The following is a 224,135-nucleotide window of genomic DNA, read 5'->3' on the forward strand; positions in this document are numbered from 1 at the left end:
CCTCGGCGACTGGGGCGTGCAGCTGCGCATCGTCGACATGAGCGACCTCGACGCCGTGCGCGCCGCCGTCGCCGAACGTGCTCCCCGCATCCTCTGGGTCGAGACACCGTCGAACCCGCTGCTGCGCATCACCGACATCGCGGGCCTCGCAGCGATCGGTCACGCGGCCGGAGCCGTCGTCGTCGTCGACAACACGTTCGCGACGCCCGCGCTGCAGCGTCCGCTGTCGCTCGGTGCCGACGTCGTCGTGCATTCGACCACGAAGTACCTGGGCGGTCATTCCGACGTCGTGGGCGGTGCGGTCGTGCTGAACGACGACGCCCTCGCCGAGAAGATCGGCTTTCTGCAGTTCGCCGTCGGCGCGGTTTCCGGACCGCTCGACGCATGGCTGACCACGCGCGGCATCAAGACGCTCGCGGTACGGATGCAGCGGCACAGCGAGAACGGCCTCGCCGTGGCATCCTTCCTCGAAGGCCACGAGCGGGTCGCCAAGGTCTACTACCCGGGACTCGCCTCGCACCCCGGCCACGAGCTCGCGGCTCGCCAGATGTCGGGCTTCGGCGGCATCGTGTCGCTCGCGCTCGAGTCGGGCGAGGCGGCCCGCCGTTTCGCGGAGTCGACCCGCCTGTTCACCCTCGCCGAGTCGCTCGGCGGCGTCGAGTCGCTGGTCAACTACCCCGACGCGATGACGCACGCGTCGGTCCGCGGCACCGAGGCGGCCGTGCCCGTCGAGGTCGTCCGCTTGTCGGTCGGCATCGAGGACGAGGCCGACCTGCTCGCCGACCTCGAGCAGGCGCTCAAGGACTGACGCCTGCGGCGGCCCGGTAGCGTGGCGGCATGACGCACGCGCGATGGGGCATTCTCGGCACCGGTGGCATCAGCACGAACTTCGCCGAGGGGCTGCGGGACGCCGAGCTCGGCCGCCTGCACGCCGTCGGCGCGCGTGACGAGAGCAGCGCCGAGGAGTTCGGCGCACGCCACGGCGCCGACGTGGTCGGGACGTACCGCGACATCCTCGCGCGCGACGACGTCGACGCCGTCTACATCGGCACGGTCCACACCACGCACGTCGAGCTCGTCATCGCCGCGCTCGAGGCGGGTAAAGCGGTGCTGTGCGAGAAGCCGCTCGGCATCGATGTCGCCGAGACGGATGCCGCGCTCGCCGCGGCCGCAGCCGCCGGCCTCCCGCTCGTCGAGGCCTTCAAGTACCGCTTCGGACCGTTCCCCGACCGGATGCGCGCGCTCATCGAGGCGGGCGAACTCGGCGCGGTGACGAGGCTCGAGTCCGCGATGGGATTCGCTGCGCCGGAGCGTACCGGGCGGCTCTTCGACCCGGCCGTCGCGGGCGGCGCGATCCTCGACGCCGGGTGCTACCCGGTGTCGCTCGCGGTCGGCGTCGCGGCGTGGGCGGGGGAGGACGTGGCATCCGCTCGCATCGTCTCGGCCGACGGCGTGATCGGACCGACCGGCGTCGACGACGAGGCATCCGCCGTCATCGAAATCGGCGGCTTCACGGCGCACGTGCGCACCGCGATCGTCGAGCAGCTGCCGCGCGTCGCGACGATCACCGGCTCGACGGGCGTGCTCGAGATCCCGAACGTGTGGGGCAGTCGCAGCGAGAGCACCGAGGGTGCGGTGGTGCGCCGTCCCGATGGCTCGGTGCGGCGCGAGGAGCAGATCGAGGCCGCCGTGGTGCAGCCGATGGCGGCCGAGGCGGATGCCGTGATCGCGGCGCTCCGTGACGGGCGTACCGAGGTGGCCGAGATGCCGTGGGCGCAGACCCGCGCGACGGCGCGGCTGCTCGCCGACTGGCGCGCAGCGCTCGCTTGAGCCCTCGCGCGGTCGGCTCGGGTCAGCGCCGCCACCACCGACGACGCGGCGGCTGCTCGACCGGAGGGGGAGTGGATGCCGCGGCCGCGCGTCGCTCGCGCCATGCGGCGATCTCGGCCTCGGGGTCGCGGGTCGGCGTCACGACGGGCGGCCCACCCTCGAGCTGCCGCCGCGCCTCGATGACGCGGCGGGTGAAGTCCTCGGTGTAGGCGCGGACGTCCTCCGCGCGGGTCATCGCGTCGACGTGCGCCTCGAACGCGGCGTGCTCGACGCGCAGGCGCAGCGCCGGCGGTCCGAGCCCCGACAGCTGCTCGGTCTGGATCTTCCGCCGGATCCACCAGTCCGGATCGTGGGAGGTGCCGAGCCCCTCGATCGGCTTGCCGGCGCCGGGAAGGTCGTCGAACTCGCCGCGGCGGATCGCCTGCTGGATCACCGTCTCGACGTACAGCGCCCGCTCGTGTGCGGTCGGGGCGCCGGCGTTCGACGGTGCGGCATCCGGTTCGGGCTCATCGCCGAGGTCTCGGCGCACGAGGTACCGAGCGGCCTCGAGCCGTGCGTCCGTCGCCTCGTGGTCATCGACCATTCATCCAGCGTATGACGCGTCGCGCTTGCCGGGTCGTTGCCCGGTATGCATATACTCGGAAAACACATACCCGGTATGCGTAAGGGAGTCCGATGTCGGTACGTCAGAGCCTGCTGGCCATCCTCGATCAGGGGCCGTGCTACGGCTACCAGCTGCGTGCGGAGTTCGACCGCCGCACCGGGTCGACCTGGCCGCTCAACGTCGGGCAGATCTATAACACGCTGGACCGGCTCGAGCGCGACGGTCTCGTCGAGAAGGGTGACGTCGACGAGCAGGGGCACGTGTACTGGCAGATCACGGATGCCGGTTCGGCCGACGTCCGCGCCTGGCTCGCCGCGCCCGTCGAACGTGCCCAGGGCACGCGCGACGAGCTGGCGATCAAGCTGGCCGTCGCCGCCACCCTCCCTGGCGTCGACCTCGCCGCCGTCATCCAGGCGCAGCGGCACGCCTCGCTCCGCCAGCTGCAGGAACTCAACCGCGCGAAGTACGCCGGCACGAATCCCGACGGCCCCGAAGAGCTCGCCTGGTCGCTCGTCGTCGACTCGATGATCTTCGCGGCCGAGGCAGAGGCGCGGTGGCTCGACCACACCGAGGCGCGGCTGGCGCAGCATCCGCATCGCGCGATGGGGCTCGAGTTGTCGACGCAGACCCCGAAGCGCGGACGACCCGCGAAGGCCCTGCAGGCGGAGGACGCCCGATGAGCACGCCGGTTTTGCAGCTCGTGGACCCGGCGCTCACCCGCCGCAACGTCATCGCCTGAGTGGATGCCGCGCGCGGCGGCATCCGCTACAGCCGGTTTGAAGCCTCGGTCAGGACGCCCCGAAGGATGCCTTCGATCTCGTCGAACTCCGACGGTCCGATCGTGAGCGGCGGGGCGAGCTGGATGACGGGGTCCCCGCGGTCGTCGGCGCGGCAGTACAGGCCGGCGTCGAACAGCGCCTTCGAGAGGAAGCCGCGCAGGAGTCGCTCGGACTCGTCGTCGTCGAACGTCGCCTTCGTCGCCTTGTCTTTCACGAGCTCGATGCCGAAGAAGTAGCCGTCGCCGCGCACGTCGCCGACGATCGGCAGGTCGGTCAACCGCTCCAGGGCCGCGCGGAACAGCGGCGAGTTGGTGCGGACGTTCTCGAGCAGCCCCTCCTCTTCGAAGATGTCGAGGTTCTCGAGCGCGACGGCGGCTGAGACCGGGTGCCCGCCGAAGGTGTAGCCGTGCGGGAACGACGTGGTGCCGTGTGCGAACGGCTCGTGGATGCGGTCGCTGACGATCGTGCCGCCGAGCGGTGCGTAGCCGCTCGTGACCGCCTTCGCGAAGGTGATCATGTCGGGCTGGTAGCCGTACGCGTCGGCGCCGAAGTATTCGCCGAGGCGACCGAATGCGCAGATGACCTCGTCCGACACGAGCAGCACGTCGTGGCGGTCGCAGATCTCGCGCACGCGCTGGAAGTATCCCGGCGGCGGCGGGAAGCATCCGCCGGAGTTCTGTACCGGCTCGAGGAACACCGCGGCGACGGTGTCTGCGCCTTCGAAGAGGATCATCTCCTCGATGCGGTCGGCGGCCCAGATGCCGTACTCCTCCTGCGTCGAGCCGGTGAAGCCCTGCTCGGCGGCGCGGTACCAGTTCGTGTTCGGCACCCGGAAGCCGCCGGGGGTGACCGGCTCGAACATCGACTTCATGCCCGGGAGCCCCGTGATCGCGAGGGCACCCTGCGGGGTGCCGTGGTAGGCGATGAAGCGCGAGATCACCTTGTGCTTGGTGGGCTTGCCGACGAGCTTCCAGTACTGCTTGGCGAGCTTGAATGCGGTCTCGACCGCCTCACCGCCGCCCGTCGAGAAGAACACACGGTTCAAGTCGCCGGGGGCGAGATGCGCGATGCGGTCGGCGAGTTCGATCGCCGACGGGTGCGCGTACGACCAGATCGGGAAGAACGCGAGCTCCTCGGCCTGCCGCGCAGCCGCCTGCGCGAGACGCGCGCGGCCGTGACCAGCTGCCACGACGAACAGGCCCGAGAGGCCGTCGATGTATTTGCGTCCCGTTGAGTCCCAGATGTGGTGGCCCTCGCCCTTGACGATGATCGGGACGCCGGGGCCCTCGGTCATCGTCGACTGGCGTGCGAAGTGCATCCAGAGGTGGTCGCGGGCTTTGCCCTGCAGGTCGGCGTTGTCGTACGAGGTCATGCGGGTCCCCCAGAGCGAGCGGTCGGGCGGGTGGCGCTTCAGCGCATCGTATCGAGGATGCCGGTCAGGTCGTCGAACCGCGTGCGCGGATTCAGGATCGCGAATCGCGCGTTCGTGCGGCCGGCGTGGCTCGACGGCGTCACGAACGCGTGCTGGTCGTCGAGCAGCCGGTTCGACCAGCGGGTGTAATCCGCCTTCTCCCAGCCGCGTCGCTCGAACACCACGACGCCCAACTGCGGCCGACGCACGAGCTCGAGCTCGTCGCGGCGGTCGATCTCGTCGGCGATGCGTGCCGCGAGGTCGATCGCCGACGTGATGGCATCCCGGTACACACCCGCCCCGTAGGTGGCGAGCGAGAACCACAGCGGCAGGCCCCGGGCGCGGCGCGTGAGGTGCGCCGCGAAGTCGGACGGGCTCCAGTCGCTCGTCTCGGTGAGGGTGTCGAGGTACTCGGCGTGCTGCGTGTGGGCGCGACGGCCGAGCTCGGGGTCGCGGTAGATGAGCGCGCACGCGTCGAACGGCGCGAACAGCCACTTGTGCGGGTCGACGATAAGCGAGTCGGCGTGCTCGACGCCGCCGAAGTAGCCGCGCGCGGCCGGCGACAGCATCGCGGCGAGCCCGTATGCGCCGTCTACGTGCAACCAGACGCCAGCTTCGCGGGTCGCTTCGGCGATGGATGCCACGTCGTCGACGATGCCGAAGTTGGTCGACCCCGCGGTCGCGACGACCGCGAAAACGCTGTCGCCGTGCTCGGCGAGGGCCGCCCGGACCGCGTCGCCGCGGAGGACGCCCGTGGCATCCGGCGCCACCGGCACGACCTCGACGTCCATCACCCGTGCCGCGGACGCGATCGACGAGTGCGCCTCGGCCGAGCAGACGACGCGCCATCGGTCAGGACGGATGCCGCGGTCGCGGGCCGTCTCACGCGCGGCGACGAGCGCCGAGAGGTTGCCGAGCGTGCCGCCCTGGACGAAGACACCGCCGGCGCCGGCGGGAAGCCCGAACTCATCGGCGAGCCAGCGCAGCACCTCGTTCTCGGCGTGCACGGCGCCCGCGCCCTCGAGCCAGGAGCCGCCGTAGAGCGCGCTCGCCGAGACGACGAGGTCGAACGCGGCCGCCGCCTTCGACGGGGCGCTCGGGATGAACGACAGGTACCGCGGGTCGTCGGTCGTGATGCAGGCCGGCGCCAAGACGTGCTCGAAGACGCCGAGCGCCTTGCGCGCGCCGATGCCGGGCTCGGTGATCGTCGTCCCGGCGAGGCGGGCGAGTTCAGCGGGCGGCAGCGGCTTGTCGAGCGGGTTGTCGTCCGTGAGCAGACGCTGCCGCGAGTAGTCGAGCACGAGGTCGACGATCTGACGGGTCTCGTCGGTGACATTGTGCATGCGCGCTGGCACATCGTGCATGCGGGCGGGCTGGGTCATGGGGTGTGCTCCTTCGCGGGGAGGGCGGGGGTGCGAGTGGGGGAGGTGCGGCGGGGGCGGAGCGACTCGAACGCGGCGGCGTACGCGAGCAGTGCCGAGTCGGCGTAGCCGCGGCCGGCGAACGTCAGGCCCACCGGCATCCCGATGTCGGCCATCGTGCCCATCGGGACGGTCACGGTCGGGATGCCGAGGTGCCGGATCGCGAGGTTGCCGTTCGCGACCCAGGTGCCGTTGCGCCAGCCGAGATCGGCCGAGGCCGGGTTCACGTCCATGTCGGCCAGGCCGACGTCGGCGACGGCGGGGAAGACGACGGCGTCGAGCGCGTGTGCGTCCATCCAGTCCTCGAGGTCGACGCGGCGGATCTCTTCGAGCCCGTTGAGGCCGGCTTCGAGCTCCGGCATGTCGTCGAGTCCGGCGCCCGGGTTGCGGCGTACCCAGTCGGGGTACTCCGCGATGTCGTCGTCGAAGCCGGTGTAGCGGTCGGGAAGGGCGCCCTCGGGATGAGGGAAGATCACGGCGCCGTCGACATCCACGAGGGTGTGCAGCGCGGGGTCCCCGTTCGCGGCGAGGAAGTCCTCCCAGCCCCACGCCGACAGGTCGACGATCTCGCGGTGCAGGTATCCGTCGGGCAGTCGGTCCGCGATCGTGGTCGCGCCCACGCGATCGCCCTCGTAATTCGAGATCACGGGGAAGTCCACGTCGACGACGATCGCGCCGGCGGCTTCGAGGTCGGCGCGGGCGTCGCGCCACAGGTCGATGATCGACGCGCGGGTCTCGATGCGCTGTCCGGTCGAGCCGCCGATGCCCGTTCCGGTCCCGGCATCCGGATCACCGTTCACGTACATGCGCGGGATCCCGACGCGGATGCCGCGCAGCGACCCGCCGGCCAGCGACGGGTACGACGCCGGTCGCACCTCGGACGCGGCCGGGACCTCCACCCACGGCTGCACGCGCCAGAAGTCGCCGCGGGTCTCGGTGTCGTCGGCGACGATGACGTCGAGCACCTCGAGGAGATCGGCCATCGTTCGGGTATGCGGGACGACGACGTCCATCGTCGGGACGAGCGGCCAGTTGCCGCGCACTGAGATGACGCCGCGCGAGGGCGTGTAGGCGCAGAGCGCGTTGTTGCTCGCGGGGCCGCGGCCGCTCGACCACGTCTCCTCACCGAGCCCGAACGCCGCGAAGCTCGCGGCCGTCGCGGTGCCCGAGCCGTTGGACGATCCCGACCCGAACGGGGCGGTCAGGTATGCGCCGTTGTACGGGCTCTCGGCGCGGCCGTAGACGCCGCGCTGCATGCCGCCGTTGGCCATCGGCGGCATGTTGGTGAGGCCGAGGCAGATAGCTCCGGTAGCACGGAGCCGCTCGATCGTGAACGCGTCGCGCTGCGCGACGAGATTGGCGAACGCGGGCGATCCCGCCGCCGCGGTGAGGCCCGCGACGAGGTAGCTGTCCTTCGCCGTGTACGGGATGCCGTCGAGCGGCCCGCGCACCTCGCCTCGGGCACGCCGGTCATCGGATGCCGCGGCCTCGGCGCGCGCCTGCGGGTTCTGCACGACGACCGCGTTCAGCGCCGTCGCGGTGTCGGGCCCGTCGTAGGCCGCGATCCGTGCGAGGTACGCGTCGACGAGCTGCACCGCGGTGGTCTCGCCGCGCTCGAGCGCACCGCGCAGGTCGGCGATGGACGCCTCGACCACGTCGATCACGGCGCCACCGCCGGCTGCTGTTGCGTGATGCAGTGGATGCCGCCGCCACGGGCGAAGAGGCCCCGCGCGTCGACGGTGACGACCTCGCGGCCGGGGTACGCGTCGGCGAGGATCGCCCGTGCCGTGGCATCCGCTCGCTCCTCGCCGAACCCGCAGGCGATGACGCCCCCGTTCACGACGAGGTGGTTGACGTAGCTCCAGTCGACCGGGCCGTGGGCGTCGGTGAGGGTCGCGGGTGCGGGGAGGTCGACGATCTCGAACGTGCGGCCGGCGGCATCCGTGTGGGCAGCGAGCTCGGCGCGCAACTGCGCGGTGACGGCGTGGTCGGGATGTGCGGGGTCGCGCTGGTCGTGCAGCACGATGCGTCCGGGGGACGAGATCGTCGCGACGATGTCGACGTGCCCGTTGGTGCCCATCTCGTCGTAGTCGCGGGTGAGACCGCGGCTCAGCCACACCGCCTTCGTCGTGCCGAGCGTGCGGGCCATCTCGGCCTCGACGCGGGCACGGTCGGCGAACGGGTTCCGCCGAGGGTCGAGCTGCACGGTCTCGGTGAGCAGCACGGTGCCTTCGCCATCGACGTGGATGCCGCCGCCCTCGTTCACGAGCACCGACGACACGAGCTCAGCGCCGACATGTGCCGCGATGAGACCTGCGTGCGCCGCGGAGTCCTGCCACTGCGCCCAGTCGGGGGCGCCCCAGCCGTTGAAGATCCAGTCCACGGCGCCGAGCACGCGGGGACGAGCGTCGTCGACGACGAACGTCGGACCGTGATCGCGCATCCAGAACTCGTCGACGGGCGCCTCGAGGAGCGTGACCTCGCCCGGCAGCATCCGCTTCGCGCGCTCGACCTCGGTGGGGTCGACGACCATCGTGACCGGCTCGAAGCGGGCGACGGCGGCGGCGACGGCCGACCACGTCGCGTACCCCTCTTCACGCTCGGCGGTGGTGTCGCCGAGGGTGAATCCCTCGCGCGGGAACGCCATCCAGGTGCGCTCGTGCGGGGCGGTTTCGCTCGGCATCCGCCAATTCATGGCGTTCTCCTCCGGGGTCCGGTACCGTATTGATCAAGCGATCAACAAGGAGCGTAGCGACCCCGTGAGCGACACGTCAACCGCCCCCCGCCGGCGCATGCACCCCGACGAGCGTCGGCGCGAGCTCGCCGATGCGGCGCAGGCGATCGCGCTCGCCGAGGGCCTCGACGCCGTCACGCTCCGTGCGGTCGCCGCGCGCGCGGGCGTCGCGCCCGGGCTGGTCGCGCATCACACCGACGGCATGGACGTGCTCGTGGCCGACACCTTCGGCGCGATCGTCGCCGCCGAGCTCGACGCCGTCCGCGCCCTCCTCGAGCAGGCGGATGCCGCCCCTAGCCGCATCGGCGCGCTCATCGACACCGTGCTCGACGGCACCCGCCGCGACGTGACGCTCGTCTGGGTGCAGGGCTGGGCGCTGGGCGCCCGCAACGCCACGCTCGCCGCGCGCGTGCGCTTCGAGATGGACGCGTGGCAGCAGGCGATCGCCGCGGAGATCCAACGAGGGATCGATCGTGGCGAGTTCGCCGAGGTCGATGCCGATGCCGTGGCGTGGCACCTGCTCGCCATGGTCGACGGCCTCGGCGCCCACGGCCTCGTCAGCTGGCGCGACGATCCGTCACAGGCTCGGCTCACCCGCCAGGCGCTCGCGGCGCTGCTCGGCGTCGACCCAGCAATGCTCGGGCCCTGATCCCGACCGCGCGGATGCCGCGCCGGGCCGGTCAGCCGCGTTTGAGCTCCCGCAGCGTGTACCCGGCCGGTACCTCGTCAGTGCGGAAGTGCGCACTGAAGACCTCTGCAGCTTCATCGGCCGTGAACACCTCGTTCGCGCTGACCAGCGTCCGTTGCGTGCCGCCATCCCATGTGATCGTCTCAGTCGCGTCCCCGGCATCGTCCGCCGGCTTGCCGACGACGAACTGCGTCGCGATCCCGGATGCATCGACTGTGCGGACCTCGATCGTCATCGCCGTCCTGTCGCCGCGCTCTGGAGGTACTCGTCCGAGAACGGGAGCGACGCGCGAAGGCTCGCGCCCTCCGGCGCTCGCCACAGGCTGTATGCCCAGAGCGTCGCGCCGTCCATCCGGTTCAGCGTGAAGCGGAGCTGCTCCTCGAACGGGCGGAGCGTGTCGATCAGCGGCATCCGGCTGAAACCGTTGGACTGGACGATGTGCGTCGGCTCGGTCACGGTCGGTCCAGTGCCTCGAGGGAACGACGCGCCCGCGCCACCTGCCGGAGCTTGCGGAGCACGTGCGCGAGCGCGGCGTCTTCGGCGTCGAAGGTCTGCAGCGTCGACTCGATGACCGCGTGACGCTCGTTCACGAGGAAGACCACGAAGTGATCACCGCGGCGTTCGAGGACGACGGCGTCGTCGTGCAGCACACCTGCGCCGGAGAGCACCGGTGTGTCGAGCCTCTCCTCCGCCACAGTCCGGAGCAGCTCGTCGAGGGTCATCACCCGGCGCACGAAGTCGGGTCGAAGCTCGTGAGGCACCACGTCGATGTTCCCGGGCGTGACCTTCCATCTCGCGGCATCCGAGTCCTCGAAGGTGATCTCGTACGCGCGGGTGATCCGCTCGAACTGCACCAGCAGCTTCAGCGGGAGTCGCTGGCCGGCCTCGTACGTCGCTGCGAGGTAGGCCCGGACCGTCGAAAGGACGCCCGACGGGCGAGACGCCACGGCGGCGGTGGTGCCGTCCGCCTGGTACACGTAGCCGTAGGTCGTCGCGACGCGGTCACCGCGCAGCTCGATCACGAGTGCGAGGGCATCCCACTCGTCCGGCGCACCTCGCAGATGCTCGACGATCGCCTCGATCAGCTCGGCGGCCGGGCCGGTCGTCACGGGCAGTCGACCGGTCAGCGCTGGGCCGGACCGGCTCCGAGGAACGTGGCATCCACCGTCGCATGCGCGAAGGCGACCACGTCGGGCGTCTGCCCCGCCTCGGTGACGAGCACGACGTGCTGCTCCCAGAGCGCCTGCAGTTGCTCGCGCGCGCCTGGCGGCATCGCCATCGCGCGTTCGATCACCTCTTGCCAGGTGTCTCCCTCAACGCCGAGCGCAGCGGCCGTCTTGTCTTTCATCGCGACTGCCAGTGCCGCAGTCTTCTCGTCGAGCGCACCGAGCGCATCGAGCACGTATGCGTCGAGGAAACGGAGGAGCGGCTTGCCGTCGTACCGGTCGGCGACGTCGGTCATGCCCATTCCCTGCCCTGTAGGGCGTCGAAGTCGCCGGCGAGGAACTCGTCGGCGATCGCGCGAAGGGTCGCCCGGTCCGCTCCGCGGATCGTGCCGATTTCGTCGCCGCCGGGCTCGACGTTCTCGAGTGAGATCGCGTTCGCGTAGACCTCGAGGTTCCAGCCGTCCTCGTCGCTCAGCGAGATGCTCGCGTGCTCGACGTCATCGCCGCCGAGCGTGTCGACGAGAGCGTCGAAACGCTCGCCAGTGACGTCTTCCGTGATGCTCGCGCCGTTACGGTCCACAAGCCACACAGCACGTGTCGGTCGGGTCATTTCTTCTCTCCCCAAATCGCGAATCCGCCTCGGTTACCTGGGTGCAGGGTACTCCAGAAGTCCGAACCGGGAGTGTGCTGGTAGGTCGGCACGAGCTGCATCACACCGTTCTGGCCACCCACCGTGTTCGGGTGCGCGTGGTGCCAGATGAAGTCTTCGGGGTTCGGGTTCTGGCGTCCGCCCGGGCGGGTCACGCGGTCGGAGATCCCCGGTGACATGGCCTCCATCGCGGCCCGGAAGTCCGGGTCGGCTTGCATGGCGGCGTCGAGGTCGGCGTTCGACCGGTTGAAGTGCACGGAGCGCGAGCGCGCCCAGTCGTCGGGGTCGAGCTGCATCTGGTACGCGACGGAGTACACCGAACCGTCGCCACCGTTGGTGTTGCCGTTGCCGTTGCCGTTGCCGAGCGCGGTGGACGGGTTCGTGGTGTTGGGTGCATCCGGAGCGCTGTCGAAGCGGTCCTGGTCGTTGACCCGGCGCCCCACCGTGGTGAAGTGCACGTTCAGGTTGTCGGCGACGCCGCGGAAACGGTCCTTCAGGTCGCCGGCTGCTTTCACGGCTGCCTGCCGGACCTCGCGGAAGATCGGTTTGATCGCACTCATCAGGCGTCGCCTCCGAAGTCGAGGGCCGAGAACTCGGTGAAGAACGTGTTCGTGAGGGTGTCGATGTCGGCACCGTGGAGGTTCATCGCCTCTTGCGCGGAGGCGAGGGCGTCGAGGTCGGCCTGGAACTCGTCCGAGTCTCCGACCTGCCCCTCGACCAGCGGTGCATCGAGGATCGCATCGATGATCGCCGGGAGTTGCTCGGAGAGCGGCTCGATGACGGCCGGGGCGAGCTGGATGAGGAGTTGCTCGACGACGATGTCGACCGCGGCGTTCAGCAGCTTCTTCTTGATCAGCAGCATCGGCCCTGCGCCCGCGGCGGTGATCGGGTTCGTCAGCATCGCCACCAGCGTGACGAGCGTCGAGGTCACATCGATGATGACCTTCATCTTCAATCCGAAGATGACCTCTGCGCCGACGTCCATCGCCGTCGCGGCCGGCGGCATGATGTCGACGAGCTTCTGGAGGTTGGAGGCGCGGTTCGTGTTCCACGCGCTCACCGTCGACGGCCCGGCCTGTCCCCGCAGTGCCGTCGCGATGTCCTGGTTGACGACGCGGTCGACCGCCTGGATCACGTCCTCGAGGTCGTTCCCGAAGTTGCGGACGAGGGTCGCGCCCTTGCGGACTTCGTCCTCGTCGATGTCGGGCCATTCGAAGCCGAGCTTCTCCATGACCCAGACGAGTTCGTTGGGCAACATCATCCCCATGGCAGGTCCTCCTTCGTGCCACCGACTTTAGAAGCCCGGGTCGGAGGGCGGAATGGGGAGTGCTCCCCATCTCGATCGGTCAGTCCTCCGGGCGGGAGATGTCGATGGTGACGAAGTTCGTCCCGGGAACCGGGCGGATCTCGTACGACGCGCCGTTGAGCGCCCCGGGCTCCAGGTCGAAGCGCGCCTCGATGCCGGCCTGGCTCATGCGCTCCAGCGCCGCAGCCTCGCCCGCCGGCGCGAGGAACTCCATGTCGCCGCTGCTCGTCTGGCCGTACTTGTCGGGGTTGTCCTGACCGATCGCGTCCTCGTATAGCTCCTCGACGATCTGGCCGGGGACCTTCTTCGGCGTCCCGAGGATCTCGTCGCGGATGTCGCCGGGGGTGTCCCGGACCGCCTTGCCGATCGAGGTTCCGAGGTCGTTCGCGGCGTTGTAATCCGGAGCGGCATGACGGCCGGTACGGCCCAACTGCCCGAGCCCGCGGTGCACGTCCCGGAGCATGTTGTAGTCCTTGGCGTGGGACGTCGGCTTGTTCTTCTTGTGCTTGGGGACGTCGTTCCGGTTCGTTCGGTCCGTGCCGCGGATGCGGTCGGCGTCGGCGCGGTGCTTGCCGCCGCGCTTGCGGAACGCGCTGCCGAAGCCCTTCTTGAACTCGCGGCCGGCGCCGTCGACGGCATCCATGATCTCGCGCATCAGCACCTTCATGGTCATCGGTCAGTCCCCCGAAATCTGCAGGTTGGAGAGGTCGGCGAGCAGGCGGTCGGTGCGGTCCTCGATGTCGATGGCCTGCCCGTCCATCTCGTCGGCGGCGGCCTCGAGCGCCTCGAGGTCGGCCTGGAAGTCGTCGACGTCGCCGATCGCGCCCTCGACGACCGGGGCGTCCATGAGCGCCATGACGATCGCGGGCACCTGGTCGACGAGCGGCTCGACCGCGAGCGGGAGCACCTGGTTGATGACCTGCTCGAGGGTGGCCTCCATCATCATGGAGAAGAGCTTCTTGCGCACGAGCAGCAGCACGGCGGCGCCGCCGGCGCCGAACGGACCGGCCGCGAGCAGCGGGACGAGCTGGACGAGGGTGAGGGTCACCTCGACGATGACCTTGACCTTCAGCGCCAGCACGATGTTCGCGGCGATGTCGATGCCCTGCGCTGCCGGTCCCAGCACGTCCAGCAGCTGCTGCATGTTCTCGGACCGATTGCGGTTCCACCCGTCGATCTGGGCGTTGCCGGCGTTGCCCTGCAGGGCGACCGCGAGCTCGCCGTTGATCCGGGTGTCGGCCGCCTGGATGATCGTCTCCATGTCGTCGCGGTAGCCGCGCACGAGATCGGCGGCCTTGCGGACCTCGTCCTCGTCGATGTCGGGCCATTCCAGCCCCATCTTGTCCATGATCCAGATCAGTTCGTTGGGCAACATCATCCCCACGGCGACCACCTCCGCCGTCGAAGGTATCCAGGGCGCCGCCGGAGCGCGATGGGGAGAACACCCCACCCACCTCCTGCGGCGATTCACCGCCCCGCGATGCGGTCGGCGATCTTCGCGAGGGGAGAGGTCGTGACTGCGCCGCCCGCCTCGTGTGCGTCAGCGAGTCGGTACGCGCCGTAGATCCCGTTCACGGCGAGCCAGCGCAGCGGTTCGACCTCCCACCGCTTCGCGCGATGTCCGACCCACGGCAGGTGCACCAGGTCGGTGTCACGGCCCAGGACGAGGTCGGCGAGCGTGCGCCCCGCGAGGTTCGTCGTCGCGACGCCGGTGCCGACGTAGCCGCCCGCCCAACCGAGGCCCGTCGCGCGGTCGAAGCCGACCGTGGCCGCCCAGTCGCGGGGGACGCCGAGCACCCCCGCCCACGCGTGGTCGATCGGGACATCGGATGCCGCGGGGAAGAACTCCCGCAGGAGCGCAGTGAGGGAGCCGACCGTGCGCTCCTGCGTCGTCCCGTCGGTGTCGACCCGCGAGCCGTACCGGTAGGGCACGCCGCGGCCGCCGAACGCGATCCGGTCGTCGGTGGTGCGCTGGGCGTACATATAGACGTGCGCGAAGTCGCCGAGGGTGGCGGCATCCGTCCATCCGATCTCGTCCCATGCCGCTGCCGGGAGCGGCGCGGTGACGATCATCGACGAGTTCATCGGCAGCCAGGTGCGGTGCTCGCCGCGCAGATCGGGGGTGAATCCCTCGGTCGCGCGGATGACGGCGTCGGCCGAGACGGTGCCGTGCACGGTCTCGGCTCGGCCGGGGGAGATCGCGGTGACCTCGGTGTCTTCGTAGATGCGGACGCCGAGCCGCTCGACGGCGGCGGCGAGCCCGGTGACCAGCCGCACCGGGTGGATGCGGGCGCAGTGCGGATGCCACAGCCCCGCGACCGCGCCGTCGACCTGCACCGCGCGTTGGGTACGCGAGGCATCCCACCGCTCGACATCGGTGCCCGGCCATGCCGACTCCGACGCGTACTCCGCGTCGAGCCGGGCGAGTTGGGCCGCGCCGCGCGCGATGTTCAGTTCGCCGCCCTTGTGGATGCCGGCGTCGATCCCCTCTTCTTCGGCGACGCGGATCACCTCGTCGACCGTCTCGTTCATCGCCCGCTGCTGGCGGATGCCGCCCTCGCGGCCGTAGCGCTCGCGTCCGCCGGTCACGGAGTTCGTGAGCCACCCGCCGTTGCGCCCCGACGCCCCGAACCCGGCGAACCGGCGTTCGAGTACGGCGATGCGGAGGTCCGGCTGCGCCTTCGCGAGCGCGTACGCGGTCCAAAGGCCCGTGTAGCCGGCACCGACGATCGTGACGTCGACCTGCAGGTCTCCGGGCAGTGCGGGCCGCGGCGTCGGCAGCCCGCCGAGGTCGCGCCACCAGAAGGAGACGGCTCCGTTGACGGTCATGCGCACATCCTCTCGTGCTGGGTCCGGACAGATCGACCGGAGCGGCTAGGCTGACCGCACGCCCGCTCTCTGATCCCGAACGGTGAGTTCCGATGACCGCAATCGATGACCGGGCGCCGAGTCGGACGGATCGTCCGGACAGCGGCGTCAGCCTGCCGAGCGTCCGCGAGGTGCTCGCGCTCGACGCGATGCTCGCGGGGCGGCCCGACGTCCTCGTCGGTGGGGGCGCGCTCGACGCGCGCGTGCGCTGGGTCCACGTGTCGGACAGTGCCGGCGTCGCGCGACTGCTCGACGGAGGCGAGCTGCTGCTGTCGACCGGCTCGGCATGGCCCGCCTCCTCGGAAGAGCTGCACGAGTTCGTCGCCGGACTCGCGGATGCCGGCCTCTCGTGCCTCGTGCTCGAGCTCGGCACACATCACCACGAGGTGCCGCCCGCCCTCGTCGCCGCGGCGCGTTCGTTCGGACTCGCCCTCGTCGTGCTCCACCGGGAGGTGAAGTTCGTCACCGTCACCGAGGCCGTGCACCGACGGATCATCGACGACCAGTCGGCGGCGCTGCGGATGCGCGAGGACGTGCGCACCCGCTTCACGGGGCTCGCGCTTCGCGGCGCATCGGCCGACTACATCGTCGCCCAGGTCGCGCAGACACTCGGCGCACCGGTCGTGCTCGAGAACCTCGCCCACGACGTCGTCGTCGCCGAGGTGCCGCCCGCGCTCGAGGAGGAGCTCCTCACGCGGTGGGAGGTGCGCTCCCGCCTCGCGCATCGCGATGCGAGCGAGCCGGACTGGCTCATCGTGCCGGTCGAGGCACGCGGCATCCGGTGGGGATACCTCGTCGCGCTGCCCGGGCCGCAGCACGCGGCCGGACGCACGAACATCGTCGAGCAGGGGGCGCTCGCGCTCTCGCTCGGTCGACTCACCGAGGGCGACAGCGACGAGTGGGGCCGGATCGGTCGGCGCCAGCTGCTCGACCAGCTCGTGCGCGGTCGCTTCACGGGGCACAGCGCCGCGACGGCGCGCGTCGAGGCGGCGGGCCTTCCCATCGAGGGTGCGCAGCTGCTGGGGGTCGTTGTCACCGGGGTCGCGCCGACGCCGGCCGCGGCCGACGACGCTGCCGGTCGCGTCGGTGGTCGTGCGCTCGCCGGATCGTCGCCGGTCGACGGCGCGGGGTCGGCGATGCTCCTCTCGCTGCCGGCCCGCACCCGCTTCGACGACGCCGCGGTCGAGGCGTTCTGCCGCGGGCTCGGCGGCGACCCCGAACGAGTCGTTATCTCCATCGGCTCGAGCGGCACCGGCCTCGAAGCGGGGCTCGCGTCGCTGCAGGAGGCGATCGACCTCTCGCGCACCGGCGGCGGTCGGACCGGTGACGGCCCGCAGGTGCGCCGCGTCGAGAACCGACCGCTCGCGCGCCTCGTGACCGCGCTCCGCGACGACCACCGCGTGATCGACCACGGTGAACGCATGCTCGCCCCGCTCATCGAGTACGACCTCGCCCGCTCCGGCGACCTGCTCGTGGTGCTCGAGGCGATGCTCGCGCACCCGGGCAACCGCACCGCCGCGGCATCCGCATCGCACCTGTCGCGCTCGGTGTTCTACCAGCGCATCGCGCTCATCCAAGACCTGCTCGGCACCGACCTCGACGATGGCGAGGTGCAGACCGCGCTCCACCTCGCGCTGCTCGTCCGCAGGGCGACCCTGGGCTGATCGGGCGTTCACCCGCCGCCGCTGACGTACACCTTGCGCAGCGTCTCGGTCACCGTCCACACGGTCGCGGTGCCGGCCGCGAGGCGGCCCACCGACCCCGGGCCGAGGTCGAGGGGCGCTGCGTCGACGTCGGGGAACGTCACCGTCGCGCGGCCGGCGAGCACGACGAACAGCTCGTCCTCCTCGACGTCGGTCGAGACGCCGGGTGTGTGCACCCACACGCCGACCGTGTCGGTCAGGGCGGTCCAGCCCGACTCGGGCGCACCGTGCAGCACCTGCGCCGCCGGCACCGGTTCGAGCGGGACCTCGAGGGTGGCGGCATCCGTCATCGCGTTCGGCGCGAGACCGGTCACGAGTCGAACCCCAGCCCGAGCGCGTCGAGCGTCTTCAGCAGCACATTGCGCCGTCCGCCGCGGTGGTCGGCCCGGTCGAGCGACCACCGTGTCGCCTCGATGCCCACCGCGGCCAGCGGCTCGGGCGGGAACGGCAGCGGGCGCTTCCGCACCATCTCGAGCTCCGTCCGCTCGGTCGCCTCGCCCGCGAGCAGGTCGAGCATGACGTCGCCCGCGAATCGGGTCGAGCCGACGCCCAAGCCGGTGAAGCCGGCGGCGTACGCCACCCGGCCCTTCCGAGCCGTACCGAAGAACGCGGTGAACTGCGTCGACGTGTCGATCGCGCCCGCCCACCGGTGGCTGAATCGCAGCCCCTCGAGCTGCGGGAACGTCGTGAAGAAGTGGCTCGCGAGTCGTCGCCACGACTCGTGCCGGTCCTCGTACGCCGGGTCGACCTTGCGCCCGTAGTGGTACACGGCGTCGTAGCCGCCGAACAGGATGCGCCCGTCGCGGGTCGGCCGGTAGTAGTGGAACTGGTTCGCCATGTCGCCGATGCCCTGGCGGTTCGCCCAGCCGATCGACGCCCACTGCTCGGCGGTGAGCGGCTCGGTCATCAACACGTAGTCGTACACCGGCACCGTCATGAGGCGGTTGCGGGTGAGCAGCGACGGGAACACGTTCGTCGCGAGGGCGGCATGATCGGCGTCGACGCGGCCGTGCTCGGTCACGACCGAGACGCCGCCGGATCCCGGTGTCTCGACGCGCTGCACGCGTGAGCGTTCGAAGATCTCCACGCCGCGTTCCTCGCACGCGCGTGCGAGTTCGGCGGCGAGCAGCGCCGGGTGCACGAGCGCACACGTGTCCTGCTCCCAGACCGCGCCGAGGTAGGTGGGGGAGTCGACCTCGCGCCGCACGGCCGCCTCGTCGAGGAGGACGACGCCGGACTCGCCCTCGGCCGCCCACTCCTCGAGCCAGGCGAGCTGGTGCTCCTCGATCGCGGGGGCCAACTGCCCGGTGCGCTCGAATTGCACGTCGATGCCGTACTCGGCCTCGGCGGCACCGATGGCGTCGAGGTTCTCGCGGCCGAGTCGCTCGAGCGTCGGCATCTCGTCGGGCCAGCGCGCGTGACCGTTCTCGGCGCCGTGCGTGAGACTCGCTTCGCAGAACCCCCCGTTGCGACCGGATGCCGCCCACCCGACCCGGTTCGCCTCGACGACGACGACGCGGCGGCCAGGATCGCGGGTGACCGCGAGTAGCGCCGTCCACAGGCCGGTGTAGCCGCCGCCCACGACGACGAGGTCGGCCCGGGTCGTGCCGTGCAGCGGCGGTCGGTCTGGGGTCAGCGCGCGAGGGACGTCCTCGGTCCAGAAGACCGCGTGGCGGCTGTCTCCCAGGCTGTGGTCGACGACGGATGCCGCGGGGGCGTGCCGCTCGAAGACGGTGGAATTCCGGCTCATGCGTCCTCCCCGCTCACGCATCATCCGCTGCGAACACGCGGGCACCGTCGACGAACGTCTGCAGCACGCGGGTGGCGCCGATCTGGTCGGCGGGGCCTGCGAACGGGTCTCGGTCGAGGAGTGCGAAGTCGGCTGACTTGCCGACTTCGATCGTTCCGGTCGTCGCGTCGAGGTGGTTCACCCAGGCCGACCCCGCCGTGTAGGCCGTGAGCGATGACGCCAGGTCGATCGCCTGTTCGGGGAGGAACGGGTCGTAGTCGCCCTCTTCGTACCCGGGTGCCGCCGTCCGGTTCACCGCGGTGTGGATCGCGGCGAGCGGGTTGGGCGACGAGACCGACCAGTCGCTGCCCGCGGCCAGCACGGCGCCCGACCGGAGCAGATCGCCGAACGGGTACTGCCAGGCCGACCGCGGCTCGCCGAGGAACGGGAGCGTGAGATCGATCATCTGCGGCTCGAACGTCGCCCACAGTGGCTGCATGTTGACGGCGACGCCGAGCGAGCGGAACCGGTGGATGTCGTCGGGGTGGACGACCTGCAGGTGCGCGATGTGGTGCCGACCGTCGCCACGACCGTTGCGTGCGAGTGCGTGCTCGACGGCGTCGAGGCACTGGCGCACGGCGCGGTCGCCGATCGCGTGGAAGTGCACCTGGAACCCGAGCGCGTCGAGTTGCGGCACCGCCTCGTTCAAGATGGTCGGATCGACGAACGAGATGCCCGAGTTGTCGGTGAAGTGCGCGTGTCCGTGGCCGTGGCCGTCCAGGTACGGCTCGAGCATCGCGGCGGTGAAGTTCTCGGCGACGCCGTCTTGCATCACCTTGATGCTCGTGGCCTGGAACCGGCCGAAACTCAGGCGTTCGCGACGCTCGACGAGAGAGGGGATCTGCTCGAGACCGGCGGTGCGGTCCCACCAGAGCGCGCCGACGACCTTCGCAGTCAGGGTGCCGTCCATCGCCGCCGAGCGGTACGCCGGGGCCGGGTCGCCGGCATCGCCGTAGGGGCCGACGATCGCGTCCTGCCACGCGGTGATGCCGAACGAGTGCAGGTACCGCTGGCCGACGAGCAGCGCCTCGACCATCCGCTCCGGTGGTTCCTCGGGCAGCAGCCGGTTGACGAGCGTCATCGCGCCCTCGTGCAGCGTGCCGGTCGGTGCGCCCGCGGCATCCCGTTCGATCCGACCGTCGGCGGGGTCGGGTGTGTGCGCGTCGATGCCGGCGCGCCGCAGCGCCGCCGAGTTCACCCAGGCGCCGTGGCCGTCGCGGTTGGGGAAGAACGCCGGCCGGTCGCCGGTCACCGCGTCGAGGGCGACGGCGGTGGGCGTGCCGCCCGGGAACGCCGACATCTGCCACCCGCCGCCGAGGATCCAGTCGTCGCCCGGATGCGCCGCGGCGTACGCGCCGATCGCGTCGAGGTACTCGGCCGACGTCGACAGCTCGGCGAGGTCGCAGCGCAGCATGTCGAGCCCGCCCCAGACCGGGTGCACGTGCGCGTCCTGGAAACCCGGCACGAGCATGCGGCCGGCGAGGTCGACGACCTCGGTACGCGGGCCGATCAGGTCGCTCAGATCGTGACCGACCGCCACGATCCGACCGCCCGAGACGGCGACGGCGCTCGCACGCGAACGCACCGTGTCGGCCGTGAACACCGCGCCGCCGGTGAAGACGAGGTCAGCGGATGCCACGACTCACCCTCCCGCCATGGTGCGGGCGATGTCGGTCGCGGAGTCACCTGCCCTGCGGAGCACGAGGGCGACCACTGCGAGGGCGACGAGCGTGAGCAGCAGCATCACGGTCGAGACCGCGGCGATCTCGGGCCGCAGTCCAGAGCGCACCGCGCTCAGGACGTATACCGGCCACGGCGTCGAACCCGAGACCTGCACGAACGCGGCGATGACGGTGTTGTCGAGACCGAGCGTGAACGCGAGGAGGAACCCTGCGAGCACGGCGGGCATCGCGAGCGGGAGCGTCACCCGGCGGAACGTCGAGAACGTCGATGCGTAGAGGTCGTACGAGGCCTCTTCGAGATTCGCGTCCTGCCCAACGAGGCGCGCCCGCACGAGATACGACACGACGGCCGTCGAGAACAGGGACGCACCGATCGAGAGGCGCACGATGCCGTCGTTGAACACCGGCATCCCGGCATCCTGTCCCAACATCACGAACCAGGGGAGCAGCGCGACGGCGTCGACGATCTCGGGCGTGACCGACACGAACAGCAGGAGCCCGAGGAACCACCACACCCACTTGCCCGGGTAGCGGGCCATTGCGATGCCGGCGAGGGTGCCGAGCGCCGTCGCGATGACGGCCGAGAAGGCGGCGGTCACGATCGAGACGCGCACCGCGTTCTGGACGGCGGGCTTCTCGAGGATGGTGGCGAACGCGTCGAACCCGAACCCGCTCCACGACACCAGCAGGCGACCCGTGTTGAACGAGTAGACGATGATCACGATGATCGGCGCGAACAGGAACAGCAGCACGAGGATGCCCCACACCTGCAGTGCGATGTCGCTCCACGACCGGTACTTCCGGCGGTCGCTGCCGGCGAGCGTGCCGTCGCTGCGGCGGAGGATCGACTCGGTCTTCGTCGTGACGCTCATGCCGCCAGCTCCAGCCGGTTACGCGCGCGGAAGGGGAGCAGCACGAGCCAGATGAGCAGTGCCGCGACCCCGATGCTGAGCGCGATGACGAGCATGAGGACGACGGCCATCGCCGACCCGAGTGCCCAGTTCTGGGCGGTCTGGAACTGGCTCGCGACGAGCTGGCCGACCATGTTCCCCTGTGCTCCGCCGAGGACGGTCGCCGTGATGTAGTCGCCCATCAGCGGGATGTACACGAGCAGCACGCCAGCGACGATGCCCGGCCGCGACAGCGGCAGCGTGACCCGGAGGAACGTCGCGATCTTGCCGGCGCCGAGGTCTTTCGACGCTTCGCGCACGATCGGGCCGACGCGGTCGAACGCGACGAACAGCGGCAGGATCATGAGCGGCAGGTAGTTGTAGACGACGCCGAGCAGCACCGCACCGCGCGTGTAGAGCAGATCCAGCGGACCGTCGAGCAGCCCGAGCGTCTGCAGCAGGTTGGACAGCCACCCCTCCGGCGCGATGATCACCTGCCACCCGATCGTGCGGACGAGGAAGTTCGTCCAGAACGGGATGAGGATGAGGGCGAGGAGGATGCCGCGGCGCTGCGGCCGCACTTTGAACGCCATCCAGTAGGCCACCGGCGCACCGACCGCGAAGCACAGCACGGTGCCGAGGACGCCGACCCAGAGCGTGTTCTGGAAGGTCGTGAAGAAGGTCGGCGAGAGCGCCTCGACGTACCGGTCGAACGACAGCACATCGTTGGCGTGCGTACCGAAGATGCCGGGTTTATAGCCGAAACTGAACCAGACGACCAGCAGCACCGGCGCGACGAAGAAGACCGCCAGCCACGCCCACGCGGGCAGGGCCAGGAGGCCCCCCAGTTGCGGCCGGCGGCGGGAAGTCTTACGCACCCGCCGCGGCCTTCATCTCATTCCAGATCGCGACGCGCACGTCCTGCGAGGCGTTGAGTTCCTGCTCGCGCATCGAGGCGAGCTGGTCGTCCGAGAAGAAGATGAGGTCGGTGAGCTCCATGCCGGCATCCGAAGCGGCGGTCTCCATGTCCTTGCCGCCGACGTTGTAGCCGATGTAGTCGAGGTTCAGGGCGAGCGCCTCGGGGCTCATCGAGTAGTTGATGAACGCGTGCGCGGCCTCGGGGTGCGGTGCACCGGCGGCGATCGCCCAGTTGTCCATCCAGAGCTCGGTGACGGGGCCGGGGAGCACCCACTGCCAGCGGTCGGGGTCGCTCGTCTCGAGCAGGCCGAGGCGGGCGTCGCCGTTCCACGCCTGCATGAGCACCTGGGTGCCCTGCGGGATCGCGTTCGTGCCCGGGTAGGAGTCGAACGCCGAGATGTGCGGGGCGATCTCGTCGACGAGGAAGGCGCGGCAGGCCTCGAGCTCGCCCGCGTCCTCGGTGTTCCAGTCCATGTCGTTCGCCCAGAAGTAGGCGCCGATGATGCCGGCCGGGTCGTCGGACATGCTCGTCTTGCCGCTCGCCTCGTTCTGCGCGGCGTCGAAGAAGTCGGCCCACGTGGCGAGCTCGCGGGTGATGACGTTCTTGTCGTACACGAAGCCGGTGGTGCCCCACGCCTTGCACACGGAGTACTCGTTCTCGGGGTCCCAGGCGCGACCGAGCGAGCTCGGGTCCATGTGCTCGAGGTTCGGCAGGAGTTCCTTGTTGAGCGGCATGAGCAGGCCGTTCTCGATCATCTGCGGGATGAACACGCCCGTCGGGACGACGATGTCGTAGCCGCTCGTGCCCTTCGCGGCGACGAGCTTCGCGATGAGCTCCTCGTTCGAGCTGTACGAGTCGAGCGACACGTTCGGCCCGAGGTCGGCGGTGTAGCCCGAGACGACGTCGGGGGAGTCGTAGTCGCCCCAGGTGTAGACCGACAGGGCGTCTTCGAGGGCGCCGCCGGTCGCGCCCGCGGTGGGCTGGGGCGTGCCGCCGCCACCGGGGGCGCAGGCGGCGAGGAACGCGGTCGCGCTGCCGAGCGCGGCGAGGGTGAGCAGGCGACGACGCGACAGCTCGCGGGCGATCACCGGGACGGCGTCGCTGTGGGCGAGGATGCGGATCGGGGTGGAGTCGGTCATCGGGTGCCTCCTGCGGTTCGGGCGCTGTGTGCTCTGTGATGCGGTGGAACTGGTCTTGCGGTGGAGCTGGGTGCTGGTGCTGTGTGCTTCAGATGAGTGGTGGCGGATCAGTGGGTCGGCGGCGCGACGTAGCCGCCCTCGACGGCGGCGTCGTCCTCGGGGAAGAGGAGCACGTCCTGCGGGCGCCACGAGCACACGACGGACTGTCCGAGCGCGAGCTGCGGCGCCTGCGGGGTCGGGCGCCGCGCGATGAGGCTCTGGTCGTCGCCGAGGCGCACGAGGTACTGCATCGTCTCACCGAGGTGCGAGACGCCGATCAGCTGGCCCCGCACCGCGTTCGCGTCGGAAAGCGCGGCATCCGCGGTGATCTCGACGTTCTCGGGGCGGACCGCGGCGATGGCCTGCAGGACCGAGAGCGGCTCGGCCGCCGAGCGGACGAGCACATGCGGGCTGGCGACGGCGGTGCCGGCACCTTCGAGGGGACCGCGGAAGAAGTTCTGCTGTCCCACGAACGCGGCGACGTAGGCGCTCGCGGGCCGCGAGTACACGGTGTCGGCGTCGGCGAGCTGCTCGATGCGGCCCTCGCGCATGATCGCGATGCGGTCGCTCATCGAGAGCGCCTCACCCTGGTCGTGGGTGACGAAGACGAACGTGATGCCCAGGCGTGACTGCAGGAGCTTGAGCTCGAGCTGCATCTCTTCGCGCAGTTGCCGGTCGAGTGCGCCGAGCGGCTCGTCGAGGAGGAGGACCGAGGGGCGGTTCACGAGTGCGCGGGCCAGCGCGATGCGCTGTTGCTGTCCACCCGAGAGCTGCGTCGGCTTGCGATCGGCGAACCGCCGCATCTGCACCAGGTCGAGTGCGCTCGAGACCCGCTCGCGGATTTCGCTCTTGGGTGTCCGCCGCTGCTGCAGCCCGTAGGCGACGTTCTCGGCGACCGACATGTGCGGGAAGAGGGCGTACGCCTGGAAGACGGTGTTGACGTCGCGCTTGTTCGGCGGCGTGCCGAGCACGCTCGCGCCCGAGATGCGGATGTCGCCCGCGTCGGGGTGCTCGAATCCGGCGATCATCCGGAGCGTGGTCGTCTTGCCGCAGCCGGACGGGCCGAGCAGCGATATGAACTCGCCCGGCTCGATGACGAGCGAGAGCGAATCGACCGCGAGCTGGTCGCCGTAGCGCTTGACGACGTCGGTCAGCACGACCGAGCCGTCTGTGGACGCAGCAGGGCGCGCGTCGTCGATGAGGGCTTCGGGTGCCGTCGTCACGGGATGGTGCTCCGCTCCTGCGCCGGTCTGGCGCTTGTCGGTCATTCAATACGTCCGGATCGATCCGGGGCAACGCCCGCGAGGGGGAACCGGACGAAACACGCTCCGCGCGCGGCGACCCCGACACTTTGTCCGGACGACGTTCACCGCGTGGAAACACGCGCTTCGCGTCCCGGTTCGACAGCGATTCCCCGACGGCTCCCGCCCGGCCCCCTACGCTCGTGGGATGACATCGCTCCTCGTCACCCCGGCCGAGCTCGACGACCTGCTACGCGAGGGCGGTGTCGCCGTCCTCGACGTCCGCTGGCGCCTCGACCGCCCCGACGGGCGGGAGGACTACCTCGCCGGACACATCCCCGGGGCCGTCTATGTCAGCCTCGACGACGACCTCGCCGGTCACGGCGAGCCGGCCGATGGGCGGCATCCGCTGCCGGAGCTCGCCGACCTGCAGGCGGCCGCGCGGCGGTGGGGTGTCGACGCGGGCGAGACGGTCGTGGTCTACGACGACTGGAACACGTTCGGTGCGTCGCGGGCATGGTGGGTGCTGACGGATGCCGGTGTGCCCGACGTCCGCATCCTCGACGGCGGACTGCGGGCGTGGCGCGACGCCGGCCTTCCGCTCGAGGAGGGTGAGACCGTGCCGGCGCGCGGCGACGTCGCGCTCTCGCCCGCGCACCTGCGGCGGCTCGACATCGACGAGGCGGCCGCGCTCCCGGAGCACGGGCTGCTCTTCGACGTGCGCGCGCCCGAGCGCTACCGCGGCGAGACCGAGCCGATCGACCCGCGCGCGGGCCACATCCCCGGCGCGGTGAACGCCCCGACCGGCGGCAACATCGGGGCGGACGGCCGGTTCCTCCCCGCCGACGAGCTGCGCGCGAGGTACGAAGCGCTCGGGGTGACGACCGACACCGAGGTGGGCGTCACGTGCGGGTCGGGCGTCTCGGCGGCGCAGGCCGCGGTCGCACTCCGGCTGGCCGGCTTCGACGCGGCGCTCTACGGCGGGTCGTGGAGCCAGTGGGCGAACCATCCGGACCGCCCCATCGCGACGGGCGCGACGCCCTGAGCTGGAGCCCCGCACGCGGCATCCGTAGTTGAATCGAAGCATGCGAGCCGCTTACATGTACGGTCCCGGCGACGTCCGGGTCATCGACGCACCCGACCCCCGGATCGAGCAGCCGACCGACGCGCTCGTGCGCACCGTCGTCTCGTGCGTGTGTGGCAGCGACCTGCACCCATATCACTCGATGAAGGCGAACGCCGAGGGGCGTTCGATGGGTCACGAGTCGGTCAGCGTCGTCGAGGAGGTCGGTGCCGACGTGCGCACCGTGAAGCCCGGCGACGTCGTCATCGTGCCGTTCGTGTACTCCTGCGGGGTCTGCGACTTCTGCGTCGCCGGCCTCCAGACGTCGTGCCGCGTCGCCGGCCTCGCGCACCCGACCGGTGCCGAGGGCGCGCAGGCCGCGTACCGCCGCATCCCCTTCGCCGACGGCACGCTGTACCGCGTCGACGTTGCCGAAGACGACGAGCGGATGCCGGGACTGCTGACCCTCAGCGATGTGTACGGCACCGGCTACCACGCGGTCGTCACCGGCGGCGTGGCACCCGGCAAGGACGTCGTCGTCATCGGCGACGGCGCCGTGGGCCTGCTCGCCGTGCTCTCGGCGAAGCAGCTCGGCGCCGAACGGATCGTCCTGATGGGTCGCCACACGGCGCGCACCGATCTCGGTCGTCGGTATGGCGCCACCGATGTGGTCGCCGAGCGCGGCGAGGAGGGCATCGCCGCGGTGCGCGACCTCACGAACGGCGACGGCGCCCACGTGGTCGTCGACGCCGTGGGGCACCTGCCCGCGTACGAGCAGGCGCTCGCCGTCGTCCGCGACGGTGGCACCGTGACTCGCGTCGGCGTGCCGCAGTACGCTGACGGCCCGATCGGTCGGGCCCAGTTCACGCGAAACGTGACGATCACCGGTGGCGTCGCCCCGGTGCGCGCGTACATCGACGAATTGCTTCCGGGCGTCCTGGACGGCAGTGTCGATCCCGGCGCGGTGTTCGACCGCACCCTGCCCCTCGATGACGCGGCCGAGGGTTACCGCCTCATGGACGACCGCGCGGCCCTGAAAGTGATGCTCCGACCGTGACCGCTGCCTCCGGCACCCAGTTCACCCTCCGCTTCGATGCGTATGAAGCGGTGATCGCGTCGGTCGGTGCCTCGCTTCGCGTGCTGCGGCACGACGGCCGTGACCTCGTCGTGCCGTTCGACGCCGACGAGGTGCGCCCCGACTACCGCGGTGCGACGCTCGCGCCCTGGCCGAACCGCATCGTGAGCGGGCGGTACGCCTTCGCGGGAGAGGAGTACCACACCGCGCTCACAGAGCCCGAGCGCGAGCAGGCGCTCCACGGCCTCGCCGCGTGGCTCGACTACGCTGCCGTCGACGTGCAGCCGCACGCCGTCACGCTCGTCACCACGATCGTGCCGCAGTCCGGGTACCCGTGGCGGGTGCGCGTCGAGACGACGTACGAGCTCGGTGACGACGGCCTCACGCAGACCGTCCGGGCGACCAACGAGTCGGCGACGGCAGCCCCGTTCGGCACCGGACCGCACCCGTACGTGATCGCGGGCCCGGCGCCGCTCGACGAATGGACGCTCGCGCTGCCCGCGGCATCCGTCCTCGAGGTCACGCCCGACCGGCTCAGCCCGGTGGCGCTCCACCCCGTCGAGACGCACGAGCCCGACCGCTTCGACCGGCGCGAGCCTCGCCCGCTGGGCCCCGTGCAGATCGACCACGCGTTCACCGATCTCTCGGCGGATGCCGCCGGCCGCACGCGCCTCGCGGTGACCGACCCGTCCGGGGTCGGCGTCGAAGTCGAGTGGGGCGCCGAATGCGGCTGGGTGCAGCTCTACACCGGCGACAAGCCCGAGGGCGCCGCGCACCTGGACCACCGCCGCGGTCTCGCGGTCGAGCCGATGACATCGGCCCCCGACGCCTTCAACGCCGACCGGTACCCGTTCGACACCGGGCTCGTCGTCCTCGAGCCGGGGGTGGCATTCGCGGCATCCTGGCGGATCGGCGCGATCTGACCCACGGCCGGGCTGCGGTTCGTACGATGGTGCGATGACGACGTCGTCCTTCTCGCTGCCACGGTCCGCTCCGTCCGCGCAGGGGGTGGATGCCTCCGGCGTCAGCCGACTGCTCGACGCGCTCGAGGCGAGCGACCACGAGCTGCACAGCCTCATGGTGCTGCGACACGGGCACATCGTGGCCGAGGGATGGTGGGCGCCGTACGCGGCCGACCTGAAGCACCTCGTGTATTCGCTGTCGAAGACGTTCACCTCGGCCGCGGCGGGCCTCGCGATCGCCGAGGGGCGCTTCGGGCTGGATGATCGGATGGTCGACCACTTCCCGGAGCTCGTCCCTGACGACGTCGACGAGAAGTACGACCGGTACCTCGTGCGGCACGCGCTGTCGATGTCGAGCGGTCACGAGCAGGAGACGCTCGACCGCGCGGCGGCTGCCGCCGCGTCGCACGGTGGCGATCTGCTCGCCGGGTTTTTCACGGTGCCGCCCGAGCGCGAGCCGGGCACGCTGTTCTGCTACAACCAGCCCACGATCTACGGCGTCGGCCGCCTCGTCGCGAAGACGACGGACGGCGGCATCCTCGACTATCTGCGGCCCCGACTGCTCGAACCGCTCGGCATCGACGAGGCGCAGTGGATGATGATCGGCGACGTCGAGATGGCGTTCTCGGGGCTGCACGTGCGCACCGAATCGCTCGCGAAGACCGGCCAGCTCGCGCTCGAGCGCGGCCGGTTCGGCGACACGCAACTCCTGCCCGAGGCGTGGGTCGAGCAGGCGACCTCGCTGCAGACCGAGAACGACGCCGCACATCGCGCGCCGGGGGCCGCCGACCCGATCGACTGGCAGCAGGGCTACGGCTTCCAGTACTGGATGAATCGGCACGGATTCCGCGGCGACGGCGCCTACGGGCAGTTCATCATCGTGTGGCCCGAAGAGGATGCGGTTGTCGTGACGACGTCGGAGACCGTCGACATGCAGGGGCTCCTCGACGTGCTGACCGACCACCTGGTGCCGGCGCTGTCGGGGCCGGGGGTCCCCGAAGCGGATGCCGCGCTCGCCGCGCGCCTCGCAGGGCTGAGGATCCCCGCGCCGTTCGGGAGAGGCGGGTTCGAGGGGGTCTTCGATGTCGAGGCGGGGGAGGCCGTGCCGGGGCCGTTCTCGAGCGGCGGTCCCGTGCCCGGCGCTTCGTCGGTTGAGGTCGTCGCGGCGGACGACGGGTGGACGCTGCGGATCACGGGCGACGATGTCGACGTGACGCTGCCCGTCGGCCACGGGTCGTGGGCGGCGGGGACGTGGCCGGCGCCGGCAGACGGGTTCGATCCGGTGCCGTTCCGCAGTGCTGCCGCCGTGGGTGTGGACGGCGCGTGGCATGCGGAGCTGCGGATGATCGAGACCCCGCACACGCTCCTGGTCGACATCGAGCCGGGAGGGATCGCCCGGCTGCAGTGGCGTTACCCGCCGCTGCGCGGCGACGGCCCCGCCGGGCACGCCCTGCCCTCGCTCGCCTGAGTCCCGCCTTCGGGAAGGTGCCCCGCGCCGCGTAGAATTGCCGGCGAGGGGTGAGCGTGACGGACAAGCAGCGGGCCAAGACCCGGGACGTCGTCGCCGAGGGGCTCTACATCGCGTCCGCGGCGACGCGTTTGGCGTTGAAGAACCGCATTCTGGTGCACATCCTCGTGGATGGCGACGACTTCGATTCCGACGCCTTCCTCGCCGATGCACGCGAGGCGCTGCTCGGGCTCGCCGACGAAGCCGAAGCGGATGCCGCGCGCACCGAGAGTGAGCGCAAACTCGCGCGTGGTCGCTACTCGGATTCCGGCGGCACGCACGACTACCGGCGACGCGACGTGCGAAACCTTCGACGCCGCGCGAAGCAGTCGCAGCACGTGGCGCGGGAGCTCCGCGCTCGCGCCGAGGACGAGGCGGAGCTGCGCAAGCTCGTCGCGGACGCTCGGGACGCCGCGTGGGGAGAGGTGTCGAACAACATCGACCGCTCCCTGCGCATTTCGGCGGCACGCCCCGACCTCGACGCGGACTACGACCGCATGCGCGGCGCGCGTATGCAGGCGCTTCGTTTGGTGGATCTCCCGAAGCTGCGCGCGCATCGTCGCAGCGTCGCGAAGCAGCAGGCGCTGCGTGCCGAAGGTGTTGCTCCCACGCCGCTCGATCGGCCCGAGGGTTCACCTGCCCTCCTCGATGAGCTCGAGTAGTTCGCTCGATTTCAGGAGTGGGCCCGGCGTGGGGTACGCTATTCCCTGGCCCGGAAACGGGTCGGGCGCCCGTAGCTCAATGGATAGAGCATCTGACTACGGATCAGAAGGTTAGGGGTTCGAGTCCCTTCGGGCGCACACTGTGTTGAGACAGTAGTCACGAAAGCCCCCGCGCAAGCGGGGGCTTTCGTCTTGTCGGGGGAGGCGCACTACAGGTCGACCTTGCCGTTCTCGCCTTCGTAGGTCTCGCCGGTGATCCGAGGCTTGATCAGGCTGACGATCGTCGCGACGCGCCCGCCCGCACTGTGCCAGTATTCGCCCGACTCGGCGTCGACTCGGAGCAGGGCGACCGCGGGGTCGTCGGGTCCGTCGGGGAACCAGGCGTCGACGGCGGGGGACCAGTACTCCCCCAGCCGCGCGGGGTCGTCGACGATCTCGGCCCGCCCGGCCACCGACACCCGTGCAGAGTCGCTCGAGAGGGGCTCCGGGCAGGGTGAGCTGCCGTGAATACGCATTGCGCACAATTAAGTTGCGTGCAATGCTTATTCCATGAGTGTGATCGACGAGATGGTGTGCTTCGGGATGTACTCGGCGAGCCACGCGTTCGCCCAGGCTTACCGCCGGGTGCTCGCGCCGTGGCAGCTGACCTATCCGCAGTACCTGGTGCTCGTCGCCCTCTGGGATCGCGAACCGCGCTCCGTGAAAGAGCTCGGGGCCGAACTCCACCTCGACTCCGGCACGTTGTCTCCGCTGCTCCGCCGACTCGTAGCCCGAGCATTCGTGACGAAGACGCGGCGCTCCGGGGATGACCGAGTCGTGGAGGTTGCGCTGACTGCGCAGGGGCGCGCGCTGCAGGCAGAGATGGCCGGAGTCGCCGCCGAGATCGCGCAGTGCACCGGCCTGACCGGGGATCGTGCGCGAGAAATGCTCGCCGCCGTGCACGAGATGACCGCCGCACTCAGACAGACCGCCGAGGCTGCTGCCTCCCGATGACCGAGGCATCCGCCTCTTGATGAAAGGAACACCTATGGACGCCATCTACACCGCAGAGGCACTCGCGACCGGCGACGGCCGCAATGGACACGTGCGCTCCGGCGACGGGCTCGTCGACACGGACGTGCGGATCCCCGCGGAGATGGGCGGGCCGGGCGGTGCGCCGAACCCCGAGCTGCTGTTCGCCGCAGGCTACGCGGCCTGCTTTCACAGCGCGCTGCAGGCCGCTGCTCGAGCCGAGAAGGTGAAGCTCGAAGACACCAGCGTCGGCGCGCGCGTGCACATCGGTTCCAACGGTGAGGGAGGCTTCGGTCTCGCGGTTGAGCTGGAGGTCGTCATCCCGCACCTCGAGCACGACGAGGCGCAGCAGCTCGCCGACGCCGCGCACCAGATCTGCCCGTACTCGAACGCGACCCGCGGCAACATCGAGGTCACCGTCCGCGTCGTCGAGGACTGACTCAGCCGCGTGGGGTGACGCGAAGCCAGCGGAACCCGCAGGGCGCGAGCGTCACCCCGTCGGTCATGTCGACCTCGACACCCTCGATGAGGTCCCATGCTGCGGGCTCGAACCCGGACAGGGTCGTCGCGTCGACGGATGCCGCCTCCGCACCGACGTTCGCGAGGACCAGCACCACAGTGTCGTCGTCCGGCCGCTGGAACGCCGCGATCGTGTCGCCCGGAACGTCGAACCCCACGAGACGCGTGCCGTCGAACTCAGGTGTCGTGTGCCGCACGGCGATGAGCTTTGTGATCGCAGAGAACATGCGGCCGGCCGACGTGGTGGCATCCGCCCTCGTCGCGTACCGGTCGCGGGGGTTCTGACCGCGATGCAGCCAGCGCTCGTCGCCACGACGGTCGGGGTCGTCGCGGTAGCTCGGGTCGTCGAGCTGACCGACCTCGTCGCCGAGCCAGAGCATCGGGATGCCGGGAACGCTGAGCGCGAGCGCATGGGCGAGGACCGCCCTCGCCTCGCCGTGCGGATCGTCGGTGTCGACGCCGGCGAGCGAGGCGGTCGTGCCGCAGCCGAGCCCGTCGACAGCCTCGGCGTCGCGGACCGCGACGACCCGGCTCGAGCCGTCGCGCCACCGGATCGCGCGTCGGAGCGGTGCGGCGTGCCCGGTGAGGAACGACTGCCAGAGGGGTGCGGCACCGGGGGAGCCGGGCAGGACGACGACGCCGGGTGCGCTGATCGCGAGCACCGCGGCGAGCACGGCGGCCGTCGCGGTGTCGTCGACGACGAACGCCTCGACGCCATGGTCGACGAGGAACAGGACGTCGCGGACGAACGCCACGACGTCGCCGGATGCCGCGACCGGCAGCGCGAGCGAGATGCCCGCGAGCCGCAGCGCGTCGGTCAGTTCCACCATCCGCTGCAGCGAGCCGAGACCACGATCGATGCGACGCAGATCGGGCGTCCCGTCGGCGCCGGTCTCGAACGGGGACTCGACGCGCAGGAGCGTGACACCGAGGTCGCGGAGGTACGGGATCTCGTCGCGGAGCCCGGCGAGGTTGCCGGCGTAGCGGCCGGCGAAACACGCACCGCCGAGCGTGAACCGCGAGGTGAGACGGTCGCGTGCCTGCGCTCGCTGCTCGCCGTGCACGCGCAGATCGAGCGACCGCGTGAGCCAGGCGTGCGTGGCTGCGTCGACGAGCACATCGACGACTTCGTCCTGCCCGGCGAGCGCCTCGCGCAGCGCCGGGATGTGCGCCTCGATCCGATCGTCCAGCTCGCTCATGCCGGGGACGCTTCCCCGCGCCCGACGGTCTCGTCGAGGAACGCGTGGATCGTGGCGTGTAGCGCGGCAGTGGCAGCTGCATCGATGGTCCCGGAGTGGCCACCCTCGATCGGCTCGAGGTAGTGCACCATGGCATCCGTCTCTTCGGCGAGCCGCGCGGCCATCTTGCGCGCTTGCACGGGGCCGACCCGGTCGTCGCTCGCGGCGGCGTAGATGAGGGATGCCGGGTACTCGACGCCGGGCTGGATGAGGTGGTACGGCGAGAACGTGCGGATGAACTCCCAATCGGCGGGGACGTCGGGGTCGCCGTACTCGGCGATCCAGCTCGCGCCGGCCGACAGCCGTGTGTACCGCCGCATGTCGAGGAGGGGGACGCCGCAGACGATCGCGCCGAAGTCGTCGGGGTACTGCGTCAGCATGTTGCCGACGAGCAGCCCGCCGTTGGAGCGGCCGTGGCACGCGACGCGGTCTGGCGTCGTGACGCCGCGGGCGACGAGGTCGCGGGAGACGGCGACGAAATCCTCGTAGGCGCGGTGGCGGTGCTCGCGGAGCGCGGCGAGGTGCCATTCCGGCCCGAACTCGCCGCCGCCGCGGATGTTCGCGACGACGTACACACGGCCGTGTTCCAGCCATGCCGGTCCGACGATCGCCGGGTACTCCGGGGTGAGCGCATGCTCGAAGCCGCCGTAGCCGTTCATCAGCACCGGCAGCGGCCCGGTGCGCTCGGCCGGGCCGACCTCGAAGTAGGGGACGCGGGTGCCGTCGGCGGACGTCGCCCAGTGCTGCGTCGCCGCCAGCCCCGTCGTGTCGAAGGCCTCGCGGCTGCGGCGCACCGTGCGGGGCGCGGCTGAAGCGGCATCCGTCACCAGCAGCGTCGGCGGGGTCAGGAAGCCGCGCGCGACCACCCAGAGCTCGTCGTCCTCGTCGGCATCGAGGGTCGCGACGCTCGCGGTGAACAGGTCGGTGTCACCGAGGCCGAGCGGCAGGTCGATGCGCTCGAGCGTTGCGGGGTCGAGCGACACGAGACGGCTGCGGACTTCGTCGAGGATCGTCAGCACCAGCCGGGTGCGCGTCCACGCCCAGGTGTCGAGGACCGCCGTCGCGGTGGGGGCGAACGCCACCTGCAGGTCGCTGCCGTCGCCCGTCGTGAGCGTCTCGAGCGGGCCGACCAGCAGCGTCCCCGACGCGTGCGTCGCACCGGCGACCTCCCACGGCGTCGTGGTCCGCACCGCGACGAGGTCGCCGTGCACGTCGACGCGGGCATCCTGCGGAGCATCGATCAGCAGCGGCTCCGAGCCCGCGCAGACGTACAGCTCGCTGTGGAAGAAGTCGTGCGCCACCACGACCAGCGGCGTGGTGACGTCGTCGGTGCGGTCGACGTGGACAAAGACGCCGACGTCGGATGCCACGCCCGTGACGATCGGCGCGGCATCCCCGAGCGCGGTCCCACGCGCCCAGCGGCGCGCGCTGATCGGGTAGCCGGAGTCGGTGACGCCGCCGCCGTGCAGCGCGGTCGCGACAAGCAGCGTGTCGGCGTCGATCCAAGCGACGCGGTGCTTGTGCGCGTCGAGGGTGAACGCCGCACCGTCGACGAAGCGGAGCGCGTCGAGGTCGAACTCGCGGACGACGGTCGCGTCGCCGCCGTCGGGGCTGAGCGAGACGAGGGCACGCCCGCTGTCTGCGGGCCCATGGCTCGCGCCGGCGAACGCCCACGCGGTGCCTTCGGCGGCGCCGAGCGCGTCGATGTCGAGGAGCGTCTCCCACTCGGGGGTTCCCGCCGCAAACGCGGCGCGGGTGGTGCGCCGCCACAGCCCGCGCGGGTTGTCGGCGTCCCGCCACAGGTCGTACATGAGGTCGCCGTGACGGCTCGGAACGACGAGGCGATCGGGGTCCTGCAGGATGCCGCGCAGCCGGGTCTCGAGCGCGCTCCGCCGGTCACCGGCGAACGCGGCCTCCGTTTCGGCGGTGCGGGCTGCTGCCCACGCGGCCGCGTCGGCGCCGTGGATGTCCTCGAGCCACAGGAACGGATCGTGCGGTTCGGGGGCGATCGCGGCGCTCATCCGGCCAGCCTACGGGGGCCCTGTTCGCCGATCGAGAACGGTTGGCACTCTCGGCACTGGAGTGCTAATCTCATTCCAAGTTGAGCGGACTGGGCTCAACTTCCAGATTCGATGCAAGTGAAGGAGAGCATCATGGCCACATATGACCCGTTCCGTGAGATCGACCGCATCGCGTCGAGCCTCTTCGATCCGCGCCGCGGGCCTCGGCGCATGCCGATGGATCTCTATCGTGACGGTGACCATTACGTGCTGACCGCCGATCTCCCCGGTATCGACCCGGGATCGGTCGACATCGACGTCGACGGTCAGCTGCTCACGATCCGTGCTGAGCGGACGCTCACCTCGGGTGAGGGCGTCAAGTGGATCACGCGTGAGCGCGAGGCCGCGAGCTTCCTGCGGCAGCTGAACCTCGGGCAGGGCGTCGACACAGAGGGCATTGCCGCGACGTACGCGAACGGCGTCCTCAGCGTCACGATCCCGGTGAGCGAGAAGGCGAAGCCCCGCAAGGTCGAGGTCGTGACGTCCGGCACCGCGGCATCCATCACCGCATCCGAGGCGGATCAGCCTCAGCCGATCGACCAGTGATCTCGGCGCCGGTCGGCGCGGAGGTCGGACCGAATGCCCCACGTTCATCGAGCGTGGGGCATTCGCGCGTCATCGGCCGCGCAGTTTGGCGGTGATCGCCTGGAGCTGTGCGAGCTCGGCGTCGCTCAGCACGGCCATGCGTTCGGCGATCGTCCGCCCGTGCACGGTGGCGAGGCGACGGAAGGCGCCGGCGCCCTGCTCGGTGGCCGTCACGATCGCGCCGCGGCCGTCGGCGGGGTCGGGGCACTTGGTCAGCAGCCCGCGCGAGACCATCCGGTCGACGAGTCGTGAGACGCTCGGCTGGCTGATGAGCATGTTGGCCGTGACGTCGCGCAGCCGTGCCGACTGTCCTTCGCCGCGGGTGACGGTGAGGAGGACGTCGTACTCGGCCTGGGCGAGTTCGTCGCCGTCGAAGTCGCGCTCGAACTCGTCCATGAGCTCGTGCTGGGCACGGAACAGGCTCTCCCACGCGGCGATGGCGAGGCGTCTGTCCGTCATGGCGTCCACTGTATCCCCGCTCCTCTTCTGAACGTGTGAAGCTGAAGGCGTGAGGACTTCTCGGGGGATCAGCACGCTGGCGACGGCGATGTGGGCGATGGTCGTGGGGGTGGTGCTCGCGTGCGCACCGGCGGTCGCGGCGACGGCCGACGTCGACGATTTCACGTTCGAGACGCTCGAGGTCGACTACACCCTCACGCGTGACGCCGACGGCCTGAGCGGCCTGCGGGTCGTCGAGTCGTTCACTGCGGTCTTCCCCGAGACCGACCAGAACCAGGGCATGCGACGCGTGATCCCCGATACCTATCAAGACCTGCCACTGCGCCCGCACCTCGTGAGCGTGACGGATGCCGCAGGCGACGACGTCTGGGACGTCGAGACGGACGGCGTCGACGGCGGCCTCGAGATCGTCGCGCGCGGCGACGGGTACCTCCACGGTGCGCAGACGTTCGTCTTCACATACGAGCTCGACAATGTCGTGCACGACTTCGAGGACACCGGGCTCGAGCTCTACTGGGACGTGAACGGCGTCGACTGGGCCCAGCCGTTCGGCGAGATCACCGCTCGGGTGCACATCAGCGCCGACATCGCCACGACGGTCGACGACGCCGCCTGCTACGCGGGGTCGCAGGGCGACGGCGCATCGTGCGACCGCATCGACCTCGCGCAGACGGACGACGGCACGACGGTCACCGTCACGCAGGCGGACGTCGGGCCCGGCGAGACGCTGACCTTCGCGGTCGGGTTCGACGCAGGCTCGTTCACCCCGCTCGACACGTCGTACGGCGGGTCGCCGTGGAGCGTCGTCCAGATCGGCGGCGCACTCGCCGCCATCGGCGTGCTGGTGTGGTCGTTCGTCGTGCGTCGGAGGCGGCTTGCGGATGCCGCGGGCCGCGGCGTCATCGCGCAGTACGAAGCGCCGCCCGGCGTCGACGCGCTCGAGTCGGCCGTGTTCCTGGGGGCCGCCGGGAAGGCGATCCCCGCGGAGGTGCTGGAACAGGCCGTGGTGGGATCGATCCGCATCACCGAGGGGGAGAAGCCGCGGTGGGGGAACGCGAAGCTCGTCGCCGAGCTCGTCGACCCGAGCCTCGCCGACGCGGACGGGCGCATGCTGCTCGAGGGGATCTTCCCGGGTGGCGTCGTGGGCGACACGTATGAGTTCGGCAGCACGGACACTCGGCTGTCGAAGACGGCGCAGCAGATCCTGACTCGCGCGGGATCGGAGCTGAAGGGCCGTGGGCTGTATCGGAAGGTGTCGGGGTGGACGCGCTTCTGGCCGATCCTCGGCAGCTTCATCGCCGCGGCGGTCGCGGTCGGGAGCGGTGTGGTCATGCTGAACGCGTCGGTCGACGCGCTGTGGCCCGTGCTGCTCCTCATCGTGACGATCCTCGTCGCCGTGGCGGCGACGCTCGTCGTAGCGCGCACACCGCTCACCGAGGAGGGCGTCGCGCTGCGCGAACACCTCGAGGGACTCCGGCTGTTCATCGGGTGGGCCGAGGCCGATCGCATCCGCATGCTGCAGTCGCCCGAGGGGGCGGATCGCGTCGCGATCGATGCCGACGACCCCCGGCAGATGCTCCACCTGTACGAGCGGCTCCTGCCGTACGCCGTCGTGTTCGGGCAGGAGAAGGCGTGGTCCGAGCGGCTCGTGGTGCTCTACGACCAAGTTGGTGCCGCGGGGCCGTCGTGGTACGCCGGCGCGGTCGCGTTCAACGCGGCATCCTTCTCGTCCGGGATCGGGTCGCTGTCATCGGCGGCCTCGGCGGCGTCGTCGTCGGGGGGATCGACGGGCGGCGGCTCCGCGGGCGGTGGCGGTGGTGGCGGCGGTGGCGGCGGGGTCTGAGGCCATCCCCAGACGTTGTCTCCGGGATGCAGTAAGGGCCGGTCGGAGAGGCTTCCGACCGGCCCTTGTCCCTTTGCACCAAGAGTGTCCTGCAATCACATGTCGGTCGCTGCCACAGCAAAACAGCTTCCGTGCACACGACTGTATAACGGCCAGGTAACGGTGGCAAGGGTTCGTCGTTATGAATTTGTGATGTGCGCTCTGAGCTTCACAACTCAGGCGCTCAGGAGTTCCGGGCGCGCTTCTCCCGGATGAGGTCGAGCGCCAGCACAGACCCGATCACCGTCAGCCGCTGCCGGGTGTCGAGGTCATCGGCCAGCTGGACCATGTACGTCGACTTGCCGAGGAAGGCGTTGCCCATACCCGACCAGGATCGCGAGACGGTCGCCCAGACGCCGTGAGGGCCACTGAACTGGAAATCGAAGCCCCACATGTCGCCGACCAGGTCGATCTGCTGGTCCGGCAGCTGGATCGTGATGCGCGTCGAGAACAGCGTGATGCGCTGCACCAGGCTCGCCAACGGATTCCCCGCGCCATCGGCGATCTCTAGCCGGTCGCGCCCGAACGTCATCGTGTCCGACACTCGGGCAACGGGATTGCCCGGCCCGTCGAACACGGTCAGCTCGCGAGATCCCAGGAACGCGCGTCCGAGCGCGCTGCCTCCGGTCTCGACGTGTGCGACCTGCGCGCCCTGCGCGTCGAGGATCGCGAAGTCGTTCTTCGAGAAGCTCCTCGTCTGCTGGAAGACGAGCTGGTTGTGCGTGAGCAGCGACATGCTGAGAAGGCTACGACCGTCAGCTCGCCTCCGTGCGCAGCACGCGCTCGAGCGGGCGCCCCTTCGCGAGGTCGTCGACGATCTTGTCCATGATGCGCACATGGCGCATGAGGGGATCGTCGATGTCGGCGATACGCACGCCGCACACCACACCCGTGATCTGCACAGCGCCTGGGTGAACCACGGCCGCATCGAACAGCTCCCGCACGCTCGTCCCCGTGGACAGGTGCTCCGCGAGCTCGGCGTCGTCGAAGCCGGTGAGCCAGCGGATGGCGGTGTCGAGCTCGTCGCGAGTGCGCCCCTTGCGTTCCACCTTCGTGACGTACATCGGATACAGGTCGCTGAACGGCATCCGTTTCACGCGCTCCGCGTTCGCTCGCTGACGAGGCGTTTGCTCCATGGCCATGCGCCCAGTCTGCCGCCTTCGATCGAGCGCGCGCAGTTGATTCGGGCGACTGTGCGTACACAGGCGACGCATCGACGGCGAGGCATAACCTGGCCGGGAGACGGGGAGAAGCACCATGACGGAACACTCGAACGATGCGGCGTCGCCGCTGAGCGACCGCCCCTGGCTGCATGCCTACGCGGACGGGGTGCCGTACGACATCGAGCCGGTGACCGAGACCCTGATCGGCATGCTCGACGCCGCCGTGAAGCGTTACGGCTCGAAGGTCGCGCTCGAGTTCTTCGGAGCCGAGACGACCTACGCCGAGCTCGGCGAGCAGGTGTCACGTGCCGCGAACGCCCTTCGCAAGCTCGGCGTGCAGAAGGGCGACCGTGTCGCGCTGGTGCTGCCCAACTGCCCGCAGCACGTTGTCGCCTTCTATGCCGCCCTGCGCCTCGGCGCGATCGTCGTCGAGCACAATCCGACGTACACCGCGCGGGAACTCCGCCACCAGTTCGAAGTCCACGAAGCAGTCGTCGCAATCGTCTGGGACAAGGTCGTCGACATCATCGCGGACTTCCCGAAAGACGTTGCGCCGTCCGCGATCGTGTCGGTGCGGATGACCGACGCGCTCCCGTGGACGAAACGGATCGCGCTGCGCCTCCCCGTCCCTACCATCCGTGAGCGGCGCGAGGCGATGACCGCGACGCCGACGTCGAAGGTCGTCATCCGCTGGAGCGAGTTCGCGGCATCGCGTCGATTGCCCCGCAAGTGGCCAACGCCGTCCCTCGACGACACCGCGCTGCTCCAGCTGACCAACGGGACGACGGGAACGCCGAAGGCGGCGATCCTCTCGCATCGCAATCTCCGTTCCAACGCTGCGCAGGGGCGCGCCTGGGTGCCCGGTCTCCGAGAAGGGGAGGAGACCTTCTACGCCGTTCTCCCGATGTTCCACGCGTACGGCCTCACGCTCTGTCTCACGTTCGCCATCTCCATCGGCGCGCGCGTGGTGTTGTTCCCCAAGTTCGACGTCGACCTCGTGGTCGGTGCGCTGAAGGCCTCGCCGCCGACCTTCCTGCCGGGCGTCCCGCCGATCTACGACGCGCTGTCGCGGGCGAGTACGCGGAAGGATGTCGACCTCAGTGGCATCCGCTTCGCGATCTCGGGCGCGATGAGTCTGCCGGTGCCGACAGTGACGCGATGGGAAGAGGCGACGGGTGGGCTGCTCGTCGAGGGGTACGGCATGACGGAGACATCGCCGGTCGCGCTCGGGAATCCGATCGGACCCTCCCGGCGCCCAGGGACCGTCGGCGTGCCGTTCCCGAGCACCGAGATCCGTGTCGTCGATCCGGACGATCCGAGCGTCGACCTCGTGATCGGCGAAGCCGGCGAGCTGCTCATCCGAGGGCCGCAGGTCTTTCAGGGCTACTGGCGCCGTCCCGACGAGACCGATGCGGTGCTGATCCAGGGCGGCTGGCTCCGCACCGGCGACATCGTCTCGGTCTCGGACGACGGCTTCGTGACGGTCGTCGACCGCATGAAGGAACTCATCATCACCGGCGGGTTCAACGTGAGCCCGAGCGAGGTCGAACAGGTGCTCATCCAGCATCCCGATGTGGATGCCGCAGCGGTCGTCGGCATCGCTCGGCAGGGCGGCGGAGAGGACGTCGTCGCGGTGGTCGTCGTCAAAGCGGGCGCCGAGTTCAACGCGGCGGGGCTCAAAGACTTCGCTCGCACGCACCTCACGTCCTACAAGGTGCCCAGGCGAATCGTGCAGGTCGACGATCTCCCACGTTCGCAGATCGGCAAGGTGCTGCGCAGACAGGTGCGCGAACGACTCACCACGCACTGAGGGGCCGACTGTCAAGGCCGGGCACGCCGCCTGCGGGCGGTGGCAGGGTGGACCCGGTACCAACTCGCCATCGTCGAAGGAGCCCCATGCGGCAGCGCAGCCTCGGACCGTTCACCGTCTCCGCGATCGGACTCGGTGCCATGCCGGTCTCGATGAACAACGACAAGGAGTATCCGTCGCACGACGACGCGGTCGCGACGGTCCGTGCGGCGCTCGACGCGGGCGTGACGCTCGTGGACACCGCCGACATCTACGCACCCTCGTGGGACACGATGGGGCACAACGAGCTCATCGTCGCCGATGCGCTCGCCGGCTGGGGCGGTGATCGGTCGCAGATCGTCGTCGCGACGAAGGGTGGCATCACGCGCTCCGAGGGCGAGCAGTGGGGTCGCGACGGGTCGCTCGCGTACCTCCGCAGCGCTGTCGAGGACTCGTTGCGGAATCTGCGCGTCGACGTCATCGACCTGTACCAGTACCACCGCCCCGATCGCTGGATGGTCTACGGCGAGGTCATGCAGAACTTGAAGACGCTGCAGGACGAAGGCAAGATCCGCGCCGTCGGCATCTCGAACGCGAGTGTCGAAGAGATCCAGATCGCCGAGCAGGTGCTCGGCGACGGCAACCTCACGAGCGTGCAGAACGAGTTCTCGCCGCGGCATCCGGGGAGCTTCGACGAACTGCAGTACTGCGCGAAGCGCGGCATCGCGTTCCTGCCGTGGAGTCCGCTCGGCGGGACCGGCGGCGGCGGACGCTCCGTCGGCGACCGGTTCGCGGTGTTCGCCGACATCGGTGCGGCGCACGGGGTGAGCCCGCAGCAGGTCGTGCTCGCCTGGGAACTGTCGCTCGGCGAGACCGTGATCCCGATTCCGGGTGCTCGGCGGGCGGCATCCATCACCGACTCGGCGAAGGCGGCCGACCTCGAGCTCTCGACCGACGAACTCGCCCGGTGCTCCTCAGTGGTCGGCCTGGAGATCTGAGGGCTGTTCACTCCCCGGCAACCTCCGCTGGAGGGTTGCCGGGGTAGCGTCGGCGGCATGGAGACGACGACGGTTCGTTCGGGGGACTCGGAAGCAGCAGCAACATCGGAGGCGGAGGCCGAATCGACGGTCGTGCCTCGTTCGCGGAAAGGACGCCCCCTGCTGTTCGGTGCACTCGCGGGTGCCGCGACGTTCGGGCTCGTGCTGGGTGTCGACGCGCTCGGCGCCACGGCGCCACCGTCCGACGGGGTGGTGTTCCCCGAGACCGTCGCGTCGTACGCGCAGTTCACGACGGGTGGTGAGCCGTCGTCAGTGGCGCTCATGACGTACCAGAACGGGTTCGGTGTCGAGTTCCTCGACTACCCGCAGCAGATCACGATGAGCGTCGATGGGAGCACCTTCCGTCGGCTCGGCGTCGCCGAGCGGCGGGGGACCGGCATCGATCAGGGCGATCCCGCGCAGACGCTGCTCTCGCCCGACGGGACGTTCGTCGTCATCGCGGGCGCCGACGGGCACGGGTCGCTGCGCATCGAGGCCTTCGGTGACGGCGAAGACCGGGACCTGTCTGTCGGCGACGGTCGTAGTGCGCTGCCGCTCAGCATCAACGGCGACAGCGTGCTCGTGCTCACCTCGGACGAAACGATCAGTCCCTATACCGACATGGACTTCCGCCTGCGTGGCGAGCTCGAGATCGTCGACCTGGCCAGCGGCGCGCGCACCGACCTCGGATTCGCCGACGTCGACTCCGGTGCGCTGTCGCCCGACGGCGACACGGTCGCCGCGATCGCGGCATCCGGTCCCGTCCTGATCGACGTCGTCACGGCGACCGCGACGCCGCTGGCCTCGGTGGACCGCAACGCGTACGTCGGGGGTGACGCGTGGTCGCCCGACGGCACGCGGTTCGCGCTCGTGGACCGCGCGGGGGTGCAAGTGGTGGATGCCGCCGGTGTCGCGACCGACGTCGCGGCGCACCCCGACGACGACGGCTGGACCTCGGTGCTCGGATGGCGTGACGATGAGACGCTGCTGGTGCAGACGTCCGACTGGTCGAATGCCGCGGAGTTCGCGTGGCTCGACGTCGAGACCGGCACCTCGACGGTGTTCTCGACGTACGAGCCCGGCTTCACCGGCGCGGCGCTGGCCGACGTCGATGTGGCGCGCGACCTCATCGGAGCGTGGACCGTGCGGCAGGTGCCCGCTGACCAAGGTTCCACCGGGACGGTGCTGCTCGGTCTCGGCGCGGGGCTCGTCGTCGGGCTGGTGGTGTGGCTGGTGCTGCGGCGGCGGTCAGTGCACCGCGACGGTGCGCTCGGCTGAGACGCGCCCGCCGACTTCGATCTGCTGCCCGAGGTATCGCCGGTGGGTGTAGAGGCGTGAGCCGGCGCCCTGCCGGATGTCGAGATCGCGGCCGAGCTCTGCGGTGAGTCGGATGGCGGCGGCGCCGGTCGCTTCGTCTTCGCGGATGCCGAGGGCGGGCGCGAACATGCGGGAGCGGATCGTGCCGGATGCCTCGTCGTCCCACGCCCACACGTAGTGGGAGCCGAACGCGTAGGCGATCGGGTCGACGGCGTCGACGTCGGTCGGGGTGTCGAGACGGGTGAACTCGAACTGCGGCGCCCAGTCGGCCATCGCGTTGACGAACGTGCGGTCCCCGTCCACGCGAACGCGGGCCACGCCCGCGGGGACGACGATGGCCTGGATGTCGTCGCCGGCGGCGCGGAGCCACGCGGCGAGGCCGACGGTCGGGTGTCCGGCGAAGGGGAGTTCGGTCGTCGGGGTGAAGATGCGGGCGCGCGCCTCAGTGCCTGTGACGTCGTCGATGAAGACGGTCTCGCTGAAGCCGAGGTCGGCGGCGATCTGCTGCTCGTGCCGCTTCGTGGCGGCGGACGCCCACACGATGCCGAGCGGGTTGCCGTGGTTCCCGGCCTCGTCGACGAATACGTTCACGACGGCTGCGGAGATTCCCATGCGGGCGATTGTCGCAGGTGTCGGTGACGTGGTGCGCGTTCGGATCGCGACCGCCGCGCGAGTGCCGCCGACACCGCGAATGGCAGGATCCCGCGCAGGCCTGACGCACGGCGGCATCCGCTCCGTGCCACGCTCGGAGCATGCACCTCGACCGTCCCGCCCTGCTCGTGATCGACGTCCAACGCGGGTTCGACGATGCGGCGCACTGGGGTGCGCGCGACAACCCCGACTGCGAGGCGAACATCGCCGCACTCCTCGCGCACTGGCGAGCGCAGGATTGGCCGATCGTGTTCGTCCGCCACGACTCGACGACGCCGGGGTCGCCACTCGCACCTGGAGGCCCCGGCAACGACTTCAAAGCCGCGGTCATGGGGACACCCGACCTGCTCGTCACGAAGCACGTGAACTCGTCGTTCCACGGCACACCCGACCTGCACGCCTGGCTGCAGGCGGAGGGCATCACGCAGGTCGTCGTCAGCGGCATCTCGACGAACCACTGCTGCGAGACGACCGCGCGGGTCTCCGGCAACCTCGGCTACGACACCTTCTTCGCGCTCGACGCGACCCACAGCTTCGACCGCACCGGCCCCGACGGGGTGCGCGTGCCGGCGGCGACGCTCGCCGCGATCACTGCGACGAACCTGCACGGCGAGTTCGCGACCGTCGTGTCGACCGCCGAGTTGCTGGCGGCGCGCTGAGGCTCAGCCGCGGCCGAGGCCGGGCACGAGGACGCCGGTCTTCGCCTTGTACTCCTCGTAGTCGGCCTGGCCGCCCCAGCGGGCGTCGGCCTTCTTCTCGAGCAGCGGGATGCCGCTCACCCGCGTCAGCAGCAGCGCGACGAACAGCGGGGAGAGCACCGCGATCCACTGCCACCCGCTCAGTACGGGGATTGCGACGATGAAGACGCCGATCCACAGCAGGATCTCGCCGAGGTAGTTCGGATGCCGCGACACCGACCAGACGCCGGTCCGGATGAAACGCCCCTTGTTGGCGGGGTCGGCCTTGAACGCGGTCTTCTGCGCGTCGGCGACGACCTCGAGCACGAAGCCGACGACCCAGACGACGATGCCGACGATCGCGAACGCGTCGATCGCGACCTGGTCAGCGGGGGCGACCCCCATCGCGATCCAGGCAGCCGCGGCAGTGACGCTGACCCAGAGGCCCTGCATGACCCACACGCGGAGGAAGCGCACCGGCGCGATCTTGATCTCGTCGAACCGGTCGTCGGACCCCGCCTTGTGGATGCGGATCGCGAGGAACGACCCGAGCCGGATCGCCCACAGGATCACCATCGCGGCGAGCACGAAGCCGCGCGCGTCGACGGTCGGCACCAGCAGCAGCACGGCGATCGTCACGAGGATGAAGGTCGCGCTGCCGGTCGCGTCGAAGAACCGCTCGGTCTTCGCGATCGCCGACGGGATGTAGACGAGCACCTGCACCGCGAACGCCGCGGCGACCGCGAGTGCGAACACCGGCACGCCGCCGACGGTCGCACCGCCCTGGCTCCCCGCGAGGGCGACGAGGCCGCCGATCACGAGGGCGATGACGACGGTGATCGCCGAGGCGCGGTTCTGCTTCGCGCTGGACTGGTCAGACATGGATTCCTTCCGGGCGCCGTCAGGCGTAGAGCTTCTCGACCGACGCTGCGCCGCGCTCGAGCACGACGCTCCGCTTCAGCTTCAGCGTCGGGGTGATGATCGTGGCGTCGTCGAGGTCAGCGGAGATGAGCGTGAACCGGCGCACCTGCTCGCTGCGGGCGACCTTCTGGTTCGCGGCATCCACCGCCTGCTGGATCTCGGCGCGCAGCTGCCCGTCGGGCACCTCTTCGAGCACGCCGCCGGGCGTCGTCGCGATCGTCGACCCGTTCGCCTCGGCCCACGCCTCGAGCTCGACCGGGTCGAGCAGGATGAGCGCCGACAGGTACGAGCGGCCCTCGCCGACCATGACCGCGTGCGACACGAGCGGATGGGCTTCGACGGTGAACTCCCACGGCGCCGGCACGATCGTCTTGCCGTTGGAGGTGACGATGACGTCCTTGAGGCGGCCGTCGAGGATGAGGCGGCCCTCGTCGTCGAGGCGGCCGATGTCGCCGGTGCGGAAGAACCCGTCGACGAACGCGGCCGCGTCGTGCTCGGGGTTGCGGTAGCCGCTGAAGACGCCGATGCCCTTCGCGAGCACCTCGCCGTCCTCGCTGATGCGCACGGTCGACCCGGGCAGCGGCCGGCCGACCGTGCCCGAGCGGATGTCGCGGGGCAGGTTGCCGGTGAGGGGCGCCGTGGTCTCGGTGAGGCCGTAGCCCTCGATGACCGGCACGCCGAGGCCGCGGAAGAACAGCGACAGGTCGGGGTCGAGTCGCGCGCCGCCCGAGAGGACGTAGTCGACGCGCCCACCCATGACCTGACGGAGCCGGCCGAAGAAGAGGCGGTCGAAGAAGCGGTGCCGGAGGCGCAGCAGAGCGGATGCCGCCACGCCGCGCTCCTGCAGGTCGCCCCAGGTCTCCGCGGTGCGGACGGCGGCATCCCACACCTTGGTGAGCTTCTTGTCGGCGGCCTTCTGGCCGGCCGCGTTCTGGATCTTCTGCAGCACGCGGGGCACGACGACGAGGAACGTCGGCTTCAGGGTGCTGAGCGTCTCGACCACGACGGTCGTGTCGGACAGGTGCGCGATGCGCATGCCGCTGGCGAGGCAGATGAGCTGCAGGCCGCGCGCGAGGACGTGCGCGAGCGGCAGGAAGATGATCGTGTTGCCCTCGGGGCGGACGACCTCGCCATACGCCGAGGCGATGTTCAGCACCTGGCCGAGGAAGTTGCGGTGCGTGAGCACGGCGCCCTTCGGCTCGCCGGTCGTCCCCGAGGTGTAGACGATCGTCGCGGCGTCGTCTGGTGTGGCCGTCGTGCGGCGCTGCTCGAGCGTCGCATCGTTGACCTCGCGGGCGCGGGCCTTGAGGGTCGTGAGCGAACCGGGGCCCGCGGCATCCATCGCGAAGGCACCGAGCGCACCGGTGCCGGTCTCGGCGAACGCGGCGGTGAGGAGCTCGGCCTGTGCGACGGTGCCGCCGACACCGAGGCGCACGCTCGCATCGCCGACGATGCCGGCGATCTGGGTCGGCGACGACGTGTCGTAGATCGGCACGACGACGGCGCCTGCGAACCACGCGGCGAGGTCGGCGACCGCCCACTCGTACCGGGTCGGTGCCATGATCGCGAGCGCGTCGCCCGGCTCGATGCCGGCGGCGATGAAGCCCTTCGCGAGGGTCTCGACCTCTTCCAGGTAATCCGCGGTCGTCACCTGACGCCAGCCGCCGGAGCCGTCCGCGACGTCGAACGCGGCGTGGTCGGGTGCCGCCGCCGCGCGACGCAGCAGCAGGTCGGTGACGTTGCGGTACCCCTCGGTGTCGGCGAGAAGGGGAGTGGTGGACTCGTGCATCGTGCCTCGATTCGGACGGTGGCCGTCACTCGGAGCTCGTGCCAGGCGTGTTCCTGACACTATGGGGCGGTTCTGGTCGCGGGTGCATCGCGCCCGGGCCTTGACAGCGAACAGGCGCGCGTGCGTGTTCATTCGGAGGCGGACGCCGATCGGATTGCCGCTCGTGGGATCGGATGCGGTGCCACCTGCACCGCGCTGGCTCAGCGCAGTCGCAGCACCGCGTCCCAGAGCGCATCGGCGACGGCGCGCTTGCTGCCCGCCGCCTCGGCGACGACCTCGTCGGTGGCATCCACGAACAGCACGGTGTTGTCGGTCGACTCGAAGCCCTGGGTCCAGCCGACCCGGTTGACGGTGAGCAGGTCCACGCCCTTGCGGGCGCGCTTCCGGATGCCGCGCTCACGCAGCTCTGCGTCGTCGGCGGCGGTCTCTGCGGCGAAGCCGACGATCGTCTGCCCGGGCCGCCGTTCGGCGACGAGGCCCTTCAGGATGTCGGGGTTCTCGACGAGGTCGAGCGTCACGACGCCGTCCTCTTTGCGGAGCTTCACGTCTGAGACCTCGGGTACCGAGAAGTCCGCGACGGCCGCGGCCATGACCACGACGTCGGCCTCGGCTGCGGCCGCCCGCATCGCGGCATCCAGTTCGGCGGCGGTCCCGGCGCGCTCGACGCCGATGGACGGATGGGGCAGCACCCGCGCGAGTACGCCGTCGTCGACGTGCGCGGCGACGAGGTGCACCCACGCGCCGCGCTCGGCGGCGGCCAACGCGACGGCGACGCCCTGCCGTCCGCTGGAGCGGTTGCCGAGGTAGCGCACCGGGTCGATCGGTTCGCGCGTGCCGCCGGCCGAGACGACGACGCTGAGGCCGGCGAGGTCCTGCTCCGGCGCGCCGCTGACGGCCAACGCTGCGGCCACGATCTCGTCGGGCTCGACCATGCGCCCCGGGCCGCTGTCGCCGCCGGTCAGTTCGCCGTCTGCGGGTCCGACGACGTGGACGCCGCGGGCGCGGAGGGTCTCGATGTTCGCCTGTGTCGCGGCGTGCTCCCACATCGCCGTGTGCATGGCGGGTGCGACGACGACCGGCGCGGTCGTGGCGAGCAGCGTGACGCCGAGGAGGTTGTCTGCGATGCCGGCGGCCATCTTCGCCAGCGTGTTCGCGGTGGCGGGCGCGACGATCACGAGGTCGGCCTTCGTGCCGAGCGCGACGTGGCGCACTTCGGCGACGTCGTCGTGCACGCTCGTCGTGACAGGATTGCGGCTGATCGCCTCCCAGGTGGCGGTCCCGACGAACCGCAGCGCGTCGTCGGTGGGAACAACGTGCACCTCGTGCCCGTTGGTCACCAGCGCACGAATCACGTGCACGGTCTTGTAGGCGGCGATCCCGCCGGAGACTCCCACGACGACGAACATGGTCCGATCCTGCCACGGCGGCGGACCCGGAGGGCCCGAGCGATGTGCACCGTCATCGTCCACGTTCCCGCTGATCCCGAGGCGCCGATCCGCCTCTTGGCCGTCCGCGACGAGGATCCTGGCCGCGCGTGGGACCCGCTCGGTGCCTGGTGGCCCGCGACTCCCGATGTCGTCGGCGTGCGCGACACCCGCGCCGGCGGCGCCTGGCTCGCGGCCCATCCTGGTGCCGCGCGCCTCGCGGTGGTGCTGAACCGCGCGGACCTGCTGGACGACGCGGATGCCACGGGCTCCCGCGGCCACATCGTGCTGAGCGCCGTCGCCGGGGAGGCACTGCCCGCGTCGCCGCCCGTGCACGGATTCAACCTCGTCGAGGTGACGCCGGGCCGTGCCCGCGTGTCGATGTGGGACGGCTCGAGCGTGCGTTCGCTCGACCTGCCGCCGGGAACCCACATGATCGCGCACGATGACGTCGACGACTCGCAGACCGCCCGGATCGTGGCGTGGCGCAACGCGTTCGGCGAGCCCGGTGAGGGGGAGCGGTGGTGGGAGGGCTGGCTCGCGCAGCTCGCCGACACCGCCGAGCTCGAGCCGACCGACGACCGGGCGATCATTCGCGACAACCGTCCGTACGGCTACCCGACGCTGTCGCTGCTCGTGTGCGCGGCATCCGTCTCGGCAGACGGCGCGCAGGTCGTCTATGGCGAGCTCGACGAGCCCGGCCGCTGGAACACGCTCGACCTGCGCTGAGGCGTTCTCGCCGGCAGGGGCGTGTCGCCGGTCGCTGCTAGCGTCACGGACATGGCGGCATCCGATCCGGTCCCGGTGTTCTTCGCGTCAGCGGCCGAGTTCCGCGCGTGGCTCGAGGAGCACCACGAGACGGCGACCGAGATCTGGACCGGCTTCTACCTGAAGGGCGATCCGCGTCGCGGCCTGACGTGGGCGGATGCCGTGCCCGAAGCGCTCTGCTTCGGCTGGATCGATTCGGTGTCGCGGCCCGCCGGCGACGGCGCGCGGATGCAGCGGTGGACGCCTCGGAAGGCGGCATCCATCTGGAGCGCCGTAAACATCGCGCACGTGGAGCGATTGCAGGCGGCGGGGCTGATGCGCCCGGCGGGCATCGCCGCGTTCGAGCGCCGCAGCGAGGACAAGTCGGGGATCTACTCGCACGAGCAACGCAACGAGCTCACGCCCGAGCAGGCGGCGGCGCTCGCGGCGAATCCCGCGGCGCAGGCGTTCTGGAATGCCGCGATCCCGTCGTACCGACGCGGCGTCGCGAACTGGCTGCAGAGCGCGAAGCGCGAGCAGACCCGTGCCGACCGCCTCGCCGCGACCGTCGCGGCGTGTGCCGCCGGCGAGCTCGTCTCGTTCCAGCAGTACGGCAAGGAGCCGGCCTGGCTCGTGCGCGCCGCGGCTGCGGCGGCGGCCGCGCGCGGCTGAGTGACCCTGCTGACAGTGTCTGAACCCCGGCGTACCGTCTCGCGCATGAAGACCGACGAGCTGTTCCTCCAGGCGGATGCCGCGTTGCGCTCCGTCATCGACCGCATCGACCCGGCCGACCTGTCCAAGCCCGCGCCCCAGGAGTGGACGACGCGCGAGGACCCCACGTTCCGCGACATCGTGTTCGCCCATGCGTACGACGAGGCGTGGATCCCCGACGTCCTCGCTGGGAAGTCGACCGCAGACGGTGACCCGTATCTCGAGGCCGACCTCCTCGGCGCCGACCCGATCGCGTCGTACGACGCCATCAACGACACCGCGACCGCGGCAGTCCGCTCGGGCGAACGGTCGGAGGTGTTCCGCTTCCAGTACGGCGACTACTCCGCAGAAGAGGGCTTCGTGCACATGGCGACGTACCGCGCGTTCCAGGCGTGGCTCATCGCCAAGCACCTCGGCATCCCGTTCTCGCTCTCGCCCGAACTCATCGCGGGCCTGAACGAGCACGTCGTCCCGCACGCGGACGAGTGGCGCCAGTGGGGCGTGTTCCCGCCGGCGATCGACCCGCCTGCGGATGCCGACGACGAGACGCGGCTGCTGTGCGCCGTGGGGTACTGGGTGCCCTGATCGAAGCGGTCAGTCTTCGAACACCGCGATGATGTTGCCCGACGGGTCGGTGAACCATGCGATCGCCGGGCCCATGTCGCGCACGATCCCGCGCTCATCGTGCGCGAAGCCGTCGTAGCGCACTGTCTCGACGCCTTGGCTGAGGACTCCTTCGTCGAGTGATGTCCTCAGGTTCCTCCCGCTGAGCGCCCGTGTCGAGGGGGATGCCGCGCCATCACGTGCGCGGCATCCATCCGCCTCAGGCGCGGTGGTCGCGGTAGTACTCGAGCAGCGCCTTCGTCGAGGCATCCTGCGCCTCGAGGGCGGCGCTGTCGCCTTCGATCGCCGGGGCGATCTGCAGCGCGAGCTGCTTGCCGAGCTCGACACCCCACTGGTCGAACGAGTTGATGCCCCAGATGACGCCCTGCGTGAACGTGATGTGCTCGTACAGCGCGACGAGCTGCCCCAGCACCGACGGCGTGAGCGACGGCGCGAAGATCGACGTCGTCGGCTTGTTGCCCGCGAACGTACGCGCCGCGACGAGCGCGCCGGTGGTGCCCTCGGCCTCGACCTCTTCGGCCGTCTTGCCGAACGCGAGCGCCTTCGTCTGGGCGAGGAAGTTCGCCAGGAACAGTCCGTGCACGTCGCGACCGCCGTCGGCGAGCGGGTAGGCGGGGTTCGCGAACGCGATGAAGTCAGCCGGGATCAGCCGCGTGCCCTGGTGGATCAGCTGGTAGAACGCGTGCTGGCCGTTGGTGCCGGGCTCGCCCCAGAACACCTCGCCGGTGTCGCTCGTGACGGGCGTGCCGTCCCACCGCACCGACTTGCCGTTCGACTCCATCGTCAGCTGCTGCAGGTACGCCGCGAACCGGCTCAGCTGCTGCGCGTAGGGGAGCACGGCGTGCGACTGCGCGCCGAGGAAGTTCGTGTACCAGACGTTGAGCAGGCCCATGAGGACGGGCACGTTCTGCGCCAGCGGCGTCGTGCGCACGTGCTCGTCGACGGCGTGGAACCCGGAGAGCAGCTCGCGGAACGTGTCGGCGCCGAACTCGATGACGAGCGACAGGCCGATCGCGGAGTCGACCGAGTAGCGGCCGCCGACCCAGTCCCAGAACCCGAACGCGTTGGTCGGGTCGATGCCGAAGTCGGCCACCTTGTCGAGCGCCGTCGACACAGCGACGAAGTGGTGCGCGACCGCGTCCTTCTTCTGCTCGTCGCTGCCGTCGATCGCGCCGGATGCCGCGAGCCCTTCCCACAGCCAGTCGCGGGCGAGCCGCGCGTTGGTGAGGGTCTCGAGCGTCGTGAACGTCTTCGAGGCGACGATGAACAGCGTCGTCTCGGGGTCGAGGTCCTTCGTCTTCGACGCGATGTCGAACGGGTCGATGTTCGACACGAAGCGCGCCGAGATCCCGGCATCCGCGTACGGCTCGAGTGCAGCCGAGATCATCACGGGGCCGAGGTCGGAGCCGCCGATGCCGATGTTGACGACGGTCTTGACCCTCTTGCCGGTGATGCCGGTCCACTCGCCCGAGCGCACCCGGCCGCCGAACTCGGCGAGGGCATCGAGCACCTCGTGGACGTCGGTGTCGATGTCCTGCCCGTCGACGGTGAGGCTCGGCAGCGCGCCCTTCGGGCGGCGGAGCGCGGTGTGGAGGACGGCGCGGTCCTCGGTGGTGTTGATGTGCTCGCCGGCGAGCATCGCCGCGTAGCGTTCGGCGACGCCGGTCTGCTCGGCGAGGCGCACGAGCGCGGCGACGATCTCGTCGGTGACCAGGTTCTTCGACAGGTCGACGTGCAGATCGGCGACGTCGAGCGTCAGGCGGTCGACGCGACCCGGGTCGGCCGCGAACCAGCCGCGCAGGTCGGGCGTGAACCCGCCCTTCAGCGCTTCGAGCTCGGTCCAGGCGGCGGTGGTGGTGGCGTCGATCGGTGCGTTGGTCACGAGGTCAACGCTACTGGTGAGCGGATGCCACGTGCGGCCATGGCCGGACACATGACGCGACACGTAATGAAAATCGTTCTCAATAACGTGTAGGGTCGTGGCTCGTGACCCGATCCAGCCGACGAAACCGACCCAGCCCGCACCGCCGTTCCACGACGGCAGTCGCCGCGCTCGCGCTGTTCGCGCTCACCGGGTGCCAGTCGGTCGAACCGGCACCGGTCGCCGACTCGTCGCCGTCGGCGGACGTGCCGACCGCGAAACGCGAGATCGATGCGCCCGCCCGCCACTTGACGACACTCGACGCGGACGGCGGCATCCACCACCTCGATCAGCACACCGGGCTGAACCGTGCACTCGGGGCGATCGAACCCGCCGAGACCCTCGCCACCGAAGGTCGATACCTGTACGCCTCGCGACCCGGCTCGGTCTCCATCGTCGACAGCGGCGCATGGACGTGGAGCCACGGCGACCACTTCCACTACTACGAGGCGCCGGCGGTCGCGCTCGGCGAGCTCACTGGCGAGGGTGCACCCGTCGTCGTGGCGAACGACCACGCCGCCGGCGTATTCTTCGACGGCGGCGAAGCCGTGCTGCTCGATGCCGCGGCGCTCGCCGATGGCGAGCGCGTCGAACGGTTCCGCCTCGACGTCGAGCCGCACGCCGGCATGGTCGTGCCGCTGCGCTCGGGCGCCCTCGTCACCGACCCGAGGGCCGGTGGGCTCCGTCACGTCGGCGCCACCGGCGAGACGCGCGCCGAGGTCGAGTGCGCCGAGCCCGCCGGTGCGATCGCCACCGCCGTCGGCGTCGTCGTGGGGTGCGCCGACGGTGCCGTGCTGGCCGTGACGGGTGCCGGCGCCACGACGTTCGAGCGCATCCCGTACCCGGACGAGGTCACCGAACGCGCGCGCACCTTCGAAGCGCGCGAGGGTCGTCCCACCGTCGCCGGGCTGACCGGTGACGAGACGTTCTGGCTCCTCGACACCCGCGAACGCAGCTGGACCAGCGTCGACGCCGGGTTCGCACCCGTCCTCGTGACCGCGGTCGACGACACCGATGAGACGGTCGTCGCGCTCGCACCCGACGGCAGTGTCGTCTGCCTCGACGCAGACGGCCTGCGCTGGCAGACCGGGCCGCTCGTCGCGGCATCCCTCGCGGACGAGGCGCTCGCGACGGGCATCGAGCTCGTCGTGGACGCCGACGTCGCGGCGCTCAACGATCCCGCCGGCCGCCGACTCATTGAGCTCGACCTCGACACCGGCGACGTCTCGTCGACGTCGACCGATCACCTCCCGTTGCTCCTCGCGGGCACGGGCCGCTGACCCCTCCTGAAAGGAAACCCATGAAGAAATCCCTGCACCTCGGTGCGCTCGCCGGCGTCGCCGCGCTGATGCTCACCGGATGCCAGTCCGCCGGCGAACCGGCATCCGCACCGTCGCCCGAGGCCGAGCCCGCCGGTTCGTCCCGGGTCGTGATCGGCTCAGAAGGCGGTGTGGCCGTCCTCGACGCCACCACGCTCGAGGTGCTCGACACGTTCGACACCGAGGCCTTCGTCCGCCTCAACCCCGCGGGCGATGGCCGCCACGCCGTCGTGACGACGTCGGAGGGGTTCCAGTTCCTCGATGTGCAAGACCCCGAGCTGACCGACCTCGTCGTCCCCGCTGCCGCGGCCGGACACGTCGTGGCACACGCGGGGCTCACCGTGCTCTACGACGACGCGACGAGCGACACCACGATCTTCGACTCCGCTGAGCTCGCCGCGCGGGGCGACTCGTTGCCCGAGCCCGAGGTGATCGACGGCGTCACTGCACACCACGGCGTCTCGGTCGTCCTCGAGGACGGCTCGCTGCTGACCACGGTCGGCGACGAGTCGGGTCGGTCGGGTGTGCGCCAGACCGATGCCGCAGGCGACGAGCTCGCCGTGAACACCGACTGCCCCGGCGTGCACGGCGAGGGCACGGCCGAAGGCGAGACGGTCGTCTTCGGCTGCGAGAACGGCGCGCTCGTCTTCCAGGACGGCGCATTCACGAAGCTCACCTCGCCGGACGAGTACGGCCGCATCGGCAACGCCTACGTCTCCGAGACGAGCCCCCTCGTCGTCATGGACTACAAGGACGACCCCGACGCCGAGGGCTACCTGCTCCACGCCATCGCCCTCGTCGACACCGCCGTGAAGACCCTCGAGAAGGTCGAGCTGCCCGACGGCGTCGAGTACACCTACCGCGGTGTCGGCCGTGGGCCCGCCGGTGAGGCCGTCATGATCGCGACCGACGGCAACCTGCACACGATCGACCCGGCGACCGGTGAGATCACCGACTCGCTCCAGGTCGTCGACCCGTGGGAGGGCCCGACCGAGTGGCAGGACCCGCACCCCGCCGTGAAGGTCTTCGGCGACATCGCCTACGTGACCGACCCGGCCGACAGCGAACTCGTCGCCGTCGACCTCACCACCGGCGAGATCGTCGGGGCCGTGCAGCTCGACGAGGTGCCGAACGAGATCGCCGTCGTGGGCTGAGCCGCGGCATCCACGCATCGAACCGACACGAATGGTCGCTTCCCCTCGCGGGAGGCGACCATTCGCGTCGCCTCGAGGTGCGCGCGCCGGGGTCAGCGCGCGGGTCGCAGGGTGACGCCGCCGGCCGAGACCTGGACGTCGATGGTGGATGCCGCGCCGCTCGCCGTCCGCAGTTCATTGTCGAAGCCGCCCGCCGATACCTCGGAGGTGACGTCGTAGGTCCCGTCGGGGAGTGTCGCGTCGAGCGATCCCGCGCTGACATCGATCCGGAGATCGCTCGGCGCATCGCCCGAGAAGTCGGCAAAGATGTCGCCCGCGCCGATCTGGAGGTCACCCTCCTGGACGTCCGCGAGGTCGACGTCCGCCCGGCCCGCGCTCACATCGACGGTCAGGTACGTCGCCGATCCCGTAACGGTCGCGTCGCCCGCGCCGACGTGCACCTGCAGGTCGCTGTACTCGCCGTCGGCGGAGAGCGAACCTGCCGACACTTCGAAGTGCGCGTCGAGCGGCGTGGTCGCGTATCGCTCGGGGAGGGTGAGCGTCGCGCGGTCGGCGTCGATGTCGAAGCCCCGCCAGCCCGCCCACCAGGGCGTACCGTTCTCGACGCGCAGCTCGCCGCCGCTGCGGCTCAGCCGCCAGCCGCGGTCGCCGCGGTCGGCGTCGAGTCGAGCCTCCTCGACGTCGGCGTAGACGATGGTGAGGTCACCCGCCGAGACGTCGACGCTGAGCATCTCGATGCCCGTGGCATCCGCTGTCCGCGCACCGGGGCGATCGCCTGCGAACCATAGTGCGGACGCGACGCTCGAGAGCACGGCACCGAGGACGACTGCCGATCCGACGACGATCGCGATAATCGCGACGGCGCGCGACGAGGAGCGCGGCGGGGGAGCGACGGGCGGGGTTGCCCCCGGAGCCGCGGCAGGGGGCTGGAGGTCGGTGGTCATCGGTCTGCTCCGTTCGTCGCGGCGTCGCCGCCGTGCTCGAGGTGGACCAGGGCGGCGAGCACCCGGCGGTTGCCGTGCTCGTCCTGCTCGAGGTCGAGTTTCTGGAAGAGGGAGGTGATGTGCTTCTCGACGCTCGCCTCAGAGACGAAGAGCGCCGCGGCGATCGCTTGGTTGCTCTTGCCCTCGGCGATGAGCGCCAGCACCGAGCGCTCGCGGTCGGTGAGGCGTGCCATCCGCTCGTCGCGGGCGCGGCGAGTTAACAGCTGCGCCACCACCTCGGGGTCGAGCACGGTCGCGCCGGCGGCGATGCGGTCGACCTGGTCGAGAAAGTCGCGCACGTCGGCGACCCGATCCTTCAGCAGGTACCCGAGGGCGGCGTTCTGTCCGGTGATGAGCTCGCTCGCGTACCGCTCCTCGACGTACTGGCTCAGCACCAGGACGGGGAGGGACGGATGCTGCGTGCGCAGCGCGAGCGCCGCCCGGATGCCCTCGTCGGTGTAGGTCGGCGGCAGCCGCACGTCGAGGATGCAGAGCTCCGGCGCGGTCTCGACGACCGCATCGCTGAGCCCGCGGGCGTCGGGGAGCGCTGCGACCACGGCGTGGCCAGCGTCCTCGAGCACCCGCACGAGGCCTTCGCGCAGCAGGGTCGAGTCTTCGCAGATCAGGATGCGCACGGGACGCTCACCTCCAGGGCGGTCGGGCCGCCGACGGGGCTGTCGAGGCGGGAGGTCCCGCCGGCCGCAGCCACGCGGTTCACGATGCCGTCGAGTCCGCCACCCGGCGTGACGGTCGCTCCGCCGATGCCGTTGTCCTCGACGCGGGCCCAGAGCGACCCGTCGCGGCTCCGCACGACGACGCGAACTTCGGTCGCTCGAGCATGCTTGGCGGCGTTGGTGAGTGATTCGGCGATGACGAAGTAGACCGCGGCTTCGGCGGTGCTGCTGCAGCGCCCGTCGACGCGGACGTCGAGCGCGACGGGCACATGCGACCTGGCGGCGAGGGCCGAGAGGGCGGCATCCAATCCCCGATCATCGAGGACGGACGCGTGGATGCCGCGGGCGAGCTGTCGCAGCTCGGTGATGGCGGCTTTCGTCGAGGTGTGCGCTTCGTCGATGAGCGCCTTCGCGGCGGCAGGGTCGTTGTCGATCTTCTGCTGGGCGAGGCCGAGCGTCATGCCGACCGACACGAGGCGCGGCTGGACGCCGTCGTGGAGGTCGCGTTCGATGCGGGTGCGCTCCACCTCGCTGGCACGGACGGCACCGGCGCGCTGCGCACCCGCGGTGCGGGCCTGCTCTGCGAGGAGCGCCTCACGCGAGGGGACGAGCACGGCGCGGGTGACGACGCCGTCGAGGAGTGCGACGCCGAAGAGCAGGCCGAGGCACAGAAGGGCCCCGACGATGCCGCTGACCACGATCCAGCCGTCGGCGATCGCGAGGTCGGTGAACGGGACTCGGCCGAAGCCACCGCCGGTGAGCGGCGAGAAGGCGAGTTGGATGCCGCCGATCAGGCCCCAGACCGCGCCGATGACGAGCCAGCCGAGGATCACCGCGACGACGGCGCTGCCGAGGCCGCGCCACATGGCGCCGTCGGTGCACTGCGCCCACAGGGTGCGGAAGAAGCCGCCGAAGCCGGGCTGTCCGCTCGTGCGCGGTCGCAGCTGCGGCAGCCCGTAGCGGTAGAGGCCGTCGACGCGCTCGTACTCGACCCATGCGGCGGCCCACGCGATGTACAGCGCGGCGATGAGCAGCAGCAGCCCGAAGCCGAGGAAAAGGAGGGTGCCGATGCCGGCGGAGATCAGGGTGGTGATCACGGTGATCACCGCGGTGCCCGCGAGGGCGATCGCGACCAGCTGCGCGAGTGCGCCGAGCCGGACGAGCAGCCGGTGGCGCCGCACGAGCGGGGTGGGTTCGGAAGTCATGACACCAACGTAGGGCGGCGTCACGGGCGCCACATCGGGGCCGACCGGAGACCTCGCTTCGGGTTAACCCCCGGTTCCTGCGGAGCCGTCGGCGAGCCCGCGGGCGTAGGCCTCGCGGGTGCCGAGCGAGAAGAGGTCGCGCTCGGCGGGGCGGACGATCGAGCGGGCGCCGGGCAGATCGAGGTCGCCCACGAGGTCGGCGCGCCCGCGCACGACGGCGACGGGCAGCCCGGTCGACTTGCGCTTGACGAGGTCGGCCGCGGCGGCGAGTTCATCGCCGACGCAGGGGAGCGTCACGGCGAGGGGTCTGCCCGCGGCATCCGTCTCGCCTCGCAGGTCTTCGATCACCACCACGCCGCCGGCGCCGATCGCGCAGTCGGTCTGCCCCTCGCGCCAGGCGCGACCGAGGGTGTCCGAGACGATGACGCCGACGTGTGCACCCGTGCGGGCGCGGATGCCGCTCGCGAGCGCCCGAGCGGAGGCGTCGGGGTCCACGGGGAGGAGCAGGATCGTCCCCTCGGCGGTGTTGCTCGCGTCGACCCCGGCGGCGGCCGCGACGATGCCGAGGCGACTCTCGACGATCCGCACCGTGCCCGCCTCGTTCTCGGCGACGATGCGGACGCTCTCGTCGGCGATCGCCGCGTCGCGCTCGCATGCCGGCCGGGTGCGCCCCTCGGCCTTCGACACGATCTTGCTCGTGACGACGAGGATGTCGCCGTCTTCGAGGGCACCACGCGCGGCGGCGACGATCGTGCCGACGAGGTCGTCACCGGCCTGGATCTCGCCGATCCCGCGCAGTGGCCAGACGGTGAGCGCATCGGGGTCGGACATGGCGTCAGGATACGTCGCCCTACGCTGAGGGCATGACCGCCGCTTCCCCCCATGTCGTCCTCCTCGCCGGCGGTGTCGGCGGTTCCACCTTCGCGGTGGGACTCCGCGACGAGCTCGCCGCACGCGGCGGCCGCCTCACCGTGATCTGCAACACGGGCGACGATCTGTGGCTCAGCGGACTTCGGCTGCAGCCCGATGTCGACTCGATGCTCTACGCGCTCGCCGGCGTCAAAGACGATGCGAAGGGGTGGGGCCGAGCCGGCGACTCGCAGCGGGTCTCGGGCGAGCTGCGCGAGTGGGGCGTCGGCTGGGAGTGGTTCGAGCTGGCCGACCTCGACCTCGGTGCGCACATCTCCCGCACGTCGTGGCTGCGCGAGGGTGCGAGCGTGTCCGACGCGGTCGCCCGGTTGCAGGCGCGCTGGCCGCTCGGTGCGACGCTGCTGCCGATGACCGACACCGAGGTCGATACGCAGATCGTGCTCCCGGACGGCGGGCTGATGCACTTCCAGGAGTGGTGGACGAGGCATCGTGCGCGCATCGAGCCGGTGCGGTTCGAGAACTCGGGCATCGACACAGCGCTCCCCGCCCCGGGCGTGGTCGACGCGATCGCGCAGGCCGACGCCGTGTTGATCGCTCCGTCCAACCCGATCGTGTCGATCGGGCCCATTCTGACCGTCCCCGGCATCCGCGAGGCGGTCCGCGTGGCACGCGGCCCGGTGGTGGGAGTCTCGCCGATCATCGGCGGCGCGCCCGTCCGCGGCATGGCCGACGTCTGCCTCCGAGTCGCCGGCGTCCCGTGCACCGCCGACGGGGTCGGCCGGCACTACGGCGCGCGCACCGACGGTGGCCTGCTCGATGCGTGGCTCATCGCCGAAGAGGATGCCGCGGTGGCGGCATCCGTCCCCGATGTCGACGTGCGGGTCGAACCCCTCTGGATGCGCGGGCCGGACCTGACCCGCGCGCTCGCCGTCGCGACGCTCCGCGCGGCCGGCCTCTGACGCGTCAGCCCATCGCGGGCACGGCTGCCGCTTCGGCCAGTGCCTCGGCGACGAGCCGCGCGTTCTCGACGACCATGCCGCCGGTGACCCGGACGTGGGGCGTCGTGGTCGTGTCGCCGGGTGCCAGGTAGGGGCTGCCGGCCGAGACAGCGATGCCGGATGCCGCGAGCCGCACCCGCGCGGCGCGTTCGTCGAGCACCGGCAGCCAGAGGTTGATGCCGTCGGGGTCGCCGACGTCGACGCCGTTCCGGCGGAGCGCGACCGCGAGTCGGTCGAGCCGGTCGCGGTAGATGAGGCGGGCGGTGCGGACACGCGCGACGGACCCCGGGTCGGTGAGGAGCCCGAGGAGCACGGTCTGCAAGACGCGCGAGGTCCATCCGGGGCCGAGCATCCGCCGCGCGACGAGCCGCTCGACGATGCGCGCCGGCCCGCCGAGGGCGGCGATGCGCAGGTCGGGGCCGTGCGACTTCGAGAAGCTGCGCACGTGCACGACCTGGTTCGGGATCCAGCGGGCGAGCGTGACGTCTGGCGCCGAGCTGATGAGTGCGGAATGGTCGTCCTCGACGACCGTGACCTTGCGGGCGTCAGGGGTCTCCATGATGAGCCGCGCGAGCGTCCGCGCACGTTCGACGGTCATCGAGACGCCGGTCGGGTTCTGCGCCCGCGGCTGCAACACGACGGCGGCGGGCCGCCGCGCGAGCGCGTAGGCGAGCGAGTGTGGTGTCACGCCGTCGCGGTCGAGGCTGAGGGGCACCGCCTCGGCGCCGAGCGCCTCGAGCAGGTCGAAGAAGTACGGGAAGCCGGGGGATTCGACCGCGACACGGTCGCCGAAGCGCACGACCTGCTCGAGCGTGCGCGAGATGCCGTCGAGCGCGCCGTCGACCACCGTGAACGTCTCGACGCCGGGCGCCGGCCACGTCTCGGCGATGTGGGCGTGGAGCTCGGGGAGCACCGGAAGGTCGTGGTACCGGCCGGTGTCGGCCCGCGGCGAGACCCGGGCGAACGCCGCCTCGAGCGGGGGCAGCATCGCAGGGTCGGGCGTGCCGTGCGAGAGGTCGAGCCGCACCTCGTGCGCGGCGCCGGCGAGTCCCTGCACGCGCGGGCTCAGCCACTCGCGGGGTTCCGCGCGCACGAAGCTGCCCGCCCGTCCGCGCGAGACGATCGCGCCGGCATCCGACAGTGCCCGCCACGCCGCCGCGATCGTGCCCGCCGAGACGCCGAGCGCCGTCGACAGCTCGCGCACGGTGGGGAGGCGCTCGCCGGCATCGAGGTCGCCGTCGGCGATCATGCGTGCGATCTCGCCGGCGATGCCGCGCGGTGTCCGGCTGGTCAGCGCGTCGGGTCGGAGCATCCGATCTCTCCTCGAGCAGGTGTCCGGAGGATTAACGGCCTCGACACAATCGGAAACTGCGAAGAAATGTTCAAGCTCGACAGTAACAGAAACGACGAAGGGGGCAGCAGATGGCGACGGTGCGGGCAGCGATCACGCAGACGACGTGGACCGGCGACAAGGAGTCGATGCTCGACAAGCACGAGCAGTTCGCGCGGGAGGCAGCCGCGCAGGGCGCCCAGGTCATCTGCTTCCAGGAGCTGTTCTACGGTCCCTACTTCGGCATCACGCAGGAGAAGAAGTACTACCGCTACGCCGAGCCCGTCGACGGTCCGATCGTGCAGCGCTTCGCGGCCCTCGCGAAGGAGCTCAACATGGTCATGATCCTCCCGATCTACGAGGAGGAGCAGACCGGCGTCTACTACAACACCGCAGTCGTCGTGGATGCCGACGGCACGATCCTCGGCTCGTACCGCAAGCACCACATCCCGCACGTCGAGAAGTTCTGGGAGAAGTTCTACTTCCGTCCGGGCAACATCGGCTACCCCGTGTTCGACACGGCCGTCGGCAAGGTCGGCGTCATCATCTGCTACGACCGGCATTTCCCCGAGGCGTGGCGCGAGCTCGGACTGAACGGCGCGCACCTCGCCTTCAACCCGAACGCCACCAAGCCCGGCCTGTCGAACCGGCTGTGGGAGGTCGAGCAGCCCGCAGCCGCGGTCGCCAACGGCTACTTCGTGCTCGCGCCGAACCGCGTCGGCCGTGAGGACAACGAGTACGGCGACGAGGCGGTCACCTTCTACGGCACCAGCCAGATCGTGGACCCCCGAGGCAACTACGTCGGCGAGCTCGGCTCGGGCACCGACGAGGAGATCCTCATCCGCGACCTCGACATGGACCTCGTCCGCGAGATGCGCGACGACTGGCAGTTCTACCGCGACCGCCGGCCCGACTCGTACGGCGAGATCGTCGCCCCCTGAGTCGCACCCGCACCGACCCGACGTCCGAAGGAGCGAACGCATGGCCACCACCCTCATCACCGGCGGCACCGTCGTCTCGGCCACCGGCCGAGTCGCCGCCGACGTCCTCGTCGACGGCGAGACCGTCGTCGCGGTGCTCGCGCCGGGATCGATCGTGCTCGGGCACGACCTCGCGGCATCCGTCGGCACCGTCATCGACGCGACCGGCAAGTACGTCATCCCGGGCGGCATCGACGCGCACACGCACATGCAGCTGCCGTTCGGCGGCACGTCGGCGTCCGACACGTTCGAGACCGGCACCCGCGCAGCGGCATGGGGCGGCACGACGACGATCGTCGACTTCGCGGTGCAGCGCCAAGGCGAGCGGGTCGAGGACGGACTCGCGCACTGGCACGAGCTCGCGGCGGGGGAGTGCGCCGTCGATTATGGCTTCCACCAGATCATCGGCGGCGTCGACGAGCACTCGCTCGCGGCGCTCCCGACCCTCATCGACGAGGGCATCACGAGCTTCAAGATGTTCATGGCCTACCCGGGGGTCTTCTACGCGGACGACGCGCAGATCCTGAAGGCGATGCAGGTCTCGGCCGACACTGGCCTGCTCACGATGATGCACGCCGAGAACGGCCCCGTCATCGACGTGCTCGCCGAGCAGCTCGTGAAGGCCGGCAACACCGACCCGTACTTCCACGGCAAGGCCCGCGTCTGGCAGGCCGAGGAAGAGGCGACCCACCGTGCGATCATGCTGTCGCACATCACGGGGGCGCCGCTGTACGTCGTGCACGTCAGCGCGAAGCAGGCCGTCGAGCAGCTCGCCGTCGCACGCGACCGCGGGCAGAACGTCTTCGGCGAGACGTGCCCGCAGTACCTCTACCTCTCGCTCGAGGAGCACCTCGGGGCGAGGAGCGAGGAGTGGGGATCGTTCGAGGGCGCGAAGTACGTGTGCTCGACCCCGCTGCGCTCCCGCGCCGAGGGCCACCAGGACCACATGTGGCAGGCCCTGCGCACGAACGACCTGCAGATGGTCTCCACCGACCACTGCCCGTTCTGCATGAAAGACCAGAAGGAGCTCGGCCGCGGCGACTTCCGCGCGATCCCGAACGGCATCGGCTCGGTCGAGCACCGCATGGACCTCATGTACCAGGGCGTCGTCACCGGCGAGATCACCCTGGAGCGCTGGGTCGAGCTCACCAGCACGACCCCCGCGCGCATGTTCGGCATGTACGGCAAGAAGGGCGTCATCGCCCCCGGAGCCGACGCCGACATCGTCATCTACGACCCGAACGGCCACACCTCGATCGGGTACGACAAGACCCACCACATGAACATGGACCACTCCGCGTGGGAGGGCTACGAGATCGACGGGCACGTCGACACGGTCATCTCGCGCGGCAAGGTCATCGTCGACGACGGTGCCTACCTCGGCCGCAAGGGCGATGGTCGGTTCGTCAAGCGCGGCCTGTCGCAGTACCTGATCTGAGAGGCGCCACATGGACTTCGGAGTCGTCCTGCAGACCAACCCGCCCGCCGCGCGGACAGTGCAGCTCGCCACACTCGCCGAGGCGCACGGGTTCAGCCACGTGTGGACCTTCGACTCGCACCTGCTGTGGGAAGAGCCCTACGTCGTGCACTCGGCGATCCTGAACGCCACCAAGCGGGTGACGGTCGGCCCGTTCGTCACCAATCCCGCGACGCGGGACTGGACCGTCACGGCATCCGTCTTCGCGACCCTCAACGAGATGTACGGCAACCGCACGATCTGCGGCATCGGCCGCGGCGACTCGGCGGTGCGCGTCACGAACGGCAAGCCCGTCACGATGCGGGAGCTCCGCGAATCGATCCACGTGATCCGCGAGCTCGGCAACTCGCGCGCGGTCGAGTACAAGGGGGCGACGCTGCAGTTCCCGTGGAGCCGCGGCTCCGAGCTCGACGTCTGGGTCGCCGCGTACGGTCCGCTCGCGCTGAAGCTCACCGGCGAAGTGGGCGACGGGTTCATCCTGCAACTCGCCGATGTCGACATCGCCGCGTGGATGATCAAGGTGGTGCGGGATGCCGCTGCCGCGGCCGGCCGCGACCCCGACTCGATCGCGTTCTGCGTCGCCGCGCCGATGTACATCGGCGACGACTGGGAGCACATGCGCGACCAGTGCCGCTGGTTCGGCGGGATGGTCGGCAACCACGTCGCCGACATCGTCTCGAAGTACGGCGCGGACGGCGAGGTGCCGCAGGCGCTCACCGACTACATCGCGGGGCGCACGGGGTACGACTACAACTCCCACGGCAAGAGCGACAACGACCACGTCGACTTCGTGCCGGACGAGATCGTCGACCGGTTCTGCCTGCTCGGCACCGCGGAAGACCACATCGCGAAGCTCGAGCAGTTGCGCGCGATCGGCGTCACCCAGTTCGCCGGGTACCTCCAGCACGACAACAAGGAGGAGACCATGCGCGTGTACGGCGAGACGGTCATCCCCGCGCTGTCCGAGCACATCACGGCCAAGTCATGACGCGGCGCTCCGCAGCGGCCTGGGGGTGGGGCGTCGCCGGCGTCCTCGCCGTCGTGGCCCTGTGGGAGGCGTACAAGTGGTTGGGCCCGGCGGACGGCGTCGTCCTCGGCGGAGAAGAGGGACTGCGCATCCTGCCGCGCACTCACGACCGTGCGATGCCGCACGTGTGGGACATGATCGTCCGGCTGTTCGAGCCCACGAGCGGCGCGGCGACGCCGCCGCTGTGGGCGTCGGTCGGCACTGCGGCGCTGCTCACCCTCGGGATCGCGGCCGTCGGCTGGGTGATCGGCGTCGCGGTGGGGATCGGGCTCGCCCTGATCATGCAGCGGTGGCGCGTCGCCGAGTGGGGGCTGCTGCCGTGGATTGTGGTGTCGCAGACGGTGCCGCTCATCGCGTTCGCGCCCCTCGTCGCGCGGATCGGCTCGCAGATCGACCGGGGTGGATTCCCGTGGCCGGAGTGGCTGTCGGTCGCGGTGATCGCGTCGTACCTGGCGTTCTTCCCGGTGGCCATCGGCGCACTCCGCGGGCTCAGCTCGCCCGACGCGATCCATCAGGACCTGATGCGCAGCTACGCCGCCGGCTACGGACAGACGTTGCGACTGCTGCGGCTGCCAGCGGCGGTGCCGTACCTGCTGCCCGCCCTGCGGCTGGCGGCGGCGAACGCCGTCGTCGGCGTCGTCGTGGCAGAGGTCTCGATCGGCATGCGGGGCGGACTCGGACGGATGCTGCTGCAGTTGGCGCAGTCCGCCTCGGCAGACCCGGCGCTGCCGTGGGGGCCGATCTTCGGCGCGATCGTGCTGGGGCTCGTCGCCGCCGGCTCGGTCGCGCTGCTCGGCGCGACACTGCGTCGCTACCGCCGCGGGGAGCAGGTCGCATGAGCCGCCCCCGTCACACGATCGCCACCTGCGGGCGGAGAGGAACCCACGCATGAGCGACATCGCCGTGCGCGCCACCGGCGCGAGCCGGACGTTCGGCAGCCGCAAGAAGACCGAGGTCCACGCCCTCACCGACGTCGACCTCGAGGTCGCCGCCGGCGAGTTCGTGTCGCTCATCGGTCCCTCGGGGTGCGGCAAGTCGACGCTCATGCGTCTCATCGCCGACCTCGACCAGCCCACCGCCGGCTCGATCGAGGTGTTCGGCAAGCCCGCGAAGCAGGCTCGGCTCGACCAGGACTACGGCATCGCGTTCCAGCAGGCGGGGCTCCTGCCCTGGCGTACCGTGCTCGAGAACATCGCCCTGCCGCTCGAGCTGCACGGCGTGGCATCCGCTGCCCGAAAGGCCCGCGCGACGGAGCTCGCCGGCCTCGTGGGGCTCGCCGAGTTCGCGCACCGCTACCCCGACGAGCTGTCGGGCGGCATGCAGCAGCGCGTCGCGATCGCCCGCGCCCTCGCGACCAAGCCGAAGCTGCTTCTCATGGACGAGCCGTTCGGTGCGCTCGACGAGATGACCCGCGAGCGGATGCAGACCGAGCTCATCCGCATCACGGTCGAGACCGGCGCCGCCGTCGTGTTCGTGACGCACTCGATTCCCGAGGCCGTGTACCTCTCCGATCGGGTCGTCGTCATGTCGCCGCGACCGGGACGCATCACCGACGTGCTCGAGATCCCGTTCGGCGACGATCGGCCCGAACTGCTGCGCGAGTCGCCGGAGTTCTTCCGCCACGTCACCGCCGTCCGGGAAGCACTCCACGGCACCCCGACCCAGCGCGCGAACGAGCGGTGACCGCCCACCATGTCGCCAGTCGCTGAACGCATCACCCGAATCGCCGCGCCGGTGGGGACCGGCGTGCTGCTCGTCGTGCTGTGGCAGGTGCTGTCGGGGGTGAAGATCGGGCGGCTCGCCCTCATCCCGGCGCCCGTCGACGTGTTCGAGACTGCGGTGCGCCACTTCGGGATCGTGCTCGACGACGCGCTCGTCACGGGAGGGAACACGCTCGTCGGCCTCGTCCTCGGCACGGTGCTCGGCATCGTCCTCGCCGGGCTCGCCGCGTGGCTCCGCCCAGTCGACGGCATGCTCGCGCCGCTCGTCGCCGCGATCGCCGTCGTCCCCATCGTCGCGCTCACCCCGCTGCTGAACACGATGTTCGGCGCCTCCAGCCAGACCGGCCGACAGCTCGTCGCCGCGATCGCCGCCTTCATCCCGGTGTTTGTCAACGTGCTCCGCGGGCTCCGCCAGGCGCGGCCCGTGCAGCGCGACCTGTTCCTCGCGTACGCGGCATCCGGTGGCCAGGAGTTCCGAAAGCTCACCCTGCCCACGGCGGTGCCGTACCTGCTCACCGGCGTCCGCATCGCGAGCTCGGTCGCCGTCATCTCGGCCCTCGTCGCCGAGTACTTCGGCGGCCCCACCGACGGACTCGGTACCGCGATCGCCAGCTACGCGAAGACCGGCAACGCCGCCGTCGCGTGGACCTACGTCGCCGCCTCGATCGCGGTCGGCCTCATCTTCTTCCTCGTCACGGTGCTGCTCGAGCGGCTCGCGACCAGGCGGAAGCCGACCTGACGGTCGGCTCGCTCCACCCGCACCACCCGTATCCGCACCACCCGAGACCTGCACCACCCGAACACCGAAAGGAACACCATGCGACACAGCACCCGACGCCGGTTCGCAGTCGTCACCTCCGTGACCGCCGCAGCCCTCGCCCTGTCCGCGTGCGCGGGCACCACGGACGAGACCCCCAGCGGCGAGCCCGATGTGGAGTTCGAGCCCCTCACCGAGATCAGCCTGCAGCTGCAGTGGCTGCCGCAGGCGCAGTTCGCCGGCTACTACGTCGCCCAGGAGATGGGCTACTTCGAGGAGGAGGGCTTCGACAGCGTCGACATCGTGCCCTCGGGCGGCGATATCGTCCCGCAGGACGCCCTCGCCGCGGGCGACGTCGACTTCGCCGTCGCGTGGGTCCCGAAGGTCCTCGGCACCATCGAGACCTCGGGTGCCGAGCTCACCGACATCGCTCAGGTCTTCCAGCGCTCGGGCACCACGCAGGTGTCGTGGAAGGGCGACGGCATCACCTCCGTCGGCGACTTCGAAGGCAAGCGCATCGGTTCCTGGGGCTTCGGCAACGAGTGGGAGATCTTCGCCGCGATGGCCGCCGACGGCGTCGACGCCTCCACCGTCTCCATCACGACGCAGGACTTCTCGATGAACGCCCTGCTCGACGGTGATGTGGATGCCGCGCAGGCGATGACCTACAACGAACTCGCCCAGGTGCTCGAGACCGTGAACCCCGATACCGGCGAGCTCTACACGCTCGACGACCTCGACGTGGTCTCGTACGAAGACACCGAGGGCGCCATGCTGCAGGATGCGATCTGGGCCGACACCCAGCGCCTCGAGGAGGACCCCGCCTACGCCGACGCCGCCGTGCGCTTCCTCAAGGCCGTCACGAAGGGCTGGCTCTACGCCCGGGACAACGTCGAGGAATCGGCAGAGCTGGTCTGGGACGTCGCCTCGAACGCCGAGGCCGCCTTCCCGGTCGGACCGGTGCACCAGCTGTGGCAGCTCAACGAGGTCAACAAGCTCATCTGGACCGACGCCCCCTTCGGCACCGTGCAGGAGGACGCCTGGTCGCAGACCGTCGAAGGCGCGCTCGCCGCGGTCAACCAGGACGGCATGAACCTCATCACCGTCGAGCCGCCGGCCAGCGCCTACTCGAACGAGTACATCGAAGCGGCGCTCGCCGAGCTCGAAGCCGACGGCGTGAGCGTCGACGGGGAGTACACGCCGATCGAGGTGACGCTGACCCAAGGCGGCCAATGACACAGCGTGGGCAGTAATACCCCGGAGCAGCAGGCAAGACAGTGACAAGCTGGTTCCGGGTCGAGGGCGACACCGCGCTCGACCCGGAACCACCCCGGATGTCAGGAGCACCTCGATGACCCACGCAGACCTCGACGCGCGCACGCGCGAGCTCGACCGCGCACACGTCTTCCACTCGTGGTCGGCGCAGGCCCAGATCGACCCGTTCCCGATCGCGGGCGGCCGCGGCACCTCGGTGTGGGACCACGCGGGCAACAGCTGGCTCGACTTCTCGAGCCAGCTCGTGAACGTCAACATCGGGCATCAGCACCCCGCTGTCGTCGGCGCGATCAAAGAGCAAGCCGACCTGCTCACGACGATCGCCCCCTCGACGGCGAGTCTGCCGCGTGGCCTCGCCGCGCAGCGGATCACGCACCTCGCCCCCGCCGGCTTCTCGAAGGTCTTCTTCACGAACGGCGGTGCGGATGCCAACGAGAACGCGATCCGCATGGCGCGGCTGTACACCGGCCGCGACAAGGTGCTTTCGCAGTACCGCAGCTACCACGGCAACACGGGCGCCGCGATCGTCGCGACCGGCGACTGGCGGCGCTACCCGAACGAGTACGCGCACGGTCACGCCCACTTCTTCGGCCCCTATCTCTACCGCTCCGAGTTCTGGGCGACGACGCCCGAAGAGGAGTGCGAGCGTGCACTGCACCACCTGCGCCGCGTGATCCAGTCCGAGGGGGCGTCGACCATCGCCGCGATCCTCATCGAGTCCATCCCCGGGACGGCCGGGATCATGGTGCCCCCCGCCGGCTACCTCGCCGGCGTCCGGCGGCTGGCCGACGAGTTCGGCATCGTGCTGATCCTCGACGAGGTGATGGCCGGGTTCGGCCGCACCGGCCGCTGGTTCGCGTTCGAGGGTCAGGGCGTCGTGCCCGACCTCATCACCTTCGCGAAGGGCGTCAACTCGGGCTACATCCCCGTCGGCGGTGTCATCATCTCCGACCCGATCGCCGCGATCTTCGACGACCGCGTCTTCCCCGGCGGACTCACCTACTCGGGCCACCCGCTCGCCGCGGCATCCATCGTCGCGACGATCGACGCGATGCAGACCGAGGGCATCGTCGACAACGCCCGGTACATCGGCGAGGACATCCTCGGCCCCGCGTTGCGGGAGCTCGCCGAGCGGCACCCGATCATCGGCGAGGTGCGCGGCGAGGGCGTCTTCTGGGCGCTCGAGCTCGTCGCCGACCGAGCGACCCGCGAACCCGTCGCGCCGGCACTCGTCGGTGCGCTGAAGGCCGACCTCTTCCGCCGCGGTCTGCTCGCCTTCACGAGCGAGAACCGCATCCACGTCGTCCCGCCCTGCACCGTCACCGCAGACGAAGTGGGCGCGGCGATCGAACTCTACGACGCCGCGTTCACCGCGGTGCGCTGAAAGGACACGACATGACCATCCTCGATCACTGGGTCGACGGCGCCGCCTGGACAGGGGCCTCGGCGCGCACCGGCGACGTCTACAACCCGGCTGCCGGCACGGTCTCGAAGACGGTGCGCCTCGCCTCCACCGCCGACGTCGGCGACGTGGTCGCGGCGTCCGCGGCGGCGCTGCCGGCCTGGCGCGATGCGAGCATCGCGAAGCGGCAGGGCGTCATGTTCTCGTTCCGCGAGATCCTCAACGCCCGCAAGGAGGAGCTCGCCGCGATCCTCACCGCGGAGCACGGCAAGGTGTTCTCGGATGCGCTCGGCGAGATCGCGCGTGGCCTCGAGGTGGTCGAGTTCGCGTGCGGTTCGGGCCACCTCCTGAAGGGCGACTACTCAGACAACGTGTCGACCGACGTCGACGTCTACACGCTCCGTCAGCCGGTGGGTGTCGTCGGCGTGATCAGCCCGTTCAACTTCCCGGCGATGGTGCCGCTGTGGTTCCTGCCGATCGCGCTCGTCGCCGGCAACGCGGTGGTGCTCAAGCCGAGCGAGAAAGACCCGAGCGCGGCCGACTGGATCGCGCGCGCGTTCGCCGAGGCGGGGCTGCCCGCCGGTGTGCTGAACGTCGTCCACGGTGACAAGGAGGCGGTCGACGCGCTCCTCGACCACCCCACCGTCCGGTCGATCTCGTTCGTCGGGTCGACGCCGATCGCGAAATACATCTACGAGCGGGCGAGCGCGAACGGCAAGCGCGTGCAGGCCCTCGGCGGCGCGAAGAACCACATGCTGGTACTGCCCGACGCCGACCTGGATCTCGCCGCGGATGCCGCGGTGAACGCGGGCTTCGGATCGGCGGGCGAGCGCTGCATGGCCATCTCCGTGCTGCTCGCCGTCGACACCGTCGCCGACCAGCTCGTCGCGAAGATCGCCGAGCGGATGGCGGGGCTCAAGGTCGGCGACGGCATGCGCGGTTGCGACATGGGCCCGCTCATCACCCGCGAACACCGCGACAAGGTCGCCGGGTACCTCGACATCGCGGCATCCGACGGCGCCGACATCGTCGTCGACGGTCGCGGAGTGCAGCCGGACGGCGAGGCGGACGGCTTCTGGCTCGGACCGACCCTCGTCGACAAGGTGCCGACGACGTCCAAGGTGTACACCGACGAGATCTTCGGGCCGGTGCTGTCGGTCGTGCGCGTAAGCGGCTACGAAGAGGGCGTCGCCCTCATCGAGGCAGGTCCCTACGGCAACGGCACCGCGATCTTCACGAACGACGGCGGCGCCGCACGGCGCTTCCAGCGCGAGGTGAACGTCGGCATGGTCGGCATCAACGTGCCGATCCCGGTGCCGGTGGCGTACCACTCGTTCGGCGGCTGGAAGGCGTCGCTCTTCGGTGACTCCAAGGCGTACGGCCCGCAGGGCTTCGCGTTCTTCACCCAGGAGAAGGCGGTCACCGCCCGCTGGCTCGACCCGTCGCACGGCGGCGTCGACCTGGGCTTCCCGCGCAACGGCTGACACCGCATGAGCGTCGACCGCGTCACCGATCCCGCCGAGGCCGAGCGCCTGCTGGCGGCATCCGGTGTGCGGCTCGACGCGCTGCTCGAGCGGGCCGGCGCGATGCGCGACGAGGGGCTGGTGGCGGCCGGTCGACCCGGCGTCGTCACTTACTCCCGCAAGGTGTTCCTCCCGCTCACGACGCTCTGCCGCGACCGCTGCCACTACTGCGCGTTCGTCGACACCCCGGCGCAGCTGCTCCGCAAGCAGGCGCCCGCATATCTCAGCGACGAGCAGATCCTGCGGGTCGCGCGGGCCGGGCACGCGCAGGGCTGCAAGGAGGCGCTCCTCACGCTGGGTGATCGGCCCGAGGCACGGTGGCCCGAGGCGCGGGCGTGGCTCGACGAGCACGGCTTCGCATCGACGATCGATTACGTCGCGCACGCAGCGCGGCTCGTCACCGCAGAGACCGGTCTGCTCGCGCACGCGAATCCGGGGGTGATGACCCCGGCCGAGCTCGCGACGCTCCGACCGGTCGCACCGTCGATGGGCATGATGCTCGAGACGACGTCCCGTGCACTGTTCGAGACGCCCGGTGCCGCGCACTACGGCTCTCCCGACAAAGACCCGGCGCTCCGACTGCAGGTGATCGAGGATGCCGGTGCGGCGCGCGTGCCGTTCACCTCCGGCATCCTCGTGGGCATCGGCGAGACCCTCGCCGACCGCGCCGCATCGATGTTCGCGCTGCGCGACGCGCACGCCCGCCATGGTCACCTGCAGGAGGTGATCGTGCAGAACTTCCGGGCGAAGCCGCGCACCGCGATGCACGACGCGCCCGACGCCGACCGCGACGCGTACCTCGCGGCGGTCGCGGTCGCCCGGCTCGTGCTCGGTCCCGCGATGCGCATCCAGGCGCCGCCGAACCTCAGCGACCCCGCCGAGCTCGCGCTGCTGCTGCGCGCCGGCGTCGACGATTGGGGCGGGGTCTCGCCGCTCACCGCCGACCACGTGAACCCGGAGCGGCCGTGGCCGCACCTCGACGACCTCGCGGCGCACACGGCCGCCGAGGGCTTCACCCTCACCGAGCGACTCACCGCCCACCCCGAGTACGTGCGGGCCGCCGACGAATGGATCGACCCGGCGCTGCACCGCGAGGTCGCACGCCTCGCCGACCCGGTGACCGGGCTCGCCGCTGCCGCGCCGTCGCCGTCGTCCGGTCGCCGTCGCGCCGACGCCCTGCTCGAGCGTGCCGCTACCGCGCCGCGTGAGCTCGACGCCGCAGAGTGGGAGCGGCTGCTCGTCGCCGAGGGGCGAGACCTCGAGCGGCTCGTCGCCGTCGCCGACGACGTGCGCCGCCTCACCGTCGGCGACACCGTCAGCATCGTCGTGAACCGGAACCTGACGTCGTCGGGGCTGCGGGCCGCGGCATCCGGATTCGGGGAGTTCACCCTCGACGACGCTGCCGACATCGCCCGCGACGCCGCCGCGCTCGGGGCGACCGAGCTGTGCATCCAGGGGCGGATGGATGCCGCGCTCCCGCCGTCCGCGTACCTCGACCTCGTCCGCACGGTGCGGGCCGCGACGCCCGACGTGCACCTCCACGCCTACCGGCCGCACGACATCGCCGACCTCGTCGACCGTGGCGGGATGCCGCTCGCCGAGGCGCTGCGGCAGCTCATCGCCGCGGGCGTCGATACGTTCCCGGGCACCGGCGTGAAGGTGCTCGACGACGACGTGCGCCGCCGCATCGCGCCGGACGACCTCGACGTCGACCGCTGGCTCGAGATCGTCCGCGCCGCCCACGGCGCCGGCCTCCGCTCCACGTCGGTGCTGTTCTACGGGCACGTCGAGACCGCGGCGCAGCGCATCGCGCACCTGCTCGCGCTGCGCGGCATCCACGACGAGACCGGCGGGTTCAGCGAGTTCGTGCCGATCCCGCTGCCGGGGCACGGTTCGCGGCTGGCCGACCGCGCGCCGCTCGACGAGCACCGCGCCATGGCGGCCGTGTCGCGGCTGCTGCTGAACGACGGCATCCGGCACATCCAGATCCCGTGGACGCGGCACGGCACGGCGACCGCCGCCGAGCTGCTGCGCGCGGGCGGCGACGACCTCGGCGGCACGCTCCTCGACGGGCGTGTGCGCCCCGACACCGGGGTCGAGCAGGGGCTCGAGCTGCACCTCGCGGCGGCCGAGCGACTCGTGTCGGGGCTGTTCCGACGCCTCCGCGTGCGGACGACCGACTACGGCACGCCTGGCGCGTCGAGCGAGCGGGCCGCATGACCGGGCACGTCGACGCGGTCGTCGTGGGGGCGGGGTTCGCGGGCGTCCTCGCGGCGATCGAACTGCGTGAAGCCGGGCGCGAGGTCGTCGTCGTCGAGCGCGCCGACCGGGTCGGCGGCACGTGGCGCGATAACGTCTACCCGGGTGTCGCGTGCGATGTCCCGGCGCACCTCTACAGCCTCGAACGCCACCCCAACCCCGACTGGTCGGCGGAGTTCGCACCCGGTGCCGAGATCGCCGCGTACCTCGAGCGGGTCGTCGATGCGAGCGGCATCCGCTCGTCGATCCGGTTCCAGAGTGCGCTGACGGATGCCGCGTGGGACGAGGCTGCGCAGCAGTGGCGGCTGGCGTTCTCGGGGGATGGGCCGCAGACCGCCGACGTGCTCGTGCTCGCGTGCGGGCGCCTCGCCGAACCGCACGTGCCCGACATCCCCGGCCTCGTGGGCTTCCCGGGACAGGTGATGCACACCGCCCGCTGGGATGGGTCGGTGCCGGTCGCGGGAACCCGGATCGCCGTCGTCGGCACCGGGTCGAGCGCGGCGCAGCTCGTGCCCGAGCTCGTTGCGGCCGGCGCCGAGGTCGTGCTGTTCCAGCGGTCGCCCGCGTGGATCCTGCCTCGCGGTGGGCGCCGCTACGGCCCGGCCGACCGTGCCGCGTTCGCCGCCGACCCCGGCCGCATCGCGGCGGTGCGCGCCGAGGCGCTCGGCGGCGACGACGAGCGTTTCGCGGCGCGGGCCGGTGCGCCCGCGGCATCCGCTCGCGCCGTCCGTGCAGCGCAGGCGCACCTCGCGCAGCAGGTGCGACGCCCGGCACTGCGCCGCAGGCTGACGCCGACCGACCCGTTCGGCTGCAAGCGCGTCGTGTTGTCCGACACGTTCTACCCCGCGGTCGCCTCGCGAGCGGTGACGCTCGAGGCCTCGGCGCTCGCCGCAGTGCACGGCGACACGCTCGTCGGCGCGTCGGGTGCGCGACACGACAGCATCGACCGCATCGTGCTCGCCACCGGGTTCGAGACCAGCGAGCAGCCGTTCGCGCGCCTCGTGCGCGGCGAGGACGGCGTGACGCTCGCTGAGCACTGGGCGCAGGGGATGACCGCCGTCGGCACGGTGGCCGTCGCGGGATTCCCGAACCTGTTCGTGCTCAACGGGCCGAACGCGGCGCTGCCGCACTCGTCGTCGCTGCTCGTCCTCGAACGGCAGGCGGCCCTCGTGCGTAGGCTCACGGGGTCGGGCGGCGTGATCCGTGCGCGGCCCGAGGCGGAACAGGCGGCCACGGCGGCGATCGCGGACCGCGTCGACGGCACGCCGTGGGTCGCCGGATGCCGCAGCTGGTACCGCGACGCACGCTCGGGCCGGGTCACGCTGCTGTGGCCGGGCACGACCGACGACCTCGACTCCGCGATGCGCGCCGCCGTGCGCGACGCGTTCACCGTGACGGAAGGAGCCCGATGACCATCCGCTTCGGCTACAAGGCCTCGGCAGAGCAGTTCGGCCCGGCGAAGCTGCTCGAGTACGCGGTCGCCGCTGAACGCGCCGGGTTCGACAGCGTCTACATCTCCGACCATTTCCAGCCGTGGATGCACGACGGAGGGCATGCGCCGGCGGCGCTGCCCTGGCTCGGTGCACTCGGTGCGCGCACCTCGCGCATCGTCATGGGCACGTCGGTGCTGACGCCGACCTTCCGGTATCACCCTGCGGTCGTCGCCCAGTCGATCGCGACGCTCGCCGTGCTCTACCCCGGCCGCATCGTCCTCGGCGTGGGCACGGGGGAGGCGCTGAACGAGGTGACGCTCGGGCTGGACTGGCCCGACCCGCCCGAGCGGTTCCAGCGACTCAAAGAGTCGATCGGCCTCATGCGCGAGCTGTGGGAGCGGGAGCGCGTCACGTTCGACGGCTCGTTCTACCGGGTCTCGGACGCCACGGTCTACGACCGCCCCGACGAGCCGATTCCCGTCTACATCGGCGCCGCAGGGCCCGCCGCCGCACGGCTGGCGGGCCGGATCGGCGAGGGGTTCATCACGACGAGCGGCAAAGACCCGGCGCTCTACACCGACACGCTGCTCCCCGCGGTCGACGACGGCATCGAGAAGGCGGGTCGGACGCCCGACGACGTCGATCGCATGATCGAGGTGAAGGTGTCGTACCACCCCGACCTCGAGGCGGCACGCGAGCGCACCCGCTTCTGGGCGCCGCTCGCGCTGTCGCAGGACGAGAAGATGGGCATCCACGATCCGCGCGAGATGCAGCGCCGTGCCGCCGCGCTGCCGATCGAGCGCGCGGCATCCCGATTCATCGTCTCGGACGACCCGGACGAGCACGTCGAGCGGATCGCCACCTACGTCGAGATGGGGTTCCGGCAGCTCGTGTTCCACGATCCGGGCGACGATCAGCTCGCATTCTTGCAGCGGTATGCCGACGACATCCTCCCGCGGCTCCGGAAGCGGTTCGCGTGAGCGGGGCGTGGACGGTCATGATCCCGGTCAAGCCGTTCGCCGAGGCGAAGTCCCGGCTCGAGGTGGTCGGTGCGGCGCGCGTGGACGTTGCCCGCGCGCTCGCGTTCGACACGATCGAGGTCGCCACACGCACCTCGGGCGTCGAGCGGGTCGTCGTGGTGACGGCCGACGACGGCATCGCACGGTTGCTCCCTGCCGGGGTCGTGCTCGTGCGGGAGCGCGAAGCGACCGGCATCGACGCGGCGCTCGCGCTGGCCGCCTCGCGGGTCGGCCTCCGCCGCAACCGCGCCGCACTTCCGGCCGACCTCGCCGCACTCGCACCGACCGAGCTGGCCTCCGCGCTCGCGATCGCCGCCGCGGTGCCGCGTGCCGTGGTGGCGGATGCCGCGGGCACCGGCTCCACGCTCGTCACCGCCCGTGCGGGCACGGTGTGGGCGTCGGCGTACGGCTCCGACTCGTTCGCACGCCACCGCGGACTCGGGTGCCAGCCGTTGCCGGTGCGCGCCACGTCCGGCCTGCGGCGCGACCTCGACACCCCGGACGACTTCGCGGAACTGCTGCCGCGCGCTGGCGTCCGGCTCCGCGGCGTCGCGTAGCCCTCATCGGGCGTAGCGTGGCGACATGGTCACGATTCCCACGGTCTCCCTGAACGACGGCACCGCCTTCCCGCAGCTCGGGCTGGGCACGTACAACCTCCGCGGTGAGGACGGCGTGGCCGCGATGGTCGCTGCCGTCGAGGGCGGCTACCGCCTGCTCGACACCGCTGTCAACTACGAGAACGAGCGCGAGGTCGGCGAGGCGGTCCGGCGCAGCGGCATCCGTGACGAACTCCTCGTGACCACCAAGGTGCCCGGCCGGGACCACGGCTACGACGAGACGATCGCCAGTGCCCGCGGTTCGCTCGAGCGCCTCGGCCTCGAGCGCATCGACCTGTACCTCATCCACTGGCCGAACCCCAGCGTCGGCAAGTGGGTCGACACGTTCAAGGCGATGGTGACGCTCCAGCAGGACGGCCTCGTCGGCAGTGTCGGCGTCTCGAACTTCACCGAGCCGATGCTCGCGCGCCTCGTCGACGAGACCGGCGTGACGCCCGCCGTCAACCAGGTCGAACTGCACCCGCACTTCCCGCAGGCGGCGCTCCGCGCGTTCCATGCCGCGCACGGCATCCGCACCGAGAGCTGGAGCCCGCTCGCCCACCGGTCGGAGCTGCTGAGCGAGGAGGTTGTGATCGAGACGGCCGCCGCGCACGGCGTGACCCCGACGCAGGTCGTCCTCCGCTGGCACGTGCAGCTCGGCTCGACGCCGATCCCGAAGTCCGCCGATCCCGCACGCCAGATCGAGAACGCCGACGTCTTCGGGTTCTCGCTGACGGATGCCGAGATCGCGGCGATCGCCGCACTCGAGCGCGGTCGCCTGTGGGACGGCGACCCCGACACCCACGAGGAGATGTAGGGGTCGCCGCCCGGCTCAGTCGCCCTTCACGTTCACCAGCTGGCGCAGCGTGTGCCGCACCTCGACGAGGTCGGCGGCATCCGCCATCACCCGGTCGATCGGCTTGTAGGCCTGCGGAATCTCGTCGATGAACGCGTCGGTGTCTCTGAACTCGATCCCGACCATCGCCTCCCGCAGCTGGTCGTGCGTGAATGTGCGCCGCGCCGCCGAGCGCGAGTACTCCCGTCCAGCGCCGTGCGGCGAGGAGTTCAGTGAGAGCGGGTTCCCGAGTCCGGTCACGACGTACGACGCCGTGCCCATCGACCCCGGGATGAGGCCGGGCCGACCTGCGTCGGCCTGGATCGCACCCTTCCTCGACACCCACACCTGCTTCCCGAAGTGCTTCTCGCTCTCGGTGAAGTTGTGGTGGCAGTTGATCCGCTCGTGCTCGATCACGTCCTCGCCCATCACTTCGGACAGCTGCCGCGACACCCGGTCCATCATCTCCTCACGGTTGAGAAGTGCGAAGTGCTGAGCCCAACGCAGCTGCCGGACGTAGTCCCGGAACTCCGTCGTCCCCTCGACGAGGTAGGCGAGATCGGGGTCGGGCAGGTCGATCCACCACTGCTTCGCCAGCCGCTGCGCGATCGTGATGTGGCGCATGGCGATCTTGTTACCGACGCCCCGAGACCCCGAGTGCAGGAACATCCACACCGCGTCGGTCTCGTCGACCGAGACCTCGATGAAGTGGTTCCCCGACCCGAGCGACCCGAGCTGGTTGCGCCAGTGCCCCGCGTACGATGCCGGGTCGAACTCGTGCTTCGCGGCGAGCTCCTCCAGCTCGGCGATCCGCGGCTCGGCTGTCGTGACGATCTTCCGGTTGTCGCGGCCCGCGGACAGCGGGACGGCCCGCTCGATCTGCTCCCGCAGCTTCGCGAGGTCGCGCTCAACGAGCTGCGCCTTCGTGAACTGGGTGCGGACGGCAATCATGCCGCAGCCGATGTCGACGCCGACCGCCGCCGGCATGATCGCGCCCAGGGTGGGGATGACCGATCCGACGGTCGCCCCCTTGCCGAGGTGCGCATCCGGCATGAGCGCGAGGTGCGGGTGGATGAACGGCATGCGCGACGAGGTGCGAGCCTGCTCGACGGTCTTCTCGTCGATGATGCTCGCCCACGACAGCAGCCGGTTCGAGAGCTTCTCCATGGTTCCTTTCCTTCGTGGAGTGGCCGAAGCATCCACGCGTGGAGAGGGCCACGCGAAAAAACGCCCCGGACCTTGACGGTGCGGGGCGTCTGACGGTGATGGCGTCAGGCGGCGCGCGCCGGAGGGTACGACTCGTAGCGGAACGGGTGGTTGCCCTTGTTCCGCTGGAGCAGATCACGCGAGTGCGCGGTCATGAGTCGTCCTCCGGGGGTTGCCACGCCGGTCGGCGCAGCCCTGCAACGTTAGCGGCCCGGGCGTGTCGCGTCAACGACACGCCCGGGATGCAGGTCACTCAGTGCGGGGCGTGGTACTCCGCCTCGCCCGACTTCCAGTAGCCCTTGGCGACGAACTCGTCCGTCGACAGTCCCCAGCGGTCGACGAGCAGTGCGCGCGCCGGCTTGACGATCGCCTGCTCGGCAGCGACGAACCCGAAGACCGAGCCATCCGGTCGGTCTGCCGCCGCGAGCGCGCCCAGCGCGGCCGCCAACGCGGTGCCTGGGAACGCGTCGCCGCGGTGCACCGGCGTGACCTCTACCCCTGACGGCGCAGTGATCGCGAGCTCGTGCTCGGCATCCGTCGTCTCGACCAGGATGCGGCCGACCGCGTCCTCGCCCATGAGCCCCACGAACCGGCGGATCGCGGGAACCGCGGTCTCGTCGCCGGCGAGGAACCACGCGTCTGGGCGCCCCTCGAGCACCATCGATCCGCGCGGACCGCCGACGGCAACCGGGGCGCCGATGGGGGCCGACGCCGCCCAGGGTGCTGCGACGCCCTCGTCACCGTGCACCGCGAACTCGACGTCGAGCCATCCTTCCGCGGCGTCCCACGCCAGCGGCGTGTACTCGCGGCTCGGTGCCGCGCGCACGGCCTCGAGGTCAGCGGCATCCGCGTCGGCGAAGAACAGCCGCATGTGGTCATCGCTCCCGGGGGAATCGAACCCGATCAGGTCTTCTCCGGTGAGTCGGACGCGCACGTAGGTCGGGGTCTCCCAGGTGCGTGCGGCCAGCGTCGCCCGGCGGAATCGCAGGTCGAGCGGGCGACGCTCCAGCCGGAAGGAGGGGGAGGATTTGACGGAGGTCATGAAGGTAAGGCTACCCTCAGTTTGTCGGCGCTCGTCCGGCATCCACCTTTCCGACAGACCGCCGGCGTGCTGATACACGCATGGGCATCTGAGCTGAGGAGCACTCGCATGCGCACATCCCGTCCCTTCGCCGCCGCCTCGGTCGGCCTCATCGTCGCCATCGCCCTCGCGGGCTGCGCGTCGACGACCGAGCCCGCCGCGAACGACGAAGTGGCCACCACGGTCACCGTCACCGACAACCACGGCGAGCAGACCGTGACCACCCCGCCGCAGCGCGTCGTCGCCACCGACAACCGCACGATCACGCTTCTCGACAGCTGGGGTATCGAGATCGTCGCCGCCCCGCTCGATATTTTCCCCGAGGGCCTGTCGTACAAGGAGGACGGCTCCGAGGTCATCAACCTCGGCAACCACAGCGAGCCCGACCTCGAGGCCGTCGTCGCCGGCGACCCCGACCTGATCGTCAACGGGCAGCGCTTCTCGAGCTACTACGCCGACTTCGAGACCCTGGTCCCGAATGCCACGATCGTCGAGCTCGACCCGCGTGACGGCGAGCCCTTCGACGAGGAGCTCAAGCGTCAGGTCACCGTGCTGGGCGAGATCTTCGACAAGCAGGACGAGGCCGCCGCGCTCGTCGCCGACTTCGAGGCGTCGATCGAGCGGGTCCTCGCGGCCTACGACGCGTCGGAGACCGTCATGGGCGCGATCACCTCGGGCGGCGAGATCAACTACGCCGCTCCGACGACCGGCCGCACGCTCGGCCCGGTGTACGACATCCTCGGGCTGACCCCGGCGCTCGAGTCCGAGGGCTCGACCGACCACCAGGGCGACGACATCTCGGTCGAGGCCGTGGCCTCGTCGAACCCCGACTGGCTGCTCGTCATGGACAGGGATGCCGCGGTGAGCGTCAACACCGACGAGGCATACACGCCCGCGAATGACCTCATCGGCTCGTCCGAGGCGCTGCAGAACGTGACGGCCGTTGCCGAGGGCAACGTGGTCTACATGCCCGCGGGCACGTACCTCAACGAGGGCATCGAGACGTACACGCAGTTCTTCAACGACTTCGCGGACGCGCTCGAGTCCTGATGTCCACCACGGTTCAGGCGCCCGTCGGGAGCCGTCGCTCTCGCGGGCGCCTGTTCACGTGGCCGTTGCTCGTCGGGCTCGCCGTCGTCGGCGGGCTCGTCACGCTGTCGCTCTTCGTCGGCGTCTACGACGTCTTCGGCGAGCCGGACGGTGCCGAGATGTTCGCGATCACGCGGATTCCCCGTACCGTCGGCCTCATCCTCGCTGGTGCGGCGATGGCGATGTGCGGCCTCGTCATGCAACTGCTCACGCAGAACCGGTTCGTCGAGCCAACGACCACCGGCACGACCGAGTGGGCAGGCCTCGGCCTGCTCCTCGTGATGCTGCTCTTCCCCGACGCGCCGCTCATGGTGCGGATGGTCGGTGCCGTCGCCGCCGCGTTCGTCGGCACCATGCTGTTCTTCCTCTTCCTCCGCCGCGTCATGCTGACGTCGTCGATCATCGTCCCGATCGTCGGCATGATGCTCGGCGCGATCATCGGCGCCGTGTCGACCTTCATCGCACTCTCCACGAACATGCTCCAGAGCATGGCGATCTGGTTCACCGGCTCGTTCACCTCGGTGCTGCGTGGTCAATACGAACCGCTCTGGATCGTCCTCATCGTCGTCGTGGCGGTCTTCATCGCCGCCGACCGCTTCACGATCGCGGGCCTCGGGCAGGACATCGCCACCAACGTCGGCGTGAACTACTCGAGGGTCGTGCTGATCGGGACGACCCTCATCGCGGTCGCAGCGGGCGTCGTCACCGTCGTCGTCGGCAATCTGCCGTTCCTCGGCCTCATCGTGCCGAACGTCGTCTCGATGATCCGCGGCGACGATCTGCGGTCGAACCTGCCGTGGGTCGCGCTCGGCGGCATCGCGCTCATCACCGCGTGCGACATCCTCGCCCGCGTCGTGAACATGCCCTTCGAGGTGCCCGTCTCACTGATCCTCGCGATGGTCGGGTCGGTCGTGTTCATCGCCCTGCTCCTTCGGCAGCGTCGCCGTGGTTGACGTTTCCGCGCGGCGGGATGCCGCGCCCCGCACCGCCCGCTCGGGGGCGTTCCCGACAGCGGATGCCGCCCGCCGGTACCGCCTGCTCATCGCGGTGTTCGCCGTCGCGGCGGTGCTCATCGCCGCCGGCATCCTGTGGTGGGACAACCCGGCTCCGGTGGGTACGTCGGGCTTCTGGCGGATCGTCGAGCTGCGGATCTCGAGCGTCGCCGTGATCGCGGTCGTGGCGATCTGTCAGGGCATCGCGACGATCACGTTCCAGACGGTCACCGCGAACCGCATCGTCACGCCGTCGCTCATGGGGTTCGAGTCGCTGTATACGGCGATCTCGACCGCGGCGATCTTCTTCTTCGGCGCAGCCGGTGCGATCGCGCTGCAGGGTGCCGGCCCCTACCTGCTGCAGATCGTCGTGATGCTCGTGTTCTCGGGGATCCTCTACGGCTGGCTGCTGTCGGGTCGCTACGCGAACGTCCAGATCATGCTGCTCGTCGGCATCATCCTCGGCGGCGCGCTCGCCGCATTTTCGACGTTCCTGCAGCGGCTGCTGACGCCCACCGAGTTCGATTTGCTCACCGCGCGCCTCATCGGCAGCGTCGCGAACGCCGACGTCACATATCTGCCGATCGCCGTCCCGCTGCTCGCGGTCGCGGTCGCCGCGCTGTGGATCGGCGGCGGTCGACTGAACCTGCTCGGGCTGGGCCGCCCGGTCGCGCTGAGCCTCGGGTCATCGCACCGACGCGATTCGATCCTCGCGCTGTTGATGGTGTCGATCCTCATGGCGGTCTCGACGTCGCTCATCGGCCCGATGACGTTCTTCGGCTTCCTCGTCGCGATGCTCACCTACCAACTGGCCGACACGTTCGACCACCGCAGGATGTTCGCCATGTCGGTGCTCGTCGGCTTCGTGGTGCTCGGTGGGGCGTACGTCGTGCTGAAGCACGTGTTCTACGCCGCCGGCTCGGTCGGCATCATCGTCGAGATCGTCGGCGGCACGGCCTTCCTCATCCACCTGCTCCGAAAGGGTCGCCTGTGATCTCGCTCACCGCCGTCGAGAAGCGGTACAGCACCGACGTCGCGATCGGTCCCGTGACGCTCGACCTGCCGTCGGGGGGCATGACCGCGCTCATCGGACCGAATGGCGCCGGCAAGTCAACGCTGCTCACAATGATCGGGCGACTCCTCCCCACCGACGGTGGCACGATCTCGGTCGGTGGGCACGACGTGGCCCACACGAAGTCACGCGAGCTCGCGAAAGTCGTCGCGATCCTGCGGCAGGAGAACCACTTCGTCACCCGACTCACCGTCCGCCAGCTCGTCGGGTTCGGACGCTATCCGCACTCGCGGGGCCGTCTCACCGCAGCCGACGAGTCGATCATCGACCGATCGATCGACTTCCTCGGCCTCGAAGGACTCGAGGGTCGCTACCTCGACGAGCTGTCAGGCGGGCAGCGCCAGCGCGCGTACGTCGCGATGGTGCTCGCGCAGGACACCGACTACGTGCTGCTCGACGAGCCGCTGAACAACCTCGACATCCAGCACGCCGTCCAGATGATGCGGCACCTGCACCGCGCGGCATCCGAGCTCGGTCGCACCATCGTCGTCGTCCTGCACGACATCAATTTCGCCGGGCACTACGCCGATCGGATCTGCGCCATGAAGGACGGTCGGGTCGTCGCGTTCGGCACCCCCGACGAGATCGTGCGTGCAGACGTCCTGTCGGACATCTTCGACACCCCGGTCGACGTCGTCGAGGGGCCGCGCGGGCCGCTCGCCGTCTACTACTGAGCGCCCGGCTCTCCGGCGAAGTACGCGATCATCCAGTCGATGCCGAAGCGGTCGGTGAACATGCCGAATGTGCCGCCCCACGGCGGGGTCTCGTAGGGCATGACGACCGTGCCACCGGCGGACAGCGCGTCCCAGTAGGACTGCAGCTGTGCCTCGTCGTCGCCGCTGATCGACACTGAGAAGCCGGCGGGTGCGGTGTACGGCATGCTCGCGGGGGAGTCCGACGCCATGAGCACCATGCCGTCGTCGGTCGTGAGCTGGGCGTGCATGATGAGGTGGCCTTCGCCCTCGGGCGCCATCTCGGGGATGCTGCCGAACTCGTCGAACACGAGCTCTCCGCCGAGCACCGACTGATAGAACGTCATGGCTTCGCGGGCGTTGTCGCGGAACGACAGGTACGGGTTGAGGCTGAGCGGCATCGCGGTGTCCCTTCCGGCTGCGACGCCCGGCGGCGCCGTCGCGCTCAGTGTCGCGGCGGCCTCCGACATCGCGCAAGCCCCGTCACGCGATGTTCACGCTTCAGAGCTGCGCGCCGTCGTCGTCCCGGTCGTAGATGCCCTCGTTTCGCCCGCGGCGCGACGAGTACGCGAGGACGACGCCGATCGAGATCGCGGCCGCGAGGACGAGTCCCAGCCACACGTTCTGCATGATGAGGCCGAACACGATGCCGCCCGCGACGATCCCGATCGCCGAGAGCACCCAGAACCCGCGTCCGTGCTGTCGCTGCGCCATGCCCCCACCCTACGGCGGGCGGCGGGTACGGTGGCCGCGTGAAGATCTCGCACCCGCTGCTCGCCGACCACGTCGTCCACGCCACCACCGAGCACCCCGGCCGCGACCGGCCGGTGCTGCTGTGGCATCACGGTTCGCCGCAGACCGGTGCCGTGCTACCGCCGGTCGCCGAGGCCGCGGCATCCGCTGGTCTGGACGTCGTATCGGTCGCGCGTCCCGCCTACGGTGGCGCGGCGCGCGAGCTCTACCGCGACGTGCGCAGTGTCGCGGTCGGCCTCGAGCGGGTGCTCGAGGCCTTCGAGCTGGACGATGTCGTGTCGGTCGGTGCTTCGGGCGGCGGTCCGCACGCGCTTGCCTGCGCGGCCGTCATGCCGGCGCGCATTCGGGGCGTCGTCACGCTCGCCGGTATCGCACCGTTCCGGCCGGGCGACGAGACATGGTTCGAGGGGATGGCCGACCCGTCGGGCCTCCGCACCGCCGCCGAAGGGTTCGAGGCGCGCACCGCGCACCTCGAGGTGGAGGAGTTCGACCCGTCGAGCTTCATCGCGGCCGACTACGCGGCGCTCGAGTCGTCATGGGCGTCGCTGGGTGCCGACGTCGCGGCATCCGAGGAATGGGGTTCCGACGGCCTCGTCGACGACGACGTCGCGTTCACCCGTCCGTGGGGCTTCGACATCGGCAACATCGAGACGCCGGTCGTCGTGGCGCACGGCGACCTCGACCGAGTCGTGCCGTTCTCGCACGGCGAGGCCCTCGCTGCGGGGCTGCGCAACGCGACGTTGCTGCGCGTCGACGGCGCTGGGCACATCTCGGTGCTCGAGCACCTCTCCGAGGCGCTTGCCGCGCTCCCGCGCTAGCGGTTCCGGTGGTCCTCGGGGTGCAGCCGGGGACCACGCCGCGGTTCATGGACGCCGCTCACGCCGATGAGGCGGATGACGCGCTGCCGGTGTCCGCGCCACGGTTCGAGCAGCTCGCGCATGCCGTCGTCATCGACCCGCTTGCCGGTGAGCGCGTAGCCGACCTCGTGCGCGACGTGATAGTCGCCGAAACTCACCGCGTCGGGGTCGCCGAACGCGCGGATGCGGGTCTCTGCACTCGTCCAGATGCCGACGCCGGGCAGGCTCGTAAACACCGCGTCGCGCTCGTCACCCGTCGTCGCTGCCGTGGCCGCACGCTCGATCGACGCGCGACGCCGCGCAGCGGCGACCACGGTGCGCGACTGCGGCGGTTCGAGCCCTGCACGATGCCACGCCCAGCTCGGGATCATCCGCCACTCCGCCGGCGTCGCGAACATCGGCCGCGGTGTCGGTCCCGGTGCGGGCTCGCCGTAATGCGAGACGATCCAGCGCCACGCGCCGAACGCTTGGAGGCCGGTGACCTTCTGCTCGAACACGCTGCTGGCGAGGGCGTCGAACACGAGATCGGTCGCTCCGATCCGCAGGCCGGGTCGCCGCCGATGCGCTTCGGCGATAAGCGGATGCCGCGACGCGTCGAACCCCGCCGGGTCGTCGCCGTCGCCGCACAGCCGCGGCAGCTGGTCGAGCGACCAGGCCGCGCCGGGGCCCCACGCCGCAGCCCGGACGGTCTGCAGCCCGACGCGGATCGCCGTCGTCGCGACGCCGTCGGGTGTGCGGGTGGCGCGCCAGATCGTGCCGTCGGTCGCGGTGGTCTGGGTGGGGTCGTGGCGGCCGCGCTGCTGGTAGCGGATCGCCGCGACGACGTCGACCGGGGTGCGAGGCCGGTACTCGGCCTCGAGCGGGCGCAGATGCTGCGGGGCCGGGTCGGCGCGTGCTGCGGGGGCGCCGCGGAGTGGCATCCGCTCGCCTGCTGCCGACCTCATGCCGCCACCATACGGCTCTCGTGCGACACCCGCTCCCCGGCGCCGCACGTCGGCGCTACCGCACGTCAGAAGCGGTCGGGCGACGGGGTGCCGTGGCCGTAGCGGATGACGACGTCGGCGTGACGGTCGAACCGATAGCCGATGCCGCGCACGGTGCGGACGATGTCCTCGTAGCGGCCGAGCTTCGAACGCAGGCGGCGAACGTGCACGTCGATGGTGCGCTCGCCGGGTGCCTCGTCGCCGTCGGCGTGGCTCCACAGCGACGACACGAGTTCGGTGCGCTCGATGGTGCGGCCCTCGCGCAGCACGAGGTACTGCAGCAGCTCGAACTCCTTGAAGGTGAGGGCGGCGGTCTCGCCGTCGATGTGCACGCGGCGACGCGAGATGTCGATCGTCACGCCACCGGGGACGTGCTCGTCGAGCGGCTCCTCGGGCTTGGTGCGGGCGACGGCGGCGGGCTCGTGCAGGGCGAGACGGACGACGTCGACGTCGCGGCCGCCGGCACCGGCAGGAGCGAGGGCGACGGTCGCGTGGGTCTCAGCGTGCGGTGCGAGCTCGGCGATGGTGCGACGGAGTGCATCGACGATGACCGAGAGGCTGACGCCGTCGGTGGCCGCCTTCACTTCGTCGAGGCCGACGTAGAGGGCGAAGCCGCGCGGCGAGGTGCCGGCGGGCAGACCGCCGGCGGGGGCGGTGACTGCGGGGGCGGGCGTCACGACGTCCTCGACGGCGCGGAGGTGACGGGGAGCGGCGGGGCGGGTGAGCAGAGCGGAGGTCGACATCGAAGAATCCTTTGACGGAGGAACCCGAGCGGGTTCAGAGGTATTGCGCGATGGCCACGATCGTTCGGGCCGGTGTGCGAGGCGACAGGCATCCGCGTTGTGGGCGGAAGGACCGGAGCCTCGGGGGTCTGCAGGCGTCGTGTTCAGAAACGACGGGAGACCCGGCGGGGATTACCGTGTCAGCGGCACATTCGGCAACACATGACAGCACGCTGCGGCATCATGATGCCGGCAGTTCCGTTCGCCTCCTGGGCGGACAGAGTGCGTGCGAAGTCAGTCATGTGGCCGATTATGACGAACCGCGTCGCCGTGTGTCAAACCGCGCAGTCCGGCGGGCTCGATCGTGACGGAATGTGACACTTTGCTCAGTCGGGCACGGCGCGGCCCCGGTGTCCTCGGACGGGCGTACCGTGAGGGTATGTCCGAGCTCCGTTTCGCAGATGAGAAGGATGCCGCGCGGTACACCCTGCACCGTGGCGACGACCTCGTCAGCGTCCTCGACTACAACGACGACGGCCGCACCGTCGCGATGACCCGCGCCTTCACGATCCCGACGTTCCGAGGACACGGCTACGCCGGTGAGCTCGTCGCGCGCGCCGTCGCCGATCTCGCGTCGCGCGGCGACCGCACCGTGATCCCGGTGTGCTGGTACGTCGCCGACTGGTTCGCGGCGCACCCAGAGCATGCGGGCATGCTGCACGAGCGTCGCGCGGGCTAGCTGTGATGTCCAGGCAGGTTGTTGAGTCTGATGATGGGTGGGGCTCCGATGGCGGAGTGGTGCCTGTGGTGATTGTAGAAGTGCAGCCAGCCGGGTAGCGCGGCTCGCCGTTCCGTGTCGGAAGAGTAGAAGCGGGCGTAGGCCCAGCCGTCGGCGAGGGTGCGGTGGAACCGTTCGATTTTGCCGTTGGTCTGGGGTCGGTAGGGGCGGGTTCGCTTGTGCCTGATGCCGAGCGAAGCGCATGCGTCGCGCCAGGCATGGGACTTGTATGCGGAGCCGTTGTCGGACAGAACGCGTTCGACGGTGACGCCGCGGTCCGCGAACCAGGCGACGGCTCGTTCGAGGACACCGATCGCGGTGATCGCCTTCTCGTCGGTGCAGATCTCGACGTAGGCGACACGGGAGTGGTCGTCGACCACGGTGTGCAGGAATGCGGTGCCGATGTTGGGTTCGTAGCGCGGGTGCCGCTTCCCGGTGCGCTCGGCTGTCGCGATCCGGTTGCGGTCGCCCTGCTGCTTGCCCACATATCGCCAGCCGCCGCCGTCGGGGATGTTGCCGAACTTGGTCACGTCGACGTGGATCAGGGACCCGGGATGGTCGTGTTCGTAGCGGCGGATCGGTTCCCCGGTGACCCGGTCGATGTGGCTGAGCCGGTTGATCCGGGCCCGCACCAGCACGGCATGCACGGTCGACGCCGGAATGCCGAGCTCGCCGCCGATCTGCACGGGCCCGAGTCTGCGCCGCCATCGAATCTTCACGATTCGCTTCACCGTCGCCGGCGGTGTCTTGGTCGGCATCGAGCGGGGCCGGCTGGAGCGATCGACCATCCCCGCCGGACCCTCCGACCTGAACCGAGCAGCCCACTTGCGGGCAGTGGGCGGTGAGGTCATGAACATCTTCGCGGCGACGGTGACCGGCCAGCGCTCCTCGACGATGAGTTTGGCTAGCCGCAACCGAGCACGAGGGGTGAGAGCAGCGTTAGCGTGGGACACGAAGGCCTCCTGTGATGCGTGAGCGGTTCCTAGACAGCTCCACTCTCGCAACGGGAGGCCTTCGCCCGTCAGCAAGATCACACGCGATTCACGCAACAACGTCCCTGGACATCACAGCTAGCCGCGTGGATCCGCTCGGTCAACCCCGGTCTGTGGCGCGCACGGCCGGTGGAGACTCGGCGTATGGACGAACGCGAGCACGCACCGCAGACCGACGATGAAAAGGAGCGCGCCGACGCTCCTGACCGCGGCAACCTCGTCGACGATCCGCCGACCGACCAGGACGAGGCATCCGATGCGTTCGTGGCGAGCGCCGAGATTCAGCAGGAACTCGACCCCGACGTGCTGACCGACGAGTCCTGAACCCCTGGTCAGCGTCGCACGCCGGGCGTAGCGTGGCGGCCATGTGCCGCAATATCGTGCCGCTCCACAACTTCGAGCCCGCCGCGACCGACGACGAGTGCCACGCCGCCGCCCTCCAGTTCGTGCGCAAGATCACCGGGACGACCAAGCCGTCCAAGGCGAATCAGGAGGTCTTCGACCGGGCGGTCGCCGAGATCGCGCACGCGACGCGGCACCTTCTCGACGACCTCGTGACGACCGCCCCGCCGAAGGATCGTGAGGTCGAAGCGGCGAAGCGGCAGCAACGTTCGGCCGACCGGTACGAGGCGCTGCGGCAATTCCAGGCCGAGAAGAAGGCCGCCCGCGCGGCATCCTGAACCGTCCCGGCCCGATGGGGAGGAGTAGCGTGGGACGGCCATGACAGCCCCAGAAACCGCCAGCATCCCCCTTTCCTCTGCGCAACGCTGGCGGGCGTTCTGGGTGTGCGTCTCGGTCGCGGCGTTCACGATCCTCGACCTCAGCAAGATCAACGTCGGCCTCCCCGCGATCGAAGGATCGCTCGGCGCATCGTCGACCCAGCTGCAGCTCGTGGTCTCGGGCTACATCCTCGCCTTCGGTCTGGCCCTCGTCCCCTTCGGCCGCCTCGGCGATCAGCGGTCGCGCAAGACGTTGTTCATCGTCGGGCTGAGCGTCTTCACCGTCGCGAGCGCGCTGTGTGCCAGCGCTCCGACGATCGAGGTGCTCCTGGCCGCCCGCCTGCTGCAGGGCCTCGCCGCCGGCATCCAGATGCCGCAGGTGATGGGCACGATCCAGCAGCTGTTCGTGGGCAAGGAGCGTGGCCGCGCGTTCGGGCTGTTCGGTGCGACGATCGGCATCGCGACGGCGTTCGGGCCGACGCTCGGCGGAATCATGGTCGCGGTCGGCGGCTGGCGCTGGATCTTCTGGTTCAACGTGCCGCTGTGCCTCGTCGTGCTCGCCGGCGTCATTCTGCTCCTGCCGCAGACCCGACGCGCGACGGCCGGCCGACTGCAGCTCGACCCCGTCGGTATCGTCCTGTTCGCCCTGACGATCCTCTCCCTCATGTGGCCGTTCCTGTTCACGACCGGCTCGCCCGAAGACGACCCGGCTCGGTGGTGGCTGCTCAGCGCGTTCGTCGTGTTCGCGGCGGCGTTCTTCTGGTGGGAACGGCGGTACGCGGCATCCGGTCGACAGCCGCTCATCCCGTTCGCACTGTTCCGCATCCCGTCGTTCCGCAACGGCACCCTCGTGAGCGTCGCGTACTTCACGGCGATCCCGCCGATGTTCCTGCTGACGACGCTGTTCCTGCAGACCGGCGTCGGTATCACGCCCGTCGGCGCGGGCATGGTGTCGATCGGATTCGCCGTCGCGAGCGCCGTCACGTCGTACTACGGCGGTGTGCTGGTGAACCGCTTCGGCCGACCGCTCGTCACCGTCGGGCTCGGCGTCGTGCTGGTGAGCGTCGCGGCGCTCGCCGTCGTCGCGTACACGATGCCGCCCGAGACCGTGTCGTTCGGCATGGCGGCGGTCCTGCTCGTCGCGGGTGCCGGTGGTGGGCTCGTGATCGCCCCGAACCAGACGCTCGCGCTGTCGAAGATCCCCGTGCGCGAAGGCGGACTCGCGGGCTCGGTCGGCCAGCTCGGCCAGCGCGTCGGGACCTCGGTCGGCACGGCGATCGGGCTGTCGCTGTTCTACGCCACGATCTTCCGGGAATCGGATGCCGACCTCTCGGCGCTCGCCGTCTACCACGACGCCTTCGCCTACGGCATGGCCGCGGTCGGCGTTTTCGTCGCCCTCGCCTTCCTGGTGTCGGTCGTCGACCTGATGTCCGGCCGCCGGAACGCCGACGACGTGCCGCAGGCCGCCAGCTAACGCCGCTGCCGCTTCAGGTGGCAGTTCTTGTCGCTTTGGATGCCGCGTTGCGGCGTGTGCTGCCACCTGAGCGCGGCGGTCTCGGCCGGCGGCGGCACGCCTCGCGGGCGATGTCGGAGGCCCGATCTACCGTGAGGGCATGCGCATCCTGCACACCTCCGACTGGCACATCGGGCGGACCTTCCACGGTCACAGCACGCTCGATGCGCTGCGTGGTGTGCTCGAGTCGCTGACCGCACAGGTGCGCGAGCACGAGGTCGACGTCGTCATCGTCGCCGGCGACATCTTCGACTCCGCGACGCCCGCGGCCCCCTGCTACACGCTGCTCTCCGACACGCTCGGCGCGCTCGCCGACACCGGCGCGACCGTCGTCGTGACCAGCGGCAACCACGACTCCGCCGCCCGCCTCGGCTTCCAAGCGGGGCTCCTGCGCAGCGGCATCCATGTGCTGACCGATCCCGATGGGGTGGGCACGCCGCTCACGCTCGCCGACGAGCACGGCCCCGTCCACGTCTACGGCATCCCGTTCCTCGAGCCGGCGCTCCTGCGCCACCGGAGCGATGGCTGGGCCGGTGCACGTTCGCAGGCTGCCGTCCTCGGGCAAGCGATGGACCTCATCCGCGCCGACCGGGGCGAGCGCGGCGGTCGCTCGGTCGCGATCGCGCACTGCTTCGCGGCCGGCGTCGCGCCGACGCCGCACCTCGAGCGCGACATCCAGCAGGGCGGCCTCGACATCGTGCCGCTGTCGACTTTCGACGGCGTCGACTACATGGCGCTCGGCCACATCCATGGCCGACAGCAGCTGTCCGACTCGGTCCGGTACGCCGGGGCCCCGCTGCACTACAGCTTCGGCGAGGGCGACAAGCCCCGCGGATCGTGGCTCGTCGACCTCGACGCCGACGGCCTCGCCGACGTCACCTGGCTCGGACTCCCGGTGCCGCGCGCACTCGTCACGCTCCGGGCGCCGTTGGAGCAGCTGTTGACGGATGCCGCGTTCGCCGCGCACGAAGACGCGTGGGTCTGCGCGGAGTACACCGATGACCTGCCCGAAGCCGATCCGCTGCGCCGTTTGCAGGCGCGGTTCCCGCACTGCGCGAAGGTCGTGCACGCCCCGGTGAACGCCGTCACCGACGAGCGCGTCAGCTACGTCTCGCGCGTGCGCGCCGCCAAGAGCGACCGTGACCTGGTCGAGGCGTTCCTCGTCCATGTGCGCGACGGCCACGGCGCGACCGACGACGAAGCCGAGGTGCTCCGCGACGTGCTCGATGAGCGCGTGCGGGTGGAGGCGCTCGCGTGAAGCTGCACCGTCTCGAGATGACCGGGTTCGGGCCGTTCCGCGAGACGCAGGTCATCGATTTCGACGCGTTCGATCGTGAGGGTGTGTTCCTCATCTCCGGCCGCACCGGCGCCGGCAAGTCGAGCATCCTCGACGGCGTGAGTTTCGCGCTGTACGGCTCGGTGCCTCGCTACGACGGCGGCGACAAGCGGCTCCGCAGCGACCACTGCTTCCTCGGCGACCCGACTGAGGTGCGACTCGAGTTCACCGTCGGCGGTACCCGCTGGCGGGTGACCCGGGCGCCCGAGTACGACCGGCCGGCGCAGCGCGGGGGCGGGCTCACCCCCGAGAAGGCGCGAGCCGAGGTCGAAGAGCTCGTCGCGGGCACGTGGGTCGGCCGTGCCGCGCGCCTGCGTGACGCGGGGGAGTTGCTGAGCGAGATCCTCGGGGTCAACGCGCAGCAGTTCCAGCAGGTCATCTTGCTCGCGCAGAACAAGTTCTCGCGCTTTCTCCTCGCGGGCAACAACGAGCGGCAGCACCTACTGCGAACCCTCTTCGGCACGCAGCGCTTCGAGAAGTACCGAGACGACCTCGAACAGCGCCGCCGCGCCGCGCAGGCCGAGCTCGACGAGGGCGGGACGACCGCGCGCACGCTGCTTGACGTCGCGGAACGTCACGTCGCAGCGAACGGGATCGGCTCGGACGACGATGCAGGCGAGACCGCCGACCTCGATACGCGCCGCGCGGCCGTCGCCGTCGCGGTGCAGCGCGCCGACTACCGGGTCGAGGCCCGCGGGCACGAGCGCGCCGCCGCCGACGCGGCGGCGACCGCGGCTGCCGCCGTGTACCGCGACCTCGTCGCTCGCGCCGAGCGGCTCACCGAGCTCGCGGCAGCCCGCGCCGAGCTTGACCGCCTCGACGCCGAGACCGCCGACGTCACGGCTGATCGTGCCCGCCTCGAGCTGGCGCGCGCCGCCGCCGTGCTGCAGCCGGTGATGGATGCCGCCGACCGCGCCACCGCCGCCGAGGCCGCCGCAACCATTGACCTCGAGGCCGCCCGTGCCGCGTGGCAGGCGGACGGCGACGACGACGACCTCGACCGCGTGATCGACGAGCTCACTGCCGCGATCTCCCGCGCCGATGCGGCCCTCGCCGTGGAGCGCGAGCTGCAGACGAGGACGGAATCGCATGCGCGTCGGATCATCGACCTCACCGACGCCGAGGCCGCACTCGGCGCGATCGAAACTGCCGCCGCGGCCCTGCCGGAGCGGCGCTCGGCGGTCGAGGCAGCGCTCGTCACGGCCCGCGCCGGCTCCGCGCGGCTCGCCGACGCGCAGGCCGCGCACGCGCGTGCGGTCGCGGCCGTCGCTGCCTCGGGCGAGGTCGAATCGCTGACCGCTGTCGCCGCCGAGGCGGATGCCACCCACCTCCGTGCTGCCGACGCCGATCAGGCCGCGGCCACCGCTCTCGCAGAGCTGCTGCGGCGCCGGCTCGACGGGTACGCGGGCGAACTCGCCGCCGCGCTCGTCGACGGTGAGGCGTGCGCGGTGTGCGGCTCGACGGCACACCCGGCGCCGGCAGTGCACACCGGCGAGCCGGTCACCGACGACGCCCTCGCGGACGCCGAAGTGGCTCGGGATGCCGCCGCGTCGGCCACCCGCACCGCCGCCGAGACGGCGCGCACCGCGCGCGAGCGTCTGGCCGCGGGGCTCGCGCGCTCCGGCGGGCGGACCATCGAGCAGGCGCGCGATGATCTCGCCGCGGCCGAAGCCGCCGTCGACACCGCCCTCGCGGCGCAGACCGACGCTCAGCGTCACACCGACGAACTTGCGCAGCTCGATGCCCTCGCCGCCGACGCCCGCAGCGAGGCCGCCGCGCTCCGCGACCGGATCGCCAGCCTGCGGGAAGCGCAGGCGGTGGATGCCGCCGCCATCGCCACCGCGCAAGCCGCCGTCGACGACGCGCGCGGCGAGCAGCCCACCGTGGCGGCGCGGCTCGCAGACGACACGGCGCGCCGGGACGTGGCCCGCGCGTTGCGCACCGCGCGACAGGCGCACGCGGAGCGAGCCAGCGCGGCCGCAGAAGCCGCGACGCTGCTCGGCGAGCGCCTCGCGGACAGCACCTTCGCCACCGTCGACGATGCTCGGGCCGCGGCGCTCGGTGCCTCGGAGCAGCACGCCATCGAGGCCCGGGTGACCGAGCACGCCGCCGCCCTCGCCGCCGCGAAAGGGCGCGCACTCGACCTCGAACTCCAGACCGCCGGCGACCGCATCGACCCCGAGGCGGTCACCACTGCAGCGGATGCCGCGGCCGCGGCCGAAGCCGCCCGGAGCGCGGCGATCGCCGCGCTCGCCGACGCGACGACCGCGGCGACGACGCTCCGCCACCATCTCGACCGTGTTGACGCTGCCCTCGCCGCGATGGCCGGTCGCGCAGCTGCCGCCGCAACCGTCGCCCGCCTCGCCGATACGGTCGCGGGGCGCGAGCCGAACACCCGGAAGATGGATCTCGAGACGTTCGTGCTCGCCGCCGAACTCGAAGAGATCGTCGCGGCGGCAAACGTCCGACTGGCAGAGATGTCGAGCGGTCGGTTCACCCTGCACCACAGCGATGCGCGGCAGGCCCGGGGCGCGGCATCCGGTCTCGGCATCGACGTGCTCGACGCGCACACCGGCAAGCTCCGCTCGCCGCAGTCGCTATCGGGCGGTGAGACGTTCCTCGCGTCGCTCGCGCTCGCACTCGGGCTCGCCGAGGTCGTCACCTCGCGCGCGGGCGGGATCCGACTCGACACCCTCTTCGTCGACGAGGGCTTCGGCTCGCTCGACCCCGAGACGCTCGAACTCGCGATGCGGACGCTCGACGAACTCCGTGCCGGTGGTCGCGTGGTCGGCGTCATCAGCCACGTCGAGGCGATGAAGGAGCAGATCCCCGCGCAGCTCGTCGTCGAGGCGTCGCCCGACGGGCCGAGTCGCATCCTGCAGGACGCGGCCGTCGCCAGCTGAGCGCGAGACGGCCAGGCCGCGCAGCGTGCCGAGCAGACCCGGCGAGACAGTCAGCCCGCGGGGAGCGCCGCGCAGACCGATCAGGTCAGACGGTACCCGACCCCGCGCACCGTCTCGATGCGGTCCTGTCCGAGCTTCTGGCGCAGATACCCGACATACACGTCGGCGACGTTCGAGCCGGGATCGAAGTCGTAGCCCCACACGCGGCTCAGCAGCTGCTCGCGGCTGAGCACCTGACCCGGGTTGCGCACGAACTCCTCGGCGAGGGCGAACTCCCGAGCCGACAACTCCACCCGACGTTCCCCGACGCGCGCTTCGCGTGTGCGGATGTCGAGCAGCAGGTCGCGGTGGGTGAGCGCCGGGGTCGCGCCGGTGTCGTCGTCCTTCCGCATCCGTAGCCGGATGCGGGCAAGCAGCTCGTCGAACCGGAACGGCTTGCCGAGGTAGTCGTCCGCGCCGCCCTCGAGCCCCGCGACGGTGTCCTTCACGTCGACGCGTGCGGTGAGCATGATGACGGGCATCCGCGAGCCGCTGCCGCGCAGCTGCTCCAGCACCTCGAACCCGTCCATCTCGGGCAGGTTCACATCCAGGATCAGCAGGTCGAACTCGTCGGTCTGCGCCAGGTGCAGCGCCATCGTCCCGGTCGGGGCGATGCGGGTCGCGAATCCGGCGGCGCGCAACCCTTTCTCGACGAAACCCGAGATGCGGGCCTCGTCCTCGGCGATCAACACGGAAGCCACGTCATGCATCCTCTCGGACCAGCGGGGGGAGCGGCGGCGCCGGTGCCACCACGGGGGAAAGGATGTCGATCGGGTCGGGCTCCGCAGCGGCGTGCGGGATCGCGATGAGGAACACCGCACCGCCGCCGGCAGCGTCCGCCACCCGCACGCTGCCACCGTGGGCGCGCGCGATGACCTGCACGATGTTGAGGCCGAGGCCGCTGCCGCCGTTCTCCTCGCCGCGGTGGAACCGCTCGAACACGAGCCGTTTCGCCTCGTCGGGTACTCCGGCACCGTGGTCGCGCACCCAGAACTCGACGGCACCCGGCACGATGCGGCTGCCCATCACGATGTCGCCGCCCCCGTGCGTCACCGCATTCTGCGCGAGCTGCAGCAGCGCCTGCGTGAGTCGATCGGCGTCTGCCTCGATCACGACGTCGGCGATGTTCCCCGCGACGACCGTCGCACCCGCGATCGACGACGCCTTCCGCACGACCTGCTGCATCAGGTCACCGGCGTCCACCGGCATCTTGGTGACCGGCGCCGGTCCGTGGAGGGATGCCGCGCTCGCGAGGTCCTGCACGAGGCCCGCCATGCGATCGAGTTCGTCGACGGCGAGGTCGCGTGAGGTCGCAGCATCCGCAGGATCCATCGGATCCATGACCTCGAGGTTGCCGCGGACGATCGTGATCGGTGTCTTCAGCTCGTGCCCGACATCGCTCAGCAGCTGCCGCTGCGAGTCGAGTGCCGCGTCGAGGCGGTCGAGCATCGCGTTGATGGTCTCGGCGAGATCGGCCACGTCGTCTCGGCCGTCGATGGGGAGCCGTTCGCTGAGCGACTGCCCCGACACCCGTTCGGCCGTCTCGCGCATCCGGCGCAGCGGGCGCAGCAGTCGGGTCGACACGATGAAGGCGACGGCGGTCACGACGAGCAGCGCCCCGCCGGCCGCCCACAGGTAGGCGGTGCCGGCATCGCTGAGTTCCGCGAGCTCCGCGTCGATGTCATAGGCGAGGACGAACACCGTCTCCTCCGCAGCGGTCGCGCCCTCGACGGCAATCGGCGCGGCGAGGTAGCGCCACGCGACGTCTTCTTCTATGTACGAACCGATCACCGGGTCGCTGCCCGCGACGGCGCCGGCTGCGTGCGCGGCGAATCCGGGCGCTGACGTCAGGTCCAGGTCCAGTCGGATGCCGGGCTTCATCACCGCCCGCCCGCCGATGACGCCGAGCGCACCGGTGTTGTCGTCGGGGCTCATCCGCTGGACGACCTCATAGAGGGCCGCGTCTGCCGCGTCCCATGTGCCGCCGCCGTCCTCGCCGTTCTCGACGATGAAGCGGGCGGAATCGAGGTTGTCGTGCAGGCGGTCGTCGATGTTGCGCAGGATGTTGCCGCGCTCGACGAAGAACACGGTGACACCCACCGATGCCAGCCCGAGGGCGGCGACGAGCGTGATCGCCGTCACGATGCGGGTGCGCACCGACACGGCGAAGCGCCGACGGCGGCGAGCGGTCTCGTCCATGTCTTCAGTATTGCGAGTCGGGAGAAGGAGCCGTCGAAGTCTAAGAGAGGTCTCACACCACTCTTGCCACGGACATGGTGGGATCGGAATGTGTCCGACGTCCTCGATGCCGAAGCCGATCTCCTCGGCGATGCGCTCGAGCTCGATCCCGCCGCGCTGACGGTGATCAGCCGCGAGCCGCTCGGGCGCGGTGTCGTGGCCGGCTACCGGATCCCCGCCGAGTCCGAGGTCATCGCGTACGTGGACACCTCGCTGATCGACGTCGCCGCGGAGACCGGACTGGCACTCGAGGGGGTCGCCCGCGTCTGGATGCACCCCGCCGATCCTCATCTTCCAGCGCTCGCACCGGCCGCGTTCGGTCATGCTGCGCAGGCGCTGCTCGCCCGGATCGGCATCGCGGCGACCGGATCGCCGCAGATGGTCGCCTACCGCCCCGGTCGCCGCGCCGTCCTCCGGCTCGCCGGTGCCGCGGGCGTCGACGCCTGGGTGAAAGTCGTCCGGCCCTCCCGAGTCGAGCGGATCGTCGAGGTGCACGCCGCGCTCCGCGCCGCAGGGCTCCCAGTCCCGGCGGTCCGCGGGTGGTCACCCGACGGTCTGCTGGTCCTCGACCGTGCCGAGGGTGTGGCTGCGACCGACACCGCGTGGCATCCGCTCGCCCTCCTCGACGAGATCGACGAGCTGCGCGGCCGTCTCGCGGTCGCAGCACTCCCCGGGCGCGCGCGTACTTCGTTGTTGTCGCGTCGCGATTGGTACACGGAGCGGCTCGTCCGCGCACTCCCCGCCCACGCCGACGAGATCACGGCGCTCGCCGCGTCGATCGGTGACGATGCACCGGATGCCGCGCGCGCGGTCATCCACGGCGACCTGCACCTCGGGCAGCTCTTCCTCGACCCGGGCACCGGGCGCATCAGCGGCCTCATCGACGTCGACACCGCAGGGCGCGGCGCTCCCGTCGACGATCTCGCCGCCTTCCTCGGGCACATCATCACGAGCGCGACCCTCACCGCCGACCTGCGCGATGCCGATCACGTGTGGGCCTTGGCGGATGCCGCATGGGAGCGGTGGGGGCGGGCACCCCGCGCCGGCGCGCTGTCGGCCGTGCATCTCCTGGGCCACGCGCTGGCCGCGACGCAGCTCGGAGCGACCGGTCGTGCCGTGGGGCTGCTCGCCGTCGCGCGCACGCTCGTCGATGCCGCTGACGAACCTAAGACCCCTCTCATCGACGCCTTCGAGACGACTTACGGCCGCCGAGCACACTGAATGCAGCGCGGTCATCCGATCGCGATTCCCACACGGAGGAGACATCATGAAGAACAAGAAGTGGGTCGCTTACGGCGTGACCGGAATCGTCGGGATCGGCATCCTCGCCGGTGGCGCCGGCGCCGCCGCCGCGGCCATGGACCTGCGCACCGCCGACGGCACGACGATCCCCGGTGGCGGACTCACCGGCAAGAACGGCGGGCTGCTCGAGCGCCCCACCATCCAGCTCAGCGTCACCGGTTCGGCCGTCACGGTCGTCTCGGCGCCCTCGCCGACGCCGGTCGCCAGCGCCGTCTCGCCCGCCACGCCGGCATCGCCCGCGTCGCCCGCCACGCCGGCATCGCCGGTGTCGGCCGCGTCGCCGGTGTCGGCTGCGTCGCCGGTCTCGGTCGCCTCGCCGGTCTCGGCTGCGTCCCCCGCCAGCCCGGTCTCGGCTGCGAGCCCCGCTTCGGTGGCATCCGCCGGCTCGAACTGACGAACCCGTTCCAGCCACGACGCCCTCGGTCTTCGGACCGGGGGCGTCGTGCTGTCTAGGCTGGACGCATGAACAAGAGCATGCTGTGGACGATCCTCGGGGTCATCGCCGCGATCGTCATCGCGTGGTTCGTCGTGAACATCGTGCTGTCGACGATCTTCTTCATCGCGAAGCTCATCCTCGTCGTGATCGTGGCACTGATCGTGTTCGGCGTGCTGCGCTGGTTCTTCACGCGCCGCGACGCCTGACCGGCGTCACGCCTGAGCGGCGTCAGACGCCGTAGAGCTCGCCGACCCGCTCCCGCAGCAGCACGCTGCAGGCGGCGACGGCCGCTCGCCAGTCGGTGATCGCGTCGTCCTGCGCGTTGTCGGAGACGGCCTTGAGCACGCGGATCGGCACCCCGTACTGCTGCGCCACCCAGATGTAGGCGTAGGTCTCCATGTCGACGAGCAATCCGCCGAGCTCGCGGATCGCCTCGACGGTCGCAGCGTCGTCGACGAAGTGGTCGCCCGTCGCGATCGTCACGCCCTCGCGCCCCGCGATAGTGACCAGCGGCGGCAGCGAGACGTGCTGTCCGGCGATGCCGTCGACGTCCGAGACATCGTGCTGCAGGGCAGTCGTGACGTCGTGGACGCCGACCGTCGCCGCGTCGACCGCGCCGGCGGTGCCGACGACGAGCACCTCGTCGTACTCTGCGCGGTCGAGCGCCCGGGTGAGGGCGTACGTCGCCTGCAGTTTGCCGGGGCCGGTGACGAGGCGTTCGAACCCGGGGAGGGTCTCGGGGAACGCGGACAGTTCGGAGTCGAGCGCGGCGACGAGGAGCTTCACCCCACCATTGTCCCTCGCATCGGTACGCCGAGCCGACGCGAAGCACTGCGCACAGCGGCTTCCGTCGACCGATCGCGTCGGCTCGCGCGTCCGGTGGCACCGCCAAGCGGCAGACTGGAGGTGCACTGGGCGACGCCCGGCGGAGGAGGCGAGGACGGATGACGTTCACATCGGTGGCGCTGGAGGCGCCGGCAGGGATCACGGCGAAGCTCGGGTGGGACCCCGCGACATCGGTGCACGATCGCCGACGACTCCTCGCGAAGGAGCTCGTCGTGGAGCGGCTCGGGTGCGACCCCAAAGAGGTGCGCGTCGACCGTGAGGCACCGCGCGGGTTCGGCTACCACCGTCGCCTCATCGCGACGCGCGCCGGCGTCGACCTGCCGCTGACGATCGCGACCGCGAGCTTCCGTGCTGCGACGGTCGTGGTCGTATGCGAGCCCGGCATCCGGGTCGGCGTCGATCTTCGCGACCTGCATCCGGATGCCGCCGACCTGGCCGTCATGCGGCGGCACAGCCACCTCTTCGACGAATCGAACGTCCCCGACCTGGTGGACCACTGGACCCGTGCCCAGGCGGTGCTCGAGGCGGACGGGCGCGGCACCCGCGTCGCCGCGCAGCACGTGCGACTCGACACCGGTCGCACGGCGGGGTGGATCCCCGACCGGACGGCGCGCTACGCGATCGCCGACGTCTCGCGAGACGCGTTCGTCATCACCATCGCGCACACCCTCGCCTGAGCGGCGATCAGTCGCGGGAGGGTCCGACGGCGGCATCCAGCTCGGCGAGCCAGACCGCGGGGTTGCCGTCGGACGGTGCGCGCCAGTCGCCGCGGGGCGACAGCGAGCCCGCGGCGGTCACCTTCGGGCCGTTCGGGATGGCGCTGCGCTTGAACTGCGCGAACCCGAAGTAGCGGCGCAGGAACACGCGAAGCCAGCGCACGATCGTGTCGCGGTCGTACGCGTAGCGCTCGTCGGCGGGGAACCCGGCGGGCCACGCCCCGGCGTCCGCGTCGGCCCACGCCTGCTCGGCGAGGAAGACGATCTTCGACGGCCGGAACCCGTACCGCAGCACGTGGAACAGCGAGAAGTCGTGCAGGGCGTACGGGCCGATCGAGTCCTCAGTCGACTGCACCTTGCCGTCCGCCCCCGGCGGGACGAGCTCGGGGCTGATCTCGGTGTCGAGCACCGACTGCAGCACCGCCTTCGCCGCATCGGTGAGCGTCGTGCCGTCGTCATCGCTGTGTGCGATGACCCAGCGGATGAGGTGCTGGATGAGCGTCTTCGGCACGCCGACGTTCACGGCGTAGTGGCTCATGTGGTCGCCGACGCCGTAGGTGGCCCAGCCGAGCGAGAGCTCCGACAGGTCGGAGGTGCCGATGACGATGCCGTTCTCGCGGTTCGCGAGGCGGAAGAGGAAGTCGGTGCGGGCGCCGGCCTGCACGTTCTCGAACGTCACGTCGTAGACGGGCTCGCCGTCGGCAGCGGGGTGGCCGATGCCCTTCAGGAGCTCGGTCGCCATCGGGCGGATGTCGATCGTCTCGATCGTCGCGCCGATCGCCTCGGCGAGGGCGATCGCGTTCGACTTCGTGTGATCGCTCGTCGCGAATCCGGGCATCGTGTACGCGAGGATGTCGCTGCGCGGACGCCCCATGCGGTCCATCGCCCGCGCGACGACGAGCAGTGCATGGGTTGAATCCAGGCCGCCGGAGACACCGATGACCGGCTTCGGCTGGCCGATCGCACGGAGGCGCTGCTCGAGCCCCGACACCTGGATGCTGAACGCTTCGTAGCAGTCCTGGTCGAGCCGCGCCGCGTCGTCGGGGACGAACGGGAAGCGGTCGAGCGGGCGACGGAGGCCGGTGACGGATGCCGCGGGCGACAGCGTGAAGTCGACGACCTGGGGCCACGTACTCACGTCGCGGCGGGTGTCCTCGAAGGTGCCCTGCCGCAGACGGTCCTGCCGCAGCCGGTCGAGGTCGACGTCGGCGATCGCGATGCGCGGCCCCTCGGGGAAACGTTCGGTCTCGGCGATGAGCGTGCCGCCCTCGTAGATCATCGTCTGGCCGTCCCACGAGACGTCGTTCGTGGACTCGCCCTGGCCCGCGGCCGCGTACACGTACGCCGCGAGGCATCGGAGCGACTGCGACTGCACGAGCGAACGCCGGTCGTCGGCGCGCGCAATCGTGATGGGGCTGCCCGAGAGGTTCAGCAGGACGGTCGCGCCGTGCAGCGCCGCGTGCGACGACGGCGGCACCGGCACCCACATGTCCTCGCAGATCTCCGCGTGGATCACGAGGCCCGGCACATCGGTGGCGCGGAAGAGCAGGTTCGGGCCGAATGGCACTTCGGCGCCGAAGAGCACCATCGGCGCGGGGTTGTCATCGATGCCCCTCGCATACCACCGGGACTCGTAGAACTCCCGGTACGTCGGGAGGTACGACTTCGGTGTGACACCGAGCACCTCGCCGCGGTGGATCACCACGGCGCAGTTGTAGAGCCGGTTCCCGGCCCGCAGCGGTGCGCCGACGACGAGCATCGGGGTCAGGTCGGCGGAGGCCGCCACGATGCGCTCGAGCGCGGCGAGGGTGGCATCCAGCACCGCGTCCTGCATGACGAGGTCGTCGATCGCGTAGCCGGTGAGGCAGAGCTCGGGGAACACGGCGACGGCGACGCCCGCGGCGGCGCACTCGGCGGCCGCCGCGAGCACGGCGTCGGCGTTCCGCTGCGGGTCGGCGATCGCAACCGGGATCGTGCAGGCGGCGACGCGCGCATACCCGTGCCGGTACGGGTTCTCGAAGGGAAGCTGCTCGCTCACGGCACCAGTCTGTCAGGTGCGGCCGGGGGAGTGTCGGTGCCCGCGGTTAGGGTCGGAAGCGGAAGGGTGACATGCGATACATCGAAGACGACGGCCGGATCGTCTGGAGCGCGAGCGACCTCAAGGCTGCGGCCGAGTGCGAGTTCGCGTGGCTCCGTGCCATCGACGCGAAGCTCGGCCGCGTGCCGGCCGTCGACGACCCCGAAGACCTCACGCTCGCGCGCGCCGGGCGACTCGGCACCCAGCACGAGCTGCGGGTGCTCGCCGACTACCACGCGCAGTTCCCGGGGCGCGTGATCGAGATCCCGGAGACCCGGTCGTCGGATGCCGCGGCGCTCGCCGACGCCGTCGCGGCGACGATCGCAGCGCTCGCCGACCCGGACGCCGCCGTGGTGTTCCAGGCCGCGTTCGCCACCGACGAGTTCGTCGGGTTCGCGGACTTCCTGGTGCGTGACGACGACGGCAGCTGGATCGTGCAGGACACGAAGCTCGCGCGGCACGCCCGCGTCACCGCACTCATGCAGCTTGCCGCCTACGCCGACCAGCTCGACCGCCTCGGCGTGTCCCGCTCCGACCGGGTGCAGCTGCTGCTCGGCGACGGCTCCGTCTCGGAGCACGCCGTGCGCGATCTGCTGCCGGTGTTCGGGCTGCGACGTGGTCGACTCCGCGCGCTCATCGCCGACCGCGACGTGGCAGCCGGTGGCGCCGGCGCACCGCTCGCGTGGGGCGACGAGCGCGGCGACCTCCGCATCGTCGCGTGCGGTCGCTGCGCCACCTGCGACCTCGAGGTCATCGCGCAGCGCGACCTCCTCCTCGTCGCGGGCATGCGGCCGGTGCAGCGCGACCGCCTCCGAGCCGCCGGCGTCGTCACCATCGACGACCTTGCAGCCGCGCGCGAGGCGCCGCCGCGCATGTCGTGGGACACCTTCGCCGGGCTTCGCACCCAGGCCCGGTTGCAGCTCGAGAGCCCCGCGGGTGGGGTCGCGCCGGTGGCATCCGGCGTCCCGGTCGCAGTGCCGACGTTCGAGGTGGTCTTCCCGAAGGCGCTCGGCGCGCTGCCGCGGCCGTCGCGCGGCGACCTGTTCTTCGACTTCGAGGGCGACCCGCTCTACACCGAGGGTGCAGGCGCGAACGGGGTCACCCACTGGGGCATCGACTACCTGTTCGGCTGGGTCGATCTCGACGAGCAGTACTCGGCGTTGTGGGCGCACTCCTTCGCCGACGAGAAGGCGGCGCTCCTGCAGTTCCTCGACATCGTCGCGTTGCGACGCCAAGCGCACCCCGACATGCACATCTACCACTACGCGCCCTACGAGCCGTCGCACCTGCTCGCGATGGCGGCGCGCCACGGCGTCGGCGAGGCTGCCGTCGACCGGCTGCTCGCCGAGGGCGTTTTCGTCGACCTGTACCCGATCGTGCGTCGCGCGCTCCGGGTCGGGTCGCGGTCGTATTCGATCAAGAAGCTCGAGCCGCTCTACATGGGCGCCGAGGTGCGCACGAGCGACGTGCAGCGCGGCGACGACTCGATCGTGCGGTACGTCGAGGCACGCACCCTGCAGGATGCCGGGGACGCGGCATCCGCGCAGGCGATCTTCGACGACCTCGCCGACTACAACCGATACGACTGCGTCTCGACGCGGCGGCTACGGGACTGGCTCGTCGACCGCGCGCGCGAGGCGAAACTCGTGCCGTCGCGAGAGCCCGACGCCGGCGAGGTCGTGTACGAGCCGTCGCACCGGGCGGAGGCCCTGTCGCGGCTCGCGGCAGACGCGAGCGACGACACCGCCGCCGAGGCGCTGCGACTGGGCGCAGCGGCCATCGACTACTACCCGCGGGAGGCGAAGACCTTCTGGGCGACGCACTTCTTGCGGCTGCGGGAGCCGGTGTCGGTCTGGGAGGACACCCGCGACGTCGTGGTGGTCGATCGCGACCGCTGCCGTGTCGTCACCGACTGGCACCTGCCCGAGGGTGGCCGCGCACAGCGCCGCGTGATCGAGCTGCGCGGGGATCTCGCCCCCGGCACGCGGCTCGTCGAGGGGCAGAACCCGTACGCCGTGTACGAAGTGCCTGCGCCGTTCCCGATCGAGACGAGCCCGCGTTGGATCCACGCCGCGCGCAGCATCACGGTCGCCGATGTCCTCGACGACGGCGTCGTCATCGAAGAGACCGCGTACCAGGGGTTCGCCTGGCAGGAGTTGCCCGTCGCGCTCACGCCGCAGGCGCCGCCGCGCGCCGGCAGTCAGCAGGCCGCGATCGACGAGTGGGCCGACGCCGTGCTCGCGGCGGGCGGTGAACTGCCGGCCGACCCGGCGAGCGACCTGCTGCTGCGTCGGTCGCCGCGTCTCGCCGGCGGTGCGGGGCTGCCGCGCACCGCCGACGACATCGCCGACATCGCCGCCGCGCTCGTGGCATTGCAAGACAGCGCATTGTCGGTGCAGGGCCCTCCCGGCACGGGCAAGACCTACGTCGGCTCGCATGTGGTCGCGCGGCTCGTGCGCGAGCGCGGCTTCCGCGTCGGCGTCGTGGCGCAGTCCCACAACGTCGTCGAGCACATGCTCGACCGGATCGTGGCTGCCGGTGTGCCGAAGGCCCAGGTCGCGAAGGCCCCGAAGGGCCCGGCGACCGGCGACGAGTCGTTCACCGTCATCGCGAAGAACGGCATGGCCCCGTACATCGCCGAGCAGCAGGGCGGCTTCGTCGTCGGCGGGACGGCATGGGACCTCACTCACGCCGGCCGGATCGGCCGTCGCAGCCTCGACCTGCTCGTCATCGACGAGGCCGGGCAGTTCTCGCTCGCCTCGACGATCGCGGTGTCGATGGCCGCGACGCGCGTGCTGCTCCTCGGCGACCCGCAGCAACTGCCCCAGGTGAGCCAGGGCACCCACCCCGAGCCGGTCGACACCTCAGCGCTCGGCTGGGTCATGGACGGCGCGTCGGTGATCCCTCCCGAGCGCGGCTACTTCCTCGCGCAGACCCGCCGGATGCGCCCCGAGATCGCGGGTCCGGTGTCGGAACTGTCGTACGCGGGGCGCCTCGCGGCGCACCCCGGCACGTCGACGCGGACGCTCGACGGCGTGGCATCCGGTGTCGTGACCGTGCCGATGGTGCACACGCGCAACGCGACGCAGTCGCCCGAAGAAGCGGAGCGCGTCGTCGAGCTCGTCCGAGGGCTGCGCGGCCGGGCGTGGGACGACGGCACCGGTGCGCGGCCGCTCGAAGGCCGCGACATCATCGTGGTCACGCCGTACAACGCGCAGCAGGTGCTCGTCGAGGAGGCGCTGGTCGCCGCCGGTTTCGGCGACGTGCCGGTCGGCACGGTCGACCGATTCCAGGGGCAGGAGGCCGCGGTCGTCATCGTGTCGCTCGCGGCGTCATCGGGCCGCGATGCGCCCCGCGGGCTGGAGTTCCTGCTGCTGCAGAACCGCATCAACGTGGCAGTGAGCCGCGCGATGCACACCGCGTACGTCGTCTACAGCACCGGCCTGCTCGACGACCTGCCGCGGACGCCGGAGGGTGTCGCGCGCCTCAGCGCGTTCGCGCGCCTCGTCGGTGCAGCCTGACTCGCGCGGCGCGGGGCTGGGCCTCGCGCGCTTGCGCGTTGCGCGGATGCAATGGATCCGGTGCGGCGCGCCGGGTCGCGGCATCCGTTGGTCGGCGAGTCGGCACGGATCCATTGCATTCGTGCGCCGAGCGGATGCCTCGCCGAACGGATACCTCGGCGAGCGGATGCCTCGCCGAACGGATGCCACGGCGGGCCCGCCGGGCAGCAGCAGGTGCCGGGTACGGGTCAGACGGTGCCGTAGAGGCGGTCGCCGGCGTCGCCGAGACCGGGCACGATGTAGCCCTTCTCGTTGAGGCGCTCGTCGAGCGAGCCCAGCACGAGGGTGACGTCGCGGTCGCCGAGCTGCTGCTCGATCGTCGCGAGACCCTCGGGGGCGGCGAGGATGCAGACCGCGGTGACGTCCTGCGCGCCGCGTGCGAAGAGGAAGTCGATCGCAGCGCCCAGCGAGCCGCCGGTCGCGAGCATCGGGTCGAGCACGAAGCACTGGCGATCGCTGAGGTCCTCCGGGAGGCGCTCGGCGTAGGTGTAGGGCTCGAGGGTCTCCTCGTTGCGCGCCATGCCGAGGAAGCCGACCTCGGCGGTGGGGAGCAGCTTCGTCATGCCCTCGAGCATGCCGAGACCGGCGCGCAGGATCGGCACGACGAGCGGCCGCGGCTCGCTGATCTTCACGCCCTTCGTGGTCGTGACGGGGGTCGTGATCTCGACCTCCTCGACGCGGACGTTCCGGGTCGCCTCGTACGCGAGGAGGGTCATGAGCTCCTCGGTCAGCTGGCGGAACATCGGCGACGGTGTGCGCTGATCACGCAGCACCGTCAGCTTGTGGGTGATGAGGGGGTGATCGGCGACGTGCACACGCATGACCCCAGGCTACCGGGGCTACGCTGAGCGCGTGAGTCTGCCCGTCCGAGCCACCGACGACGCGGCCATGCTCCGCGCGCTCGAGCTCGCCGCAGGGGCCGCACGCCACGACGACGTTCCGGTCGGCGCGGTCGTGACGGCACTCGACGGCACGATACTCGGTGAGGGTCGGAACCTGCGCGAACGGGATGCCGACCCCCTCGCCCACGCCGAGGTCATCGCACTGCGCGCCGCGGCATCCGCCATCGGGTCGTGGAACCTCGAGCACTGCACGCTCGTCGTGACCCTCGAGCCGTGCGTCATGTGCGCCGGCGCGATCCTGCAGGCGCGCATCGGACGCGTCGTGTTCGGCGCTTGGGACGAGAAGGCGGGGGCCGCCGGATCGATGCACGACCTGCTGCGCGACCGCCGACTGCCGCACCGCGCCGAGGTCGTCGGCGGCCTGCGCGCCGACGAGGCTGCCGCGCAGCTGCGCGCGTTCTTCGACGCGCGCCGGCGTCCTTGACTGCCCGCGTCAGTCCGACGAGCTGAGGATGATCGCCTCGGTGGGCGGGGCCGGATGCTGCGGCTTGCCGATGTAGCCGATCAGCTCGAGGATCGCGCGGCGCACCTCGATCGGGCGCTCCAGGTGCGGCGCGTGACCGACGCCCTCGAGCGCGAGTTCGCTGACGTACCCGCCGGCGTTCGCGTAGGCCTGCAGTACGTCGCGGGTCTGCGACACCATCGGCTGCGCAGGAGCGACCTCGTCACCGGGCCAGTCGGGGATGATGCCGAGCGCGCCGAGGTGGTTGACGTCCGAGAACGAGGCATCCGATACGACGGCGTCGGCATCGCCGTGCACCCATAGGATCGGCGGCTTCTCGTTGAGGTCGACGATCGACGACACGTCGAAGTACTTCGGCGCGAGGGTGTTGCCGACGCCGATGCGACCGGGCGCGAAGCCCGGCCAGTTCGGGCTCGTCGTCGCGTCGCCCGGGAAGTTGCCGGTCGCGGTCGAGGTCGTGAGCATCGACTCGACCCAGATGTCCTCGTGGTCGGTCGTGTACCCGGGAGCGACGAAACCGGCGCGGAAGATGTTCCGCGGCGACGTGGGTGCCTCGTCGCTCGCGTCGCGTCGATTGAGCCGCTCGACGAAGTCGGGGTTGGTGCCACCGGCGCCGCAACCCGCGTCGTCGTCGGTCAGTCGGGTGCCGTCGCGGCGGGTCCCGCCGAAGCCGTACGGCGACGCCGGCGCCTGCAGCGTCAGCGAGCGCACCGGGTGCTCGAGCGCGTACTGCATGATGACGGCACCACCGAGGCTCCAGCCCACGAGGTGGGGCGACTCGACGCCGAGTTCAGAGAGCGTCGCGTGAAGGTCGTCGCTGAAGTCGCGCACCCCGCGAGTCGCGTCGACGGGCATGTGCTCGGTCGCGCCGAAGCCGCGGAGGTCGATCGCGATGACGCGCAGCTCGGCGGGTAGATCCTGCATGAGCTCCTGCCAGAACAGGCTCGACGCGACGTTCCCGTGGACGAGGACGATCGTCGATTCGTCGGCGCACTCGGGGCTGTCGCCGGCACGTTCGAGGATCCCCACGCTCAGCCGGTCCGTGTCGATGGTGCGGGACGTGATGCCGTCGAGGAGGGTCATGCCCCGATGATAGGCCCGCCACCTCAGCGCTTCCCAGTCATTCCCGATGCGTTCGCGGCGCCCAGACGTGCCCGTCCGGGCGCGCCGATGCCAGGATGGAAGCATGACGCACCACCCCCTCCCGACCGTCGCAATCCTCGGAGCAGGTTCCATGGGAGGTGCGATCGCGCAGGGCATCGCGCGCTCCGGCGACGCGAGCTCGGTCATCGTGACGAACCGCTCCGTCGAGAAGGCCGCCGAGCTCGCAGGCCTCCCCGCGGTCACGAGCCTCGCCCTCGCCGAGACTCCGTCGGCGAACGTGGATGCCGCTGCAGCGGCCGATGTCGTCCTCATCGGCGTGAAGCCGGCGATGGTCCCCGACCTGCTCCGCGAAATCGAGGGTGCGCTGCGCCCGGGCACGATCGTCGTGAGCCTCGCCGCGGGCGTCACGATCGCGACCTTCGAGTCGATCGTCGGGGACGCGATCCCCGTGGTGCGCTCCATGCCGAACACCCCCGCCGTCGTCGGCAAGGCCGTCACCGGCATCGCGGGTGGATCGACGGTCACGCCGGAGCACCTCGCGCTCGTCCGCCGTGTCTTCGAGACCTGCGGTGCGGTCCTCGAGGTGTCCGAAGACAAGATCGACGCGCTGTCGACCATCTCGGGCTCGGGCCCCGCCTACGTGTTCCTGCTCGTCGAGGCGCTCACCGAGGCCGCCCGCGGCAAGGGGTTCGACGAGGCGTCGGCGCGGCTGATGGCCGAACAGACCTTCATCGGCGCGGCCGCGCTGCTCGCGGCATCCGGTGAGGATCCCGCCGAACTCCGCCGCCGCGTCACGAGCCCGAAGGGCACGACCGAGCGCGCGATCGGCGTGCTGCAGACGGCGAACCTCGACGGCTTGTTCTCGCAGGCGACGGATGCCGCGCTGGCGCGTGCCCGCGAGCTCGCGGCCGGCGCCTGAGGCTCGAGCTCAGCGGTCGAGCGAAGCGAACCGCTCGATGTCGGAGTTCGTGCCCGACACGATGATGAGGTCGTGGTTGGTGACCACCGTGTTCGCCTCGGCGTAGCGGAACGGCTTGCCAGGGCTCTTCACGCCGACGACCGTCACGTTGTACTTCGTGCGGACGCCCGACTCGTTGAGGCCGACGCCGCGGATGAACTTCGGCGGGTACATCTTGGCGAGCACGAAGTCGTCGTCGAAGCGGATGAAATCGAGCATGCGGCCGCTGACGAGGTGTGCGACGCGCTCGCCGGCCTCGCGCTCGGGGTAGATGACGTGGTTGGCGCCGACGCGCGACAGGATCTTGCCGTGCGACTGCGAGACCGCCTTCGCCCAGATCTGCGGGACTTTGAGGTCGACGAGGTTGGCGGTGATGAGGACGGATGCCTCGATCGACGAGCCGACCGCGACGACGGCGACCTGGAAGTCCTGAGCGCCGATCTGCTTCAGCGCGTCGAGATTGCGCGCATCGGCCTGCACCGCGTGGGTGACGCGCTCGGACCACTTCTGGACGAGGTCGAGGTTGCCGTCGATCGCGAGCACGTCGCGGTCGAGGCGGTCGAGCTCTCCGGCGCACGCGGCGCCGAAGCGTCCGAGGCCGATGACGAGCACGGGGGCGTCGCTGCGCAGCTGCTCAACCAACGATCGGCCTTTCGACAGGCAGCGAGTAGAGCTGCGAACGGTTCGTCGCGGCCACGGCCGCGGCGAGAGTCACTGTACCAACGCGCCCCATGAACATCGTGGCGGCCATCACGTAGACGGCGGGGTCGGGGAGCTCGGCCGTCAGCCCGGTCGACAGGCCCACGGTCGCGAACCCCGAGATGACGTCGAACAGCACGTCTTCGACCGGAGCGCCGGTCATCCGCGTGATGACGATCGTGGAGAGGGCGACGATGGTGGCACCCCACGCGACGACCGAGAGCGCGACGCGCTGGACGTCGCTGGGGATGCGGCGACCGAAGGCGGACACACTCGGACGGCCCTTCGCCTCGGACCACACGGCGAGGGCGAGGACCGCGAGGGTCGTGACCTTGATGCCGCCGGCGGTCGAGGCCGACCCGCCGCCGACGAACATCAGCATCGACCCGACGACGAGCGACGCTCCGCCGAGCGAGCTGATGTCGACGACCGCGAACCCGCCGGAGCGGGTCATCGCCGAGAGGAAGAACGCCTGGAAGGTCGTATCCCACGCGTCCATCGACCCGAAGGTCTTCGGGTTGTCGTATTCGAGGGTGAGGAACGCCGCGGCGCCGAGCACGAAGAGAACGGTGGTCGTGATGATCGTGAGTTTGGCGTGCAACGTCCAGCGCCGCAGATGCCAGCGATGCCGCGCGAGGGCGAAGATCACCGGGAATCCGATCGAGCCCAGGAAGACACCCGTCATGAGGAACGTGAGGAAGAGGTAGTTCTGCTCGAACGGGACGAGCCCTTCGGCGTTCGGGGTGAATCCGGTGTTCGTGAACGCCATCGCCGAGTAGTACGGCGCCTCCCACAGCGCGGTGAGTGGATCGATGCTGCTCGCGAGCATGGTCGGGTAGATGAGGATCGCGAGCGCCGCTTCGATCACGAGGGTAGAGAGTGCGACGGTCGACAGCATCTGGCCGACCTCGCCCAATCTGACCGTCTGTCCCTCGTTGACCGGACCGCCGTGGGCGCGCATCGGGTTGCTGTCTCCGGCCGCGAGCAGTTTCGCGCGCAACCCCAGACGCTTCGAGATGACGAGTCCGAGGATCGACGCGAGGGTCAGGACGCCCATCGCACCGATGTTCACGCCGAGGTAGACGAGCACATGCCCGAACGGTGACCAGTGCGTCGCCATGTCGACCGTGGCGAGTCCTGTCACGCAGATCGTGGACACCGCGGTGAACAGCGCGTCGGCGAGCGGGGTCACCTGCCCCGTCGCGGAGGCGATCGGCAACGAGAAGAGCGCGGTGAACACGAGGATGAGCGCCGAGAAGATGAGGACCGCGAACCGGGACGGGGACGCGGTGGCCAGATCCTTCATCGCGATGAACAGTCGGCGGTACCAGGCGGGCCCCTGCCGCGGGGCGCGCGCGGCGACGGTCGTGCCCGTCATCTGGCGCCCCTTCCTCGTTCGGACCGTTGTCATGGTACTCCGGCGTCCGCGCGGGCTAACCTACCGTCATGGCGGACATCTTCGACGTGATCGCCGACGGTACCCGTCGGGACATCCTGCAGCTGCTGCGCGAGCGCGCGGAGGCGGGTGGCGACGGGACGAGCGTCTCGCAGATCGTGTCGACGCTCGGCGTGAGCCAGCCGACGGTCTCGAAGCACCTGAAGGTGCTCCGCGAGGCATCCCTCGTCTCCGTCCGTGAGGAGGGGCAGCACCGCTACTACAGCCTGTCGCCTGCGCCGCTCGACGAGGTCGATGACTGGCTGTTCCCCTTCCTCACGTCGAGCGACGACGTCGTCGGGTACGCGCCCGTCACGCTCCCCGAGCCCGCGGCGCATGCCGCCGAGGTCGTGGGTCGCGCCGCGGCATCCGCCAAGCATGCCGTGACGAGCGTCTTCAGCAAGCTCCCCGGCCGCTGATCCGCAGAACGGTCTCTGCAGTCACACGAGTCACACCGGTTTACACGCGCCCCTCGCGCCCACTACTGTTGGGTGATTCTTCAGCGGGAATTTTCATAGGGGACGCAGTTAGGGGACACAGATGTCGGGCATCTCGGATGTGCGCTTTCTCACCGTCGCGGAGGTGGCAGAGGTGATGCGCGTGTCGAAGATGACGGTCTATCGACTCGTGCACTCCGGCGAACTCCCCGCCGTCCGCTTCGGACGCAGCTATCGGGTGCCCGAGACGGCGGTCACCGAAGCCCTGCAACGGCCTATCGCCGACGTCGGCTAGACTGATCCGAGGCATTTTTCCGTCTTGCCGTTCCCGGACGCGAACACCGCGCGTCCAGACCCCGATCTAGTGAGGTTTCCCGTGGGTTCAGTCATCAAGAAGCGCCGCAAGCGCATGGCGAAGAAGAAGCACCGCAAGCTGCTTCGCAAGACTCGCCACCAGCGCCGCAACAAGAAGTAAGCGGCACCGCAACACCAAGCGCCCCCGATCGGCTCACGCTGATCGTCGGGGCGCTTCGTGTTGCGTCGGCGAGGTTCGCGCCGAGGCCACGCTCGCGCGGGGGACAATGGACCTGTGCACGCAGTGACCCTCATCTCCAAGCCGGGCTGTCATCTGTGCGACGTCGCACGTGAGATCGTCGACACGGTTGTCGCTGAGCTCCCCGAGGGCGACGTGACCGTCGAAGAGCTGTCGATCGCCGAGGATGCCGCGCTGCACGCGCAGTGGTGGGAGAAGATCCCGGTCGTCCTCATCGATGGCGACCTGCACTCTCACTGGCGCGTCTCCGCAGACCGACTGCGTAGTGCGCTGACAAACCGCTGACCGAAGGGACGACCGCATGATCCGTCATGTCGTGAGCTGGAAGATGGCCGCTCAGGATGCCGCGGAGCGCGCCGAGCACGCAGCAGAGGTCGCGCGTCGGCTCGCGTCGCTCGAGGGCGTCGTTCCCTCGCTGCGCTCGCTGAGCGTCGGCGTGAACGTCGCGTACCCCGACACGAATGCCGACGTCGCGCTCGTGGCGGACTTCGACGACATCGAAGCCCTCGAGGCGTACCAGGTGCACCCTGCGCACCAGGACGTCGCCGCCTACGTGCGGAGCGTTGTCGCGTCGCGCGCGGCGGTCGACTTCGAGGTCTGACCCCGCCTCAGAGTGAGGCTCGCACGGCGACGGGAACCGGTGCGATCGCGATCCGCACCCGCTCGCCGTACTCGAGGCGCTCGTCCGCAGCGTGCTGCACGCGGACGAGGATGCCGTCCTCGGTGCGCACCAGCGTGCGACGGAGGCTCCCGAGGAACGTGCTCTCCTCGACGATCGCGGCGACACCCTCGCCCAGGGCGGCGAGGCGCACGTTCTCGGGCCGCACGAGCACCTCGACCGGGCCGGACGCGCCGGCACCCTGCACCGGGAGCGACGTGCCCCACACCGAGACCGACTCGCCGTCGGCGACGCCGGGGACCGTGCTCGAGAGACCGACGAACGCAGCCACGCGCGGGGACTCCGGACGCAGGTAGAGGTCCTCGGGCGTACCGATCTGCTCGATCCGCCCCGAGTCCATGACGGCGATCCGATCGGAGACGGCGAGGGCCTCTTCCTGGTCGTGGGTCACGAACACCGTGGTCGTCCCGAGACGGAGCTGGATGCGGCGGATCTCGTCGCGCAGCTGCACGCGCACCTTCGCGTCCAGCGCCGAGAGCGGCTCGTCCAGGAGCAGCACCCGCGGCTCGGTGACGAGCGCGCGCGCGAGCGCGACGCGCTGCTGCTGCCCACCCGAGAGCTGATGCGGGAACCGGTCCGCGACGTGGCCGAGGCCGACGAGGTCGAGCGCCTCGCCGGCGCGGCGGCGCGCGGTGGCGGCATCCACTCGGCGACGGCGTAGACCGAACGCGACGTTCTCGATCACCCGCAGGTGGGGGAACAGCGAGTACGCCTGGAACACCATGCCGATGTCGCGCTTGTTGGTCGGCGTGCGCGAGACGTCGACATCACCGAACGCGACCGCGCCGGACGTGGCGCGCTCGAGCCCCGAGATCACCCGGAGGGCGGTCGTTTTGCCGCAGCCGGACGGGCCGAGCAGCGACACGAACTCGCCCGGCGCGATGTCGAGGTCGACGCCGTGCAGCACACGGGTCGACCCGTAGTCCTTCACGATGCCGCGCAGTTCGACGCGCGTCCCCTCGCCGGCACCGGCGAGGAGCTGATTGTCGGAGGTCCGCGGCAGCGGGCGCAGGGTCTGCGAGGAGCCGGTGGCGGTGTCGAGCGTCATGAGTTCTTCCTTCCGGCGCCGACGCGTCCCGCGCGGCCGATGACGAGCAGCAGTGCGAACGCGAATGCGAGCGCGAGCAGGGTGAAGATGGCGGATGCCCAGGCGTCCTGCTTGTTGATGATGACGAGACCGGTCTGGAGGACGGGCCGGTTGAGGAGCGACGCGATCGTGAACTCGCCGAGGACGACGGCGACCGAGATGAGGGATGCCGCGAGCAGCCCCTGCCGCAGATTCGGCGCGACGACGCGCAGGAGCACCGTGCCCCAGCCCGACCCGAGCGTGCGCGCGGCCTCGGTCAGAGTGCGGAGGTCGATCGCATCGATCGAGGCCTGGATGGACCGGTACGCGAACGGGAGCACGAGCACCCCGTACGCGAAGGCGAGCGTCCACGCACCGGTGCCGACCGTGCGGCCGATCTGCAGGTAGATCGGCGCGAGACCGACCACCAGGACGATCGCGGGGATCGTGATCGGCAGCAGCGCGAGAAACTCGAACGCCCGCCGCATGCGCGGGAACTTCAGCGACACGAGCACCATCGTCGGCGCGAACAGGAAGAGCACGATCGCCACGGTCACCAGCGCGAGGATGAGCGAGTTCACGAGGCCCGTCCATACCGGCGCGTAGCGCGCCGAGAGGGCCGGGTCGAACAGCGCCGCCCACCGGTCGAGTGTGAAGCCCTCGGGAGAGGCCACCGTGAAGAGGACGGTCGCCGCGAACGGCACCGCGAACACGAGACCGACGGTGACGCCGATCGTCCACCGCGCCGTGCGCGAGGGGGCGAGCAGGCCGCTCACGACTGCCACCTCGCGGTGCGCTTCTGGATGAGCGCGTACAGGCCCATCACGACGGCGACGACGACGATCATGCCGAGCGCGAGCGCACCGGCGAGGTTCTCGCGGCCGAGGACCGTCTCGCTCGTGAGCGAGGTACGGATCTGCAGCGGCACGATCTGCGAACCCTGGCTGGCGAGCGCCGCGGCCGTCGCGTAGGACGAGAACGCGTTCGCGAACAGCAGCAAGAAGCTCGCGAGGAACGAGGGGGCGAGCACCGGGAAGCCGATGTGCGGCCAGAATCCGCCGCGCGTGCCGCCGAGGGTGAGGTGGGCCTCGACCCACTGCGGCTTCAGCGCTGCGAGCGCCGGCATGAACGTGATGACCATGAGGGGCACCTGGAAGATGACGTACGCCGGGATGAGTCCCGGGAGGGCGTAGATCCACGCCCCGTTGGCGAAGATGTCGAGCCCGAAGACATCGTCGAGGATGCCGGTGACGACACCCTGCGTGCCGATCGTCGCGATGAGCACGAAGGCGAGCATGACGCCACCGAACTGGGCGAGCACGCCCGACGCGGCATCCACCGTCGTGCGGACGAAGCCGGTCTCGGGAAGGCCCAGCATCGCGTAGCAGACCAGTGCGCCGACGAGCGCGCCGATCGCCGCGGTGAGCAGCGAGACCCAGGTGGAGTTCCAGAACGTCGTGAGCACGACGGGGTCGACGAGGGCGGCGAGGTTCTCGCCGGTGAGGGCGCCGTCGCCGTCGACGAGGCCCGTCGCGAGCGCCAGCACGGTGGGGAGGACCAGGAACAGGCCCAGGTACACGGCGAAGGGCGCCAGCCCGACCCACGAGAGGTCGAGCCGGCGGCGCGCGCCTCGCGGCGCCGGAGCGGTGGGCTCCGACGCCGCGAGGGTGGGGGCGCCCGTTTCCGGGGCCCCCGTGGTCACGAGCTGTGTCACTGAACTGCGGCAGCCCAGTTCGCGCCGAGCAGCTCACCGGCACCGGTGGACTGCGCCTCGGTCGGGACGACCGTCTCGGCGGGCGCCTCGGGGAGGGCTGCGGCGAGCTCGGCGTCGATCGTGCCGGCCTCGATCATGGCCTCCATGCGCACCGGGCGGGCGCCGCCGGCGAGCCACAGGTTCTGCACCTCGTCGCTGAAGAGGAACTCCTGCCACAGACGTGCAGCGGCCGGGTTCGGTGCGTCGACGTTGATGGCCTGGTTGTAGTAGCCGGCGTATCCGACGCCGTCGAAGACGACGGTCTCCCAGGTGGGCACGCTCTCCTTGTGGGTCGCGTTCAGGTAGTCCCAGTCGAAGACGACGGGGGTCTCGCCGCTGGCGACGGTCGCGCTCGTCACGTCGAGCTTCAGCATGTTGCCGGCGGCGTTGAGCTCCGAGAAGAAGTCGATGCCGGGCTGGAAGTCGTCGAGCGTGCCGCCCGACTGGACCGCCGCGAGGCCGACCGCGGCGAACGCGGCGCCGGCCTGGGTCGGGTCGCCGTTCACGGCCACCGAGCCGCGGAACTGGTCGTCGAGCAGGTCGGCGAGCTCAGCCGGAGCGTCGAACTTGGCCGAGTCGTAGCCGACCGACATGTACCCGCCGTAGTCACCGACGAACAGGCCGGTGGGCTCCTTGAGGGCGTCGGGGATGTCGTCCCAGTTCTCCACCTGGTACGGCGCGAAATGCTCGGTGCTCTGCAGCGCGACGGTCAGACCGAGGTCGAAGACGTCGGGCGCGGTGTCGAGGCCCTTGTTCGTCTCGGCCGCGGTGATCTCCTCGGCGCTCGAGACGTCGGGGGACTGCTCGTTGACCGTGATCTCGGGGTAGCGGCTCTTGAAGAGGTCGATGATCTCGCCGTAGTTGGCCCAGTCGCGCGGGAGCGCGATGACGTTGAGCTGGCCCTCGGCCTTCGCGAGCTCCTCGAGCTCCTCGAACGTGCCGATGTCGGCCAGGCTCGTGGCGGTCGCGGCGGCCGAGTCTTCGGCGGAGGCGTTCTCGCCGGGGGTGCCGGCGCAGGCCGCGAGCGACAGCGCGGCGATGGTGGACAGTGCGACGGCGGCGGACGCGCGGCGCGACAGAATACGGGACATCGGGATCCTCTCGGGTGGTCCGCACGATGCGATGCATCGCGCGGGGGACGAGGGGAAACTATTGGCGCCGGGTGACCCGTCTGGGCCGCATCGGTGAACGGCGGGTGACGTGCTGTTGACCGGCCCGGTGCTCAGCGCTCCGGCGTCGGCTCGGCGGCGTCGACGCTCCTGACCGTCTCGATCGTGCCGGTGAACGTGCTTGCTCGCTGCTCGGCTTCGATGCTGCCGGTGAACAGTCCGTCGCTCGCGGGTGCGGCATCCGTGTCGTGTGTGCTCGTCGGCTCGGGATCGGTCAGCAGGACGCGCTGTACCGGGAGTGCGGCGGGCATCGTCTGCTGCACCCACAGCACCATCGCCTCGCGGACGAGGCATCGCAGGTCGAAGAGGGTCGGCGCGTCCTTCGCGGTGACGAGGATGCGGACGCGGACGTACCCGCCGGTCGCCTCGGTGACCTGCAAGACCGACGCGCGGCCGTCGTAGAGGTCGGTCTGCGCGAGGACCTCGGCGAGGTGCACTCGCATCGCGGCGGGAGAGACCCGCCAGTCGAGGTCGAACTCGACGGCACCGAGCAGCTCTGATCCTTGTCGCGTCCAGTTCTGGAACGGCGTCGTCGTGAAGTACGTGCAGGGGAGCACGAGTCGGCGATCGTCCCACAGGTCGAGGACGACGTAGCTGAGGGTGATCTCGCCGACTTTGCCCCACTCACCTTCGGCGACGATGACGTCGTCGACGCGGAGCGCGTCGCTGAAGACCAGCTGGAGCCCCGCGAACACGTTCGCGAGCACGGACTGCGCTGCGAGGCCGGCAACGACCGAGGCGATGCCGGCCGAAGCGAGGACGCTCGCACCGATGGCGCGGACGGCGTCGAACGTCATGAGTGCGGCGCCGAGCGCGATGACGACGATCAGGACGATCGCGAGTCGACGCACGATGAGCATCTGCGTGCGGATGCGTCGGGCGACGCGGTTGTCGGGCACATCGATCCGGTACCGGCCGAGCGCGATGTCGGTGGCGACCATGACAAGGGATGCCAGCAGCCAGGCGCTCGCACCGATTGCGAGGATCGAGAAGACGTGCACCAGCGTCGGCAGGTGGTCGGGGACAGGGTACGCCGATTGCGTGGCGGCCCAGAGCCCCGCGACGAGCAGGATGGCCCGGAACGCGTGCCGCGCGTGCCGCATCAGCACACCGGCCCACGCTCGGCGCTTCGCAGTCACCCGCACCGCGATCGAGACGACGCCCGCGACCACCACCACGACGACGAGTGCGATCGCGACGGCGATGCCGTAGCCCAGCCAGTTCTCCCACATACGACGTGGCTCCCTCCGGTTCGGAGGGAGCCACGTTACGGAATGCGTGTTTCCGTCTGCAAAGCCTTGCGTTACGGGGCGAGCCGTGTCGGGCCGCGGAAGAGGTAGGTCACCTCGCGGATCGACGACTCGCCGAGCAGCAGCATGAGCACGCGCGCGAGGCCCATGCCGAAGCCGCCGTGCGGCGGGGCGCCGTAGCGGAAGAAGTCGAGGTAGAAGTCGAGGTGCTCGGGGTCGAGCCCCTTCTCCTTCGCCTGCTCGATGAGCACGTCGACGCGGTGCTCGCGCTGCGCGCCCGTCGTGATCTCGACACCGTTGAACAGCAGGTCGTACGACTTGGTCAGCCCGGTCTCCTCGTCGCGCATGTGGTAGAACGCGCGGATCTCGGGGTGGTAGTCGGTGATGAAGACGAACTGGTGCCCGAACGTCTCGGCGACGTGCGCCGAGATCTGGCGCTCGCCCTCGGGGTCGAGGTCGCCGTCGGTGCGGGGGATCTCGTAGCCGCGGGCCGCGACGATGTCGCGGGCTTCGGCGAGCGGGATGCGCGGGAACGGCGTGGCCGGCACCTGCACCTCGACGCCGAACAGCTCGGCGATCTCTGCGCCGTGCTTGTCCTTCACAGCCTGGAACGCGAACTGGAGGAGTTCCTCCTGCATCGCGGCGACATCCTCGTGGGAGTCGATCCAGCTGATCTCGGCGTCGATCGAGGTGAACTCGGTCGCGTGACGCGACGTGAACGACGGGTCGGCGCGGAAGACGTCGCCGATCTCGAAGATCTTGCCGAATCCTGCCGACTGCGCCATCTGCTTGAAGAACTGGGGGCTCTGCGCGAGGTAGGCGGTCTTGTCCTCGAAGTACGGCACCTCGAAGAGCTCTGCCGCCGACTCCGAGGCCGACGCCATGAGCTTGGGGGAGTGGATCTCGATGTAGTCGCGCTCGATCCAGTACGTGCGCATGGCGTGCTCGAGCGTCGTCTGCACGCGGAAGATGAGGTTGTTGCGGCGCTGACGGAGGTCGAGGAAGCGCCAGTCCATGCGCTTGTCGAGCCCCGAGTCGGACGCGATCGGCGTCTCGGGGAGCGCTGCGGCGGCCACGTCGAGGGCGCCGATCTTGATTTCGACACCGCCGAGCTTGACGCGCTCGTCGTGCTTGAGCTCGCCGGTCACCGTCAGGAAGGTGCCGGTGCTGAGCTCGGAGATCAGCGACGTGAGGGCGAGGGCGGCGGCATCCTGTTCGGAGCCGTCCTCGGCCGGCCGGGTGGCGGGGTTCACCAGCTGCACGGCGCCGGTCTCATCGCGCAGGATGACGAACTGCACCTTCTTCTGATCGCGGACGGTCTCGACCCATCCGGAGACCGAGACGGGGCCGTCTGCGCGGGACTGCAATTGCTGGACGAGGACGCGTTCACTCACGAGGAGAGAGTCTACGCGGGGCGCCGGAACCGGCGATCCGGATGCCGCATGTACGGCTGGCCCCCAGGCTGATGCGGACCGCGCCGCCTAGGGTGGACGCACAGGGGGCGCCCGTCGCAGGGGAAGCGGGCATCCGATCACCGAGCGCAGAAGGCACCCGATGACCGCACTGATCCACGCAGCATCCACCTCGGACCAGGGGTCCTGGCTGTCGACCCTCGCCGACTGGGTGGTGTCGCTGATGGAGCTCATCGGCCCGCCGGGCGCGGCGATCGCGGTCGGGCTCGACAACCTCTTCCCCCCGATCCCCAGCGAGGTCGTGCTCCCGATGGCGGGCCTCGCGGCCAGCCGCGGCTCGTTCACGCTCTTCGAGGCCATCGCCTGGACGACGTTCGGCTCGGTGTTCGGCGCGTACATCCTTTATGGACTCGGCCGCTGGCTCGGCGCCGAACGTCTCGCGCGTATCGCCGACAAGCTCCCGCTCGTGAAGGGCGAGGACGTCGAACAGTCGGTCGCCTGGTTCGAGCGGCACGGTGCCGCCGCCGTGTTCTTCGGCCGAATGGTGCCGCTGTTCCGCAGCCTCATCTCGATCCCCGCCGGCGTCGCGAAGATGCACTGGTGGAAGTTCGGCCTGCTGACGACCGCGGGAAGTCTCATCTGGAACTCGATCTTCGTGCTCGCGGGATTCTTCCTCGGCGAGAACTGGCACATCGTGGAGCAGTACGCCGAGATCTTCCAGACGATCGTCATCGTCGCCGTCGTGCTCGCCGTCGCCTGGTTCGTGATCGTCCGCGTGCGCGCGATCCTGGCCGATCGGGGCACGGATCAGGCGTCCGAGGGTTCAGGCTCCGCATAGCCCACCCCACGTAAACTTGCAGGGTGACTGCCACCCGCCTCCATCTCGTGCGCCACGGTGAGGTCCACAACCCCGACCGCGTGCTCTACGGGCGGCTGCCGGCGTTCCACCTCAGCGCGGACGGTCGGCGCATGGCGCTCGCCGCAGCCCGGCACCTCCACGACGAGGGGCGGTCGGTCCGCTCGCTCGTCTGCTCACCGCTCGAGCGCGCCCGCGAATCGGCAGCGCCCATGGCCGAGACCTTCGGCCTCCAGCCCGTCGTCGACGCGCGGGTGATCGAGCCGACGAACGTCTTGGAAGGCCGACGGATGCGGCAGGCGCTGCGCAACCCGCTCAACTGGTGGCACCTCCGTGCGCCGGGAGTCCCGAGCTGGGGCGAGCCCTACCTCGAGGTCGTCGACCGCATGCAGTCCGCGATGCGCGACGCGTGGAACCGGACCCCGTCCGGCGGCGACGCGGTCATCGTCTCGCACCAGCTGCCCATCTGGATCACCCATCTCGCCGTTGCGGGTCTCCCGCTCCGCCACGACCCGCGCCGCCGCCGGTGCGCGCTGTCGAGCGTCACGAGCTTCGAGCTCGTCGGCGACGTGTGGCGCGAGGTCGCGTACGCCGAGCCCGCCCACACTTCGGACGCCGTCGACGAAGGAGCCGTATGACCCGCCGCATCTTCGCCGCCGTGACCGCCCTCGCGCTCGCCTTCGGGCTCGCCGCCTGCACGGGCGAGAACGACGACCTCGCCGACACCTATCGCAAGGGCAACAACCAGGGGTTCATCTCGGGCGATGGTCGCGTCACCGAGATCGCCGAAGCCGACCGAGGGGATGCCGTCGAATTCAGCGGCACCGCCGTGGACGGTTCCACCATCTCGAGTGCCGATTATGCGGGCGAGGTCCTCGTCATCAACTTCTGGTACGCACAGTGCGGCCCGTGCCGTGCCGAGGCGCCGATCCTCGAGGACGTGCACACCTCGACGAGCGAGGCGGGTGCCAACTTCCTCGGCGTCAACATCTACGACGGCCCCGAGCAGGCGGCATCCTTCGACGAGACGTACGGGATCACGTACCCTTCGATCCTGGCCCGCGGCGACGTCGACCTGAAGCTCGCGTTCGCCGACTGGACGTCGCTGCAAGCTGCACCCACGACGCTCGTCCTGGATAAGCAGGGTCGCGTCGCGGCCAGCATCTTCGGCCAGGTGACGCCCGCGTCGAAGTCCATCTTCGAGACGCTCGTCGAAGACGCGCTCGAGGAACAGTCGTGACCGACATCGTCTTCGACGGCGCGCTCTGGCTCGCGATTCCGATCGCTCTGCTCGCGGGCCTCGTCTCCTTCCTCTCGCCCTGCGTGCTGCCGCTCGTCCCGGGCTATCTCGGCTTCCTCGGCGGCGCAGTCGCTCCACGTGACGCACGTGTCGAGGGCGCTGGCGGCGTCGCGACGATGCAGCGGACGAAGGCGCCGGGACGGGCGAGGCTTCTCCTCGGGGTCGGCCTGTTCATCGCCGGGTTCACCGTCGTCTTCCTCGCGATGGGCGTCTTCGCCGGCACGCTCGGTCGAGTCTTCATCGAATACCAGGACCCCATCACCCGCGTGCTCGGGGCGGTCGTCATCGTGCTCGGCCTCGTGTTCATCGGCATCTTCGGCTTCGCGCAGCGCATCGCCCGCCCGCAGATCCGCCAGAACCTCGGCATCATCGGGGCACCGCTCCTGGGCGTCGCGATGGGCATCGGCTGGGCGCCGTGCATCGGCCCGACCCTCGCCGTGATCCTGAGCATGGCCTACAGCCAGGCAGACCCCGCACGCGCCGGCATCCTCGCCGTCGCGTACTCCCTCGGGCTCGGCATCCCGTTCGTCCTCATCGCCCTCGGCGCGAGCTGGGCGACCCGCTCGGTCGCCTTCGTCCGCCGCCACATCCGTATCGTGAACATCATCGGTGGCGCGCTGCTGATCGCCCTCGGCGTCCTCATGGTCACGGGCGTCTGGACCGAGATCATGGCTGTCTTCCAGGGGGTGGTCGCGGGTGTCCCGACCTTCCTCTGACAACGACACCGTCGACGGTCCGCTCCGCCCGAGCGATCACCTCGAGACGACGGCCGACGGCGCGGCATCCGCTCCGGTGGCGCCGAAGCTGGGCTTCGTCGAATGGCTGCGCTGGGGCTGGCGCCAGCTGACGAGCATGCGGACGGCGCTCGTCCTGCTCCTCTTGCTCGCGATCGCCGCGATACCCGGTTCGCTCGTGCCGCAGCGCAGCGCCGACCCGAACGGCGTCTCGCAGTGGCGGGCCACAAACCCCGATCTGTACCCGGTGTTCGACGCCCTGCAGCTGTTCGACGTCTACACGTCGGTGTGGTTCTCGTCGATCTACATCCTGCTGTTCATCTCGCTGATCGGCTGCGTCCTGCCGCGCACGAAGCATCACTGGAAGGCGCTCCGGGCGCGTCCGCCGCGCACGCCCGCCCGTCTGTCGCGACTCGACGATCACGCCGAGCGCACGGTCGCGGTGCCTGACGGTGAGGATGCCGCGGGGCACGCCGCCCACGCCATCGACCTGGCCGAAGCACAGCTGAAGTCCCTGCGCTACCGCGTCGAGCGCTACGAGGTCGGTGGCGCCGTCTCGGTCTCCGCCGAGCGCGGGTACGTGCGCGAAACCGGCAACCTCGTCTTCCACGGTGCGCTCATCGGTGTGCTGCTCTCGGTGGGGATCGGCGGTGGCTTCACGTACACGGGCCAGACCGTCATCACCGAGGGCGACGGGTTCGTCAACTCGCTCGGGCTCGGCTACACCTCGTTCAACCCCGGTCGCTTCGTCGACACCGAGAACGACCTCGTGCCGTACTCGATCACCCTCGACGAGTTCGACGTCACGTACCTCGAGCCGGGAACACAGGGCGCCGGTCAGTCCGGCGACTTCGCGGCGCACGTCTCAACCCGCTTCCCCGGCGAAGACGCGCAGAGCGACGTCATTCGGGTCAACCACCCGATCACCATGGCGGGCGATCGCATCTACCTCATGGGCAACGGGTACGCGCCGACGATCACGATCCGCAACGCAGACGGTGACGTCGTGTTCAACGAGTCGGTGCCGTTCCTGCCGGACGGTGCCACCATGACCTCGCAGGGCGTCGTCAAGGTGCCCGACGGCATCACGACGACCGACGGCGAGTCGGAGCAGCTCGGGCTCGCCGGGTTCTTCTACCCGACGGCGGCCACGCTCGAGTCCGGCGCGCTCACCTCGGCCTACGGCGACCTGGCCAACCCGCTGCTCACGTTCTGGGTCTACGCGGGCGACCTCGGCATCGACGACGGCACGCCGCGGTCGGTCTACGCGCTCGACCCCACCGGCATGGAGCAGATCGCCGGAAACGACTCCGGCGTCGACTCCCTCGAGCTCGCGCCGGGGGAGACCGTCGACCTTCCCGACGGGCTCGGCACGATCACCTTCGAGGATGAGACCGCGAACGGCGCCGCCGAATCGGTGAAGCGCTACGTGTCGCTCTCGATCCACAACGACTCCGGCGCCACCTGGGTGCTGGTGTTCGCGATACTCGCGCTGCTCGGCCTATTCGCCGCGCTGTTCGTCCCGCGCCGCCGCATGTGGGTGAAGGCGACGCCGGGGGACGGCACCGTCCTCATCGAGTACGCGGGTCTCGCCCGCGGTGAAGACCCGGCGATCGCCATCGCGGTCGACGCACTCGCCCGCGATCACGGTGCCGCCCTCGGCGAGCTTGAACCCGCATCGGATGCCGCGCCGCGCCAGGCCACCCCGAACGTAGACTGAACCCACCCCGCTCTCCCGGAGGACCTCGATGTCACTCGACGACCTTTCTGTCCTGCTGCTGTGGACGGCCATCGCGATCTACACGCTCGCGTTCCTCGCGTTCTCCGTCGACCTCGCGCGCCGCTCCGAACTGGCGATCGCCGCACAGGACGCGAAGACCCGGGAGCACGCGAAGACCCTCGTGGCATCCGGTGGGCAGACCATCGCCGACATCCGCTCCGAAGAAGCGGCCGCGAAGGCCGCACTCGAGGCCCGGCCGTCGCAGCGCGCACGGTTCCTGTTCGCCCGCCTCGGCACGGTGCTGACCGTGCTCGGCTTCCTGTTCCACCTCGGCGCGGACGTCACGCGCGGCATCGCGGCAGGACGCGTGCCGTGGTCGAACAACTACGAGTTCGCCCTCACCGGCACGATGCTTGTCATCGCGGTGTTCCTCGGCGTGCTGTTCAAGTACGACCTGCGCTTCCTCGGCGCGTTCGTGACCGGCCTCATCGTCGTCCTGCTCGGCGGCGCGGCGCTCGCGTACTACGTCGAGGTCGTCCCGCTTTCCGACCCGCTGAAGAGCATCTGGCTCGTCATCCACGTGTTCGTCGCGTCGTTGGCATCCGCGTTCCTCGCCCTCGCGTTCGCGCTGTCGATCGTGCAGCTGCTGCAGTCGCGCCGTGAGCGTCTCGCGATCGCGGCGGCCGGGACGGATGCCGCGCCCCGCACCCGGCTGCCGTTCCTGCGGACCCTCCCGAGCGCAGAGGTGCTCGAAGGCCTCGCGTACCGGTTCGCGATCATCGGCTTCATCCTGTGGACCTTCACCCTCATCGCCGGCGCGATCTGGGCGAACGACGCGTGGGGCCGCTACTGGGGCTTCGACACGAAGGAAGTCTGGACCTTCGTGATCTGGGTGCTCTACGCTGGCTACATCCACGCCCGCGCGACGCGCGGATGGCGCGGTACCCGCTCGGCCTGGCTCTCGATCGTCGGCTTCACGGCCGTGCTGTTCAACTTCACGATCGTGAACCAGTTCTTCAAGGGCCTCCACTCGTACAGCGGGCTCGGCTGATCCGTCGCGGACTGATCCTCGCGGGAGCGGGCGTCGCGGTCGTCGGTGTCGCCGTCGGCCTCGTGCTGACACGCCCTGCGGAGCCGCCGGGGTGCGATGACATCCGCGCGTACCAGGAGCGGTACGGCGAGGTCGAGACGCTCGGGACCGGGCCGGAACCGGTGACCGTGCTCGGCGACTCGTACTCGGCGGGTGACACGCTCAGCGATCGCGGGCACCGGTGGACCGATGTGCTCGTCGAGCTCGAGCCGAACGTGACCGTGACGCTGGATGCCGTACCGTTCACGGGCTACGCCAATGCCGGCGCGTGCGGTGCGAACGCCTTCACCGACCGCGTCGAGCGGGCCGCGGCGAGCGAGGGCGCGCTGGTGATCCAGGGCGGCCTGAACGACGTGTTCGCCGATCCCGCGGCGCTGGAGCGCGCCGCTGACGACGTGCTCACCGCCGCCGGAACGACGCAGGTCGTCGTCATCGGGCCGATCGACGTGCCCGGGCGGGAGCGCGAGGAGCAGGTGGATGCCGCGCTGCGCGCCGCCGCCGACGCGCACGGGGCGGACTACGTCTCGGCGCTCGACTGGGACGTCCCGATCGCCGAAGACGGCGTCCACCCCACGGTCGCGGGCGACCGCCGCTACGCCGAGCTCGTGCGCGACGCGCTGGCAGACGCCGGCGTCCTGTAGCACCCGGCCGAAACGCGACGCGGCCCCGCCCGGAATGGGCGAGGCCGCGTCTGCGTGCTGCGGGTCAGGCGGGTTGGCTGAGCACTGCGCGGGCCGAGGTGGAGCGGTGCCGCGCGACGGCGAGGATGCTCGCCACGACGGCGAGGACCGCCCAGATGACGAGGCTCGTCGCGCTGGCGGCCACGCCGCCCTGCTCGGTCAGTGCGCCCAGCAGGGCCGCGTAGGCGGGCGACGTCGGCAGGAGGCCGGCGACGTCGACGAGCAGGCCGGGCACCGTGGACACGACGCCGGTCGCGATCACGAAGACTCCCACGAGCGCGGCGATCCACCGGCCGACCCCACCGAAGAGGGCGACGAGCGCCTGGTTGACGGCGGCGAACGCGACACCGGCGACGACGCTCAGCGCGGCGAAGACCGACCACGCCCCGAGGTCGTACCCGGCGGCGAGCTGCACGACGATCGCGACGAGTAGGCCCTGTGCGGCGCCGATGGCGGCGGCCGGTGCGAGTGCCCGCAGCGCGAGCGTCGCAGATGCGCGTCGCGACGAGAGCGCCGCGCGGGGGACCGCCTGCAGCACCACGAACGACGCGAGTCCGCCGAACCAGAGCGCGAGGGTCGCGAGCAGCGGCACCGCCGAGGCGCCGAAGAACGACGTGTTGGTGCCTTCGGCGACGACGGGGTTCGCCACGACCGCGGCGGTGTCGGCAGCTTCTGCGTCGGTGTACGTCGGCACCTCGTCGACGGCGGTGCCGAGGCCGTCGGCGAGTTCGCTGGTGCCGTCGGCGAGCTGGCCGATGCCGTTCGAGAGTTCCCCGGCGCCGTCGGCGAGGTCGCCGATGCCGCCCGCGAGGTCTTCTGTCCCGGATGCCGCGGTCCCGGCGCCCGTCGCGAGCTGACCGAGCCCACTCGCGAGATCGTCGCCACCGCCTGCGGCGGTCTCCGCGCCGGCGGCGAGGGCTTCGGCGCCGGCAGCGGCCGAAGCCGCGCCCGCTGCGAGGTCGGAGGCGCCGTCCGACACGTCGGTCGCGCCGTCGGCGAGCTGCTGCACGCCGTCGGCTGCTGCTGCGGCGCCGTCGGCGAGTCCCGCGGTGCCGGTCGCCAGTTCATCGACGCCGGTCGACAGCTGCGCTGCGCCACCGCTGAGCTCGCTGGCGCCCGTTGACAGCTCGCGGGCACCCACAGCCGACGCGTTGAGCGCGCCGGTCAGTTGCGGACCGACTGTGGCGAGCGAGGCCACCTGGGACGAGACCGTCGCGGACGCATCAGCCATCGCCTGGGTGCCGGCGCGCGCGGCATCCGCTCGGCTCGTGACAGCGGTGATCGAGTCGCACACCGCGTCTGAGCCGCCGTCTGCGAGGCAGGTCGCAGAGATCGCGGCGAGCGCGTCGGCGATCGCGTCGGCCTCGGCGTCGACGTCGGCGCTCTGGCCGACGAGCGCTTCGGCGCCGGTGGTGACCTCGGGTGGTGCACCTGGGACGGTGGCGGCGAGGGCGGCTGCCTGCTCGAGCCCGGTCGCGAGGTCGTCCGCGCCGGCGGCCCACTCGTCGGCGCCGGTCGACCACTGGTCGAGACCGGTCGCGGCCGCGCTCGCGCCGTCGGCGAGCTGGTCGGCGCCCGCGCTCAGGTCGTCGAGCCCGGTGGCGGCGGTGTCGGCGCCGTCGGCGAGTTGCTGTGCACCCCCGGCAAGTGCTCCCGCGCCGGTGGCGAGTTGCGACACCCCGTCGCTGAGCTCGGCCGCACCGCCCGAGATGCCCTGCACGCCGTCGGCCAGCGACGAGGCGCCGCTCGCCGACTGCGAGGCACCGTCTTCGAGCGCGCGGACGCCGTCGGCGAGCGAGTAGGCACCGGTCGCGGCGGTCTCGGCGCCGTCGGCGAGCTGGCCCGCGCCGTCGGCGGCGTCGTCCGCGCCGGAGGCGAGTTCGTCGGCGCCGTCAGCGGCCTCGCCGAGCTGGTCGCCGAGCGTCGTGAAGCCGAGCAGGACGTTCTCGAGGTAGGTCTCGGTGAGCTGCTCGCCCAAGATGGATGCCGCGGTCGTGGTGACCTGCGTCGTGATGGCGTCGTCGACGATGCGGCTGTCGGGGCCGGTCGTGAGTTCGATGGTCGCCTGTTCGGGCGTGCTGCCGGGGGCGGTCGAGGTGGCTGCGGCCGAGAAGTTCTCGGGAATCGTGACGATCGCGTCGTACGTGCCGTCTTCGAGGCCGGCCTCGGCGTCGTCGGCGTTGCTGATCGTCCAGGTGAGGTTGCTGTCGAGGTCGTCCGACCCCTCGACGAGGCCGGCGGTCAGCAGGCGCCCGAGCGGGGTCGTCTGCCCGTCGATCTCGACGGGCTCGTCCTCGTTCACGATCGCGGTGTGCATCGCGTCGAGGCGCTCGGTGGGGTTGTAGAGCGCGGCGACGAGGATGCCGCCGATCACTGCGGGCAGCAGCAGCACGCCCAGGATCGTGAGCCACGTCACGGGGCGGCGGGTCTGGGAACGTTCGAGCGTCGTCATGAGGAGATCACCTGGGTGTCGATGCGAGATGCGGATGCGGTGAGGGTCAGGGTGTCGACCGAGGTGCGGTGCGCGTCGGCGAGCACACCGCGCGCGGCGTCCAGGTCTCGAGCGGATGCCACGATCGTGAGCTTCTCGCCGCGCGCCGCGACACCGGCAGCGGCATCGCGGAGGAGCGCCGCCGCCTGGTCGCGTTCGCTGCCGCGTAGCGTGTCGAGACCCGACACGACGACGAAGCGGGTGCGGCCGCCGAACGCGCGGCGGAGGTCGGTGAGGGGCCGCTCGGACCCAGTGAGCTCGGCGACGCCGACGTGGGCGCGTACCCACGCGGCGCGGCCGGGGAGCAGGTGTCCCGCCACCCGGAGGAGGCCGTCGGCGGGTGCGATACGGCCGGCGACCGTGAGGAGGAAGGCGCGGGCCGCGTGCGGGTCGTCCGCGTCGATGAGCAGCGTGCCGCCGTCGGCGAGTCGAACGCTCACGTCGCGGAAAACGACGACGTCGTCGCCGCGGCTCTCGGCGCGGACCTCGAGGCCGTCGGCTGCGAGCGCGCCGGTGTATGCCGGTTCGGGCCACTCGGCGTGCGCGAGCTCGTGTTCGACGGCCTCGCCCTCGATGTCCACCTTGGGGAGCAGGCGGTCGAGCCAGCGCGGCATCCACCACGCCTTGTCGCCCAGCAGGGCCATGACCGCGGGGCCGAGCGTCATGCGGATGAGGAACGCGTCGACGGCGATGCCGACGGCGAGTCCGAGCGCGATCGGTTTGATCGAACTGTCGCCTTCGGGCACGAAGGCGGCGAACACCGCGAACATGATGACCGCGGCCGCGACGACGACGCGGGCGGACGCGCTGAAGCCGCTCCGGACTGCGCCGATCGCTGTCGCGCGCGCGTCGCCGTCGGGGTTCGCGCGGCGGGCGTGCACGAAGTCCTCACGCATGCGCGAGACGAGGAAGACCTCGTAATCCATTGCGAGTCCGAAGAGCACGCCCATGAGGATGATCGGCATGAAGCTGATGACCGGGCCGGTCTTCGCGACGTGGAGTGCGTCGGCGAACCATCCCCACTCGAAGACGGCGGCGACGACACCGAACGCGGCGAGGATCGACAGCAGGTAGCCGAGCGTCGCCTTCAGCGGCACCCAGATCGATCGGAACACGATCATGAGGAGCACGAACGAGAGCCCGACCACGAAGAGGCCGAAGGGCAGGAGGGCGGCGCCAAGCCGGTCGGAGATGTCGATGCCGACAGCGGTGAACCCGGTGACGAGCAGGTCGACGCCGTACTCTTCCTCCCACTCGTCGTGGTGCGAGCGCAGCTCGCGTACGAGGTCGGCGGTCTCGGGCGCGTCAGGCGCGGTCGTGGGGACGATCTGGATGAGGCCGGTGTCGGCGGTCTCGTTCGGGGTCGCGAGCAGCACGCGGTCGACGCCTGGGATCTGCTCGACCTCGGCCTGCAGGTCCTCCATGAGGCCGAGCGGATCCGTCGACGTGACGATCGTCCCGGTCATGATGAGCGGGCCGTTGGCGCCTTCGCCGAAGTGCTCGGCGTTGAGGTCGTACGCCTGGCGCGCCTGGCTCGACTCGGGCTGGACGCCCGCGTTCGGGAGGGCCAGGGCGAGGCTCGCGGCGGGGATCGCCATCACGCCGAGGGTGACGACGACGGCGACGGTCGCGACGACCGGATGCCGCGTCACGAGGTTCACCCAGCGGTTGGTGCGCTGCGGCGCGGCCTCCGTCGTCGTGGCGGCCTTCGTTGACGCGGTCTTGGCAGCACGTCGGCGACGCCACCCGACGACGCGACCCTTCGAGAAGCCGAGCATTGCCGGGGTGAGCGTGACCGCGACGAGCACGGCGATGGCGACGGCGGCCGCCGCCGCGATGCCCATGGTGGTGAGGAACGGGATGCCGGCGAGGCTGAGTCCCACGAGCGCGATGAGCACGGTGACGCCGGCGAAGACGACCGCCGAGCCGGCGGTACCGGTCGCGCGGGCGACGGACTCCTCGGGGTCCACGCCGCTGCGCACCTGGTCTTGATGTCGCGACACGATGAACAGTGCGTAGTCGATACCGACGGCGAGGCCGAGCATGACGGCGAGCATCGGCGTGGTCGACGAGACCGTGGTGAAGGCGGTCGCCACGTAGATGAGCGCCACCGCCAGGCCGACGCCGATGAGCGCGCTGACGAGCGGGAACCATGCCACCGCGATCGAGCGGAACGTGACGATGAGGACGAACAGTGCGACGAGGACGCCGATCGCCTCGGTGATCGTGAGTGCCGGGATCGACGTCGCGAACAGGTCGCCGCCGAGCGCGGAGGTCGTGCCCTCGGGGGCCGCGGTGCGGAAGTCGGCCGCGATCCGTTCGACCTCGTCGATGGTGGTCTGCTCGACGTCGGTCGACTGGCCGTCGAACTGCAGCTGGATGAGCGCGGCCTGTCCGTCGTCCGAGATCAGCCCGTCGACGAGGTCGTCGTAGGGGTCCGTCACGTTCGAGACGCCCTCGACGTCGCGGAACTCGTCAGCCGTCGCGGTGACCGCCTCGGTCATGGCGTCGGACTCGACCGTCTCGCCGTCGGGAGCGACGATCACGAGCTGCGCGCTCGCGCCGCTCGCCTGCGGGAAGGTGCGCTCGAGGAGTGCGATGCCCTCCTGCGCCTCGGTGCCTGGAATCGTGAACGAGTTGTCGGTGCCCTTCATGAAGAGGGCGACGCTCCCGCCAGCGATGCCGAGGATGAGCAGCCAGCCGACGAGCACGTGCCACGAGTGGCGGTACGACCAGCGGCCGAGCGAGTACAGCAGAGTGGACACGGGCACTCCCTAGACGAGATTCAGAAGAGTTCGATACAGCGCTGTATCCGATACACAGGTGTATCCTAAACCGGGTCACGACGTCAAAGTCTGGGGAGAGGGTGTGAGATGGCGCGAAGTCGCGAACAGACGCGGGCTCGGCTGCTCGCCGCCGCGCACGAGGTGTTCGGCGAGGTCGGCCTCGGCGCGGCATCCGTCGAGGAGATCTGCGAACGCGCCGGCTTCACCCGCGGCGCGTTCTACTCGAACTTCGAGTCGAAGGACGAGTTGTTCCTCGCGCTGATCACCCAGCTCGCGTCCGAGAAGCTCGACGAGGTCGAGGGGCGCGTGCGTGTGCTCGACGCCGGCGACCCCGTCCAGCTCGTCCGCCAGATCGCTGACCTGTCGCTCGCCGAGCGGATGGAGCCGCAGCTGTTGAGCGAGATCCGCACGCAAGCCCTCCGCGACGAGACGCTCGCGGCGGCCTTCCTCGCGTGGCGCGAGACGATGCGCGTGCGCGTCGAGGCGATCATCTCCGCGGTCACAGTCGCGCACGGGATCCGGCTGCGGATGCCGCTTCCCGACGCCGCGCAGCTCCTGCTCGACGTCTCCGAAGAGTGTTCGGTGCGGTCCTCGCTCGAGGGCAAGTCGAAGCGGCAGGCGAACGCGGCAATGCAGTCGCGGCTCGAGCAGCTTGTGCAGCTGCTCGTCGACGACCGCTGAGGCTCAGCCCGCGAGACGCGCGTGGCAGCGCTCGAGTCGAGCGAGCCACCACTCGCGCCGGTCATCGGATGCGGCGAGGCGGTCGAGTCGTGCCGCGCTGGGCGTGATGCGTCCGACGGACACCGCGCCGGCCCGCGGTAGCAGCCGTGCGTCGGTGACGTCATCCGTGAACAGCGACGCCGTCCCGAGGCCGCAGTCGAATTCGAGGTCGGGGAGGGATGCCGCGAGCGTGACCCCCATCGACAGCCCGATCGACGTGTCGAGCGCACTCGAGACCACGGCGGGCAGCCCCGCTTCGGCGACGATTTCGAGCGCGCGACGCACGCCGCCGAGCGGCTGCGCCTTGATGACGAGGAGGTCCGCGGCGCCCGCGCGCGCGACCGCCAGTGGGTCGGTCGCCTTCCGGACGCTTTCGTCGGCGGCGACCGAGATCCCCATGTAGGCGATGCGACGGCGCAATTCGGCGAGCTCGTCGACGGTCGCGCACGGCTGCTCGATGTACTCCAGGTCGAACTCGGCGAGCGCGTGCACCGCGTGCTCCGCCTCGTCGACGTTCCAGCCGCCGTTCGCGTCCACGCGGATGCGACCCTCGGGGCCCATCGCCGCGCGGACGGCGCGGACGCGGGCGATGTCGTCGTCGAGTCGCTGGCCGCGTTCGGCGACCTTGACCTTGGCGGTGCGGCATCCGTCGAATCGGGCGAGGATCTCGGGAACGGATGCCGCGGCCACAGCCGGCACCGTCGCATTGACCGGGACGGTGTCGCGCAGAGCCGCCGGCGTCGGCCTCCACCCGAACTCGATCGCCGCGGCGAGCCAGGTGGCGGCTTCGGCGTCGTCGTACTCGACGAACGGCGAGAACTCGCTCCAGCCTTCCGGTCCCTCGAAGAGCAGCGCCTCGCGGACCTCGACGCCTCGGAAGCGGGCCGCGAGGGGCAGCGCGACGACGCGGGCGGAATCGAGCAGGTCGCGCAGCGGTGGGACGTCCATGCGTCCATCCTGCCGCGCTGATGCGCGGACGCTCGATATCCACCCGCGCGGCGTGCTGGTCACTACGCTGAGCCAGAGAACGGAGGCGCATGGACGCGCAGGCAGAGTCGGGTCGGCTGCGCCGATTCCACGAGCGGTTCCTGATCGAAACCCGCGAGGTGTCGCCGCGCGGACGCGCGGTGTTGTACGCCACGGCTGCCGTCCTGATGGTCGGCGGTGTCGCGGCATTCCTCGTCGTCCTCGATGCGGTGGGCGAGGGGGACGATCTCGCCGTGATCGACGGCCCCATCCGGGACTGGTTCACGGGGCTGCAGTCGCCGCCGATGACGGTGTTCATGGCGGTGATCGCCACCGTGTTCGGTCCGATCGCCATGCCGGTCATCGTGCTCGTGACGACCGTCTGGTGGGGAATCGCTGCGCGGCATGCGTGGCGGCCGCTGCTGCTCGCGGGCGGCATGGCGGTCGGTGTCGCGATCGTGCAGATCCTCGCACCGATCATCGGGCGTGAACGCCCACCGATCGCGACGATGCTGATGGGTGCCGATCACACCCCGTCGTTCCCGTCGGGGCATGTGATGGGCGCGACCGACTTCCTGTTGCTGACCGCCTACCTGGTCTTCTCGCGCCGCCGCAACCCGGTCAGCACCGTCGTCGCCTTGGTGGTGGCCGTCGTGCTGGTGGTGCTCACCGCGTCATGTCGCATCTACCTCGGGTACCACTGGCCGACCGACGTCCTGGCATCCCTGTCGCTGTCGATGGTCGTCGTGGGCGCCGTCGTCGGAGTCGACACGTGGCGCACGGTGCGGGTCGTCCCCGAGGTGTCGGACCCAACGCGGGCTCAGAGGCGGGCGAGGCGCGCGCGGACGAACGCGTAAACCCCATACGCCATCCATCCTGCGCCGATCAGGATGAGGATGATCTTCCCGAACGGGAGGTCGGCGAACGATCGCAGCGCGCCGTCGAGCCCGGTGGAACGGTCTGGGTCGTGCGTGATCGCACCGACGAGGAACAGCACACCGACGGCGGCCAGCGCCAGGCCGCGGGCGATGTACCCGACGGTGCCCAACACGCGGACGCCCTTTGCTGCGGCGCCGGAGGGCATTCGGAGGTCGCGCTCGAAGCGTCGCGTCGCACCCTTGAACACGAGGTACCCCGCGATACCGAGCATCACCAGACCGATGCCGGCGACCGCGAGGACACCGCCGGGCGCGGCGAGCAGTTGCGCGGTGAGCGACTTCGTCGACCCCGAGGAACTCGCAGAACCGCCCGTCGCGAAGACGGTGCACGTGCCGGCGAGTGTCAGATAGACGACGCCTTTGCCGACGTTCTTCACGATGTGCGAGACCCGATCACGGCCTGACGCGGTGCGGTCGAGGAAGGCGTCCAGAACATGCCAGACACCGAGCGCGGCGAGGCTGATCGCCGCGGCCCAGAGCAGGAACACACCGCCCGGCACTTCGGACAACCGGGCGAGCGCGCCGGACTGGTCGGCATTGTCGCCTCCAGAGCCGCCGGTCGCGACGGAGACCGCGATGATGCCGATGAGGATGTGGACGATGCCGCTCGCGGCGAATCCCACCCGTGCGAGCGTCCTGACGGCGGTGCTGTTCTTCGCCGCGCGCGCCGCGGTCTTGGCTGAGTCGCTCATTTCGCTGAGCATAGTGTCGGGGCGAGCCCTACCATCAGGGGATGCGCGACGAGCTCTCCGATCTGGTAAAGGGAGCGCAGCCCGCCCCGGCCCGAGTCGCGCGATGGTGGTGGCTCGTATCGGGCGCGGTCGCCATCCTGTTGGTCGCCCTCCTCGGCGCCGTCATCTTCTATCGCGAGGCCGATAAGCCCTTCGGCTTCGAGTTGCAGTGGATGGACGAGCTCGTCGAATCGCGTACACCGTTCTGGACCGCGCCGGCGCTGGTCCTCGATGCGCTGGGTGGCGGCGTCGTCTCGACGTTCGTCGTTCCGGCCGTTATCGTGTGCGCGCTGCTCGTGTGGCGCCGTCCGTGGGCGGCGGGGTATTACCTCGCCGCGAGTGTCGCAAGTGCGGTGCTCACGACGGCGATCAAGCACCTCGTCGGTCGACCACGGCCGGACGAGATTCTCGTGACTCCCGACTTCGGGTCCTTCCCATCCGGGCACAGCGCGAACGCCGCCGTGATGGCGGTCGCACTCGGCATCGTCTTCCTCCGCACGGGCGTGTGGATCGCCGGCGCCGTCTACACCGTGACCATGATGCTCAGCCGCACCTACCTCGGCGCGCATTGGATCTCCGACACCGTCGGCGGGCTCCTCGTGGGTGCCGGGGTCGCGGTGATCGTGTGGGCACCGTTCGCGTTGCGCCTTGCGCGTGAGGCGCGGCGCCCGCATCGACCCATCTGGGTTCGCCCGGCCCCGCACTGACCGGATGCCGCCGCTCGCGCTGCGGCATCCACCGTCGTCCCGGCGTCAGGGGCGCCAGCGCACCGCGTCGGCGCAGAGCTCGGTGTCGGCGGCCTCGGTCGACAGGCACGCGCCATCGACGAGGGTGCGCTCGCCGATCGGCTCGCCGAGGTCGACGGTGAGCGGCACGACATCGTTGCCCGGGCACTCACCGTCGTCGCTGCCGTTGTCGGCGACGGGCGTGGTGATGACGATCCGGTCGTCTTCCGCCGTCACGCGGGGTTCGCTGAGCTCTCCGGTGACGCCGCTCGCACACTCGAGGCGGCTGACGCCCACTTCGATCGACGTGCTCGACGGAGACGGGTCAGCCTCCAGTTCCCAGACGCCGGTCTCGCTCGGCGCCAACCCCATCGACGCGCACCCGGTCAGGGCGAGCGCCACGACGACCAGTCCGATCCCTGCACGTCTGCTCCGCATACCGGGGAAGTGTCGGCGCCGCCGTGATCGTCTCGCGGTTGCCCGGATGCCGCGATGCCGCGAGACTGTGCAGCGGGGGAGGGCAGCATGCGCCGAGCGCTCGGGGTCGTGGCATCCGTCATCGTCGTGTTCGCGCTCGCGGGGTGCTCGGGCTCGCTGTTCGGAACCGGCGTCTCGTGCGCCGGCTGGGTGTCGTACGAATCCGATGAGGACCGCGCGGCTGACGCGGACGCGGTCGTCGTCGTGACTGACATCCGCGAGGACGGCACGGTCGACATCCTCGGCTACGCGGCGAACGCCTACCTCGTCAGCGTCACCGAGTCGGAGAAAGGTCCATTCGCCGTCGGCGAGGAGATCCGCGTCGGCTCGACCGCCGACAATTGCAGCAACCCGCCGTACGGCGACGGCGACGACATGCTGGACGGCGAGACGCTACGGCTGTACCTCACCGACGCCGAGGACTCGCCAGAATGGCGCACGATCACGCCGTTCGACGGCGTGCAGGTCGTGGACTGAGTCAGCCGACGCGCTGGCCGCACATGCCGCAGACGCCCGTCGCCGAGACCTCGACGAAGCAGTCCGGGCACATCGCGCGGACGACGTCGAGCGACGGCGCCGGGCGCTTCGGTGCGGTGGTCCGCTCAACGCGCGGCTTCGGGGCGGTGCCGCGGGGCTTGCCCGGGTTGGCGACCGAGGCGGGCGGCGGGGGCGGCGTCTTCGGCTTGTGCTCGGCGCAGTAGTAGCGCACGAAACCGGCGTGATTGTTCGGATGCCGGTGCTTCACGACCCACAGCTCGGTGCGCTCACGCGGCTCGGCGGCGGCCGGGCATCCCACGCAGCGGGTCGGCTCGCCGGGGACGGCCTCTGCGGCAAGGAGCGGCACCTCGAACGGGAGCCCGTCCCGCCAGTCGTTCGATCGGGTGATCTTCATGGCGGTCCTTCCGCGGCGTCCGAGTGGGGAGACGTCGCCCTTCAAGCTTCGCACGCCCGCCGGCCTCGCGGCGCCGCCCAGACCGTGAACGCCCGGCGAACGACACTCCCCACGCGCGTAGGCTGGCGGCGTGACCGTCTCCGAGCTCTTCGACCCGGCGGAGTGGACCCTGGCGCCCGGCGCCGAGGGCTACACCGACATCACCGCGCACGTCTCGCACGACGGCCGCATCGCGCGGATCGCGTTCGACCGACCCGAGGTACGCAACGCATTCCGGCCGCACACCGTCGACGAGCTGTACCGCGCCCTCGACATCGCGCGGCAAGACCCGAAGGTCGGCGTCGTGCTCCTCACCGGCAACGGGCCGAGCACGAAGGACGGCGGCTGGGCGTTCTGCTCGGGCGGCGACCAGCGCATCCGCGGCCGCGACGGCTACAAGTACTCCGACGACGAGACCGCCGTCCACGACCCCGCCCGCGCGGGACGCCTGCACATCCTCGAAGTGCAGCGGCTCATCCGCTTCATGCCGAAGGTCGTCATCGCCGTGATCCCGGGCTGGGCGGCAGGCGGCGGGCACTCGCTGCACATCGTCTGCGACCTCTCGATCGCGAGCGCCGAGCACGGCAAGTTCAAGCAGACGGATGCCGACGTCGGATCGTTCGACGCCGGGTACGGGTCCGCGTACATGGCCCGCCAGGTCGGCCAGAAGGTCGCCCGCGAGGTGTTCTTCCTCGCCGAGGAGTACTCGGCGCAGCGCGCGTACGAGATGGGCGCCGTGAATCGGGTCGTGCCGCACGCCGACCTCGAGCGCGAGGCGATCTCGATGGCGCGGACGATTCTCGGCAAGTCGCCGACCGCGATCCGCATGCTGAAGTTCGCGTTCAACGCGATCGATGACGGCATGGTCGGTCAGCAGGTCTTCGCGGGCGAGGCGACCCGCCTCGCATACGGCACCGATGAGGCCGTCGAGGGCCGCGACGCGTTCCTCGAGAAGCGCGACCCCGACTGGTCGCCCTACCCGTACCACTTCTGAGCGTCGCGATGCGCGACCTCATCACCGTCGGCGCCGAGCCGCGCGACGTCCTCCGCGGCCTCCGCGCGACGCTCGACGGCGCGGGTCCGGCGCTCGCGCTCGGTGACACCCGCCAGCCGGTCGAGCAGGTCCCCGGTGGGACGGCGCTCGTCGTGGCGACGTCCGGGTCGAGCGGCATCCCGAAGCGCGTCGTGCTCAGCCGCTCGGCGCTCATCGCGAGCGCGACGGCGACTGCCGGCCGCATCGGCGAGGGGGCATGGCTGCTCGCGCTGCCGCCGACGTACATCGCCGGAGCGCAGGTGCTCGTGCGCAGCCTCCTCGCCGGGCACGAACCCTCGCTGCTGTCGGGCGCGTTCTCTGTCGACGCGTTCACTGCCGTCGCCGCCTCCATGCGCTCGAGCGTGGGCGGCACCCCGGTGCCCCGCTTCACCTCACTCGTGCCGACGCAGCTGTCCGACCTCGTGACGGCGGGCGAAGCGGATGCCGCGGTCGCCGCCGAGCTGCGCGGCTTCGAGGCGATCCTCGTCGGCGGGCAGGCGCTGCCGCCCGCGCTCGCCGAGCGCGCCGCCGCACTGGGCGTTCGCGTGGTCCGCACCTACGGGTCGAGCGAGACGAGCGGCGGTTGCGTGTACGACGGCGTCCCGCTCGACGGTGTCGGGATCCGCGTCGTCGACGGTGAGCTGCAGCTGACCGGCGCGATGCTCGCCGACGGGTACCTCGGCGAGCCGGAACGCACCGACGAGGTGTTCGTCCGCGACGCGGAGGGCACGCGCTGGTACCGCACCGGCGACGCCGGCACGTTCGAGGCGGGCCTCGTGCGGGTGACCGGACGTCTCGACAACGTCATCGTCTCGGGCGGCGTGAACGTCTCGCTGGACCGCGTCGAACGGATCGTGCGGACGCTCCCCGGACTGGATGCCGCGGTCGTCATCCCCGTCGCGGACAAGCGCTGGGGTGAAGCATCCGTCGTCGTCATCGCGCGCAGCGCGCTCGCCGAGCGACACGTGTCGGACGTCCTCTCGGAGCTCCGCGACGCCGTCGGCGACGCCGCGGGTGCACCGGCGCGGCCGCGCGCCCTGCTCGTGGTCGACGAGATCCCGCGGCTGCCGAGCGGCAAGCCCGACCGTGTGGCGCTGCGACAGGCCTGGGCCGACCGCATGGATGCGCGCACACGCGGGGAATAGGATCACTGCTCGTGGCATCCCGAAAGCGCACTCCGTCCCGTCCCGTCCGCCGCTCCGGCAACCCCGCGAAGCCGAAGGTGACCGCAGCTCCGCAGAAGCTCGCGCCCGTCACGGCGCGAGATTGGATCGGTGCAGCGCGCCTGCGGACGCTGCCGCTCGCGATCAGCCCTGTCCTCGTGGGCACGGGCGCCGCGATGGTCATCGACGGGCTGTTCCACTGGGTGCTCGCGCTGTGCTGTCTCGTCGTCGCGGTGGCGCTGCAGATCGGCGTCAACTTCGCGAATGACTACAGCGACGGCATCCGCGGCACCGATGACCACCGCGTCGGGCCGGCCCGCCTGACCGCGTCGGGACGCGTGAAGCCTCGCGCGGTCCTGACCGCGGCGCTCATCTTCTTCGGCATCGCCGCGCTCGTCGGCGTCGCCGTCGTCATCCGCACGCAGCACTGGTGGATGCTGCTCGTCGGCGCCGTCTGCATCGTCGCCGCCTGGTTCTACACCGGCGGCAAGCGTCCCTACGGGTACGCCGGTCTCGGTGAGCTGTTCGTCTTCGTGTTCTTCGGTCTCGTCGCGACGACCGGCACCACGTTCGTCCAGGTCGGCGCGGTGCCGTGGGAGTCGTGGCTCGCCGCGATCGCGGTCGGGTTCCTCGCCTGCGGCGTGCTCGTGACGAACAACCTCCGCGACATCGCGCAGGACAAGGTCGCCGGCAAGCGCACGCTGAGCGTGCTGATCGGCCGGCGCGGCTCGCAGGTGCTCTACACGGTGCTCATGCTGCTGCCGTTCGTGATCGCCGCGCTGATCGCGCAGTTCTACCCGATCGCATGGCTCAGCTTGCTCGTGCTGCTGGCCACGCTGTCGGCGACGCTCATCGTGTGGACGTACCGGACGCCGCGCGAACTCATCGTCGCGCTCCAGCTGAGCTCGCTCGCGTCGGTCGGCTACAGCGCGTTCCTGCTCTGGGCATACATCGGCTGACCCGCCGCGCCCACTCGGGCGGGCTACTCCGAGGCGGCGTCCTCGACGGCCTCGTCGCTCGCGGCGCGACGACGCTCGTCGCGGCGCTCGGACAGGCCCGTCGAGACGTCGTCGAGCGGGCGGCGCAGGAACAGCATCGACAGGCTGAGGCCGATGAGCGCGGCGAAGATCGCCGCGAGCCAGTACTGCTCGCGCAGCACCGGGAACAGCATCATGATGCCGAACGGCACGAAGAAGGCGAGCAGCCGCAGCAGCGAGTAGACGAAGGCTGACCGGGCACGCATGCCGCCATTCTACGGCGGGCGCCGGTACACAGCCCACGCCCGGGAGCGGCACCTAGGATGGGTGCATGGCGCGCGTGTACCTTGTTCTGGCGCTGCTGCTGGCCGTCGTCTGGGTCTACAGCATCGTCGATTGTGCGTTGCAGCCGCCGACACGTCACCGCGGAGTGAGCAAGCCGATCTGGCTGCTCATCGTCGTGCTGCTGCCGGTGCTCGGCGGCATCCTCTGGTTCGCCATCGGTCGCACCCGTCGCTCGACGGCCCCCCGGTTCCAGGCGCCCGACGACAACCCCGAGTTCCTCGGCAGCATCGCGCTCACCGCTGACCAGGACGAGCGCATCCGCCGCCTCGAGGAGGAGCTCGCCGCGCTCGACGCCGACGCCGACGATCCCCGCGATCGGCCGCACGCCGCACCTGAACAGGACGACCCGACTCCCGGAGACGACGACAGCGACGAATCCGCCCGCGGCGGCCGCGCCTGACATGACGACGCCCGCACCGGATCAGCGCGTTCCGGCCACCGATGCCGCGGCCGCGCTCCTGCAGCGGCTCGTCGCACGCGGCATCCGTCACCTCGTCCTCTCGCCCGGATCGCGTTCGCAGGCCCTCGCGCTGGTGGCCGCGGAGCTCGAGCGCCGCGGCGCGCTGCAGGTGCATGTCCGCATCGACGAGCGGGTCGCCGGTTTCACCGCCCTCGGTATCGCACGCGAGACGGGGCTGCCCGCGGCGGTCGTCTGCACGTCTGGCACCGCCGTCGCCAACCTGCTGCCCGCCGCGCTCGAAGCCCACCACGCAGGCGTGCCGCTGCTGCTGCTGACCGCCGATCGGCCGCCCGAACTCCGTGGCGTCGGCGCGAACCAGACCACGCGGCAGCCCGGCATGTTCACGTCGTACGTGCGGTTCGAGGCCGACCTGCCCGTCCCCGAGACGACCGACGAGGACGGTGACGTCGTCGCTTCGCTCGCTGCGGTGGCGGATGCCGCGGTCGACGCCGCGCTCGGTGCCGGGAACCGTGCCGCCGGTCCTGCCCACCTCAACCTGCCGTACCGCGAGCCGCTCGCCGGGACGATCCCCGCGTGGCTGGCCGCACCGGAGCCCGCAGCGCCCGTCATCGAAGCGGACCCCGAGGCCGACGCAGACGCCCCGGATGAAGCCTGGGGCGCGCACTACCAGGGTGGTGGCGGTATCGGTGACGCCGACGTCCCCGACGACGCCGACGCGTCGACCCTCCTCCCGCGCGGCCCGCGCACCGTCGTCGTCGCGGGCGCTGACGCCGGCGCCGCGGCCGAGGTGCTCGCACACGCGGGCGCGTTCCCACTCATCGCCGAGATCGTCAGCGGAGCCCGGTACGGGCGTCACCTGGTCCACGGCTACCGCGAACTGCTGCGCGAGCCCGCGCTCGGCGGCCGCGTCGAGCGTGCCGTCGTCTTCGGTCACCCGACGCTCAGCCGCGAGGTCACGGCCCTGTTGCGCCGCGACGATATCGAGGTCATCGCCGTCCGCGGCCCCGGCGAACCGCTGAACCTGAACGGCGTGACGATCCCCGTCGACGCACTCGCGGTGGAGCCCGGCTCCGCCGACCGAGAGTGGCTGGGGGAGTGGCTGCGCGCATCGCGCGACCTCGCCGTCGACCTCAGCCCGGCCGCGCCGGACGCCGACGGGCTGGCATCCACCGATCCGGCCGAACGGCAGGCGGCGATGACAGCGGAGCTCGGCGCGATCCGTGCGCCGATCGACCGTGCCGCGCTCGTCGATGCGGTGTGGCGTGCGACCTGGCCGCACGACCGGCTCGTCTTCGGGTCGTCCCGCCTCGTGCGCGTCGCCGACCAGCTCCTCGGCGGCAAGAAGGTGCCGGTGCACGCGAACCGCGGCCTCGCCGGCATCGACGGCACGATCGCGACGAGTCTCGGTATCGCGGCGGCGTCGCAGGCCGCCGGGTCGCCCGGTGTGACGCGCGTGCTGCTCGGCGACCTCGCCTTCCTCCACGACGTCGGCGCGCTGCTGCTGCCGCCGGCCGAGGCCGAGCCGCGCATCCAGGTGGTGGTGGGCAACGACGGCGGTGGCACGATCTTCGACGGGCTCGAAGTGGCGCAGGTGGCAGATGCCGAGGCGTTCGACCGCGTGCTGTTCACGCCGCACACAGTGCGGCTCGAGGAGATCGCCCGTGCCTATGGCTGGGAGTACCTGCGGGTGACGACTCGCGGAGCACTCGACCAGGCGTTGACGTCGCCTGTCGGCGGACGCCAACTCATCGAGGTCCCGCTCGCACGCTGATCGCCGTCACCGCATCCCCTCGCCGACGCGGCATCCACACGCCTGCAACATCCACCCACTGTCGAGATCATGTCCTCTCGTCGAACGCACACGTCGTGCGCGCGCAGATCGTGTCGCTTCGGCGAGAGCACATGATGTCGGCAGGGGATGCCGCCCCGCGCGCACGCCGCACATGCGGACCACCCGCACCACCAGCACCTGCGCACCGCACCACCCGCACCGTCCGTGCGCCGCCCGGATCTTCCGCGCAGGGCGAGGCCGCGCCAGGATGGGGTGCATGACAGCGACGAGTCAGCACCACTGGTCCGCCGATCCCGCGGAGGTGCTGCGCGTCGGCCCCGGCTTCCGCCTCAGCGACGTCGATCCCGATTCGACACCCGGATACGAGGGTGGCAAGAAGGCGGGGGAGAAGGACCTTGCGTCGGGCGCCGCGCAGTTCGATGAGCTGCAGGAACGGCTCTTCGCGCAGAGCCGTCTTGACGACGGTGCGCCGTCGCTGCTGCTCGTGCTCCAGGCGATGGACTCGGCAGGCAAGGGCGGCATCGTCCGGCACGTGATCGGGGCGACCGATCCGCAGGGCGTGCACCTGAAGGCGTTCAAGAAGCCGAGCGACGAGGAACTCGCGCACGACTTCCTGTGGCGCATCGAGAAGGAGGTGCCGAAGGCGGGGTACATCGGCGTCTTCGACCGCTCGCACTACGAAGACGTGCTCATCGGACGGGTGCGCGAGCTCGCCGCGCCTGACGAGATCGAACGGCGGTACGGCGCGATCGCCGACTTCGAGCGGCGGCTGACCGAGGGCGGCGTCCACATCGTCAAGGTGATGCTGCACATCTCGCACGACGAGCAGAAGACGCGCCTGCAGGAACGGCTCGACCGGCCCGACAAGCACTGGAAGTACAACCCCGGTGACGTCGACGAGCGGCAGCGCTGGCCGCAGTACATGGACGCCTACCAGGCGGTGTTCGACCGCACCGCGACCGAGGCCGCGCCGTGGTTCGTCGTTCCCGCGAACGCGAAGTGGTACGCCCGCCTCGCCGTCCAGGCGCTCTTGCTCGACGCGCTCGAGCGGATCGATCCGCAGTGGCCCGCCGCGGACTTCGACGTCGAGGCCGAGAAGGCCCGCCTCGCCGCGACCTGATCAGGCCAGGGCGTCAACGATCGGGCGGAATTTCACCCGGGTCTCAAGCATCTCGGTCTCGGGGTCGCTGCCAGCGACGATGCCCGCGCCGGCATGCGCCACGAACGGGATGCCGCCGTCGCCCCGGCCGTGCACGTCGAACTGTGCGCAACGCAGCGCGATCGCCCACTCGCCGTCGCCGTTCGCGTCGATCCAGCCCACGGGTCCGGCGTAGCGACCGCGGTCGAAGGGCTCGATGCGTCGGATGACCTCGAGCGCCGTCTGGGTCGGGGTGCCGGCCACGGCGGCCGTCGGGTGCAGCACGCCGACGAGGTCGAGCGACGATGCGTGCCCCGACAGGGTGCCCTCGACGTCCGTCGCCAGGTGCCAGACGTTCGGCAGCTTGAGCATGAACGGCTCGGGTTCCGCGACGAGCGCCGTGGTGTGGTCGCGCAGCGCCACGAGCACGCTCTGCACGGCGTACCGGTGCTCGTCGAGGTCCTTCGTGCTGGTCGCGAGGGCGACGGATGCCGCGGTGTCCGCGTCCGCGTCGGCGCCGCGCGCGGCCGTGCCGGCGAGCACGCGCGCCGTCACAGTGCCGCCCGAGACGGTCACGAGCGTTTCGGGGCTCGCGCCGATCAGGCCGTCGACCGCGAAGGTCCAGGTGTCGGGGTAGGCCGAGGCGAGCGTGCGGACGAGTCGGCGGAGGTCGGCGTCCGCTGGGACGGAGCCGACGAGGTCGCGGGCGAGGACGACCTTCGCGACCTCTCCTGACGTGATCGCGTCGAGTCCGGCGCGCACCTCCGCCTCGTAGTCGTCGGGCGTGCAGGCGCCGGGGCCGACGGTCGCCGACCAGTGGGGGCCGAACGGGATGGACTGTGGTTCGGCGCGTTCGGGCTCTCCGTCGGTGAAGACATGCGTGACCCAGCTCGTTTCGCCGCGGCGACCGATGATCATCTGCGGCACGGTCAGCGACGCGCTCGCAGTGCTGTGAGCCGGGTCGAACGGCAGTGCGCCGAAGGCGACGAGCCCCGACCCCGGCAGTCGCACCTTGTCGTCGACGGTGGCGGCTGCGGCCAGCGCGCGCCACCACTCGGCGGCGTCGGCACCGGCCGGAAGGTCGGCCGCGCGACCCCAGCCGACGAGCATGTCACCGCGGCGTGACCAGACGGTCGGGTCATCGGCGGGAGCGTACGAGAGGGGGTCTTCGACCGGCTCGATCCGGCGGGTGACGGCGCGCAGTCGGGGGGCGTCGAGCGCGGGCGAGGTCACCGTCCCAGCCTAATCCGCCGCCGAGCGCCGGCATCGAGCGCGGGCGTCGGGCGCGGGCGAGGTCACGGTCCCAGCCTCATCCGCCGCCGATCGCGCACGACTCGGCTCAGCCCCCGCGGCATAGACTCGTCGGGTGACCGAACAGTCCTCCCGTGCGTCCACCCGAGCCGATCTGGGCAAAGATCCCGCGAAGGTCAGCGGCATGTTCGACGAGGTCGCCGCGGGGTACGACCGCACCAACACCGTCCTGAGCCTCGGGCAGGACAAGCTCTGGCGGATCGCCGCGACCCGTGCGATCGCGCCGCGCGCCGGTCAACGCATCCTCGACCTCGCCGCCGGTACCGGTGCGAGCTCGGTCTCGCTCGCGCGCTCGGGCGCCGAGGTCGTGGCCGCCGACTTCTCGGCGGGGATGATCGCCGAGGGTCGTCGCCGGCACGGTGGCATCCCGAACCTGACGTTCGCCGAAGCGGATGCCACGGCACTGCCGTTCGCCGACGCCGAGTTCGACACCGTGACCATCTCGTTCGGCCTGCGAAACGTGAACGACCCCGACCAGGCGCTGCGCGAGATGCTCCGCGTGACCAAGCCTGGCGGCACGCTCGTGATCAGCGAGTTCTCGCACCCGCAGGCGCCGCTCATGCGCGGGCTTTACTCGTTCTACAACGACCGCGTGCTGCCGATCGTCGCCAAGACGGTCAGCACCAATGCCGACGCGTACGACTACCTGAACGAGTCGATCCGCGACTGGCCCGACCAGGTCGCCCTGGCACGGCGCATCCGTGACGCCGGGTGGGTGTCGGTCGAGCACCGCGACCTCAGCTTCGGGATCGTCGCGCTGCACCGGGCACGCAAGTCCTGGAGCGGCATCTCGCCGAACCCGTCCGAGGGCGAGCCGGGTACGCTGGAGGCATGACCCCCCGTCCCGCGACGCCGGGCTCGCAGCTCGCGAGCCGCCTCGGTGTCACCGAGCGCATCTTCGCGGGTCCGCGACTGCGAAAGCTCCTCACGGCGGTGGAGGAAGGCCTCGACCTCGTCGAGGTGCGACTGGCCGAAGAGCTGAAGGTCGGCGACGCGCTTGCCGACGTCACCTCGCGCTACCTGTACGAAGCGGGCGGCAAGCGGCTGCGCCCGATGCTGTCGATCCTGACCGCGCAGCTCGGGTCCGGCGTCACCGACCACGTCATCGCCGGTGCCGTCGCGCTCGAGATGACCCACCTCGGGTCGCTGTACCACGACGACGTCATGGACGAAGCCGATCGCCGTCGCGGTGTGCCGAGCGCCCACGCGGTGTGGGGCAACAACGTCGCGATCCTCACCGGCGATCTGCTGTTCTCGCGCGCAAGCCAGCTCATGGCGTCGATCGGCGAGCAGGCGATCCGCATGCAGGCCGACACGTTCGAACGACTCGTCCTCGGTCAGATGCACGAGACCGTCGGCGCCCAGGCGGGCGACGACCCGGTCGAGTTCTACCTGCAGGTCCTCAGCGACAAGACCGGCTCGCTCATCGCCGCGGCCGCCGAGGCGGGCGTCGTCTTCTCTGACGCGCCCGACGAGTACGCGGCATCCGTCCGCGAGTTCGGCGAGCGGGTGGGCGTCGCCTTCCAGCTGCTCGACGACGTCATCGACCTGTCGGCAGACCCCGAAGAGACCGGCAAGGTGCCCGGCACCGACCTGCGCGCCGGGGTGCCGACCATGCCGTACCTGCTGCTCGGGCGCGCCGCCGACCCGGCGTCGCGCGCGCTCAAGGCCTCGATCGACGACGGCGTCGCCCGCATCGCGGACGGTGCCGACCCGGCGATCCTCGACCAGCCGCTGGCGGCACTCCGCGAGCACCCCGTCACCGAGGCGACGCGCGCGCTCGCCCACGAGTGGGCCGACCGTGCGGTTGCCGCCCTCGCCGCGCTGCCCGACGGCGTCGTCCGTGAGTCGCTGACCCGCTTCGCGCAGGTCATGGTCGACCGCTCCAGCTGATCTTCTCGGCGCCACGCCGACCTTCATCACGCTCGCGGTGCGGGCTTCGGAAAGGACACCCATGACCAAGCTCCGGCTGGCCATCGTCGGCGCGGGACCCGCCGGCATCTACGCGGCGGACATCCTGCTCAAAGCAGAGCGCAAGTTCGACGTCTCGATCGACCTGTTCGACCACCTCCCCGCCCCGTACGGCCTCGTCCGCTACGGCGTCGCCCCCGACCACCCGCGCATCAAGGGCATCATCAATGCGCTCCGCGACGTGCTCGACCGCGGCGACATCCGCATCTTCGGCAACGTCCGCTTCGGCACCGACATCACCCTCGCCGATCTCAAGAAGCACTACAACGCGGTCATCTTCGCGACCGGTGCGATCAAGGACGCCGAACTCGACATCCCGGGCATCGACGCCGAGGGCTCGTTCGGCGCGGCCGACTTCGTGAGCTGGTACGACGGGCACCCCGACTTCCCGCGCGAATGGCCGCTCGACGCGGCATCCGTCGCCGTGCTCGGCAACGGCAACGTCGCGCTCGACGTTGCCCGCGTGCTCGCGAAGCACGCCGACGACCTGCTCTCGACCGAGATTCCGGCGAACGTGTACGACGGGCTCAAGGCCTCGCCAATCACCGATGTCCACGTGTTCGGTCGCCGCGGTCCCGCACAGGTGAAGTTCACCCCGCTCGAGCTCCGCGAGCTCGGCGAGCTGCGCGACGTCGACATGGTCGTCTACGACGAGGACTTCGACTACGACGAGGCGTCGAAGGCGGCGATCGCGTCGAACAAACAGGTCATGGTCATCGACCGCGTGCTGCAGTCGTGGCGCCAGCGCCCGAGCGTCAACAACGCCGGCGGCGAGGCGAGCCGCCGGCTGCACCTGCACTTCTACGCGCGTCCGGTCGAAGTGAAGACGGATGCCGAGGGTCGCACTGCCGCGATCGTCTACGAGCGGACGCGTCCCGACGGCTCGGGCGGCGTCGAGGGCACCGGCGAGCTCCGCGAGATCGAGGTCGGCCAGGTGTACCGGGCGATCGGCTACTTCGGTTCGCCGCTGCCGGACGTGCCGTTCGACAAGCGTCATGGCGTGATCCCGAACCACGAGGGCCAGGTCCTGCACAAGGACTCGAACGAGCGTGTCCCCGGCGTCTACGCGACGGGCTGGATCAAGCGCGGTCCGGTGGGCCTCATCGGCCACACGAAGTCGGACGCGATGGAGACCGTGCGTCACCTCATCAACGACCAGGGGTCGTGGTGGACGCCCGAGGACCCGTCCGAAGACGCGATCGTCTCACTCCTCGCCGAGCGCCAGGTCGCCTGGACCGATCTCGATGGCTGGCACCGCCTCGATGAGCACGAGATCGCGCTCGGTGCGCCGACCGAGCGTGCGCGCATCAAGGTCGTCGACCGCGACGAGATGGTGCGGGTCTCGCGCGGGGAGTGACCCAGCGCGGTCAGCGGCGGTGGAGCGCCGCGTTCGACCGGAGCGCGAGCACGAGCGCGCCGCCGATGCCGACGAGCATCGCGCACGCCATCGGCAGTGCGGTGTGCTCGCCCCAGAGCCCGACGATCGGCGTGACCGCCGCGCCGCCGGCGAACTGTGCCGCGCCCATGAGTGCGGCGCCCGCGCCGCGGTTGCGCTGCGTCGCGCGCGAAAGGCCGAGGGCGCTCGTATTGCCGAAGGTCAAACCGGCCGACCCCATCGTGGTGAACGCGCACACGAGGAACAGCGGGATCGACAGGAATCCGAAGACGGATGCCGCGACGAGCACGACCGCCGCGGTCGTCCCGATTGACGCCCCGATGACGAGCATCCGCTCCGGACCGTAGCGCGGGGCGAGGCGCGCGTTGGTGAGGTTCGCGAACAGCAGCGCCGACCCACCGGCCGCGAAGCCGAGGCCGTACAGCAGCGGCGACATGCCGAGGATCGACTGGCCGACGAACGGCGACGCCGAAACGTAGGCCATGAGGCCCGCGAATCCGCAGGCGTAGGCGGCGGTGTAGCCGAGGTACACGCGGTCGCGCAGGAAGTGGGCGAACGAGGCGGCGGTGGTCCGCATCCCGCCGGTGTGCCGGTGCTCGTGCGGCAGCGACTCGGGCACGGCGAACCAGGCGAACGCGACCATCGCGACGGCGATCGCCGCGAGTGCCGCGAGGACGCCGCGCCAGTCGCCGAGACTGGCGACGATGCCGCCGATCGGCGGGGCGATGAGCGGACCGAGTCCGCCGACGGTCGCGATGAGGCTCAGCGCACGGACCGCAGTGCGGCCCTCGCTGAGGTCGACGGCGATCGCTCGCGCGATGACGACGCCGGCGGCACCCGACAGGCCCTGCAGCAGCCGCAACGCGATGAAGGTCTCGATGTTCGGCGAGAAAACGAGCGCGATGCTCGCCGCAGCGAAGACAGCGGTCGAGAGCACGAGCACCGGGCGGCGACCCCACGTGTCGGACAGCGGGCCGAGCACGAGCTGGCCCGTCCCGAGGCCCGCGAGGAAGGCGGTGAGGGTGAGCTGGACGCTCGCCGGTGCGGCATCCAAGTCCCGAGCGATCTGCGTGAACGACGCGAGGTACATGTCGATCGCGAACGGGCCGACCGCCGAGAGGAAGCCCAGCACGACGACCAGGCCGCGGGTGAGACGGGGCGACGAGGGCGCGGTCATGCAGGGACTCCCGTATGGATCGGTGGGTGCGCCCCGCGAGACCGCGGCGCTAGCATGTTGCGCACACGGGGACGGGGGATGCACTCATGGTGGAGCGCGTGGTCTACGAGCGACCGGATGGCCGATGGGGATGGCTGTTGCGCGAGAAGGAGCAGGTCATCGCCGCCGACGGCAGCGCGGGCTACCTGAGTGAAGCCTACGCCCGGCAGATGTCCGACCGTGTCCTGTCGGGGTCGTACGCGAGCGCGCGGGTGTCGGTGCGTCGCATCCACCGCTGATCCCAGAGCGGTCACTCGGGAGGGTGCAGCAGCGCCCCGAACGCGCGGAGCGTCGACTCGAGCCCGACCGAAGGATCGAGCAGCCACTGGATCTGCAGACCATCGGATGCCGCGATGAGCAGCGCCGCGAGGTGCTCTGCTGACACGTCGGTGCGGACCGTGCCTTCCTCCTGTTGCGCTCGGAGGCTGGTGGTGAGCTCGCCGCGCAACCGCTCGAAACGGTTAGTGAAGAACTCGCGTCCAACCTCGTTGCGACTCTCGAGCGATGCCGCGAGCAATGTGGAGTAGAGCGTGACGAGGCCGGGGACCTCGACGTTGCGGGTCGCCGCGTGCACCATCGTGTCGATACCGGCGACGAGCTCGGGCGGATCGATGTGGTGATGCTCCGCGTGCGCATACACGGCGACGAGCAATTGCTCGCGGGAGTCGAAGTAGTGGAGGAGTGCGGCGTGCGAGACGCCGATCGCCTCCGCGATCTTGCGGAGCGATGTACCGTCGGCCCCGCGATCGCGAAACACCTCGATGGCGCGATCGAGGATCTCCTGACGTCGCGCCACGCCTTTCGGCTGCAACCCGCGGCGCCCGATGACGGCATCCTCTTCGACTCCCACGGCGACAGGGTAACCCGAATCCGGGATAAACCTCCACATGGAGGTTTTTCGTGTTATCGTCGTGCCATGCCGCACTGCGGCATCCGACAACGACGTACGAAGGAAGTTCCATGGCTCTGCCACTCGCTTCAGTGCAGCTGTACTCCCTGGCGAAGGAGTTCAGCGCCGACATGTCCGGTTCGCTCGACAAGCTGGCGGCGATCGGCCTGCGCAACGTCGAAGCGTTCGACTTCGTCGGCCGGCCCGCTGAGATCCGCGCGGCGCTCGACGCCAGCGGCCTCGCCTCGCCCACCGGCCACGCCCCGCTCCTCTCCGACGAGCTGTGGACGCCGGACGGTGCGATCCCCACCCCCGCTCCCGAGGTCGTGTTCGCAGCAGCCGCCGAGATCGGCATCAAGACGGTCATCGACCCGTTCGTCGCCCCCGAGCGCTGGCTCACCGAAGACGGTGTCGCCGACATCGCCGAGCGCCTCAACCGCGCCGCCGAGAAGGCCGCCGAGTTCGGCCTCACCGTCGGCTACCACAACCACGCGCAGGAGTTCGTCGCGGACTTCGGCGGCCAGAGTGCCTACGAGCGCTTCATCGAGCTGACCGACGACCGCGTCGAGATCGAGCTCGACCTGTTCTGGGCCCTCACCGGCGGCCAGGACGTGCCCGCGCTCGTCAGCTCGCTCGGACAGCGCCTCGTCGCCGTGCACGTCAAGGACGGCATCGTCCCGACGTCGAACCCCTGGGCTCCCGGCGCCGAGAGCTTCGGCTCCGACACGCTCGACCAGCGCCGCGCCGGCACCGGCGAGGTTCCGCTCGCCGCCGCGCTGCAGGCGAACGACGCGATCAAGTTCGCCGTCATCGAGTACGACAAGGCTCCGGGCGACGTGTTCGAGGACATCGCCGCGTCGTACGCCTTCCTCCGCGAGGGTGGGTTCATCGCATGACCGGTCCCGTCGGAGTCGGCATCGTCGGTGCCGGTGTCATCAGCCAGACTTATCTCGAGAACCTCACGTCGTTCCCCGACGTGAAGGTCGTCGCCATCGGTGACGTCATCCCCGAGCGTGCCAAGGCGAAGGCCGAAGAGCACGGCGTGCCCGCGTGGGGCACGCTCGAGGACGTCCTCTCGAACCCCGACGTCGAGCTCGTCGTCAACCTGACGATCCCGCAGGTGCACATCGAGGTCTCGTCGGCCGCGATCGCCGCGGGCAAGCACGTCTGGACCGAGAAGCCGCTCGGCCTCGACCGCGAGGGCGCTCGTCAGCTGCTCGCCGACGCCGCCGCCAAGGGCGTCCGCGTCGGCTCGGCGCCCGACACGATCCTCGGCCCGGGGTTCCAGACCGCCAAGCGTGCGATCAACGAGGGTGTCATCGGACAGCCGCTGTTCGTGCAGACCGCGTTCCAGACGCAGGGGCCCGACCTGTGGCATCCCGAGCCCGCGTTCCTCTTCGCGAACGGCGCCGGTCCGCTGCTCGACATGGGGCCGTACTACTTCTCGGCCCTCGTCAGCCTGCTCGGCCCGATCGCCGGTGTGGCCGCGCGCGGGTCGCGCTTCCGCACCGAGCGGACGATCCACACGGGTCCCCGCGCGGGTGAGACCTTCCCGGTCGAGGTTCCCTCGTCGGTGCAGGTGCTCTCGAGCTTCGAGGGTGGCCAGCACGGCACGCACCTCGTGAGCTTCGACTCGGCGCTCGAGCGTCACGGCGTGGTCGAGATCCACGGCACCGAGGGCTCGATCGTCCTGCCCGACCCGAACATGTTCGCCGGTCGCACCGCCTACGTGAAGCCGCTCGGTGTGCTCCGCGACGGCATGAAGACCGAGCAGGAGTGGATCGAGGTCGAGCAGCAGGGCACGGTCGTCGGCCGCGGTCTCGGTGTGCTCGACATGGTCCGCGCCATCGCCGAGGACCGCCCGCACGTGGCGACCGGCGAGCTCGGCTTCCACGTCCTCGACGTGCTGCTGTCGGCGCAGGCTTCGGCCGAGACCGGCGCGTACCTCGAGATCGAGAGCACCGTCGCACCGGTGCCCGCCGTCCCGGCGGACTTCGACCCGTTCGCGCAGACGCTCGTCTGATCCCGCACGCATGATGCCCCCGGCCGTTTCGGTCGGGGGCATCGTCGTGTTCGCGGGGTGTCAGGCGAGGCTGGCGATGAGCGCCTCGACCCGACCCTTGATCTCGTCGCGGATGCGGCGGACCGTGTCGACGTCCTGTCCGGCGGGGTCGTCGAGCTCCCAGTCCTCGTAGCGCTTGCCGGGGAAGATCGGGCACGCGTCGCCGCAGCCCATCGTGATGACGGCGTCCGACTCGCGGACGGCGTCGACGGTCAGCACCTTGGGCTGTTCGTTCGCGATGTCGATGCCCTCTTCGGCCATCACCGCGATCGCGACCGGGTTGATCGCATCTTTCGGCGCTGAGCCGGCGGATCGGACGTCGATGCGGTCGCCGGCGAGGTGCTGCAAGTAGCCGGCGGCGATCTGGGACCGTCCGGCGTTGTGCACGCAGACGAACAGCACGGTGGGTCGGGTCATGGTTGTTCCTGTCGGGTTGGGGTCACGCGGCGGTGACGAAGGGTGCGAACACGTCGATGCGTCGGCGGAGGTCCGTGAATGCGGCTTCGAACGCCCGGTCGGTGCCGGATGCCGCCGGGTCGGGGACCGACCAGTGCAGGTCGCCGTCCCCGAGCAGCTCGTGCGCGTTGTCGCAGACCGCGATGCGCAGGTCGTCATCGTGGGCGACCTCGTCGATCAGGCGTGGCACTGCATGGGAGAGATCGAGGCCGTGCGCAGCGGCGACACGGACAGCGCCCGGGGCCACACGCTCGGCGGGGACGGTGCCGGCGGATGCTGCGGGGATGTCGCTCCGGTCGCGCCACAGGTGCTCGGCCAGCTGCGAGCGTGCCGAGTTGGCGGTGCAGACGAACAGGACACGCCGGACGGAGATGGGGGCGCCGACGACGTCGGTCGCGGCGGACATGAGGTGCAGGTAGCTGCGACGACGGTCGCCTTCGGAGCGGGAGCGGCTCGTGAGTCCCGCCTCTGCCAGCACGCCGAGGTGGTGTGCCAGCAGGTTCGAGCTGATATCGAGTCGGTGCTGGAGCTCGCTCGGCGAGCGGTCGCCGAGCCGCAACAGGTCGATGATCCGAAGTCGCGTGGGGTCGCCGAGCGCCGCGTGCCGTGCGGCGCGCGCGTGCAGGTCGTCGAGTTCGCTGGTCATTGCCTCAATCTTCGTTGAGGTACTGTGAGGGCGTCAACCTGAGGAGCACGATGTCCACCAGATCCCGCATCAGAGCAGCCGCGGCTGAGGCCCTCGGCACGGGCCTGCTCGTCGCGATCGTCGTGGGTTCGGGCGTCGCGGCATCCCGATTGTCCGACGATGTCGGTGTGCAACTGCTCGCCAACAGCCTCGCCACGGCGTTCGGGTTGACCGTGCTGATTCTGGTGTTCGGCCCTGTCTCGGGCGCCCACTTCAACCCCGTGGTCACGCTGGTCGATGCGGTCCGCGGCGGCCGTGGTCGTGATGCGGGAGCCTTCGTCGGCGCGCAGCTTGTCGGCGGTGTCGGGGGAGCGGTGCTCGCGAACCTCATGTTCGAGGTGCCGACCGCGTTCTCGACGACGGGGCGGGGCGGGTGGGGTGTGTTGCTCGCCGAGGTGGTCGCGACCGCCGGGCTCGTGCTCGTCGCCTTCGCGCTCACTCCGCGAGGAGCGATCGTCGCGCCCGCGGTCGGGGCGTACATCGGTGCCGCGTACTGGTTCACGAGCTCGACTTCGTTCGCCAACCCGGCGGTGACCGTCGGGCGGATGTTCACCGACACCTTCGCCGGCATCTCGCCGGCATCCGTCCTCCCGTTCGTCGCAGCGCAGCTCGTCGGCGCTGCGATCGGACTGGGGCTCGTGCGTGCGTTCGTCCCGCGCCGCCAGGCCTGAGATCAGTCGCGACCGTTGAGGGGGCTGCGGCGTTCGATGAGGATCGTGTCGCGCCAGGTACCGGCGTGCGGTCCGGCGGCGGCGCGCGCGATGCGTTCGCGGCGACCGACCTCACGGAAGCCCGCGGTTGCGTGCAGGTGCAGGCTCGCTGCATTCTCGGCGAAGACGCTCGACTGGATCGTCCAGACGCCGTGCAGCTCGGACACGGCGATGAACGCGGACAGCAGGGCGCGCCCGACGCCGCGGCCGTGCGCCCGCTCGGCGACGTACACCGAGTGTTCGACGACGCCGCGGTAGACCTCGCGGGTCGAGACGGCGGATGCCGCGACCCAGCCGACCACGCCGCCCGTGTCGTCGACGGCGACGAGTCGCCCGAACCGCAGTTTGCCCGCATCGAAGGCGTCCCACGTCGGCGTCGCCGATTCGAAGGTCGCGTTGCCTGCCTCGATGCCTTCGCGGTAGATGTCCTCGACGGCCGCCCAGTCTGCCCGTGTCATCTCCCGCACCTGCGTCACGAGCAGCATCCTCCCACGGTCTCGAGGGGTGGACGATCGGCACGGGCGCGTCATCCGACCCACGTATAGTCGATGGCGGGAACAAGGGGACACCACATGGCGCGATTGATCTATCACGGGAGCAACGTCCTCGAGATGAGTGACCGCACCCTCGCGCACGTCGAGGCGGTCGTGTCGTCGAAGCTCCGTCGTGGGGAGTCCTTCATGCTCACCGCCGCGACGAGTGCGCACGAGGGGAGCGGGCGGACGACGATTTGGGTCAATGCCGCCAGCAACCTCGCGTATCGGTACCGACGCGACCGCCCCGCGCTTGACCGGACGTGGCTGGAGGAGTTGCGTACTTCGGCGAATTCCCCGGGCGGCATGCACCTGCCGGAAGAACGGTGAGTCGGGCCTAGGTTCGTTGCTTTCGTCGCCGCACGAGCGTGTCGACGAACGTCAGCTTTTCGATCACGCGGTCAGGCAACGTGAACGGGTAGAAGTCGGGCTGACCGAGCGAGCGGTTCATGACGTTCATCGATGTCGCGAGCGGGAGCCACGTGCTGCGCACGACCTCGTCGAACGCCGCGCCCGCTTGCGGAGGCCCGATGAGCCCGAACGCCTTCGCGGTCTCCATCGCGTCCTGCAGGTGGAGATAGTGGGCCCACGTCTCCGCGAAGTCCTCGTACGGATGCATCGTCGCGTACTCGCTCAGGTATTCCGACTCCCAGCCTGCCGGTGCGCCGTCGCCGTAATGCGCGTCGATCGCCGATTGATAGTCGGCTCGCTCGTCGCCGAAGAGGTCGCGCACTTCGGCGATGAGCCCGGTCCGTTCGAGCAGGGACCATTCGAAGTAGTGACCGCTCTCGTGTCGGAAGTGGCCGAGCATCGTGCGATACGGCTCCGCCAAGCGGGAGCGGATGTCCTCTCGACGGCTGTGGTTGCCTTCCGCGACATCGATCGTGATGATTCCCTGCGCATGTCCGATCGTGACGTCCTCATTCGTGCTCGAGAGGAGGTCAAACCGCAGACCCGGGTCGCCATCGGCGGCACCGTCGAGCGAGAGCCCCAGGCGGGTGAGGTCCCGGATGAGATGACGCTTGGCGCGCTCCGCTGCCGGGTAGATGGTCATTCCATCGAGATCTACGTCGTTCGGTCGCGTCCGAGTGCGTGCACAACTTGCGCAATCTCCAGGCGCAGCTACGAGCCAGTTGCAGCCGGAGATCGTCGCCTGAGCACACCGGCGGTGCCCGCCAGTGACGATGGCCATCGTGTCTGTGGCGAGGTCGTAACCGATCTCAGTTCCGCACCGCTCGCACGTCGTCGAGTCGAAGAACACTTCGGCGGCGCAGGTACCGCACGCGAATCGTCGCATGTCGTCCTCTCTCCGTCCTCGCCGGGTCCGTCGCAGCGACGGACCCGGCTGACCCGACTGGTCAGTGCGTCGGCATCCCGCCGGTCACGGCGATCGTCTCACCGACGACGTAGCTCGACTCCTGTGAGGCGAGGAACACGAACGGCGGCGCGAGTTCGACCGGCTGCCCGGCGCGACCGATCGGGGTCTGCTCGCCGAAGTGCTCGATCTTCTCGTTCGGCACGAATGCCGGCTGCAGCGGCGTCCAGATCGGTCCCGGTGCGACGCCGTTGACGCGGATGCCACGCTCGATGAGCTGCTGCGACAGCGCGCGCGTCCAGTTCGCGATCCCGGCCTTCGACACCGCATACTCGGCGAGCGACGGTGACGGGACGAATCCCTGGATCGACGAGGTCGTGATGATCGCGGCGCCGGGCGGGAGGTGCTTCGAGGCCGCCTTCGTCAGCCAGAACAGCGGGTAGATGTTGGCGCCGAGCACATGGTCGAGGGTCTTCGTCTCGAAGTCGTCGATGCTGTCGACCGTCGGCATCGTGCCCGCGTTGATCACGAGGATGTCGAGGCCGCCGAGCGCCTCGACCGTCTTCGTGACGATGTCGATGTTCGTCTGCTCGTCCTGCAGGTCACCGGGGAGCAGGACCGCGGTGCGTCCTTCGGCCTCTATGAGTGCGGCCACCTCTTCCGCTTGCGACTGCTCCTCAGGAAGGTAGCTGAGGGCGACGTCGGCGCCCTCGCGCGCGTAGGCGATCGCGACCGCACGGCCGATGCCGGAGTCGGCGCCGGTGACGAGCGCCTTGCGTCCGGGCAGACGACCGAAGCCGACGTATGACGTCTCGCCATGGTCGGGTGCCGGATCCATCTTGTGGATGTCGCCGGGTCCCTTCTGCTGCTGCGGCGGGAACGGTGGACGCGGGAACTGGGTCGTCGGGTCCTGCATCGTGTACATGTCCATCGAGGATTCCTCTCGGTCGTCGTCGGCGACGGTACGCGGCCGACCGGCCTGTCAGAGGGGGCTTGCTCCGCGGCATCCGCATTGCTAACCGTCCCGGCGCACGTGTGCGTACCGATCGGGCGCGGAACGCGCAAGCCCCGGCCACCAGTCGCGCCGCGGACATAACGTGACAACATGCCGACTTCGGATGCCACCGCCCTTCGCGACTACGCACCGATCGGCGACGGCCGCACGATCGCACTCATCTCGCGAAACTGTCGGGTCGATTGGATGCCGCTGCCGAACCTCGATTCCACGCCGGTGTTCGCGCGACTGCTCGACGACCGGACCGGCGGGTGCGTCGATCTCGAACCGACCGATCCGTATGAGGTGACGCGCCGGTACGCGGCGCGGACGAACGTCCTCGTGACGACGTTCACGACAGCGAGGGGGCGCGCCCGTGTCACCGATGCACTCGTGAGCGGCGTGGCGGGACGCCTGCCGTGGGCGGAGTTCGCACGTCGCGTCGAGGGTGTCGACGGTGAGGTCGAGTTCACATGGCGGGTGCGGCCGGGAACCAGGCTGCAGACCGCGAGTCCTTGGCTCGAGAGCGTGGGTGGCCACCGCATCCTGCGGGTCGGCTCGACGACGCTCGCGGTCGTCGGAGATGCGCACGGGGAAGCACGCACCGACGACGGCGACGACGGTCCCGCCATCCACGGCACGTTCACGACCGCAGCAGGATCGTCGCATCTCGTTGTCGTCGTCGCGACCGACGGTGAGCCCCTCCATTTGCCCGATCCCGACAACGTGTACCGCAGTGTCGAGCGCACGATCTCGGGCTGGCGCGAGTGGTCGCGAGAGTTCGGCTACGAGGGGCCGTGGGCAGACGCCGTCCAGCGCAGCGCCCTCGCGCTCAAGCTCCTCGTGTACGCGCCGACCGGCGCGATCGCCGCGGCAGCCACAACGTCGCTTCCCGAGAATCCGCGCGGTGGGAAGAACTGGGAGTACCGCCTGGCCTGGGTGCGCGACCTCGCCTACACCGCGCATGCCCTCGTGCGCTTCGGGCTCCGAGAGGAGACGCACGCAGCGATTTCGTGGATGCTCCGCACGATCCGCGACCATGGTCCCGATCTCGAGGTCATGTACGACCTGCGCGGTGATTCGGTGACCGGCGTGCACCACTACGAGGTCGACGGTTGGAAGGGCATCGGTCCCGTTGTCACCGGTAACCCCGCGCACGATCAGCTGCAGCTCGGCGTCTACGGTGATCTCTTCGCCATCTGCCGCACGTACGTCGACGCCGGCAATGTGCTCGACATCGCGACCGGCCGCATGCTCGCCGACATGGCTGACCGCGTGTGCGATCTGTGGCGCAACCCCGACTCCGGCATGTGGGAGCTCCCCGAGATTCGCCATTACACCTCGTCGAAGATGGGCTGCTGGCAGGCGCTCCGCGATGCCGTGCACCTCGCGGAGCAGGGTGCCATCCCGGGGAGCTCGGCGCGATGGGCGTCCGAGCAGGAACGCGTCGCCGACTGGATCCACACCGAGGGGTGGTCGGACGAGGTCGGCGCGTACGTGATGTTCCCGGGGTCGAACGACCTCGACGCGTCGGTGCTGCTGCACGCGGAGAGCGGCTTCGACCGGGGCGAGCGGATGTCGCGCACGATCGATGCGCTGACCGGCCGCCTCGGGTCCGGCGCACTCCTCTATCGCTACACGGGGATGGAGCAGGAGGAGCACACCTTCGTGGCCTGTGCATTCTGGCGGGTCGGCGCGTTGGCCTGTGTCGGCCGCCACGACGAAGCGCTCGCCGCAATGGACGAACTGATCGGGCAAGCGAATGACGTCGGCATCTACGCCGAGATGATCTCGGCCGAGGACGGGTCGTTCTGGGGCAATCTGCCGCAGGCGCTCAGCCACCTCGCCCTCGTGAGCGCCGCGCTGACGATCCGCGACCTCGTGCCCGAGCAGGCGCTCGACGGGCGCTGAGGTCTCCGCTTCGCGCCGGCTCGCGAGGGCGTCAGCGACCGGCGAGCATCGCGTCTGCCGTCCGCAGGCCGAGCGCCATCTGGGTGAGGCCCGGGTTCGCGGACAGCGCGCTCGGGAAGGTCGAGTTGTCGCAGATCCAGAGGTTGTCGATGTCGTGACTGCGCCCGATCCCGTCGACGACGCCGTCTGCAGGATCGGCGCTCATCCGGCAGGTGCCGAGCGTGTGCGCGGTGCGCGCGAACACACGGGTGCTGCGCGCGCCGGCCGCCTCGAGGATGCGGGTCATCGTCCCGATCGCGTGCGTCTCGATCGCCTTCTCGTTCTCGCCCGCCGAGAACAAGATCGAGGCCCTCGGCATGCCCCATTCGTCGACCTCGTCGGTGAGCTCGAGTCGATTGCGGTCGGCGGGCAGGCATTCCGCGTTCATCCCGATACCCGCGCTGTACCGGTAGGCATCGAGCTCATCCATCAGCTCCGAACCCCACAGCCCCCCACCGCGGACGAGGAGGGTGGCATACATGAGCGGCATCACGCCGAGACTCTGCAGCAGGTAACCACCCGCGAACGGCGCTCCCTCAGGCCGCACGAAGTCCTCGGTGATGAGCGCCGACGGATATCCCCGGTATCCGCGGATCTGCTCGTCGAAGCGCCCCCAGACCTGTACCGAGCCATGCGCGAGGAAGTTGCGGCCCACCTGCCCGCTGCTGTTCGCGAGGTCGTTGTGCAGCAGCAGTCTGGGTGTCTCGACACCCCCACCGGCGAGCACCAACGCGGCGCACCGCTGGCGCACGTCGCGCCCGGCCTGGCGGTAGACGACGGCCGACACGCGTCCGTGCCGATCGCGCTCGATCGTGTGCGCGAATGCCTCGGTCCGGATCTCGGCACCCGCGGCGACCGCCGCAGGGAGGTACGTGATCGCTGTCGTCGCCTTCGCGCCGTGCCGCTCGCCTTGGTGGATCGATCCGACGTTCGTCGTGGCGTGCCGCCGACCGTGGTGCGGCTGCTCGTGGTCGCGCGTGATGATCGCGGCAGGGGCATCGGCGGCACGGATGCCGAGGTCGCGGCATCCGTCTGCCATCAGTGCCGCGGGGGCGTTCCGGCTCGGTGGCGCGTACCCGTACGACCGTGACGGGTCCCACGGATACGGGGTTGGACCTGATACCCCGATGTCGGATTCGACGATGCGCACGTACCTCAGCAGCTCGTCGGGATCGAGGGGCCAGTCGCGACCCACGCCGCGTTCCGTGCGCAGGCGCAGGTCGCGGGGGTCGGGGCGCGGGGTGAACGCGCCCCAGTGCAGCGTGCTCCCGCCGAGGCCGAAGCCGCTGTTGTTCGAGCCGAACGCGGTCGGCGTCTCGCCGCCGCTCAGTCGCTCCGACATCCAGTTGATGTCGGTCGCGTCGACCTCGTCGGGGGTGAAGCCTTCGGGGTCGTGGTCAGGTCCCGCCTCGAGCGCGACAACGCGCAGGCCGTGTTCGGCGAGCCGCGCGAGCACTGGTGCCCCGCCAGCTCCGGTTCCGACGACGACCACATCGACGAGGTCATCGACGTCGTACCGGCGCATCGATGTCAGGTTCATTCGGTGGGTGCTCCGATTCGGGTTCGTGCTGCGTCGTCGCCGAGCTCGGCGGGTTCCCAGTCGTCCCGAGACCCTGCAGCGAGTGATGCGTAGCCGGCGGTCGCGGGATCTGCCGACCCGGTCGCGAAGCCGGAGTACCCGATCCGTGCGAGCGAGGCCGGATGGATGAGCCACACCCGGGCGAGGTCGAACCGCACGTCCTCGAACCAGCGCCGCATCCCGTCCGGGTCTGTCACTCCGGCCACAGGCTCCCCGGCGATCACGGCTGCGATGAGGGTGTCCTGCGCGTGGCTCTCAGACGGCCAGACGTGACGGAGCACGTCGAGCCCGCGTCTATACGCCTCGCCGTCCGTCGGTGCGCCGGCAGGGCGCCACCCGTCGCCGCCACCCGTGGCGAGCGTGGCGTCGACCCGCGCCGCGAGGTCGAGGGTTGATCCCTCGGGCTGGGGAACGAGACGGGCTGCGATCTCGCGCAGGAGTTGTAGGTGAGGGTCGTCTAGCACGCGAGGCTCGTAGTGCGGGTCATCCGGGACGGCCCGCGCCGCGAGCGCACGCCGCGCCCGCGCGACGGTGCGCTCCGATGCGATGAGGCGGGCCCATGCGTCCGGCACGGCAGCAGCCTGCAAGCACGCTTCCGACCAGAGATCGACGATCGCCTCGGCCACCGCGCCGGCGCGCTCGTACGAGAGCAGGTGCCCCGCACTGGAGAGCGTACGAAAGCGCGCCCGCGGGTACACGCCGCTCAGCAGCTGCGGTTGCGCCGCCGCGCCGAGCGCTTCGTCCTGATCGCCGGCGACGACGATGCAGGGCAGGTCGAGCGCACCGATGCCTTCGCGGAGATCCTCCAGGCTGCCTTCCTCGAGCCAGCGAGCCCACGCGAGGGGAGACGTCGCGCGAACGGATGCCACGAGGCGGTCCTCGTCCGCCATGGATAGGGGCGCACCGACGTTGTCGTGCACGAACGTGCGAGCGTCGGCTTCGCCGATGGGCCCGCGTTCGATCCACGATCGCATCTGCTCACGCTTCTCATCGGGCATTGGTTCCGGGCCCGGGGGAGACGGTGCGAGGAGCACGACTCCCATGAGCCCGAAGACGGGGACGCCACCTGCCAGAGCCCGCGCGGCGAGACGGGTCGCGACCTTGCCGCCCATGCTGTGCCCGCACAAGAGCCACCGCTCACCCTGCAGATGCGCCTGGATCTTCGTGAGCGCGGCATCCACCTGTGCATCGACAGAGCCGTCGTCCGCGTCGGGAGCGCCCCCGTGGCCGGGGAGCTCAACCGGGACGACGCGGAACCGGTCGTCGAGCGCTGCGGCGACGGGCGCCGCGGCGGCGGCATCCAATCCCAGACCGGGCAGGAAGAAGACGGTGCATTCGGGAGCCGTCACGGCGTGACCATGCCGCCGTTCACGCTCAGCGTCGAGCCCGAGACGTAGCTCGCCTCGGCCGAGGCGAGGTAGACGTAGGCGGATGCCAACTCGGCGGGCTGTCCGGCGCGCTGATACGTGTTCTCGTCGTCGAAGTGCGTCATCTGCTCGTCGGAGACGCCGTCCGACACCTGCAGCGCCGTCCACACCGGTCCGGGAGCGACGACGTTGACACGGATGCCACGCGGCGCCAACTGCACTGCGAGGCCCTTCGAGAGGTTGTTGATCGCCGCTTTCGACGCGGCGTAGTCGAGGCGGTCGGGCGACGGCTCGTACGCCTCGAACGAGGCGGTGTTGACGATGCAGGATCCGGGCTGCAGGTGCGGAAGTGCCGCTTTGGTGATCGCGAAGTTCGCGAACAGGTTCACGCGGAACGTGGCTTCGAATTGGTCCTCGTCGAGGTCTTCCACCCGTGCGATCGCGATCTGCTTGCCGGCGTTGTTCACCAGGATGTCGAGTCCGCCGAGCGCGTCGACCGTCTCGGCGACGAGGCGGTGGCACGCCGCGCGATCGGAGATGTCGACGGCGATCGCCGTGCCGAGGCGGCCGGCGTCGGAGATCAGTCCGAGAACGTGCGCCGCGTCTTCTTCTTCGCCCGGCAGGTGCGCGATGACGACGTCGGCGCCCTCGCGCGCGAACGCGATGGCGACCGCCGCGCCGATGCCCGAGTCGCCGCCGGTGATCAGGGCCTTCCGCCCCTCGAGGCGGCCTGAACCGACGTAGGACTGTTCACCGAGGTCGGGCACCGGCGTCATGCGGCTCTGGAGCCCCGGCTCGGGTTGATGTTGCAGCGGCGGCTCGACTCGCGCGTACTTCGTGATCGGATCTTCGAGGGCGGGGTTCTCACTGGAAGGCATGCGCTCACGCTAGGTGCGATCGGGCGCTTCCGAATGGGGCTGGCGTTCGACGCGAATCCGATCTAAGCGACGGCGGGATGGTCGCCCACCTATCGGGATCGCATCGCGATGTAAAGGGTCGCGCGATGGCGTCCCGAGGTGCATAGCGTCGCACTGCATCGATCGGAGGAACATATGCAGACGCAGACGTACGAGTACCTCATCATTGGCGGTGGCATGGTCGCGGATGCCGCAGCCCGCGGCATCCGCGAACGAGACCAGACCGGCACGATCGGCATCCTGAGTGCCGACGTCGACCCGCCGTACACACGGCCCGCGCTGTCGAAGAAGCTCTGGACCGACCCCGACTTCACGTGGGAACAGGTGCCGCTCGACACGGAAGCGGCGACCGGCGCCGAGATTCGGCTCTCGACGCTCGTGACCGCGATCGACCGCTCCGCGCAGACCGTGACCACAGCCGAGGACGAGGTCTTCGGATACCGCCGGTTGCTGCTCGCGACCGGTTCGACGCCGAAGACGATCTCCGCACCCGATGACGAGCGCGTGCTGTTCTTCCGCTCGGCGGAGGACTACCGCACGCTCCGCGAGCTCGCGGGTCGCGGTGGGCACTTCGTCGTGGTCGGTGGCGGCTACATCGGCACCGAGATCGCGGCGGCGCTCGCCGGGAACGGTGTCGAGACGGAGCTGGTGTTCCCGGCAGAGGTGCTGGGCGACGACACGTTCCCGTCGGGCCTCGCACGCCGATACGAGGACCTCTTCCGGAACGGCGGCGTTCAGCTCACGTCGCGCTCTCGGGTGAGCGAGGTGCGCGAGGAGGGCAACGCCTTCCACGTCGTGCTCGACAGCGGAGAGGAACTGCGCGCGGACGTCGTCGTGATCGGCCTCGGTGCCGATCCGGTGATCGCGTTGGCGGATGCCGTAGGACTCGCGACCGATGACGGCGTCCTCGTCGACGAGCACCTCGTCACGAACGATCCCGCGATCTGGGCTGCGGGCGACATCGCCGAGTACCCCGACCCGATCCTCGGCCGCACCCGCGTGGAGCACGTCGACAACGCGGAGGAAATGGGAGCCGCCGCCGGGCGCTCGATGGCCGGGGAGGACGTGCCGTACGCGCACACGCCGTACTTCTACTCGCAGGTGTTCGGGACGCGCTGGGAAGCCGTCGGCACCCTCGACCCCTCGAAGGACCCGCTCGTGGTCGAGCTCGACGAAGACCGGAGCGTTGTGTACTACCGCGACGAGTCCGGGGCACCGGTCGGAGTGCTGCTGTGGAACGTCGAAAAGGCCCGCGACCTGGCGCGTGCCGTGCTCACCGACCGGGTCACCGATCCCGAGCGACTCCGCCTGCGGATCACCTGATCGTGCGCCGTGGGGCGGGCTCAACCGGCCCGACCCCGCGGCCCGACCAGCAGCGAGAAGAGCCCGGCGCTGAAGACGAGCGCCGCGCCGAGCGCGACGAGTCCTGCCGTCCGGTCGAGCGCGAAGTCGACGATGAGGCTTGTGACGCCTGCCGTGAGCACCACGACGATGGCCATGTTCGCGACAAGAATGCGGCCGCCGTCCCGCACGAGGCGGGACTTCACGTGTTTCGCGAAGTGCAGCCGATGGACGACCACCACCGCCAGCCCGAGGAACGTCGAGGCGGCGGCGAGTGCCACGAGAGTGACGTATAGCCCGAGCTGCCACTCGTCGAGTTCAGGGAAGCGCGACTGAAAGGCGACCGCGAGGAGGAACCCGCTGATGAGCTGCGTCCCGGTCTGCGTGACGCGGAGCTCTTGCAGCAGGTCGTTCCAGTTGCGGTCGGCGCGCTCGTTCGCCGTTTCGTTGCGACCGTCGTCCGGAGCGACGTCGCCTGCGGCGCCGCTCAATGCGTCCGCAGCGAGCTGATCAGCTCGCTCTTCTTCAGCTTTGAGTACCCGGTCAGGCCGAGCTCCTTCGCGCGCGAGCGGAGTTCGGGGACCGTCCAGTCCTCGTAGTTGCCCGACTCGCCGCCCTTTCGCCCCACCCGCTTCCGCCCGGCTTTCGTCCCGCCGGTGGCATTCGAGATTCGTGCGGCCTTCTCCTTCGAAGCCCCGCCCTTTCGGAGCTCCTCGTACAGCTCGGGGTCCTTCAGACTCGAGGTGCGATTCTGCGGCATGTCGTGTCTCCTTCCGGCCGGAACGGAGCGGGAGGGTGCTCCATCGAAGCCATTCCGAGCCCAGCGAAGTCTGCCGAGCTCCTCCCGCAAAACCCCATTGACAACGACGCAGCGACGGCGGACATTCTCATCGTGCGACGTCTTCTCTCCGCCCTCGTGGTTGCGCTGATCACGGCGCTCACGGTGACGGGGTGCGGCATCCGGATCCCCACCGACCCTGATGGCACGCTCGATCGCGTCCGCGATACCGGAGTCCTGCGGGCCGGTGCTTCACCCGCCGGCGATGCACTGACGGTGGCGGATGCCACGCCGTCGGGGCCGCTCGTCGAGCTCGTGGACCGCTTCGCGGCGTCTGAGGGGGCCGAGGTCGAGTGGACCGTCGGCGGTGAAGAGGAACTCGTCGGCCGGCTCGAGGCGGGAGCGCTCGACCTGGTGATCGGTGACTTCAGCGAGCAGACGCCGTGGGCCGACCGGGTCTCGGTGACGCGTGGCATCCGCGGCGTCGACGGACTCGGCGATCGCCCGGTGGCCATCCTGCTGCCACTCGGTGAGAATGCGATGCAGGCCGCGCTCGAGGTGTTCATCGACGGCGAGGTCGAGCCGTGAAACGCGGCGGGATCGAGCGCGTCGGACGGACCGACCTGCCGCCGGAGCAGCGCCGCGCCCTGCGAAGCGCCATCCGGTGGGAGTGGTTCACGATCGGCTACACGGTGGTGACCATCGCGCTGATCGCGTTCGTCGTCGGCGGTTCGCAGGCGATGAAGACCGCGTGGATCGAAGACATGCTGTCGTTGATCCCGCAGATCGCCTTCCTCATCGCGTTGCTGTTCATCCGTCGACCGCCGTCGCGGTCGTTTCCGTTCGGACTCCATCGCGTGATGGGCGTCGGTCATCTCGTCGCGGGTGTCGCGCTGTTAGCCGTCGGCGGCAGCCTGGCGGTCGAATCGGCGATCGGACTGATCCGAGCGGAGCATCCGGCGATCGGCACCGTCCGGATCTGGGGGCAGACCGTCTGGCTCGGCTGGTTCATGGTCGCCGTGATGAGCGTCATCGTGATCGGACCATTCATCTACGGGCACGCCAAGTCGAAGCTCGCACCGGTCCTGCACAACAAGGTGCTGTACGCCGACGCCGACATGGCGAAAGCGGACTGGACGACCACCGTGGCATCCATCGTCGGCGTCCTCGGCGTCGGCGTAGGGCTGTGGTGGCTCGACGGTGCGGCGGCGATCTTCATCTCGCTCGGAATCATCTGGGACGGGTACCGCAACGCGCGTGCGGCGATCTTCGACCTGATCGACCAGCGTGCGCGCACGCACGACGACGCGCGCGAGGATCCGCTGGGGGAGCGCATCGTCCGCCGCGTTCGGCGCGAGCGGTGGGTGCGCGACGGCGGTGTGCGGATGCGCGACATGGGACAGGTGTTCCATGTCGAGGTGTTCGTCGTCCCCCGCCGACGCTTCGTCACCGTTCGCAGGATCGAGACGTTGAAGCGGACGGTTGTGGTGCTGGACTGGCGAATGCAGGACGTGTCGATCGTCGTGGTCGCTTCGCTTCCCGAAGAGATCCGCGATCGCTCGTAGCTCCGTGGCGCGATGGCCGCAACCCCGTCACGGACCGGCCTCGGTGCCTGCACGATGGGCGGCATGGACGACGCACGCGCACTCGACGACGACACGCTCGACGCCCTCGACCTGTGGTGCCGCGCAGCCGACTATCTCAGCGTCGGACAGATCTACCTCCTCGAGAACCCGCTCCTTCGGGAGCCGCTGACAGCGGAGCAGGTCAAACCGCGGTTGCTCGGGCACTTCGGTACCGTCCCGGGGTTGAACCTCATCTACGCGCATGCGAATCGGGCCATCCGTGATCGCGACCTCGATGCGCTGTACATCGCGGGTCCCGGCCACGGTGGACCGGGCATGGTCGCGAACGCGTGGCTGGAAGGCACGTACACCGAGCGCTACCCCGAGATCACGACGGATGCCGCGGGCATGCAGCGCCTCTTCCGGCAGTTCTCCTTCCCCGGCGGCATCCCCTCGCATGCCGCACCCGAGACGCCGGGGTCGATCCACGAAGGCGGTGAACTCGGCTACTCGCTGAGTCACGCGTACGGCGCCGCGTTCGACAATCCCGACCTGACGGTGTTCTGCGTCATCGGTGACGGCGAGGCAGAGACGGGACCGCTCGCGACGGCGTGGCATTCGAATAAGTTCCTGAACCCGACCACCGACGGCTCGGTGCTCCCGATCCTGCATCTCAACGGGTGGAAGATCGCGAACCCGACGGTGCTGTCGCGGATCCCGGAGGCGGAGCTGGTCTCGCTGCTGCGCGGGTTCGGTCACGAGCCGATCCTGGTGACGGTGGATGCCGCCGACGAGGCGCGCGACGTGCACCGCCGGTTCGCCGAGGCGATGGACACCGCGCTCGACGCGATCGCAGGCATCCGTGCCGCCGCCGCCGATGGGGACACAGGACGGCCGATCTGGCCGATGATCGTCCTGCGTTCACCGAAGGGCTGGCGCGGTCCTGCAGTCGTCGACGGGCACCCGGTCGAAGGGACCTGGCGTGCGCATCAAGTTCCCGTGAGCGGTGCGCGGGACGATGCCGAGCATCGGGCGGTCCTCGAGGAATGGCTCCGGTCGTACCGCCCCGCGGAACTGTTCGACGAGACCGGCCGGCCGATCGCGCCGATTCGCGCGCTCGCACCCGAAGGCGAGCGGCGGATGTCGGCGACGCCGCGCGCGAACGGCGGTCTGCTGCGAGCCGATCTCCGGCTGCCCGACATCGAATCGTTCGCACAGCACGTCAACCGGCCCGGCGCGGTCGACGCGGGCGCGATGTCGGTGCTCGGCGAGTGGCTGCGGCAGGTGATCGACGACAATCCGCAGACCTTCCGCCTGTTCGGGCCCGACGAGGTGGCATCGAACCGGCTCGCCCCGGCGGTGTACGAGGCGAGCCCGCGTCAGTGGGTCGCGGCATCCGATCCACTCGACGAGCACCTCGCGAGAGCCGGACGGATCATGGAGGTGCTGAGCGAGCACCAGTGTCAGGGTTGGCTCGAGGGATACCTGCTCACTGGGCGGCACGGCGTCTTCACGTCGTACGAGGCCTTCGTTCACATCGTCGATTCGATGTTCAACCAGCACGCGAAATGGCTCGAATCTGCGGCCGAGGTCGAGTGGCGCGCGTCCATCGCCAGCCTGAACTACTTACTGTCGAGCCACGTCTGGCAGCAGGACCACAACGGCTTCACGCACCAGGACCCGGGCTTCCTCGATGTGGTGCTCAACAAAAGCCCCGACGTCGTCCGTGCGTATCTGCCCATCGACGCGAACACCCTGCTCGCGACGATGGCGCACTGTCTGCAGACCACGGATTGCGTGAACGTCGTGGTCGCGGGAAAGCAGCCGACCCCGCAATGGCTCGACATGGATGCCGCCGTCGCGCACGTCGAACGCGGCATCGGCGTCTTCGACTGGGCCGGCACGGACGGCGACCCCGATGTGGTGCTCGCGGCCGCGGGGGACGTGCCGACCACCGAGGTCATCGCGGCCGCGGACCTCCTGAGGACGGTCGCGCCGGATGTCGCTGTGCGCGTGGTCAACGTCGTCGACCTCTTCCGGCTGCAGCCGCCCGACCTTCACCCGCACGGCCTCCCCGAGGCGGAGTTCGACGCGCTCTTCCCGCCAGGTGTGCCGACCGTCTTCGCGTATCACGGCTATCCGTGGACCATCCACCGGCTCGCTTACCGTCGCGCGGCGCATGCAGATCTGCACGTGCACGGGTATCGGGAGCGTGGGACGACGACGACCCCGTTCGACATGCTCATGCTGAACGATCTCGACCGGTTCTCGCTCGCGACGGACGCGTTGCAGCGGCTGCCGGGCGGCGGTGAGCGATTCGCGGACGCGATCGACGATCTGGCCGAGCGTCGCGACCGTGCGGGTGCGCACACGCGGGAGTTCGGCGTCGACCACGCCGAGATCACCGAATGGCGGCTGGGCGACGAACGGCGGTGAGCGTCGCGCGTTATCGGCTCAGGCGCGGGATGTAAAGGGTCGCGAAGTTGTGGGTGGGACTGCATAGCGTCGCGGCATGAGCGATTTCTCCCCGAAGCATGCCATCGTGACCGCCTCGGACTCCGGCATCGGTGCGGCGACCGCCATCGCGCTCGCCGAAGCCGGAATGGACGTCGGGGTCACGTGGCATTCGGACGACGAGGGTGCTGCGCGCACGGCGGACGCCGTCCGCGCTCGCGGGCAGCGGGCCGTGGTCGCACAGTTCGACGCGACCGACTTCGACGCAGTCCCCGGTGTGATCGACGGTCTCGCAGACGAGCTGGGCGGGCTGGACGTGCTCGTGAACAACGCGGGTGGCGGCGCGGGCGGCCCGTTCCTCGACCTCGACCTCGACGCGTGGCGCAAAGACATCGCGCTCAACCTCGACGGTGCGTTCCTCACGCTCCACACGGCGGCGAAGCGGATGGTGTCGGCAGGGCGTGGTGGTCGACTGATCGCGGTGACGAGCGTCCACGAACACCAACCGCGGACGGGGTCGGCCGCGTACGTCGCGGCGAAGCACGGGCTCGGCGGCCTCATCAAGACGATGGCGCAGGAGCTCGGCGCGCACGGCATCACCGCGAACTCGGTCGCGCCTGGCGAGATCGCGACGCCGATCAACGACATGGATGCCGACGACGCGGCGAACACGCACCGGCCCGGCATCCCGCTCGCCCGCCCCGGTCACCCGGACGAGATCGCCGACGTCATCCGCTTCTTGGCCTCGGCGCGGTCGTCGTACGTGACCGGCGCGAGCTGGGTCGTCGACGGCGGCATGCTGCAGATGGGGCCGCAAGCGGGCTCGCACCTCGAGTCGGACGAATGGCGGAACGGATGAGCGAGAAGCGGTCGCGCGAGCGGCATGAAGAATTGACTGCCGCGCCGAAGGCCACGGAGGACGACGCCGCGCCTCGTATCGACGTCACCAAGCGCGGCGACGTGACCCGGATCGACGTGCGTGACGATGCCGCAGTGCGGCCCGGTCGAGGACAGGAGGGGAGCTCGTGAGCGGATCACGCGCGGACCGCCGCATCGTCGTCATCGGTGGCGGCAACGCCGGGCTGTCGATTGCAGGGCGGCTGCAGCGACGTCGCCGCGGTGAGGTCATCGTCATCGAACCCCGGATTTCGCACGTGTACGCGCCGCTGCAGTCGCACATCGCTGGTGGCGTCGCGCGTGTGTCCGAGGCGACCCGCCCGCAGTCGCGCGTGACGCCGAAGGGCGTTCGGTGGGTGCAGGACACGGTGACCGCGGTCGCCCCTGAGCGCAGTGCCGTGGTGCTCGCCTCGGGCGTGACGATCGGGTACGACGACCTGGTCATCGCCGCCGGCATCGAGCAGAACTGGGACAGCGTGCCCGGACTCGCCGCCGCGATGGCGGACGAGCGAGGCGTGTCGAACTACACCCTCGAGCTCGCGGCGAAGGCGTCGCGTGCCCTCCGCGATCTGACGAGCGGAACCGTCGTCTTCACCCAGCCACCTGAGCCGGCCTCGGCTGCCGGCGTCGCGCAGAAGCCCATGTATCTGGCCGCGCAGTGGTGGCGGTCGAAGGGGGTCGCGCGCGACATCCGGATGGTCTTCGTGTCACCCGAGCCCACCGCATTCGCGAATCCGTCGGTGTCCGCGGAGTTGCAGCGCAAACTGGATGAGTATGGCATCGAGACGCGGTTCTCGTCTGACCTGCTCGAGGTGGATGCGGACCGTCGCGAGGTGACGATCGGCCGTGGCATCCACCGGGAAACCATCGCCTACGACCTGCTGCACGCGGCGCCGCCGCAGCGCGCCGCGGGCTGGATCGCCGAGAGCGGGCTGGCCGATGCGGACGGGTTCGTCGACATCGACCCGCGGACGTTGCGCCATCGCACGCACCAGAACGTGTGGGCGCTGGGGGATGCGGCAGGCGTGCACACCCGCCGTTCCGGCGGTGCCATCCGGAAGCAGGCGCAGACACTGGCGAAGAATCTCGCGGATGCCACTGCCGGTCGCCCGCTTAGCGCGGCTTATGACGGGTACACCGTGACCCCGTTCACAGTCAGTCGGCGCACGGTCGTCTTCGCGGAGTTCGACGGCGACGACCGTCTGCAGACGACCGTCCCGTTCTGGAAGACGCTGTATCGCGAACGTCGCCTGACCTGGATCTTCGACCGACACATCCTGCCGAAGGTGTACTGGCACCTCATCCTGCGAGGGCTCGCGTGAGAAAGGACGAAACATGACGTTGTCGAAGGGTGACCGGGTGAGCTGGTCGACGTCGCAAGGACGCACGCGCGGGAAGGTCGTCGAAGAACGGACGCGCGACTTCCAGTTCGAGGGCCAAAGGTTCACCGCTTCGGCCGACGAGCCGGCCTACATCGTCGAGTCGGAGAAGACCGGCGCAAGGGCCGCGCACAAAGGCTCGGCCCTCCGCAAACTGAAGTCCTGATCCGCCCGGTGCTCGAGCGGCCAGGATGTTGTCAACCCCCGCGGCGGCTCGGCCGCGACGCGTTCAGATAGGACCTCCAACCGATTACGTGAGGAGCACACCCATGGGTCAGATCATCGAGACCATCGACGTCGCCGTCCCTGTCCGGACCGCGTACAACCAGTGGACGCAGTTCGAGTCGTTCCCGGCGTTCCTCGACGAGGTGAAGTCGATCACACAGACTGATGACACGCACACCCGTTGGACGGTCAACGTCGGCGGTGTCGAGCGCGAGTTCGACGCCGAGATCACGGAGCAGCACCCGGACGAGCGCGTCGCATGGAACAGCGTCGGCGGTGACACCGAGCATGCGGGCGTCGTAACGTTCCACAAGCTGAGCGACACCGAGACCCGCGTGACCGTGCAGCTGGACTGGGAACCCGAGGGACTGGCCGAGAAGATCGGGTCCCTCATCGGCGCCGGCGGTCATGCCGTCAAGAAAGACCTCAAGAACTTCAAGCAGTTCATCGAGACGCGAGGCGACGCGACGGGCGCGTGGCGAGACGACGTCGACGCGTGACCCTCGCGGTCGCGCTCAGCGGTAGTTGACGAACTGCCCCGGGGTGGTTGAGGCTCTCGGGCCCACGTAGAGATCCCCGGATTTCCGCGGATGTTCGAGAGCCAACTGATCGGGTGGAAACCACCAGATCGGGCATGTTGCGGACTTTTTGCGGACTTCGCGGACTCGCTCCGGTCTCCAGAACGGGCCGGGGTCCGGCAGACCTCCCGGTCGCGACTATCCCCGGAGCGCTGCCGCGGCGGTGTCGAGTGCCTCGGTCGCCACGCGGTAGTACGCCCAGCGTCCTCGCTGTTCGCGAGTCGCGAGCCCTGCATCGACGAGCTGTTTCATGTGATGTGACACCGTCGGCTGTGACAGGCCCACGGGCTCGGTGAGATCGCACACACACGCTTCACCGTCGGGGGACGCGGCGATCAACGACAGCAGCCGGATTCGTGTCGGATCGCCGAGGGCCTTGAAGGTCTTGGCGGTCCGCTCGGCATCTTCGGCAGAAATGACGCCGCTGATGACGGTGCCACAGCAGCCGTCGAGGGCCTCGGGTAGGAGGGGCAGCGTCGTGGACATGGGTCGATCCTCTCACGTCATATTGACATCTGTCGATACATCGATCAGTCTCTATCCATTGATTGTCGTCGATGTGAGATTGGAGGCCACGGTGGACGCAATGTTGCCAGTGGTGGTGATCGGTGCAGGGCCGCAGGGGCTCGCTGCGGCGGCGCATCTGGTCGAGAGGAACGTGCCTGTCGTCGTGCTTGAGGCGGGGGACACCGCCGCGTCTGCCGTCCGCGAGTGGGGACACGTTCGGTTGTTCTCGGAATGGCCCGAACTGATCGACGGCGCCAGCGCGCGGCTGCTGTCACAGACGGGCTGGGAGGCGCCGACGTCAGGGTTCCCGACCGGTGCGCAGTGGATCGAGCAGTACCTCGCCCCGCTCGCTACCGCGCTGGGTGATCGTGTCCGGTTCGGAGCTCGTGTAACGGGTGTGTCGCGGCGAGGTCGGGATCGACTTGTCGACGCCGATCGAGGATCGCATCCATTCACAGTCCATGTCCGTGACGCGGCAGGGGACGAACATCGGCTCGAGGCGCGTGCGGTTCTCGACGCGTCCGGCACGTGGTCCACTCCGAATCCTGCCGGCGCGAATGGGCTCCCCGCACTTGGAGAGGCACGCGCCGCCGATGTCCTGTCATACCGGATCCCCGATTTCCGTGATCGGAGCGGATTCGAGGGCAAGCACACGATCGTCGTCGGGTCCGGGCACTCAGCGGTGACGGCCGTGCTCGCGCTGGCGCGCATGGTTCGCAGGGACCCGTCCACGTCGGTGACGTGGGTGCTGCGTCGGGTAACAGCCGATAACGCGTTCGGCGGTGGGGACGCGGATGACCTTCCCGCACGCGGCGCGCTCGGGATGCGAGCCAAGGAGTTCGTCGACGCGGGACTTGTCACGATCGCCACCGGCTTCCGCGTAGAGCGTGTTGAGCGGAACGAAGACCGCGCCATCCTGACCGCCGAGGACGGTCGCAAGCTCGAAGCGGACCGCGTCGTCGTTCTGACCGGATTCCGTCCGGACCTCTCTTTCCTGTCAGAGATTCGACTCGAACTGGATCCGACGTTGCAAGCGCCCGTGAGGGTGGCGGTCGAGATCGACCCGAATATTCACTCGTGTGGTTCCGTCGCGGCGACCGGCGCCGCTGATCTCGCGCAACCCGAACCCGCCTTCTACCTTGTGGGCGCGAAGTCCTACGGACGCGCCCCGACATTCCTTGCTCTCACCGGGTACGAGCAGGTGCGCAGCGTCGTTGCCGAACTCGCCGGCGACCATGAAGCCGCGCGCCGGGTGGAATTGTCGCTCCCAGAGACCGGGGTCTGCGGAGGCGCCGGGCTGTTCGACGCCGCCGGGCCCATCGGGGGAGCATGCTGCGCGCCCCCGGTCCTGCAGATCGGAAGGATGCCGGCAGCTGTGTAAGCCCGCCGTTCAAACAAGTGTGGGCGCCACCTGGTCTGGTGGCGCCCACACTCGTTTCGTCAGCGGTTGAGAAGCGTTGCCTCGATCTTCTCGGCAACGGCTTCACGAAGGGGACGGACCGCATCCGCGTCCCATGCCGCCGGATTGGGGAACGACCACTCCAGCACCTCACCGCGCGGGCGCGACGGGAGCTCAAGCCCGGGCTTCATGAGGACCACGACGTCGGCCTCATCGAGATCCGACTCGGTCACCGCGCGCGGGACGCGGTCGGTGATGTCCATGCCAAGCTCGGCGACCGTCGCTGCGACCGCGGGGTTCACGGCGTCAGCCGGTGCAAGTCCGGCGGAGGTCGCGGTGAACCGGTCTCCCGCGAGGTGCTCGAGCAGCGCTGCACCCAGCTGTGAGCGGCCGGCGTTGTGCTGGCAGATGAACAGGACGGTCGGGGCTGTGGTGGTCATGCGTGATTCTCGTTTCGGGTCAGGTGGTAGCGAGTCTGGTGGCGAGGTCGGAGATGCGGCGCTCGAGCTCGTCGTATGCGGTGTCGAAGGCGTCGTCGCTTCCTGTACGGACAGGATCAGGAATGGACCAATGCAAGTCACCGCTGACCCCGAGCTCCTCGTGCGCACTGTCGCACACCGTGATGACGAAGTCGGACTCGGTCAGCACCGACTCGAGCGGCTGGGGCTTCCCCTCGGCGAGGGGCAGCGAATGGCGCTCGGCGGTCGCCACAGCGCCGGAGGCAATGTGCTCCGCAGGGTGCGTGCCCGCCGACGTGGCAGGAATGCTGCTGCGGGTGGCCCACAATGCCGCGGCGAGTTGAGAGCGCGCCGAGTTCGCCGTGCAGACAAAGACCACGCGCTGTGCGCGCTCGGTACGGCCCGGGATCAAGTCGGCCAGCGCGGACGCAGTCAGATGCACGTAGCTCCGCCGCTTGTCCGCCTCCGAGCGTGACCGGGCGACCATGCCCACCGTCTCGAGAACGTTCAAGTGGTGCGACACCAAATTCGAGTTCATCCCCATAGCGACCGCGATCTCCGTCGGCGACAGATCGCCGAGCGTGAGGAGATCCACGATTTGCAAACGCGACGGATCGCCGAGTGCGGAATGCCGCGCGGCACGCATCTCCAGGTCTTGATTTTGCTCAACTTTCATTGACTCAATCTTGACTGAACAATATTTCGGCCGTCAAGATGGGGCTGCCATGAACGACGCATCACCCACTTCCGCCGCCCAGCCGCACCTGATCCGCCGACTCCTCGCAGAGTTCATCGGCACCGGCGTCCTTGTTGCCGTCGTCGTTGGATCCGGGATCGCGGCGCAGCGACTGTCGCCGGATGATGTCGGGCTCCAGCTCCTGCAGAACAGCCTCACGACGGCGCTCGGGCTCTCCGTCCTGATCCTGATGCTCGGCCCTGTTTCCGGCGCGCACTTCAACCCGGTCATCTCGCTGGCCGACTGGTTCCTCGGTCGTCGCGCTCGTGCTGGACTCTTGCCTCGCGTTGCGTTGGCGTATCTCGCAGCTCAGGTCGTCGGCGGCGTTGTCGGGACTCTTCTCACATCCGCGATGTTCGAGGTGGCGCCTTCGTTTTCTGGCAACGACCGCGCAACAGTCGGTCACCTCGTGGGTGAGGTCGTTGCCACCGCGGGACTGGTGCTGCTCATCTTCGCGCTCGCGCGGACGTCCACCGCCGCGGTCACGGCGGCCGCCGTCGGCGCCTACATCGGAGCGGCGTACTGGTTCACCGGCTCCACATCATTCGCGAATCCTGCCGTGACGATCGCCCGGATGTTCACCGACACGTTCGCCGGCATCGCCCCAATCGCAGTCCTCCCGTTCCTCATGGCCCAGATTCTGGGGGCTGCGCTCGGCATCGCCCTCCTGCTTGCTCTCTACCCGACGGCTACTCGCACTGCTGGCGACGCCGTGATCCCCACGCAACCCGACTCCCAGCACTGAAAGGCACACCCATGCACCTTGTCGCCATCGGCGGAAGCGACGCCGGCATCTCGACAGCTCTCCGCGCCCGCGAACTCGACCCGTCCGTCGACGTCACCGTCGTCGTCGCCGACGCCTATCCGAACTTCTCCATCTGCGGAATCCCCTACTACTTCTCCCGCGAAGTACAACCGTGGCAGTCCCTGGCCCACCGGACCCACGCCGACCTCGAAGCAACCGGCATGAACCTGCGCCTGAACACCCTCGCGACCGGCATCGACGTCGCTGCGCGCACCCTCACGGTCCGGGACGAGCACGGCACCGAATCGACGATCCCGTACGACGCGCTCATGGTCGGCACTGGGGCATCCCCGTCAACCGCCGGAATCGCCGGTCTCGACGAACTCGGCCCCGCGGACGGTGTGCACCTCCTGCACTCGATGGGAGACACCTTCGCACTCGAGCAGTTCCTCGACACCCGCCAGCCCGAGAGCGCGATCATCGTCGGCGCGGGCTACGTCGGACTCGAAATGGCCGAAGCGCTCACCGTCCGTGGATTGAAAGTCACGCAACTGCAACGCGGACCCGAAGTCCTCTCCACCCTCGACCCCGAACTCGGCGCCCTCGTCCACGACGAACTGACACGTCACGATGTGAGCGTCTACACGGACACCCTGGTCGACGCAGTCAGTCGAGACGGCGCGCAGCTCACGGTCACCGGCACCCGCCACGGTGACCCGATCGCGCACACCGCGGACCTTGTGCTCGTCGTCGTAGGGGTCCGACCCAACACGAGCCTCCTCACCGCCGCTGGCGCACAGACCGGTGCGGGCGGCGCGGTCCTCGTCGACGAGCAAATGCGCACCGGACTCCCCAACTTGTGGGCAGCGGGTGACGGCATCGTCACCCACCACCGACTCCTCGGCGTCACGTACCTTCCCCTCGGCACCACCTCTCACAAACAGGGCCGCGTCGCCGGCGAGAACGCGATCGGCGGGAACGCCACCTTCGGCGGCAGCCTCGGCACCCAAGTCGTGAAGGTCTTCGACCTCGTCGCTGCCCGCACCGGCCTCCGCGACCACGAAGCTGCCGCAGCAGGATTTGCGCCCCACAGTCACACCGCGATCGCCGATGACCACAAGCGCTACTACCCCGGCGCAACACCGATCAGCATTCGCATCACCGGGGACACCCGCGACGGCCGACTCCTCGGCGCACAACTCGTCGGTACCCGAGGTGCCGAGATCTCCAAGCGCGTCGACACATACGCCACCGCGCTCCACCACGAGATGACCGTGCCGGCGATGAGCGACCTTGACCTCTCCTACACGCCCCCGCTCGGATCGCCCTGGGATGCGGTGCAGATGGCGACCCAGGCGTGGGAGCAGGCGCGCGTCAGCGGTAGTTGACGAACTGCAGGTCGACGTCGAGGTCGGCGGCCTTCAGCAGGCGCTGGACCTCCTGCAGGTCGTCGCGGGACTTCGACTGCACGCGCAGCTCGTCGCCCTGGATCTGCGACTTGACCGACTTCGGGCCCTCGTCGCGGATCATCTTGCTGATCTTCTTGGCGTCCTCGCTCGAGATGCCCTCTTTGAGGGTCGAGACGATGCGGAACTCCTTGCCCGAGGCCTGCGGCTCGCCCGAGTCGAGGCTCTTCAGCGAGATGCCGCGCTTGATGATCTTCGACTGGAACACGTCGAGCACGGCCTTCGCCCGCTCGTCGCTGTTCGCCTTGATGAGGATCGACTCGCCGCTCCACTCGATCGAGGCGCCGGTGCCCTTGAAGTCGTAGCGCTGCTCGACCTCCTTGCGCGCCTGGTTGAGCGCGTTGTCCGCCTCCTGGCGGTCGATCTTGGAGACGATGTCGAATGAGCTGTCAGCCATGCGCCGAGTCTACCGAGGTGGCATCCGGTGCGCCCCTATGCTGACGAGCGTGACGACCACCGCACCCGTGTCCACCACCGCCCAGCGAGCCTGGGGGATCGGTGCCGTCGTCGTCGAGATCGTCGCGATCGTGCCGGCGCTGCTGACGCTCCTCCTCGCGATCACGGTCGATGCGAACTACGGCTGGCTCATGCTCATCGCCATCCCGATCGTCGTCGTGGGCGGGCTGCTCGGCATGCTCGCCGGCATCGTCGGCATCATCTACGCCGGCATCCGTCGTCGTGCGTTCGTGTGGCCGATCGTGGGCATCGTGCTCGGCGTCGTCCTGGTCGCCGCGCTGTCGCTCATCCTCGGGCTCGGTAGCGTCTGACCCTCGGCATCCGCGCCGTTCATACAATGGCGGGATGAGGCCGCTGACCGAAGACCAGCTGCGCGGCGTGCTCGTCAACGCGACGCGCGACGAGCGCGAGCGTCTCGAACCGCCGCACGACTTCCCCATTCTCGAGTGGGACCACCTCGACTTCCTCGCCTGGCGCGACCCGACGACCCGGAGCCGTGGCTACGTGGTCGCCGAGATCGACGGCGAGCCGACCGGCATCGTCCTGCGCGCGGCGAGCGGCTCCAGCGGCGGGCGCTCGGCGATGTGCAACATCTGCCACACGATGCAGCCGGGCAATCAGGTCACGATGTTCACGGCTCGGAAGTCGGGGGATGCCGGTGACCGGGGCGACAGCGTGGGCACGTACGTCTGCGCCGATCTGACCTGTCACGAGAACGTCCGCTTGGCCGGGCCGCTGGCTCCGAGCGAGATTCGCGCGAGCGTCGATCGCCGCATCGACGGGACGCGGCACCGCCTCGAGTCGTTCGTCGAGCGGGTGGCATCCGCCGCCTGAGGCGATGGTTTTCGGTCGCCCGATTCGGAGGGTAGGATAGGTGATCGCGCCTCCGGTCGACTGTACAAGCCGGGCGGGTGCGCCTGGCGAGTTACCCAAGCGGCCAAAGGGATCTGACTGTAAATCAGACTGCATTGCATTCGGGGGTTCGAATCCCTCACTCGCCACACTTGAACGAAAGCCCCCGCTCCTGCGGGGGCTTTCGTTGTTGGAAGCACGGGGGAGACAGATGGGCAACGCGCAAAGGTGGAAGCCGCTGATCGCGGTCTTCGCGAATCCTGAGACGCGTCGGGCTGCGGCGATGCTGCTGCTCGGCGAGACGCTCGAACAGTCGACCGCGCACCTGTCCCCGTCCAAGCGGAGTCGTGTGCTCGGCGCGCTGCGCACCAGCGGCCTCGTTACGGGCGACGATGTCGACCCGGAGGTCTTCCGGCGGGTCCTCGAGGCGACAGCCACGCCGAGACGGGAAGGGATCGATCGGTTCCTCGAAGGGAAGCGCATCGCGCAGTACCCGGCCGACCTGACGACGCGGGCGGGACTCCTCGCCTGGGTGGCGCGTGATGCGCTCGCGCCCGACGAAGTGCTGACCGAGCCTGAGATCAACGAACGGCTCTTGCCGTACGCCGAGGATGTCGCAGTGCTTCGCAGATACCTCGTCGACCACGAGCTCGTCGAGCGCACGCCCGACGGCGCCGAATACGCGCTGGTCGCACCGGGAGATTCATCCACGGGAATGGATGCCGCTTGGCCGCGGTTGTAGCTGCTGCTCACACACCAACTCCCGGAAGCCGACATGACCGCACCCGACCGCACCCTCAGCGCCGACACCGGCATGGACGCCGTGACGCTCCGCGTCGGCGACCTCGAACTGATGTCGACCTACTACGCGAACGCGCTCGCGCTCGAGCCGATCGAAGAGCGTTCGCGTGGCGCCGAGGTGCACCGTGTGCTGGGCCGTGGCAGCACGCCGATGGTCCGCCTCATCGGCACCCCCGGACTCCCGGCAGTCGACCCCCGCCAGGCCGGCCTCTTCCACACGGCGTTCCTCTTCGACGACGCGCCGTCGCTCGCCGCAACGGTCTACCGCGCCGCGCAGGACCCACGAAGCCGCTTCGCGGGGTCGAGCGACCACCTTGTCAGCGAGGCCTTCTATTTCACCGACCCCGAAGGCAACGGCATCGAGCTCTACGTCGACCGCTCCCGCGACCAATGGAGTTATGCGGCCGGCGAGCTCCAGATGTCGACGCTGTACCTCGACCCGAACGCCTACCTGCGCGAGCACCTCACCGAAGACGCAATGACCGGCGTGACGAAGGCGTCCGGCAAGGTCGGCCACGTCCACCTGCAGGTCGGCGACATCGCCACGGCTCGCGCCTTCTACGTCGACGCGCTCGGCTTCGAAACGACGGTCGCCAGCTACCCCGGCGCACTGTTCGCCGCCGCCGGTGGCTACCACCACCACGTCGCGATGAACACGTGGAACAGCGCCGGCGCCGGCCCGCGTGCCGCCGGGCTCGGACTCGGCGACGTCGCGATCACCGTGCCGGGTCGCGACGACCTCGACGCACTGGCATCCCGACTCCGGCACCACGGTCTGCAGTTCGCCGACCGCGGCCGCGACATCGTGCTCGCCGATCCGTGGGGCACGCAGGTCACCGTCGCGACGCCCGGCGCGGACGCCGACGAGCTTCTCCACAGATAGCTCGCTGACGGCCGCCTGTCCACACCCGACCCGCGTCGGGGGTCGGTCTGACAGGATGGGGGCGAGCGCGGGGCCACCCGCGGAAGGGACCGACGATGAGCGAACCGATCACCGCCCCCGGATCGACGAAGATCTTCCGCGCCGCCATCTGGGTCGCCATCGGTGCACTCATCGCCGCCGCCCTCGTGTGCGTCGTATGGGTCCTGATCGGCGACGCGAACGGCCTCGTCGGCCGAGCCTTCCTCACGATCTTCCTGCTCGCAGCCTTCGCCGGAGTGGCGATCCTCGAGGCGGCATTGGCGCCGCGGCGCGCGGCATGGTTCTCGCTCGCGAGCATGGTCTCGTGGGTCGCGGCGCTCATCGTCGGCGCCTTCATGATCTGGATGCCGGAGGCGTTCGGCGCCTACGACGTCGGCATCGCGCGATTCTTCAAGTTCCTCCTGATCGTGCTGATCCTGCAGGGCGTGCTTCTGCACATCCGCCTCTACTCCAAGGCGTTCGGTCGCTACCAGACCACCTTCACCAGCGTCGTCGCCTACGTGACGATGGGGCTGCTCGTGATCCTCGCGATCATGCTCACCGTCTCGCTGATGTTCTCGGAGTTCGTGGACTTCCTGCCGATCTACTGGCGCGTGGTCGTCGCGCTCGCGATCCTCGTCGCAGTCGGCACCGCACTCGTGCCGCTCGTGAACGCGCTGTTCGCGCCGAAGCGGCCGCGCCCGGCCGCGCCGCTGTCCGGATACGGCGCCGCCCCGCAGCACGCAGCGCCGCAGCCGCATGCCACGCAGCACGCGGGGCAGTACACGCAGGCGCAGCAGCCACCGGCCCCGCAGCAGGGCTGGCCGACGTTCGCCGACGGTCGCACCCCGCTCCCGGTCATGCCCGACGGCTCGCCGGACTGGAACGCGTACTACACCGGGTGGCCGACCTACCCGCAGCAGCCGTCTGCGCCGGTCGCCGACACCGCCGCGCCGATCCCTGACGACACCGCTCCCTCGGCGCGGCACGCCGCGCCCGAGCAGCCCGCGCCGCCGGTCTACCCGCCTGCGCCGCCGGCGCCGCCGCAGCCCTAACGGCTCAGCTGCCGAGCAACTCCAGCGCGGCCATCGCCGCGTTGTGGCCGCCGATGCCGCTGACCGCGCCACCGCGCTGTGCGCCGGCACCGCACACCAACACCCGGTCGTGCGCGGTCGCGACACCCCACCGCTGCGCGGGGGTCTCGAGCTCAGCGTCGTCCTGTGCCCACGGCCACGAGAGATCGCCGTGGAAGATGTCGCCGCCGCGCATGCCGAGTGACGCCTCGAGGTCGGCTGTCGTCCGCGCCTCGATACACGGCGTGCCGTCGGGCGCCTCGAACACGACGTCCGCGATCGGCTCCGCGAGCACCGAGTCGAGCGAGCGTTGGGCGGCCGCGAGCAGGGCATCGCGGTCGATGCCACCGGCGTCGACCAGACGGTGCGGCACCTGCAGGCCGAACAGCGTCAGCGTCTGCGCGCCCGACTCCCGCAGCTCCGGCCCCAGAATCGACGGGTCGGTCAGAGAGTGGCAGTAGATCTCGGCCGGCAGGGGATCCGGGATGCCGCCGGCCGCAGCGCTCGCGTGCGCGGCATCCAACTGGGTCAGGGTCTCATTGATGTGGAACGTCCCTGCGAACGCGGCCTCGGGAGCGACCGTCGTGTCGTGCAGGCGCGGGAGTCGGCGCAGCAGCATGTTGACCTTCACCTGCGCACCCTCGGGGGCTTCGAGAGCACCCTCGCTCCCGAGCAGGCCGTCGAGGACCGCAGGACCGACGCCGCTCAGCACGAGCTTCGCCGCGAGTGTCTCGCCGGAGTCGAGCGTGACCTCGCCGTCGGGGGTGATCGCGGTGACCGTCGCGCCGGTACGGAGGTGCGCACCGGCGTCACGCGCGGCGCGCTCGAGCGCGCCGCTGACGGTGCCCATGCCGCCGATCGGCACGTCCCAGTCCCCGGTCCCGCCGCCGATCACGTGGTAGAGGAAGCAGCGGTTCTGTCGGAGTGACGCATCATCTGCAGTCGCGAACGTGCCGATGAGGCCGTCGGTCAGCGCGATACCCCGCGCGACATCAGTGGACAGTGACGCACGGATCAGGTCGCCGAGCGGGCGTGCGGTCACCGCGTCCCACAGGTCGTCGTCACCGACCGCCGCACGCACGTCGCGCTCGCGGCGGAGCGGGGAGGTGACAGTCGGGAACAGGGTCTGCGCGAGGGGGAGGAGTCGCTCGCCGAATCGTTCGTAGCGGGTCGACTCGGCGGCATCCCCCGTCGTCCGGAGGAAACTGTCGGCGGTCGCGTCGGCGTCGCCACGATCCACGAGGATCCCGCGGGCGGGATCGCCCGGCAGTGGGGTGTACGACGAGTACCGACGACGCTTGAGGCGGATGTCGAGGTTGAGGTCGCGGATGATCGAGACCGGCAACAGGCTCACGAGGTAGGAGTAGCGCGAGAGCCGGGCGTCGACGCCGTCCCAGGGGCGCTCAGACACCGCAGCGCCGCCGACGCGGTCGAGCCGCTCGAGCACGGTCACCGCCTTTCCGGCACGGGCGAGGTACGCGGCGGCGACGAGCGCATTGTGCCCACCGCCGACGATGATGACGTCCTGGAGCGCTGACATGGGCCCAACCTAGCCGGGATAGCGTGGGGAGCATGGATGCCGCCGCGCTCGCCGACCTCGCCCTCGACATCGCCCGCGAAGCCGGTGCGCTCGCGCGCCGCCGACGCGCCGAGGGCGTGGCGATCGCCGCGACGAAGTCGGCGCTCGCCGACATCGTCACCGAAGCGGACCGCGAGGTCGAGACGCTGATCCGCGCCCGGCTCGACGAGGCGCGACCCGACGACGGATTCCTCGGCGAGGAGTCGGGGGCCGAGCGCGGCACGTCGGGGATCACCTGGGTCGTCGACCCGATCGACGGCACGGTGAACTATGCCTACGGGATGCCGCACTACGCGGTGAGCATCGCGGCGGTCGAGGGTGAGCCCGAGCCGAGCGCGTGGTCGTGGCTCGTAGGCGTCGTCCACAACCCCGCGGTCGGCGAGACCTTCACGGCGACCCGCGGCGAGGGAGCCTTCCTCGATGGTCAGCGCATCGCAGTGTCGGAGGTCGGTGCGGCCGGTGCGTTGCTGGCGACCGGGTTCGGCTACGACCCAGCGACCCACGCCGGCGACCTGGCCCGCCTCGCTCGGGTGATGCCCCTTGCGCGCGATATCCGCCGTGCCGGCGCCGCCTCACTCGACCTCGCGTACGTCGCCGCCGGTCGGCTCGACGGCTACTTCGAGCGGGGCCTGCACCCCTGGGATCATGCGGCGGGTGCGCTGCTCGTCGAAGAGGCCGGGGGAGTCGTCTCGGGGCTGCCCGGCGGGCGTCCCGGACGGGCGATGACGGTCGCGGCATCCGTTTCGTTGCACGCACGTCTGCTCGACGCGATCGGGGAGTGATCGCACATGGCTTTTCCAGCGCCGTCGTGTACCGTGGTTATCTGATCGTTACCAACGCTTGCCCGAGCGTGAGATCGTGAAGCCCAAGCCCGCGGCATCAGCCGCATGATCCCGAGAGCCCTGCGCGTTTGACCCTCGACACCCCTGCGACCGACGCCTCCGGCGGCCGTCGCGATCGGCGCACCCGCGCGGCGTCCGACGCGACGCTGACGCGCTCGGAATACCGCCGTCGCGCGGCTGAGGCAGCAGCGCTCGCGGCGGCGCAGGAGCCCGCGGCGTCCATCGTCGAGCAGGTCGTCGTCGAGACGGCCGTCACGCTTCCGCTCCGTCGCCGCGACCGCAGTGCGCGTCACGCTGCGACGCCGGTCGAGGCGCCTGAGGTTCCCACCGCGCCCGCGGGGCAGATCTTCCTGGACGAGACGATCGTCCTGCCCTCCGCCTCGTCCACGCACATTCCCGCCGCGGCGACACTCGTCGACGAGTTCGCGCTGGCCGCCGAGGCGTTCGCCTTCACCGGCGAGACGCCGATTCAGGTTGCGCGCGCCGCGCACGAGGGACAGCACGTGCCGACCTCACGTGCGGGGGCTGCTGCCCTCACCGCGCCGAAGCCGCGCCGCGGACGCGTCGTCTTCAAGCGCGTCGCTGCGGCATCGTTCTCGGTCGGCGTCGTCGGTGTCGTCGGCGCGCTGGCCTTCGCGACCACGACGCCCGTGTCGGCCGTCACCGCGTTCGGCTCGGCCGTCTCGGGCGACATCTCGATCGTCGCGCCGGAGAGCACGAACGCGAAGAGCGAGATCCAGGCGTACGTCGCGGCATCCGACATGAAGGCATCGGATCTCGTCCGTTCGGAGTCCTACGACATCGAGTCGATGGCGGATGTCGCCGCCGACTCGGGAGTCACACAGTTCGCCGGCACCTGGGTCAATGACACCGGTGCCGACATCCAGTGGCCCTTCCCGGTCGGCGTTCCGATCTCGGCTGCGTACGGCTCGACGTCGTACCTGTCGAAGTTCTCGACGCCGCACCGTGGCGTCGACCTGACGCCGGGACGCGGCGCGGAGATCCACGCGGTCGCCGCCGGAACCGTCCGGATCGCGACCGAAGGCGGCGGTGACTACGGCGTGACCGTCGTCATCGACCACATCATCGACGGCCAGCTCGTCTCGACCCGCTACGGCCACATGGAGTACGGCTCGCTGCGGGTGTCGCCGGGCGACACCGTCGAAGTCGGCGACGTGATCGGCACGGTCGGCTCGACCGGCAAGGCGACGGGTCCGCATCTGCACCTCGAGGTCCTCCTCGGCGGCACGCAGCGGGTCGACCCGATGGCGTGGCTGTACGAGCACACGGACTGATCCGCGTTCGGTGGGATGCCGCGGCTCTGGTATCCTCTTCTAGTTGCCTGCTCGCAGGCAGCACGCCCCGATAGCTCAGTGGCAGAGCACTTCCATGGTAAGGAAGGGGTCGTCAGTTCAATCCTGACTCGGGGCTCGCAAGACACCTTCGGGTGATTCGCGGCGGGGTAGCTCAGCTGGTCAGAGCGCACGACTCATAATCGTGAGGTCGCGGGTTCAAGCCCCGCTCCCGCTACGCAAAGCCCCCGGCTCCACCCGGGGGTTTTGTTGCGTCTGGGCGCGCGTCGCGCCGCGGCATCCGCTCGCGAGAAACCACTCCTGCGCGAGAAACCATGCGCGCGGTGGGGTTTCGCGCCCAGGATGGTTTCTGGCGGTCCGAGCGTCGCCACGCGGTCCGCTCCGTCCGTGCTCAGCCCTCGAGGTCGTCGGTGAGCTGCGCGGCGAGCGAGCCCAAGCCTCGCCGCAGGCCGAGGTAGGTCTCACGGACGCGGATCGACTCGCCCTGCTCGGCGCGGATCGCCCACTCCTCGAACGCGAGGCGGACAAGCAGTGAGGTCGCAGCGACGGCCGCGCGGATCGTGAGGAGATCGGCGCCCGGCCCCGTGGCATCCGCTGCGGCATCGGTGAGCCGGTCGGCGTGCTCTGCCTCGATGCGCAGCGCGAGCGCCAGGATCGTCGGCTCGGCGCCGACGAGGCGGCGCACGCGCAGCGCCCGCGCGTGCTCGGCGGGCGTCTCGTCGAACTCCGTCAGGATCGTCAGCCAGTTCGCCTCGATGGCGCGGATCAGCGACTCACCCCGCGCGATGGCGTCGGCGACCGCGGCGATTTGCGACTCGGTGTCTTCAGTGGACGGGAGGACCGCCGCCTCCTTCGTCGCGTAGTAGCGGAAGAAGGTGCGCGGCGACGTGCCCGCCCGGCGGGTGATGTCGTCGACCGTCGTGCCGTCGACGCCCTGCTCCTCGAACAGGTCGAGCGCGGCATCCGAAAGCTCCCGCAGGGTCTCGCGCCGACGTCGCTCCCGCAACCCGGGCGCAGGAGCGTCGACGGGGTCTTCTCCTGGAGTCACAGGTAAATTCTTGCATAACGCGCCAAAGTGGCAGTGACTGCCACTTATGATGGTGACGTCGGCTCATCGTCGCGTCGGCGCCCGCATCGGAACGCCGACGCGCCCCGTACGACGAAGGACACTCCCGTGACGCTCAGCGACTCCCGCCCCGACACCGCCTCGGTCCCCACGACCGCCGCCGCACCCCGCACCGGCCCCGTCATCGCCCTGCTGGTCGCTGCCGCATTCGTGGTCATTCTGAACGAGACGATCATGGGCGTCGCGTTGCCACGCCTCATGGCCGACCTCGAGATCACCGCCGCGACTGCGCAGTGGCTCACGACGGGGTTCCTGCTCACCATGGCGATCGTGATCCCGCTCACGGGGTACCTTCTTGCCCGGTTCCCGCTGCGGAATGTCTTCCTCACCGCGATGAGCCTTTTCGCGCTCGGCACGCTCGTCGCCGCACTCGCACCGGGCTTCGGTGTCCTGCTCGCCGGCCGCATCATTCAGGCATCCGGCACCGCGATCATGATGCCGTTGCTCATGACGACGGTCCTCAACATCGTCCCCGCGACCCACCGCGGTCGGATGATGGGCGTCATCAGCATCGTCATCGCGGTCGCACCGGCGGTCGGTCCGACCGTGTCGGGGCTCATCCTGTCGGTGCTCGACTGGCGCTGGATGTTCTGGCTCGTGCTGCCGATCGCGCTCCTGTCGCTCGCACTCGGTGCGCTCTGGGTCCGCAACGTCACCGAGACCCGCGAGGCGCACTTCGACCTCCTCTCCGTCGTCCTCTCGGCCCTCGGCTTCGGCGGCCTCATCTTCGGGCTCAGCTCGATCGGCGAGTCGGCATCCGGCCACGCGCCCGTCCCGGTCTGGATTCCGCTCGTCATCGGCGCTGTGTCGCTCGCCGCGTTCGTCGCGCGACAGCTGTTCCTCCAGCGGACGGATGCCGCGCTGCTCGATCTCCGCGTGTTCCGCTCGCGTTCGTTCAGCCTCGCGGTCACGCTCGTCGTCGTCGTGATGTCGGCGCTGTTCGGATCGCTCATCCTGCTGCCGATCTACCTGCAGCAGGTGCTCGGCATGGACGTGCTGGCAGTCGGCTTGCTGCTCCTGCCCGGCGGCATCCTCATGGGTGTCATCGCGCCCATCGTCGGCTCGCTGTTCGACCGGTTCGGCCCGACGCCACTCGTTGTTCCGGGCATGATCGTCGCCGCGCTCGCGCTCTGGGGGATGACCACCTTCGACGCCGCGACCACCACCGGCTGGATCATCGCCATCCACATCACCCTGAACCTCGGGCTCGGCTTCGTCTTCACGCCGCTGCTGACGTCGGCGCTCGGCTCACTGCCGCAGAAGCTCTACTCGCACGGCAGCGCGACGGTCGGCACGATGCAGCAGGTCGCGGGTGCCGCCGGAACGGCCCTGTTCGTGACGCTGATGTCAGTCGGTGCCGCCGCTGCGGCCGCCGATGGAGCGGATGCCACGGCCGCAACGGCCTCCGGCACGCACACCGCGTTCCTCGTCGGTGCGATCGTCGCCTCGGCGGCCGTCGCGCTCGCCTGCTTCGTCCGGAGGCCGCAGAACGCGGAGGCGTCTGCCGGGATGCCGGTGCACTGACGGCGCGGCGGGCGCTTCTCGTCCGTGCTCTGACGCCGCGGGGCCGCTCGCGAGAAACCATTCGGGCGCGAGAAACCAGCGCTGCGGTGGTGTTTCGGAGCGATCGTGGTTTCTCAGTGGCGGATGCCGCGCGTGCACTCGCGCCGGCGAGTGGCTACCTCACTCCACGCGGGCGTCGTCGAACGCGGTCTGCAGGGCGTCTCGAACCGCTCGGATGCCGGGGCGATCGGCCGCCCCCGACCGCGTCGCGACGAACACGTCGCGACGCGGGGCTCCCGGCAGGTCGGCGAGGCGCACCGGGGCGGGGGCGCCGGCGAACACCAGGGTGGGCAGCATCCCGACCGCGACGCCCGCGCCGATCAGCGTCACGTGCGCGGTGAGGTCGGCGAGCTCGAAGGGCACGTCGGGTTCGAAGCCCGCAGCCCGGCACTGCTGCGTCGTCCACTCCCGCGCGGCGGTTCCCACCGGCTCCATGACCCAGGGGCGGTCCGCGAGGTCGGCCAACGCGACCGCCGCCGCACCGGCGGCGGTCGCGAGCCGGATGCTGTCGTGGCCGAGCAGCGTGCGGGCGATGCCCGCCCGATGCGCTCTCGTGTGGCCGGGATACTGCTCGGCGACGACGAGGTCGAATCCGCGGGCGGCGAGCTCGAAGAGCCCTTCCTCGGGCGGTAGTTCGACGATCTCGACGCGCAGGTCGGGCACGCTCGCGTGCAGCGCGGTCAGCGCGCGGGGGATGAGTCCCAGCACCGCCGACTGCATCGCGGCGACGCGCACGGGCGCGAGCGAGGGGCGCATCCGTTCGAGCTCGGCGCGGACGAGCTCGTCCTCGTCCAGCATGCGGGCAGCGTGGGCCGCGAGCGCCTGACCGTGCGCGGTCAGGCGCACGCGGCGGCCGTCCGGTTCGAGGAGCGGCACGCCCGCCTCGGCTTCGAGGCGGGCGAGTTGCTGCGAGACGGACGAGGGGCTGTAGCTGAGCGCGTCGGCCACGGCGGCGAGGGTGCCGCGGACGGCGAGTTCGTGGAGCAGTCGCAGGCGACGGAGCTCGAACATGGCGGCATCCATTCATCGCTCAGGGTGATGAGTACTCATCATAAACGTTCGCTTTTGTCGATGGGTCGCGCGCCGCACACTGATCCTGACCCCGAGGAGCGCAATGACCGACACCGACACCGACGTCACCCCCGCCGAGCTCGCCGACGAGGCGGTCGCGCTCGTGCGTACGTGGCTCGAGCAGAGCCGCGACGAGCCCGTCGACGCCGCCGCCGAGCGGCTCGCAGGGGTGCTCCGCGACCCGCGCGGTCTCGACTTCACGGTCGGCTTCGTCGACGGCGTCGTCCGCCCCGAAGACACCCGCGTCGCCGCCCGGAATCTCGCCGCGCTCGCGCCGCTCGTCCCTGCATTCCTGCCGTGGCATCTGAAGGCCGCGATCCGCCTCGGTACGACCTTCGCGCCGGTGCTCCCCGGCATCGTCGTCCCTGCAGCACGGGTCGCGCTGCGCTCGATGGTGCGCCACCTCATCGTCGACGCGACCGACTCGCGTCTCGGCCCGGCAATCACCAAGATCCGCGGCACCAACGACAGCGGCATCCGCCTCAACGTCAACCTCCTCGGCGAGGCGATTCTCGGCAAGAAGGAGGCGGCGCGCCGACTCGCCGGCACACGCCGCCTGCTCGAGCGCGAGGACGTCGACTACGTGTCGATCAAGGTGTCGTCGACCGTCGCACCGCACACCCCCTGGGCGTTCGATGCGGCGGTCGCCGACGCCGTCGAGGCGCTCCGCCCGCTGTACCGCGTCGCGCGCGACCAGCGCACCTTCGTGAACCTCGACATGGAGGAGTACAAAGACCTCGACCTCACCCTCGCCGTCTTCACGACGGTGCTGGACGAGCCGGAGTTCCAGGATCTCGAGGCCGGCATCGTCCTGCAGGCGTATCTGCCCGACGCGCTCGCGGCGATGATCCGCCTGCAGGAGTGGGCCGCGGCACGCGTCGCGGCCGGGGGAGCGCCCATCAAGGTGCGCGTCGTGAAGGGTGCGAACTTGCCGATGGAGCGGGTGGATGCCGACGTCCACGACTGGCCGCTCGCGACCTGGCACTCCAAGCTCGCGTCCGACGCGTCGTACAAGGCCGTGCTCGACTACGCGCTGCGCCCGGAGCACACGCGCAACGTGCGCATCGGTGTCGCGGGACACAACCTGTTCGACATCGCGCTCGCCTGGTTGCTCGCCACCCGTCGCGGGGTCACCGAGGGCATCGACGTCGAGATGCTGCTCGGCATGGCCACCGCGCAGGCCGCCGTCGTCCGCCGGACCGTCGGCTCGATCCTGCTCTACACCCCGGTCGTGCACCCCGGCGAGTTCGACGTCGCCATCGCCTACTTGATCCGGCGTCTCGAGGAGGGTGCCTCGAGTGAGAACTTCATGTCGGCGGTGTTCGACCTCGACGACGACGCGAGCCTCTTCGCCCGTGAGGAGCAGCGCTTCCGCGCGGCGGTCGCCGCGATGCCGGACGGCGTCCCCGCCCCGCACCGCGTCCAGGACCGTACGGTCGCTCCTGAACCGGCACCGACGAACGGCTTCGTGAACCGGCCCGACTCCGACCCGGCCATCGCCGTGAACCGCGCCTGGGCCGACGGGATCATCGCCCGCATGGAACACTCCGACCTCGGTGTCGCGACGGCGGATGCCGCCGTCATCACGGACGTCGACGACCTCGACGATCTGCTCGTCGGCGCGTCAGAGGCCGCCGCGTCCTGGCGTGCGCTCGGCCCCGACGCTCGTGCCGAGATCCTGCACCGTGCCGGCGATGTGCTCGAGCGCCGCCGCGCCGAGCTGCTCGAGGTCATGGGCGCCGAGTGCGGCAAGGTGATCGAGCAGTCCGACCCTGAGGTGAGCGAAGCCATCGACTTCGCCCACTACTACGCCGAGCAGGGCCGTCGACTGGCTGACGTCGACGGCGCGACGTTCACACCCGTGGGACTCACCGTCGTCACGCCGCCGTGGAACTTCCCCGTCGCGATCCCCGCGGGCTCGACGCTCGCCGCACTCGCCGCGGGGAGCGCCGTCGTCATCAAGCCCGCCGCACTCGCGCGTCGCTCGGGTTCGGTCATGGTCGAGGCGCTGTGGGAGGCAGGGGTCCCGCGCGACGTGCTGCGACTCGTGCAGGTGTCGGAGCGCGACCTCGGTGCGCGGCTCATCTCGCACCCCGCCGTCGAACGGGTTGTGCTGACCGGGTCGTACGAGACCGCCGAATTGTTCCGCTCGTTCCGGCCTGACCTGCCCCTGCTGGCCGAGACCAGCGGCAAGAACGCGGTCATCGTGACGCCCTCTGCCGACCTCGACCTCGCCGCGAAGGACGTGGCGTTCTCGGCGTTCGGGCATGCCGGCCAGAAGTGCTCCGCGGCATCGCTCGTCATCCTCGTCGGCTCGGTCGCCACGAGCCGCCGCTTCCGCGCCCAGCTCATCGACGCGGTCACGTCGCTCGAGGTCGGCCTCCCGTGGGAGCCCGCGTCGCGCATCGGGCCGCTCATCGAACCCGCGGCCGGCAAGCTGTTGCGCGCACTCACGACGCTCGAGCCGGGGCAGCGGTGGGTCGTCGAGCCGCGCAGGCTCGACGACGAGGGCGCACGGTGGACGCCCGGCATCCGCGACGGCGTGCAGGCGGGGAGCGAGTTCCACCTGACCGAGTACTTCGGCCCGGTGCTCGGCATCATGACCGCGGCGACCCTGGACGAGGCGATCGCGCTCGTGAACCGCATCGACTACGGCCTCACCTCGGGGCTGCACGCCCTCGACCCCGACGAGATCCAGACCTGGCTCGCCGGTGTCGAGGCCGGCAACGCCTACGTGAACCGTGGGACGACCGGTGCGATCGTGCAGCGCCAGCCGTTCGGCGGCTGGAAGAAGTCGGTCGTCGGCCCCACGACGAAGGCCGGCGGACCGCACTACCTCTTCGGCTTCGGTTCGTGGGCGGATGCCGCGCCCGCGGCGCGCGTCCGCACCGACGCCTTCGGCGACGCGGCGCTCGCCGCCGTCGCGCCGGACCGCCGCGCGTGGCTTGCGGCAGCGCTCACGAGCGACCGCGCCGCGTGGCACACGACCTTCGGGACGGCACAGGACGTCACGGGGCTCGCCGTCGAGCAGAACGTCCTCCGGTACGCACCCGTACCCGTCACCGTGCGTGTCGAGGACGCCGACGAGGCGGCACTCGTCCGCGTCGTCGCGGCCGGTCGACTCGCGGCATCCGAGGTGACCGTCAGCACAACGACCCCGCCGACCGCTGCGGTCCGCGCGTGGCTCGACGGCGTCGGCGTCCGCTCGCACGTCGAAGACGATGACGCGTGGGCGCGGCGAGCCCGCGCGCTCGCGCGCACGGGAGGACGCGTGCGTCTGCTCGGCGGCACGCTCGCGGACGTCACGGTGCTCTCCGACGCGTCGCCGTCGCTCGCGGTCTACGTCGGTGACGTCGTCAGCGCCGGCGAGGTCGAGCTGCTGACGTTCCTGCGCGAGCAGGCGGTCTCGATCACGGCGCACCGCTTCGGCACGCCGCGGCAGTACGAGGTGCCGGCGGCGACCGCCGGGCACTGACGGGATCCGGGCCGAGCACGCGAACTACGATCGAAGGACACCCCCTCCCGGAAGGTTCGCTGTGCCCGTCGACTCCCTCGCCCACGCCACCGATCTCGCGGATTTCGTCGCCGCGTCGCCCTCGAGCTTTCACGCGGCGGCTGAGGTCGCGCGCCGCCTGCGCGAGGTGGGCTTCGTCGAGCTGTCCGAGCAGGACGCCTGGCCGGCACAGCCCGGCGGCACGTTCTTCGTCGTCCGAGACGGTGCGGTGCTGGCGTGGGTCGTGCCGACGGATGCCGGGCCCTCGACCGGCGTCCACATCTTCGGCGCCCATAGCGACTCGCCCGCGTTCAAGCTGAAGCCGCGTCCCACGACCGGCTCGCTCGGCTGGCTGCAGGCCGGCGTCGAGGTGTACGGCGGGCCGCTGCTGAACTCGTGGCTCGACCGCGAGCTGCGCCTCGCCGGGCGGCTCGTGCTCGACGACGGCACGCAGGTGCTCGCCGCCACCGGGCCGCTGCTGCGTCTGCCGCAGCTCGCGATCCATCTCGACCGCGAGGCGAACGACGGCCTCGCGCTCGACCGCCAGCGGCAGACGCAACCGGTGTGGGGCCTCGGCGAGGCCGACTCCGCCGACCTCCTGGCTGAGCTCGCCTCGACTGCCGGAGTGGATGCCGCCCGCATCCGCGGCTACGACATCGTCACGGCCGACGCCGCGCGCGGCGCGGTCTTCGGGAAGGACGACGTGTTCTTCGCATCCGGTCGCCTCGACGACCTGGCATCCGTGCACGCCGGCGTCGTCGCGCTCGAGCGCGCCGCCGACGGCTTCGACGCCGAGCGCATCGCCATGCTCGCGGTCTTCGACCACGAAGAGGTCGGCTCGGCCACTCGCTCGGGCGCAGCAGGACCATTCCTCTCGGACGTGCTCGAGCGCGTGCAGGGCTCGCTCGGGGCCGACCGCGAGCAGCAGCTGCGCGCCCTGGCATCGTCGTGGTGCGTCTCGAGCGACGTCGGCCACGCCGTGCACCCGAACTTCGCCGAGAAGCACGACCCGGTCGTGCAGCCGCGCCTCGGCGCGGGACCCATCCTCAAGATCAACGCGAACCAGCGCTACGCGACCGACGCCGTCGGCGCCGCTGCGTGGAACGGCTGGTGCGCGGCCGCCGGCGTCGGCAGCCAGGAGTTCGTCTCGAACAACGCGGTGCCGTGCGGATCGACGATCGGCCCGATCACCGCGACGCGCCTCGGTATCGCGACGGTCGATGTCGGCATCCCGATCCTCTCGATGCACTCGGCTCGCGAACTCGCCGGCGTGAGCGACCTCGCCGACCTCGCCTCCGTCGCGGAGACCTTCTTCACCGCCTGAGCGGAAACGACGAAGCCGCGGCCGACATGATGTCGACCGCGGCTTCGTCGCGTATCAGGGGATCAGTACCAGCCGACGGACTGCGAGTGGCCCCACGCGCCGCACGGGCTGCCGTAGCGGCCGTCGATGTAGCCGAGGCCCCAGGCGATCTGCGTGGCGGGGTTGGTCTGCCAGTCGGAGCCGGCCGTCGACATCTTGCTGCCGGGGAGGGCCTGCGGAATGCCGTAGGCGCCGCTGGAGGGGTTCGAGGCCTGGTAGTTCCAGCCCGACTCCTTGTTCCAGAGCGAGACGAGGCAGCTGAACTGGTCGTCGCCCCAGCCGTAGTTGCCGAGCATGGCGCGGGCGGTCGCCTGCGCGTCAGCCGCGGACGTGCCGCTCGCGGCGACACCAGAGGTGGGCACCGAGACCGACGCCTCGACCTCGGCGGCAGCCTCGGCCTCGGCCTCAGCTGCAGCCTCTGCGGCGGCGGCTTCTTCCGCGGCCTTGCGCTCGGCTTCGGCCTTCGCCTTGGCCTTCGCTTCGGCCTTGCGCTTGGCCTCGGCCTTGCGCTCCTTCTCCTTCTCGATCGCGGCGTCGAGCTGACCGCGCAGGGCGCTGGTCTCCTCGGTGACCTCGGCGGTCTCGGCGACGACGTCTTCGGTCGCGCCCTGGATGTCGAGGAGCGGAATCTGCTCGACGGTCTCGAGGTGGTCGATCGCGTCTTCGAGGTCGGAGGTGTCGACGACCGTGTCGTCGGTGCCGATCTCGAGCTTCGAGACCGCGATGTCGCTCGTCACGTGGCCGGATGCCGCGATCGCGGCTTCCGCCTTGGCGATGGCCGTCTCGATGTCGGCGGAGGTGTCACTCGCGACGCCGCCGAACGTCCGCGGCATGGAGGTGCTGAACGATGCGAGTGCGTACGTCAGCTCGGTGTCGGTGCCCTGCGAGGCCGACGGGGCCGGCGCCATCGCGGTCGCGCTCGCGGCGATCGCCAGCGAGGCGGTGATCGTCGAAGCGACGAGGAACGGACGGCGGCGAAGGCGGCGTCCGGCGGCGCGGGTCGTGCGGCGGGCAGGGGTGAAATTCGAGTCAGTAGGCATGCAGAGTGGAGCGTTTCGTATCGGGAAAGCACGTCGGAATCGACGTGTGCGCCCGTTCGGGTCGGACACAAGTCAGCGAGTCTGGCCCACGTTTCTGAGCGTTACCCGAACGTTACCTGGATGACACTTCGGTCAAGCCGTCGAGAAAAGGCCTGATCCGGGGCTCCCGCCCCCTCGCCGACGGGGCTGGACCGCCCGTGCTCCTAGGATGAGGCGGACGCGCACCGCGCGGCGAAGGAGGCTCGGGCCATGGCGGCAGAACGCACGACGTGGGTGCTCGTCGACGGCGAGAACATCGACGCGACGCTCGGCGGATCGATCCTCGGGCGGCGCCCGCAGCCCGACGAGCGACCCCGCTGGGACCGCATCCTCACGTACCTCGCCGACGAGTGGAACCAGGAGACCCGCGGGCTCTTCTTCCTCAACGCGTCGACGAATCTCCCGATGTCATTCGTGCAGGCACTGCTCGCGATGGGCTACCAGCCGGTGCCGCTGTCGGGCGACGCTGACGAGAAGGTCGTCGACATCGCCATCCAGCGCACGCTCCGCGCGCTGCAGGAGCGCGGCGGCGACGTCGTCCTCCTCAGCCACGACGGCGACTTCGTCGACGACCTCGGCCGCCTCGCCGACGGACGGCGCCTCGCAGTCCTCGCGTTCGAGGAGTTCCGGAACGCCGGCTTCGCGCAGATCCCCGGCATCCACTTCTTCGACCTCGAATACGACGCAGGCGCCTTCGACGCGCAGCTGCCGCGCGTTCGGATCATCCCGATCGAGGAGTTCGACCCGCTGCAGTTCCTTCGCTGAGCGGATGCCGCGGCCCCCGCTCGGGTGCGGCGTTCAGACGAAGCGGACCCAGTTCGCGCCGCGCCCGGTCTCTGCCTGGTGCGACAGGGTGAGCTCGGCGCCGTCGACGGCGTAGAGCGAGACCGTGGTGGAGCGCTCGCCCGCGGCGAGGAGCACGCGGCCGTCGCCGCTCAGCGCGAACCCGCGCGGCTGCGGCTCGGTCACCGTGTACGCGTCGGGAGCCGACACACTGCCGTCCGCGGCGAGCGGCACCGCCGCGAGCGTCGACGCGGTGCGCTCCGACGCCCACACGACACCATCGCCCAGGTGCAGGTCGGCGCCCCAGACGTAGTGGTGCTCCAGTGGCTTCTCGTCGATCACACTGTGACCGAGGCCGGCGGCGGGATCGTGCGCGGGTGCGAAGTCCCGATAGGTGAGCAGGCCGCTCTCGGCGTCGCGGTCGAAGTGCAGGACCTCCGCCGAGAATTCGGTCAGGACGTACGCCGCGCCGCGGCTGTCGTCGAGCGCGATGTGCCGCGGGCCGCTGCCGGTCGGCGCAGGAACGACCGCAGGCTCGAGCGGCGTGAGCGCGAGGTCGTCGCCGAGGGCGTACTGCGCGACGAGGTCGGCCTCGAGCGACACGAAGTACGCGAAGCGGCCGTCGTCGCTCGCGAGCACCGAGTGCAGGCGCGGGAAGCGCACCTCGGCGATAGGTGCCGAGACGACGCCATCGTCGACGGATGCCACGATCCCGTAGCCGCCGGAGTAGGCGGCGCCGAGCAGCGCCGAGCCGTCACGCGTGAGCGCGAGGTAGTTCATGGCGCCGTCGGGGAGGTCGACGCGCGAGTGTTCCGTGAGCTCGCCGGTCTCGCGGTCGAGCGTCAGGGTGAGGATGCCGGGTTCGGCATGCGTGGCATCCGCCTTCACCGAGGCGTAGACGAATCCGCGCGCGGCATCGACGGCGAAGTTCGAGCAGCCGGTGATCCTCGCGGTGACGGCGAGCCGCTCCAGGGTGCCGTCCGCGATGCGGAACGTGCTGATCGAGGAGTCACCGGAGTTGGCCACAAGGGCGAGCGAGGAGGGCATGCTCCGATCGTACGGGCGCCGAGGGGGCGGCATCCGCGAGAGTAGGGTCGAGGGATGACCTTCGTGCTGGACTCCCGTTCGTGACCGTCGCGCGCACCCCCCGGTTCTACGTCCTCACGGTCGTCATCGGTCTGCTCGCGGGACTGCTCTCGGGCATGTTCGGCGTCGGCGGCGGCACGATCATCGTTCCGATGCTCGTCATGCTGCTCGCGTTCGACCAGCGCCTGGCCGCGGGCACCTCGCTCGCGGCGATCGTCCCCACCGCAGCGGTCGGCGTGGTCTCGTACGCGACGACCGGCTCGGTCGCGTGGATCCCCGCGATCATCCTCGCGGCGGGCGCCGTTGTGGGTGCGCAGATCGGCACGTGGCTGCTCGCCAAGCTCTCGCAGAACACGATCCGCTGGGGTTTCGTCGTCTTCCTCGTGGTCGTGATCGTGTTCCTCTTCATCGTCATCCCCTCACGCGATGCGGAAGTGCCGCTGACCTGGCTCACCGGTGGCGGGTTCGTCGTGCTGGGCGTCTTCACCGGGATCATGGCGGGTCTGCTCGGCGTGGGCGGCGGCGTCATCGTCGTGCCGGCGCTCATGTTCCTCTTCGGCACGAGCGACCTCGAGGCCAAGGGCACGTCGCTGCTGATGATGATCCCGACGGCGATTTCGGGCACGATCGGCAACATCCGTCGCGGCAACGTCGACCTCGTCGCCGCCGCGATCATCGGCGTCTCGGCCTGCACCACGACAGCGCTCGGCGCGTGGATCGCGACCCTGGTCGACCCGTTCACTGCGAACGTCCTCTTCGCCGCGTACCTCACGTTCATCGCCGGGCAGATGGCGCTGAAGGCCTGGCGCGCGCGTCGCAAGCGCTGAGGCGGGCCGGGCGTCGCCCGCGGCCCGCGGGTAGGATCATCGGGTGCCCGTGAATCCCGAGTTGCTCGGTCGTGCGTTCCCGCCGACCGCCCCGTACCTCGTCGGACGCGAGAAGGTGCGCGAGTTCGCCCGTGCCGTCTTCGCGACCGACCCGCAGCACGTCGACCCGGCCGCAGCGCAGCGGCTCGGCTACACCGACGTCGTCGCCCCGCCGACGTTCGCGATGGTCATCCAAGACCTCACGCTGCAGCAGCTGCTCGCCGAGCCCGACTCCGGCATCGTCCTCGAACGCCTCGTCCACGCCGAGCAGCGCTTCCGCTACACGCGACCCATCGTCGCGGGTGACGAGCTCACCGGCACCCTGACGGTCACCGGCATCCGCGCCTTCGGCAAGGGTGCCATGGTCACGAGCGAAGCCGAGATCACGGATGCCGCGGGCGCCCACGTCGTCACTGCGACGTCGGTCCTGCTGGTCGGAGGAGACGAATGAGCCTCGAAGTCGGCGCCGTCGTCGCCGAACGCACCGTCCACCTGAGCCGTGAGGACCTCGTCCGTTACGCGGGCGCCTCGGGCGACTTCAACCCGATCCACTACAACGATGCCGTCGCCGCCCGCGTCGGACTGCCGGGCGTCCTCGCGCACGGCATGCTCACGATGGGGCTCTCGGTCGAGACCGTCGTCGAGTGGCTCGGCGACTCGGGTCGCATCCTCGAGTACGGCGTCCGCTTCACGCGGCCCGTCGTGGTCGACGCCGAGAACGGTGCCGACGTCACGGTCGTCGCGAAGGTCGGCGCCGTCGACGACGAGGCGATCCGCCTCGATCTCACCGTCAGCCACGACGACACCACGGTCCTCGGCAAGGCGCAGGTCCGCGTCCGCGCGGCATCCTGACCTCCATGCCCGAGATCGCACCCGTCCCGCTCGCGGACCTGACGACCCTGCAGGTCGGTGGGATGCCGCGCCGTCTCGTCGAGGCGACGACGCAGGACGAGCTCGTCGAGGTGCTGACCGGGCTCTGGGACGAGGGGGAGTCCTGGCTCGTCGTCGGCGGCGGGTCGAACCTGCTCTTCGGTGACGACGAGTTCGACGGCACCGTCGTGCTCGTGCGCACCTCGGGCATCGAGCGCATCTCGTCGCCGCGCGAGGGATACGTGCGCCTCAAGGTGCAAGCCGGACAGAACTGGGACGAGCTCGTCGCGCAGACGGTCGCGGCCGGGCTCCGGGGGATCGAGGCGATGTCGGGCATCCCCGGCACCACCGGTGCCGCTCCCATCCAGAACGTGGGCGCCTACGGGCAGGAGATCGTCGAGACACTCGTCGAGGTTGACCTGCTCGACGAGGCGACGGGCGAGGTCTCGACCGTGCTGGCATCCGAGCTGGGACTGGGACTTCGTACGTCCGTGCTGAAGCAGCACTACGGCTCGGTACCCGAGCGGCCCGCCGTGATCCTCTCGGTGACCCTCGAACTCGAGCAGGTCGGGCACGGTGATGTACCCGTACGTGGACCGCAGTTGCGCGGAGCGCTCGGCCTCGAGGAGGGCGCTGCGGTGTCGCTCGCCTGGATCCGCGAAACGGTGCTCGCGATCCGCGCCGGCAAGGGCATGGTCCTCGACGCGGCAGACCGCGACACGTACAGCGCCGGCTCGTTCTTCCAGAACCCGGTCGTGTCGGCGGAGTTCGCAGCGACGCTGCCGGCTGACATGCCGCGCTGGCCGATGGCGCCGGTCGAACAGGACGACGTCGTCATCCCGCTCGACCGCTTCGACGGGTATCTCCCGACCCGTGACGGAGGGATGCCACCGGTCAAGCTCAGCGCCGCGTGGCTCATCGAGCACGCCGGCATGCGTCGCGGCTTCTCGCTGCCGCGCTCGCGTGCTGGGCTGTCGACGAAGCACGCCCTCGCGCTCACCAACCGGGGGGATGCCACGGCCGAGGAGATCGCCGCGCTCGCGCGCCTCATCCAGCAGCGTGTGCAGGCCGAGTTCGGCGTGCTGCTGCAGCCCGAACCGGTCCTCTTCGGCGTCGAGCTGTAGCCCGGGGGCCTGTTCGGACGCTCCGCCGACGGCCGCCGCGAATGCGTGGCATCCGCTCACAGTGCAGAACGGACTGGCGCACCGATGCAATGGATCTGCGCCGACGCGCGGGGAACGGATGCCGCGGCGCGGCGTGTCGCGCGTGATCCATTGCATCCGTGCGCGACGCCGCCGCCGCCTCCGCAGCGACCGCGCGTCAGGCGAAGAGGCGCTGCAGGCGCTGGACGCCCTCGAGGAGCTGGTCATCTCCCAGGGCGTACGAGAGGCGCAGGTAGCCCGACGGGCCGAAGGCCTCGCCCGGGACCGCGGCGACCTCGGCCTGGTCGAGGATGAGGTCGGCGAGCTCGAGCGACGTGTTCACGGTCTTGCCGTGCCACTCGCGGCCGAGCAGGCCCGTGACGTCGGGGTAGACGTAGAACGCGCCGAGCGGGTTCGGGACGGTCACACCGGGGATCTTCGCGAGCTCCGAGACGATGAGGCCGCGGCGGCGGTCGAACGCCTGGCGCATCTCCTCGGCCTCGGTCTGCGGGCCGGTGAGCGCCGCGAGCGCCGCGCGCTGCGCGATGTTGTTGACGTTCGAGCTGAGGTGCGACTGCAGGTTGCCGGCGACCTTCATCGCGTCGGCGGGGCCGACCATCCAGCCCACGCGCCAGCCGGTCATGGCGTACGTCTTTGCGACGCCGTTCACGAGGATTGTCTGCTCGGCGAGGGCGGGGACCGCCTCGACGATCGACACCGCGCGGGCGCCTTCGTAGACGAGGTTCTGGTAGATCTCGTCGCTCACGACCCAGATGCCGTGCTCGAGCGCCCACTCGCCGATCGCCTTGGTCTCCTCGGGCGTGTACACGGCCCCGGTCGGGTTCGACGGCGAGACGAACACGAGGACGGTGGTCTTGTCGGTGCGCGCGGCTTCGAGCTGCTCGACGGTGACCTTGTACTCCTGGTCGGCGCCGGCGAACACCTCGACGGGCACGCCGTCGGCGAGGGCGATCGCCTCGGGGTACGTGGTCCAGTACGGCGCGGGCAGCAGCACCTCGTCGCCGGGGTTCACGACCGCCTGGAACGCCTGGTAGACCGCCTGCTTGCCGCCGTTGGTGACGATGACCTGCGACGGCGCGACCTCGAGTCCCGAGTCGCGGAGCGTCTTGGCGGCGATGGCCTCGCGCAGCACGGGGAGGCCGGCGGCGGGCGTGTAGCGGAAGTTCGCGGGCGAACGAAGCGCCTCGGCGGCGGCATCCACGATGAACTGCGGGGTCGCGAAGTCGGGCTCGCCGGCCGCGTACGAGATGACGGGGCGGCCCGCTGCCTGCAGCGACTTCGCCTTGGCGTCGACCTTGAGGGTCGCCGACTCGGCGATGGCGGACAACTTGCGGGACAGCGGAGCGCGTTCGGTCACGCTCCGAGCCTACCGGCGTGTCCACCGAATGGTGGATGCCGCGTCATCCGGATGACGGCTCGTTCGGGTCGTGCGCTGCGAGCACGCTGGAGGCATGGAGACAGCAGCGGTGACGGCGCAGGAACTGCGCAAGGTGTACGGGGATCGGACGGTCGTCGACGGGATCTCGTTCGATATCGCCCGTGGCGAGACGTTCGCGTTGCTCGGCCCGAACGGCGCCGGCAAATCGACCACCGTCGAGATGCTCGAGGGATACCGGCGGCGTACGGCTGGAGCACTCTCGGTGCTCGGCGTCGACCCGGACCACGGCGGGCTCGACTGGAAGGCCCGGCTCGGGATCGTGTTGCAGACAACAGGGCAATCGGGCGCGTACACGGTCCGCGAGCAGCTGCGCCAGTTCGCGACCTACTACCCGCGTCCGCGCGATGTCGACGAGGTGATCGCGGCCGTCGGGTTGACGGCGCAGGCGGGCACCCGGATCGCGAAACTCTCGGGTGGCCAGCAGCGCCGGGTCGACGTGGCACTCGGGATCGTCGGGAGACCGGAGTTGCTCTTCCTCGACGAGCCCACCACCGGGTTCGATCCGGAGGCGCGTCGCGAGTTCTGGCGTCTCATCCGGGAGCTGCAGGACGACGGCACGACGATCGTCCTGACGACCCATTACCTCGACGAGGCCGCCGAGCTGGCAGACCGGGTCGGCGTGATCATCGGTGGCGCGATGCGTGCCCTCGGCCCGATCGACACCTTCGGCGGGCCGCGTGCCCGGGTGCCGCGGGTGTCGTGGATCGAGTCCGGTCGGGCACGCACCGAGGCGGTCGACGACCCGTGGGCGTTCGCCGTCGCGCTCGCCGAGCGGCTGCAAGCGCCGCCCGAGGCACTGGAGATCAGGCGGCCGACGCTCGAGGAGGTCTACCTCGACATGGTCGCGGGGGCCGGGGTCGAGCAGGACGAGGCGGTCGTCCGATGAGCGCCGTCAGCGTCGGTGTCGGCCGCGCCGCATTCGAGGTGCGCGGCTACTTCCGCTCCGGTGACACCGTCTTCTTCACCTTCCTCTTCCCGGTGTTCATGCTTGCGCTGTTCGCCACGATCTTCGGCGGTGACGGCGACGTCGTCCCGGGGCCCGGTGTTCCGGGGGTCAGTGCACCGCAGCTCTACCTTCCGGGCATGCTCGCGGCGGGCCTGCTGCTGTCGGGGTTCCAGAACCTCGCGGTGGACATCGCGATGGAGCGGTCCGACGGCACCCTCAAACGTCTCGGCGGCACGCCGCTCTCTCCCATCTCCTACTTCGCGGGGAAGGTCGGGCAGGTCCTCGTGACCGGCGCGCTCCAGGCCGCCCTGCTCATCGTCGTCGCGATCGTCGCGTTCGACGTGCCGCTGCCGGCCGACCCGGCAGCGTGGGCGACGTTCGCCTGGGTGTTCCTGCTCGGGCTCACCGCGTCGGCACTGCTCGGCATCGCTGTCTCGGCGCTGCCGCGCACCGGACGGAGCGCCACTGCGGTGGTCGTGCCGATCGCGCTCGTGCTCCAGTTCGTGTCGGGCGTCTACATCTGGTTCTGGCAGCTGCCGGACTGGCTGCAGCACGTCGCGAGCGTGTTCCCCGTCGTCTGGATGGCTCGCGGCATGCGATCGGTCTTCCTCCCAGAGGAGCACGCCGTCCTCGAGATCGGCGAGACGTGGGGGCTCGGATGGGTAGCGCTCGTGCTCGCGGCCTGGCTCGTGGTCGGCCTCGCGCTCACCCGGCTGACGTTCCGCTGGAACCGGCGCGACGCGTAGCGTGGGCTCCGGAGGTGCGATGACCCCCGTGCGCGCATGGGACACCGCCGTCGCCGTGGCGACGGCGGTGCTCCTCGTGGTGATCGTGCTGGTGTTCCCGCCCGCCACGACGAGCCGCACGGTGACGGCGGTGACCGCCGTCGCCGTGCTCGTGGCCGCATACCTTCTGCTGGCTCGCGGTCGGATCGACCGCGAGCGGCCGGGCTGGCGCGGCGCGCTCTTCGTGGGTGTCGCCGCGGCTGCGCTCGGCGCCGGGACGGCGGCGGAGCCGTTCCTCGCGATCGCGCAGACGCTCGCGTATCCGCTGGTCTGGGTCATCATGCGCACCGAGCGCCAGGCGATCGCGGGATCGGTGCTGCTCGCGGCCGGGGTGCTCGTCGGCACTGCGGCATCCGCTCGGTTCAGTCTCGACGGGTGGTTATCGGGTGCGTTGACGGCGGGCGCGTCGCTCACGGTGTCGATCGTGTTCGGATTGTGGATCTCGAGCATCGCGCGGTCCGCCGAGGAGCGCGGACGACTCATGACGCAGCTCGCCGACACCCGCGACGAGCTCGAGGCCCTCAGCCGGCAGCAGGGTGCGGCGGCCGAGCGGGAGCGGCTCGCGCGCGAGATCCACGACACCCTCGCGCAAACGCTCGCGGGGCTCGTGATCCTCGCCGAACGCGCGGGTCGGCAGTCGGGTGCCGGCAATGCGGTGGGCGCCACCGAGACGATGAAAACCGTCGAGGATGCCGCGCGCGCGGCGCTCGGCGAAGCGAGGGCGCTCGTCGCGCACACCGCAGCCGTCCCCGGCGATCAGGCGCTCGAGGCCGCCGTCCACCGGCTCGTCGAGCGGTTCCGGGGCGAGACGGGGCTGCGCATCGACCTCACCGTCGCCGCCGGCGCATCGCTCGACCGGGAGACGCAGGTCGTCGTGCTGCGGTGCCTGCAGGAAGCGCTCGCGAACGTCCGAAAGCACGCTCATGCGTCCCTCGTCACCGTGTCGGTCGAGGTGACCGATGTATCCGCCCGCCTCCGTGTCGTCGACGACGGCAGGGGGTTCGACGCGTCTGCGCCGCGACGCGGGTTCGGTCTGGACGGGATGGCCGACCGGGTGTCGCTCGCGGGCGGGGTGTTCGAGGTCGTGCCGTCGGGATCCGGCACGGTGCTGACCGCCGAGGTGCCCCGGCGGATCACGGAGGTGTCGTCGTGATCCGCCTGCTGATCGCGGACGACCACCCCGTCGTCCGAGCCGGGCTCGCCGGTCTGCTGTCGGACGAGCCGGAGCTCGAGGTCGTCGGGCAGGCCGCTGACGGGCTCGAAGCGGTGCGACTGGCCGCAGAGGTCGCGCCGGATGTCGTGCTGATGGATCTCCGGATGCCGGGACTCGACGGTGTCGCCGCGACGCTGCGCATTCTTGCCGGGCCCCCGCCGACGCCGCGGGTGCTGATCCTGACCACCTACGAGAGCGACGATCAGATCCTCGCGGCGATCGAAGCGGGCGCGGGCGGCTACCTGCTCAAAGCGGCGCCGCAGGACGAGATCGTCGCGGGGATCCGGTCGGTCGCGGCGGGGCAGACGGCGCTGTCGCCGCAGGTAGCGGTCCGACTCGTGGAGCGGATGCGGCGTCCGGAGCCGGCCGCCCTCACACCACGCGAGCTCGAGGTGCTCGCCCTCGTCGCGGACGGCACGGGGAACAAGCAGATCGCTGCACGCCTCGGCATCGGCGAATCGACGGTGAAGACGCACCTGCTGCGGATCTTCGAGAAGCTGGGGGTCTCCGACCGCACGCGTGCGGTGACCCTCGCCCTCGAGCAGGGCATCCTGCCCCGTCGCTGACCGTGGTCGGACGGTCAGCGGGTCAGCGCGTCGGCAGGGTGAGGATCTCGACGCCGTCCTCGGTGATCGCGACGGTGTGCTCGGTGTGGGCGGTTCGGCTTCCGGTGGAGCTGCGGAGCGTCCAGCCGTCCTCGTCGGTGACGAGCACGTCGGTGTCGGCCATGACCCACGGCTCGATGGCGAGCATGAGGCCGGGGCGCAGGCGGTAGCCGCGGCCGGGGCGGCCGTCGTTCGAGACGTGGGGGTCCTGGTGCATCGTCGTGCCGATGCCGTGGCCGCCGAACTCCATGTTGATCGGGTAGCCGGCGCCCGAGAGCACCTCGCCGATGGCGTGCGAGATGTCGCCGATGCGCGCATTGGGGCCCGCGGCTGCGATGCCCGCGGCAAGCGCCTCCTCGGTCGCGGCGATGAGCTCGGCGTCGCCGGGCTGCGCCTTCGTGCCGACGGTGAAGCTGATTGCAGCGTCGGCGGCGACGCCGCCGGTCTTCACCGCGAGGTCGAGGGTGAGCAGATCGCCGTCGGCGAGACGGTAGTCGCGCGGTCGTCCGTGCAGGACGGCGTCGTTGACGGCCGTGCAGATGTAGTGGCCGAACGGGCCGCGTCCGAACGAGGGTGCGTAGTCGACGTAGCAGGACTCGGCACCGGCATCCAGGATCATCTGCTTCGCCCACGCGTCGATCTCGAGCAGGTTCGTGCCGACCTTCGCGCGCCCCTTGAGGGTGTGCAGGATGTCGCCGACGAGCGCGCCGGAGACGCGCGCCTGGTCGATCTGGGCGGGAGTGAGGATTTCGATCATGTGCGTTTCCGACGTTCGAATGCGGGTACCGACTCTCAACTCTACGGATGCCGCGCCGGCCGGGTGCGGCGATCGTGCCATCCGCTCGGCGAACGCACGGGTCGCTCCCGTACCCTTGACAGGTGAGTGACTCCGACATCGACACCGATGAGACCCCGACCCTGCCCCGCTTCGACGAGCTGGGACTGACCGGTCCGGTCCTCGCCGCGATCAAGGACCTCGGCTACGAGACGCCGTCCGCGATCCAGGCGGCGACCATCCCCGTCCTCCTCGGCGGCCGCGACGTCGTCGGCATGGCGCAGACCGGCACCGGTAAGACGGCCGCCTTCGCGCTGCCGATCATGGAGAACCTCGACCTGACGCAGAAGACGCCGCAGGCGCTCGTCCTCGCGCCGACGCGCGAGCTGGCCCTGCAGGTCTGCGAGGCGTTCGAGGCCTACGCCGCCCGCATGAAGGGCGTGCACATCCTTCCCGTCTACGGCGGGCAGGGCTACGGCGTGCAGCTCTCGGCGCTCCGCCGTGGCGTGCACATCGTCGTCGGCACCCCTGGCCGCATCATGGACCACCTCGAGAAGGGCACCCTCGACCTCTCGGAGCTGAAGAACCTCGTCCTCGACGAGGCCGACGAGATGCTCAAGATGGGCTTCGCCGAGGATGTCGAGCAGATCCTCGCCCAGACCCCCGAGGAGAAGCAGGTCGCCCTCTTCTCGGCGACCATGCCGCCCTCGATCCGTCGCCTCGCGCAGCAGTACCTGCGCGACCCGGAAGAGATCACGGTCAAGACGAAGACCACCACGAACACGAACATCACGCAGCGGTTCCTGATCGTGTCGTACCAGCAGAAGGTCGACGCCCTCACCCGCATCCTCGAGGTCGAGAACTTCGACGGGATGATCATCTTCGTCCGCACGAAGAACGAGACCGAGACCCTCGCCGAGAAGCTCCGGGCCCGCGGCTTCAGCGCGGCGCCGATCAACGGCGACATCCCGCAGCCGCAGCGCGAGCGGAGCGTCCAGCAGCTCAAGGACGGCAAGCTCGACATCCTCGTCGCGACCGATGTCGCCGCCCGTGGTCTCGACGTCGAGCGCATCAGCCACGTCGTGAACTTCGACATCCCGACCGACACCGAGTCGTACGTGCACCGCATCGGCCGCACCGGCCGCGCGGGCCGCAAGGGCGACGCGATCAGCTTCGTCACCCCGCGCGAGCGCTACCTGCTCGCGCACATCGAACGCGCCACCCGCCAGCAGCCCACGCAGATGCAGCTGCCCACGACCGAGGACATCAACTCGACCCGCCTCACGCGATTCGACGACGCGATCACCGCGGCGCTGTCGGACGAGGCGCGCATCGCCGAGTACCGCGACGTCATCGACCACTACGTGCGCAACCACGACGTGCCCGAGCAGGACGTCGCCGCGGCGCTCGCCGTCGTCGCGCAGGGCGACACCCCGCTGCTGCTCGATCCGTCCGACGACCAGCTCGCGAAGTCGCTCGCCGCCGACGCCGAGCGCGGCACACGCAAGGACCGGCCCGCACGCGAGGGCGGTGCGCCGCGCGAGCGTCGCAGTCGCGGCGACTTCACGACGTACCGCATCGAGGTCGGCCGCCGTCACCGCGTCGAGCCCCGGCAGATCGTCGGCGCGCTCGCGAACGAGGGTGGCCTCGGCCGCGACGACTTCGGCGCCATCCAGATCAAGCCGGACTTCTCGCTCGTCGAGTTGCCCGTGACGATGGATGCCGCCGTCCTCGACAAGCTGCGCTCGACGCGCATCTCGGGCCAGCTCATCAACATCACGCCCGATCGTGGACGCCCCGGCCACCGCGGCGACGACCGCCCGAAGCGGTCGTACGACGATCGCCCGAAGCGGTCGTACGACGATCGCCCGAAGCGCTCGTTCGACGGCCCGCGCGACGACCGCCCGGCACGCAAGCCGCGCCATAAGAAGGACTGACGCGAACGACGGAGGGGCGGATGCTCCCCACGCCCACTCCACCCGACGCTTCGCGTCGCGCGGAGCCTCTGGGCGCGTGGGCCCAGTGGCATCCGCCCCTCCGTCGTTCAGCGGTGCTCAGCTGAACTGGTTCATCGTGTTGTGCGCGCCGCCCGCCTTCAGGGCGGCGTCGCCGGCGAAGTACTCCTTGTGCCCGTCACCCAGGTCACTGCCCGCCATGTTCTGGTGCTTGACGGTCGCGATGCCCTCGCGGATCTCGCGCCGCTGCACGCCCTTCACGTAGGCGAGCATGCCCTCGTCGCCGAAGTAGCCCTTCGCCAGGTCATCGGTCGACAGCGCGGCCGTGTGATAGGTCGGCAGGGTGATGAGGTGGTGGAAGATGCCCGCCCGCGCGGCGCCGTCGCGCTGGAAGGAGCGGATCTTCTCGTCCGCCTCGCGAGCCAGCTCGGTGTCGTCGTACGCGACGTTCATCAGGTCGCCGCGGTCGTACATCGAGACGTCCTCACCGGCCGCTTCGAGGCGGTCGTATGCCTGCTGGCGGAAGTTCAGCGTCCAGTTGAACGACGGGCTGTTGTTGTAGACGAGCTTCGCGTCCGGCACCTCGGCGCGGATCGCGTCGACCATCCCCGCGATCTGCTCGATGTGCGGCTTCTCGGTCTCGATCCACAGCAGGTCGGCGCCGGCGCGGAGCGACGTGATGCAATCGAGCACGACGCGCTCCTCACCGGTGCCCGGGCGGAACTGGTACAGGTTGCTCGCCAGCCGCTTCGGGCGCAGCAGGGTGTCGCCGCGCGTGATGACGACGTCGCCGTTGCGCAGGTCGCCCTGAGCGATCTCGTCGGCGTCGAGGAACGCGTTGTACTGGTCGCCCAGGTCGCCCGGCTCATGGGTGACGGCGAGCTTCTGGGTGAGGCCGGCGCCGAGCGAGTCGGTGCGGGCGACGATGATGCCGTTGTCGATGCCGAGCTCGAGGAAGGCATACCGGACGGCGTTGATCTTCGCGATGAAGTCCTCGTGGGGGACCGTCACCTTGCCGTCCTGGTGGCCGCACTGCTTCTCGTCCGACACCTGGTTCTCGATCTGGATCGCGCAGGCGCCCGCTTCGATCATCTTCTTCGCGAGCAGGTACGTCGCCTCGGGGTTGCCGAAGCCCGCGTCGATGTCGGCGATGATCGGCACGACGTGGGTCTCGAAGCTGTCGATCTGCGACTGGATGAACTCCGCTGCAGTGTCGTCGCCCGCCGCCCGCGCGGCATCCAACTTCGTGAACAGCAGGTCGAGCTCGCGCGCGTCGGCCTGGCGCAGGAAGGTGTAGAGCTCGGTGATGAGCGCCGGGACCGCGGTCTTCTCGTGCATCGACTGGTCGGGGAGCGGACCGAACTCCGACCGGAGCGCGGCGACCATCCAGCCGGAGAGGTACAGGTAGCGCCCCTTCGTGGACTTCAGGTGCTTCTTGATCGAGATGAGCTTCTGCTGCCCGATGAAGCCGTGCCAGACGCCGAGCGACTGGGTGTACGCCGAGCTGTCGGCGTCGTACTCCGCCATGTCGCGGCGCATGATGTCGGCGGTGTACTGGGCGATCTCGAGCCCGGTGCGGAACCGGTTCTGCGCGCGCATCCGCGCGGCGGACTCTGGGTCGATGGCATCCCAGGTGGAGCCGTTCCGCTCTTTGAGCGTGCGGACGGTGTCGATGTCGTGCTGGTAGGTGGTCATGTCACGTCCTCGTGTCAGTGTGGTCGGTCGGGTGCGGGTCAGTCGGTTTCGGTGAGGTACGTCGCGTACGCACCGAGGGTCAGGAACGTCGGGAACTCGGTCCCGAGCGCGACGTCGCGGAACACCGCGGCGGCGTCGTCGAACCGGTCCTGGTCGTGGCGGGGTACCTCGGCGAGCACCTCGGCGATGAGGCCCTCGATGTACTCCCGCGTGATGCGGGTGCCGTCGTCGGTGGCGCGGTCCTGGTGGATCCACTGCCAGATCTGCGACCGGCTGATCTCGGCCGTCGCGGCATCCTCCATCAGCCCGTCGATCGCGACGGCGCCGAGGCCCCGCAGCCAGGCTTCGATGTAGCGGATGCCGACCGACACGTTGCCGCGCACGCCCGCCGCGGTGATCGGCAGGCCGATGTGGCAGTCGATGAGCTGCGATGGCTGCACGGTCACGTCGTCGCGCAGCCGGTCGACCTGGTTCGGTCGGTCGCCGAGCACGGCGTCGAACTCCGCCTGGGCGACCGGGATGAGGTCGGGGTGCGCCACCCAGGTGCCGTCGAACCCGTCGCCGGCTTCGCGGTGCTTGTCGGCCGCCACCTTCTCGAACGCGAGGTTCGTGGCCTCGGGATCGCGTCGGTTCGGGATGAATGCGCTCATGCCGCCGATCGCGAAGGCGCCCCGCTTGTGGCAGGTCTGCACGAGCAGCTCGGTGTACGCGCGCATGAACGGCACGGTCATGGTGACCTGGCTGCGGTCGGGCAGCACGAAGCGGGCGCCGCGGCCCCGGTAGTTCTTGATCATCGAGAAGATGTAGTCCCAGCGGCCGGCGTTGAGCCCCGCGATGTGGTCGCGCAGTTCGAAGAGGATCTCCTCCATCTCGAACGCGGCCGGCAGCGTCTCGATGAGCACGGTCGCGCGGATCGTGCCGTGCGGGATGCCCACGTACTGCTCGCTGTACGTGAAGACGTCGTCCCACAGCTTCGCCTCTTCGGCCGACTCGAGCTTCGGGAGGTAGAAGTACGGCCCGCGCCCGTTCGCGATGAGCTGCGTCGCGTTGTGGAAGAAGTACAGGCCGAAATCGACGAGCGAACCGGATGCCGCGAGCGTGCGGCCCGTGCGGTCGGTGAACTCGATGTGCTTCTCCATCAGGTGCCAGCCGCGCGGACGCATGACGATCGTCGGGGTCTGCTCGGCGGTGACGCGGTACTCCTTGCCCTCGGGGCTCGTGAAGCGCAGCTGCCCGCGGATCGCGTCGAAGAGCGAGAGCTGCCCCTCGATGACGTTGCGCCAGGTGGGACTCGTGGCATCTTCCTGGTCGGCGAGCCAGACCTTCGCGCCGGAGTTGAGCGCGTTGATGGTCATCTTCGGGTCGGTCGGCCCGGTGATCTCGACGCGGCGGTCTTCGAGCCCGGGACCGGCGCCAGCGACGCGCCACTCCGCGTCCTCGCGGATGTGGGCGGTGTCGCTGCGGAACGTCGGGTCCTGCCCGTTGCCGATCTCGAACCGGCGGCGCATACGGTCGGCGAGACGGTCGTGGCGACGTCCGCCGAAGCGGGAGTGGAGCTGTGCGACGAAGTCGAGCGCCTCGGGGGTGAGGATCTCGCCGTACCGCTCGCCGATGCGGCCGCGGACGGTGAGCGTCGGCGTCAGCTGGGTAGCGGTGGGTGCGGTGACGGGCGCGATGCCCGTTGCAGTGGGGGTCATGGCCGGCTCCTTCGCGTTGGGCCGATGCGGTCGGGTGCATCGGCGGGTCGTGACATCCACTGTGTGTGAAGTTGATGCGGCGAGCTGGCCATTTCGGGGGAGAAGATTGCGTGTTCTTCTACTTTCGTGACACACTCCCGGTCATGACGATCGATGAAGATCTCTCCCTGGATGCCACCGATGCCACGGATGCCGCGGATGCCGCGGACGCGCTGACCATCGGCCGCCGGGTCCGCCAGCTTCGCGTGGCCCGCGGGATGACGCTCGACGACCTGGCATCCGCTGTCTCACGTGCACCGAGCCAGCTGTCGATGATCGAGACGGGCAAGCGGGAGCCGAAGCTGTCGCTGCTGCAGACGATCGCGCGGGCGCTCGGCACGACGATCGACGCGCTGCTCGAAGCCGAGCCGCTCGACGAGCGCGCGACGATGGAGATCGCACTGGAGCGGGCGATGAAGGGGCAGACCTTCCAGTCGCTCGGGCTCGCGCCGTTCCGCATCGGCAAAAGCGTGCCCGACGAGGTGCTGAAGACACTGCTCGCGCTGCAGGGCGAGATCGAACGCCTCAACGACGACCGCTCCGCGACGCCCGAGGAGGCACGGCGTGCGAACGTCGACCTGCGGCACCTCATGCGTCGGCAGGACAACTTCTTCCCCGAGCTCGAGGCGCACGCCGCGCGCATCCTCGCGGCGGTCGAGCACCCGGGCGGACCGCTCACGCAGCGCACTGCGTCGGATATCGCCGCCCACCTGGGGTTCTCGCTGCACTACGTGCCCGACTTGCCCGCATCCACCCGAAGCGTCGCCGACGTCCGCCATGGCCGGTTGTACCTGTCGAGCACGATCCCGGCGAAGGGTGACTCCCGCACGCCGGTACTGCAAGCGCTCGCGAGTCGGATCCTCGGGCATGCCGAACCCACCTCGTACGCCGTGTTCCTGCGGCAGCGGGTCGAGACCAACTACCTCGTCGGCGCGCTGATGATGCCCGAGGCGCAGGTCGCGCCCTTCCTGCAGGATGCCAAGGCGCGGCGCGCGATCTCGATCGAGGACCTCCGCGACGCGTACTCGGTGTCGTACGAGACCGCCGCGCACCGGTTCACGAACCTCGCGACCCGGCACCTGGACATCCCGGTGCACTTCCTCAAGGTGCACGAGTCGGGCACGATCACGAAGGCGTACGAGAACGACGACGTGAATTTCCCGGCCGACCGGTTCGGGTCGATCGAGGGGCAGCTGTGCTGCCGCAAGTGGACGAGCCGGGTGGTCTTCGACATCCCCGACAAGTTCAACCCGTACTACCAGTACACCGACACCGGGAACGGCACGTACTGGTGCACGGCCCGGGTGGAATCGTCGAGCGACGGCGCGCACTCGGTCAGTGTCGGCGTGCGCTTCGACGACACGAAGTGGTTCATCGGCCGCGAGACCACGAACCGGGGCACCTCTCGCCACGCGGTCGAAGTCTGCTGTCGCCGCCCGCCGGAGCAGCTGGAGTCGACGTGGCGCCACCAGGCGTGGCCGAACGTCCGCACCCCGCGGACCCTCCTCGCCACCCTCCCGACGGGGTCGTTCCCCGGCGTCGACACGACCGACCTCTACGAATTCCTCGAGGCCCACGCGCCCGGGTGAATCAGCCCTCGACGAGGCGGAACGCGGCCCACAGCTCGGCGCGGACCGCGAACGACGAGAGGTCGACGCCGAGGGTGCGCTCCGCTGCGGCGAGGCGGGTGCGCACCGTGTGGCGGTGCACGCCCAGTGCCAGCGCAGCCTGCTCGTGGGAGCCGTCGGCGTGCAGCCACGCGCGCACGGTCGCGGCCAGCTCCGGAGCGAGCGGGTCGAGCAGCGCGCGGGCGAGGGTGGCGCCCGCATCGTCCGGGACGAGGGAGAGGATGCCGCCCGCGCGCAGGTCCGCGACGCGGCTCACCGCTGCTGCGCCGCGGTCTCGGGCGAGCAGCGCCTCGGCGTGCGCGGTCTCGAACCCGTCATACGCCCCGGCACCCGAGACACCGACCCGCACGCCGAACCGCATCGCAGCTTCCTCGAGCACCGCGTCGTCGGCTTCGCGCACGACGATGACGGCACCGTCCTCGTCCGCGCCGGAGAACACCGACCCCTGCCGCTCCTCGGCGCGGAGCTCGAGGAACTCGAGCAGTTGCTCCGCCGTCGTGCCCGCGGCATCCGCCACCGCCACGACGATCGGCTCAGTGGGCAAGGGGCCGCCGACGTCGCGTGCGATGCGACCCGCAAGGGTCACGTCGCCCGCGCGGAGCGCGTGGACGACGCCGGTGCGCAACGCCGCCCGCGCCCGGCTCAACCGCTGGTGCTGTTCGAGCGCGAGCCCCGCCATCGCGAGCACTGCGGTCACGACGTCGCGTCCCTCGCGGTCGAGAGTGCCCGACCCGATCGCGAGCACGCCGCGCAGGGCGCCGCCGCGGCCGAGCGTCTGCAGGGTGAACGCGGTCTCGGAGGATCGCAGCGACGACCCCGAGTGGGCACCGCGCCGGAGCACTGCGCCGACCTCGTCGCCGAGGGAGCCGACGGTCGCGGCGTCGAGCGTGCCGGTCGGATGCTCCCGCACGAGCGCTCCGGCGGCGTCGTACATGCCGACCCACGTGTCGAGCTGCTTGGCGAGTTCGGCGATCGTCGCGCCGAGCCCGTCGGGGCGGAGCGCCGCGAGCGCGATCGCACGCTGCGCCGACAGTGCCCAGCTCCGCCGGGCGTACGCCTGCGCGGCGATCGCGTCGGCGTTCGCACGCGCGACGGCGATGAACGGGGTGCTGTAGGGCACCTCGAACAGCGGCATCCGCCGGCGGTCGCATGCGTCGCGGAGTCCCGCCGGGATGCCGTCGCGGACGACCTCCGTGCCGAAGCCGAGTGCCGTGATGCCGCGATCGACCAAGCGCCCCACGTACTCGTCATACCCGGTGTCGTCGCCGAACTGGGTGCCGGTCGTGAGGAGGACGACCTGGTCGGTCAGGAACGGCGTCGGATCGGCGAGGTCAGTGCTGTGCACCCAGCGGATGGGCTGTTCGAGCGCGTCGGCCGGCAACCCGTCCGACGCGAGCCGCAGGTCGAGTTCGCGCCGCGCGAGCAGTGCGCGCAGCGTCGAACCGGGGTCGAGCGTGACCATGCCGCCTCCGTTGCAGTCGTGACGAGGTGACTGTACATGGTGTACATGGCGAGCCACATCTCATACGCAGCGGCCAGTGACCGCGCGTGACGGGTGGCAATACGCTCGCGACATGACCACCCCCGTCGCATCCGTCCCGCTCGGTGGCCCCGCGCTCGCGCAGGAGCGCCGCCTCGTCACCGCGATCCCCGGCCCGCGCTCGCAGGAGCTCCTCGCCCGAAAGGCCGCCGCCGTCGCGGCGGGTGTCGGCCACACCGTCCCGATCGAGGCCGTGGCAGCGGGTGGCGGCGTCGTCGTCGACGCCGACGGCAACTCGCTCATCGACCTGGGGTCGGGCATCGCCGTCACGAGCGTCGGCAACGCCCACCCGAAGGTGGTCGAGGCGATCGCGGCGCAGGCGGCGCAGTTCACCCACACCTGCTTCATGATCTCGCCGTACGAGTCGTACGTCGCCGTCGCCGAAGCGCTCAACCGCATCACGCCCGGCGACCACGCCAAGAAGAGCGCGCTGTTCAACTCGGGCGCCGAGGCCGTCGAGAACGCGATCAAGATCGCCCGCAAGCACACCGGCAAGCAGGCCGTCGTCGCCTTCGACCACGCCTACCACGGCCGCACCAACCTCACGATGGCACTGACCGCGAAGTCGATGCCGTACAAGAGCGGCTTCGGCCCGTTCGCGTCCGAGGTGTACCGCGCGCCGCTGTCGTACCCGTTCCGCGACGGGCTGTCGGGACCGGATGCCGCGGCGAAGGCGATCTCGGTCATCGAGAAGCAGGTGGGTGCCGAGAACCTCGCTGCGGTCATCATCGAGCCGATCCAGGGCGAGGGCGGGTTCATCGTGCCGGCCGACGGCTTCCTTCCGGCCCTCGTCGAATGGTGCCGCGCGAACGACGTCGTCTTCATCGCCGACGAGGTGCAGTCCGGCTTCGCCCGCACCGGCGCGATGTTCGCGAGCGAGCTGTTCGGCATCGTCCCCGACCTCGTGACGACCGCCAAGGGTATCGCCGGCGGGATGCCGCTGGCCGCGGTCACCGGTCGCGCCGACATCATGGACGCGACCCACACCGGCGGCCTCGGCGGCACCTACGGGGGCAACCCGGTCGCCTGCGCCGCGGCGCTCGCCGCGATCGACGCGTTCGAGCACGACGGGCTCATCGAGCGGGCGCAGCAGATCGAGACCATCCTCAAGGGTCGGCTGCAGAGCCTCGCCTCGGCGGATGCACGCATCGGCGACGTGCGCGGCCACGGCGCGATGATCGCCGCCGAGTTCATCGACCCCGAGACCGGTGCTCCCGATGCCGCGCTCGCCGCGAGCATCGCGAAGGCGTGCATCGCCGAGGGTGTCATCGTCCTCACGTGCGGGACATACGGCAACGTGTTCCGCTTCCTGCCGCCGCTGTCGATCAGCGACGCGCTCCTGCACGAAGGGCTCGACGTCGTCGTCGCCGCCCTTGCTGCCGCCTGAGCCGCGGCATCCGATCGGACGAAAGGCGAAGCACATGAGTGAACTCACGGATTTCACTGAGACCACCAGAGATGTCGTCGTCATCGGCGCGGGGGCCGCGGGCCTCACCGCTGCGAACGAACTGCGCAAGGCCGGTCTGTCGGTCGCCGTCCTCGAGGCGCGTGACCGCGTCGGCGGGCGACTGTGGACCGACGTCATCGACGGCGCGATGCTCGAGATCGGCGGACAGTGGGTCTCGCCCGACCAGGATGCGCTGAAGGAGACGATCGCCGAGCTCGGCCTCGAGACGTACAGCCGCTACCGCGAGGGCGACAGCGTGTATGTCGGCCCGAGTGGTGAGATGTCGCGCTTCACCGGCGAGATGTTCCCCGTCGCGCCCGAGACCGAGGCCGTCATCGACGAGCTCACCCAGCGACTCGACGCGATGGTCGCCGAGATCGATCCCGACCAGCCATGGGCACACCCGAACGCCGCGGAGTGGGACACGATCTCGTGGGACGCGTGGCTGCGGCAGCAGACCGACGACGACGAGGCGGTCCGCAACCTCGCGTTCGCGACCGGTTCGGCGATGCTCACGAAGCCCACGCATACGTTCTCGCTGCTGCAGTCGCTCCTCATGGCGGCGAGCGCCGGCAGCTACTCGAACCTCGTCGACGCCGACTTCATCCTCGACAAGCGGGTGGTCGGCGGGCTCCAGCAGGTGCCGGTGCTGCTCGCGGAGCGACTCGGCGACGACGTCTTCCTCGGACAGCCGGTGCGGACCCTCGAATGGTCGGATGCCGGTGTCCGTGCGGTCGCCGACGGGATGAGCGTCCGCGCCCGTGCCGCCGTCGTCGCGCTCGCGCCGGTGCTCTACAACCGCATCTCGTTCGTGCCCGCGCTGCCGCGGCGCCAGCACCAGATGCACCAGCACATCTCGATGGGCTTCGTCATCAAGGTGCACGCCGTCTATGACCGCCCGTTCTGGCGCGAGCAGGGGCTCTCGGGCACCGCGTTCAGCCCGTACGAGGTGTGTCACGAGGCGTACGACAACACGAACCACGGTGACGAGCGCGGCACGCTCGTGGGGTTCGTGTCCGACCAGCAGGCCGACGACGTGTTCACGCTGAGCGCCGAGGAGCGGAAGACCCGCATCCTCGAATCGCTCTCGCACTACTACGGACCCGAGGCGCTCGACCCGGTCGTCTACTACGAGAGCGACTGGGGGAGCGAGGAGTGGACCCGCGGCGCGTATGCCGCGAGCTTCGACCTCGGCGGCCTCCATCGCTACGGCGCGGATCTCCGCAGCCCCGTCGGCCCGATCCGCTTCGCCTGCAGCGACATGGCGGGCGCCGGTTACCAGCACGTCGACGGCGCCATCCGCATGGGGCGCCTCGCGGCCGCCGACATCCTCGCGCAGGTCCGGTCGTGACCGGCCGCATCGTCGTCGGCTACACCGCCACGAAGGCGGGGCTCGACGCCGTCGCCGTCGCGAGCGGTCTCGCCGCGGTATCCGGTGCCGAACTCGACATCGTGCTCGTCCTGCCGGCCGAAGGCCGCAGCGTCATCACGCCGCCCGACGCGTCGTACGACCGCTACCTGCTCGGACAGGCAGAGGCCTGGCTCGCGGATGCCGCGGCCGCAGTGCCCGCCGGTGTCGTCTCCCGCGAGCACGCCCGCTACGGAGAGTCGTTCCCCGAGGGGCTGGTCGCCGCGGCGGGCGAGTTCGGCGCGTCGCACATCGTCGTCGGCGCTGCCGACGGCGGCGCGCGCGGGCGGCACCGCCTCGGCTCGACGACCACGCAGCTGCTGCACTCCTCCGATGTCCCCGTCGTGCTCGTGCCCCGCGGTGCGCGCAAGCGGGTGACGGATGCCGGCGTACCGAGGCTCACCGTCGCGATCGGTACGCGCGCCGGTGCAGACGTGCTGCTCGACGAGGCGATCGCCCTCGCCGCGTCGACCGGCGCGTCGCTCCGGCTCGTCTCGCTGGTGACCGTCGACCTGCCGGCATCCGTCGACACGGGCGTCATCCGGCTCGCCGGCGCCGCGCACGCCGAAGAGGTGCTCACGACCGTGCTCGAGCGGGTGCCTACGGGAGTGCCGGCCGAGATCCTCGCGGCGCGCGGCGACGACATCGAGAGCGCCGTCGCGCACCTCGACTGGCTGCCGGGCGAGATCATGCTCGTCGGATCGAGCCGTCTCGCACAGCCGCGACGGCTGTTCCTCGGGTCGACGGCGGCGAAGCTGCTGACCCGCATCCCGGTCCCGATGATCGTCGTCCCGCGGACGCGGCAGAGCGAAGGAGCTCGATGATGAGCACGAACGCACCTGAGCAGGCTCCCGTCGACGGCGGCCTGTCCAACAAAGGGCTGAGTGCCGGCACAGTGGGCCTGATCGGCGCAGTCGTGATCGGCATCTCCTGCATCGCACCGGCGTACACGTTCACGGCCGCGGTCGGCCCGACCGCCTCGGCCGTGGGTGCGCCGATCCCGGCGGTGATCCTCGTCGGCTTCATTCCGATGCTGCTCGTCGCGTTCGGCTACCGCGAGCTCAACAACCGCATGCCCGACGCGGGCACCTCGTTCACGTGGGCGACGCGCGCGTTCGGCCCGTGGGTGGGCTGGATGGCCGGGTGGGGGCTCGTCGTCGCGACGATTCTCGTCCTGTCGAATCTCGCCGGCGTCGCGGTCGAATTCCTGTTCCTGCTCATCTCGCAGATCACCGGTGACCCCGGCGTCGCCAACCTGGCGTTCGAGGTGTGGATCAACATCGCGGTATGCCTGCTGTTCATGCTCGGGGCGACGTGGGTCTCGTACCGCGACATGCAGACCACCCAGAAGCTGCAGTACGTCCTGGTGACCTTCCAGATCGCCGTCCTCGTGCTGTTCTCCGTGGTTGCGATCGCCAAGGTCGTCGGTGGCGGCGGCTTCGATCCGCAGCCGTTCGACCTCGAGTGGTTCAACCCGTTCGCAATCTCGTCGTTCAGCGCGCTCGCCGCGGGACTCTCGCTGTCGATCTTCATCTTCTGGGGGTGGGACGTCACGCTCACCATGAACGAGGAGACGAAGGACCCCGAGAAGACCCCGGGCCGGGCGGCGACGGTCACCGTGATCACGATCGTGTCGCTCTACTTGCTACTCGCCGTCGCGATGATCATGTTCGCGGGCGTCAGCACGGGGGAGCTGGGCCTCGGCAACGAGGACATCCAGGCGAACGTCTTCTTCTTCCTGTCCGACCCGGTGCTCGGGCCGCTCGCATTCCTCGTGTCCCTCGCCGTGCTCACGAGCTCGGCATCGTCGCTGCAGTCGACGTTCGTCGGGCCCGCTCGCACCCTCCTCGCGATGGGGCACTACGGGGCACTGCCGCCTGCATTCGCGAAAGTGAGCCCGCGGTTCTTCACGCCCGGTTACGCGACGATCGCCTCGGCGATCGTGGCCTCGGGGTTCTACGTCGTGATGCGGCTCGTCAGCGAGAACACCCTGTGGGACACGATCCTCACCCTGGGGATGATGATCTGCTTCTACTACGGCATCACCGCGTTCGCGTGCGTCTGGTACTTCCGTAAGCAGTGGTTCGACTCGGTGCGGAACGTCTTCTTCACGTTCCTGTTCCCGCTGGTGGGCGGCGTCATCCTCGCGGTCTTGTTCGTCACGACGCTGATCGACTCGATGGATCCTGCGTACGGCTCGGGGGCGAACGTCGGCGGACTCGGGATCGTCTTCATCCTCGGCATCCTGATCATCGGCATCGGCCTCGCGGTCATGATCTGGCAGTCTTTCGCCCGTCCGGCCTTCTTCCGGGGTGAGACCCTGGGGATGGACGCCCCCGTGAGCGCACGCCGCGCGCGTGCAGAAAGCGAGCGCACCCGATGACCGACAGCGAGAGCGACCTGCTCGCCCGGGTACCGACCCAGCTGTTCATCGACGGGCAGTGGACGGATGCCGCCGACGCGCGCACCTTCGCCGTCCGCGACCCCGCCACCGGCGCCGTCATCCGCGAGATCGCGGATGCGTCGCCGGCCGACGGCCTGCGTGCGCTTGACGCCGCGGTGGCCGCCCAGGAGGCCTGGGCGGCCACCGCTCCCCGCGAGCGCAGCGACATCCTGCGGCGCGCGTTCGACCTGGTTCGGGCGCATGCGGAAGACCTCGCACTGCTGATGACGCTCGAGATGGGAAAGCCGCTCGCCGAGGCGCGCGGCGAGGTCGCCTACGGCGGCGAGTTCCTGCGCTGGTTCAGCGAGGAGGCGGTCCGCGTCGCAGGCCGGTACGGGTCGAACCCGGAGGGCACCGGTCGCGTCGTCGTGTCGCAGCGTCCGGTGGGCCCCTGCTTCTTCATCACGCCGTGGAACTTCCCCCTCGCGATGGCGACGCGCAAGATCGCACCGGCGCTCGCTGCCGGCTGCACGGTGGTCATCAAGCCAGCTGAGCTGACCCCCTTGACGACGCTGTTCTTCACGCAGCTCCTGGTCGAGGCGGGGGTTCCCGCCGGCGTGGTCAACGTCGTGACGACCACCTCGTCGGGCGACGTCTCGGCGCCGATCATCGCCGACCCGCGCCTCCGGAAGCTGTCGTTCACCGGCTCGACACCCGTCGGCCGGAAGCTCATGGCGCAGGCCGCCGAGGGCGTGCTCCGGGTCTCGATGGAGCTCGGGGGCAACGCGCCGTTCGTCGTGTTCGACGACGCCGACCTCGACAAGGCGGTCGACGGCGCGATGCTCGCGAAGTTCCGCAACATCGGTCAAGCCTGCACGGCTGCGAACCGCTTCATCGTCCACGAGGCCGTGGCATCCGAGTTCTCCCGTCGCGTCTCCGAGCGCGTCGCAGCGATGACGATCGGCCGCGGCACCGAAGACGGCGTGCAGATCGGTCCGCTCATCGACGACCGCGCGGTCGCGAAGGCGGGGGAGCTCGTCGCCGATGCTGTCGAGCGTGGTGCCCGCGTGGTCACCGGCGGGCACGCGGTCGAGGGCGAGGGCACGTTCTACGAGCCGACCGTGGTCGAAGGCGTGACCGCGGGCAGCGCGATCCTCCGCGAGGAGATCTTCGGGCCGGTGCTCGCGATCAGCACGTTCTCGGACGAGGACGAGGCCGTCCGCCTCGCGAACGACACCGAGTACGGCCTCGTCTCCTACGTCTTCACGCAGGACCTCGCCCGTGGCCATCGCATGATCGACCGGCTCGAGACCGGGATGATGGGCCTCAACGTCGGCGTCGTCTCGAACGCCGCCGCACCGTTCGGCGGCGTCAAGCAGTCCGGCGTCGGCCGCGAGGGCGGCCTCGAAGGCATCCACGAGTACCTCAGCGTGAAGTACACGCTGATCCCGAACTGACCACGTACGCACACAGGAACGGAGCACCATGAGCGACTACCAGGTTGTGAACCCCGCGACGGGCGAGACCCTCGCCAGCTACCCGACGGCGACCGCCGCCGAGGTCGAGTCGGCGATCGCCGCCGCCGACGCGGCATCCCGTGGCTGGGGACGGAGCTCCACCCCCGCCGAGCGCGCTGCGCTGCTGCGGAAGGTCGCGGAACTGCACCGCGAACGCCGTCAGGAGCTCGCCGAGCTCATCGTCCGCGAGATGGGCAAGCAGATCGACGGGGCACTGGGCGAGGTCGACTTCGCGGCCGACATCACCGAGTACTACGCCGACCACATCGACGAGATCACCGGCGACCGCCCGCTCACGATCGACGGTGACGGCACCGCGGTGATCCGACGGGCGCCGCTCGGGGCACTGCTCGGGATCATGCCGTGGAACTTCCCCTACTACCAGGTGGCCCGGTTCGCGGCCCCGAACCTTGCGATCGGCAACACGATCCTGCTCAAGCACGCACCGCAGTGCCCGGAGTCGGCCGCGGCGATCGCCGCGATCTATGCGGATGCCGGCTTCCCCGAGGGGGCGTACGCCGACGTCCGGCTCACCAATGACCAGGCGGCCGAGGTCATCGCCGACCGTCGCATCCAGGGCGTCTCGGTGACGGGCTCCGAGCGCGCCGGTGCGGCGGTCGCCGAGATCGCCGGCCGCCACCTGAAGAAGGTCGCCCTGGAGCTCGGCGGTTCCGACCCGTTCATTCTGCTCTCGACCGACGACCTCGACGCCACCGTCCAGGCCGCCGTCGACGCGCGCCTCGACAACACGGGGCAGTCGTGCAACGCGGCCAAGCGCTTCATCGTCGCCGACGACCTGTACGACGCATTCCTCGAGAAGTTCACCGCTGCGATGACCGCGGCGACCGTCGGTGACCCGCTGTCGGAAGACACGGTCCTCGGCCCGCTCTCCTCGCTCACCGCGGCCGAGCGGCTGGCTGCGCAGGTGGATGCCGCGGTCGCCGCGGGCGCCACGCTGGTGGCGGGCGGCGTCCGCGACGGCGCGTTCTACCCGGGCACCGTTCTGACCGACGTCACCCCCGAGATGGACGCGTACCGCGAGGAGTTCTTCGGCCCCGTCGGCGTCGTCTACCGGGTGTCGGGGGAGGACGAGGCGGTGGCCATCGCCAACGACACCGCGTTCGGCCTCGGCTCGTACGTGTTCACCACCGACGCCGAGCAGGCTGCACGCATCGCCGACAAGATCGACGCCGGCATGGTCTACGTGAACCTCGTGCTCGCGGACGAACCGGCGCTGCCCTTCGGCGGTGTGAAGCGCAGCGGGACCGGCCGCGAGATGGGGCTGCTGGCGGCGGACGAGTTCGTCAACAAGAAGCTCATCCGCGTCGCGCCCTGACCCTGCCGAGAAACCAATTCAGCGCGAGAAGCCACACCAGCACCGGTTTCTCGCGCGGCAGCTGGTTTCTCGCACGACGCGTGCGGGGAGGGGCCGCGGTTCGCGACTCCTTCCCGCATGACGTACACTGGACGACGCAGTTGTCTGCATTCTTTCGCCGTGCCCACAGGGCTCCGGAGGGTGCGGATTCCCGGGTCGAAAGACCTTAGGGCGGTAGCTCAATTGGCAGAGCAGCGGTCTCCAAAACCGCAGGTTGCAGGTTCGATTCCTGTCCGCCCTGCGTGTCAGCGTCAGCTGACTCGAACCGAGCAACAGGTGGGTTGAATGGTCCAGGATGAGCCGAACGGCGAGGTCGTCGCAGCAGGCGGCGCCACCCGTGAGAAGAAGCTCAACGTCTTCCAGCGGATCGCCCTCTTCATCCGTCAGGTGTTCGCGGAGCTCCGCAAGGTCGTCACCCCGACCCGGCAGGAGCTGCTGAAGTTCACCGCGGTCGTCCTGGCCTTCGTGGTCGTCGTGATGGCGTTCGTGTACGGCCTCGACCTGCTGTTCACCTGGATCGTCGACGTCGTCTTCGGCGTCCCGGTGTGACGACGGACGCCTGTCCGCATGGATGCGGCGTGCTGAACCGCCCGGCATCCGAACCACTGAGGAAGTGAATCAAGTGTCTGAAAGATATGTCGACGACGCCGACTGGTCGACCGCCGCGGAGCAGTCCAGCGAGGACGACGAGGCCCAGGAAGGCAACATCCTGGCCGACCAGGAGCGTTCCGCCGAAGCCGCAGAGCACGCCGCCCTCCACATCGAGGACGACGAGGCCGCTGCCGATGAGCAGCCCACCGATGAGGATGACGTCGTGATCGAAGACCCCGAAGCCGATGCCGTCGTGAACGACGCGCTCGAGATCGACCAGACCGGCGAGGCCGAGGCCGCCGCCGAGGTGCTGACCGAGTCGCTCGCCGACGAGCAGGCCGAAGCCGCAGCCGAGGCTGCCGAGCAGGTCACCCCGTACGACGGTCCCGAGCTTGGCGATGACGAGCCCGAGTCCGACGACCCGTACGAGGCGTTCCGCGCCGAGCTCCGCTCGCTCGAGGGCAAGTGGTACGTCATCCACTCCTACGCCGGGTTCGAGCGCAAGGTGAAGGCCAACATCGAGCAGCGCAAGTCGACGCTCGAGGTCGAAGAGGACATCTACCAGGTCGAGGTCCCGATGGAGGACGTCGTCGAGATCAAGAACGGTCAGCGCAAGATGGTCACGCGCGTCCGGATCCCCGGCTACGTGCTCGT

221 protein-coding genes, 5 tRNA genes and 1 pseudogene (2 of these 227 only partly in view) are annotated in these 224,135 nt (G+C 70.3%); 133 read left to right on the top strand and 94 right to left on the bottom strand.

Going from position 1 to position 224,135, the window contains the following annotated elements; all coding sequences use genetic code 11:
• On the top strand, nt 1–808 hold the 3' portion of the coding sequence (locus QNI14_RS09005) for a cystathionine gamma-synthase (RefSeq protein ID WP_283716244.1). Its footprint begins 350 nt before the window's first position; the window shows 808 of its 1,158 coding nt (coding positions 351–1,158); the start codon falls outside the window, past its left edge; its stop codon occupies nt 806–808.
• Between the two features lie 29 nt (nt 809–837).
• Complete coding sequence (locus QNI14_RS09010) at nt 838–1,830, top strand: Gfo/Idh/MocA family protein (protein WP_283716245.1); 993 nt, start codon at nt 838–840, stop codon at nt 1,828–1,830.
• Nucleotides 1,831–1,852: 22 nt separating this feature from the next.
• On the opposite strand, the gene QNI14_RS09015 is transcribed toward QNI14_RS09010, so the two are convergent.
• Nucleotides 1,853–2,413, bottom strand: a complete 561-nt coding sequence (locus QNI14_RS09015) for a DnaJ family domain-containing protein (RefSeq protein WP_283716247.1) — start codon at nt 2,411–2,413, stop codon at nt 1,853–1,855.
• 92 nt (nt 2,414–2,505) lie between these two features.
• Between QNI14_RS09015 and QNI14_RS09020 the strand changes: the two genes are divergently transcribed.
• A complete protein-coding gene (locus tag QNI14_RS09020) occupies nt 2,506–3,114 on the top strand; it encodes a PadR family transcriptional regulator (RefSeq protein ID WP_283716249.1) in 609 nt (202 codons plus the stop codon).
• 85 nt (nt 3,115–3,199) lie between these two features.
• On the opposite strand, the gene QNI14_RS09025 is transcribed toward QNI14_RS09020, so the two are convergent.
• The 4 genes from QNI14_RS09025 to QNI14_RS09040 are packed head-to-tail and all read right to left on the bottom strand — an operon-like array spanning nt 3,200 to nt 8,740.
• Nucleotides 3,200–4,585, bottom strand: a complete 1,386-nt coding sequence (locus QNI14_RS09025; RefSeq protein ID WP_283716250.1) for an aspartate aminotransferase family protein — start codon at nt 4,583–4,585, stop codon at nt 3,200–3,202.
• A gap of 38 nt (nt 4,586–4,623) precedes the next feature.
• Nucleotides 4,624–6,006, bottom strand: a complete 1,383-nt coding sequence (locus QNI14_RS09030) for a pyridoxal phosphate-dependent decarboxylase family protein (protein ID WP_283716252.1) — start codon at nt 6,004–6,006, stop codon at nt 4,624–4,626.
• A complete protein-coding gene (locus QNI14_RS09035) occupies nt 6,003–7,709 on the bottom strand; it encodes an amidase (protein WP_283716253.1) in 1,707 nt (568 codons plus the stop codon). The genes QNI14_RS09030 and QNI14_RS09035 overlap by 4 nt, the downstream gene beginning before the upstream one ends.
• A complete protein-coding gene (locus QNI14_RS09040; RefSeq protein WP_283716254.1) occupies nt 7,706–8,740 on the bottom strand; it encodes an agmatine deiminase family protein in 1,035 nt (344 codons plus the stop codon). Before QNI14_RS09040 ends, QNI14_RS09035 begins: the two co-directional genes overlap by 4 nt.
• Nucleotides 8,741–8,804: 64 nt before the next feature.
• Between QNI14_RS09040 and QNI14_RS09045 the strand changes: the two genes are divergently transcribed.
• Nucleotides 8,805–9,428, top strand: a complete 624-nt coding sequence (locus QNI14_RS09045; RefSeq protein WP_283716255.1) for a TetR/AcrR family transcriptional regulator — start codon at nt 8,805–8,807, stop codon at nt 9,426–9,428.
• 31 nt (nt 9,429–9,459) lie between these two features.
• Here the strand turns inward: QNI14_RS09045 and QNI14_RS09050 are convergent, their stop codons facing one another.
• The 10 genes from QNI14_RS09050 to QNI14_RS09095 form a co-directional block, all read right to left on the bottom strand.
• A complete protein-coding gene (locus QNI14_RS09050; protein ID WP_283716257.1) occupies nt 9,460–9,702 on the bottom strand; it encodes a hypothetical protein in 243 nt (80 codons plus the stop codon).
• The gene (locus tag QNI14_RS09055) at nt 9,699–9,923 is read right to left on the bottom strand and encodes a hypothetical protein (RefSeq protein ID WP_283716259.1); all 225 of its coding nucleotides are present in this window, start codon (nt 9,921–9,923) and stop codon (nt 9,699–9,701) included. Before QNI14_RS09055 ends, QNI14_RS09050 begins: the two co-directional genes overlap by 4 nt.
• The gene (locus QNI14_RS09060; protein ID WP_283716261.1) at nt 9,920–10,576 is read right to left on the bottom strand and encodes a hypothetical protein; all 657 of its coding nucleotides are present in this window, start codon (nt 10,574–10,576) and stop codon (nt 9,920–9,922) included. The genes QNI14_RS09055 and QNI14_RS09060 overlap by 4 nt, the downstream gene beginning before the upstream one ends.
• 14 nt (nt 10,577–10,590) lie before the next feature.
• A complete protein-coding gene (locus QNI14_RS09065; RefSeq protein WP_283716262.1) occupies nt 10,591–10,929 on the bottom strand; it encodes a hypothetical protein in 339 nt (112 codons plus the stop codon).
• Nucleotides 10,926–11,243: a hypothetical protein gene (locus tag QNI14_RS09070; protein WP_283716263.1), complete on the bottom strand. Its 318-nt coding sequence runs from the start codon at nt 11,241–11,243 to the stop codon at nt 10,926–10,928. The genes QNI14_RS09065 and QNI14_RS09070 overlap by 4 nt, the downstream gene beginning before the upstream one ends.
• Entirely contained in the window at nt 11,240–11,842 is a 603-nt protein-coding gene (locus tag QNI14_RS09075) for an HNH endonuclease family protein (protein WP_283716265.1), read from the bottom strand. The genes QNI14_RS09070 and QNI14_RS09075 overlap by 4 nt, the downstream gene beginning before the upstream one ends.
• On the bottom strand, nt 11,842–12,549 hold the full coding sequence (locus QNI14_RS09080; protein WP_283716267.1) for a WXG100-like domain-containing protein: 708 nt from the start codon (nt 12,547–12,549) through the stop codon (nt 11,842–11,844). Before QNI14_RS09080 ends, QNI14_RS09075 begins: the two co-directional genes overlap by 1 nt.
• 79 nt (nt 12,550–12,628) lie before the next feature.
• On the bottom strand, nt 12,629–13,261 hold the full coding sequence (locus QNI14_RS09085) for a hypothetical protein (protein WP_283716268.1): 633 nt from the start codon (nt 13,259–13,261) through the stop codon (nt 12,629–12,631).
• A 3-nt stretch (nt 13,262–13,264) separates the two neighbouring features.
• The gene (locus QNI14_RS09090) at nt 13,265–13,966 is read right to left on the bottom strand and encodes a WXG100-like domain-containing protein (RefSeq protein WP_283716733.1); all 702 of its coding nucleotides are present in this window, start codon (nt 13,964–13,966) and stop codon (nt 13,265–13,267) included.
• A gap of 89 nt (nt 13,967–14,055) precedes the next feature.
• Complete coding sequence (locus QNI14_RS09095; protein WP_283716269.1) at nt 14,056–15,417, bottom strand: NAD(P)/FAD-dependent oxidoreductase; 1,362 nt, start codon at nt 15,415–15,417, stop codon at nt 14,056–14,058.
• Between the two features lie 92 nt (nt 15,418–15,509).
• On the opposite strand from QNI14_RS09095, the gene QNI14_RS09100 reads away from it, so the two are divergent.
• Entirely contained in the window at nt 15,510–17,120 is a 1,611-nt protein-coding gene (locus tag QNI14_RS09100) for a PucR family transcriptional regulator (RefSeq protein WP_283716270.1), read from the top strand.
• An 8-nt stretch (nt 17,121–17,128) separates the two neighbouring features.
• On the opposite strand, the gene QNI14_RS09105 is transcribed toward QNI14_RS09100, so the two are convergent.
• From QNI14_RS09105 to QNI14_RS09135, 7 genes are all read right to left on the bottom strand, one after another.
• Entirely contained in the window at nt 17,129–17,473 is a 345-nt protein-coding gene (locus QNI14_RS09105; RefSeq protein WP_283716271.1) for a cupin domain-containing protein, read from the bottom strand.
• Nucleotides 17,470–18,909: an NAD(P)/FAD-dependent oxidoreductase gene (locus QNI14_RS09110; RefSeq protein WP_283716273.1), complete on the bottom strand. Its 1,440-nt coding sequence runs from the start codon at nt 18,907–18,909 to the stop codon at nt 17,470–17,472. Before QNI14_RS09110 ends, QNI14_RS09105 begins: the two co-directional genes overlap by 4 nt.
• 13 nt (nt 18,910–18,922) lie before the next feature.
• Nucleotides 18,923–20,587: an amidohydrolase gene (locus QNI14_RS09115; protein WP_283716274.1), complete on the bottom strand. Its 1,665-nt coding sequence runs from the start codon at nt 20,585–20,587 to the stop codon at nt 18,923–18,925.
• 3 nt (nt 20,588–20,590) lie between these two features.
• Nucleotides 20,591–21,502 (bottom strand): ABC transporter permease, encoded by a 912-nt coding sequence (locus QNI14_RS09120; RefSeq protein ID WP_283716275.1) that lies wholly within the window; start codon nt 21,500–21,502, stop codon nt 20,591–20,593.
• Entirely contained in the window at nt 21,499–22,398 is a 900-nt protein-coding gene (locus QNI14_RS09125; protein ID WP_283716276.1) for an ABC transporter permease, read from the bottom strand. The genes QNI14_RS09120 and QNI14_RS09125 overlap by 4 nt, the downstream gene beginning before the upstream one ends.
• Entirely contained in the window at nt 22,391–23,578 is a 1,188-nt protein-coding gene (locus QNI14_RS09130; protein ID WP_283716277.1) for a polyamine ABC transporter substrate-binding protein, read from the bottom strand. Before QNI14_RS09130 ends, QNI14_RS09125 begins: the two co-directional genes overlap by 8 nt.
• A gap of 107 nt (nt 23,579–23,685) precedes the next feature.
• Nucleotides 23,686–24,885 carry an ABC transporter ATP-binding protein gene (locus QNI14_RS09135; RefSeq protein ID WP_283716278.1) on the bottom strand — a complete coding sequence of 400 codons (1,200 nt, stop codon included), beginning with the start codon at nt 24,883–24,885 and terminating at the stop codon, nt 23,686–23,688.
• Nucleotides 24,886–25,066: 181 nt separating this feature from the next.
• Here QNI14_RS09135 and QNI14_RS09140 point away from each other — a divergent pair, with 181 nt between their 5' ends.
• From QNI14_RS09140 to QNI14_RS09165, 6 genes are all read left to right on the top strand, one after another.
• Nucleotides 25,067–25,903 carry a sulfurtransferase gene (locus QNI14_RS09140; RefSeq protein WP_283716279.1) on the top strand — a complete coding sequence of 279 codons (837 nt, stop codon included), beginning with the start codon at nt 25,067–25,069 and terminating at the stop codon, nt 25,901–25,903.
• A 40-nt stretch (nt 25,904–25,943) separates the two neighbouring features.
• Complete coding sequence (locus QNI14_RS09145; protein ID WP_283716281.1) at nt 25,944–26,978, top strand: zinc-binding dehydrogenase; 1,035 nt, start codon at nt 25,944–25,946, stop codon at nt 26,976–26,978.
• The gene (locus QNI14_RS09150; RefSeq protein ID WP_283716282.1) at nt 26,975–27,919 is read left to right on the top strand and encodes an aldose 1-epimerase family protein; all 945 of its coding nucleotides are present in this window, start codon (nt 26,975–26,977) and stop codon (nt 27,917–27,919) included. The genes QNI14_RS09145 and QNI14_RS09150 overlap by 4 nt, the downstream gene beginning before the upstream one ends.
• A gap of 34 nt (nt 27,920–27,953) precedes the next feature.
• A complete protein-coding gene (locus QNI14_RS09155) occupies nt 27,954–29,426 on the top strand; it encodes a serine hydrolase domain-containing protein (protein WP_283716283.1) in 1,473 nt (490 codons plus the stop codon).
• Between the two features lie 50 nt (nt 29,427–29,476).
• Nucleotides 29,477–30,127 (top strand): asparagine synthase, encoded by a 651-nt coding sequence (locus QNI14_RS09160; protein ID WP_283716285.1) that lies wholly within the window; start codon nt 29,477–29,479, stop codon nt 30,125–30,127.
• 65 nt (nt 30,128–30,192) lie between these two features.
• Nucleotides 30,193–30,265, top strand: a tRNA-Arg gene (locus tag QNI14_RS09165).
• A gap of 71 nt (nt 30,266–30,336) precedes the next feature.
• Here the strand turns inward: QNI14_RS09165 and QNI14_RS09170 are convergent.
• On the bottom strand, nt 30,337–30,585 hold the full coding sequence (locus QNI14_RS09170) for a pyridoxamine 5'-phosphate oxidase family protein (RefSeq protein ID WP_283716286.1): 249 nt from the start codon (nt 30,583–30,585) through the stop codon (nt 30,337–30,339).
• A 91-nt stretch (nt 30,586–30,676) separates the two neighbouring features.
• Here QNI14_RS09170 and QNI14_RS09175 point away from each other — a divergent pair, with 91 nt between their 5' ends.
• On the top strand, nt 30,677–31,120 hold the full coding sequence (locus QNI14_RS09175) for a MarR family winged helix-turn-helix transcriptional regulator (RefSeq protein ID WP_430539265.1): 444 nt from the start codon (nt 30,677–30,679) through the stop codon (nt 31,118–31,120).
• A 34-nt stretch (nt 31,121–31,154) separates the two neighbouring features.
• A complete protein-coding gene (locus tag QNI14_RS09180; RefSeq protein WP_283716289.1) occupies nt 31,155–31,577 on the top strand; it encodes an organic hydroperoxide resistance protein in 423 nt (140 codons plus the stop codon).
• Between the two features lies 1 nt (nt 31,578).
• Here the strand turns inward: QNI14_RS09180 and QNI14_RS09185 are convergent, their stop codons facing one another.
• Nucleotides 31,579–32,856, bottom strand: a complete 1,278-nt coding sequence (locus QNI14_RS09185) for an alpha-amylase family glycosyl hydrolase (protein ID WP_283716290.1) — start codon at nt 32,854–32,856, stop codon at nt 31,579–31,581.
• Complete coding sequence (locus QNI14_RS09190) at nt 32,853–34,916, bottom strand: prolyl oligopeptidase family serine peptidase (protein ID WP_283716291.1); 2,064 nt, start codon at nt 34,914–34,916, stop codon at nt 32,853–32,855. Before QNI14_RS09190 ends, QNI14_RS09185 begins: the two co-directional genes overlap by 4 nt.
• Nucleotides 34,917–35,048: 132 nt before the next feature.
• Between QNI14_RS09190 and QNI14_RS09195 the strand changes: the two genes are divergently transcribed.
• The gene (locus QNI14_RS09195; RefSeq protein ID WP_283716292.1) at nt 35,049–35,501 is read left to right on the top strand and encodes an Hsp20/alpha crystallin family protein; all 453 of its coding nucleotides are present in this window, start codon (nt 35,049–35,051) and stop codon (nt 35,499–35,501) included.
• A gap of 69 nt (nt 35,502–35,570) precedes the next feature.
• Here the strand turns inward: QNI14_RS09195 and QNI14_RS09200 are convergent, their stop codons facing one another.
• Nucleotides 35,571–35,999: a MarR family winged helix-turn-helix transcriptional regulator gene (locus tag QNI14_RS09200; RefSeq protein ID WP_283716293.1), complete on the bottom strand. Its 429-nt coding sequence runs from the start codon at nt 35,997–35,999 to the stop codon at nt 35,571–35,573.
• A 49-nt stretch (nt 36,000–36,048) separates the two neighbouring features.
• Between QNI14_RS09200 and QNI14_RS09205 the strand changes: the two genes are divergently transcribed.
• The gene (locus QNI14_RS09205) at nt 36,049–37,842 is read left to right on the top strand and encodes a DUF2207 domain-containing protein (protein ID WP_283716294.1); all 1,794 of its coding nucleotides are present in this window, start codon (nt 36,049–36,051) and stop codon (nt 37,840–37,842) included.
• A gap of 223 nt (nt 37,843–38,065) precedes the next feature.
• Here QNI14_RS09205 and QNI14_RS09210 read toward each other — a convergent pair whose 3' ends face one another.
• The gene (locus QNI14_RS09210; RefSeq protein ID WP_283716296.1) at nt 38,066–38,617 is read right to left on the bottom strand and encodes an LURP-one-related/scramblase family protein; all 552 of its coding nucleotides are present in this window, start codon (nt 38,615–38,617) and stop codon (nt 38,066–38,068) included.
• Nucleotides 38,618–38,636: 19 nt separating this feature from the next.
• Nucleotides 38,637–39,023 (bottom strand): DUF2200 domain-containing protein, encoded by a 387-nt coding sequence (locus tag QNI14_RS09215; protein ID WP_347177832.1) that lies wholly within the window; start codon nt 39,021–39,023, stop codon nt 38,637–38,639.
• A 115-nt stretch (nt 39,024–39,138) separates the two neighbouring features.
• Between QNI14_RS09215 and QNI14_RS09220 the strand changes: the two genes are divergently transcribed.
• From QNI14_RS09220 to QNI14_RS09230, 3 genes are all read left to right on the top strand, one after another.
• Nucleotides 39,139–40,854 (top strand): long-chain-fatty-acid--CoA ligase, encoded by a 1,716-nt coding sequence (locus QNI14_RS09220; RefSeq protein WP_283716297.1) that lies wholly within the window; start codon nt 39,139–39,141, stop codon nt 40,852–40,854.
• Between the two features lie 86 nt (nt 40,855–40,940).
• Nucleotides 40,941–41,831, top strand: a complete 891-nt coding sequence (locus tag QNI14_RS09225; RefSeq protein ID WP_283716298.1) for an aldo/keto reductase — start codon at nt 40,941–40,943, stop codon at nt 41,829–41,831.
• A 57-nt stretch (nt 41,832–41,888) separates the two neighbouring features.
• Nucleotides 41,889–43,148, top strand: a complete 1,260-nt coding sequence (locus tag QNI14_RS09230) for a TolB-like translocation protein (RefSeq protein WP_283716299.1) — start codon at nt 41,889–41,891, stop codon at nt 43,146–43,148.
• On the opposite strand, the gene QNI14_RS09235 is transcribed toward QNI14_RS09230, so the two are convergent.
• Nucleotides 43,119–43,799 (bottom strand): PhzF family phenazine biosynthesis protein, encoded by a 681-nt coding sequence (locus QNI14_RS09235; RefSeq protein ID WP_283716300.1) that lies wholly within the window; start codon nt 43,797–43,799, stop codon nt 43,119–43,121. The two genes, QNI14_RS09230 and QNI14_RS09235, sit on opposite strands and share 30 nt — an antisense overlap.
• A gap of 140 nt (nt 43,800–43,939) precedes the next feature.
• On the opposite strand from QNI14_RS09235, the gene QNI14_RS09240 reads away from it, so the two are divergent.
• Nucleotides 43,940–44,497: a cysteine hydrolase family protein gene (locus QNI14_RS09240; protein WP_283716302.1), complete on the top strand. Its 558-nt coding sequence runs from the start codon at nt 43,940–43,942 to the stop codon at nt 44,495–44,497.
• 3 nt (nt 44,498–44,500) lie between these two features.
• Here QNI14_RS09240 and QNI14_RS09245 read toward each other — a convergent pair whose 3' ends face one another.
• The 3 genes from QNI14_RS09245 to coaBC form a co-directional block, all read right to left on the bottom strand.
• On the bottom strand, nt 44,501–45,397 hold the full coding sequence (locus QNI14_RS09245; RefSeq protein ID WP_283716303.1) for a DUF1295 domain-containing protein: 897 nt from the start codon (nt 45,395–45,397) through the stop codon (nt 44,501–44,503).
• A gap of 19 nt (nt 45,398–45,416) precedes the next feature.
• Entirely contained in the window at nt 45,417–47,225 is a 1,809-nt protein-coding gene (locus QNI14_RS09250) for an AMP-dependent synthetase/ligase (protein WP_283716304.1), read from the bottom strand.
• A 200-nt stretch (nt 47,226–47,425) separates the two neighbouring features.
• The gene (gene coaBC / locus QNI14_RS09255) at nt 47,426–48,631 is read right to left on the bottom strand and encodes a bifunctional phosphopantothenoylcysteine decarboxylase/phosphopantothenate--cysteine ligase CoaBC (RefSeq protein ID WP_283716306.1); all 1,206 of its coding nucleotides are present in this window, start codon (nt 48,629–48,631) and stop codon (nt 47,426–47,428) included.
• A 42-nt stretch (nt 48,632–48,673) separates the two neighbouring features.
• Here coaBC and QNI14_RS09260 point away from each other — a divergent pair, with 42 nt between their 5' ends.
• From QNI14_RS09260 to QNI14_RS09270, 3 genes are read left to right on the top strand one after another with little or no spacing between them, the layout of a single operon-like run.
• Complete coding sequence (locus tag QNI14_RS09260; protein WP_283716307.1) at nt 48,674–49,378, top strand: NRDE family protein; 705 nt, start codon at nt 48,674–48,676, stop codon at nt 49,376–49,378.
• 51 nt (nt 49,379–49,429) lie between these two features.
• Nucleotides 49,430–50,068 (top strand): YdeI/OmpD-associated family protein, encoded by a 639-nt coding sequence (locus QNI14_RS09265; protein WP_283716308.1) that lies wholly within the window; start codon nt 49,430–49,432, stop codon nt 50,066–50,068.
• A 45-nt stretch (nt 50,069–50,113) separates the two neighbouring features.
• Nucleotides 50,114–50,692 (top strand): DinB family protein, encoded by a 579-nt coding sequence (locus QNI14_RS09270; RefSeq protein WP_283716310.1) that lies wholly within the window; start codon nt 50,114–50,116, stop codon nt 50,690–50,692.
• A 238-nt stretch (nt 50,693–50,930) separates the two neighbouring features.
• Here QNI14_RS09270 and pgi read toward each other — a convergent pair whose 3' ends face one another.
• Nucleotides 50,931–52,613: a glucose-6-phosphate isomerase gene (gene pgi / locus QNI14_RS09275; RefSeq protein WP_283716311.1), complete on the bottom strand. Its 1,683-nt coding sequence runs from the start codon at nt 52,611–52,613 to the stop codon at nt 50,931–50,933.
• Between the two features lie 104 nt (nt 52,614–52,717).
• Here pgi and QNI14_RS09280 point away from each other — a divergent pair, with 104 nt between their 5' ends.
• On the top strand, nt 52,718–53,932 hold the full coding sequence (locus QNI14_RS09280) for a hypothetical protein (RefSeq protein ID WP_283716312.1): 1,215 nt from the start codon (nt 52,718–52,720) through the stop codon (nt 53,930–53,932).
• Nucleotides 53,933–53,952: 20 nt separating this feature from the next.
• Complete coding sequence (gene aztD, locus QNI14_RS09285) at nt 53,953–55,125, top strand: zinc metallochaperone AztD (protein WP_283716314.1); 1,173 nt, start codon at nt 53,953–53,955, stop codon at nt 55,123–55,125.
• 92 nt (nt 55,126–55,217) lie between these two features.
• Here the strand turns inward: aztD and QNI14_RS09290 are convergent, their stop codons facing one another.
• The 4 genes from QNI14_RS09290 to cofE all read right to left on the bottom strand — a co-directional run bounded on the left by QNI14_RS09290 (nt 55,218) and on the right by cofE (nt 58,818).
• Entirely contained in the window at nt 55,218–56,069 is an 852-nt protein-coding gene (locus QNI14_RS09290) for a DUF4097 family beta strand repeat-containing protein (RefSeq protein ID WP_283716315.1), read from the bottom strand.
• Nucleotides 56,066–56,743, bottom strand: coding sequence for a LuxR C-terminal-related transcriptional regulator (locus QNI14_RS09295; RefSeq protein WP_283716316.1), 678 nt, complete (start codon nt 56,741–56,743; stop codon nt 56,066–56,068). The genes QNI14_RS09290 and QNI14_RS09295 overlap by 4 nt, the downstream gene beginning before the upstream one ends.
• A complete protein-coding gene (locus QNI14_RS09300; protein WP_283716317.1) occupies nt 56,731–57,987 on the bottom strand; it encodes a sensor histidine kinase in 1,257 nt (418 codons plus the stop codon). Before QNI14_RS09300 ends, QNI14_RS09295 begins: the two co-directional genes overlap by 13 nt.
• A 63-nt stretch (nt 57,988–58,050) precedes the next feature.
• Nucleotides 58,051–58,818 carry a coenzyme F420-0:L-glutamate ligase gene (gene cofE / locus QNI14_RS09305; protein ID WP_283716318.1) on the bottom strand — a complete coding sequence of 256 codons (768 nt, stop codon included), beginning with the start codon at nt 58,816–58,818 and terminating at the stop codon, nt 58,051–58,053.
• A gap of 32 nt (nt 58,819–58,850) precedes the next feature.
• Between cofE and cofD the strand changes: the two genes are divergently transcribed.
• Nucleotides 58,851–59,816: a 2-phospho-L-lactate transferase gene (cofD, locus tag QNI14_RS09310; protein WP_283716319.1), complete on the top strand. Its 966-nt coding sequence runs from the start codon at nt 58,851–58,853 to the stop codon at nt 59,814–59,816.
• A 4-nt stretch (nt 59,817–59,820) separates the two neighbouring features.
• On the opposite strand, the gene QNI14_RS09315 is transcribed toward cofD, so the two are convergent.
• Nucleotides 59,821–61,167 (bottom strand): aminotransferase class I/II-fold pyridoxal phosphate-dependent enzyme, encoded by a 1,347-nt coding sequence (locus QNI14_RS09315; RefSeq protein ID WP_283716320.1) that lies wholly within the window; start codon nt 61,165–61,167, stop codon nt 59,821–59,823.
• A 110-nt stretch (nt 61,168–61,277) separates the two neighbouring features.
• Here QNI14_RS09315 and QNI14_RS09320 point away from each other — a divergent pair, with 110 nt between their 5' ends.
• The 14 genes from QNI14_RS09320 (at nt 61,278) to QNI14_RS09385 (ending at nt 77,471) form a co-directional block, all read left to right on the top strand.
• Nucleotides 61,278–62,126, top strand: a complete 849-nt coding sequence (locus QNI14_RS09320) for a nitrilase-related carbon-nitrogen hydrolase (protein WP_283716321.1) — start codon at nt 61,278–61,280, stop codon at nt 62,124–62,126.
• 40 nt (nt 62,127–62,166) lie between these two features.
• A complete protein-coding gene (hydA, locus tag QNI14_RS09325; protein WP_283716322.1) occupies nt 62,167–63,603 on the top strand; it encodes a dihydropyrimidinase in 1,437 nt (478 codons plus the stop codon).
• A 10-nt stretch (nt 63,604–63,613) separates the two neighbouring features.
• Nucleotides 63,614–64,630 (top strand): TIGR03842 family LLM class F420-dependent oxidoreductase, encoded by a 1,017-nt coding sequence (locus tag QNI14_RS09330; protein WP_283716323.1) that lies wholly within the window; start codon nt 63,614–63,616, stop codon nt 64,628–64,630.
• Complete coding sequence (locus QNI14_RS09335) at nt 64,627–65,508, top strand: ABC transporter permease (protein ID WP_283716324.1); 882 nt, start codon at nt 64,627–64,629, stop codon at nt 65,506–65,508. The genes QNI14_RS09330 and QNI14_RS09335 overlap by 4 nt, the downstream gene beginning before the upstream one ends.
• 49 nt (nt 65,509–65,557) lie before the next feature.
• Entirely contained in the window at nt 65,558–66,352 is a 795-nt protein-coding gene (locus tag QNI14_RS09340) for an ABC transporter ATP-binding protein (protein WP_283716325.1), read from the top strand.
• Nucleotides 66,353–66,361: 9 nt separating this feature from the next.
• Nucleotides 66,362–67,129 (top strand): ABC transporter permease, encoded by a 768-nt coding sequence (locus QNI14_RS09345; RefSeq protein ID WP_283716326.1) that lies wholly within the window; start codon nt 66,362–66,364, stop codon nt 67,127–67,129.
• Nucleotides 67,130–67,207: 78 nt separating this feature from the next.
• Nucleotides 67,208–68,383 carry an ABC transporter substrate-binding protein gene (locus tag QNI14_RS09350; RefSeq protein WP_283716327.1) on the top strand — a complete coding sequence of 392 codons (1,176 nt, stop codon included), beginning with the start codon at nt 67,208–67,210 and terminating at the stop codon, nt 68,381–68,383.
• Nucleotides 68,384–68,498: 115 nt separating this feature from the next.
• Nucleotides 68,499–69,806 carry an aspartate aminotransferase family protein gene (locus tag QNI14_RS09355; protein ID WP_283716328.1) on the top strand — a complete coding sequence of 436 codons (1,308 nt, stop codon included), beginning with the start codon at nt 68,499–68,501 and terminating at the stop codon, nt 69,804–69,806.
• An 11-nt stretch (nt 69,807–69,817) separates the two neighbouring features.
• Nucleotides 69,818–71,308: a CoA-acylating methylmalonate-semialdehyde dehydrogenase gene (locus tag QNI14_RS09360; protein WP_283716329.1), complete on the top strand. Its 1,491-nt coding sequence runs from the start codon at nt 69,818–69,820 to the stop codon at nt 71,306–71,308.
• A gap of 6 nt (nt 71,309–71,314) precedes the next feature.
• Nucleotides 71,315–73,567 carry a 7,8-didemethyl-8-hydroxy-5-deazariboflavin synthase CofG gene (gene cofG, locus QNI14_RS09365; RefSeq protein ID WP_283716330.1) on the top strand — a complete coding sequence of 751 codons (2,253 nt, stop codon included), beginning with the start codon at nt 71,315–71,317 and terminating at the stop codon, nt 73,565–73,567.
• Nucleotides 73,564–75,018 carry a flavin-containing monooxygenase gene (locus QNI14_RS09370; protein WP_283716331.1) on the top strand — a complete coding sequence of 485 codons (1,455 nt, stop codon included), beginning with the start codon at nt 73,564–73,566 and terminating at the stop codon, nt 75,016–75,018. The genes cofG and QNI14_RS09370 overlap by 4 nt, the downstream gene beginning before the upstream one ends.
• Nucleotides 75,015–76,019, top strand: coding sequence for a glucose-6-phosphate dehydrogenase (coenzyme-F420) (gene fgd, locus QNI14_RS09375; RefSeq protein ID WP_283716332.1), 1,005 nt, complete (start codon nt 75,015–75,017; stop codon nt 76,017–76,019). Before QNI14_RS09370 ends, fgd begins: the two co-directional genes overlap by 4 nt.
• Nucleotides 76,016–76,615: a 2-phospho-L-lactate guanylyltransferase gene (cofC, locus tag QNI14_RS09380; protein ID WP_283716333.1), complete on the top strand. Its 600-nt coding sequence runs from the start codon at nt 76,016–76,018 to the stop codon at nt 76,613–76,615. The genes fgd and cofC overlap by 4 nt, the downstream gene beginning before the upstream one ends.
• A 25-nt stretch (nt 76,616–76,640) precedes the next feature.
• Nucleotides 76,641–77,471 (top strand): aldo/keto reductase, encoded by an 831-nt coding sequence (locus QNI14_RS09385; protein WP_283716334.1) that lies wholly within the window; start codon nt 76,641–76,643, stop codon nt 77,469–77,471.
• Between the two features lie 15 nt (nt 77,472–77,486).
• Here QNI14_RS09385 and QNI14_RS09390 read toward each other — a convergent pair whose 3' ends face one another.
• Together QNI14_RS09390 and QNI14_RS09395 are read right to left on the bottom strand one after the other, a co-directional pair.
• The gene (locus tag QNI14_RS09390) at nt 77,487–78,656 is read right to left on the bottom strand and encodes an RtcB family protein (protein ID WP_283716335.1); all 1,170 of its coding nucleotides are present in this window, start codon (nt 78,654–78,656) and stop codon (nt 77,487–77,489) included.
• A 292-nt stretch (nt 78,657–78,948) separates the two neighbouring features.
• The gene (locus QNI14_RS09395; RefSeq protein ID WP_283716336.1) at nt 78,949–79,737 is read right to left on the bottom strand and encodes a siderophore-interacting protein; all 789 of its coding nucleotides are present in this window, start codon (nt 79,735–79,737) and stop codon (nt 78,949–78,951) included.
• Nucleotides 79,738–79,845: 108 nt separating this feature from the next.
• Here QNI14_RS09395 and QNI14_RS09400 point away from each other — a divergent pair, with 108 nt between their 5' ends.
• Genes QNI14_RS09400 through QNI14_RS09415 form a run of 4 tightly spaced genes read left to right on the top strand, consistent with a single transcriptional unit; the run spans nt 79,846 to nt 83,603 of the window.
• Nucleotides 79,846–80,826 (top strand): siderophore ABC transporter substrate-binding protein, encoded by a 981-nt coding sequence (locus QNI14_RS09400; protein WP_283716337.1) that lies wholly within the window; start codon nt 79,846–79,848, stop codon nt 80,824–80,826.
• Complete coding sequence (locus QNI14_RS09405; RefSeq protein WP_283716338.1) at nt 80,826–81,818, top strand: ABC transporter permease; 993 nt, start codon at nt 80,826–80,828, stop codon at nt 81,816–81,818. Before QNI14_RS09400 ends, QNI14_RS09405 begins: the two co-directional genes overlap by 1 nt.
• Complete coding sequence (locus QNI14_RS09410; protein WP_283716339.1) at nt 81,811–82,851, top strand: iron chelate uptake ABC transporter family permease subunit; 1,041 nt, start codon at nt 81,811–81,813, stop codon at nt 82,849–82,851. The genes QNI14_RS09405 and QNI14_RS09410 overlap by 8 nt, the downstream gene beginning before the upstream one ends.
• Complete coding sequence (locus tag QNI14_RS09415; protein ID WP_283716340.1) at nt 82,848–83,603, top strand: iron ABC transporter ATP-binding protein; 756 nt, start codon at nt 82,848–82,850, stop codon at nt 83,601–83,603. The genes QNI14_RS09410 and QNI14_RS09415 overlap by 4 nt, the downstream gene beginning before the upstream one ends.
• Here the strand turns inward: QNI14_RS09415 and QNI14_RS09420 are convergent.
• Both QNI14_RS09420 and QNI14_RS09425 read right to left on the bottom strand, forming a co-directional pair.
• Nucleotides 83,597–84,091, bottom strand: coding sequence for a VOC family protein (locus QNI14_RS09420; RefSeq protein ID WP_347177833.1), 495 nt, complete (start codon nt 84,089–84,091; stop codon nt 83,597–83,599). The genes QNI14_RS09415 and QNI14_RS09420 overlap by 7 nt on opposite strands.
• Nucleotides 84,092–84,122: 31 nt before the next feature.
• The gene (locus QNI14_RS09425) at nt 84,123–84,335 is read right to left on the bottom strand and encodes a hypothetical protein (protein WP_283716341.1); all 213 of its coding nucleotides are present in this window, start codon (nt 84,333–84,335) and stop codon (nt 84,123–84,125) included.
• A gap of 38 nt (nt 84,336–84,373) precedes the next feature.
• Between QNI14_RS09425 and QNI14_RS09430 the strand changes: the two genes are divergently transcribed.
• Nucleotides 84,374–85,192 carry an alpha/beta fold hydrolase gene (locus tag QNI14_RS09430; protein ID WP_283716342.1) on the top strand — a complete coding sequence of 273 codons (819 nt, stop codon included), beginning with the start codon at nt 84,374–84,376 and terminating at the stop codon, nt 85,190–85,192.
• On the opposite strand, the gene QNI14_RS09435 is transcribed toward QNI14_RS09430, so the two are convergent.
• Nucleotides 85,189–86,175: a DNA-3-methyladenine glycosylase family protein gene (locus QNI14_RS09435; protein ID WP_283716343.1), complete on the bottom strand. Its 987-nt coding sequence runs from the start codon at nt 86,173–86,175 to the stop codon at nt 85,189–85,191. The genes QNI14_RS09430 and QNI14_RS09435 overlap by 4 nt on opposite strands.
• A 65-nt stretch (nt 86,176–86,240) precedes the next feature.
• Nucleotides 86,241–86,957 carry a winged helix-turn-helix domain-containing protein gene (locus QNI14_RS09440; protein ID WP_283716344.1) on the bottom strand — a complete coding sequence of 239 codons (717 nt, stop codon included), beginning with the start codon at nt 86,955–86,957 and terminating at the stop codon, nt 86,241–86,243.
• A 418-nt stretch (nt 86,958–87,375) separates the two neighbouring features.
• Between QNI14_RS09440 and QNI14_RS09445 the strand changes: the two genes are divergently transcribed.
• Entirely contained in the window at nt 87,376–87,675 is a 300-nt protein-coding gene (locus tag QNI14_RS09445; RefSeq protein WP_283716345.1) for a GNAT family N-acetyltransferase, read from the top strand.
• On the opposite strand, the gene QNI14_RS09450 is transcribed toward QNI14_RS09445, so the two are convergent.
• Entirely contained in the window at nt 87,672–88,667 is a 996-nt protein-coding gene (locus tag QNI14_RS09450) for an IS481 family transposase (protein WP_283716346.1), read from the bottom strand. The two genes, QNI14_RS09445 and QNI14_RS09450, sit on opposite strands and share 4 nt — an antisense overlap.
• A 183-nt stretch (nt 88,668–88,850) precedes the next feature.
• On the opposite strand from QNI14_RS09450, the gene QNI14_RS09455 reads away from it, so the two are divergent.
• The 5 genes from QNI14_RS09455 (at nt 88,851) to QNI14_RS09475 (ending at nt 95,177) form a co-directional block, all read left to right on the top strand.
• Nucleotides 88,851–89,030: a hypothetical protein gene (locus QNI14_RS09455; protein ID WP_283716347.1), complete on the top strand. Its 180-nt coding sequence runs from the start codon at nt 88,851–88,853 to the stop codon at nt 89,028–89,030.
• A 41-nt stretch (nt 89,031–89,071) separates the two neighbouring features.
• Entirely contained in the window at nt 89,072–89,386 is a 315-nt protein-coding gene (locus tag QNI14_RS09460) for a DUF2277 domain-containing protein (protein WP_283716348.1), read from the top strand.
• A 40-nt stretch (nt 89,387–89,426) separates the two neighbouring features.
• The gene (locus tag QNI14_RS09465; protein ID WP_283716349.1) at nt 89,427–90,899 is read left to right on the top strand and encodes an MFS transporter; all 1,473 of its coding nucleotides are present in this window, start codon (nt 89,427–89,429) and stop codon (nt 90,897–90,899) included.
• Between the two features lie 139 nt (nt 90,900–91,038).
• The gene (locus tag QNI14_RS09470; protein WP_283716350.1) at nt 91,039–92,196 is read left to right on the top strand and encodes an exonuclease SbcCD subunit D; all 1,158 of its coding nucleotides are present in this window, start codon (nt 91,039–91,041) and stop codon (nt 92,194–92,196) included.
• Nucleotides 92,193–95,177, top strand: a complete 2,985-nt coding sequence (locus QNI14_RS09475) for an AAA family ATPase (protein WP_283716351.1) — start codon at nt 92,193–92,195, stop codon at nt 95,175–95,177. The genes QNI14_RS09470 and QNI14_RS09475 overlap by 4 nt, the downstream gene beginning before the upstream one ends.
• Before the next feature lie 80 nt (nt 95,178–95,257).
• On the opposite strand, the gene QNI14_RS09480 is transcribed toward QNI14_RS09475, so the two are convergent.
• Together QNI14_RS09480 and QNI14_RS09485 are read right to left on the bottom strand one after the other, a co-directional pair.
• Nucleotides 95,258–95,917 (bottom strand): response regulator transcription factor, encoded by a 660-nt coding sequence (locus tag QNI14_RS09480; protein WP_283716352.1) that lies wholly within the window; start codon nt 95,915–95,917, stop codon nt 95,258–95,260.
• Nucleotide 95,918: 1 nt separating this feature from the next.
• On the bottom strand, nt 95,919–97,415 hold the full coding sequence (locus QNI14_RS09485; protein ID WP_283716353.1) for a sensor histidine kinase: 1,497 nt from the start codon (nt 97,413–97,415) through the stop codon (nt 95,919–95,921).
• Between the two features lie 90 nt (nt 97,416–97,505).
• Here QNI14_RS09485 and QNI14_RS09490 point away from each other — a divergent pair, with 90 nt between their 5' ends.
• The 3 genes from QNI14_RS09490 to QNI14_RS09500 all read left to right on the top strand — a co-directional run bounded on the left by QNI14_RS09490 (nt 97,506) and on the right by QNI14_RS09500 (nt 99,398).
• Nucleotides 97,506–98,675, top strand: coding sequence for a phosphotransferase (locus tag QNI14_RS09490; RefSeq protein ID WP_283716354.1), 1,170 nt, complete (start codon nt 97,506–97,508; stop codon nt 98,673–98,675).
• A gap of 46 nt (nt 98,676–98,721) precedes the next feature.
• Nucleotides 98,722–99,150 (top strand): hypothetical protein, encoded by a 429-nt coding sequence (locus tag QNI14_RS09495; protein WP_283716355.1) that lies wholly within the window; start codon nt 98,722–98,724, stop codon nt 99,148–99,150.
• Nucleotides 99,151–99,218: 68 nt separating this feature from the next.
• Entirely contained in the window at nt 99,219–99,398 is a 180-nt protein-coding gene (locus QNI14_RS09500) for a hypothetical protein (protein ID WP_283716356.1), read from the top strand.
• A 22-nt stretch (nt 99,399–99,420) separates the two neighbouring features.
• On the opposite strand, the gene QNI14_RS09505 is transcribed toward QNI14_RS09500, so the two are convergent.
• Nucleotides 99,421–99,978, bottom strand: a complete 558-nt coding sequence (locus tag QNI14_RS09505) for a phosphorylase family protein (protein ID WP_283716357.1) — start codon at nt 99,976–99,978, stop codon at nt 99,421–99,423.
• A 158-nt stretch (nt 99,979–100,136) separates the two neighbouring features.
• Here QNI14_RS09505 and QNI14_RS09510 point away from each other — a divergent pair, with 158 nt between their 5' ends.
• Entirely contained in the window at nt 100,137–100,715 is a 579-nt protein-coding gene (locus tag QNI14_RS09510; RefSeq protein WP_283716358.1) for a hypothetical protein, read from the top strand.
• 7 nt (nt 100,716–100,722) lie between these two features.
• Here the strand turns inward: QNI14_RS09510 and QNI14_RS09515 are convergent, their stop codons facing one another.
• Nucleotides 100,723–102,792 (bottom strand): NAD(+) synthase, encoded by a 2,070-nt coding sequence (locus QNI14_RS09515; protein ID WP_283716359.1) that lies wholly within the window; start codon nt 102,790–102,792, stop codon nt 100,723–100,725.
• Between the two features lie 71 nt (nt 102,793–102,863).
• On the opposite strand from QNI14_RS09515, the gene QNI14_RS09520 reads away from it, so the two are divergent.
• Nucleotides 102,864–106,352: a TM0106 family RecB-like putative nuclease gene (locus QNI14_RS09520; RefSeq protein WP_283716360.1), complete on the top strand. Its 3,489-nt coding sequence runs from the start codon at nt 102,864–102,866 to the stop codon at nt 106,350–106,352.
• A 227-nt stretch (nt 106,353–106,579) separates the two neighbouring features.
• Here QNI14_RS09520 and upp read toward each other — a convergent pair whose 3' ends face one another.
• Complete coding sequence (upp, locus tag QNI14_RS09525; RefSeq protein ID WP_283716361.1) at nt 106,580–107,212, bottom strand: uracil phosphoribosyltransferase; 633 nt, start codon at nt 107,210–107,212, stop codon at nt 106,580–106,582.
• Nucleotides 107,213–107,243: 31 nt separating this feature from the next.
• Here upp and tadA point away from each other — a divergent pair, with 31 nt between their 5' ends.
• Nucleotides 107,244–107,717: a tRNA adenosine(34) deaminase TadA gene (tadA, locus tag QNI14_RS09530; protein WP_283716362.1), complete on the top strand. Its 474-nt coding sequence runs from the start codon at nt 107,244–107,246 to the stop codon at nt 107,715–107,717.
• Nucleotides 107,718–107,726: 9 nt separating this feature from the next.
• Here the strand turns inward: tadA and QNI14_RS09535 are convergent, their stop codons facing one another.
• On the bottom strand, nt 107,727–108,839 hold the full coding sequence (locus QNI14_RS09535; RefSeq protein ID WP_283716363.1) for an alpha/beta fold hydrolase: 1,113 nt from the start codon (nt 108,837–108,839) through the stop codon (nt 107,727–107,729).
• Nucleotides 108,840–108,942: 103 nt separating this feature from the next.
• Here QNI14_RS09535 and proC point away from each other — a divergent pair, with 103 nt between their 5' ends.
• Nucleotides 108,943–109,779: a pyrroline-5-carboxylate reductase gene (gene proC / locus QNI14_RS09540; RefSeq protein ID WP_283716364.1), complete on the top strand. Its 837-nt coding sequence runs from the start codon at nt 108,943–108,945 to the stop codon at nt 109,777–109,779.
• A gap of 9 nt (nt 109,780–109,788) precedes the next feature.
• On the opposite strand, the gene QNI14_RS09545 is transcribed toward proC, so the two are convergent.
• Both QNI14_RS09545 and QNI14_RS09550 read right to left on the bottom strand, forming a co-directional pair.
• Nucleotides 109,789–110,460, bottom strand: coding sequence for a potassium channel family protein (locus QNI14_RS09545; protein ID WP_283716365.1), 672 nt, complete (start codon nt 110,458–110,460; stop codon nt 109,789–109,791).
• On the bottom strand, nt 110,453–111,895 hold the full coding sequence (locus QNI14_RS09550; protein ID WP_283716366.1) for a TrkH family potassium uptake protein: 1,443 nt from the start codon (nt 111,893–111,895) through the stop codon (nt 110,453–110,455). The genes QNI14_RS09545 and QNI14_RS09550 overlap by 8 nt, the downstream gene beginning before the upstream one ends.
• 68 nt (nt 111,896–111,963) lie before the next feature.
• Between QNI14_RS09550 and QNI14_RS09555 the strand changes: the two genes are divergently transcribed.
• The 5 genes from QNI14_RS09555 to QNI14_RS09575 all read left to right on the top strand — a co-directional run bounded on the left by QNI14_RS09555 (nt 111,964) and on the right by QNI14_RS09575 (nt 113,543).
• Nucleotides 111,964–112,371, top strand: a complete 408-nt coding sequence (locus QNI14_RS09555; protein WP_283716367.1) for an ArsR/SmtB family transcription factor — start codon at nt 111,964–111,966, stop codon at nt 112,369–112,371.
• A 121-nt stretch (nt 112,372–112,492) separates the two neighbouring features.
• On the top strand, nt 112,493–112,684 hold the full coding sequence (locus QNI14_RS09560; protein WP_283716368.1) for a helix-turn-helix domain-containing protein: 192 nt from the start codon (nt 112,493–112,495) through the stop codon (nt 112,682–112,684).
• An 81-nt stretch (nt 112,685–112,765) separates the two neighbouring features.
• The gene (locus QNI14_RS09565; RefSeq protein WP_003792170.1) at nt 112,766–112,864 is read left to right on the top strand and encodes a 30S ribosomal protein bS22; all 99 of its coding nucleotides are present in this window, start codon (nt 112,766–112,768) and stop codon (nt 112,862–112,864) included.
• A gap of 114 nt (nt 112,865–112,978) precedes the next feature.
• Nucleotides 112,979–113,227 (top strand): glutaredoxin family protein, encoded by a 249-nt coding sequence (locus QNI14_RS09570; protein ID WP_283716369.1) that lies wholly within the window; start codon nt 112,979–112,981, stop codon nt 113,225–113,227.
• A 16-nt stretch (nt 113,228–113,243) separates the two neighbouring features.
• Nucleotides 113,244–113,543: a Dabb family protein gene (locus QNI14_RS09575; protein ID WP_283716370.1), complete on the top strand. Its 300-nt coding sequence runs from the start codon at nt 113,244–113,246 to the stop codon at nt 113,541–113,543.
• Nucleotides 113,544–113,550: 7 nt separating this feature from the next.
• Here the strand turns inward: QNI14_RS09575 and QNI14_RS09580 are convergent, their stop codons facing one another.
• The 6 genes from QNI14_RS09580 to aspS form a co-directional block, all read right to left on the bottom strand.
• Complete coding sequence (locus QNI14_RS09580) at nt 113,551–114,669, bottom strand: ABC transporter ATP-binding protein (protein WP_283716371.1); 1,119 nt, start codon at nt 114,667–114,669, stop codon at nt 113,551–113,553.
• Complete coding sequence (locus QNI14_RS09585; RefSeq protein ID WP_430539266.1) at nt 114,666–115,472, bottom strand: ABC transporter permease; 807 nt, start codon at nt 115,470–115,472, stop codon at nt 114,666–114,668. Before QNI14_RS09585 ends, QNI14_RS09580 begins: the two co-directional genes overlap by 4 nt.
• Nucleotides 115,460–116,389: an ABC transporter permease gene (locus QNI14_RS09590; protein ID WP_283716373.1), complete on the bottom strand. Its 930-nt coding sequence runs from the start codon at nt 116,387–116,389 to the stop codon at nt 115,460–115,462. The genes QNI14_RS09585 and QNI14_RS09590 overlap by 13 nt, the downstream gene beginning before the upstream one ends.
• Nucleotides 116,390–116,397: 8 nt before the next feature.
• Nucleotides 116,398–117,531 carry an ABC transporter substrate-binding protein gene (locus tag QNI14_RS09595; protein ID WP_283716374.1) on the bottom strand — a complete coding sequence of 378 codons (1,134 nt, stop codon included), beginning with the start codon at nt 117,529–117,531 and terminating at the stop codon, nt 116,398–116,400.
• 131 nt (nt 117,532–117,662) lie between these two features.
• The gene (locus tag QNI14_RS09600; protein ID WP_283716375.1) at nt 117,663–118,841 is read right to left on the bottom strand and encodes a mechanosensitive ion channel family protein; all 1,179 of its coding nucleotides are present in this window, start codon (nt 118,839–118,841) and stop codon (nt 117,663–117,665) included.
• 71 nt (nt 118,842–118,912) lie between these two features.
• On the bottom strand, nt 118,913–120,253 hold the full coding sequence (aspS, locus tag QNI14_RS09605) for an aspartate--tRNA(Asn) ligase (protein WP_283716376.1): 1,341 nt from the start codon (nt 120,251–120,253) through the stop codon (nt 118,913–118,915).
• Between the two features lie 160 nt (nt 120,254–120,413).
• Between aspS and QNI14_RS09610 the strand changes: the two genes are divergently transcribed.
• From QNI14_RS09610 to QNI14_RS09640, 7 genes are all read left to right on the top strand, one after another.
• Nucleotides 120,414–121,109 carry a DedA family protein gene (locus tag QNI14_RS09610; RefSeq protein WP_283716377.1) on the top strand — a complete coding sequence of 232 codons (696 nt, stop codon included), beginning with the start codon at nt 120,414–120,416 and terminating at the stop codon, nt 121,107–121,109.
• Nucleotides 121,110–121,132: 23 nt separating this feature from the next.
• Complete coding sequence (locus QNI14_RS09615) at nt 121,133–121,765, top strand: histidine phosphatase family protein (RefSeq protein WP_283716378.1); 633 nt, start codon at nt 121,133–121,135, stop codon at nt 121,763–121,765.
• Nucleotides 121,762–122,367, top strand: a complete 606-nt coding sequence (locus QNI14_RS09620) for a TlpA family protein disulfide reductase (RefSeq protein ID WP_283716379.1) — start codon at nt 121,762–121,764, stop codon at nt 122,365–122,367. Before QNI14_RS09615 ends, QNI14_RS09620 begins: the two co-directional genes overlap by 4 nt.
• Nucleotides 122,364–123,143: a cytochrome c biogenesis CcdA family protein gene (locus QNI14_RS09625; RefSeq protein ID WP_283716380.1), complete on the top strand. Its 780-nt coding sequence runs from the start codon at nt 122,364–122,366 to the stop codon at nt 123,141–123,143. The genes QNI14_RS09620 and QNI14_RS09625 overlap by 4 nt, the downstream gene beginning before the upstream one ends.
• Nucleotides 123,124–124,881, top strand: coding sequence for a cytochrome c biogenesis protein ResB (resB, locus tag QNI14_RS09630; RefSeq protein ID WP_283716381.1), 1,758 nt, complete (start codon nt 123,124–123,126; stop codon nt 124,879–124,881). The genes QNI14_RS09625 and resB overlap by 20 nt, the downstream gene beginning before the upstream one ends.
• A gap of 28 nt (nt 124,882–124,909) precedes the next feature.
• Complete coding sequence (ccsB, locus tag QNI14_RS09635; RefSeq protein WP_283716382.1) at nt 124,910–125,932, top strand: c-type cytochrome biogenesis protein CcsB; 1,023 nt, start codon at nt 124,910–124,912, stop codon at nt 125,930–125,932.
• A 62-nt stretch (nt 125,933–125,994) separates the two neighbouring features.
• Nucleotides 125,995–126,612, top strand: a complete 618-nt coding sequence (locus QNI14_RS09640) for an SGNH/GDSL hydrolase family protein (protein ID WP_283716383.1) — start codon at nt 125,995–125,997, stop codon at nt 126,610–126,612.
• A gap of 64 nt (nt 126,613–126,676) precedes the next feature.
• Here QNI14_RS09640 and QNI14_RS09645 read toward each other — a convergent pair whose 3' ends face one another.
• Together QNI14_RS09645 and QNI14_RS09650 are read right to left on the bottom strand one after the other, a co-directional pair.
• The gene (locus tag QNI14_RS09645; RefSeq protein WP_283716384.1) at nt 126,677–129,103 is read right to left on the bottom strand and encodes a YhgE/Pip domain-containing protein; all 2,427 of its coding nucleotides are present in this window, start codon (nt 129,101–129,103) and stop codon (nt 126,677–126,679) included.
• The gene (locus QNI14_RS09650; RefSeq protein ID WP_283716385.1) at nt 129,100–131,907 is read right to left on the bottom strand and encodes an MMPL family transporter; all 2,808 of its coding nucleotides are present in this window, start codon (nt 131,905–131,907) and stop codon (nt 129,100–129,102) included. Before QNI14_RS09650 ends, QNI14_RS09645 begins: the two co-directional genes overlap by 4 nt.
• Nucleotides 131,908–132,015: 108 nt before the next feature.
• Here QNI14_RS09650 and QNI14_RS09655 point away from each other — a divergent pair, with 108 nt between their 5' ends.
• A complete protein-coding gene (locus QNI14_RS09655) occupies nt 132,016–132,609 on the top strand; it encodes a TetR/AcrR family transcriptional regulator (protein ID WP_283716386.1) in 594 nt (197 codons plus the stop codon).
• A gap of 3 nt (nt 132,610–132,612) precedes the next feature.
• Here QNI14_RS09655 and QNI14_RS09660 read toward each other — a convergent pair whose 3' ends face one another.
• On the bottom strand, nt 132,613–133,596 hold the full coding sequence (locus tag QNI14_RS09660) for an o-succinylbenzoate synthase (RefSeq protein WP_283716387.1): 984 nt from the start codon (nt 133,594–133,596) through the stop codon (nt 132,613–132,615).
• A gap of 89 nt (nt 133,597–133,685) precedes the next feature.
• Here QNI14_RS09660 and QNI14_RS09665 point away from each other — a divergent pair, with 89 nt between their 5' ends.
• Nucleotides 133,686–134,471: a phosphatase PAP2 family protein gene (locus QNI14_RS09665; RefSeq protein ID WP_283716388.1), complete on the top strand. Its 786-nt coding sequence runs from the start codon at nt 133,686–133,688 to the stop codon at nt 134,469–134,471.
• Here QNI14_RS09665 and QNI14_RS09670 read toward each other — a convergent pair.
• Nucleotides 134,435–135,244, bottom strand: coding sequence for a DUF1206 domain-containing protein (locus QNI14_RS09670; protein WP_283716389.1), 810 nt, complete (start codon nt 135,242–135,244; stop codon nt 134,435–134,437). The genes QNI14_RS09665 and QNI14_RS09670 overlap by 37 nt on opposite strands.
• Nucleotides 135,245–135,285: 41 nt before the next feature.
• Between QNI14_RS09670 and QNI14_RS09675 the strand changes: the two genes are divergently transcribed.
• A complete protein-coding gene (locus QNI14_RS09675; RefSeq protein WP_283716390.1) occupies nt 135,286–135,990 on the top strand; it encodes a phosphatase PAP2 family protein in 705 nt (234 codons plus the stop codon).
• A gap of 45 nt (nt 135,991–136,035) precedes the next feature.
• On the opposite strand, the gene QNI14_RS09680 is transcribed toward QNI14_RS09675, so the two are convergent.
• Entirely contained in the window at nt 136,036–136,446 is a 411-nt protein-coding gene (locus QNI14_RS09680; protein WP_283716391.1) for a hypothetical protein, read from the bottom strand.
• Nucleotides 136,447–136,533: 87 nt separating this feature from the next.
• Here QNI14_RS09680 and QNI14_RS09685 point away from each other — a divergent pair, with 87 nt between their 5' ends.
• Nucleotides 136,534–136,962 (top strand): hypothetical protein, encoded by a 429-nt coding sequence (locus tag QNI14_RS09685; protein ID WP_283716392.1) that lies wholly within the window; start codon nt 136,534–136,536, stop codon nt 136,960–136,962.
• Between the two features lies 1 nt (nt 136,963).
• On the opposite strand, the gene QNI14_RS09690 is transcribed toward QNI14_RS09685, so the two are convergent.
• A complete protein-coding gene (locus QNI14_RS09690; protein ID WP_283716393.1) occupies nt 136,964–137,377 on the bottom strand; it encodes a glucose-6-phosphate dehydrogenase in 414 nt (137 codons plus the stop codon).
• Nucleotides 137,378–137,507: 130 nt separating this feature from the next.
• On the opposite strand from QNI14_RS09690, the gene QNI14_RS09695 reads away from it, so the two are divergent.
• From QNI14_RS09695 to QNI14_RS09705, 3 genes are read left to right on the top strand one after another with little or no spacing between them, the layout of a single operon-like run.
• Nucleotides 137,508–138,410: a 1,4-dihydroxy-2-naphthoyl-CoA synthase gene (locus QNI14_RS09695; RefSeq protein ID WP_283716394.1), complete on the top strand. Its 903-nt coding sequence runs from the start codon at nt 137,508–137,510 to the stop codon at nt 138,408–138,410.
• A gap of 8 nt (nt 138,411–138,418) precedes the next feature.
• Nucleotides 138,419–139,594 carry an AMP-binding protein gene (locus QNI14_RS09700; protein WP_283716395.1) on the top strand — a complete coding sequence of 392 codons (1,176 nt, stop codon included), beginning with the start codon at nt 138,419–138,421 and terminating at the stop codon, nt 139,592–139,594.
• 5 nt (nt 139,595–139,599) lie between these two features.
• Nucleotides 139,600–140,571: a 1,4-dihydroxy-2-naphthoate polyprenyltransferase gene (locus QNI14_RS09705; RefSeq protein WP_430539274.1), complete on the top strand. Its 972-nt coding sequence runs from the start codon at nt 139,600–139,602 to the stop codon at nt 140,569–140,571.
• Nucleotides 140,572–140,594: 23 nt separating this feature from the next.
• On the opposite strand, the gene QNI14_RS09710 is transcribed toward QNI14_RS09705, so the two are convergent.
• The gene (locus QNI14_RS09710) at nt 140,595–140,855 is read right to left on the bottom strand and encodes a DUF4229 domain-containing protein (protein ID WP_283716397.1); all 261 of its coding nucleotides are present in this window, start codon (nt 140,853–140,855) and stop codon (nt 140,595–140,597) included.
• Between the two features lie 65 nt (nt 140,856–140,920).
• Between QNI14_RS09710 and QNI14_RS09715 the strand changes: the two genes are divergently transcribed.
• From QNI14_RS09715 to QNI14_RS09725, 3 genes are all read left to right on the top strand, one after another.
• Nucleotides 140,921–141,334 (top strand): PLDc N-terminal domain-containing protein, encoded by a 414-nt coding sequence (locus QNI14_RS09715; protein WP_283716398.1) that lies wholly within the window; start codon nt 140,921–140,923, stop codon nt 141,332–141,334.
• A 1-nt stretch (nt 141,335) separates the two neighbouring features.
• Entirely contained in the window at nt 141,336–143,126 is a 1,791-nt protein-coding gene (gene menD, locus QNI14_RS09720) for a 2-succinyl-5-enolpyruvyl-6-hydroxy-3-cyclohexene-1-carboxylic-acid synthase (protein WP_283716399.1), read from the top strand.
• Nucleotides 143,127–143,403: 277 nt separating this feature from the next.
• Nucleotides 143,404–144,267: a polyphosphate kinase 2 family protein gene (locus QNI14_RS09725; protein ID WP_283716400.1), complete on the top strand. Its 864-nt coding sequence runs from the start codon at nt 143,404–143,406 to the stop codon at nt 144,265–144,267.
• Here the strand turns inward: QNI14_RS09725 and QNI14_RS09730 are convergent, their stop codons facing one another.
• The gene (locus QNI14_RS09730; RefSeq protein WP_283716401.1) at nt 144,268–145,518 is read right to left on the bottom strand and encodes an isochorismate synthase; all 1,251 of its coding nucleotides are present in this window, start codon (nt 145,516–145,518) and stop codon (nt 144,268–144,270) included.
• Between the two features lie 133 nt (nt 145,519–145,651).
• Between QNI14_RS09730 and ubiE the strand changes: the two genes are divergently transcribed.
• The 3 genes from ubiE (at nt 145,652) to QNI14_RS09745 (ending at nt 148,924) form a co-directional block, all read left to right on the top strand.
• Nucleotides 145,652–146,431, top strand: coding sequence for a bifunctional demethylmenaquinone methyltransferase/2-methoxy-6-polyprenyl-1,4-benzoquinol methylase UbiE (gene ubiE / locus QNI14_RS09735; protein ID WP_283716402.1), 780 nt, complete (start codon nt 145,652–145,654; stop codon nt 146,429–146,431).
• On the top strand, nt 146,428–147,489 hold the full coding sequence (locus QNI14_RS09740) for a polyprenyl synthetase family protein (protein WP_283716403.1): 1,062 nt from the start codon (nt 146,428–146,430) through the stop codon (nt 147,487–147,489). Before ubiE ends, QNI14_RS09740 begins: the two co-directional genes overlap by 4 nt.
• 61 nt (nt 147,490–147,550) lie before the next feature.
• Nucleotides 147,551–148,924: an FAD-dependent oxidoreductase gene (locus tag QNI14_RS09745; RefSeq protein WP_283716404.1), complete on the top strand. Its 1,374-nt coding sequence runs from the start codon at nt 147,551–147,553 to the stop codon at nt 148,922–148,924.
• A 10-nt stretch (nt 148,925–148,934) separates the two neighbouring features.
• Here the strand turns inward: QNI14_RS09745 and QNI14_RS09750 are convergent, their stop codons facing one another.
• Nucleotides 148,935–150,140 carry a multidrug effflux MFS transporter gene (locus QNI14_RS09750; RefSeq protein WP_283716405.1) on the bottom strand — a complete coding sequence of 402 codons (1,206 nt, stop codon included), beginning with the start codon at nt 150,138–150,140 and terminating at the stop codon, nt 148,935–148,937.
• An 86-nt stretch (nt 150,141–150,226) separates the two neighbouring features.
• Here QNI14_RS09750 and QNI14_RS09755 point away from each other — a divergent pair, with 86 nt between their 5' ends.
• Entirely contained in the window at nt 150,227–150,418 is a 192-nt protein-coding gene (locus QNI14_RS09755; RefSeq protein ID WP_283716406.1) for a hypothetical protein, read from the top strand.
• 11 nt (nt 150,419–150,429) lie between these two features.
• Here the strand turns inward: QNI14_RS09755 and QNI14_RS09760 are convergent, their stop codons facing one another.
• Complete coding sequence (locus QNI14_RS09760; RefSeq protein ID WP_430539267.1) at nt 150,430–151,068, bottom strand: TetR/AcrR family transcriptional regulator; 639 nt, start codon at nt 151,066–151,068, stop codon at nt 150,430–150,432.
• Nucleotides 151,069–151,139: 71 nt separating this feature from the next.
• Between QNI14_RS09760 and QNI14_RS09765 the strand changes: the two genes are divergently transcribed.
• Both QNI14_RS09765 and QNI14_RS09770 read left to right on the top strand, forming a co-directional pair.
• The gene (locus tag QNI14_RS09765) at nt 151,140–151,964 is read left to right on the top strand and encodes a sugar phosphate isomerase/epimerase family protein (protein WP_283716408.1); all 825 of its coding nucleotides are present in this window, start codon (nt 151,140–151,142) and stop codon (nt 151,962–151,964) included.
• Nucleotides 151,961–153,091: a Gfo/Idh/MocA family protein gene (locus tag QNI14_RS09770; protein WP_283716409.1), complete on the top strand. Its 1,131-nt coding sequence runs from the start codon at nt 151,961–151,963 to the stop codon at nt 153,089–153,091. Before QNI14_RS09765 ends, QNI14_RS09770 begins: the two co-directional genes overlap by 4 nt.
• Nucleotides 153,092–153,151: 60 nt before the next feature.
• Here the strand turns inward: QNI14_RS09770 and QNI14_RS09775 are convergent, their stop codons facing one another.
• Complete coding sequence (locus tag QNI14_RS09775; RefSeq protein ID WP_283716410.1) at nt 153,152–153,547, bottom strand: arsenate reductase ArsC; 396 nt, start codon at nt 153,545–153,547, stop codon at nt 153,152–153,154.
• Between the two features lie 22 nt (nt 153,548–153,569).
• Nucleotides 153,570–154,232 carry an arsenate reductase/protein-tyrosine-phosphatase family protein gene (locus QNI14_RS09780; protein ID WP_283716411.1) on the bottom strand — a complete coding sequence of 221 codons (663 nt, stop codon included), beginning with the start codon at nt 154,230–154,232 and terminating at the stop codon, nt 153,570–153,572.
• Nucleotides 154,233–154,282: 50 nt separating this feature from the next.
• On the opposite strand from QNI14_RS09780, the gene QNI14_RS09785 reads away from it, so the two are divergent.
• Nucleotides 154,283–154,942, top strand: a complete 660-nt coding sequence (locus QNI14_RS09785) for an aquaporin (RefSeq protein WP_283716412.1) — start codon at nt 154,283–154,285, stop codon at nt 154,940–154,942.
• A gap of 2 nt (nt 154,943–154,944) precedes the next feature.
• Here QNI14_RS09785 and QNI14_RS09790 read toward each other — a convergent pair whose 3' ends face one another.
• The gene (locus QNI14_RS09790; RefSeq protein WP_283716413.1) at nt 154,945–155,466 is read right to left on the bottom strand and encodes a GNAT family N-acetyltransferase; all 522 of its coding nucleotides are present in this window, start codon (nt 155,464–155,466) and stop codon (nt 154,945–154,947) included.
• A gap of 87 nt (nt 155,467–155,553) precedes the next feature.
• On the opposite strand from QNI14_RS09790, the gene QNI14_RS09795 reads away from it, so the two are divergent.
• Nucleotides 155,554–155,844, top strand: coding sequence for a DUF7882 family protein (locus QNI14_RS09795; RefSeq protein WP_488192549.1), 291 nt, complete (start codon nt 155,554–155,556; stop codon nt 155,842–155,844).
• Nucleotides 155,845–155,851: 7 nt separating this feature from the next.
• Here the strand turns inward: QNI14_RS09795 and QNI14_RS09800 are convergent, their stop codons facing one another.
• The 3 genes and pseudogenes from QNI14_RS09800 to QNI14_RS09810 form a co-directional block, all read right to left on the bottom strand.
• Entirely contained in the window at nt 155,852–156,568 is a 717-nt protein-coding gene (locus tag QNI14_RS09800; RefSeq protein ID WP_283716737.1) for a putative zinc-binding metallopeptidase, read from the bottom strand.
• Nucleotides 156,569–156,595: 27 nt separating this feature from the next.
• Nucleotides 156,596–156,811, bottom strand: a pseudogene (locus tag QNI14_RS09805) (zinc-ribbon domain-containing protein); the annotation flags it as partial.
• Between the two features lie 61 nt (nt 156,812–156,872).
• The gene (locus QNI14_RS09810) at nt 156,873–157,760 is read right to left on the bottom strand and encodes an SDR family oxidoreductase (protein ID WP_283716415.1); all 888 of its coding nucleotides are present in this window, start codon (nt 157,758–157,760) and stop codon (nt 156,873–156,875) included.
• Nucleotides 157,761–157,934: 174 nt separating this feature from the next.
• Here QNI14_RS09810 and QNI14_RS09815 point away from each other — a divergent pair, with 174 nt between their 5' ends.
• A complete protein-coding gene (locus QNI14_RS09815; RefSeq protein WP_283716416.1) occupies nt 157,935–159,734 on the top strand; it encodes a glycoside hydrolase family 15 protein in 1,800 nt (599 codons plus the stop codon).
• Between the two features lie 31 nt (nt 159,735–159,765).
• On the opposite strand, the gene QNI14_RS09820 is transcribed toward QNI14_RS09815, so the two are convergent.
• From QNI14_RS09820 to QNI14_RS09830, 3 genes are read right to left on the bottom strand one after another with little or no spacing between them, the layout of a single operon-like run.
• Entirely contained in the window at nt 159,766–161,313 is a 1,548-nt protein-coding gene (locus QNI14_RS09820) for a GMC family oxidoreductase (protein ID WP_283716417.1), read from the bottom strand.
• On the bottom strand, nt 161,310–162,701 hold the full coding sequence (locus QNI14_RS09825) for an alpha/beta fold hydrolase (protein ID WP_283716418.1): 1,392 nt from the start codon (nt 162,699–162,701) through the stop codon (nt 161,310–161,312). The genes QNI14_RS09820 and QNI14_RS09825 overlap by 4 nt, the downstream gene beginning before the upstream one ends.
• Nucleotides 162,698–163,597, bottom strand: a complete 900-nt coding sequence (locus QNI14_RS09830) for an SDR family oxidoreductase (RefSeq protein ID WP_283716419.1) — start codon at nt 163,595–163,597, stop codon at nt 162,698–162,700. Before QNI14_RS09830 ends, QNI14_RS09825 begins: the two co-directional genes overlap by 4 nt.
• Before the next feature lie 174 nt (nt 163,598–163,771).
• Here QNI14_RS09830 and QNI14_RS09835 point away from each other — a divergent pair, with 174 nt between their 5' ends.
• Complete coding sequence (locus QNI14_RS09835) at nt 163,772–164,959, top strand: NAD(P)/FAD-dependent oxidoreductase (protein ID WP_283716420.1); 1,188 nt, start codon at nt 163,772–163,774, stop codon at nt 164,957–164,959.
• 20 nt (nt 164,960–164,979) lie between these two features.
• Here QNI14_RS09835 and QNI14_RS09840 read toward each other — a convergent pair whose 3' ends face one another.
• Both QNI14_RS09840 and QNI14_RS09845 read right to left on the bottom strand, forming a co-directional pair.
• The gene (locus QNI14_RS09840) at nt 164,980–165,468 is read right to left on the bottom strand and encodes a DUF6328 family protein (protein WP_283716421.1); all 489 of its coding nucleotides are present in this window, start codon (nt 165,466–165,468) and stop codon (nt 164,980–164,982) included.
• Nucleotides 165,465–165,737 carry a DUF7218 family protein gene (locus QNI14_RS09845; protein WP_283716422.1) on the bottom strand — a complete coding sequence of 91 codons (273 nt, stop codon included), beginning with the start codon at nt 165,735–165,737 and terminating at the stop codon, nt 165,465–165,467. Before QNI14_RS09845 ends, QNI14_RS09840 begins: the two co-directional genes overlap by 4 nt.
• A gap of 132 nt (nt 165,738–165,869) precedes the next feature.
• Here QNI14_RS09845 and QNI14_RS09850 point away from each other — a divergent pair, with 132 nt between their 5' ends.
• The 8 genes from QNI14_RS09850 (at nt 165,870) to QNI14_RS09885 (ending at nt 172,775) form a co-directional block, all read left to right on the top strand.
• Entirely contained in the window at nt 165,870–166,343 is a 474-nt protein-coding gene (locus tag QNI14_RS09850; RefSeq protein ID WP_283716423.1) for a transglycosylase SLT domain-containing protein, read from the top strand.
• Entirely contained in the window at nt 166,340–167,320 is a 981-nt protein-coding gene (locus QNI14_RS09855) for a cation efflux transmembrane domain-containing protein (RefSeq protein WP_283716424.1), read from the top strand. Before QNI14_RS09850 ends, QNI14_RS09855 begins: the two co-directional genes overlap by 4 nt.
• Nucleotides 167,321–167,374: 54 nt before the next feature.
• Nucleotides 167,375–169,756, top strand: coding sequence for a phosphoketolase family protein (locus QNI14_RS09860; protein ID WP_430539275.1), 2,382 nt, complete (start codon nt 167,375–167,377; stop codon nt 169,754–169,756).
• 76 nt (nt 169,757–169,832) lie between these two features.
• Nucleotides 169,833–170,633 carry an SDR family oxidoreductase gene (locus tag QNI14_RS09865; protein ID WP_283716426.1) on the top strand — a complete coding sequence of 267 codons (801 nt, stop codon included), beginning with the start codon at nt 169,833–169,835 and terminating at the stop codon, nt 170,631–170,633.
• Nucleotides 170,630–170,803, top strand: a complete 174-nt coding sequence (locus QNI14_RS09870; RefSeq protein WP_283716427.1) for a multidrug transporter — start codon at nt 170,630–170,632, stop codon at nt 170,801–170,803. The genes QNI14_RS09865 and QNI14_RS09870 overlap by 4 nt, the downstream gene beginning before the upstream one ends.
• Nucleotides 170,800–171,993 (top strand): NAD(P)/FAD-dependent oxidoreductase, encoded by a 1,194-nt coding sequence (locus QNI14_RS09875; protein ID WP_283716428.1) that lies wholly within the window; start codon nt 170,800–170,802, stop codon nt 171,991–171,993. The genes QNI14_RS09870 and QNI14_RS09875 overlap by 4 nt, the downstream gene beginning before the upstream one ends.
• 13 nt (nt 171,994–172,006) lie before the next feature.
• Entirely contained in the window at nt 172,007–172,216 is a 210-nt protein-coding gene (locus QNI14_RS09880) for a hypervirulence associated TUDOR domain-containing protein (protein WP_283716429.1), read from the top strand.
• 103 nt (nt 172,217–172,319) lie between these two features.
• Nucleotides 172,320–172,775: an SRPBCC family protein gene (locus tag QNI14_RS09885; protein WP_283716430.1), complete on the top strand. Its 456-nt coding sequence runs from the start codon at nt 172,320–172,322 to the stop codon at nt 172,773–172,775.
• A gap of 216 nt (nt 172,776–172,991) precedes the next feature.
• Here QNI14_RS09885 and QNI14_RS09890 read toward each other — a convergent pair whose 3' ends face one another.
• Nucleotides 172,992–173,339: an ArsR/SmtB family transcription factor gene (locus QNI14_RS09890; RefSeq protein ID WP_283716431.1), complete on the bottom strand. Its 348-nt coding sequence runs from the start codon at nt 173,337–173,339 to the stop codon at nt 172,992–172,994.
• Between the two features lie 91 nt (nt 173,340–173,430).
• Here QNI14_RS09890 and QNI14_RS09895 point away from each other — a divergent pair, with 91 nt between their 5' ends.
• Nucleotides 173,431–174,741, top strand: coding sequence for an FAD-dependent oxidoreductase (locus tag QNI14_RS09895; protein WP_283716739.1), 1,311 nt, complete (start codon nt 173,431–173,433; stop codon nt 174,739–174,741).
• Nucleotides 174,742–174,800: 59 nt separating this feature from the next.
• Here QNI14_RS09895 and QNI14_RS09900 read toward each other — a convergent pair whose 3' ends face one another.
• Nucleotides 174,801–175,199, bottom strand: coding sequence for an arsenate-mycothiol transferase ArsC (locus QNI14_RS09900; protein ID WP_283716432.1), 399 nt, complete (start codon nt 175,197–175,199; stop codon nt 174,801–174,803).
• A 19-nt stretch (nt 175,200–175,218) separates the two neighbouring features.
• Entirely contained in the window at nt 175,219–175,893 is a 675-nt protein-coding gene (locus QNI14_RS09905) for an arsenate reductase/protein-tyrosine-phosphatase family protein (protein WP_283716433.1), read from the bottom strand.
• Between the two features lie 49 nt (nt 175,894–175,942).
• On the opposite strand from QNI14_RS09905, the gene QNI14_RS09910 reads away from it, so the two are divergent.
• Both QNI14_RS09910 and QNI14_RS09915 read left to right on the top strand, forming a co-directional pair.
• Nucleotides 175,943–176,698, top strand: coding sequence for an aquaporin (locus tag QNI14_RS09910; protein ID WP_283716434.1), 756 nt, complete (start codon nt 175,943–175,945; stop codon nt 176,696–176,698).
• A gap of 11 nt (nt 176,699–176,709) precedes the next feature.
• Nucleotides 176,710–178,086 (top strand): FAD-dependent oxidoreductase, encoded by a 1,377-nt coding sequence (locus tag QNI14_RS09915; protein WP_283716435.1) that lies wholly within the window; start codon nt 176,710–176,712, stop codon nt 178,084–178,086.
• Here the strand turns inward: QNI14_RS09915 and QNI14_RS09920 are convergent.
• Nucleotides 178,073–178,561: a YajQ family cyclic di-GMP-binding protein gene (locus QNI14_RS09920; protein ID WP_283716436.1), complete on the bottom strand. Its 489-nt coding sequence runs from the start codon at nt 178,559–178,561 to the stop codon at nt 178,073–178,075. The two genes, QNI14_RS09915 and QNI14_RS09920, sit on opposite strands and share 14 nt — an antisense overlap.
• 49 nt (nt 178,562–178,610) lie before the next feature.
• Here QNI14_RS09920 and QNI14_RS09925 point away from each other — a divergent pair, with 49 nt between their 5' ends.
• From QNI14_RS09925 to QNI14_RS09950, 6 genes are all read left to right on the top strand, one after another.
• Nucleotides 178,611–178,931: a hypothetical protein gene (locus QNI14_RS09925; RefSeq protein ID WP_283716437.1), complete on the top strand. Its 321-nt coding sequence runs from the start codon at nt 178,611–178,613 to the stop codon at nt 178,929–178,931.
• 34 nt (nt 178,932–178,965) lie between these two features.
• On the top strand, nt 178,966–179,454 hold the full coding sequence (locus QNI14_RS09930) for an FBP domain-containing protein (RefSeq protein ID WP_283716438.1): 489 nt from the start codon (nt 178,966–178,968) through the stop codon (nt 179,452–179,454).
• Nucleotides 179,455–179,539: 85 nt separating this feature from the next.
• Nucleotides 179,540–179,621: transfer RNA gene (locus QNI14_RS09935), tRNA-Tyr, on the top strand.
• A 62-nt stretch (nt 179,622–179,683) separates the two neighbouring features.
• The gene (locus tag QNI14_RS09940; protein WP_283716439.1) at nt 179,684–180,214 is read left to right on the top strand and encodes a DUF2087 domain-containing protein; all 531 of its coding nucleotides are present in this window, start codon (nt 179,684–179,686) and stop codon (nt 180,212–180,214) included.
• Between the two features lie 33 nt (nt 180,215–180,247).
• Nucleotides 180,248–181,156, top strand: a complete 909-nt coding sequence (locus QNI14_RS09945; RefSeq protein ID WP_283716440.1) for a VOC family protein — start codon at nt 180,248–180,250, stop codon at nt 181,154–181,156.
• 95 nt (nt 181,157–181,251) lie between these two features.
• Nucleotides 181,252–182,229 carry a hypothetical protein gene (locus QNI14_RS09950; protein WP_283716441.1) on the top strand — a complete coding sequence of 326 codons (978 nt, stop codon included), beginning with the start codon at nt 181,252–181,254 and terminating at the stop codon, nt 182,227–182,229.
• A 4-nt stretch (nt 182,230–182,233) separates the two neighbouring features.
• Here the strand turns inward: QNI14_RS09950 and QNI14_RS09955 are convergent, their stop codons facing one another.
• Nucleotides 182,234–183,787: a phytoene desaturase family protein gene (locus QNI14_RS09955; protein ID WP_283716442.1), complete on the bottom strand. Its 1,554-nt coding sequence runs from the start codon at nt 183,785–183,787 to the stop codon at nt 182,234–182,236.
• A 32-nt stretch (nt 183,788–183,819) separates the two neighbouring features.
• On the opposite strand from QNI14_RS09955, the gene QNI14_RS09960 reads away from it, so the two are divergent.
• The 4 genes from QNI14_RS09960 (at nt 183,820) to QNI14_RS09975 (ending at nt 186,198) form a co-directional block, all read left to right on the top strand.
• Nucleotides 183,820–184,608, top strand: a complete 789-nt coding sequence (locus tag QNI14_RS09960; RefSeq protein ID WP_283716443.1) for an inositol monophosphatase family protein — start codon at nt 183,820–183,822, stop codon at nt 184,606–184,608.
• Between the two features lie 128 nt (nt 184,609–184,736).
• Nucleotides 184,737–185,963, top strand: coding sequence for a M23 family metallopeptidase (locus QNI14_RS09965; RefSeq protein WP_283716444.1), 1,227 nt, complete (start codon nt 184,737–184,739; stop codon nt 185,961–185,963).
• A 64-nt stretch (nt 185,964–186,027) separates the two neighbouring features.
• A tRNA-Thr gene (locus tag QNI14_RS09970) sits at nt 186,028–186,099 on the top strand.
• Between the two features lie 25 nt (nt 186,100–186,124).
• A tRNA-Met gene (locus QNI14_RS09975) sits at nt 186,125–186,198 on the top strand.
• A gap of 174 nt (nt 186,199–186,372) precedes the next feature.
• Here QNI14_RS09975 and QNI14_RS09980 read toward each other — a convergent pair.
• Complete coding sequence (locus tag QNI14_RS09980) at nt 186,373–187,029, bottom strand: TetR family transcriptional regulator (RefSeq protein WP_283716445.1); 657 nt, start codon at nt 187,027–187,029, stop codon at nt 186,373–186,375.
• Nucleotides 187,030–187,155: 126 nt separating this feature from the next.
• On the opposite strand from QNI14_RS09980, the gene QNI14_RS09985 reads away from it, so the two are divergent.
• Nucleotides 187,156–188,631 carry an MDR family MFS transporter gene (locus QNI14_RS09985; protein ID WP_283716446.1) on the top strand — a complete coding sequence of 492 codons (1,476 nt, stop codon included), beginning with the start codon at nt 187,156–187,158 and terminating at the stop codon, nt 188,629–188,631.
• 159 nt (nt 188,632–188,790) lie between these two features.
• Here QNI14_RS09985 and QNI14_RS09990 read toward each other — a convergent pair whose 3' ends face one another.
• Entirely contained in the window at nt 188,791–189,681 is an 891-nt protein-coding gene (locus QNI14_RS09990; RefSeq protein WP_283716447.1) for a LysR family transcriptional regulator, read from the bottom strand.
• A gap of 103 nt (nt 189,682–189,784) precedes the next feature.
• Between QNI14_RS09990 and QNI14_RS09995 the strand changes: the two genes are divergently transcribed.
• Both QNI14_RS09995 and QNI14_RS10000 read left to right on the top strand, forming a co-directional pair.
• A complete protein-coding gene (locus QNI14_RS09995; RefSeq protein ID WP_283716448.1) occupies nt 189,785–193,216 on the top strand; it encodes a bifunctional proline dehydrogenase/L-glutamate gamma-semialdehyde dehydrogenase in 3,432 nt (1,143 codons plus the stop codon).
• Between the two features lie 61 nt (nt 193,217–193,277).
• Entirely contained in the window at nt 193,278–194,558 is a 1,281-nt protein-coding gene (locus QNI14_RS10000; RefSeq protein ID WP_283716449.1) for a M18 family aminopeptidase, read from the top strand.
• A gap of 62 nt (nt 194,559–194,620) precedes the next feature.
• Here QNI14_RS10000 and QNI14_RS10005 read toward each other — a convergent pair whose 3' ends face one another.
• Nucleotides 194,621–195,637, bottom strand: a complete 1,017-nt coding sequence (locus QNI14_RS10005; RefSeq protein WP_283716450.1) for an aggregation-promoting factor C-terminal-like domain-containing protein — start codon at nt 195,635–195,637, stop codon at nt 194,621–194,623.
• Nucleotides 195,638–195,886: 249 nt separating this feature from the next.
• Here QNI14_RS10005 and QNI14_RS10010 point away from each other — a divergent pair, with 249 nt between their 5' ends.
• The gene (locus tag QNI14_RS10010; RefSeq protein WP_283716451.1) at nt 195,887–196,441 is read left to right on the top strand and encodes an NYN domain-containing protein; all 555 of its coding nucleotides are present in this window, start codon (nt 195,887–195,889) and stop codon (nt 196,439–196,441) included.
• 33 nt (nt 196,442–196,474) lie between these two features.
• On the opposite strand, the gene QNI14_RS10015 is transcribed toward QNI14_RS10010, so the two are convergent.
• Entirely contained in the window at nt 196,475–197,506 is a 1,032-nt protein-coding gene (locus QNI14_RS10015; protein ID WP_283716452.1) for a lactonase family protein, read from the bottom strand.
• A gap of 80 nt (nt 197,507–197,586) precedes the next feature.
• Here QNI14_RS10015 and QNI14_RS10020 point away from each other — a divergent pair, with 80 nt between their 5' ends.
• Genes QNI14_RS10020 through QNI14_RS10035 form a run of 4 tightly spaced genes read left to right on the top strand, consistent with a single transcriptional unit; the run spans nt 197,587 to nt 200,405 of the window.
• On the top strand, nt 197,587–198,372 hold the full coding sequence (locus QNI14_RS10020) for a sulfite exporter TauE/SafE family protein (RefSeq protein ID WP_283716453.1): 786 nt from the start codon (nt 197,587–197,589) through the stop codon (nt 198,370–198,372).
• 43 nt (nt 198,373–198,415) lie between these two features.
• Entirely contained in the window at nt 198,416–198,862 is a 447-nt protein-coding gene (locus tag QNI14_RS10025) for an FAS1-like dehydratase domain-containing protein (RefSeq protein ID WP_283716454.1), read from the top strand.
• On the top strand, nt 198,859–199,263 hold the full coding sequence (locus QNI14_RS10030) for a MaoC/PaaZ C-terminal domain-containing protein (protein WP_283716455.1): 405 nt from the start codon (nt 198,859–198,861) through the stop codon (nt 199,261–199,263). The genes QNI14_RS10025 and QNI14_RS10030 overlap by 4 nt, the downstream gene beginning before the upstream one ends.
• Before the next feature lie 5 nt (nt 199,264–199,268).
• Complete coding sequence (locus QNI14_RS10035; RefSeq protein ID WP_283716456.1) at nt 199,269–200,405, top strand: UDP-N-acetylmuramate dehydrogenase; 1,137 nt, start codon at nt 199,269–199,271, stop codon at nt 200,403–200,405.
• Nucleotides 200,406–200,601: 196 nt separating this feature from the next.
• Here QNI14_RS10035 and QNI14_RS10040 read toward each other — a convergent pair whose 3' ends face one another.
• Nucleotides 200,602–201,801, bottom strand: a complete 1,200-nt coding sequence (locus QNI14_RS10040; protein WP_283716457.1) for a pyridoxal phosphate-dependent aminotransferase — start codon at nt 201,799–201,801, stop codon at nt 200,602–200,604.
• A 94-nt stretch (nt 201,802–201,895) separates the two neighbouring features.
• Between QNI14_RS10040 and QNI14_RS10045 the strand changes: the two genes are divergently transcribed.
• The 4 genes from QNI14_RS10045 to QNI14_RS10060 are packed head-to-tail and all read left to right on the top strand — an operon-like array spanning nt 201,896 to nt 205,392.
• Nucleotides 201,896–202,768, top strand: coding sequence for an ABC transporter ATP-binding protein (locus QNI14_RS10045; RefSeq protein ID WP_283716458.1), 873 nt, complete (start codon nt 201,896–201,898; stop codon nt 202,766–202,768).
• Nucleotides 202,765–203,574 carry an ABC transporter permease gene (locus QNI14_RS10050; RefSeq protein ID WP_283716459.1) on the top strand — a complete coding sequence of 270 codons (810 nt, stop codon included), beginning with the start codon at nt 202,765–202,767 and terminating at the stop codon, nt 203,572–203,574. Before QNI14_RS10045 ends, QNI14_RS10050 begins: the two co-directional genes overlap by 4 nt.
• A gap of 19 nt (nt 203,575–203,593) precedes the next feature.
• Complete coding sequence (locus tag QNI14_RS10055; RefSeq protein ID WP_283716460.1) at nt 203,594–204,766, top strand: sensor histidine kinase; 1,173 nt, start codon at nt 203,594–203,596, stop codon at nt 204,764–204,766.
• Nucleotides 204,763–205,392, top strand: coding sequence for a response regulator (locus tag QNI14_RS10060; RefSeq protein ID WP_283716461.1), 630 nt, complete (start codon nt 204,763–204,765; stop codon nt 205,390–205,392). Before QNI14_RS10055 ends, QNI14_RS10060 begins: the two co-directional genes overlap by 4 nt.
• 22 nt (nt 205,393–205,414) lie before the next feature.
• On the opposite strand, the gene map is transcribed toward QNI14_RS10060, so the two are convergent.
• Nucleotides 205,415–206,188 carry a type I methionyl aminopeptidase gene (gene map / locus QNI14_RS10065; protein WP_283716462.1) on the bottom strand — a complete coding sequence of 258 codons (774 nt, stop codon included), beginning with the start codon at nt 206,186–206,188 and terminating at the stop codon, nt 205,415–205,417.
• 122 nt (nt 206,189–206,310) lie between these two features.
• Here map and QNI14_RS10070 point away from each other — a divergent pair, with 122 nt between their 5' ends.
• A complete protein-coding gene (locus tag QNI14_RS10070; RefSeq protein WP_283716463.1) occupies nt 206,311–208,143 on the top strand; it encodes a DEAD/DEAH box helicase in 1,833 nt (610 codons plus the stop codon).
• 117 nt (nt 208,144–208,260) lie between these two features.
• Here the strand turns inward: QNI14_RS10070 and QNI14_RS10075 are convergent, their stop codons facing one another.
• On the bottom strand, nt 208,261–209,856 hold the full coding sequence (locus QNI14_RS10075; protein WP_283716464.1) for an isocitrate lyase: 1,596 nt from the start codon (nt 209,854–209,856) through the stop codon (nt 208,261–208,263).
• A gap of 38 nt (nt 209,857–209,894) precedes the next feature.
• The gene (aceB, locus tag QNI14_RS10080; protein WP_283716465.1) at nt 209,895–211,553 is read right to left on the bottom strand and encodes a malate synthase A; all 1,659 of its coding nucleotides are present in this window, start codon (nt 211,551–211,553) and stop codon (nt 209,895–209,897) included.
• Nucleotides 211,554–211,696: 143 nt separating this feature from the next.
• Between aceB and QNI14_RS10085 the strand changes: the two genes are divergently transcribed.
• Nucleotides 211,697–213,181 (top strand): helix-turn-helix transcriptional regulator, encoded by a 1,485-nt coding sequence (locus QNI14_RS10085; RefSeq protein WP_283716466.1) that lies wholly within the window; start codon nt 211,697–211,699, stop codon nt 213,179–213,181.
• A gap of 1 nt (nt 213,182) precedes the next feature.
• Here the strand turns inward: QNI14_RS10085 and QNI14_RS10090 are convergent, their stop codons facing one another.
• Nucleotides 213,183–214,682: a PucR family transcriptional regulator gene (locus QNI14_RS10090; protein WP_283716467.1), complete on the bottom strand. Its 1,500-nt coding sequence runs from the start codon at nt 214,680–214,682 to the stop codon at nt 213,183–213,185.
• Nucleotides 214,683–214,794: 112 nt separating this feature from the next.
• Here QNI14_RS10090 and gabT point away from each other — a divergent pair, with 112 nt between their 5' ends.
• From gabT to nusG, 9 genes are all read left to right on the top strand, one after another.
• The gene (gene gabT, locus QNI14_RS10095; RefSeq protein ID WP_283716468.1) at nt 214,795–216,147 is read left to right on the top strand and encodes a 4-aminobutyrate--2-oxoglutarate transaminase; all 1,353 of its coding nucleotides are present in this window, start codon (nt 214,795–214,797) and stop codon (nt 216,145–216,147) included.
• 34 nt (nt 216,148–216,181) lie between these two features.
• Nucleotides 216,182–217,558 (top strand): flavin monoamine oxidase family protein, encoded by a 1,377-nt coding sequence (locus tag QNI14_RS10100; RefSeq protein ID WP_283716469.1) that lies wholly within the window; start codon nt 216,182–216,184, stop codon nt 217,556–217,558.
• Nucleotides 217,555–218,439 carry a universal stress protein gene (locus tag QNI14_RS10105; protein ID WP_283716470.1) on the top strand — a complete coding sequence of 295 codons (885 nt, stop codon included), beginning with the start codon at nt 217,555–217,557 and terminating at the stop codon, nt 218,437–218,439. The genes QNI14_RS10100 and QNI14_RS10105 overlap by 4 nt, the downstream gene beginning before the upstream one ends.
• Nucleotides 218,439–219,998: an APC family permease gene (locus tag QNI14_RS10110; RefSeq protein ID WP_283716471.1), complete on the top strand. Its 1,560-nt coding sequence runs from the start codon at nt 218,439–218,441 to the stop codon at nt 219,996–219,998. Before QNI14_RS10105 ends, QNI14_RS10110 begins: the two co-directional genes overlap by 1 nt.
• A complete protein-coding gene (locus QNI14_RS10115) occupies nt 219,995–221,455 on the top strand; it encodes an NAD-dependent succinate-semialdehyde dehydrogenase (RefSeq protein ID WP_283716472.1) in 1,461 nt (486 codons plus the stop codon). The genes QNI14_RS10110 and QNI14_RS10115 overlap by 4 nt, the downstream gene beginning before the upstream one ends.
• Before the next feature lie 28 nt (nt 221,456–221,483).
• Nucleotides 221,484–222,851 (top strand): aldehyde dehydrogenase family protein, encoded by a 1,368-nt coding sequence (locus tag QNI14_RS10120; RefSeq protein WP_283716473.1) that lies wholly within the window; start codon nt 221,484–221,486, stop codon nt 222,849–222,851.
• Nucleotides 222,852–223,058: 207 nt separating this feature from the next.
• Nucleotides 223,059–223,131 (top strand) — tRNA-Trp (locus QNI14_RS10125).
• Nucleotides 223,132–223,175: 44 nt separating this feature from the next.
• Nucleotides 223,176–223,439 carry a preprotein translocase subunit SecE gene (secE, locus tag QNI14_RS10130; RefSeq protein ID WP_283716474.1) on the top strand — a complete coding sequence of 88 codons (264 nt, stop codon included), beginning with the start codon at nt 223,176–223,178 and terminating at the stop codon, nt 223,437–223,439.
• A 73-nt stretch (nt 223,440–223,512) separates the two neighbouring features.
• On the top strand, nt 223,513–224,135 hold the 5' portion of the coding sequence (gene nusG / locus QNI14_RS10135) for a transcription termination/antitermination protein NusG (protein ID WP_283716475.1). 379 nt of this gene lie beyond the right edge of the window; only the first 623 of its 1,002 coding nucleotides appear in the window; its start codon is at nt 223,513–223,515; its stop codon lies off the right edge, out of view.

The organism is Microbacterium dauci (assembly GCF_030065535.1).
GTDB classification, from domain to species: Bacteria; Actinomycetota; Actinomycetes; order Actinomycetales; family Microbacteriaceae; genus Microbacterium; species Microbacterium dauci.

Bases quoted from the DNA above. Each gene is read 5' to 3' on its own strand.
- QNI14_RS09010 (WP_283716245.1), top strand. From the start codon at position 838: ATGACGCACGCGCGATGGGGCATTCTCGGCACCGGTGGCATCAGCACG.
- QNI14_RS09015 (WP_283716247.1), bottom strand. From the start codon at position 2,413: ATGGTCGATGACCACGAGGCGACGGACGCACGGCTCGAGGCCGCTCGG.
- QNI14_RS09020 (WP_283716249.1), top strand. From the start codon at position 2,506: ATGTCGGTACGTCAGAGCCTGCTGGCCATCCTCGATCAGGGGCCGTGC.
- QNI14_RS09025 (WP_283716250.1), bottom strand. From the start codon at position 4,585: ATGACCTCGTACGACAACGCCGACCTGCAGGGCAAAGCCCGCGACCAC.
- QNI14_RS09030 (WP_283716252.1), bottom strand. From the start codon at position 6,006: ATGACCCAGCCCGCCCGCATGCACGATGTGCCAGCGCGCATGCACAAT.
- QNI14_RS09040 (WP_283716254.1), bottom strand. From the start codon at position 8,740: ATGAATTGGCGGATGCCGAGCGAAACCGCCCCGCACGAGCGCACCTGG.
- QNI14_RS09050 (WP_283716257.1), bottom strand. From the start codon at position 9,702: ATGACGATCGAGGTCCGCACAGTCGATGCATCCGGGATCGCGACGCAG.
- QNI14_RS09065 (WP_283716262.1), bottom strand. From the start codon at position 10,929: ATGACCGACGTCGCCGACCGGTACGACGGCAAGCCGCTCCTCCGTTTC.
- QNI14_RS09070 (WP_283716263.1), bottom strand. From the start codon at position 11,243: ATGACCCGACCGACACGTGCTGTGTGGCTTGTGGACCGTAACGGCGCG.
- QNI14_RS09075 (WP_283716265.1), bottom strand. From the start codon at position 11,842: ATGAGTGCGATCAAACCGATCTTCCGCGAGGTCCGGCAGGCAGCCGTG.
- QNI14_RS09080 (WP_283716267.1), bottom strand. From the start codon at position 12,549: ATGGGGATGATGTTGCCCAACGAACTCGTCTGGGTCATGGAGAAGCTC.
- QNI14_RS09085 (WP_283716268.1), bottom strand. From the start codon at position 13,261: ATGACCATGAAGGTGCTGATGCGCGAGATCATGGATGCCGTCGACGGC.
- QNI14_RS09090 (WP_283716733.1), bottom strand. From the start codon at position 13,966: ATGATGTTGCCCAACGAACTGATCTGGATCATGGACAAGATGGGGCTG.
- QNI14_RS09095 (WP_283716269.1), bottom strand. From the start codon at position 15,417: ATGACCGTCAACGGAGCCGTCTCCTTCTGGTGGCGCGACCTCGGCGGG.
- QNI14_RS09100 (WP_283716270.1), top strand. From the start codon at position 15,510: ATGACCGCAATCGATGACCGGGCGCCGAGTCGGACGGATCGTCCGGAC.
- QNI14_RS09110 (WP_283716273.1), bottom strand. From the start codon at position 18,909: ATGAGCCGGAATTCCACCGTCTTCGAGCGGCACGCCCCCGCGGCATCC.
- QNI14_RS09120 (WP_283716275.1), bottom strand. From the start codon at position 21,502: ATGAGCGTCACGACGAAGACCGAGTCGATCCTCCGCCGCAGCGACGGC.
- QNI14_RS09130 (WP_283716277.1), bottom strand. From the start codon at position 23,578: ATGACCGACTCCACCCCGATCCGCATCCTCGCCCACAGCGACGCCGTC.
- QNI14_RS09135 (WP_283716278.1), bottom strand. From the start codon at position 24,885: ATGACCGACAAGCGCCAGACCGGCGCAGGAGCGGAGCACCATCCCGTG.
- QNI14_RS09140 (WP_283716279.1), top strand. From the start codon at position 25,067: ATGACATCGCTCCTCGTCACCCCGGCCGAGCTCGACGACCTGCTACGC.
- QNI14_RS09145 (WP_283716281.1), top strand. From the start codon at position 25,944: ATGCGAGCCGCTTACATGTACGGTCCCGGCGACGTCCGGGTCATCGAC.
- QNI14_RS09155 (WP_283716283.1), top strand. From the start codon at position 27,954: ATGACGACGTCGTCCTTCTCGCTGCCACGGTCCGCTCCGTCCGCGCAG.
- QNI14_RS09175 (WP_430539265.1), top strand. From the start codon at position 30,677: ATGAGTGTGATCGACGAGATGGTGTGCTTCGGGATGTACTCGGCGAGC.
- QNI14_RS09180 (WP_283716289.1), top strand. From the start codon at position 31,155: ATGGACGCCATCTACACCGCAGAGGCACTCGCGACCGGCGACGGCCGC.
- QNI14_RS09185 (WP_283716290.1), bottom strand. From the start codon at position 32,856: ATGAGCGAGCTGGACGATCGGATCGAGGCGCACATCCCGGCGCTGCGC.
- QNI14_RS09190 (WP_283716291.1), bottom strand. From the start codon at position 34,916: ATGAGCGCCGCGATCGCCCCCGAACCGCACGATCCGTTCCTGTGGCTC.
- QNI14_RS09195 (WP_283716292.1), top strand. From the start codon at position 35,049: ATGGCCACATATGACCCGTTCCGTGAGATCGACCGCATCGCGTCGAGC.
- QNI14_RS09200 (WP_283716293.1), bottom strand. From the start codon at position 35,999: ATGACGGACAGACGCCTCGCCATCGCCGCGTGGGAGAGCCTGTTCCGT.
- QNI14_RS09210 (WP_283716296.1), bottom strand. From the start codon at position 38,617: ATGTCGCTGCTCACGCACAACCAGCTCGTCTTCCAGCAGACGAGGAGC.
- QNI14_RS09215 (WP_347177832.1), bottom strand. From the start codon at position 39,023: ATGGCCATGGAGCAAACGCCTCGTCAGCGAGCGAACGCGGAGCGCGTG.
- QNI14_RS09220 (WP_283716297.1), top strand. From the start codon at position 39,139: ATGACGGAACACTCGAACGATGCGGCGTCGCCGCTGAGCGACCGCCCC.
- QNI14_RS09225 (WP_283716298.1), top strand. From the start codon at position 40,941: ATGCGGCAGCGCAGCCTCGGACCGTTCACCGTCTCCGCGATCGGACTC.
- QNI14_RS09230 (WP_283716299.1), top strand. From the start codon at position 41,889: ATGGAGACGACGACGGTTCGTTCGGGGGACTCGGAAGCAGCAGCAACA.
- QNI14_RS09235 (WP_283716300.1), bottom strand. From the start codon at position 43,799: ATGGGAATCTCCGCAGCCGTCGTGAACGTATTCGTCGACGAGGCCGGG.
- QNI14_RS09240 (WP_283716302.1), top strand. From the start codon at position 43,940: ATGCACCTCGACCGTCCCGCCCTGCTCGTGATCGACGTCCAACGCGGG.
- QNI14_RS09245 (WP_283716303.1), bottom strand. From the start codon at position 45,397: ATGTCTGACCAGTCCAGCGCGAAGCAGAACCGCGCCTCGGCGATCACC.
- QNI14_RS09250 (WP_283716304.1), bottom strand. From the start codon at position 47,225: ATGCACGAGTCCACCACTCCCCTTCTCGCCGACACCGAGGGGTACCGC.
- coaBC (WP_283716306.1), bottom strand. From the start codon at position 48,631: ATGTTCGTCGTCGTGGGAGTCTCCGGCGGGATCGCCGCCTACAAGACC.
- QNI14_RS09260 (WP_283716307.1), top strand. From the start codon at position 48,674: ATGTGCACCGTCATCGTCCACGTTCCCGCTGATCCCGAGGCGCCGATC.
- QNI14_RS09265 (WP_283716308.1), top strand. From the start codon at position 49,430: ATGGCGGCATCCGATCCGGTCCCGGTGTTCTTCGCGTCAGCGGCCGAG.
- QNI14_RS09270 (WP_283716310.1), top strand. From the start codon at position 50,114: ATGAAGACCGACGAGCTGTTCCTCCAGGCGGATGCCGCGTTGCGCTCC.
- aztD (WP_283716314.1), top strand. From the start codon at position 53,953: ATGAAGAAATCCCTGCACCTCGGTGCGCTCGCCGGCGTCGCCGCGCTG.
- QNI14_RS09290 (WP_283716315.1), bottom strand. From the start codon at position 56,069: ATGACCACCGACCTCCAGCCCCCTGCCGCGGCTCCGGGGGCAACCCCG.
- QNI14_RS09300 (WP_283716317.1), bottom strand. From the start codon at position 57,987: ATGACTTCCGAACCCACCCCGCTCGTGCGGCGCCACCGGCTGCTCGTC.
- cofE (WP_283716318.1), bottom strand. From the start codon at position 58,818: ATGTCCGACCCCGATGCGCTCACCGTCTGGCCACTGCGCGGGATCGGC.
- cofD (WP_283716319.1), top strand. From the start codon at position 58,851: ATGACCGCCGCTTCCCCCCATGTCGTCCTCCTCGCCGGCGGTGTCGGC.
- QNI14_RS09315 (WP_283716320.1), bottom strand. From the start codon at position 61,167: ATGCTCCGACCCGACGCGCTGACCAGCCGGACACCGCGCGGCATCGCC.
- QNI14_RS09320 (WP_283716321.1), top strand. From the start codon at position 61,278: ATGGCGACGGTGCGGGCAGCGATCACGCAGACGACGTGGACCGGCGAC.
- hydA (WP_283716322.1), top strand. From the start codon at position 62,167: ATGGCCACCACCCTCATCACCGGCGGCACCGTCGTCTCGGCCACCGGC.
- QNI14_RS09330 (WP_283716323.1), top strand. From the start codon at position 63,614: ATGGACTTCGGAGTCGTCCTGCAGACCAACCCGCCCGCCGCGCGGACA.
- QNI14_RS09335 (WP_283716324.1), top strand. From the start codon at position 64,627: ATGACGCGGCGCTCCGCAGCGGCCTGGGGGTGGGGCGTCGCCGGCGTC.
- QNI14_RS09340 (WP_283716325.1), top strand. From the start codon at position 65,558: ATGAGCGACATCGCCGTGCGCGCCACCGGCGCGAGCCGGACGTTCGGC.
- QNI14_RS09345 (WP_283716326.1), top strand. From the start codon at position 66,362: ATGTCGCCAGTCGCTGAACGCATCACCCGAATCGCCGCGCCGGTGGGG.
- QNI14_RS09350 (WP_283716327.1), top strand. From the start codon at position 67,208: ATGCGACACAGCACCCGACGCCGGTTCGCAGTCGTCACCTCCGTGACC.
- QNI14_RS09355 (WP_283716328.1), top strand. From the start codon at position 68,499: ATGACCCACGCAGACCTCGACGCGCGCACGCGCGAGCTCGACCGCGCA.
- QNI14_RS09360 (WP_283716329.1), top strand. From the start codon at position 69,818: ATGACCATCCTCGATCACTGGGTCGACGGCGCCGCCTGGACAGGGGCC.
- cofG (WP_283716330.1), top strand. From the start codon at position 71,315: ATGAGCGTCGACCGCGTCACCGATCCCGCCGAGGCCGAGCGCCTGCTG.
- QNI14_RS09370 (WP_283716331.1), top strand. From the start codon at position 73,564: ATGACCGGGCACGTCGACGCGGTCGTCGTGGGGGCGGGGTTCGCGGGC.
- fgd (WP_283716332.1), top strand. From the start codon at position 75,015: ATGACCATCCGCTTCGGCTACAAGGCCTCGGCAGAGCAGTTCGGCCCG.
- QNI14_RS09385 (WP_283716334.1), top strand. From the start codon at position 76,641: ATGGTCACGATTCCCACGGTCTCCCTGAACGACGGCACCGCCTTCCCG.
- QNI14_RS09390 (WP_283716335.1), bottom strand. From the start codon at position 78,656: ATGGAGAAGCTCTCGAACCGGCTGCTGTCGTGGGCGAGCATCATCGAC.
- QNI14_RS09395 (WP_283716336.1), bottom strand. From the start codon at position 79,737: ATGACCTCCGTCAAATCCTCCCCCTCCTTCCGGCTGGAGCGTCGCCCG.
- QNI14_RS09400 (WP_283716337.1), top strand. From the start codon at position 79,846: ATGCGCACATCCCGTCCCTTCGCCGCCGCCTCGGTCGGCCTCATCGTC.
- QNI14_RS09405 (WP_283716338.1), top strand. From the start codon at position 80,826: ATGTCCACCACGGTTCAGGCGCCCGTCGGGAGCCGTCGCTCTCGCGGG.
- QNI14_RS09420 (WP_347177833.1), bottom strand. From the start codon at position 84,091: ATGTCGGAGGCCGCCGCGACACTGAGCGCGACGGCGCCGCCGGGCGTC.
- QNI14_RS09425 (WP_283716341.1), bottom strand. From the start codon at position 84,335: ATGGCGCAGCGACAGCACGGACGCGGGTTCTGGGTGCTCTCGGCGATC.
- QNI14_RS09435 (WP_283716343.1), bottom strand. From the start codon at position 86,175: ATGAGGTCGGCAGCAGGCGAGCGGATGCCACTCCGCGGCGCCCCCGCA.
- QNI14_RS09440 (WP_283716344.1), bottom strand. From the start codon at position 86,957: ATGTCGACCTCCGCTCTGCTCACCCGCCCCGCCGCTCCCCGTCACCTC.
- QNI14_RS09445 (WP_283716345.1), top strand. From the start codon at position 87,376: ATGTCCGAGCTCCGTTTCGCAGATGAGAAGGATGCCGCGCGGTACACC.
- QNI14_RS09455 (WP_283716347.1), top strand. From the start codon at position 88,851: ATGGACGAACGCGAGCACGCACCGCAGACCGACGATGAAAAGGAGCGC.
- QNI14_RS09460 (WP_283716348.1), top strand. From the start codon at position 89,072: ATGTGCCGCAATATCGTGCCGCTCCACAACTTCGAGCCCGCCGCGACC.
- QNI14_RS09465 (WP_283716349.1), top strand. From the start codon at position 89,427: ATGACAGCCCCAGAAACCGCCAGCATCCCCCTTTCCTCTGCGCAACGC.
- QNI14_RS09470 (WP_283716350.1), top strand. From the start codon at position 91,039: ATGCGCATCCTGCACACCTCCGACTGGCACATCGGGCGGACCTTCCAC.
- QNI14_RS09485 (WP_283716353.1), bottom strand. From the start codon at position 97,415: ATGGACGAGACCGCTCGCCGCCGTCGGCGCTTCGCCGTGTCGGTGCGC.
- QNI14_RS09495 (WP_283716355.1), top strand. From the start codon at position 98,722: ATGAAGAACAAGAAGTGGGTCGCTTACGGCGTGACCGGAATCGTCGGG.
- QNI14_RS09500 (WP_283716356.1), top strand. From the start codon at position 99,219: ATGAACAAGAGCATGCTGTGGACGATCCTCGGGGTCATCGCCGCGATC.
- QNI14_RS09510 (WP_283716358.1), top strand. From the start codon at position 100,137: ATGACGTTCACATCGGTGGCGCTGGAGGCGCCGGCAGGGATCACGGCG.
- QNI14_RS09520 (WP_283716360.1), top strand. From the start codon at position 102,864: ATGCGATACATCGAAGACGACGGCCGGATCGTCTGGAGCGCGAGCGAC.
- upp (WP_283716361.1), bottom strand. From the start codon at position 107,212: ATGCGTGTGCACGTCGCCGATCACCCCCTCATCACCCACAAGCTGACG.
- QNI14_RS09535 (WP_283716363.1), bottom strand. From the start codon at position 108,839: ATGACCCTCCTCGACGGCATCACGTCCCGCACCATCGACACGGACCGG.
- proC (WP_283716364.1), top strand. From the start codon at position 108,943: ATGACGCACCACCCCCTCCCGACCGTCGCAATCCTCGGAGCAGGTTCC.
- QNI14_RS09550 (WP_283716366.1), bottom strand. From the start codon at position 111,895: ATGACGGGCACGACCGTCGCCGCGCGCGCCCCGCGGCAGGGGCCCGCC.
- QNI14_RS09555 (WP_283716367.1), top strand. From the start codon at position 111,964: ATGGCGGACATCTTCGACGTGATCGCCGACGGTACCCGTCGGGACATC.
- QNI14_RS09560 (WP_283716368.1), top strand. From the start codon at position 112,493: ATGTCGGGCATCTCGGATGTGCGCTTTCTCACCGTCGCGGAGGTGGCA.
- QNI14_RS09575 (WP_283716370.1), top strand. From the start codon at position 113,244: ATGATCCGTCATGTCGTGAGCTGGAAGATGGCCGCTCAGGATGCCGCG.
- QNI14_RS09580 (WP_283716371.1), bottom strand. From the start codon at position 114,669: ATGACGCTCGACACCGCCACCGGCTCCTCGCAGACCCTGCGCCCGCTG.
- QNI14_RS09595 (WP_283716374.1), bottom strand. From the start codon at position 117,531: ATGTCCCGTATTCTGTCGCGCCGCGCGTCCGCCGCCGTCGCACTGTCC.
- QNI14_RS09600 (WP_283716375.1), bottom strand. From the start codon at position 118,841: ATGTGGGAGAACTGGCTGGGCTACGGCATCGCCGTCGCGATCGCACTC.
- QNI14_RS09610 (WP_283716377.1), top strand. From the start codon at position 120,414: ATGACCGCACTGATCCACGCAGCATCCACCTCGGACCAGGGGTCCTGG.
- QNI14_RS09620 (WP_283716379.1), top strand. From the start codon at position 121,762: ATGACCCGCCGCATCTTCGCCGCCGTGACCGCCCTCGCGCTCGCCTTC.
- ccsB (WP_283716382.1), top strand. From the start codon at position 124,910: ATGTCACTCGACGACCTTTCTGTCCTGCTGCTGTGGACGGCCATCGCG.
- QNI14_RS09645 (WP_283716384.1), bottom strand. From the start codon at position 129,103: ATGACGACGCTCGAACGTTCCCAGACCCGCCGCCCCGTGACGTGGCTC.
- QNI14_RS09655 (WP_283716386.1), top strand. From the start codon at position 132,016: ATGGCGCGAAGTCGCGAACAGACGCGGGCTCGGCTGCTCGCCGCCGCG.
- QNI14_RS09660 (WP_283716387.1), bottom strand. From the start codon at position 133,596: ATGGACGTCCCACCGCTGCGCGACCTGCTCGATTCCGCCCGCGTCGTC.
- QNI14_RS09665 (WP_283716388.1), top strand. From the start codon at position 133,686: ATGGACGCGCAGGCAGAGTCGGGTCGGCTGCGCCGATTCCACGAGCGG.
- QNI14_RS09670 (WP_283716389.1), bottom strand. From the start codon at position 135,244: ATGAGCGACTCAGCCAAGACCGCGGCGCGCGCGGCGAAGAACAGCACC.
- QNI14_RS09675 (WP_283716390.1), top strand. From the start codon at position 135,286: ATGCGCGACGAGCTCTCCGATCTGGTAAAGGGAGCGCAGCCCGCCCCG.
- QNI14_RS09680 (WP_283716391.1), bottom strand. From the start codon at position 136,446: ATGCGGAGCAGACGTGCAGGGATCGGACTGGTCGTCGTGGCGCTCGCC.
- QNI14_RS09685 (WP_283716392.1), top strand. From the start codon at position 136,534: ATGCGCCGAGCGCTCGGGGTCGTGGCATCCGTCATCGTCGTGTTCGCG.
- QNI14_RS09690 (WP_283716393.1), bottom strand. From the start codon at position 137,377: ATGAAGATCACCCGATCGAACGACTGGCGGGACGGGCTCCCGTTCGAG.
- QNI14_RS09700 (WP_283716395.1), top strand. From the start codon at position 138,419: ATGCGCGACCTCATCACCGTCGGCGCCGAGCCGCGCGACGTCCTCCGC.
- QNI14_RS09710 (WP_283716397.1), bottom strand. From the start codon at position 140,855: ATGCGTGCCCGGTCAGCCTTCGTCTACTCGCTGCTGCGGCTGCTCGCC.
- QNI14_RS09715 (WP_283716398.1), top strand. From the start codon at position 140,921: ATGGCGCGCGTGTACCTTGTTCTGGCGCTGCTGCTGGCCGTCGTCTGG.
- menD (WP_283716399.1), top strand. From the start codon at position 141,336: ATGACGACGCCCGCACCGGATCAGCGCGTTCCGGCCACCGATGCCGCG.
- QNI14_RS09725 (WP_283716400.1), top strand. From the start codon at position 143,404: ATGACAGCGACGAGTCAGCACCACTGGTCCGCCGATCCCGCGGAGGTG.
- QNI14_RS09740 (WP_283716403.1), top strand. From the start codon at position 146,428: ATGACCCCCCGTCCCGCGACGCCGGGCTCGCAGCTCGCGAGCCGCCTC.
- QNI14_RS09745 (WP_283716404.1), top strand. From the start codon at position 147,551: ATGACCAAGCTCCGGCTGGCCATCGTCGGCGCGGGACCCGCCGGCATC.
- QNI14_RS09750 (WP_283716405.1), bottom strand. From the start codon at position 150,140: ATGACCGCGCCCTCGTCGCCCCGTCTCACCCGCGGCCTGGTCGTCGTG.
- QNI14_RS09755 (WP_283716406.1), top strand. From the start codon at position 150,227: ATGGTGGAGCGCGTGGTCTACGAGCGACCGGATGGCCGATGGGGATGG.
- QNI14_RS09760 (WP_430539267.1), bottom strand. From the start codon at position 151,068: ATGTGGAGGTTTATCCCGGATTCGGGTTACCCTGTCGCCGTGGGAGTC.
- QNI14_RS09765 (WP_283716408.1), top strand. From the start codon at position 151,140: ATGGCTCTGCCACTCGCTTCAGTGCAGCTGTACTCCCTGGCGAAGGAG.
- QNI14_RS09770 (WP_283716409.1), top strand. From the start codon at position 151,961: ATGACCGGTCCCGTCGGAGTCGGCATCGTCGGTGCCGGTGTCATCAGC.
- QNI14_RS09775 (WP_283716410.1), bottom strand. From the start codon at position 153,547: ATGACCCGACCCACCGTGCTGTTCGTCTGCGTGCACAACGCCGGACGG.
- QNI14_RS09780 (WP_283716411.1), bottom strand. From the start codon at position 154,232: ATGACCAGCGAACTCGACGACCTGCACGCGCGCGCCGCACGGCACGCG.
- QNI14_RS09785 (WP_283716412.1), top strand. From the start codon at position 154,283: ATGTCCACCAGATCCCGCATCAGAGCAGCCGCGGCTGAGGCCCTCGGC.
- QNI14_RS09790 (WP_283716413.1), bottom strand. From the start codon at position 155,466: ATGCTGCTCGTGACGCAGGTGCGGGAGATGACACGGGCAGACTGGGCG.
- QNI14_RS09795 (WP_488192549.1), top strand. From the start codon at position 155,554: ATGGCGCGATTGATCTATCACGGGAGCAACGTCCTCGAGATGAGTGAC.
- QNI14_RS09800 (WP_283716737.1), bottom strand. From the start codon at position 156,568: ATGACCATCTACCCGGCAGCGGAGCGCGCCAAGCGTCATCTCATCCGG.
- QNI14_RS09810 (WP_283716415.1), bottom strand. From the start codon at position 157,760: ATGGACATGTACACGATGCAGGACCCGACGACCCAGTTCCCGCGTCCA.
- QNI14_RS09815 (WP_283716416.1), top strand. From the start codon at position 157,935: ATGCCGACTTCGGATGCCACCGCCCTTCGCGACTACGCACCGATCGGC.
- QNI14_RS09820 (WP_283716417.1), bottom strand. From the start codon at position 161,313: ATGAACCTGACATCGATGCGCCGGTACGACGTCGATGACCTCGTCGAT.
- QNI14_RS09830 (WP_283716419.1), bottom strand. From the start codon at position 163,597: ATGCCTTCCAGTGAGAACCCCGCCCTCGAAGATCCGATCACGAAGTAC.
- QNI14_RS09835 (WP_283716420.1), top strand. From the start codon at position 163,772: ATGCAGACGCAGACGTACGAGTACCTCATCATTGGCGGTGGCATGGTC.
- QNI14_RS09845 (WP_283716422.1), bottom strand. From the start codon at position 165,737: ATGCCGCAGAATCGCACCTCGAGTCTGAAGGACCCCGAGCTGTACGAG.
- QNI14_RS09860 (WP_430539275.1), top strand. From the start codon at position 167,375: ATGGGCGGCATGGACGACGCACGCGCACTCGACGACGACACGCTCGAC.
- QNI14_RS09865 (WP_283716426.1), top strand. From the start codon at position 169,833: ATGAGCGATTTCTCCCCGAAGCATGCCATCGTGACCGCCTCGGACTCC.
- QNI14_RS09870 (WP_283716427.1), top strand. From the start codon at position 170,630: ATGAGCGAGAAGCGGTCGCGCGAGCGGCATGAAGAATTGACTGCCGCG.
- QNI14_RS09880 (WP_283716429.1), top strand. From the start codon at position 172,007: ATGACGTTGTCGAAGGGTGACCGGGTGAGCTGGTCGACGTCGCAAGGA.
- QNI14_RS09885 (WP_283716430.1), top strand. From the start codon at position 172,320: ATGGGTCAGATCATCGAGACCATCGACGTCGCCGTCCCTGTCCGGACC.
- QNI14_RS09890 (WP_283716431.1), bottom strand. From the start codon at position 173,339: ATGTCCACGACGCTGCCCCTCCTACCCGAGGCCCTCGACGGCTGCTGT.
- QNI14_RS09900 (WP_283716432.1), bottom strand. From the start codon at position 175,199: ATGACCACCACAGCCCCGACCGTCCTGTTCATCTGCCAGCACAACGCC.
- QNI14_RS09905 (WP_283716433.1), bottom strand. From the start codon at position 175,893: ATGAAAGTTGAGCAAAATCAAGACCTGGAGATGCGTGCCGCGCGGCAT.
- QNI14_RS09910 (WP_283716434.1), top strand. From the start codon at position 175,943: ATGAACGACGCATCACCCACTTCCGCCGCCCAGCCGCACCTGATCCGC.
- QNI14_RS09915 (WP_283716435.1), top strand. From the start codon at position 176,710: ATGCACCTTGTCGCCATCGGCGGAAGCGACGCCGGCATCTCGACAGCT.
- QNI14_RS09920 (WP_283716436.1), bottom strand. From the start codon at position 178,561: ATGGCTGACAGCTCATTCGACATCGTCTCCAAGATCGACCGCCAGGAG.
- QNI14_RS09930 (WP_283716438.1), top strand. From the start codon at position 178,966: ATGAGGCCGCTGACCGAAGACCAGCTGCGCGGCGTGCTCGTCAACGCG.
- QNI14_RS09940 (WP_283716439.1), top strand. From the start codon at position 179,684: ATGGGCAACGCGCAAAGGTGGAAGCCGCTGATCGCGGTCTTCGCGAAT.
- QNI14_RS09945 (WP_283716440.1), top strand. From the start codon at position 180,248: ATGACCGCACCCGACCGCACCCTCAGCGCCGACACCGGCATGGACGCC.
- QNI14_RS09950 (WP_283716441.1), top strand. From the start codon at position 181,252: ATGAGCGAACCGATCACCGCCCCCGGATCGACGAAGATCTTCCGCGCC.
- QNI14_RS09955 (WP_283716442.1), bottom strand. From the start codon at position 183,787: ATGTCAGCGCTCCAGGACGTCATCATCGTCGGCGGTGGGCACAATGCG.
- QNI14_RS09960 (WP_283716443.1), top strand. From the start codon at position 183,820: ATGGATGCCGCCGCGCTCGCCGACCTCGCCCTCGACATCGCCCGCGAA.
- QNI14_RS09990 (WP_283716447.1), bottom strand. From the start codon at position 189,681: ATGTTCGAGCTCCGTCGCCTGCGACTGCTCCACGAACTCGCCGTCCGC.
- QNI14_RS09995 (WP_283716448.1), top strand. From the start codon at position 189,785: ATGACCGACACCGACACCGACGTCACCCCCGCCGAGCTCGCCGACGAG.
- QNI14_RS10005 (WP_283716450.1), bottom strand. From the start codon at position 195,637: ATGCCTACTGACTCGAATTTCACCCCTGCCCGCCGCACGACCCGCGCC.
- QNI14_RS10010 (WP_283716451.1), top strand. From the start codon at position 195,887: ATGGCGGCAGAACGCACGACGTGGGTGCTCGTCGACGGCGAGAACATC.
- QNI14_RS10015 (WP_283716452.1), bottom strand. From the start codon at position 197,506: ATGCCCTCCTCGCTCGCCCTTGTGGCCAACTCCGGTGACTCCTCGATC.
- QNI14_RS10030 (WP_283716455.1), top strand. From the start codon at position 198,859: ATGAGCCTCGAAGTCGGCGCCGTCGTCGCCGAACGCACCGTCCACCTG.
- QNI14_RS10035 (WP_283716456.1), top strand. From the start codon at position 199,269: ATGCCCGAGATCGCACCCGTCCCGCTCGCGGACCTGACGACCCTGCAG.
- QNI14_RS10045 (WP_283716458.1), top strand. From the start codon at position 201,896: ATGGAGACAGCAGCGGTGACGGCGCAGGAACTGCGCAAGGTGTACGGG.
- QNI14_RS10050 (WP_283716459.1), top strand. From the start codon at position 202,765: ATGAGCGCCGTCAGCGTCGGTGTCGGCCGCGCCGCATTCGAGGTGCGC.
- QNI14_RS10055 (WP_283716460.1), top strand. From the start codon at position 203,594: ATGACCCCCGTGCGCGCATGGGACACCGCCGTCGCCGTGGCGACGGCG.
- map (WP_283716462.1), bottom strand. From the start codon at position 206,188: ATGATCGAAATCCTCACTCCCGCCCAGATCGACCAGGCGCGCGTCTCC.
- QNI14_RS10075 (WP_283716464.1), bottom strand. From the start codon at position 209,856: ATGACCACCTACCAGCACGACATCGACACCGTCCGCACGCTCAAAGAG.
- aceB (WP_283716465.1), bottom strand. From the start codon at position 211,553: ATGACCCCCACTGCAACGGGCATCGCGCCCGTCACCGCACCCACCGCT.
- QNI14_RS10085 (WP_283716466.1), top strand. From the start codon at position 211,697: ATGACGATCGATGAAGATCTCTCCCTGGATGCCACCGATGCCACGGAT.
- QNI14_RS10090 (WP_283716467.1), bottom strand. From the start codon at position 214,682: ATGGTCACGCTCGACCCCGGTTCGACGCTGCGCGCACTGCTCGCGCGG.
- gabT (WP_283716468.1), top strand. From the start codon at position 214,795: ATGACCACCCCCGTCGCATCCGTCCCGCTCGGTGGCCCCGCGCTCGCG.
- QNI14_RS10100 (WP_283716469.1), top strand. From the start codon at position 216,182: ATGAGTGAACTCACGGATTTCACTGAGACCACCAGAGATGTCGTCGTC.
- QNI14_RS10110 (WP_283716471.1), top strand. From the start codon at position 218,439: ATGAGCACGAACGCACCTGAGCAGGCTCCCGTCGACGGCGGCCTGTCC.
- QNI14_RS10115 (WP_283716472.1), top strand. From the start codon at position 219,995: ATGACCGACAGCGAGAGCGACCTGCTCGCCCGGGTACCGACCCAGCTG.
- QNI14_RS10120 (WP_283716473.1), top strand. From the start codon at position 221,484: ATGAGCGACTACCAGGTTGTGAACCCCGCGACGGGCGAGACCCTCGCC.
- secE (WP_283716474.1), top strand. From the start codon at position 223,176: ATGGTCCAGGATGAGCCGAACGGCGAGGTCGTCGCAGCAGGCGGCGCC.